The 224,319-nt window shown below is 70.0% G+C and carries 225 protein-coding genes, 1 pseudogene and 2 riboswitches (1 of these 228 only partly in view); of the genes and pseudogenes, 100 read left to right on the forward strand and 126 right to left on the reverse strand.

Going from position 1 to position 224,319, the window contains the following annotated elements:
• Positions 1–192 precede the first annotated feature (192 nt).
• From ABIC28_RS15115 to ABIC28_RS15130, 4 genes are all read right to left on the reverse strand, one after another.
• On the reverse strand, positions 193–1,785 hold the full coding sequence (locus ABIC28_RS15115; RefSeq protein WP_209928604.1) for an AMP-binding protein: 1,593 nt from the start codon (positions 1,783–1,785) through the stop codon (positions 193–195).
• A gap of 133 nt (positions 1,786–1,918) precedes the next feature.
• Entirely contained in the window at positions 1,919–2,428 is a 510-nt protein-coding gene (locus ABIC28_RS15120) for a type III secretion system chaperone family protein (RefSeq protein WP_097210248.1), read from the reverse strand.
• On the reverse strand, positions 2,425–3,753 hold the full coding sequence (mshA, locus tag ABIC28_RS15125; RefSeq protein ID WP_097210247.1) for a D-inositol-3-phosphate glycosyltransferase: 1,329 nt from the start codon (positions 3,751–3,753) through the stop codon (positions 2,425–2,427). The genes ABIC28_RS15120 and mshA overlap by 4 nt, the downstream gene beginning before the upstream one ends.
• Before the next feature lie 101 nt (positions 3,754–3,854).
• Complete coding sequence (locus ABIC28_RS15130; RefSeq protein ID WP_354579627.1) at positions 3,855–4,679, reverse strand: alpha/beta fold hydrolase; 825 nt, start codon at positions 4,677–4,679, stop codon at positions 3,855–3,857.
• 91 nt (positions 4,680–4,770) lie between these two features.
• Here ABIC28_RS15130 and ABIC28_RS15135 point away from each other — a divergent pair, with 91 nt between their 5' ends.
• Entirely contained in the window at positions 4,771–5,631 is an 861-nt protein-coding gene (locus ABIC28_RS15135) for a class II glutamine amidotransferase (protein WP_354579629.1), read from the forward strand.
• Positions 5,632–5,637: 6 nt separating this feature from the next.
• On the opposite strand, the gene ABIC28_RS15140 is transcribed toward ABIC28_RS15135, so the two are convergent.
• Entirely contained in the window at positions 5,638–6,279 is a 642-nt protein-coding gene (locus ABIC28_RS15140; RefSeq protein WP_097210245.1) for a cysteine hydrolase family protein, read from the reverse strand.
• 52 nt (positions 6,280–6,331) lie between these two features.
• Between ABIC28_RS15140 and ABIC28_RS15145 the strand changes: the two genes are divergently transcribed.
• Positions 6,332–6,733 (forward strand): PaaI family thioesterase, encoded by a 402-nt coding sequence (locus tag ABIC28_RS15145; protein ID WP_097210244.1) that lies wholly within the window; start codon positions 6,332–6,334, stop codon positions 6,731–6,733.
• Positions 6,734–6,780: 47 nt separating this feature from the next.
• A complete protein-coding gene (locus tag ABIC28_RS15150; protein ID WP_209928599.1) occupies positions 6,781–7,815 on the forward strand; it encodes a tocopherol cyclase family protein in 1,035 nt (344 codons plus the stop codon).
• 16 nt (positions 7,816–7,831) lie between these two features.
• Here ABIC28_RS15150 and ABIC28_RS15155 read toward each other — a convergent pair whose 3' ends face one another.
• The 5 genes from ABIC28_RS15155 to ABIC28_RS15175 are packed head-to-tail and all read right to left on the reverse strand — an operon-like array spanning position 7,832 to position 14,252.
• Positions 7,832–9,499: a dipeptide ABC transporter ATP-binding protein gene (locus tag ABIC28_RS15155; RefSeq protein WP_354579632.1), complete on the reverse strand. Its 1,668-nt coding sequence runs from the start codon at positions 9,497–9,499 to the stop codon at positions 7,832–7,834.
• 27 nt (positions 9,500–9,526) lie between these two features.
• Positions 9,527–10,408, reverse strand: coding sequence for an ABC transporter permease (locus ABIC28_RS15160; RefSeq protein WP_097210241.1), 882 nt, complete (start codon positions 10,406–10,408; stop codon positions 9,527–9,529).
• Positions 10,405–11,364: an ABC transporter permease gene (locus ABIC28_RS15165; protein WP_097210240.1), complete on the reverse strand. Its 960-nt coding sequence runs from the start codon at positions 11,362–11,364 to the stop codon at positions 10,405–10,407. Before ABIC28_RS15165 ends, ABIC28_RS15160 begins: the two co-directional genes overlap by 4 nt.
• Before the next feature lie 27 nt (positions 11,365–11,391).
• Positions 11,392–12,996 (reverse strand): ABC transporter substrate-binding protein, encoded by a 1,605-nt coding sequence (locus ABIC28_RS15170; protein ID WP_269588557.1) that lies wholly within the window; start codon positions 12,994–12,996, stop codon positions 11,392–11,394.
• Positions 12,993–14,252, reverse strand: coding sequence for an ROK family transcriptional regulator (locus ABIC28_RS15175; RefSeq protein ID WP_179800449.1), 1,260 nt, complete (start codon positions 14,250–14,252; stop codon positions 12,993–12,995). Before ABIC28_RS15175 ends, ABIC28_RS15170 begins: the two co-directional genes overlap by 4 nt.
• A gap of 448 nt (positions 14,253–14,700) precedes the next feature.
• Between ABIC28_RS15175 and ABIC28_RS15180 the strand changes: the two genes are divergently transcribed.
• From ABIC28_RS15180 to ABIC28_RS15195, 4 genes are all read left to right on the forward strand, one after another.
• Entirely contained in the window at positions 14,701–15,642 is a 942-nt protein-coding gene (locus ABIC28_RS15180; protein WP_209928596.1) for a TauD/TfdA dioxygenase family protein, read from the forward strand.
• Complete coding sequence (locus ABIC28_RS15185) at positions 15,642–17,957, forward strand: arylsulfatase (RefSeq protein ID WP_354579636.1); 2,316 nt, start codon at positions 15,642–15,644, stop codon at positions 17,955–17,957. Before ABIC28_RS15180 ends, ABIC28_RS15185 begins: the two co-directional genes overlap by 1 nt.
• Positions 17,958–18,040: 83 nt before the next feature.
• Positions 18,041–18,784, forward strand: a complete 744-nt coding sequence (locus ABIC28_RS15190) for an SDR family NAD(P)-dependent oxidoreductase (protein WP_097210236.1) — start codon at positions 18,041–18,043, stop codon at positions 18,782–18,784.
• Positions 18,785–18,786: 2 nt separating this feature from the next.
• The gene (locus tag ABIC28_RS15195) at positions 18,787–19,806 is read left to right on the forward strand and encodes a DUF2804 domain-containing protein (RefSeq protein WP_354579638.1); all 1,020 of its coding nucleotides are present in this window, start codon (positions 18,787–18,789) and stop codon (positions 19,804–19,806) included.
• Between the two features lie 2 nt (positions 19,807–19,808).
• Here the strand turns inward: ABIC28_RS15195 and ABIC28_RS15200 are convergent, their stop codons facing one another.
• The 9 genes from ABIC28_RS15200 to dapA all read right to left on the reverse strand — a co-directional run bounded on the left by ABIC28_RS15200 (position 19,809) and on the right by dapA (position 26,909).
• A complete protein-coding gene (locus tag ABIC28_RS15200; protein WP_097210234.1) occupies positions 19,809–20,117 on the reverse strand; it encodes a hypothetical protein in 309 nt (102 codons plus the stop codon).
• Positions 20,114–20,869, reverse strand: coding sequence for an ESX secretion-associated protein EspG (locus tag ABIC28_RS15205; protein ID WP_097210233.1), 756 nt, complete (start codon positions 20,867–20,869; stop codon positions 20,114–20,116). Before ABIC28_RS15205 ends, ABIC28_RS15200 begins: the two co-directional genes overlap by 4 nt.
• Complete coding sequence (locus tag ABIC28_RS15210) at positions 20,866–22,362, reverse strand: PPE domain-containing protein (RefSeq protein WP_209928590.1); 1,497 nt, start codon at positions 22,360–22,362, stop codon at positions 20,866–20,868. Before ABIC28_RS15210 ends, ABIC28_RS15205 begins: the two co-directional genes overlap by 4 nt.
• A gap of 589 nt (positions 22,363–22,951) precedes the next feature.
• Positions 22,952–23,203 (reverse strand): hypothetical protein, encoded by a 252-nt coding sequence (locus ABIC28_RS15215; RefSeq protein WP_146179112.1) that lies wholly within the window; start codon positions 23,201–23,203, stop codon positions 22,952–22,954.
• Between the two features lies 1 nt (position 23,204).
• Positions 23,205–23,831: a TNT domain-containing protein gene (locus tag ABIC28_RS15220; protein WP_354579642.1), complete on the reverse strand. Its 627-nt coding sequence runs from the start codon at positions 23,829–23,831 to the stop codon at positions 23,205–23,207.
• A 54-nt stretch (positions 23,832–23,885) separates the two neighbouring features.
• Positions 23,886–25,121: a WXG100-like domain-containing protein gene (locus tag ABIC28_RS15225; RefSeq protein WP_354579644.1), complete on the reverse strand. Its 1,236-nt coding sequence runs from the start codon at positions 25,119–25,121 to the stop codon at positions 23,886–23,888.
• Positions 25,121–25,435 carry a WXG100 family type VII secretion target gene (locus ABIC28_RS15230; protein ID WP_077040619.1) on the reverse strand — a complete coding sequence of 105 codons (315 nt, stop codon included), beginning with the start codon at positions 25,433–25,435 and terminating at the stop codon, positions 25,121–25,123. Before ABIC28_RS15230 ends, ABIC28_RS15225 begins: the two co-directional genes overlap by 1 nt.
• Before the next feature lie 158 nt (positions 25,436–25,593).
• On the reverse strand, positions 25,594–25,926 hold the full coding sequence (locus ABIC28_RS15235) for a YbaB/EbfC family nucleoid-associated protein (protein WP_354579646.1): 333 nt from the start codon (positions 25,924–25,926) through the stop codon (positions 25,594–25,596).
• Between the two features lie 86 nt (positions 25,927–26,012).
• Positions 26,013–26,909 (reverse strand): 4-hydroxy-tetrahydrodipicolinate synthase, encoded by an 897-nt coding sequence (gene dapA / locus ABIC28_RS15240; RefSeq protein ID WP_209928586.1) that lies wholly within the window; start codon positions 26,907–26,909, stop codon positions 26,013–26,015.
• Positions 26,910–26,981: 72 nt separating this feature from the next.
• Between dapA and ABIC28_RS15245 the strand changes: the two genes are divergently transcribed.
• Complete coding sequence (locus ABIC28_RS15245; protein WP_097210228.1) at positions 26,982–27,887, forward strand: LysR family transcriptional regulator; 906 nt, start codon at positions 26,982–26,984, stop codon at positions 27,885–27,887.
• Here ABIC28_RS15245 and ABIC28_RS15250 read toward each other — a convergent pair.
• Positions 27,880–29,043, reverse strand: coding sequence for a L,D-transpeptidase (locus tag ABIC28_RS15250; protein ID WP_374102925.1), 1,164 nt, complete (start codon positions 29,041–29,043; stop codon positions 27,880–27,882). The genes ABIC28_RS15245 and ABIC28_RS15250 overlap by 8 nt on opposite strands.
• A 129-nt stretch (positions 29,044–29,172) precedes the next feature.
• The gene (locus ABIC28_RS15255; RefSeq protein ID WP_269588550.1) at positions 29,173–30,261 is read right to left on the reverse strand and encodes a UDP-N-acetylmuramate dehydrogenase; all 1,089 of its coding nucleotides are present in this window, start codon (positions 30,259–30,261) and stop codon (positions 29,173–29,175) included.
• A 24-nt stretch (positions 30,262–30,285) separates the two neighbouring features.
• Between ABIC28_RS15255 and ABIC28_RS15260 the strand changes: the two genes are divergently transcribed.
• The 5 genes from ABIC28_RS15260 to ABIC28_RS15280 are packed head-to-tail and all read left to right on the forward strand — an operon-like array spanning position 30,286 to position 34,546.
• On the forward strand, positions 30,286–30,789 hold the full coding sequence (locus ABIC28_RS15260) for a DUF2505 domain-containing protein (protein ID WP_097210226.1): 504 nt from the start codon (positions 30,286–30,288) through the stop codon (positions 30,787–30,789).
• A gap of 50 nt (positions 30,790–30,839) precedes the next feature.
• Positions 30,840–31,343, forward strand: a complete 504-nt coding sequence (locus ABIC28_RS15265; protein WP_354579649.1) for a DUF2505 domain-containing protein — start codon at positions 30,840–30,842, stop codon at positions 31,341–31,343.
• Positions 31,344–31,390: 47 nt separating this feature from the next.
• Positions 31,391–31,891, forward strand: coding sequence for a DUF2505 domain-containing protein (locus ABIC28_RS15270; RefSeq protein ID WP_077040616.1), 501 nt, complete (start codon positions 31,391–31,393; stop codon positions 31,889–31,891).
• A 14-nt stretch (positions 31,892–31,905) separates the two neighbouring features.
• The gene (locus ABIC28_RS15275; RefSeq protein WP_354579653.1) at positions 31,906–32,709 is read left to right on the forward strand and encodes a class I SAM-dependent methyltransferase; all 804 of its coding nucleotides are present in this window, start codon (positions 31,906–31,908) and stop codon (positions 32,707–32,709) included.
• A gap of 40 nt (positions 32,710–32,749) precedes the next feature.
• Positions 32,750–34,546 (forward strand): acyl-CoA dehydrogenase, encoded by a 1,797-nt coding sequence (locus tag ABIC28_RS15280; RefSeq protein ID WP_269588549.1) that lies wholly within the window; start codon positions 32,750–32,752, stop codon positions 34,544–34,546.
• A 13-nt stretch (positions 34,547–34,559) separates the two neighbouring features.
• On the opposite strand, the gene ABIC28_RS15285 is transcribed toward ABIC28_RS15280, so the two are convergent.
• Positions 34,560–35,159, reverse strand: a complete 600-nt coding sequence (locus ABIC28_RS15285) for a type IV toxin-antitoxin system AbiEi family antitoxin domain-containing protein (protein WP_269588548.1) — start codon at positions 35,157–35,159, stop codon at positions 34,560–34,562.
• Positions 35,160–35,254: 95 nt separating this feature from the next.
• Here ABIC28_RS15285 and ABIC28_RS15290 point away from each other — a divergent pair, with 95 nt between their 5' ends.
• Positions 35,255–36,022, forward strand: coding sequence for an LmeA family phospholipid-binding protein (locus ABIC28_RS15290; RefSeq protein WP_354579656.1), 768 nt, complete (start codon positions 35,255–35,257; stop codon positions 36,020–36,022).
• A 33-nt stretch (positions 36,023–36,055) separates the two neighbouring features.
• Here the strand turns inward: ABIC28_RS15290 and deoC are convergent, their stop codons facing one another.
• Positions 36,056–36,727, reverse strand: a complete 672-nt coding sequence (deoC, locus tag ABIC28_RS15295) for a deoxyribose-phosphate aldolase (protein WP_269588546.1) — start codon at positions 36,725–36,727, stop codon at positions 36,056–36,058.
• 91 nt (positions 36,728–36,818) lie between these two features.
• On the opposite strand from deoC, the gene ABIC28_RS15300 reads away from it, so the two are divergent.
• The 3 genes from ABIC28_RS15300 to purU are packed head-to-tail and all read left to right on the forward strand — an operon-like array spanning position 36,819 to position 39,034.
• Positions 36,819–37,241: a GNAT family N-acetyltransferase gene (locus ABIC28_RS15300; protein ID WP_269588664.1), complete on the forward strand. Its 423-nt coding sequence runs from the start codon at positions 36,819–36,821 to the stop codon at positions 37,239–37,241.
• Positions 37,242–37,292: 51 nt separating this feature from the next.
• Positions 37,293–38,123, forward strand: a complete 831-nt coding sequence (locus ABIC28_RS15305; RefSeq protein WP_269588545.1) for a class I SAM-dependent methyltransferase — start codon at positions 37,293–37,295, stop codon at positions 38,121–38,123.
• Positions 38,124–38,146: 23 nt separating this feature from the next.
• Positions 38,147–39,034, forward strand: coding sequence for a formyltetrahydrofolate deformylase (gene purU, locus ABIC28_RS15310; RefSeq protein ID WP_097210220.1), 888 nt, complete (start codon positions 38,147–38,149; stop codon positions 39,032–39,034).
• A gap of 49 nt (positions 39,035–39,083) precedes the next feature.
• On the opposite strand, the gene ABIC28_RS15315 is transcribed toward purU, so the two are convergent.
• From ABIC28_RS15315 to ABIC28_RS15340, 6 genes are all read right to left on the reverse strand, one after another.
• Entirely contained in the window at positions 39,084–40,112 is a 1,029-nt protein-coding gene (locus tag ABIC28_RS15315) for an alpha/beta fold hydrolase (protein ID WP_097210219.1), read from the reverse strand.
• Between the two features lie 96 nt (positions 40,113–40,208).
• Entirely contained in the window at positions 40,209–41,144 is a 936-nt protein-coding gene (locus ABIC28_RS15320; protein WP_097210348.1) for an AurF N-oxygenase family protein, read from the reverse strand.
• 154 nt (positions 41,145–41,298) lie between these two features.
• Positions 41,299–41,589 carry a DUF2516 family protein gene (locus ABIC28_RS15325; protein ID WP_027501186.1) on the reverse strand — a complete coding sequence of 97 codons (291 nt, stop codon included), beginning with the start codon at positions 41,587–41,589 and terminating at the stop codon, positions 41,299–41,301.
• 74 nt (positions 41,590–41,663) lie between these two features.
• Positions 41,664–42,458, reverse strand: a complete 795-nt coding sequence (locus tag ABIC28_RS15330; RefSeq protein ID WP_097210218.1) for a heparin-binding hemagglutinin — start codon at positions 42,456–42,458, stop codon at positions 41,664–41,666.
• Positions 42,455–42,883 carry a helix-turn-helix domain-containing protein gene (locus tag ABIC28_RS15335; RefSeq protein WP_097210217.1) on the reverse strand — a complete coding sequence of 143 codons (429 nt, stop codon included), beginning with the start codon at positions 42,881–42,883 and terminating at the stop codon, positions 42,455–42,457. The genes ABIC28_RS15330 and ABIC28_RS15335 overlap by 4 nt, the downstream gene beginning before the upstream one ends.
• A gap of 83 nt (positions 42,884–42,966) precedes the next feature.
• Complete coding sequence (locus ABIC28_RS15340) at positions 42,967–44,238, reverse strand: DUF445 domain-containing protein (protein ID WP_354579661.1); 1,272 nt, start codon at positions 44,236–44,238, stop codon at positions 42,967–42,969.
• Positions 44,239–44,339: 101 nt separating this feature from the next.
• On the opposite strand from ABIC28_RS15340, the gene ABIC28_RS15345 reads away from it, so the two are divergent.
• The 6 genes from ABIC28_RS15345 to ABIC28_RS15370 all read left to right on the forward strand — a co-directional run bounded on the left by ABIC28_RS15345 (position 44,340) and on the right by ABIC28_RS15370 (position 51,152).
• Positions 44,340–45,107, forward strand: coding sequence for a TetR/AcrR family transcriptional regulator (locus tag ABIC28_RS15345; RefSeq protein ID WP_097210215.1), 768 nt, complete (start codon positions 44,340–44,342; stop codon positions 45,105–45,107).
• A gap of 39 nt (positions 45,108–45,146) precedes the next feature.
• Positions 45,147–45,497: a DUF4873 domain-containing protein gene (locus ABIC28_RS15350; RefSeq protein WP_354579663.1), complete on the forward strand. Its 351-nt coding sequence runs from the start codon at positions 45,147–45,149 to the stop codon at positions 45,495–45,497.
• Between the two features lie 46 nt (positions 45,498–45,543).
• The gene (locus tag ABIC28_RS15355) at positions 45,544–46,500 is read left to right on the forward strand and encodes a LysR family transcriptional regulator (protein WP_097210213.1); all 957 of its coding nucleotides are present in this window, start codon (positions 45,544–45,546) and stop codon (positions 46,498–46,500) included.
• A 130-nt stretch (positions 46,501–46,630) separates the two neighbouring features.
• On the forward strand, positions 46,631–48,094 hold the full coding sequence (locus ABIC28_RS15360) for a glycoside hydrolase family 5 protein (protein WP_502945029.1): 1,464 nt from the start codon (positions 46,631–46,633) through the stop codon (positions 48,092–48,094).
• Positions 48,095–48,859: 765 nt separating this feature from the next.
• Positions 48,860–49,579 carry a hypothetical protein gene (locus ABIC28_RS15365; RefSeq protein ID WP_209928573.1) on the forward strand — a complete coding sequence of 240 codons (720 nt, stop codon included), beginning with the start codon at positions 48,860–48,862 and terminating at the stop codon, positions 49,577–49,579.
• A gap of 109 nt (positions 49,580–49,688) precedes the next feature.
• Positions 49,689–51,152 (forward strand): Ig-like domain-containing protein, encoded by a 1,464-nt coding sequence (locus ABIC28_RS15370; protein WP_269588542.1) that lies wholly within the window; start codon positions 49,689–49,691, stop codon positions 51,150–51,152.
• A 90-nt stretch (positions 51,153–51,242) separates the two neighbouring features.
• Here ABIC28_RS15370 and ABIC28_RS15375 read toward each other — a convergent pair whose 3' ends face one another.
• The 3 genes from ABIC28_RS15375 to ABIC28_RS15385 all read right to left on the reverse strand — a co-directional run bounded on the left by ABIC28_RS15375 (position 51,243) and on the right by ABIC28_RS15385 (position 54,226).
• Positions 51,243–51,884, reverse strand: coding sequence for a TetR/AcrR family transcriptional regulator (locus ABIC28_RS15375; RefSeq protein WP_209928571.1), 642 nt, complete (start codon positions 51,882–51,884; stop codon positions 51,243–51,245).
• Complete coding sequence (locus ABIC28_RS15380) at positions 51,881–52,585, reverse strand: TetR/AcrR family transcriptional regulator (protein WP_209928569.1); 705 nt, start codon at positions 52,583–52,585, stop codon at positions 51,881–51,883. The genes ABIC28_RS15375 and ABIC28_RS15380 overlap by 4 nt, the downstream gene beginning before the upstream one ends.
• Positions 52,586–52,705: 120 nt before the next feature.
• Positions 52,706–54,226, reverse strand: a complete 1,521-nt coding sequence (locus tag ABIC28_RS15385; RefSeq protein WP_354579667.1) for a flavin-containing monooxygenase — start codon at positions 54,224–54,226, stop codon at positions 52,706–52,708.
• Between the two features lie 130 nt (positions 54,227–54,356).
• On the opposite strand from ABIC28_RS15385, the gene ABIC28_RS15390 reads away from it, so the two are divergent.
• Positions 54,357–55,226 (forward strand): polyphosphate kinase 2 family protein, encoded by an 870-nt coding sequence (locus tag ABIC28_RS15390; protein WP_269588539.1) that lies wholly within the window; start codon positions 54,357–54,359, stop codon positions 55,224–55,226.
• Positions 55,227–55,244: 18 nt separating this feature from the next.
• Here ABIC28_RS15390 and ABIC28_RS15395 read toward each other — a convergent pair whose 3' ends face one another.
• From ABIC28_RS15395 to ABIC28_RS15410, 4 genes are all read right to left on the reverse strand, one after another.
• Complete coding sequence (locus tag ABIC28_RS15395) at positions 55,245–55,466, reverse strand: hypothetical protein (RefSeq protein ID WP_097210206.1); 222 nt, start codon at positions 55,464–55,466, stop codon at positions 55,245–55,247.
• A gap of 38 nt (positions 55,467–55,504) precedes the next feature.
• The gene (locus ABIC28_RS15400) at positions 55,505–55,843 is read right to left on the reverse strand and encodes a hypothetical protein (protein WP_257017032.1); all 339 of its coding nucleotides are present in this window, start codon (positions 55,841–55,843) and stop codon (positions 55,505–55,507) included.
• A gap of 74 nt (positions 55,844–55,917) precedes the next feature.
• The gene (locus ABIC28_RS15405) at positions 55,918–56,484 is read right to left on the reverse strand and encodes a type 1 glutamine amidotransferase domain-containing protein (RefSeq protein WP_097210345.1); all 567 of its coding nucleotides are present in this window, start codon (positions 56,482–56,484) and stop codon (positions 55,918–55,920) included.
• Positions 56,485–56,614: 130 nt separating this feature from the next.
• Positions 56,615–57,673 carry a YeiH family protein gene (locus tag ABIC28_RS15410; protein ID WP_097210205.1) on the reverse strand — a complete coding sequence of 353 codons (1,059 nt, stop codon included), beginning with the start codon at positions 57,671–57,673 and terminating at the stop codon, positions 56,615–56,617.
• A gap of 101 nt (positions 57,674–57,774) precedes the next feature.
• Between ABIC28_RS15410 and ABIC28_RS15415 the strand changes: the two genes are divergently transcribed.
• Entirely contained in the window at positions 57,775–58,686 is a 912-nt protein-coding gene (locus tag ABIC28_RS15415; protein ID WP_097210204.1) for a LysR family transcriptional regulator, read from the forward strand.
• A gap of 42 nt (positions 58,687–58,728) precedes the next feature.
• Here ABIC28_RS15415 and ABIC28_RS15420 read toward each other — a convergent pair whose 3' ends face one another.
• Both ABIC28_RS15420 and ABIC28_RS15425 read right to left on the reverse strand, forming a co-directional pair.
• Positions 58,729–59,769 carry an NAD(P)-dependent alcohol dehydrogenase gene (locus ABIC28_RS15420; RefSeq protein ID WP_097210203.1) on the reverse strand — a complete coding sequence of 347 codons (1,041 nt, stop codon included), beginning with the start codon at positions 59,767–59,769 and terminating at the stop codon, positions 58,729–58,731.
• Positions 59,770–59,841: 72 nt separating this feature from the next.
• Positions 59,842–60,399 carry a TetR/AcrR family transcriptional regulator gene (locus ABIC28_RS15425; RefSeq protein ID WP_209928559.1) on the reverse strand — a complete coding sequence of 186 codons (558 nt, stop codon included), beginning with the start codon at positions 60,397–60,399 and terminating at the stop codon, positions 59,842–59,844.
• 309 nt (positions 60,400–60,708) lie between these two features.
• Here ABIC28_RS15425 and ABIC28_RS15430 point away from each other — a divergent pair, with 309 nt between their 5' ends.
• Both ABIC28_RS15430 and ABIC28_RS15435 read left to right on the forward strand, forming a co-directional pair.
• The gene (locus ABIC28_RS15430) at positions 60,709–61,446 is read left to right on the forward strand and encodes a hypothetical protein (RefSeq protein WP_143548377.1); all 738 of its coding nucleotides are present in this window, start codon (positions 60,709–60,711) and stop codon (positions 61,444–61,446) included.
• Positions 61,447–61,597: 151 nt separating this feature from the next.
• A complete protein-coding gene (locus tag ABIC28_RS15435) occupies positions 61,598–63,094 on the forward strand; it encodes an endoglycoceramidase I (RefSeq protein WP_354579672.1) in 1,497 nt (498 codons plus the stop codon).
• Between the two features lie 72 nt (positions 63,095–63,166).
• Here ABIC28_RS15435 and metE read toward each other — a convergent pair whose 3' ends face one another.
• The 3 genes from metE to aceA all read right to left on the reverse strand — a co-directional run bounded on the left by metE (position 63,167) and on the right by aceA (position 67,852).
• On the reverse strand, positions 63,167–65,461 hold the full coding sequence (gene metE, locus ABIC28_RS15440) for a 5-methyltetrahydropteroyltriglutamate--homocysteine S-methyltransferase (protein WP_097210199.1): 2,295 nt from the start codon (positions 65,459–65,461) through the stop codon (positions 63,167–63,169).
• A 105-nt stretch (positions 65,462–65,566) separates the two neighbouring features.
• Positions 65,567–66,463 (reverse strand): 3-hydroxybutyryl-CoA dehydrogenase, encoded by an 897-nt coding sequence (locus tag ABIC28_RS15445; protein ID WP_077040593.1) that lies wholly within the window; start codon positions 66,461–66,463, stop codon positions 65,567–65,569.
• 99 nt (positions 66,464–66,562) lie between these two features.
• A complete protein-coding gene (aceA, locus tag ABIC28_RS15450) occupies positions 66,563–67,852 on the reverse strand; it encodes an isocitrate lyase (protein ID WP_097210198.1) in 1,290 nt (429 codons plus the stop codon).
• Positions 67,853–68,293: 441 nt separating this feature from the next.
• Here aceA and ABIC28_RS15455 point away from each other — a divergent pair, with 441 nt between their 5' ends.
• Positions 68,294–69,208 (forward strand): MBL fold metallo-hydrolase, encoded by a 915-nt coding sequence (locus ABIC28_RS15455; protein WP_097210196.1) that lies wholly within the window; start codon positions 68,294–68,296, stop codon positions 69,206–69,208.
• 21 nt (positions 69,209–69,229) lie between these two features.
• Here the strand turns inward: ABIC28_RS15455 and ABIC28_RS15460 are convergent, their stop codons facing one another.
• The 4 genes from ABIC28_RS15460 to ABIC28_RS15475 form a co-directional block, all read right to left on the reverse strand.
• Entirely contained in the window at positions 69,230–69,946 is a 717-nt protein-coding gene (locus ABIC28_RS15460) for an enoyl-CoA hydratase/isomerase family protein (RefSeq protein WP_097210344.1), read from the reverse strand.
• Positions 69,947–69,985: 39 nt separating this feature from the next.
• Positions 69,986–71,170 (reverse strand): MFS transporter, encoded by a 1,185-nt coding sequence (locus ABIC28_RS15465; protein WP_354579676.1) that lies wholly within the window; start codon positions 71,168–71,170, stop codon positions 69,986–69,988.
• Positions 71,171–72,403 (reverse strand): cytochrome P450, encoded by a 1,233-nt coding sequence (locus ABIC28_RS15470; RefSeq protein ID WP_097210194.1) that lies wholly within the window; start codon positions 72,401–72,403, stop codon positions 71,171–71,173.
• 439 nt (positions 72,404–72,842) lie between these two features.
• Positions 72,843–73,520, reverse strand: coding sequence for a hypothetical protein (locus ABIC28_RS15475; RefSeq protein ID WP_269588534.1), 678 nt, complete (start codon positions 73,518–73,520; stop codon positions 72,843–72,845).
• Positions 73,521–73,634: 114 nt separating this feature from the next.
• On the opposite strand from ABIC28_RS15475, the gene ramB reads away from it, so the two are divergent.
• The 10 genes from ramB to ABIC28_RS15525 all read left to right on the forward strand — a co-directional run bounded on the left by ramB (position 73,635) and on the right by ABIC28_RS15525 (position 84,276).
• Complete coding sequence (ramB, locus tag ABIC28_RS15480; protein WP_097210193.1) at positions 73,635–75,047, forward strand: acetate metabolism transcriptional regulator RamB; 1,413 nt, start codon at positions 73,635–73,637, stop codon at positions 75,045–75,047.
• 331 nt (positions 75,048–75,378) lie between these two features.
• Positions 75,379–76,653 (forward strand): urea ABC transporter substrate-binding protein, encoded by a 1,275-nt coding sequence (gene urtA, locus ABIC28_RS15485; RefSeq protein WP_269588533.1) that lies wholly within the window; start codon positions 75,379–75,381, stop codon positions 76,651–76,653.
• A 48-nt stretch (positions 76,654–76,701) separates the two neighbouring features.
• The gene (gene urtB, locus ABIC28_RS15490) at positions 76,702–77,586 is read left to right on the forward strand and encodes an urea ABC transporter permease subunit UrtB (RefSeq protein ID WP_097210191.1); all 885 of its coding nucleotides are present in this window, start codon (positions 76,702–76,704) and stop codon (positions 77,584–77,586) included.
• Positions 77,583–78,683, forward strand: a complete 1,101-nt coding sequence (urtC, locus tag ABIC28_RS15495; protein WP_354579680.1) for an urea ABC transporter permease subunit UrtC — start codon at positions 77,583–77,585, stop codon at positions 78,681–78,683. The genes urtB and urtC overlap by 4 nt, the downstream gene beginning before the upstream one ends.
• Positions 78,680–79,501 carry an urea ABC transporter ATP-binding protein UrtD gene (gene urtD / locus ABIC28_RS15500; protein ID WP_097210189.1) on the forward strand — a complete coding sequence of 274 codons (822 nt, stop codon included), beginning with the start codon at positions 78,680–78,682 and terminating at the stop codon, positions 79,499–79,501. Before urtC ends, urtD begins: the two co-directional genes overlap by 4 nt.
• Positions 79,494–80,201, forward strand: coding sequence for an urea ABC transporter ATP-binding subunit UrtE (gene urtE, locus ABIC28_RS15505; protein WP_097210188.1), 708 nt, complete (start codon positions 79,494–79,496; stop codon positions 80,199–80,201). The genes urtD and urtE overlap by 8 nt, the downstream gene beginning before the upstream one ends.
• A gap of 2 nt (positions 80,202–80,203) precedes the next feature.
• Entirely contained in the window at positions 80,204–80,914 is a 711-nt protein-coding gene (locus ABIC28_RS15510) for a GntR family transcriptional regulator (protein WP_097210187.1), read from the forward strand.
• A 161-nt stretch (positions 80,915–81,075) separates the two neighbouring features.
• Entirely contained in the window at positions 81,076–81,957 is an 882-nt protein-coding gene (locus ABIC28_RS15515; RefSeq protein WP_097210342.1) for an SDR family NAD(P)-dependent oxidoreductase, read from the forward strand.
• The gene (locus tag ABIC28_RS15520; protein ID WP_097210186.1) at positions 81,954–82,493 is read left to right on the forward strand and encodes a carboxymuconolactone decarboxylase family protein; all 540 of its coding nucleotides are present in this window, start codon (positions 81,954–81,956) and stop codon (positions 82,491–82,493) included. Before ABIC28_RS15515 ends, ABIC28_RS15520 begins: the two co-directional genes overlap by 4 nt.
• 166 nt (positions 82,494–82,659) lie before the next feature.
• Positions 82,660–84,276, forward strand: coding sequence for an MFS transporter (locus ABIC28_RS15525; RefSeq protein WP_209928546.1), 1,617 nt, complete (start codon positions 82,660–82,662; stop codon positions 84,274–84,276).
• A gap of 43 nt (positions 84,277–84,319) precedes the next feature.
• On the opposite strand, the gene ABIC28_RS15530 is transcribed toward ABIC28_RS15525, so the two are convergent.
• Entirely contained in the window at positions 84,320–85,186 is an 867-nt protein-coding gene (locus ABIC28_RS15530) for an SDR family oxidoreductase (protein ID WP_354579684.1), read from the reverse strand.
• 135 nt (positions 85,187–85,321) lie between these two features.
• Here ABIC28_RS15530 and ABIC28_RS15535 point away from each other — a divergent pair, with 135 nt between their 5' ends.
• Positions 85,322–85,720, forward strand: coding sequence for a winged helix-turn-helix transcriptional regulator (locus ABIC28_RS15535; RefSeq protein ID WP_077040576.1), 399 nt, complete (start codon positions 85,322–85,324; stop codon positions 85,718–85,720).
• A gap of 71 nt (positions 85,721–85,791) precedes the next feature.
• On the opposite strand, the gene lpdA is transcribed toward ABIC28_RS15535, so the two are convergent.
• The gene (gene lpdA, locus ABIC28_RS15540) at positions 85,792–87,198 is read right to left on the reverse strand and encodes a dihydrolipoyl dehydrogenase (RefSeq protein WP_077040575.1); all 1,407 of its coding nucleotides are present in this window, start codon (positions 87,196–87,198) and stop codon (positions 85,792–85,794) included.
• 253 nt (positions 87,199–87,451) lie between these two features.
• Here lpdA and ABIC28_RS15545 point away from each other — a divergent pair, with 253 nt between their 5' ends.
• On the forward strand, positions 87,452–88,480 hold the full coding sequence (locus ABIC28_RS15545; protein ID WP_097210184.1) for an alpha/beta hydrolase: 1,029 nt from the start codon (positions 87,452–87,454) through the stop codon (positions 88,478–88,480).
• Positions 88,481–88,562: 82 nt separating this feature from the next.
• Here ABIC28_RS15545 and ABIC28_RS15550 read toward each other — a convergent pair whose 3' ends face one another.
• Positions 88,563–90,194 carry an acyl-CoA dehydrogenase family protein gene (locus ABIC28_RS15550; RefSeq protein WP_097210183.1) on the reverse strand — a complete coding sequence of 544 codons (1,632 nt, stop codon included), beginning with the start codon at positions 90,192–90,194 and terminating at the stop codon, positions 88,563–88,565.
• Complete coding sequence (locus ABIC28_RS15555; RefSeq protein ID WP_097210182.1) at positions 90,191–90,937, reverse strand: PaaX family transcriptional regulator C-terminal domain-containing protein; 747 nt, start codon at positions 90,935–90,937, stop codon at positions 90,191–90,193. Before ABIC28_RS15555 ends, ABIC28_RS15550 begins: the two co-directional genes overlap by 4 nt.
• A 136-nt stretch (positions 90,938–91,073) precedes the next feature.
• Here ABIC28_RS15555 and ABIC28_RS15560 point away from each other — a divergent pair, with 136 nt between their 5' ends.
• Positions 91,074–93,104 carry a prolyl oligopeptidase family serine peptidase gene (locus ABIC28_RS15560; RefSeq protein ID WP_354579688.1) on the forward strand — a complete coding sequence of 677 codons (2,031 nt, stop codon included), beginning with the start codon at positions 91,074–91,076 and terminating at the stop codon, positions 93,102–93,104.
• On the opposite strand, the gene ABIC28_RS15565 is transcribed toward ABIC28_RS15560, so the two are convergent.
• From ABIC28_RS15565 to ppk2, 3 genes are all read right to left on the reverse strand, one after another.
• Positions 93,073–95,478, reverse strand: coding sequence for a serine/threonine-protein kinase (locus ABIC28_RS15565; protein WP_097210180.1), 2,406 nt, complete (start codon positions 95,476–95,478; stop codon positions 93,073–93,075). The two genes, ABIC28_RS15560 and ABIC28_RS15565, sit on opposite strands and share 32 nt — an antisense overlap.
• A gap of 131 nt (positions 95,479–95,609) precedes the next feature.
• Positions 95,610–96,443 carry an alpha/beta hydrolase family protein gene (locus ABIC28_RS15570; protein ID WP_097210340.1) on the reverse strand — a complete coding sequence of 278 codons (834 nt, stop codon included), beginning with the start codon at positions 96,441–96,443 and terminating at the stop codon, positions 95,610–95,612.
• A gap of 167 nt (positions 96,444–96,610) precedes the next feature.
• Positions 96,611–97,501 carry a polyphosphate kinase 2 gene (gene ppk2, locus ABIC28_RS15575; protein WP_097210179.1) on the reverse strand — a complete coding sequence of 297 codons (891 nt, stop codon included), beginning with the start codon at positions 97,499–97,501 and terminating at the stop codon, positions 96,611–96,613.
• 182 nt (positions 97,502–97,683) lie between these two features.
• On the opposite strand from ppk2, the gene ABIC28_RS15580 reads away from it, so the two are divergent.
• Positions 97,684–98,121 (forward strand): phage holin family protein, encoded by a 438-nt coding sequence (locus ABIC28_RS15580; protein ID WP_097210178.1) that lies wholly within the window; start codon positions 97,684–97,686, stop codon positions 98,119–98,121.
• A 103-nt stretch (positions 98,122–98,224) separates the two neighbouring features.
• On the opposite strand, the gene ABIC28_RS15585 is transcribed toward ABIC28_RS15580, so the two are convergent.
• The 8 genes from ABIC28_RS15585 to ABIC28_RS15620 all read right to left on the reverse strand — a co-directional run bounded on the left by ABIC28_RS15585 (position 98,225) and on the right by ABIC28_RS15620 (position 105,656).
• Positions 98,225–99,244 carry an alpha/beta hydrolase gene (locus ABIC28_RS15585; protein ID WP_097210177.1) on the reverse strand — a complete coding sequence of 340 codons (1,020 nt, stop codon included), beginning with the start codon at positions 99,242–99,244 and terminating at the stop codon, positions 98,225–98,227.
• 540 nt (positions 99,245–99,784) lie between these two features.
• Positions 99,785–101,410 carry a chaperonin GroEL gene (gene groL / locus ABIC28_RS15590; protein ID WP_077040567.1) on the reverse strand — a complete coding sequence of 542 codons (1,626 nt, stop codon included), beginning with the start codon at positions 101,408–101,410 and terminating at the stop codon, positions 99,785–99,787.
• Between the two features lie 222 nt (positions 101,411–101,632).
• A complete protein-coding gene (locus tag ABIC28_RS15595; protein WP_097210339.1) occupies positions 101,633–102,133 on the reverse strand; it encodes a DUF6764 family protein in 501 nt (166 codons plus the stop codon).
• Positions 102,134–102,294: 161 nt separating this feature from the next.
• Positions 102,295–103,071, reverse strand: a complete 777-nt coding sequence (locus ABIC28_RS15600; RefSeq protein ID WP_097210176.1) for an HAD-IIA family hydrolase — start codon at positions 103,069–103,071, stop codon at positions 102,295–102,297.
• 3 nt (positions 103,072–103,074) lie between these two features.
• The gene (locus ABIC28_RS15605) at positions 103,075–103,851 is read right to left on the reverse strand and encodes a methyltransferase domain-containing protein (RefSeq protein ID WP_269588522.1); all 777 of its coding nucleotides are present in this window, start codon (positions 103,849–103,851) and stop codon (positions 103,075–103,077) included.
• Positions 103,852–103,903: 52 nt separating this feature from the next.
• Complete coding sequence (locus tag ABIC28_RS15610; RefSeq protein WP_097210174.1) at positions 103,904–104,251, reverse strand: UBP-type zinc finger domain-containing protein; 348 nt, start codon at positions 104,249–104,251, stop codon at positions 103,904–103,906.
• 56 nt (positions 104,252–104,307) lie between these two features.
• Positions 104,308–105,309, reverse strand: a complete 1,002-nt coding sequence (locus ABIC28_RS15615; RefSeq protein WP_097210173.1) for a DUF1648 domain-containing protein — start codon at positions 105,307–105,309, stop codon at positions 104,308–104,310.
• On the reverse strand, positions 105,306–105,656 hold the full coding sequence (locus tag ABIC28_RS15620; protein WP_097210172.1) for a GntR family transcriptional regulator: 351 nt from the start codon (positions 105,654–105,656) through the stop codon (positions 105,306–105,308). The genes ABIC28_RS15615 and ABIC28_RS15620 overlap by 4 nt, the downstream gene beginning before the upstream one ends.
• Positions 105,657–106,137: 481 nt before the next feature.
• On the opposite strand from ABIC28_RS15620, the gene ABIC28_RS15625 reads away from it, so the two are divergent.
• Together ABIC28_RS15625 and ABIC28_RS15630 are read left to right on the forward strand one after the other, a co-directional pair.
• Positions 106,138–107,289 (forward strand): PQQ-dependent sugar dehydrogenase, encoded by a 1,152-nt coding sequence (locus ABIC28_RS15625; protein ID WP_373560218.1) that lies wholly within the window; start codon positions 106,138–106,140, stop codon positions 107,287–107,289.
• A 102-nt stretch (positions 107,290–107,391) separates the two neighbouring features.
• On the forward strand, positions 107,392–107,859 hold the full coding sequence (locus tag ABIC28_RS15630; protein ID WP_097210170.1) for an SRPBCC family protein: 468 nt from the start codon (positions 107,392–107,394) through the stop codon (positions 107,857–107,859).
• Between the two features lie 3 nt (positions 107,860–107,862).
• On the opposite strand, the gene ABIC28_RS15635 is transcribed toward ABIC28_RS15630, so the two are convergent.
• Together ABIC28_RS15635 and ABIC28_RS15640 are read right to left on the reverse strand one after the other, a co-directional pair.
• A complete protein-coding gene (locus tag ABIC28_RS15635) occupies positions 107,863–108,645 on the reverse strand; it encodes an ankyrin repeat domain-containing protein (protein ID WP_257017026.1) in 783 nt (260 codons plus the stop codon).
• Between the two features lie 2 nt (positions 108,646–108,647).
• Entirely contained in the window at positions 108,648–109,238 is a 591-nt protein-coding gene (locus tag ABIC28_RS15640; RefSeq protein ID WP_354579939.1) for a GlcG/HbpS family heme-binding protein, read from the reverse strand.
• Positions 109,239–109,458: 220 nt separating this feature from the next.
• Here ABIC28_RS15640 and ABIC28_RS15645 point away from each other — a divergent pair, with 220 nt between their 5' ends.
• From ABIC28_RS15645 to ABIC28_RS15680, 8 genes are all read left to right on the forward strand, one after another.
• Positions 109,459–110,649: a sensor histidine kinase gene (locus ABIC28_RS15645; RefSeq protein WP_354579695.1), complete on the forward strand. Its 1,191-nt coding sequence runs from the start codon at positions 109,459–109,461 to the stop codon at positions 110,647–110,649.
• Positions 110,646–111,272: a response regulator gene (locus ABIC28_RS15650; protein ID WP_209928530.1), complete on the forward strand. Its 627-nt coding sequence runs from the start codon at positions 110,646–110,648 to the stop codon at positions 111,270–111,272. The genes ABIC28_RS15645 and ABIC28_RS15650 overlap by 4 nt, the downstream gene beginning before the upstream one ends.
• Before the next feature lie 58 nt (positions 111,273–111,330).
• The gene (locus ABIC28_RS15655) at positions 111,331–111,792 is read left to right on the forward strand and encodes a hypothetical protein (RefSeq protein WP_179800437.1); all 462 of its coding nucleotides are present in this window, start codon (positions 111,331–111,333) and stop codon (positions 111,790–111,792) included.
• Between the two features lie 154 nt (positions 111,793–111,946).
• Positions 111,947–112,660, forward strand: coding sequence for a phosphatidylserine decarboxylase (locus ABIC28_RS15660; RefSeq protein WP_097210168.1), 714 nt, complete (start codon positions 111,947–111,949; stop codon positions 112,658–112,660).
• A 59-nt stretch (positions 112,661–112,719) separates the two neighbouring features.
• Positions 112,720–113,532, forward strand: a complete 813-nt coding sequence (locus ABIC28_RS15665) for a CDP-alcohol phosphatidyltransferase family protein (protein ID WP_097210335.1) — start codon at positions 112,720–112,722, stop codon at positions 113,530–113,532.
• A 165-nt stretch (positions 113,533–113,697) separates the two neighbouring features.
• Positions 113,698–115,902 carry an AAA family ATPase gene (locus ABIC28_RS15670; protein WP_097210167.1) on the forward strand — a complete coding sequence of 735 codons (2,205 nt, stop codon included), beginning with the start codon at positions 113,698–113,700 and terminating at the stop codon, positions 115,900–115,902.
• 40 nt (positions 115,903–115,942) lie between these two features.
• Complete coding sequence (locus tag ABIC28_RS15675) at positions 115,943–116,980, forward strand: DUF3089 domain-containing protein (protein ID WP_097210334.1); 1,038 nt, start codon at positions 115,943–115,945, stop codon at positions 116,978–116,980.
• Positions 116,981–117,064: 84 nt separating this feature from the next.
• The gene (locus ABIC28_RS15680; RefSeq protein WP_097210166.1) at positions 117,065–117,436 is read left to right on the forward strand and encodes a DUF1801 domain-containing protein; all 372 of its coding nucleotides are present in this window, start codon (positions 117,065–117,067) and stop codon (positions 117,434–117,436) included.
• Between the two features lie 90 nt (positions 117,437–117,526).
• Here ABIC28_RS15680 and ABIC28_RS15685 read toward each other — a convergent pair whose 3' ends face one another.
• Positions 117,527–118,279 carry an isocitrate lyase/PEP mutase family protein gene (locus ABIC28_RS15685; protein WP_097210165.1) on the reverse strand — a complete coding sequence of 251 codons (753 nt, stop codon included), beginning with the start codon at positions 118,277–118,279 and terminating at the stop codon, positions 117,527–117,529.
• Between the two features lie 102 nt (positions 118,280–118,381).
• Between ABIC28_RS15685 and ABIC28_RS15690 the strand changes: the two genes are divergently transcribed.
• Positions 118,382–119,791 carry a hypothetical protein gene (locus ABIC28_RS15690; RefSeq protein WP_354579700.1) on the forward strand — a complete coding sequence of 470 codons (1,410 nt, stop codon included), beginning with the start codon at positions 118,382–118,384 and terminating at the stop codon, positions 119,789–119,791.
• A complete protein-coding gene (locus tag ABIC28_RS15695) occupies positions 119,788–121,089 on the forward strand; it encodes a hypothetical protein (RefSeq protein ID WP_097210163.1) in 1,302 nt (433 codons plus the stop codon). Before ABIC28_RS15690 ends, ABIC28_RS15695 begins: the two co-directional genes overlap by 4 nt.
• Positions 121,090–121,196: 107 nt before the next feature.
• Here the strand turns inward: ABIC28_RS15695 and ABIC28_RS15700 are convergent, their stop codons facing one another.
• The 3 genes from ABIC28_RS15700 to ABIC28_RS15710 all read right to left on the reverse strand — a co-directional run bounded on the left by ABIC28_RS15700 (position 121,197) and on the right by ABIC28_RS15710 (position 123,127).
• The gene (locus tag ABIC28_RS15700; protein ID WP_354579702.1) at positions 121,197–121,565 is read right to left on the reverse strand and encodes a magnesium transporter CorA family protein; all 369 of its coding nucleotides are present in this window, start codon (positions 121,563–121,565) and stop codon (positions 121,197–121,199) included.
• A gap of 32 nt (positions 121,566–121,597) precedes the next feature.
• The gene (locus ABIC28_RS15705) at positions 121,598–121,957 is read right to left on the reverse strand and encodes a CorA family divalent cation transporter (protein WP_097210161.1); all 360 of its coding nucleotides are present in this window, start codon (positions 121,955–121,957) and stop codon (positions 121,598–121,600) included.
• Positions 121,958–122,470: 513 nt separating this feature from the next.
• Positions 122,471–123,127, reverse strand: coding sequence for a TetR/AcrR family transcriptional regulator (locus ABIC28_RS15710; protein WP_354579705.1), 657 nt, complete (start codon positions 123,125–123,127; stop codon positions 122,471–122,473).
• A gap of 157 nt (positions 123,128–123,284) precedes the next feature.
• Between ABIC28_RS15710 and ABIC28_RS15715 the strand changes: the two genes are divergently transcribed.
• From ABIC28_RS15715 to ABIC28_RS15725, 3 genes are all read left to right on the forward strand, one after another.
• A complete protein-coding gene (locus ABIC28_RS15715; protein WP_354579707.1) occupies positions 123,285–124,778 on the forward strand; it encodes an MFS transporter in 1,494 nt (497 codons plus the stop codon).
• 79 nt (positions 124,779–124,857) lie between these two features.
• A complete protein-coding gene (locus tag ABIC28_RS15720) occupies positions 124,858–125,709 on the forward strand; it encodes an SDR family NAD(P)-dependent oxidoreductase (RefSeq protein ID WP_354579709.1) in 852 nt (283 codons plus the stop codon).
• Positions 125,710–125,794: 85 nt separating this feature from the next.
• Positions 125,795–126,580, forward strand: coding sequence for a patatin-like phospholipase family protein (locus ABIC28_RS15725; protein ID WP_097210157.1), 786 nt, complete (start codon positions 125,795–125,797; stop codon positions 126,578–126,580).
• A 23-nt stretch (positions 126,581–126,603) separates the two neighbouring features.
• On the opposite strand, the gene ABIC28_RS15730 is transcribed toward ABIC28_RS15725, so the two are convergent.
• From ABIC28_RS15730 to ABIC28_RS15745, 4 genes are all read right to left on the reverse strand, one after another.
• Complete coding sequence (locus tag ABIC28_RS15730) at positions 126,604–127,428, reverse strand: O-methyltransferase (RefSeq protein ID WP_097210156.1); 825 nt, start codon at positions 127,426–127,428, stop codon at positions 126,604–126,606.
• A gap of 67 nt (positions 127,429–127,495) precedes the next feature.
• Positions 127,496–129,115: a GMC oxidoreductase gene (locus ABIC28_RS15735; protein WP_354579712.1), complete on the reverse strand. Its 1,620-nt coding sequence runs from the start codon at positions 129,113–129,115 to the stop codon at positions 127,496–127,498.
• A gap of 44 nt (positions 129,116–129,159) precedes the next feature.
• Positions 129,160–129,750 (reverse strand): ASCH domain-containing protein, encoded by a 591-nt coding sequence (locus tag ABIC28_RS15740; protein ID WP_097210154.1) that lies wholly within the window; start codon positions 129,748–129,750, stop codon positions 129,160–129,162.
• Positions 129,751–129,753: 3 nt separating this feature from the next.
• Positions 129,754–130,161, reverse strand: coding sequence for an NUDIX hydrolase (locus tag ABIC28_RS15745; RefSeq protein WP_354579714.1), 408 nt, complete (start codon positions 130,159–130,161; stop codon positions 129,754–129,756).
• 177 nt (positions 130,162–130,338) lie between these two features.
• Between ABIC28_RS15745 and ABIC28_RS15750 the strand changes: the two genes are divergently transcribed.
• Genes ABIC28_RS15750 through mnhG form a run of 6 tightly spaced genes read left to right on the forward strand, consistent with a single transcriptional unit; the run spans position 130,339 to position 136,552 of the window.
• The gene (locus tag ABIC28_RS15750) at positions 130,339–133,164 is read left to right on the forward strand and encodes a Na+/H+ antiporter subunit A (protein ID WP_097210153.1); all 2,826 of its coding nucleotides are present in this window, start codon (positions 130,339–130,341) and stop codon (positions 133,162–133,164) included.
• A complete protein-coding gene (locus ABIC28_RS15755) occupies positions 133,164–133,748 on the forward strand; it encodes a Na(+)/H(+) antiporter subunit C (RefSeq protein ID WP_209928513.1) in 585 nt (194 codons plus the stop codon). Before ABIC28_RS15750 ends, ABIC28_RS15755 begins: the two co-directional genes overlap by 1 nt.
• Positions 133,745–135,373 carry a Na+/H+ antiporter subunit D gene (locus ABIC28_RS15760; RefSeq protein ID WP_097210151.1) on the forward strand — a complete coding sequence of 543 codons (1,629 nt, stop codon included), beginning with the start codon at positions 133,745–133,747 and terminating at the stop codon, positions 135,371–135,373. Before ABIC28_RS15755 ends, ABIC28_RS15760 begins: the two co-directional genes overlap by 4 nt.
• Positions 135,370–135,957 carry a Na+/H+ antiporter subunit E gene (locus ABIC28_RS15765; protein ID WP_209928512.1) on the forward strand — a complete coding sequence of 196 codons (588 nt, stop codon included), beginning with the start codon at positions 135,370–135,372 and terminating at the stop codon, positions 135,955–135,957. Before ABIC28_RS15760 ends, ABIC28_RS15765 begins: the two co-directional genes overlap by 4 nt.
• Positions 135,954–136,214 (forward strand): monovalent cation/H+ antiporter complex subunit F, encoded by a 261-nt coding sequence (locus tag ABIC28_RS15770; protein WP_097210149.1) that lies wholly within the window; start codon positions 135,954–135,956, stop codon positions 136,212–136,214. The genes ABIC28_RS15765 and ABIC28_RS15770 overlap by 4 nt, the downstream gene beginning before the upstream one ends.
• Positions 136,211–136,552 (forward strand): monovalent cation/H(+) antiporter subunit G, encoded by a 342-nt coding sequence (mnhG, locus tag ABIC28_RS15775; RefSeq protein WP_097210148.1) that lies wholly within the window; start codon positions 136,211–136,213, stop codon positions 136,550–136,552. Before ABIC28_RS15770 ends, mnhG begins: the two co-directional genes overlap by 4 nt.
• A 1-nt stretch (position 136,553) precedes the next feature.
• On the opposite strand, the gene ABIC28_RS15780 is transcribed toward mnhG, so the two are convergent.
• The 9 genes from ABIC28_RS15780 to napA all read right to left on the reverse strand — a co-directional run bounded on the left by ABIC28_RS15780 (position 136,554) and on the right by napA (position 144,599).
• Positions 136,554–136,865: a DUF6191 domain-containing protein gene (locus tag ABIC28_RS15780; protein WP_269588505.1), complete on the reverse strand. Its 312-nt coding sequence runs from the start codon at positions 136,863–136,865 to the stop codon at positions 136,554–136,556.
• A 30-nt stretch (positions 136,866–136,895) separates the two neighbouring features.
• Positions 136,896–137,789, reverse strand: a complete 894-nt coding sequence (locus tag ABIC28_RS15785; RefSeq protein ID WP_354579719.1) for a DUF559 domain-containing protein — start codon at positions 137,787–137,789, stop codon at positions 136,896–136,898.
• Positions 137,790–137,879: 90 nt separating this feature from the next.
• Positions 137,880–138,695, reverse strand: a complete 816-nt coding sequence (locus ABIC28_RS15790; RefSeq protein WP_354579721.1) for a hypothetical protein — start codon at positions 138,693–138,695, stop codon at positions 137,880–137,882.
• A gap of 190 nt (positions 138,696–138,885) precedes the next feature.
• Entirely contained in the window at positions 138,886–140,058 is a 1,173-nt protein-coding gene (locus ABIC28_RS15795; RefSeq protein ID WP_269588501.1) for a DUF7159 family protein, read from the reverse strand.
• Between the two features lie 183 nt (positions 140,059–140,241).
• Entirely contained in the window at positions 140,242–141,513 is a 1,272-nt protein-coding gene (locus tag ABIC28_RS15800; protein ID WP_502945030.1) for a phosphatase PAP2 family protein, read from the reverse strand.
• 92 nt (positions 141,514–141,605) lie between these two features.
• Positions 141,606–142,730 carry a glutamate--cysteine ligase gene (locus ABIC28_RS15805; protein ID WP_097210143.1) on the reverse strand — a complete coding sequence of 375 codons (1,125 nt, stop codon included), beginning with the start codon at positions 142,728–142,730 and terminating at the stop codon, positions 141,606–141,608.
• Positions 142,731–142,843: 113 nt separating this feature from the next.
• Positions 142,844–143,584, reverse strand: coding sequence for a superoxide dismutase[Cu-Zn] (sodC, locus tag ABIC28_RS15810; RefSeq protein ID WP_097210332.1), 741 nt, complete (start codon positions 143,582–143,584; stop codon positions 142,844–142,846).
• 80 nt (positions 143,585–143,664) lie between these two features.
• The gene (locus ABIC28_RS15815; protein WP_097210142.1) at positions 143,665–144,234 is read right to left on the reverse strand and encodes a LytR C-terminal domain-containing protein; all 570 of its coding nucleotides are present in this window, start codon (positions 144,232–144,234) and stop codon (positions 143,665–143,667) included.
• 38 nt (positions 144,235–144,272) lie between these two features.
• The gene (napA, locus tag ABIC28_RS15820) at positions 144,273–144,599 is read right to left on the reverse strand and encodes a nucleoid-associated protein NapA (protein WP_027501275.1); all 327 of its coding nucleotides are present in this window, start codon (positions 144,597–144,599) and stop codon (positions 144,273–144,275) included.
• A 214-nt stretch (positions 144,600–144,813) separates the two neighbouring features.
• On the opposite strand from napA, the gene ABIC28_RS15825 reads away from it, so the two are divergent.
• The 3 genes from ABIC28_RS15825 (at position 144,814) to ABIC28_RS15835 (ending at position 147,259) form a co-directional block, all read left to right on the forward strand.
• Complete coding sequence (locus tag ABIC28_RS15825) at positions 144,814–145,404, forward strand: peptide deformylase (RefSeq protein WP_077040530.1); 591 nt, start codon at positions 144,814–144,816, stop codon at positions 145,402–145,404.
• Entirely contained in the window at positions 145,397–146,356 is a 960-nt protein-coding gene (locus ABIC28_RS15830) for an N-acetylglutamate synthase, CG3035 family (protein ID WP_097210141.1), read from the forward strand. Before ABIC28_RS15825 ends, ABIC28_RS15830 begins: the two co-directional genes overlap by 8 nt.
• 87 nt (positions 146,357–146,443) lie before the next feature.
• Positions 146,444–147,259, forward strand: a complete 816-nt coding sequence (locus tag ABIC28_RS15835) for an exodeoxyribonuclease III (RefSeq protein ID WP_097210140.1) — start codon at positions 146,444–146,446, stop codon at positions 147,257–147,259.
• Here the strand turns inward: ABIC28_RS15835 and ABIC28_RS15840 are convergent.
• Positions 147,256–147,930 carry a hypothetical protein gene (locus ABIC28_RS15840; RefSeq protein WP_354579726.1) on the reverse strand — a complete coding sequence of 225 codons (675 nt, stop codon included), beginning with the start codon at positions 147,928–147,930 and terminating at the stop codon, positions 147,256–147,258. The genes ABIC28_RS15835 and ABIC28_RS15840 overlap by 4 nt on opposite strands.
• 190 nt (positions 147,931–148,120) lie before the next feature.
• On the opposite strand from ABIC28_RS15840, the gene ABIC28_RS15845 reads away from it, so the two are divergent.
• A complete protein-coding gene (locus tag ABIC28_RS15845; protein WP_354579728.1) occupies positions 148,121–149,293 on the forward strand; it encodes a methyltransferase in 1,173 nt (390 codons plus the stop codon).
• Between the two features lie 19 nt (positions 149,294–149,312).
• On the opposite strand, the gene ABIC28_RS15850 is transcribed toward ABIC28_RS15845, so the two are convergent.
• From ABIC28_RS15850 to ABIC28_RS15860, 3 genes are all read right to left on the reverse strand, one after another.
• Positions 149,313–149,972 (reverse strand): DUF8020 domain-containing protein, encoded by a 660-nt coding sequence (locus ABIC28_RS15850; RefSeq protein ID WP_269588497.1) that lies wholly within the window; start codon positions 149,970–149,972, stop codon positions 149,313–149,315.
• 160 nt (positions 149,973–150,132) lie between these two features.
• Positions 150,133–150,510 (reverse strand): GNAT family N-acetyltransferase, encoded by a 378-nt coding sequence (locus ABIC28_RS15855; RefSeq protein WP_269588661.1) that lies wholly within the window; start codon positions 150,508–150,510, stop codon positions 150,133–150,135.
• 148 nt (positions 150,511–150,658) lie between these two features.
• Positions 150,659–150,991: a GNAT family N-acetyltransferase gene (locus ABIC28_RS15860; RefSeq protein WP_269588496.1), complete on the reverse strand. Its 333-nt coding sequence runs from the start codon at positions 150,989–150,991 to the stop codon at positions 150,659–150,661.
• 155 nt (positions 150,992–151,146) lie between these two features.
• A riboswitch (TPP riboswitch) is annotated at positions 151,147–151,254 on the forward strand.
• On the opposite strand from ABIC28_RS15860, the gene thiC reads away from it, so the two are divergent.
• Together thiC and thiD are read left to right on the forward strand one after the other, a co-directional pair.
• Positions 151,246–152,937 carry a phosphomethylpyrimidine synthase ThiC gene (thiC, locus tag ABIC28_RS15865; RefSeq protein ID WP_269588495.1) on the forward strand — a complete coding sequence of 564 codons (1,692 nt, stop codon included), beginning with the start codon at positions 151,246–151,248 and terminating at the stop codon, positions 152,935–152,937. (Overlaps the previous riboswitch by 9 nt.)
• Positions 152,938–152,947: 10 nt before the next feature.
• Positions 152,948–153,787, forward strand: a complete 840-nt coding sequence (gene thiD / locus ABIC28_RS15870; RefSeq protein ID WP_269588494.1) for a bifunctional hydroxymethylpyrimidine kinase/phosphomethylpyrimidine kinase — start codon at positions 152,948–152,950, stop codon at positions 153,785–153,787.
• A gap of 57 nt (positions 153,788–153,844) precedes the next feature.
• Here the strand turns inward: thiD and ABIC28_RS15875 are convergent, their stop codons facing one another.
• The 8 genes from ABIC28_RS15875 to thiO form a co-directional block, all read right to left on the reverse strand.
• Positions 153,845–154,024, reverse strand: coding sequence for a hypothetical protein (locus ABIC28_RS15875; protein WP_027501286.1), 180 nt, complete (start codon positions 154,022–154,024; stop codon positions 153,845–153,847).
• Between the two features lie 45 nt (positions 154,025–154,069).
• Positions 154,070–154,969 carry an adenylate/guanylate cyclase domain-containing protein gene (locus ABIC28_RS15880; RefSeq protein WP_354579732.1) on the reverse strand — a complete coding sequence of 300 codons (900 nt, stop codon included), beginning with the start codon at positions 154,967–154,969 and terminating at the stop codon, positions 154,070–154,072.
• Between the two features lie 39 nt (positions 154,970–155,008).
• The gene (locus ABIC28_RS15885; protein ID WP_354579734.1) at positions 155,009–156,490 is read right to left on the reverse strand and encodes a M28 family peptidase; all 1,482 of its coding nucleotides are present in this window, start codon (positions 156,488–156,490) and stop codon (positions 155,009–155,011) included.
• Positions 156,491–156,598: 108 nt separating this feature from the next.
• The gene (locus tag ABIC28_RS15890) at positions 156,599–157,393 is read right to left on the reverse strand and encodes an ABC transporter permease (protein ID WP_097210132.1); all 795 of its coding nucleotides are present in this window, start codon (positions 157,391–157,393) and stop codon (positions 156,599–156,601) included.
• Complete coding sequence (locus ABIC28_RS15895; RefSeq protein ID WP_097210131.1) at positions 157,393–158,337, reverse strand: ABC transporter ATP-binding protein; 945 nt, start codon at positions 158,335–158,337, stop codon at positions 157,393–157,395. Before ABIC28_RS15895 ends, ABIC28_RS15890 begins: the two co-directional genes overlap by 1 nt.
• 104 nt (positions 158,338–158,441) lie before the next feature.
• Positions 158,442–159,212, reverse strand: coding sequence for a thiazole synthase (locus tag ABIC28_RS15900; protein ID WP_097210130.1), 771 nt, complete (start codon positions 159,210–159,212; stop codon positions 158,442–158,444).
• Entirely contained in the window at positions 159,205–159,438 is a 234-nt protein-coding gene (gene thiS / locus ABIC28_RS15905; RefSeq protein WP_502945021.1) for a sulfur carrier protein ThiS, read from the reverse strand. Before thiS ends, ABIC28_RS15900 begins: the two co-directional genes overlap by 8 nt.
• A complete protein-coding gene (thiO, locus tag ABIC28_RS15910) occupies positions 159,431–160,498 on the reverse strand; it encodes a glycine oxidase ThiO (protein WP_354579739.1) in 1,068 nt (355 codons plus the stop codon). Before thiO ends, thiS begins: the two co-directional genes overlap by 8 nt.
• A riboswitch (TPP riboswitch) is annotated at positions 160,495–160,605 on the reverse strand. It overlaps the preceding gene by 4 nt.
• A 26-nt stretch (positions 160,606–160,631) precedes the next feature.
• Here thiO and thiE point away from each other — a divergent pair.
• Entirely contained in the window at positions 160,632–161,339 is a 708-nt protein-coding gene (thiE, locus tag ABIC28_RS15915; protein WP_097210128.1) for a thiamine phosphate synthase, read from the forward strand.
• An 18-nt stretch (positions 161,340–161,357) separates the two neighbouring features.
• Here the strand turns inward: thiE and ABIC28_RS15920 are convergent, their stop codons facing one another.
• Complete coding sequence (locus ABIC28_RS15920) at positions 161,358–162,257, reverse strand: NUDIX hydrolase (protein ID WP_097210127.1); 900 nt, start codon at positions 162,255–162,257, stop codon at positions 161,358–161,360.
• A gap of 169 nt (positions 162,258–162,426) precedes the next feature.
• Between ABIC28_RS15920 and ABIC28_RS15925 the strand changes: the two genes are divergently transcribed.
• The 3 genes from ABIC28_RS15925 to ABIC28_RS15935 all read left to right on the forward strand — a co-directional run bounded on the left by ABIC28_RS15925 (position 162,427) and on the right by ABIC28_RS15935 (position 167,191).
• Positions 162,427–163,782 carry a GlnX family signal transduction membrane protein gene (locus ABIC28_RS15925; RefSeq protein WP_354579742.1) on the forward strand — a complete coding sequence of 452 codons (1,356 nt, stop codon included), beginning with the start codon at positions 162,427–162,429 and terminating at the stop codon, positions 163,780–163,782.
• A gap of 89 nt (positions 163,783–163,871) precedes the next feature.
• A complete protein-coding gene (locus ABIC28_RS15930) occupies positions 163,872–164,807 on the forward strand; it encodes a glutamate ABC transporter substrate-binding protein (RefSeq protein ID WP_354579944.1) in 936 nt (311 codons plus the stop codon).
• A gap of 11 nt (positions 164,808–164,818) precedes the next feature.
• On the forward strand, positions 164,819–167,191 hold the full coding sequence (locus ABIC28_RS15935) for a serine/threonine-protein kinase (RefSeq protein WP_373560217.1): 2,373 nt from the start codon (positions 164,819–164,821) through the stop codon (positions 167,189–167,191).
• A gap of 48 nt (positions 167,192–167,239) precedes the next feature.
• On the opposite strand, the gene ABIC28_RS15940 is transcribed toward ABIC28_RS15935, so the two are convergent.
• The 3 genes from ABIC28_RS15940 to pta form a co-directional block, all read right to left on the reverse strand.
• Positions 167,240–167,836: a dihydrofolate reductase family protein gene (locus ABIC28_RS15940; RefSeq protein WP_269588488.1), complete on the reverse strand. Its 597-nt coding sequence runs from the start codon at positions 167,834–167,836 to the stop codon at positions 167,240–167,242.
• 75 nt (positions 167,837–167,911) lie between these two features.
• Positions 167,912–169,129 carry an acetate kinase gene (locus ABIC28_RS15945; protein ID WP_354579744.1) on the reverse strand — a complete coding sequence of 406 codons (1,218 nt, stop codon included), beginning with the start codon at positions 169,127–169,129 and terminating at the stop codon, positions 167,912–167,914.
• Positions 169,126–171,222 carry a phosphate acetyltransferase gene (pta, locus tag ABIC28_RS15950; RefSeq protein ID WP_097210122.1) on the reverse strand — a complete coding sequence of 699 codons (2,097 nt, stop codon included), beginning with the start codon at positions 171,220–171,222 and terminating at the stop codon, positions 169,126–169,128. Before pta ends, ABIC28_RS15945 begins: the two co-directional genes overlap by 4 nt.
• A gap of 163 nt (positions 171,223–171,385) precedes the next feature.
• Between pta and ABIC28_RS15955 the strand changes: the two genes are divergently transcribed.
• A complete protein-coding gene (locus ABIC28_RS15955; RefSeq protein WP_143548374.1) occupies positions 171,386–172,165 on the forward strand; it encodes a hypothetical protein in 780 nt (259 codons plus the stop codon).
• Positions 172,152–172,769, forward strand: a complete 618-nt coding sequence (locus ABIC28_RS15960; protein ID WP_143548373.1) for a hypothetical protein — start codon at positions 172,152–172,154, stop codon at positions 172,767–172,769. The genes ABIC28_RS15955 and ABIC28_RS15960 overlap by 14 nt, the downstream gene beginning before the upstream one ends.
• A gap of 5 nt (positions 172,770–172,774) precedes the next feature.
• On the opposite strand, the gene ABIC28_RS15965 is transcribed toward ABIC28_RS15960, so the two are convergent.
• Entirely contained in the window at positions 172,775–173,134 is a 360-nt protein-coding gene (locus ABIC28_RS15965; protein WP_097210119.1) for a YybH family protein, read from the reverse strand.
• Between the two features lie 116 nt (positions 173,135–173,250).
• Here ABIC28_RS15965 and ABIC28_RS15970 point away from each other — a divergent pair, with 116 nt between their 5' ends.
• Complete coding sequence (locus ABIC28_RS15970) at positions 173,251–174,204, forward strand: LysR family transcriptional regulator (protein WP_354579748.1); 954 nt, start codon at positions 173,251–173,253, stop codon at positions 174,202–174,204.
• On the opposite strand, the gene ABIC28_RS15975 is transcribed toward ABIC28_RS15970, so the two are convergent.
• From ABIC28_RS15975 to ABIC28_RS15985, 3 genes are all read right to left on the reverse strand, one after another.
• Complete coding sequence (locus ABIC28_RS15975) at positions 174,135–174,737, reverse strand: suppressor of fused domain protein (protein WP_097210117.1); 603 nt, start codon at positions 174,735–174,737, stop codon at positions 174,135–174,137. The two genes, ABIC28_RS15970 and ABIC28_RS15975, sit on opposite strands and share 70 nt — an antisense overlap.
• Positions 174,738–174,779: 42 nt before the next feature.
• Entirely contained in the window at positions 174,780–175,787 is a 1,008-nt protein-coding gene (gene fgd / locus ABIC28_RS15980; RefSeq protein WP_354579750.1) for a glucose-6-phosphate dehydrogenase (coenzyme-F420), read from the reverse strand.
• Positions 175,788–175,888: 101 nt separating this feature from the next.
• Positions 175,889–176,230 carry a YidH family protein gene (locus ABIC28_RS15985; RefSeq protein WP_077040504.1) on the reverse strand — a complete coding sequence of 114 codons (342 nt, stop codon included), beginning with the start codon at positions 176,228–176,230 and terminating at the stop codon, positions 175,889–175,891.
• A 252-nt stretch (positions 176,231–176,482) separates the two neighbouring features.
• Here ABIC28_RS15985 and ABIC28_RS15990 point away from each other — a divergent pair, with 252 nt between their 5' ends.
• Positions 176,483–176,935: a C40 family peptidase gene (locus ABIC28_RS15990; RefSeq protein ID WP_257017016.1), complete on the forward strand. Its 453-nt coding sequence runs from the start codon at positions 176,483–176,485 to the stop codon at positions 176,933–176,935.
• A gap of 97 nt (positions 176,936–177,032) precedes the next feature.
• Positions 177,033–177,791: an HAD-IIA family hydrolase gene (locus ABIC28_RS15995; RefSeq protein WP_209929228.1), complete on the forward strand. Its 759-nt coding sequence runs from the start codon at positions 177,033–177,035 to the stop codon at positions 177,789–177,791.
• A 9-nt stretch (positions 177,792–177,800) separates the two neighbouring features.
• Here the strand turns inward: ABIC28_RS15995 and ABIC28_RS16000 are convergent, their stop codons facing one another.
• Complete coding sequence (locus tag ABIC28_RS16000; RefSeq protein ID WP_209928506.1) at positions 177,801–178,439, reverse strand: DedA family protein; 639 nt, start codon at positions 178,437–178,439, stop codon at positions 177,801–177,803.
• A gap of 163 nt (positions 178,440–178,602) precedes the next feature.
• Here ABIC28_RS16000 and ABIC28_RS16005 point away from each other — a divergent pair, with 163 nt between their 5' ends.
• From ABIC28_RS16005 to ABIC28_RS16015, 3 genes and pseudogenes are all read left to right on the forward strand, one after another.
• Complete coding sequence (locus ABIC28_RS16005) at positions 178,603–179,889, forward strand: sensor histidine kinase (protein WP_354579753.1); 1,287 nt, start codon at positions 178,603–178,605, stop codon at positions 179,887–179,889.
• Positions 179,880–180,534: pseudogene (locus tag ABIC28_RS16010) on the forward strand (LuxR C-terminal-related transcriptional regulator). The gene ABIC28_RS16005 and the pseudogene ABIC28_RS16010 overlap by 10 nt, the downstream one beginning before the upstream one ends.
• Entirely contained in the window at positions 180,531–181,316 is a 786-nt protein-coding gene (locus ABIC28_RS16015; protein WP_209928503.1) for a DUF4097 family beta strand repeat-containing protein, read from the forward strand. Before ABIC28_RS16010 ends, ABIC28_RS16015 begins: the two are co-directional and overlap by 4 nt.
• A gap of 11 nt (positions 181,317–181,327) precedes the next feature.
• Here ABIC28_RS16015 and ABIC28_RS16020 read toward each other — a convergent pair whose 3' ends face one another.
• Both ABIC28_RS16020 and ABIC28_RS16025 read right to left on the reverse strand, forming a co-directional pair.
• Positions 181,328–182,551, reverse strand: coding sequence for an O-succinylhomoserine sulfhydrylase (locus ABIC28_RS16020; RefSeq protein ID WP_209928502.1), 1,224 nt, complete (start codon positions 182,549–182,551; stop codon positions 181,328–181,330).
• A complete protein-coding gene (locus tag ABIC28_RS16025) occupies positions 182,548–182,955 on the reverse strand; it encodes a rhodanese-like domain-containing protein (RefSeq protein WP_097210094.1) in 408 nt (135 codons plus the stop codon). The genes ABIC28_RS16020 and ABIC28_RS16025 overlap by 4 nt, the downstream gene beginning before the upstream one ends.
• 429 nt (positions 182,956–183,384) lie before the next feature.
• Here ABIC28_RS16025 and ABIC28_RS16030 point away from each other — a divergent pair, with 429 nt between their 5' ends.
• On the forward strand, positions 183,385–184,776 hold the full coding sequence (locus tag ABIC28_RS16030; RefSeq protein ID WP_269588479.1) for an FAD-dependent oxidoreductase: 1,392 nt from the start codon (positions 183,385–183,387) through the stop codon (positions 184,774–184,776).
• Positions 184,777–184,858: 82 nt separating this feature from the next.
• Positions 184,859–185,596, forward strand: coding sequence for an amidohydrolase family protein (locus ABIC28_RS16035; protein ID WP_097210092.1), 738 nt, complete (start codon positions 184,859–184,861; stop codon positions 185,594–185,596).
• A gap of 314 nt (positions 185,597–185,910) precedes the next feature.
• Here ABIC28_RS16035 and ABIC28_RS16040 read toward each other — a convergent pair whose 3' ends face one another.
• Positions 185,911–186,393: a DUF456 domain-containing protein gene (locus tag ABIC28_RS16040; protein ID WP_097210091.1), complete on the reverse strand. Its 483-nt coding sequence runs from the start codon at positions 186,391–186,393 to the stop codon at positions 185,911–185,913.
• A 56-nt stretch (positions 186,394–186,449) separates the two neighbouring features.
• Here ABIC28_RS16040 and ABIC28_RS16045 point away from each other — a divergent pair, with 56 nt between their 5' ends.
• Positions 186,450–186,878 carry a hypothetical protein gene (locus ABIC28_RS16045; RefSeq protein WP_097210090.1) on the forward strand — a complete coding sequence of 143 codons (429 nt, stop codon included), beginning with the start codon at positions 186,450–186,452 and terminating at the stop codon, positions 186,876–186,878.
• Between the two features lie 3 nt (positions 186,879–186,881).
• Here ABIC28_RS16045 and ABIC28_RS16050 read toward each other — a convergent pair whose 3' ends face one another.
• Positions 186,882–187,262: a VOC family protein gene (locus tag ABIC28_RS16050; protein ID WP_097210089.1), complete on the reverse strand. Its 381-nt coding sequence runs from the start codon at positions 187,260–187,262 to the stop codon at positions 186,882–186,884.
• Between the two features lie 153 nt (positions 187,263–187,415).
• Between ABIC28_RS16050 and ABIC28_RS16055 the strand changes: the two genes are divergently transcribed.
• Positions 187,416–188,513, forward strand: a complete 1,098-nt coding sequence (locus ABIC28_RS16055; protein WP_097210088.1) for a CaiB/BaiF CoA transferase family protein — start codon at positions 187,416–187,418, stop codon at positions 188,511–188,513.
• An 85-nt stretch (positions 188,514–188,598) separates the two neighbouring features.
• Here the strand turns inward: ABIC28_RS16055 and ABIC28_RS16060 are convergent, their stop codons facing one another.
• Positions 188,599–189,477, reverse strand: coding sequence for an alpha/beta fold hydrolase (locus ABIC28_RS16060; RefSeq protein WP_097210087.1), 879 nt, complete (start codon positions 189,475–189,477; stop codon positions 188,599–188,601).
• Between the two features lie 38 nt (positions 189,478–189,515).
• A complete protein-coding gene (yczR, locus tag ABIC28_RS16065; RefSeq protein WP_097210086.1) occupies positions 189,516–191,015 on the reverse strand; it encodes a MocR-like transcription factor YczR in 1,500 nt (499 codons plus the stop codon).
• Between the two features lie 61 nt (positions 191,016–191,076).
• Here yczR and ABIC28_RS16070 point away from each other — a divergent pair, with 61 nt between their 5' ends.
• Both ABIC28_RS16070 and ABIC28_RS16075 read left to right on the forward strand, forming a co-directional pair.
• Entirely contained in the window at positions 191,077–191,310 is a 234-nt protein-coding gene (locus tag ABIC28_RS16070; RefSeq protein WP_097210085.1) for a hypothetical protein, read from the forward strand.
• A gap of 81 nt (positions 191,311–191,391) precedes the next feature.
• Positions 191,392–191,937, forward strand: coding sequence for a methylated-DNA--[protein]-cysteine S-methyltransferase (locus ABIC28_RS16075; RefSeq protein ID WP_354579760.1), 546 nt, complete (start codon positions 191,392–191,394; stop codon positions 191,935–191,937).
• A 208-nt stretch (positions 191,938–192,145) separates the two neighbouring features.
• Here the strand turns inward: ABIC28_RS16075 and ABIC28_RS16080 are convergent, their stop codons facing one another.
• A complete protein-coding gene (locus ABIC28_RS16080; protein WP_179800432.1) occupies positions 192,146–192,280 on the reverse strand; it encodes a LysM peptidoglycan-binding domain-containing protein in 135 nt (44 codons plus the stop codon).
• Positions 192,281–192,424: 144 nt separating this feature from the next.
• On the opposite strand from ABIC28_RS16080, the gene ABIC28_RS16085 reads away from it, so the two are divergent.
• A complete protein-coding gene (locus tag ABIC28_RS16085) occupies positions 192,425–194,104 on the forward strand; it encodes a tyrosinase family protein (protein ID WP_209928490.1) in 1,680 nt (559 codons plus the stop codon).
• 19 nt (positions 194,105–194,123) lie between these two features.
• On the opposite strand, the gene ABIC28_RS16090 is transcribed toward ABIC28_RS16085, so the two are convergent.
• Positions 194,124–195,413, reverse strand: coding sequence for an adenylosuccinate synthase (locus tag ABIC28_RS16090; protein WP_077040487.1), 1,290 nt, complete (start codon positions 195,411–195,413; stop codon positions 194,124–194,126).
• Here ABIC28_RS16090 and ABIC28_RS16095 point away from each other — a divergent pair.
• Positions 195,412–196,029, forward strand: a complete 618-nt coding sequence (locus ABIC28_RS16095; protein ID WP_354579763.1) for a hypothetical protein — start codon at positions 195,412–195,414, stop codon at positions 196,027–196,029. The genes ABIC28_RS16090 and ABIC28_RS16095 overlap by 2 nt on opposite strands.
• Here ABIC28_RS16095 and ABIC28_RS16100 read toward each other — a convergent pair.
• The 8 genes from ABIC28_RS16100 to ABIC28_RS16135 form a co-directional block, all read right to left on the reverse strand.
• Positions 195,989–196,294, reverse strand: a complete 306-nt coding sequence (locus ABIC28_RS16100; protein ID WP_143548372.1) for a hypothetical protein — start codon at positions 196,292–196,294, stop codon at positions 195,989–195,991. The genes ABIC28_RS16095 and ABIC28_RS16100 overlap by 41 nt on opposite strands.
• Positions 196,295–196,408: 114 nt before the next feature.
• A complete protein-coding gene (locus ABIC28_RS16105) occupies positions 196,409–197,971 on the reverse strand; it encodes a GMC oxidoreductase (RefSeq protein ID WP_354579766.1) in 1,563 nt (520 codons plus the stop codon).
• A complete protein-coding gene (locus tag ABIC28_RS16110) occupies positions 197,971–199,857 on the reverse strand; it encodes a metallophosphoesterase family protein (RefSeq protein WP_354579768.1) in 1,887 nt (628 codons plus the stop codon). Before ABIC28_RS16110 ends, ABIC28_RS16105 begins: the two co-directional genes overlap by 1 nt.
• Positions 199,854–200,468 carry a hypothetical protein gene (locus ABIC28_RS16115; protein WP_354579770.1) on the reverse strand — a complete coding sequence of 205 codons (615 nt, stop codon included), beginning with the start codon at positions 200,466–200,468 and terminating at the stop codon, positions 199,854–199,856. The genes ABIC28_RS16110 and ABIC28_RS16115 overlap by 4 nt, the downstream gene beginning before the upstream one ends.
• Entirely contained in the window at positions 200,465–200,827 is a 363-nt protein-coding gene (locus ABIC28_RS16120; RefSeq protein ID WP_097210077.1) for a hypothetical protein, read from the reverse strand. The genes ABIC28_RS16115 and ABIC28_RS16120 overlap by 4 nt, the downstream gene beginning before the upstream one ends.
• Before the next feature lie 2 nt (positions 200,828–200,829).
• The gene (locus ABIC28_RS16125; RefSeq protein ID WP_269588475.1) at positions 200,830–201,954 is read right to left on the reverse strand and encodes an alpha/beta hydrolase family protein; all 1,125 of its coding nucleotides are present in this window, start codon (positions 201,952–201,954) and stop codon (positions 200,830–200,832) included.
• Positions 201,955–202,034: 80 nt separating this feature from the next.
• Positions 202,035–204,635 carry a helix-turn-helix transcriptional regulator gene (locus ABIC28_RS16130; RefSeq protein WP_354579773.1) on the reverse strand — a complete coding sequence of 867 codons (2,601 nt, stop codon included), beginning with the start codon at positions 204,633–204,635 and terminating at the stop codon, positions 202,035–202,037.
• Positions 204,636–204,691: 56 nt separating this feature from the next.
• Entirely contained in the window at positions 204,692–205,231 is a 540-nt protein-coding gene (locus tag ABIC28_RS16135) for a hypothetical protein (RefSeq protein WP_097210075.1), read from the reverse strand.
• 184 nt (positions 205,232–205,415) lie between these two features.
• On the opposite strand from ABIC28_RS16135, the gene ABIC28_RS16140 reads away from it, so the two are divergent.
• The gene (locus ABIC28_RS16140) at positions 205,416–206,096 is read left to right on the forward strand and encodes a hypothetical protein (protein WP_245221142.1); all 681 of its coding nucleotides are present in this window, start codon (positions 205,416–205,418) and stop codon (positions 206,094–206,096) included.
• On the opposite strand, the gene ABIC28_RS16145 is transcribed toward ABIC28_RS16140, so the two are convergent.
• Positions 206,093–207,103, reverse strand: coding sequence for a glutamate ABC transporter substrate-binding protein (locus tag ABIC28_RS16145; protein WP_354579776.1), 1,011 nt, complete (start codon positions 207,101–207,103; stop codon positions 206,093–206,095). The genes ABIC28_RS16140 and ABIC28_RS16145 overlap by 4 nt on opposite strands.
• 123 nt (positions 207,104–207,226) lie before the next feature.
• On the opposite strand from ABIC28_RS16145, the gene ABIC28_RS16150 reads away from it, so the two are divergent.
• Positions 207,227–208,006, forward strand: a complete 780-nt coding sequence (locus tag ABIC28_RS16150; RefSeq protein ID WP_097210072.1) for a site-2 protease family protein — start codon at positions 207,227–207,229, stop codon at positions 208,004–208,006.
• Positions 208,007–208,057: 51 nt separating this feature from the next.
• On the opposite strand, the gene ABIC28_RS16155 is transcribed toward ABIC28_RS16150, so the two are convergent.
• On the reverse strand, positions 208,058–208,573 hold the full coding sequence (locus tag ABIC28_RS16155) for a winged helix-turn-helix transcriptional regulator (protein WP_354579778.1): 516 nt from the start codon (positions 208,571–208,573) through the stop codon (positions 208,058–208,060).
• A 56-nt stretch (positions 208,574–208,629) separates the two neighbouring features.
• On the opposite strand from ABIC28_RS16155, the gene ABIC28_RS16160 reads away from it, so the two are divergent.
• The 4 genes from ABIC28_RS16160 to ABIC28_RS16175 are packed head-to-tail and all read left to right on the forward strand — an operon-like array spanning position 208,630 to position 212,910.
• Positions 208,630–210,060, forward strand: a complete 1,431-nt coding sequence (locus ABIC28_RS16160; RefSeq protein ID WP_097210070.1) for a DHA2 family efflux MFS transporter permease subunit — start codon at positions 208,630–208,632, stop codon at positions 210,058–210,060.
• On the forward strand, positions 210,057–210,821 hold the full coding sequence (locus ABIC28_RS16165; protein WP_354579781.1) for a thioesterase family protein: 765 nt from the start codon (positions 210,057–210,059) through the stop codon (positions 210,819–210,821). Before ABIC28_RS16160 ends, ABIC28_RS16165 begins: the two co-directional genes overlap by 4 nt.
• Complete coding sequence (locus tag ABIC28_RS16170) at positions 210,818–211,990, forward strand: thiolase family protein (RefSeq protein ID WP_209928484.1); 1,173 nt, start codon at positions 210,818–210,820, stop codon at positions 211,988–211,990. Before ABIC28_RS16165 ends, ABIC28_RS16170 begins: the two co-directional genes overlap by 4 nt.
• The gene (locus ABIC28_RS16175; protein ID WP_209928482.1) at positions 211,987–212,910 is read left to right on the forward strand and encodes an alpha/beta hydrolase family protein; all 924 of its coding nucleotides are present in this window, start codon (positions 211,987–211,989) and stop codon (positions 212,908–212,910) included. Before ABIC28_RS16170 ends, ABIC28_RS16175 begins: the two co-directional genes overlap by 4 nt.
• A gap of 61 nt (positions 212,911–212,971) precedes the next feature.
• Here the strand turns inward: ABIC28_RS16175 and acpM are convergent, their stop codons facing one another.
• The 3 genes from acpM to ABIC28_RS16190 form a co-directional block, all read right to left on the reverse strand.
• Positions 212,972–213,277: a meromycolate extension acyl carrier protein AcpM gene (gene acpM / locus ABIC28_RS16180; RefSeq protein WP_097210067.1), complete on the reverse strand. Its 306-nt coding sequence runs from the start codon at positions 213,275–213,277 to the stop codon at positions 212,972–212,974.
• Between the two features lie 57 nt (positions 213,278–213,334).
• Positions 213,335–214,141, reverse strand: a complete 807-nt coding sequence (locus tag ABIC28_RS16185; protein ID WP_143548371.1) for a helix-turn-helix domain-containing protein — start codon at positions 214,139–214,141, stop codon at positions 213,335–213,337.
• Between the two features lie 67 nt (positions 214,142–214,208).
• On the reverse strand, positions 214,209–214,880 hold the full coding sequence (locus ABIC28_RS16190) for a winged helix-turn-helix transcriptional regulator (protein ID WP_269588469.1): 672 nt from the start codon (positions 214,878–214,880) through the stop codon (positions 214,209–214,211).
• A gap of 154 nt (positions 214,881–215,034) precedes the next feature.
• Here ABIC28_RS16190 and ABIC28_RS16195 point away from each other — a divergent pair, with 154 nt between their 5' ends.
• Positions 215,035–215,856, forward strand: coding sequence for a class I SAM-dependent methyltransferase (locus ABIC28_RS16195; RefSeq protein ID WP_269588468.1), 822 nt, complete (start codon positions 215,035–215,037; stop codon positions 215,854–215,856).
• Between the two features lie 70 nt (positions 215,857–215,926).
• On the opposite strand, the gene ABIC28_RS16200 is transcribed toward ABIC28_RS16195, so the two are convergent.
• The gene (locus ABIC28_RS16200; RefSeq protein WP_097210063.1) at positions 215,927–216,838 is read right to left on the reverse strand and encodes an aminotransferase class IV; all 912 of its coding nucleotides are present in this window, start codon (positions 216,836–216,838) and stop codon (positions 215,927–215,929) included.
• Positions 216,839–216,935: 97 nt separating this feature from the next.
• Between ABIC28_RS16200 and ABIC28_RS16205 the strand changes: the two genes are divergently transcribed.
• The gene (locus ABIC28_RS16205; protein ID WP_097210062.1) at positions 216,936–217,898 is read left to right on the forward strand and encodes a DUF389 domain-containing protein; all 963 of its coding nucleotides are present in this window, start codon (positions 216,936–216,938) and stop codon (positions 217,896–217,898) included.
• Between the two features lie 4 nt (positions 217,899–217,902).
• Here the strand turns inward: ABIC28_RS16205 and ABIC28_RS16210 are convergent, their stop codons facing one another.
• A complete protein-coding gene (locus ABIC28_RS16210) occupies positions 217,903–218,859 on the reverse strand; it encodes a helix-turn-helix transcriptional regulator (protein WP_354579786.1) in 957 nt (318 codons plus the stop codon).
• A 64-nt stretch (positions 218,860–218,923) separates the two neighbouring features.
• Here ABIC28_RS16210 and ABIC28_RS16215 point away from each other — a divergent pair, with 64 nt between their 5' ends.
• Positions 218,924–219,388 (forward strand): pyridoxamine 5'-phosphate oxidase family protein, encoded by a 465-nt coding sequence (locus tag ABIC28_RS16215; RefSeq protein ID WP_354579788.1) that lies wholly within the window; start codon positions 218,924–218,926, stop codon positions 219,386–219,388.
• Positions 219,385–220,308 (forward strand): SDR family oxidoreductase, encoded by a 924-nt coding sequence (locus tag ABIC28_RS16220; RefSeq protein ID WP_354579790.1) that lies wholly within the window; start codon positions 219,385–219,387, stop codon positions 220,306–220,308. The genes ABIC28_RS16215 and ABIC28_RS16220 overlap by 4 nt, the downstream gene beginning before the upstream one ends.
• A gap of 6 nt (positions 220,309–220,314) precedes the next feature.
• Here ABIC28_RS16220 and ABIC28_RS16225 read toward each other — a convergent pair whose 3' ends face one another.
• The 3 genes from ABIC28_RS16225 to ABIC28_RS16235 form a co-directional block, all read right to left on the reverse strand.
• Positions 220,315–221,235 (reverse strand): cation diffusion facilitator family transporter, encoded by a 921-nt coding sequence (locus ABIC28_RS16225; protein WP_269588465.1) that lies wholly within the window; start codon positions 221,233–221,235, stop codon positions 220,315–220,317.
• A 69-nt stretch (positions 221,236–221,304) separates the two neighbouring features.
• Positions 221,305–222,399, reverse strand: coding sequence for an FUSC family protein (locus ABIC28_RS16230; RefSeq protein WP_223263884.1), 1,095 nt, complete (start codon positions 222,397–222,399; stop codon positions 221,305–221,307).
• Between the two features lie 37 nt (positions 222,400–222,436).
• On the reverse strand, positions 222,437–222,853 hold the full coding sequence (locus ABIC28_RS16235; protein WP_097210322.1) for a DUF3151 domain-containing protein: 417 nt from the start codon (positions 222,851–222,853) through the stop codon (positions 222,437–222,439).
• Positions 222,854–222,913: 60 nt separating this feature from the next.
• Between ABIC28_RS16235 and ABIC28_RS16240 the strand changes: the two genes are divergently transcribed.
• Positions 222,914–224,319 carry the 5' portion of an Rv0361 family membrane protein gene (locus tag ABIC28_RS16240; protein WP_354579793.1) on the forward strand. 181 nt of this gene lie beyond the right edge of the window, so only the first 1,406 of its 1,587 coding nucleotides appear in the window; it begins with the start codon at positions 222,914–222,916; its stop codon lies beyond the right edge, outside the window.

Here is a 224,319-nt window from a genome sequence, read left to right on the forward strand (position 1 = left end):
GAGGTTCCGTCTCGCGGGTCCCGCTGGCGGGTCTCGGCTGGGGCCGCGGCCCGCGAGGTCGACTGAGTCCCCGCGGGGGCTGCCCCCCCCCCCCCCCCCCCGCGGCGGCCGGCGCCCCCCCCCCCCCCCCCCCCCCCCCCCCCCCGCGACGATGTGAGTCCCTGACCTCCCGACGCCAGGCTCGCGCTGCGCCTAACCCCGCGTCGCTTCGCTCGCACGAAGGTCCTTGCGGAGGATCTTGCCCGCCGCCGACTTCGGCACCGCGTCGATGAACTCCACGATCCGGACCTTCTTGTGGGGCGAGACCCGCTCGGCGACGAACGCGATGACCTCGTCGCCGGCGAGCTCGGCATCGGGCTGACGGACGACGAATGCCTTCGGGACCTCCTCGCCCTCGTCGTCGAGCACGCCGATCACCGCCGCGTCGGCGATCTGCGGGTGGGTGAGCAGCAGCGCCTCCAGCTCGGCGGGCGGCACCTGGTAGCCCTTGTACTTGATCAGCTCCTTGAGCCGGTCGACGATGTACACGACGCCCTCCGCATCGACGGTGGCGATGTCACCGGTGTGCAGGTAGCCGTCCGCGTCGAGGGTCTCGGCGGTCGCGGCGTCGTTGCCGAGGTAGCCGACCATCACGTTCGGGCCCTTGACCCACAGCTCGCCCGGCGCGCTGACGCCCGTCGTCGGGAGCTCGACCTCCTCTCCGGTGGCCGGGTCGACGAGCTTGTTCTCGGTGTTGGCGATCGGCTTGCCTACCGAGCTGAGCGGGACGTGGTCGTCCTCGAGCGCGATCGCGTGGCTGACGGGGCTCAGCTCGCTCATGCCGTAGCCCTGGCGGACGCGGCAGTTCAGCCGGTTCGCCACCGCCTTGCCCAGCTCCTCGTCGAGCGGCGCCGCACCGGAGAAGATGGTGTGCACGGAGGAGAGGTCGTACTGGTCGACGAGCGGGTGCTTGGCCAGCGCGACCGCCACCGGCGGCGCCACGAAGATGTAGGTGCACTTGCGCTCGGAGGCGTTGCGCAGGAACTCGACGAGGTCGAACTTCGGCATCGTGACCAGCGTGGCACGCTCGAACAGCGCCGCGTTGAGCAGCACGGTGAGCCCGTAGATGTGGAAGAAGGGCAGCACTGCCAGGATCCGGTCGTCGGCGCTGATGCCCATCCGCGGGTGGATCTGGCAGACGTTCGCCACCAGGTTCCGGTGGGTCAGCATCACGCCCTTGGGGCGGCCGGTGGTGCCCGACGAGTACGGCAACACCGCGAGGTGGGTGGCCGGGTCGAAGCTGACCTCGGGGGCCGGGGCGCCCTGGGTGAGCAGGTCCCGCAGCGACGGGTGCCCCTCGGCGCCGTCGAGCACGATCACCCGGTCGGCGGGGATGCCGACCTGCTCGGCGGCCGCCCGCGCCTGAGGCAGCAGCGGCGACACGGTGAAGAGGAAGGTCGCCTTGGAGTCGGTGAGCTGCTTGGCGATGTCCTCGGCGTTGTAGAGGGCGTTGATCGTGGTGGCCGTGCCGCCCGCACGCAGGATGCCGTGCAACACGGACGCGAACGCCGGGACGTTCGGCGAGTGCAGCGCGGCGACGTCGCCGACGGCCAGACCGCGCGCCGCCAGCGCGCCCGCGACGGCGTCGACCTGACCGATGAGCGCGCGGTAGGTGGTCTCCGCGCCCGAGCCGCCGTCGATGAGCGCGGGTCGGTCCAGGTCGGCGTCCGAGACCTGACCGAAAAGGAAGTCGTAGACGCTCAGGTTCGGGATCTCGACGTCGGGATAGGGGCTCTTGAAGCTCACGGGGGCCTCTCCTCGAGTGGTGCGGCGACAGGGTGAACGAACCAGGTAACTGTTACAGATGGAAACAGTTAAATCACCTGTGACAGCCGTCACAGGATCGCCGAAACCCTACCCCGAACCGCGGCGCCCCGCCTCAGTCAGCTTTGGCAGCCCTGACCTGGTCAGCGGACATCAGGTGCACAAACGGCTGCAGGTTCACGAGCGACTCACCGCGCGAGACCCGCCAGTCCCACTCCCGCCGAATCGATGTGGCGAAACCGAGCTCGAGCAGGGTGTTGAAGTCGCCGTCCGCGGCCTCGAGCACCTGACCGAGCACCCGGTCCAGTTCCGACCCGGTGACGGCGTGGGTGGAGATCTGTCCGAGCAGGTAGATGTCGCCGATCTTGTCGATCGTGTAGCTCACCCCGTACAGCCGGCGGTTGCGACGGAGCAGGAACCGGTAGACACCCTCGAAGTTCTCGTCGGGCTTGCGGCAGACGAAGGCCTCCACCCGGACGCCGTGCGCGCCGACGGTCAGCAGGCAGGTGGTCTTGAGCTTGCGCTCGCCGGGCAACTCCACGACGAACTGGCCCTCGCCCTTGCGGGTGTACTCGAGCTCCCGCTCGGCCAGTTCGGCGTCGATCAGCTTCGCGATGTCGGTCACGCTCGCACTCCCCCCATTCGGCGCAGCTTCCACAATCCCCTGCCGCGGCGCGGCGCGTGTTCGGGCTGCCTGCGGTAGCTGGCGTTCGCCCGCTTGTAGCTCTCGAGCAGGCCGTCGGCGGTGTGCTCCCAGGAAAAGTCCTCCGCGTGCAGCGGCGCGCGGCGCGCCATCTCGGCCAGCCGGCCGGGATCGGCGAGCAGCGAGTGCAGCGCATCGGCCCAGTCGTCGGTGCGGTGACCGGGCACCAACAGCCCGGTCTCTCCGGACCGCACGGCGACCCCCAGTCCCCCGACATCGGCCGCGACGACCGGTGTCCCGCAGGCCTGCGCCTCGATCGCGACCAGTCCGAAGGACTCCGAATAACTCGGCACCGCAACCAGATCCGCCGCGCGGTACACCTGTGCGAGCCGATCGGGCGGCTGCGGCGGCAGGAAGGTGACCCTGGCGGTGATGCCAAGCGAGGCGGCCAGGTCGATCAGCGAATCGGGCCGGTCCAGCCCGGTGCCCGATGGCCCGCCGACGACCACGATCCGCAGCGGCAGCGCCGGCTCGCGCTCGATCAGGGCGGCCGCGGCGCGCAGCAGCACGTCCGGCGCCTTGAGCGGCTGGATCCTGCCGACGAAGGTCACGATCAGCTCGTTCGGATTCAGCCCCAGCTCGGCCCGCGCCGCCGCGCGATCACCCGGCCGGTACCTGGACAGGTCCGCGCCGGGGGCCACCACGTCGATCCTGCCTGCGTCCGCGCCGTAGATGTCGATCAGCTGCTTGGATTCGTCGGCGGTGTTGGTGATCAGGCGATCGGCCTCGGCCACCACCTGCTGCTCGCCGATCTGGCGCGCGGCCGGCTCCGGGACGTCCCCCTCCGCCAGGGCGGCGTTCTTGACCGCGGCGAGGGTGTGCGCGGTGTGCACCAGCGGGACGCCCCAGCGGTCGCGGGCCAGCCAGCCGACCTGGCCGGAGAGCCAGTAGTGCGAGTGCACCAGGTCGTAGTGCCCCGGCTCGTGGTGCGCCTCCTCGCGCAGCACCCCGGCCGCGAACGCGCACAGCTGGGTGGGCAAGTCGTGCTTGTCGAGACCCTCGAACGGGCCCGCGACGACGTTGCGGACCAGCACCCCCGGCGCGGCCTCGACGACCGGCGCGTCCGACGAGGAGGTGGCCCTGGTGAAGATCTCCACCTCCACCCCGCGGCGGGCGAGCTGCAGCGCGGTCTGGAGCACGTACACATTCATGCCGCCCGCGTCACCGGTCCCCGGCTGCGCCAATGGAGAGGTGTGGACCGAGAGAACGGCCACCCTCCGCAACCGGTGGTTCTGCGCTGGGGTCACGGCTCCATCTTGCCCTGTGGCGATCACGCGGGGCGAAGCCGACCTGAGGACGTCGGCGGCGACCCGGCCGTCAGCGCCCTCGGTCGCGCCCCCTTGCCGCGTCACAGCCCGTCGACGAACTCGCTGACCTCGGCGACGAAGCGTTGCGGGTCCTCGACGAACGGGCCGTGGTCGCAGCCTTCCCAGTACGACGCGGTGGCCGCCGGGATCAGCCCGGCCGCATGCCTGGCGGCGGAGACGTCGACAACGGTGTCCGCGGTGCCGTGCAGGATCAGCGCGGGGACGGTGAGGCCCGCGAGCAATTCGTCGTGCCCGACCGCGCGGTTGAACAGCGCCGCGCGCACCCGAGGCGGCGTCGACAGGCTGGCCCCGAACAGCGCCTGCGAGGCGACGCCCTTGCCCTCGGCCGGGCCGGTCAGGGCGGTGCCGAAGCTGCCGAGCGCGCGGATCGACTCGCGCGGATCCTCGGACATCGCGGCCGGGATGGCCGCGCGCATCGACGATCCGACGCGGCCGCCCTTCTGCCCGGGCCCGATGCTGGTGATGGCGCCGACCAGCACGATCGCGTCCACCCCGGCCGCACCGAACTCGGCGAGGTAGTCGCAGATCACCAGGCCGCCGTAGGACCAGCCCAGCAGCACCGCGCCGGACTCGATGCGCTCGGCGGCAAGCACCGCCTCGACGTCAGACGCCCAGATCTTCGGGTCGTCGTATCCCTCGGCCGGCGCGCCGGAGTAGCCGTGACCGCGCAGGTCGACGGCGATCACGCGGTACTTGGCGGACAGCGCGTCGAGCACGCCGTCGCCCCAGCACCGCAGCGACTGCGCCCAGCCGTGCAACAGCACCAGCGGACGCGCGGCGGCGTCGCCCTCGACGCGGTAGACGATGGACGTGCCGTCGACGCTGACGGTTTCCCGGATAGCCATGCCGGCCATTCTGCGCCCCCGGCGCCTGTGAGTGAATTTCACCCCGGTCGGGGTGAAATTCGCTCACAGGTGCGAAGCGCATACTCAGTTCATGTGCCGCTTGTTCGGGATGACCAGCGCACCGTCACGGGTCACGGCCACGTTCTGGCTGCTCGATGCCGCGGACAGTCTGGCCGTGCAGAGCCGACGCGATCCCGACGGCACCGGCCTCGGCACCTTCACCGCCGACGGCGAACCCCTCGTCGAGAAGCAGCCGCTGCCCGCCTACGCGGACGTGAGCTTCGCGACGGAGGCGAGGGAACGCAGATCCGAGACCTTCGTCGCCCACATCCGGCACGCCTCCACCGGCGGGCTCGCGATGGTCAACACCCACCCGTTCAGCATGAGTGGGCGCATCTTCGCGCACAACGGCGTGATCGAGGACCTGGCCCGGTTGGACGAGGAGCTCGGACCGTACCGATCGGCGGTAGCCGGTGAGACCGACTCCGAGCGCTTCTTCGCGCTGATCACCAAGCACATCGACGGCCACGGCGGCGACGTCACCGCAGGCATCACCGAGGCCGCCCACTGGGTCGCCGAGCACCTGCCGATCTTCGCCGTCAACATCGTGCTGACCACCCCGACGGAGCTGTGGGCGCTGCGCTACCCCGACACCCACCAGCTGCTGGTGCTCAGCCGCGCGCCGGACACCGGCCGCCACCTCGAGCACGCCAGCCTGGCCGGCACCGTCCGGGTCCGGTCGGGTGAACTGGCCTCGGCACCCGCGGTGGTGGTGGCCAGCGAGCGGATGGACGATAACCCCGCGTGGCGGCCGCTCGCGTCCGGCGAACTGCTGCACGTCGATGCGGAGCTCAACGTCGACAGCTCCGTGATCCTCGACGGCCCGCCCGCGCATCCGCTCACGCTGGCCGACCTCGGCGCCACCGCCGCCGCGTCGCAGGCGAGCCGCTGATCGACCTCAGCCCAGCGCCGCGACGATCTCCGCCGCCGTGGCGTGCACCGCGCCGATCCGCCCGGCCTCCTCGAGGTGGCGGTCGTCGACGCCCGAGATCGCGTCGGCCGCGATGAGCACCCGGAGGTCGCGTTCGCTCGCGTCGACGATGGTGGCCCGCGGGCAGTTCGGGTAGTTGCAGCCCGCCACCACCACGGTGTCGATGCCGCACTCGCGCAGGTGCGACTCGAGCTCCGTCCGGTGGAACGCGCTCCAGCGCGGCTTGAACAGCACGACCTCGGTCGGCGTGACCTGCTGCAGCCCGCCGCCCAGGAGCAGGTCCGGGTCGAGGTCCGGGGTGCCGAACTCGGGGACGATCTGCGACCCGACGGTGCCCGGTCTCGCCGTCTGCGCGCCCGCGGCGATCGCGGACCGCCGCACGAGGTCGACGTCGTCGCCCGCGTAGAGCCGGACGATGTGCACGATCGGGCGCCCCGCGGCCCGGTACGCCTCGAGCAGGCGCGCAATCGCGGGCAACACCTGCGTGGTGCCGGGGATCGGGCTCGATCCGCCGTCGACGAAGTCGCGTTGCGTGTCGACCACGAGCAGGGCGGAGGTAGCCGGATGCGGGGCTATCCAGGGGTCGAGACGCTCCTCGAGGGTGCTCACGGCATCACCGTATCGCCACCTCGACGGTGGACGGCGGGTCTAGCATCGAGCCATGGAGCTTGACGAGCTGCTGGCAACCATGCCGTTCGCGGTGAAGTCGGGAATCGAGCTGGTCTCGGCGACCCCTGGCGAGGTCGTCGGCCGACTGGCGTGGAGCGAGGACCTCACCACCGCGGACCACATCATGCACGGCGGGGCACTGACCACCCTCGCGGACAGCGTCGGCGCCGTGTCCGCGTTCCTCAACATCCCGTCGGGCGCCGCGCGGGTCACGACGGCCTCGAACGCGGTCTACGCGCGCCAGGTACGCCGCGGCATCGTGACCGCCGCGGCCCGCCCGTTGCACGTCGGCCGCAAGACGATCCTGGTCTCGATCGACCTCACCGACGACGACGGCAGGCTCGTCTCACAGGTCACCCAGTCGCACGCCGTCGTGGGCGACTCCGGCTTCTGAGCCGCAACCCGCCCATTGATCGGGTCGGTCCCGGCTACCGTTGGGCGATGTCGCGCTTGCTCGACGCCTACCGCGCCACCGGGGCCGACCTGCCTTTCGGTGATCCCCTGGCCGCCCACGGCGTCGCCATGGAGGGTTACTTCTGGCGGTTCACCCAGCCGGAGTCGGGCCGGGTCGTGATCGCACTGTGCGGGATCAACCGGGCAGCCGACGGCAGCTGGGCCACCCTGGGCCTGGCCGCGCATCCGAGCGGTTTCCTGCGGACCGCCGCGCATCCGGTCGCGGCCGCCGACCCCCATCGGCTCGGGGTAGTCGCCGGGGAGTCGTTCCGCGGCGAACCCGACCGGCTGCGGGTGGACCTCGGTCCCGACGCCAGGCTCGACGTGCGGATCACACATCCGATGCCCTGGCCGCGACGCGCATTCGGCGGTTCGGGTGTCCTCCAGACGATCCCGGCGCTCAACCAGTATTGGCACCCCTGGCTGCTCGGCGGGCGCGCCGAGGGAACCGCGGTGCTCGGCGGCGAGAACTGGGACCTCACCGGGGGCCAGGTGTACGCCGAGAAGAACTGGGGCCGAGGTGGATTCCCCGATTCCTGGTGGTGGGGCCAGGCTCAGGGCTTCGCCGACCCGGCAGCGTGCGTGGCGTTCGGCGGCGCCGTGGTCCACGCCGGAGCGCTGCGCACCGAGATCACCCTGATCGTCGTGCGACTGCCGGACGGACGGGTGCTGCGCCTCGGCGATCCGGTGGTCTCCCCCGTCCGGGCCCAGGTGACCGACGAGCACTGGACGCTCCGCGGCCGGAGCCCACGCTGGAGCGTGGACATCGAGGGTCACGGGGCGATCGGCGACGCCCACGTCCTACCGGTGCCGCTGCCGGCCGAGCGGCGCAACGTCCCCGGCGCGCTGGAACACCTGGGTGCGCGGATGTCGGTGACGGTCCGGCGGGGGCACCGGACGGTCTGGTCCGGCGAGTCGGCCGTGGCGGCGCTGGAGCACGGCGGGCTGGCGCGCGCCAGGGCCGAGGCGGACCGGCGCGGCGCCGCGCCGGAGGCCACCGACGCGCCACCGTGCGCCCGGTGACCGGCGATCGCGCGACTCAGCTGGCCGCCGACAACGCCTGCACCGGCCGCGGGCCGGACGCCACCCGGTCTTCCCGGCGGCGACGCTGCTCCACCGGGTCCGGCACCGGCACCGCGCCGAGCAGCCCGCGGGTGTAGTCCTGCTGGGGATCGCCGAACACGCTTGCGGTGGAGCCGATCTCGACCAGTTCACCACCACGGAGCACGGCAACTCTGTCCGCCACCCGGTTCACGACGGCGAGGTCGTGACTGATGAACAGGCAGGCGAACCGGAACTCCTCGCGCAGGTCCGCGAAGAGGTCGAGAATCTCCGACTGCACGGACACGTCGAGGGCACTGGTCGGCTCGTCAGCGACCAGCAGCCGCGGCGCCAGCACCAGGGCCCTCGCTAACGCCACCCGCTGCCGCTGCCCGCCGGACAGCTCGGCAGGCCGCCGCTCCGCAAACGAGCGCGGCAGTCGCACCGCCTCGAGCAGATCGCCCACCCGGGCGCGTAGCAAGGCGCCGGACGCCGCTCGATGCACGACCAGCGGCTCCGCGACCGAGTCCCCGATGCTCCGGCGTGGGTCCAGCGATGCCGCCGGGTCCTGGTGCACCAGCGCCACCCCCTTTCGCAGGCCACGGAGGTCCCTGCGGGACACCGTGCCGAGATCCGTCCCGTCGAACACGACCGACCCCGAGGTCGCCCGCACCACGCCCAGCGCCGCGCGCCCCAGGGTCGTCTTGCCAGAGCCCGACTCGCCGACCAGGCCAAGCACCTCACCCGCGCCGACCTCGAACCCCACACCGCGCAGCGCGTGGAACTCCTTGTTGCCCAGCCTCGCCGGGTACACCACATCCAGGTCGCGCACCACCAGGACCGGCTCGGCGGGCACCGGGCCGACCGGGCCCGCGTTGTCCCCGAGCCGCGGCACCGCCGCGAGCAGCTGCGTCGTGTACTTCTCCCGCGGCGCCGAGAACAGCTCGTGCACACCGCTCTCCTCGACCAGCTCGCCGCGGCGCATCACCGCCACCCGGTCCGCGATGTCGGCGACCACCCCCATGTTGTGGGTGATGAGCAGGATCGCCGCACCCCGCTCTGTCCGCAAGCCGCGCAGCAGGGCGAGGATCTCCGCCTGCACCGTCACGTCCAGCGCGGTCGTCGGCTCGTCCGCGATCAGGAGGTCCGGGTCCCCGGACAGCGCCAGGGCGATCACGACCCGCTGCTTCTGACCGCCGGACAGCTGGTGCGGATACCAGTCAACCCGCCGTTCCGGATCCGGGATCTCCACCAGGCGAAGCAGTTCGACGGCCCGCGCCCTGGCCTCCGCCCGGCCGACCTTTCCGTGCGCCCGCAGGGCCTGCGCGATCTGCCAGCCCACCTTCTGCACCGGGTTCAGCGCGGTCTGCGGTTCCTGGAACACCATGGCCGCCCTGGTCCCGCGCAGCCGGGCGAGCGTGCCCTCCCCTGCCCCGACCACCTGGGCGCCGCCGAGCCGGATCGACCCGCTCGCCTCGGCGTTGTCGGGCAGCAGCCCGAGCACCGCCTTCGCGGTCATCGACTTTCCGGAACCGGATTCACCGACCAGCGCGAGGATCTCACCGCGGCCGACGGTCAGGTTCAGCCCGTCCACCACCGGGTCACCGGTCGCGCCGAAACGGATGCTCAGGTCCTCGATTTCGAGGATCGGGTCTGTCTGGGTCATCGTCTACTCCTGAGATGTCATGGCGTGTCAGGCCCGACGCGCGGATCCGAGCGCCTGGGCGATGAGCAGGAATCCGAGCACCAGCGCCGCCACCACCACCAGCGGGCCGATGGCAAAGGCCGGGTTGGCATCGAGATTGGGCACAGAGTCGGCGATGATCGACCCGAGCGAGGGTTCGGGTGGCCGGACGCCGATACCGACGAAGCTCATCGCGGACTCCACGAACACCGCCACCGACATGGACAGCGCCAACTGCACGGCCAGCGGCTCCAGCGCGTTCGGCAGCACGTGGGTGCGTAGCACCCACCACCGACCGGCCCCGATGACCTCCGCCGACTCGACGTACGGCAACTCCCGGATCCGCAGCACCTGGGTGCGGATCATCCGCCCGAAGATCGGGATCTCGACGACCACGATCACTGCGATCACCGTCACCGCGCCGGGTCCCACGATCGCGGCGAGCGCGATCGCCAGAATCAGCGCGGGAAACGCGAGCACCACGTCGAAGGCGCGCTGGGCGATCACGTCCGTCACCGGGTGCAGGCTCGACGCCAGCCCCAGCAGCGCGCCGACCAGCGCCCCGATCGGCACCGCGATCACGATGATCTCGAGGTTGATCCGGATGCCGTGCAGCACCCGGGAGTAGACATCCCGATTCACCTGATCGGTGCCGAACCAGTGCTCGGCGCCGGGGCCGAGGAGGTTCGCCCCGCCGATCTGCTCGTTCGGCCCGAAGGGTGCGATCCACTGGGCCAGCAGTCCCGCCGCCGCCACCGCGACCACCAGCACCAGGCCGAGCAGGCCCTGCCCATGGGTCAGCGCGGCCCACGCCGGGTGCCTGCGCGCGGGCGCCGGCTCGGGAAGGGACCGGTCGGCGACCGCCGGGTCCTCGATGGGGGTGACGCTCATGAGGTTCCCCCGATCCGGATCCGCGGATCCAGGTAGGCATGCACGACGTCGGTGACCAGCTGAACGAGCACGAACACCGAGACCGAGAGCAGCAGCAGCACCTGGACCACCGGGTAGTCGCGGCGGCTGATGCCCTGTTCGATGAGCTGCCCGATGCCGGGCCAGGCGAAGATCGCCTCGACCAGCACCGCACCACCGAGCAGCTGCCCGGTCTGCAGACCCAGCGCGGTCACCATGGTGGGGAGTGCATTGCGCAGTGCGCTGCGGGTGACGAGATTCCACCGCGAGACGCCGAGCGCCCGTGCGGTCAGCACGTACGGCTGACTCAGCTCGGTGCGCAGCGACTCGGTGAGGAATCGGGTCAGGGCGGCGGCCACCGGCAGGGCCAGGCACACGGCGGGCAGCAGCAGGTACTGCGCCGAGATGTCGGGCCTGACCCAGAACCCCTGCGGGGGAACCCCACCCGAGGGGAGCACCGGAAAGAGCACCGCGAACACCAGGACCAGCAGCACGCCGCTGACGAAGGGCGGCAGCGCCACGGCGAGGGTGTTGAACCCGGCGACAGCGCCGGTCAGCCACCGCTTCGGCCAGACAACGGCCGTGACGCTGAGGATCAGGCTGACCAGCACCGCGAGCACCAGCGCGGTCACGGCGAGCACGACGGTGTTGACCAGACCGGAGAGGACCAGATCGGAGATCTGACCGCCGATCACATACGACCTGCCCAGGTCGAAGGTCAACACCGAGCCGATCCAGGACACGTACTGGGCCGGGATCGACCGGTCCAATCCGAGCGAATGTCTGATCGCGGCAATGGATTCCGCGGAGGCATCCGGACCGGCCAGGCTGCTCGCCGGATCGCCGGGGACCAGCCGAAGCACGAAGAAGATCAGCAGTGAGGCCAGCAGCAGCACAGCCACGGCCGACGGCAGCCGGCGCGCGAGGTATCGCACCATGATGCGGGCTCCTCTCGGTCGGGGCCGTCAGGCCAGATAGGTGTCCGTGTAGACGATCTCGGAGCGTTTGGTCCAGTCGATGCCCTGCACCCTCTGCGCCGTGGCGAGTTGGTTGAGCACCACGCCGATCTCCACCAGGAACAGCCCGTCGAGCAGTTGGTCGCTCACCGCCCGGTACCTGTCCTTCGCCTCCGCGCCGGTGCCGTCCGCGACCCGCCACGCCGCTCCCGCGGCGTCGACATAGGCCGGGCTCTCGTAGTGCGAGGAGTTCTTGAGCGCGTTGAACGGGTATGCACTGACGGTGAGCGTGGACGGAACGTACTGGGCCCACGAATGGAACGTCACCCACAGGGCCGGAATGGTGCCGCCGATCAGCGCCTTGATGAAGGTCGCGCCCTCCTGCGGATCGAGCTCGACCGGGATGCCGATCTCGGCGAGGTTCGCCTGCACGATCTGCGCGGTCGCCTCGTAGAAGGGATTCCCGGCCTGGTAGGTCAGGGGCAGGGTCGGGACCGCGATCCCCGACCCGGCCAGGATGGCCCGCGCCTTGGTCGCGTCCCGGGTGAAGGTCGTGTTCCTCGACTCGTCGTAGGCGGGCGAGCTCTTGGGCCACGGCAGGTTCACCGGGTAGCCGGAGCCGCGGAACACCTCCGAGATCACCCGGTCCCGATCGATCGCGTACGCGATCGCCTGCCGCACCCGGACATCGGCGAGCGCCGGGTGGGTGACGTTCGCACCCACGTACACCTGCAGCTCGGCCCCCTCCAGCGACACCGCCTGGAATCCCGCTGTCTCGCCGAGGGTTTCGGTGTCGCGATAGTTCAGCCCACCCGCAACCGCGACCTGGCCGGACTTGAGCGAGCTGAGCAGCGCCTGCGAGTCGGGGATCACCGAGACCTCCACCCGGTCCAGGAAGGGCCGGTCCGGGATCCAGTAGTGCTCGTTGCGCTCGAACACCAGCGCGCTGTTTGGCGTGCGCGAGACCAACTTGAACGGCCCGGTGCCGATGAAGGCGTCACCGGTGGCGAGCTTGTCGATGGACTCGCTGTCGAGGATCGGCACGGTGTCGAGCAGGTCGAAGACGTTCCCGAGCGGATGCGCCAGCGTCAGCACCAGGCGGTGCGGGTCGCTGGTGTCGAACGCCGTGATCGCGGCCGCGGTGCTGCGCAGCTGAGCGGTCCACTTGGGGTCCGCGTAGGTGCGGAGGGAGAACTCCGCGTCCTTCGAGGTGAACGGGCGACCGCTGTGGAAGGTGACGTCGTCGCGCAGCTCCAGGGTCAGCGACAGCCCGTCGGCGGCGAGCTGCCACGACTTCGCCAGCCGAGGTTGCGGCTCCACGTTGTCGTGCGGATAACGGACGAGGGTGTCGTACGCCAGCCCGATCACGGTGGTGGCGCCGCTGGTGTTGGTCAGGAACGTCGCCGGGATCACGTCCGCGGTGATGCCCGTCTTGAGGGTGCCACCGCGCACCGGTGTGCCGGACGCGCCCGTGGCCGCCCCCGCCCGCTGCTCGTCGACCGCGGAGGAGCAGGCCCCCAGCAGCCCGGTCCCGAAGATGGCGGCGGCGGTCAGACCCGCGCCGCGGAAGAAGGTACGACGATCGACGATCGACCGGTTGACTGAGGAGCTCACTGGGAGACAACCCTTCGAATGGAGGTGAGTGGATCTGAGTAGAGGGTGCTGAGCGAGACCACGCCTGCCGCGAACTCCTGGACGCGGTTGCCGAAGCCGGTGATCCGGATGTCCTTGCGGGCCAGGCTCGACGTGCGCGCGAACGCCTCGGCGACGTGCGGGATTCCGGCGGGGTACTCGGTGAATGCCTGACCGCCGAGGATCACCCGGTCCGGGTTGAACAGGTCACGCAGCATCGCGACGGTGCGGCCGAGCACCCGGGCGCGCTCGACCAGGAGTTCGTGCGCCGGAATGGAACCCGCGGCCGCCGCCCGGTAGACGGCAGCGATGGCGGGCCGTTCATCGGTCTCGGTGAGGATGCCGGCCTCCTTGGCTGCGGCGATGGTGGCGCGGTCGCTGACCGTGGCCTCGAGGCAGCCGCGGGCACCGCAGGCGCACAGCGCCGAGGAACCGGTGGACAGGTGCACGATCGAGCCGGGGCCGGACGAGGGCGTGTGCACCCGGCCGTCGATGGTGACGGCGACTCCGGCCGTCTCGCGGGCGTAGAAGTAGAGGCTGGTCCCGTCCGTTCCGCTGTCACCGGGGCGCTGAGGGGCGAGCAGCAGCTCCGACGCCGCCATCGCCTCGACGTGCGCGGCGACCGACACCGGCAGCCCCAACCCTTCGCCGATGATCGCGCCGACGGGGGCGCCCAGCCAGCCGAGCCGTGGGTGGTCGACCCGGCCCGTGGTCGCGTCCACCCGGCCGCCGAGCGCCACCCCGACCCACAGGGGCCGGCGTCGATGCCATCTGGAGGCGAACAGCTTTGCACTGCGAGAGATTTGGGAGAGCGCCCGGTCTTGTGGGCCTGCCGGTGTCGGAACCTCGACGGAGCCGAGGATCTTTCCCCGGAGGTCACTGGCGACGATCCCGGTCACCACCGCACCGATATGGATACCGATGGTGAGATAGGGCTCGTGGTTGACCTCGAACGGCACCCGGGGTCGACCCACCGCTCCCGACGCGGTGAGATCCGCGCGCTCACGCAGCAGGCCCTCGGCGAGCAGCGCCGAGACCTGGCGGTTCACCGTGGCGGTGGACAGGCCGGTGATCTTCGCCGCGATGTCGCGGGCGATCGGCCCGCGGGCGCAGGCCACCCGGAACACGGCCGCGGCGGGGGCGTCCGCGACGCGCAGTTCCGGCGGCACGATCTGGGCGCGGGTGGGGGTACGGGTGATCGGCCGGGTGAGGACGGCCGCAGACGACAAACTGGTGATGGACACGCGAATTCCTTGCGCTTCGTCCCCGGCGGGGGACAGACCTACACGGCGTGGGCGAGCGCTGACCAGGTCAAACGGCGCGAGACCGACCGCCGTGACGCCCCACAGGGGCGTCCGGGATCAGGCGTCGAGGTACGAGGAAGTGGCAGCGCGGACTAGCGAGAGATACCGCGAGGGGAACAACAGAGTTCCCGCGCCAGGGGCAGGCGTGAGCCCAGTGCGGCGGTCACATAGGTGACCCGCATGGGGTGAGGCCTGCCGGAGTTCATGGCGTCAAGCTAACACCTCGCCGAATTCTCCACCAGCCGAGGGGAAATACCCGTCGGGGCGACGATCCGGAACACGGTTGCGATCAGCATGACGGAAACCCTTGGCCACCGCAGGCATCGCTGGTTGCCTGGCACAGGTACCACAGCGAGTCCCGTCAGACTACGAAAGGCCAATCATGTCAATCGATTTCGAAACCCAAACGACCGCGACGGGAGCCTCCGTCGCAAAGCTCGGCGCCCACATCGGCGCCCGCGTCGACGGCGTCACCCTCGGCGGCGACCTCGATCCGGCGACCGTCTCACTGATCCGGCATGCCCTGCTCGAGCACAAGGTGATCTTCTTCCGCGGCCAGCAGCACCTCGACGAGGACTCCCAGTACGCGTTCGCCCAGCTGCTCGGTGAGCCGACCACCGCGCACCCCACCGTCACCTCCCGCGGTGAGCGGGTGCTGCCGATCGACTCCGAGTACGGCAGCGCCAGCAGCTGGCACACCGACGTCACCTTCGTCGACCGCATCCCGAAGGCCTCGATCCTGCGGGCCGAGGTGTTGCCCTCCTATGGCGGCTCGACCACCTGGGCGTCCACCGTCGCGGCCTACGACACCCTGCCCGAACCGCTCAAGGCCCTGGTGGAGAACCTGTGGGCGACACACACCAATCTCTTCGACTACGCCGCGAGCACCGCCGCGACCGTCGACGGCAAGGGTGAGGAGTACATCCGGGAGTTCCAGTCCACCTACTACGAGACCCAGCACCCGGTCGTGCGCGTGCACCCGGAGACCGGTGAGCGCTCGCTGCTCCTCGGCCACTTCGTCAAGGGCTTCGTCGGCTTCGGGCCCGCCGAGTCGCAGGCGCTGTTCCAGTTGCTGCAGGCGCGCGTCACGAAGCTCGAGAACACCACCCGATGGAACTGGGAGGACGGCGACGTCGCGATCTGGGACAACCGCGCCACCCAGCACTACGCCGTCGGCGATTACGACGGGCAGCGCCGTCGCCTCACCCGGATCACCCTCGCAGGCGATGTCCCGGTCAACACCCACGGCGAGCGCAGCCGCATCGTCACCGGCGACGCCTCGCACTACTCGACCATCGACCAGCCGGTGCGGGTCGCGAGCTGATGACCGTCCCGCCGCACGCCAGGGGCTACGAGGGGTTCGCCGGCCGGATCGGCCGGACCACCGACGACTCCACCCCGTCCTGGGCGCCCGTCCCCTCGGCCGCCCCGGGTTCACCGAATGTCGTCGTCGTGTTGATCGATGACATGGGCTACAGCGACATCGGGCCCTTCGGCTCCGAGATCGACACGCCCAACCTCGATCGCCTCGCCGCCTCGGGCGTGCGGCTGACGAACTACCACACCACCCCGCTGTGCTCACCGTCGCGCGCGGCGCTGCTCACCGGGCTCAATCCGCACCGAGCCGGCTACGGCTTCGTCGCCAATGCCGATCCCGGTTACCCGGGCCTGCGCCTCGAACTGGCCGACGACGTGCTCACCTTGCCCGAGATCCTGCGGGCAAGCGGCTACGCCACCTACGCCGTCGGCAAGTGGCACCTGGTGCGCGACGCCAACCTGCGCCCCGGCGCGAATCGCGATTCCTGGCCGACCCAGCGCGGGTTCGATCGCTACTACGGGTCTCTTGAGGGCCTCAATTCCTTCTACTATCCCAACCAGCTGGTCTCGGACAACTCCGCCGTCGACGTGGACGAGTACCCCGAGAACTATTACCTCACTGACGATCTGACGGACAAGGCGATCGGCTACCTCAAGGACCTGCGCGCCCACGATGCCGACAAGCCGTTCTTCCTCTACTTCGCACATGTGGCCATGCACGGACCACTCCAGGCCAAGCCCGCGGACGTCGCGAAGTACCGCGGCCGCTACGCCGAGGGCTGGGATGCGCTCCGGGAGAGCCGCTTCGCGGCGCAGCTCGCGCAGGGACTGTTCCCTCCGGGGACCGAGCGGGCGCCGCGCAACTCCGAGGCCGGATTCGATGTGCCCAAATGGGACTCGCTGACGCCTGAGCAGCAGCGCCGCTTCGCCCGCTATATGGAGGTGTACGCGGGCATGGTCGACAGCGTCGATCAGAGTGTCGGGCGGGTCCTCGACACCATCGAGCAACTCGGTGAACTCGACAACACCATCGTGGTGTTCACCTCCGACAACGGCGGCACCGCGGAGGGCGGGCCCGAGGGCACCCGGTCTTACTTCTCCCAGTTCGCCCACGTCACCGACCCGGACTGGGTGGGCGACGTGCCGCACGACGAGGAACTGATCGGGACCGCGAAGCTCGGCGTGCACTATCCGCGGGGCTGGGGCCAGGCGTCGAACACCCCGTTCCGCTTCTACAAGGGACAGTCCTTCGCCGGCGGCGTCCGGGTGCCGTTCGTACTGTCGTGGCCAAACGGACTGCGAAAGCAGGACGGCGACACCGGAATCCGCGAGCAGTTCACCTACGTCACCGACCTTGCGCCGACCCTGCTCGGGCTCGTCGGCATCGACCCCCCGACCGTGCGGGGCGGACTACCGGCCAAGGAGTTCGACGGGGTGGATGCCTCCGCGGTGCTGCGAGACGGGACCGTCCCGTCCTCGCACACCGAGCAGTACACCGAGATGACCGGCAACCGCGGCTACTACCGCGACGGCTGGAAACTGCTCGCCCTGCACCCCGGCCCGGACGTGGACGCCCCCCGCTGGCAGCTGTTCGACGTTCGGACCGACCCGACCGAACTCCACGACCTGGCGGACCGGCTGCCGGAGAAGGTCGACGAGTTGGCCGCGGCATGGGACGAGGCGGCCTGGGCGAACACGGTGTTCCCCTTGCTGAGCGGCGGCGCCCTCGCCGTCCGCAGGCCGGCCGAGCAGGCGTTGTCGCGGCCGGTCCGGATCCTGGCGGGCACCCCGCCCCTGGAGCGCTATCGGTCCTCGAAGCTGATCGCCTTCCGCGACTTCGAGATCGCCGCCGAGTTGGGTGGATCCGGATTCGCGCGGGGCGACGAGGGCGTCCTGGTGGCGCACGGCGACCCACAGGGCGGCTACCTGCTGTACATCGAAGACGGGCACCTGGTGTTCGGGCTGAACAGCTACGGCCGGTACACCTCCGTCGACGCCGGTCCGGTGCCCGTGGGCGCCAGCAGGCTCGAGGTCTCCGCGACGGTCGCCCCGCGGCTCCGCTGGGACTTCACCGTCCTGGTCGACGGCGTCGCCGCCGGGGAGCTGCTCGGGCAGGTGCAGCTGGTCGGCATGGCCCCCTGGACCGGCATCTCGGTCGGGGTGGACGCCCACGGCCCGGTGTCCTGGGATCTGCGGCAGCGGCGCGGCCCCTTCCGGTACACCGGCGCACTGCGTGCGGTCACGTACACACCTGGCCCCGTCCAGGTGCCGGGCGGGGCCATCGAGCGGATCGAACGCGAGGCCGAGTACGCCGCCGATTAGGCAGCTCCGCTGCCCGTGCGCGGTTGACGAGTCCAGGGACCCGCCAACCGCGCACGGGCGCCGCAGGCGCCTAGGCTGAGCCCATGACCATCTCGCCTGATGCACAAGTCGCCGTCGTCACGGGAGCGAGCTCCGGAATCGGTGAGGCCACCGCGCGCACGCTCGCCGCGCAGGGGTTTCACGTGGTTGTCGGCGCGCGGCGGATCGACCGCCTCGAGAAGCTGGCCGAGGACATCGGCGGCACCGCGCTCGAACTCGATGTCACCGACGAGGACTCGGTGGACGCCTTCGCCGCGGTGCTGCCGAGGGTCGACGTCCTGGTCAACAACGCGGGCGGCGCCAAGGGCCTGGCCCCGGTCCTCGAGGCGGACCTGGACGACTGGCGGTGGATGTGGGAGACCAACGTCCTCGGCACCCTGAAGATCACCAAGGCCCTGCTGCCGAAGCTGATCGCCTCCGGCGACGGGCTCATCGTCACCATCACCTCGGTCGCCGCGTTCGAGGCCTACGACAACGGATCCGGCTACACCTCGGCCAAGCACGCCCAGGCGGTGCTGCACCGGACGCTGCGCGGCGAGCTGCTCGGCCAGCCCGTGCGGCTCACCGAGATCGCCCCCGGCGCAGTGGAGACCGAGTTCTCCCTGGTGCGCTTCCACGGCGACGAGGACCGCGCCAAGAAGGTCTACGAGGGCATCACGCCCCTGGTCGCCGCGGACGTGGCCGAGGTGATCGGGTTCGTCGCGTCCCGCCCCTCGCACGTGAACCTCGACCAGATCATCATCAAACCGCGCGATCAGGCCGGCCCCGGACGCTTCTCGCGGACCTAGGCGTGCAGCACCGGCTGACCGCGGGCCCGCTGCTCGACGAGCGTGGCCGGCTCGCCGAGGCGGGCTGGTCCACGTCCGAGGTCCGCCGGTACGACCGGGCAGCCGTCGCCGCACCCCGGTTCCGGATCAAGGAGTGGGACTACTACTGCGTGCTCACGCAGGACGTCGGTCTCGCGCTGACGGTCGCGGACAACGGCTACATGGGCCTGCTCGGGGTCTCGTGGCTCGATCTCGGGGCGCGCGCCGAGGTGACCGAGAACGTGATGCTGCCCTTCCCGATGGGCTCGATGGCGTTGCCCGCAAGCGCCGATGCCGGCGACGTGCTGGCCTCACACAAGGGTCTGCGGATCTCGTTCCGGCACACCGAGGGTGGCCGGTTGCTCGCGATCGATCACCCGGGGTTCGACGGCGGGCGCGGGCTGAGCGGTGAGCTCCTGCTGTCCCAGCCCACCATGGATCGGATGGTTGTCGCCACGCCGTTCCGCAAGGCCCCCAAGGCCTTCTACTACAACCAGAAGATCACTTGCCTTCCCGCGAGCGGTGAGGTCGTGGTCGGCGGGCACTCGTTCGCGTTCGACCCCGGGTCGGCGTTCGGCGTGTTCGACTGGGGCCGCGGCGTCTGGACCTACAACAACACCTGGTACTGGGGCTCGGCGTCCGGGCTCGTCGGCGGAAAGCCGTTCGGGTTCAACATCGGTCACGGTTTCGGCGACACCTCCGCGGCCACCGAGAACATGGTGTTCGTCGACGGTCGCGCGCACAAGCTGGACCAGGTGACCTTCCACCTCCCGGCGGGCACGTTCGACGGCGCACCGTGGACCTTCACCAGCAACGACCGCCGGTTCGAGATGACGTTCGAGCCGATCCTCGACCGGGCGGCCAGCACCGATCTCTTGGTCCTGCGCTCCATCCAGCACCAGGTGTTCGGGCGATTCAGTGGTCACGTCGTCCTCGACGACGGCAGCACGATCGAGATCGCGAACCTGCTCGGGTTCGCGGAGGAGGTCCGCAACCGCTGGTGAGCTCAGGCGCCGCGGCCCGGCCCCGGGTCGAGGATCAGCAGGGCGTCCAGCTCCCGGTTCCGGCAGCGGCGGACGAACTCGGCCGCCGAGCCCGGGTCGGCGGCGAAGCGCTCGTGCGTCGGCCCGTCGATCTCGTAGAACTCCTCCGCCTCCGCGACCCCGTTGGCCGCGGGAATGGCCAGGTAGTGGCGCCCGGTGGTCTCCTCGATTCCCAGCGAGAAGCGCAGTTCGAGGCAGATGAACTGGTCCCGGAAGCTCGGCGACGCGACGGCCGTCTCGGTCCGGTCCTGTTCGCGCCGTACCTGTCTCATCGGCCGACGGCCCCTGAGCGCGCGACGCCGACGAGCCGCTGCACCTCGGCGGCGATGTCCTCACCGCGGGCGGGCAGTGCGCTCACGATGTCGGAACCCCGCACGAGGTAGCGCCCGTCGTCGGCGAAGTCCATCCAGTGGAAGCCCTGTCCGTCGCCGGTCGGCCGGTTGTCGTAGGCGGGGCCCGCGAAGACCGTGATCTCGCCCAGCCCCGTGCGCGGGCGCCGGAAGAACTCGTCCCGTTCCTCGTTCCCGCGTGCCCGGCTGGCCGACTGCATGAGGGAGCCGCTCGCAGGCGCCACCGACCGGGGCACCGACACGCCCCGACGCCGACCCGCGGCTACGGCCGGGATCGATTGGGCCACAAATGTTCCCACCTGCGCGACGGGAGCGGATGCCAGCAGGACGTCGGCGCCCGCGTGCAGGTCAGGCCCCGGCAGCTGAACGGCCACGGCCGCGACGGACTGCCCGATACCGGCGTGCATCCTGATCATCGACTCGAGCCCGGCGCCGCGAAACCCGCACAGCTCGATCCGGACCACCGGCTCGGCCAGCGCGACCAACGCCTCGTACAGGCGCTCGTCGAGCATCGGGACGACGCTCTGCGCGGCCGCCCGCCGGTCCGCCCGGAACTCGTCTTCCGTGGCCGCGGTGCCGCGGAACTGGAACGGGTAGGGCAGGCGGTCCCGGCCGAATCGCTCCCACAGAACCGTGAACTCGAGGGCGGTCAGGCGCCACCGACCGTCGCTCATCCGCCGATGACCGGCGGCGCGACCTTCGGGAGCCTGCCCACCAGTTCGTTGCCGTTGTCGACGTTGACGAGGTAGCTGGGCGTCTTGTGCTCGGTGTCGTCATCGCCGTTGGCGCGGGCGCCACCCGGCGCCATGCCGCCGCCCATCGCGCCAGGACGGCCCGCGGCGCCCGCCGTGCCACCGCCGGCTCCACCCGCGCCCGCCGCACCACCGGCCGCGCCCGGCACGCCCATCCCGCCGCCGAGGCCACGCGAGGAGCCACCCAGCCCGCCGGTCGCGCCAAGGCCTCCGCCCGCGCCCGCGCCGTAGGACGCGCCGGACCCGGCACCCGCGCCGAGCCCCGAGCCGGAGCCCGACGCGCCGTGGCCTCCGGATCCGGTGCCGCTGCCGGTACCTGTGCCGGAACCGAGCCCGCTACCGGTCCCGTCGGCACCGCCTGCGGCCGCGGGAGCGGTCCATGCAGAGGACGGATCGGTCTGCGCGAAGGGCGAATTCGAGCCGTCGGTGCCGGAGGCGGCGCCGTCCGGCGACAGCGGGTTCGCGCCCGCGTTCGGGTCGAAGGGGTCGGCTCCTGGCGATCCGGGCGCCGGATCGTTCCCGACTCCCTGCCGCGTCGGGGGGACCGGGGCATCCCCCGGTCCGGTGTAGCCGGAGGGGTTGTAGCCGGACGGTCCCCCGGTGTTCGTTTCGCTGCGCGGCGAGAACGTGCCGTCGCCCTCACGGTCTATCACGTTCTTTGGCTTCGGGAGGATCGGGACGTTGGTGTCGGCCTGCTGCATCACCGGCGTGTATACGGTCTTCATGATCTGGATCGCCTGCTGGCGGGCCTCGTCCTTGCCGTGCACCAGCTGCTTGACCATCCCGACCGAGGGCAGCGCGACGTTGACGAGTGACTCGAGCGCGGAGATGGCCTCCACGGCGGGCATGGTCGCCTTGACCTGCGAGATCCCGGTCGCCGCCTCGGCCACCTTGGTCCCCACCAGCTGGCCCGCCACCGCCAGCTTGTCGGAATCGGCGACATAGGCCGCCGTGGCCGTCACCGCGGCCTCGGCGGCGACGCCCTCCCACTTGCCGTCGATCTCCTTCGAGATGAAGTCCTTGAACTCGGCGAGGCCCTCACCGAGCGAGGATCCGATCTTCGCCCAGCCCTCGGCGCTCGCCCGGATCGGATCCGCACTCATCGCGTCGACGGCGGACTTGATGGCCTCGTGCGACATCGAATCGAAGCTGTCGGGCACCACAGACGGCGGTTCGTAGCCACCACCGAACTCAGCCTTGAGACCGTCCTGCCGGCTGTAGAGCTCGGAGCGCTCGGTGTTGCCGGCCTCCTGCCGATCCTCGACGCGGTCGCGCTCGTCGATGTCGTAGCCGGACACCACATCGATGATCTTGTTTCCGGGGTCGCGCGCCAGATCGCTCAGGTCGTCCAGGGCACCCGTTGCCAGGTCGCCCATCGACCCCTTCAGCTCGTCCAGGCTCGGCAAAATCGACATCTCAGATCCCCCTCGCCGTGCTGAACATCGTGGTCAACGCACCACAGGCCGCGCCAACGGCGACCTGGCTCCCGAACCTCTTCCGCACCGACACTCCCCCACTGGTCCCGACCGATACCGGTCCTCCCTAGATAGACGCAGCACCGCACCCATCCGTTCCATCCGGATCACGACAAACCCGGCGAGGCAGCTCACCCCTCCATAGCTGCCCCGCCGGCCACCGTTCCGAATCCGGCCCGAGGGGTATCAATGCGCCGCAGGCCGCACATTCGCAGCCCGCGTCCACCCCCGTGTGCGCGATACTTCCCACCCGGCCCAGTTCTCACGGCTTACCTGGAATAGACGCACCACGGAGCGAATCGGTTCCGTGGTCTACTGGGAAAATCCGTACCGAAACCCGGCAGCACGGCCAAACTGGTCCGACCACTACTGCGGTATGGCGTTCTACCCCCACCAGTTCCCCGAACTGCCCCAAAATCGGCGACCGCCTGCTCGTGTCAGCACACGTGATCAACCAGCCGCCGCTCAGACGAAATCATGCGGTCCCCCGCGCGAATCTCCGTCTCGTCGGAAGCAATCGAACCTCTCGTCACAATGCATCAGGCTTGGAAAGAGCACGCAGCCTGGATATTGCGGCATCCACTCCGCCGTGGGAATCGAAGAAGTACAGGCATGCATCGTGCTCTGAATTGAAGACCTTCCGGTCATACTTTGATCCGCGTTCGCTGTAGAACACTTCCCACTGACCGGCGGGCGTTTCGGAAACCGAGAAAGAGTCATGGGTCATCCCATTGACCACCACCGGAACACGTATACCGGCCAACTCGAGCGCTTCGATCAATTCAGAACTCTTCACTTACTACCTCTCTCAAGTAACCCGCGTTGATCAGATCCACGATCGAATGAGTTGTGTGGTACTGGATTCCACCACCCGGTTGCGCCATCGCTTCGGCGATCCGGCCCATGAACACCGGAATTGGCCGAACAACCTGATACTGATGATAGCCCTGGTCGAGCGAGGTAAAGGGAAGGCCTCGCTCCGGAAACGGCACGCCCGGCGGCGAAGCGAACCGCCCGTATGGCGACCCAAATCTGTCCATCGTCTCGCCGGGTTGGAGGACGACCGGACGCCTCTCATCGGGTGACTCAAACCCATCGGGGTGGAGGCCGGGATCCGGCCATCCCTCGACCATCGGCGTACCCCACGCGTCTATCCTTGTTCCTGGCGGATGATCCTCATCTCCGGGCCAGTGCGCCTCAAGCCATTGATCCCGGGTTAACAACGAGCCGTATGGATTCCAGTCCTCAGGGATCAATTCCTGAACGTGCGGATCCGACTGCAGTAGTCCCCGGTTCTCGAGGACCAGGTCTTGGAGATCCTGCCGCGAATGAACCGCCTCGATTTCACTCGAATCGATCAAATGCAGCAGGGGATGATTACCGAGGGTGGCTTCTCCGGCCTCGATCACCCCCGCGGGCGGATGTCCCGTGGTCGATTCCAGATAGTCATCTGGGGCGGTGATCTATTGGACTGGAAGTGGATAGCTCTCGAATGCAGGCTCAGGATCTGTGGGGCTTCTACCGTCGAACCCCGCATCTTCCGACAGCGAGTCCAGTCCATCGGACGTGTCGAATGGAGGCTGTCCATGACCGGCCGGCGATGCGGAATGCGGACTTACCTCTGTCGACTGCTGAACGGCGGTGCCCATGTTCAACCCACCCGGCCTCGCCGTGGGCGATGTCGCAGTGGATCCCACCCCGCCGCCCGCCGTCGGTTCCGTGATCCCCATGTTCAATCCGCCGGTGCGCGGGGCCGGCCCCGCCGACGCCGCATCCGCGACCGAACCCGGGCGCGGCGCGGCGTCGGCCGAACTGGGCACCGTGCTCGCGGGCGTCTCCAATGGCGAAAAGCGGGGCGTGTCGACCGACGAGGTGGGACGCGTGGCGGTGTCCCCGTCGCCCGCCGCCCCGACGCCGCCGCCGATCGCGCCCGACGCGAGGTCCTGCCAGGACACACCCTGACCCGACGCCGCCGCGCTGGCCGCTGACCCGGCCGCCCCGGCTATCGTCTCCGTGCCGATCTGCCCGAGCGGTGACCCCGAGCCGAACCGGCTCACCCCGCCGGAGACCGCGCCCTCGACGAAGCCCTCGATCGCACCGGACGCCAGGCTGCCGGTGTCCAGCCGGTCCCGGTTGCCCTGCAGGATCTGTAACGACTGGATTGCGCCGTCCAGCAACACATTCTGCGCCGCGCTCACCGCGGCGTGCTGGATCAGCTTCATGATCAGTTGCCGCACCACCATCCGCACCGCGACCTGGGTGGCGATCTGGGCGGCGGGGATCGCCGCGGTGCTCGCGCCAAGGGTCGGGATGGCCGCCGCGGCGAGCGCCGCAAGCTCGGCCGCCAGCAGCGCCAGCGCCGCGATGATCGTCAGCTTCGCGTACTCGACGTCGGTTGCGGTGGTGTCGCACGATTCGGACAGCTGATCGCACAGCGCGACCAGCGACAGGAACGCCCCGTCGGCACCGTCGAAGTTCTCCCAGTACTGCGCCATGGCCGCGTTGACGTCGCCGAGCACGGCCGCCAGCGCCTTGTCCATCGCGGCGTCGCCGTCCTGGGCGATCAGTTCCACCGCCGACGAGGCCGAGTCCCAGGCGTCGGCCAACCGGCGCAGGGAGGTCTCGTCGGCCGCCGGCCAGTCCGCCCCCACCGCGATCGAGGCGACGCCACGGAGCCACCCCGGGATCTGGATCCCCATCAGGCCGGTCCGCCGAGGCTGCCCGCGAATCCCCGATCCGAACCGTCGAAGGCGTCCGCGGTCTCGGTGACCGCGCCCGCGATCGCCCGCATCGCCTCGGCGACCTTGAGCAGGCCGTCCACCGCCGAGTCGGCGCCGGGCACGTAGCCCTCGGCGAAGGCCGCACCGGTCTCGTCGGAGCCCCAGCTCGCGCCCTCGGCCTGCAGCGCGCCGGACAGCTGGGTCCGGGTGCGGTCCAGCGCGTCCGCGACCGCCTCGAACCGCGGTGCGGCGGACCGCAGCCCGTCCGGGTCGACCCAGACCGGGCGGCTCACTGGTCGGCCCCGCGCAGGATGGACGCTCCGGGTTCCCACCCGGATTCCTCCGAGTCCCCGTCGGCCACAGCCACCTCCGGCGCCGCCGGCACCAGGTTCCGCAGGCTCGGCGCACCCGGGATCAGGTCGGGCAGGTCGGGGAGGTCGACGTCGGCCTGCTACACCGGCGCCATCAGGTCCTGCACGCGGCGGCGTGCGGTCGCCGCCGCGTCGCGGGCGGTGGCGGCGATGGCCTCCCCCAGCCGGGACGGCGTGGACCTCGCGAACGCCTCCGGTGCGAGGTCGACATCCACGACCGCTCCGGCCGAATCGACGGTGACCGTGGCCAGTCCGTCCGGCGTCCGCGCCTCCACCCGCAGGGCCGCGACCTCGGACTGCGCCCGGGACAACAGGTCCGACCGGCGGTGCAGGTCCTCCAGCATGCCGTCGATCTGAACCCGCAACGCCTCGTTGCGGGCGCGCAATTCCTCGCGCGCACCCGGATCCCGCACCCGTACCCCCACCGAATCACAAGGGCCGCAGCTTCGGCCCGTCATCCTTCTAGACGCGGCGCGGGCCGATTCGGTTCCACCTCGAATCAGACCGCCGCGAGCGCTGTTCGGAGTTTCGCGAGGTCCGGCGCGGGCGTTTCGAGCAGGGGCATGCGGACCGTCGCGTGCGGGATGATGCCCAGTTCGGCCAGCGCCGCCTTGGCCATGATGGCGCCCTGCGAGGTCCGCATCACGGCCTCGGTCAGGCCGAGCAGGGACCGCTGGATGTCCCGGGCGGATTCGAGGTCTTCACTCCGGACGGCTCGGATCAGCTCCGCGTTCCGGTTGGCGACGATGTTGCCCACGACGCTGACCACGCCGCAGGCGCCGATCGACAGGTAGGGCAGGTTGAGTTCGTCGCTGCCGCAGTAGTAGGCCAGCGACGAGCCGGCCATGACGGTCATGGCGTCGAAGAGGTCCTCCTTGGCGTCCTTCACCGCCCGGATCCGCGGGTGCCGGGCGAGCTCGATCAGCGTGTCCGTCGCCAACGAGATACCGGTCCGCGCCGGGACGTCGTAGAGCATCACAGGCAGGTCGGTGGCATCGGCGACCGCCAGGCAGTGGGCCACGACCCCGGCCTGGGTCGGCCGGGAGTAGTACGGACAGACGACGAGCAGGGCGTCGGCGCCTGCGGCCTCGGCCTGCCGCGCCCGCTCGACGCTCGCGGCCGTGTCGTAGGTGCCGACGCCCGCGATCACCCGTGCCCGGCCCCTGGCCCGGTCGGCCACCGCCGACACCAGGTCGACCATCTCGGCCTCGGTCAATGTGGGCACCTCGCCCGCGGTGCCGCCCACGACGATCCCGTCGCACCCGGTGGCCAGGAGGTGGTCGACCAGGCTCGCGACCCCCTTCGCGCTGACTGCGCCGTCGGGCCGCATCGGGGTCACCATCGCGACCAGGTTCGAGCCGAACAACGCCTGGGCAGTCTCACGGGAATCGGTCATGAGGCGATCCTGCCCACCCCATTTCCATCGGTCCAGCGATGCTTTTTTACCAATAATGCGTAGCCTGGCTTCATGATCGATGTCGGGTCTCTCAGCGCGTTGCGATCGGTCGCCGTGCTCGGGACCATCGCCAGCGCGGCGGACGAGCTCGGCTACACCGCCTCGGCCGTCTCCCAGCAGATCAAGCGCCTCGAACGCCAGATCGGTGTCGCGCTGCTTGCGCCCGCCGGGCGCGGGGTCGTCCTGACCCCGGCCGGTCGGGCGCTACTCGACGCCGCCCCCGAGGTCTTCCAGTCCCTGGAACGCTGCGCCGAAGCGGCCCGCTCCGTCGCCGACGGCACCCCCACCGGGGTGTTGCGGGTGGCCGCCTTCTCCACGGCCATCCGCGGACTCCTGGCCCCGCACCTGCCGGACCTGGCAGCCGAGTGGCCCGACCTGCACCTGCAGGTCACCGAGCAGGACCCCGACCAGGCGCTGCACTCGGTCGCGGCGGGCGCAGCGGACCTGGCGATCATCCACGACGCCGACGGGCTCTCGCCCCGGCTGCCGTCATCGCTGACCTACCGGCATCTGCACACCGATCTCGGCGACCTGGTGATGCACCGGAGCCACCCGCTTGCCGCCGACCGGCAACCGCTGACCAGCGCGGACGTCATCGCCCATGCCTGGGTGACCAGTCCACCCGGCACCGTGTGTCACCAGTGGTTCCGACGCCTGGTCGCGGACCAGCCCGGTGAACCAGACGTCCGCCACCTCGTCGACGACTTCGCGACCCAGCTGTCGCTGGTCGCCGCGGGCGAGGTCATCGCCCTGGTTCCCCGCCTCGCCAGGCCCGCACTCGGCGACGACCTCGTCACCCGCGTCCTTCAACCACCGCCCATGCGCGAGGTCTCGGCCGCGTGGCGGCGCAGCGCCGACGCGAGCCCGGCCATCCGAGCCGTAGTCGCCGAGCTGCTCCCAGGCGCCGACGTCAGCTGACCGGAACCGCCGCGCCACCGGCGGGCAGCGCCGACATCTCCTGCCACGCGGCCCAGTCGACCGCCCAGTCGTAGATGTCGCCGTCCGCGGCGGACAGCGGGATCCGGGTCCCGGTGACCTCGACCGGGTCGCCGTACAGCGCGGTGCCGAAGTACTCCTGGGCGTCGCTCAGGGAGAGGTTGATGCAGCCGTTGGTCACGTTGGCCGCGCCCTGCACGCCGGTGGTCTCGGGGTTGGCGTGGATGAACTCGCCGTTGTTGGAGATGCGCACCGCCCACCGCTCGCGGACGTTCTCGTAGAAGGGCGGGTTCGACATGAGGAAGTCCTCGTGCTTCTCGCTGACCACGTGGACGCCGCTGCGGGTCACGTTGCGGTCCTCGTTGCCCTCGCCGTAGCTGACCGGGAGGTCCATCACGGTCGCGCCGTCCCGCACCACCTGCATGCGGTGGCTCGGGGCGTCCGCCTTGACGATCTGGCTGCGGCCGATGGTGAAGTTCAGGCTCAGGTCCTCGGCGCCGTACGCCCCGTCCCCGTAGTCGACGCCGTACAGGTTCGCCGCGAGGTTCACCGTCGTGCCGGGCGCCCAGTAGTTCTGCGGGCGCCAGTGCGCGCGGGACCCGTTGTCGTCGGGCAGCCAGGCCCACGACCCGGGGGTCGGCGGGTTGGTGGTCACGGTCAGCGCCTTCTCCACCGCCGCCTTGTCCTCGACGTGGTCGCTGAACTTGAGGATGATCGGCGCCGCGATGCCGACTTGCTGACCGTCCGCGATGTTCGTGTTGGCGGACGTCGTCGACTGCGGGGTCACCGTGGTGAGCGAACCCTCCACCGGCACGGTCTTGCCGTCGGAGCCGACCGCCCCGCCGGACCAGGTGTAGCGCGCGCCGTAGCCGAGCGGCTCGGAGACGGTGAAGGTGGTCTTGTCCGGGGACAGCACGCCCTGCACGGGCCTGCCCGCCTCGTTGGTGAGCGCGACCCCCTGCAGCGTGCCGCGGGCCGCCGTCACGGAAACCGGCGCCGTCGGGCTGACGTCCTCGGCGCCCGCCGCGGGGACCTGGGTGACCGCCGCGACCGGCCCGCTCGCCGCCACCGGGTTACCGCCCCCGCCGCCGATGGTGCAGCCCGCGAGCACCGCGACCGCCGCGAGCAACACGGCTATCGACGAGAACCCGCGGACCTTGTTCGTCCGAACACGCTGGATTACCACGCAGGCCACGGTACCTGCGCAGATGATGTGGCCCACGTCGCGCCGACCGCTGGACCTGGGAAAGGCCAGGGGAAGGCCTGGTCAGATGGTGCAGCCCACGGTCACCGGCTCCGGTTCGAGCCGGACCCCGAACGCCTCCTGCACCCCGTCCCGCACCTCTCTGGCCAGCGCCAACAGGTCCTCGGTCGACGCGCTCCCCCGGTTCGTCAGGGCCAGCGTGTGCTTGGTGGACAGCCGCGCCGCCGCGTCCGCTCCCGGGTGCCCCTTGGTGAACCCGGCCCGCTCGATCAGCCAGCCGGCCGACAGCTTGGTGCCCGCGTCGCCGGGGAACTGCGGCACCCGCACGTCCTCGCCGAGCCGCCCCGCGATGGCCGTCAGCACCGCGGGCAGCCGATCGTCGGCGAGCACCGGGTTGGTGAAGAAGGAGCCTGCGCTCCAGGTGTCGTGGTCGGCGGGGTCGAGAACCATGCCCTTGCCCGCACGCAGACCGAGGACGACCTCCCTGACCTTCGCCGCCGGACGGCGTTCGCCCTCCTCGGCACCCATGGCGTGCGCCAGCTCCCGGTACCGCAGCGGCTCGCTCAGTCCGTCGGGGCGCAGGTCCAGCTCCAGCGCCAGCGCCAGCGCCGCGTCCGAGTGCTTGAGCACGCTGGTCCGGTAGCCGAGGCCGAGCTCGTCCGGCGTCACCCACCGCACCTCACCGGTCGCGCGGTCCAGCAGCTGCACCCGCCGCAGCAGGGTGCCGACCTCCACGCCGTAGGCCCCGACGTTCTGCACCGGCGTCGCGCCCGCCGACCCGGGGATCCCGGACAGGCACTCGAGGCCGCCGAGGCCCGCCTCGACGGTCCGCGCGACGACGTCGTCCCATACGGCGCCCGCCTCCGCCAACACCGAGTCGGGGCCGAGCCGGATCGCATCGTTGGCCACCCGCACCACGACGGCGTCGACGCCCTCGTCGGCGATCACCAGGTTGGACCCGCCGCCGAGGACGAGCGTGGGGGTGCCCGCCGCGTCGAGCGCGCGCACCACTCCGACGATCGCGTCCGTGTCGCGGCAGGTGAGCATCGCCCGTCCGGGCCCGCCGAGCCGCAGCGTGGTGAACCGCGACAGCGGCACGCCCTCACTCAACTCGGCACCGAACTCCGCCGCGATGTCACTCAATGCCTGCACGGGGTCAAACGGTAGCCTGCCGACATGGCCCGCAGCATTCCGCATTCCGCGTCCTACCCGCAGCCCGTCGACCAGGTGCACCGGGCCCTGACCAGCGAGCGGTACTGGCGCGACCGCCTGGCCGAGGTCGGCGGCGAGGGAGCCGAGCTGGGTCATGTCGTCACCGGCGAGGGCACCATCGACGTGGAGATGGCGCAGGCCATCCCGGCCGAGCACCTGCCCCCGATCGTGTCCAAGATCCGCCCCGGCGACCTGATCATCACCCGGACCGAGACCTGGGGCGCCCTGGACGGCGGGCGCGCCACCGGCACCTTCAGCGCGCGGGTCGACGGGCTGCCCGGCGAGGTCACCGGCACCCTCACCCTTGCCCCCACGGGCACCGGCGCGGCCATCACGCTCGACGGTCGGGTCGAGGTGAAGCTGCCGCTGATCGGCGGCAAGATCGAGGCCGTCATCGCCGAGCAGGTCGTCGAACTCCTCGACGCCGAGCACGGGTTCACCGAGGGCTGGATCGCCGCCAACGGCTGATCCGGATGGGGCAGATGTGACCTGGGTGATACCAATGTAAATTGCGGGGCATGTCACGCCGAATTGAGTTCACCGCCAACTACACCCGCCCCGCCGCCGAGATCCACCGCACGCTCACCGACGAAGGATTCTGGCGCAACCGCGTCGAGCAGGGCGCAGACAAGGGCCTCACCCTCGCGCACCTCACCGCCGGTGAGGGCACCATCGACGTCGCCCTCGCCCAGGACATCGACAAGGCCGCGCTGCCGGGCGTCGTCTCCAAGATCCTCAAGGGCGAACTGTCCATCACCCGTGGCGAGGTGTGGGGCCCGCTGACCGACGGCAAGGCCGAGGGCACCTTCAGCACCACCGCCACCGGCATCCCGATCAACGCCTCGGGCACCGCGACCCTGGTCGACACCGCCGAGGGCTCCACCCTGACCGTCGAGGGCGACGTCGAGGTCAGCGTGCGCCTGATCGGCGGCACCATCGAGGGCCTGGTGACCGAGCAGATCCTCGGCATCCTGGCGAAGGACCAGGAAGTCGTCGAGGAGTGGATCACCGCCAACAGCTGACGCGGGTGTTGTCGGTGCGCCGAGCCCGAGCCGGTACCCTGCGGGTCATGGCTCGACGCATCGACTACTCCGCCCGTTACACCCATCCCGCCGAGAAGGTGTACTCCGCGCTGACGAACCGGGACTACTGGGAAGCGCGGATGGTCGAGCTCCGCAAGTTCTCCGACAATCACGTCGAGAGCTTCGAGGTCGGCGACGACGGCATCGACCTCGTCTTCCACCACATCATTCCGCGGGACACCCTGCCCGACATCGCGCAGACCGTGATGAAGAAGGACATGGTGATCACCCGCAAGGAGCACTACAGCGTCTTCGGCGACGAGGTCACCGGGACCTATTCGGCCTCCATCCCGGCCGGGCCCGGCAGCCTCAGCGGCACCATGGCGCTGTTCGGCACCGACACCGGCTCCACGCTGCGGACCTCCTCCGAGGCGAAGGTGTTCATCCCCTTCGTCGGAGGCAAGCTCGAGCAGCTGATGCTGGTCAACCTCGTCGACCTGTTCCGCACGGAGGCCCAGGTCACCGCGGACTGGCTCGCCGAGCAGTAAAAAAACCGAACCTCGTGTCCCGCCCGAGCGGAACCCGAACGGGTTCCGGCAAACCGGACGGCGTCATCACCCGCGGCACCACCGGCATCAACCGGCTGCGCCGCAGCGACCGCTGGCTGATGCACCGGGCCGCGGTCGCCGACACGCTGCACGCGGCCGGCGACCCGCTGGTCGTCGACCTCGGCTACGGCGCCCGCCCCCACACCACCTTCGAGCTGGCGTCCCGGCTGCGCACCGTCCGCCGCGACATCCGAGTGGTCGGCCTGGAGATCGATCCCGCGCGGGTGGTCGAGGCCCGCGACGGCGTGAGCTTCGCGCGCGGCGGCTTCGAGCTGGCCGGGCTGAACCCCGTGCTCATCCGCGCGTTCAACGTGCTGCGCCAGTACCCGGAGGACGCGGTCGCAGGCGCCTGGGCCAAGCTGCAGTCCGGGCTGGCGCCCGGCGGCTTGCTGATCGACGGCACCTGCGACGAGTTGGGCAGGCGCTGCGCCTGGGTGCTGCTCGACGCGGACCGCCCGCTGTCGCTGACCCTCGCCTGGGACCCGTTCGACATCGAGCGGCCGAGCGACATCGCCGAACGGCTGCCGAAGGCCCTGATCCACCGCAACGTGCCGGGCGAGCCGGTGTACGAGCTACTGCAAGCAGCCGACCTGGCGTGGGCGACGGCGGCCCCACACGCCCCGTTCGGTCCGCGGGTGCGGTGGCGGGCGGCCGCCCAGCTGCTGCGACAGCAGGGCGTGCCGGTGGAGGTCCCACGCCGACGGCTCCGCGACTGCGTACTGACGGTCCCGTGGTCGCTGGTCGCCCCTTCGATCTAGCCTTGTCGTGACCGAAGCACCTGCGAAGGGACCTGTGAGAATGCGTTCGACCCTGCTGTCGCGGAGAGATCTCGACTTCCTGCTCTACGAATGGCTCGACGTCGAGGCGCTGACGGACGACCCCCGCTACCAGGAGCATTCCCGCGACACCTTCGACGCGGTGCTCGATCTCAGCGAGCAGCTGGCCACCCGGCACTTCGCCACCCACAACAAGAAGGGTGACGAGCAGGAGCCGAGCTTCGACGGCACCCGGGTCACCATCATCCCGGAGGCCAAGCAGGCCCTCGACGCGTTCGTGAAGGCGGACCTGATGGGCGCGGGCATGGCGTACGAGGCAGGCGGGCTGCAGCTGCCCGCGACGGTCACCGGAGCCTGCTTCGCCTGGTTCCAGGCCGCGAACGTCGGCACCGCCGCCTACCCGATGCTGACCATCGGGAACGCGAACCTGCTGCTCGCGTACGGCAGCCCGGAGCAGATCGAGACCTACGCCAAGCCGCTCGTCGCGGGCCGCTTCTTCGGCACCATGTGTCTGTCGGAGCCGCAGGCGGGGTCCTCGCTCGGCGACATCGTGACCCGCGCCGAGGCGCAACCCGACGGCAGCTACCGGCTGTTCGGCAACAAGATGTGGATCTCCGGCGGCGAGCACGATCTGGCCGAGAACATCGTCCACCTGGTGCTGGCCAAGATCCCGGGCGCGCCCGAGGGCACCAAGGGCATCTCACTGTTCGTCGTGCCCAAGTTGCTGGTCGAGTCCGACGGCAGCCTCGGCGAACGCAACGACGTGACGCTGGCCGGGCTGAACCACAAGATGGGCTACCGCGGCACCACGAACACCGTGCTGAACTTCGGCGACGGCACCCACACCCCCGGCGGCGCGGCGGGCGCCGTCGGATACCTGGTCGGCGAGCCCGACAAGGGCCTGTCGTACATGTTCCACATGATGAACGAGGCCCGGATCGGGGTCGGCCTCGGCGCGACGGCGCTCGGCTACACCGGCTACCTCAAGTCCGTCGACTACGCCCGGCTGCGCGAGCAGGGCAGGCCGGTCACGGCGAAAGATCCTGCCACCAAGCCGGTCCCGATCATCGAGCACGCCGACGTCAAGCGGATGCTGCTGGCCCAGAAGTCCTATGTGGAGGGCGCGCTGGCGCTGGAGATGTTCTGCATGCGGATGGTCGACGAGCAGCGGATCGCCGAGACCGTCGCCGCCCGTAACCGGATCGGCCTGCTGCTCGACATCCTCACCCCGATCGCCAAGAGCTGGCCGTCGCAGTGGTGCCTCGAGGCGAACAACCTGGCGATCCAGGTGCACGGCGGGTACGGCTACACCCGCGAGTACGACGTGGAACAGCACTACCGCGACAACCGGCTCAACCCCATCCACGAGGGCACCCACGGCATCCAGGGCCTGGATCTGCTGGGCCGCAAGGTCACCCAGCAGGGCGGCATCAGCCTGCGGCTGCTGAGCGAGTCCATCGGGCGCACCATCGCGGACGCCGAGGAGACCGACGGCGAGCTCGCGGAGCTGGCCGAGCAGCTCGGCGAGGTTCTCGGCCGGGTCGGCACGATCACCGCGGGGCTGTTCGCGTCCGGCGACGTCGAAGCGGCCATGGCCAACAGCTCGGTCTATCTGGAGGCGGTCGGGCACGTGGTCGTCGCGTGGATCTGGCTCGAGCAGATGCTCGCCTGCGAGGGCAAGACCGGCGACTTCTACGACGGCAAGCGGCAGGCCGGCCGGTACTTCTTCCGGTACGAGCTGCCCAAGACCGGCCCGCAGCTGGCGCTGCTCGCCTCGCTCGACCGGACCACGCTGGAGATGCGGGACGCCTGGTTCTGATCGACCCGCCGGGTCAGGCCCAGGAGGACAGCGCCCGGCCGACCCGGCGTTCGACCCGGACCGACTGCCCCGCCGCGCCGGCCTCGAGCGCAGGCCGGTCGAGCCTGCCGATGGCCAGCGCGTCGCCGACCACCTCGTCGAGCACCCACTGCGAGACCCCGCTCTCGGCCAGGTCGAGCACCGTCCGCAGCGGGGTGGTGATCAGGAAGGCACCGGTGTGCTCGCAGTCGGCGGGCCCCAGGTCGGCGCGGTGCACCGCGACCCGGTCGGTCCGGACGTGCACGGGCGCGCCTGCGGTCACGTGCAGGAACTGCGGGTGCAGGTGACCGAGGCCGTACAGCTCGGCCGCGCTCTGATGGGAGACGACGGCCCCCTGTAACTGGACGCACCGCCTTGCCACGTCCTCCAGGTCGGTGTGCGGCCACGGCGACAACCGGAACAGGTCCCTGTCGACGCGTTCCCACGCGCCCGCGCCGAGCGCGCGGCCGATCTCCCCCGGCGAAAAGCCGAGCGTGCGCGCCTGTCCGGCGGTGAAATACCCGGCCTGTTCGAGCGCGCACTCGAACAGACCCCGCTCGCGCTCCTCGTGGCGCCGCACGACCCCGTCGTCCATGACGTCACAGTACGTGCGACTGTGGCATGGATCACAGGGAATTCTCGCAGCGCGTTCTCAGATCCCCCACAGACTTCTGGGGAAGAATCCGTGCAATGGCCTCCCCCGCGAACACTTCGTACCGGTCCGCGAACTCCGGACCGAAGCGCAACCGCACCCTGCTGATCGTGCTGATCGTGATCGCCGCGCTGGTCGCGGTCCTGATCTCGGCCGAGCTCTACGTCCGGCACAACGTCAAGCAGTGCATGGCCCAGCAGCTCGAGAGCGAGCTCGGCTCCCAGGTCGACGTCGGGTTGAGCTGGAAGCCGGTGCTGCTGCAGGCGATCGACAAGAACGTCCCGTACATCACGGTCACCAGCGACGACTCCAGCTTCGGCCCCGCCAAGGACATGCACGTCACGGCGAAGGTCAACGACATCGAGCTGACCGACAAGGGCGGCGGCACCATCGGCAGTTCCACCGCAGACGTGGACTGGTCCACCGCCGGCATCCTCGCGACCATCCAGGCCCAGCCCTTCGGCCAGCTGGTCTCCGGCGTGACCGCCGACCCGACCGCGGGCACGCTGTCGTTCCAGGTCATCGGGCTCGCGGAGCTGACCGTCCGGCCGCAGGTGATGGACGGAAAGGTCGACATCGAGACCGTTGAGGCCTCGGTCCTCGGCCTCGGGCTGCCCACCGACCTGGTCAGCGGCATCGTGGACGTGCTCGGCGACAGCCTGCAGACGCTCCCGCTCGGGATGTCGGCGACCTCGCTGACCATCACCGACGGTGGACTGCAGATGTCGATGGCCGGCGGCGCCTACACGATGCCGGAGGCCTCCCCCGAGGCGCAGGCCACGGGCGGCGGCTGCTCCCTGCTGTGATCCGCGCTCGCGGTGGCCGGGTGGCGGTTCGCGCTATCCGGCCGCCGCGAACCCGTCCAGCACGGCCCGGGTTCCGGACAGGCCAAGCCTGGTCGCGCCCGCCTCGATCATCTCCCGCGCGGCGTCCGCGGTCCTGATCCCGCCGCTCGCCTTGACGCCGAGCGTGCCGCCGACGGTGGCCGCCATCAACCGCACCGCGGCCGCGGTGGCACCGCCCGCTGGGTGGAAGCCTGTCGAGGTCTTGACGAAGTTCGCCCCGGCCAGTTCGGCGGCCCGGCAGCATTCGACGATCGCCTCGTCGGACAGCGCAGCGGTCTCCAGGATCACCTTGAGCACGGTGGCGTCGCCGATCCCCTCCCGCACGGTGAGGATGTCCGCGAGCACCGCGTTGTAGTCGCCCGCGACCGCCGCGCCCACATCGATCACCATGTCGATCTCCCTCGCGCCCTGCTCCACCGCGAGCCGCGCCTCCGCCCCCTTGATCAGGGAATGGTGCTTGCCCGACGGGAAGCCGGCCACCGCGGCGACGGCCAGCCCTTCGGCCCGCACCGGCAGCATCGACGGCGACACGCAGATGGCGTACACGCCGAGGTCGCGGGCCTCCGCGATCAGCGCGTCGACATCGGCGGGCGTTGCCTCCGGCTTGAGCAGGGTGTGATCGACCATCTGGGCGACCCGGTCTCGGGTCAGCGGGGCGTCAGGCATACCGAAGAGCTTGGCACAGCGCGGTATCCGAGCGGGGAATCCGGTTGCGGCCGCCACCCGCGGCGGGGCGCCCCTGCCCGCGGGCGAACCTATGGAGGTCGGGCTGGTCGCGAGGTTGCGGGCGTCCGAGGCGTGGCTGCCTGCGCTGTCACTGGTCGCCGAGATCGACGGCGAGATCCGCGGCCACGTCTGCCTGACCAGGGCCACCGTCGCCGGTCGGCCCGCGCTCGCGCTCGGTCCGATCGGGGTGCCGCCCGAACACAAGGGCCACGGGATCGGCGCCGCGCTGATGCACGCCGTCCTCGGGGCGGCGGACGCACTCGACGAACCGCTGGTCGCCCTGCTCGGACACCTCGACTACTACCCGCGGTTCGGGTTCGTGCCCGGGTCGACGCTGGCCGTCGACCCCGGCGTCCCGGACTGGGTCTCGCATTTCCAGATTCGGACACTGTCGGCCTACACCCCGGACCTCGCGGGCGAATTCCGTTACGCGGAACCGTTCTACGAGGAGTGAACGCGCGGTGACACGTTCCATAATGTGAACCGTCGCGGCTACCGTGTCGGTATGAGCGCCGACGAGCTGGCCGCCGTGTTCAACGCAGGCGCGGCCGAGTTCACCTGGCTGACCCCACAGATCTGGGGCCCGGCCGGGCAGGCACTGGCCTTCCAGTTGCGGCTGGGGCCGGGCGACGCGGTCCTCGACGTGTGTTGCGGCGCAGGCGCCTCGGCGCTGCCCGCGGCCGCCGCCGTCGGTCCGGGCGGCCTGGTACACGCCGTCGACCTCGCGGACGACCTGCTGGAGGAGGGCAGGCTGCTGGCGTCCGATCGCGCCCTGCAGAACATCGACTTCGTGCACTCCGACGCCACGGAATGGGAGCCGCCGAGCACGGTCCCCGAGGCCGGCTACGACGCGCTGGCCAGCTCCTACGGGGTGTTCTTCCTCCCACGCATGGACGAGTCGGTGAACCGGCTGGTGAACCTGGTCCGCCCCGGCGGCAAGGTCGGCGTCACGGCCTGGCGCCGCGGCGCCCTCGAGGACTACGCCGGGGCGTATTTCGACGCGGTCGGGCGGCACGTGCCGGGCTTCGACGTCGGTGCCCGCGACAACCGCGATGACCCGCTCAAGAAACTCGATACGACCGACGCGCTGAGCGCCTGGCTCGCCGGTTTCGGCACCTCCGCCGTCGAGATCAACGAGCTGTCCAACTGGCTGCCCGCGACCCCCGAGCTGGCATGGGGACTGGTGCTGGGCAGCGCCCTACGCGGCACCCTGGTCGGCCTCGACCCCGGCACCGTCGAGGCGATCCGGCTCGAGTTCCTGACGCTGCTCACCGAACGCGACATCGAGACCCTCGACCTGGGCACGCTGGTCGCCACGGCAGTCGTCGACCGCTGACCGGTACCTGCGACACTGGGTCCATGAGCTCGCCTACCACCGACGACGACCGCCGTTTCGTGCTCTCGCTCGGCACCCCGGACCGCACCGGCATCGTCGCCCGGATCTCCACGTTCCTCGCCGAGGTCGGCGGATCCATCGTCGAGGCCGCGTACCACGCGGACGCCGACAGTGGCTGGTTCTTCACCCGGCAGGCCGTGAGCGCCTCCTCGATCGACATGAGCATCGACGAGCTCCGCACCGCGTTCGCCGCGGTCGCCGCCGAGCTCGGCCCCGACACCGAGTGGACGCTGCAGGATTCGTCCGAGCGCAAGCGCGTCGTGCTGCTGGTGAGCAAGGAGGCACACTGCCTGCACGACCTGCTCGGTCGCGCCGCGGGCGGCGAGCTACCCGCGGACATCTGCGCGGTCATCGGCAACCACATGGACCTGGCGCCCGTCGTGGAGGCGCACGGGCTCACCTTCCACTACGTGCCGTTCCCGAAGGACCCGGCCGAGCGCGGCCCGGCGTTCAACCGGGTTCGCGACCTGGTCGACGCCCACGACCCCCACGCGGTGGTGCTGGCCCGCTTCATGCAGGTGCTGCCCGCCGACCTGTGCGAGCACTGGGCCGGGCGCGCGCTCAACATCCACCACAGCTTCCTGCCGTCCTTCGTCGGCGCCAGGCCCTACCACCAGGCGTTCGCGCGGGGCGTGAAGCTGATCGGCGCGACCTGCCACTACGTGACAGCCGAGCTGGATGCCGGGCCGATCATCGAGCAGGACGTGATCCGGGTCGACCACGCCGACGAGGTCCGCGACATGGTGCGCCAGGGTCGCGACATCGAGAAGCTGGTGCTCGCCCGTGGCCTGCGCTGGCACCTGGAGGACCGGGTGCTCGTGCACGGCCGCAAGACCGTCGTCTTCAGCTAGGCGCTCCGCGCCCGTGAGTCCTTGTGGTCCCCCTGCGGGCCAGAAGGACTCACAGTCGGGCGAGGCGGCGGATCTCGTCGTTGACCGGGCCGGGGGCCTCGACAGTGCTCATGTGGCCGATCGCGGGCAGCCGGATCAGGCGCTGCAGGTGCCCGGCCTCGTCCAGCACGTCCGAGATCCGCCGCGAGTGCGACTGCGGGGTGAGCCGATCGGCGGTCCCGACCAGCACGGTGGTCGGTACCTGCAGGTTCTCCAGCGCGGCGCGGATGTCGAGCATGCTCAGCGCGGCGCCCCAGCCGCCGCGGGTCCGGCCGTGACAGTCGAGCACGATCCGGGTGCAGAACTCGACCTCCTCGCGCGTGGACCCGGGCGCCATCGCCGCGTACTGGATGACGCGGCGGGTGGCGGGCGTATCCACCCGCACCGAGCTGCGCCAGCCCAGGAGAACCCGGCCCACCGGCGGCGGGATCGTCGGCAGCCGCTGCGAGAGCGGGATCAGCGTGGACTCTGCGACCAGGCTGTCGGTCGCGGTGCTCGCCAGCATCACCGCGCGGGCCTTCGCCCGGACGTGCTCCGGGTACCTACCGGCCCACGACATGATGCTCATGCCACCCATGCTGTGGCCGACCAGGACGGCCTTCTTGTCGCCGGTCACGGTGGCCTCGAGCACCGCGGCCAGGTCGTCGGCCAGCAGGTCGGTGCTGAGCGGGTTGCGACCGAGCTCGGTACGCCCGTGCCCCCGCTGGTCGTAGGTGATGACGCGGAAGTCGTCGGCCAGCGCGTTGATCTGCGGGTACCAGTAGGCGGTCGAGCAGGTCCAGCCGTGGCTGAGCACGATGGGCTGCGCCTCGGGATCGCCGTAGGCCACCACGTGGATCGGGTGCCCGTCCGCCGAGGTGACGGAGATCGTCTCGGGCCGGTGCACGGGATCGCTCAGCGCGGGATTCGGCTCGGCCACAAAGGGTGCGCTCGACCTGGTCCGCCGGGAGAGCACGACCGCGCCCACACCGATGATCGCCGCTCCGGCCGCCGCTCCGACGAGGATCCGTCGCTTCGAACCCCGTGACTGTGCCGTCACCTGTCCACCTCCGTGATGTGCTGTTCGTTGTCGATTGGGAAGCCGCCCTTGCCCTGACGTCACACGATGCCGTGGTCGCGCCGGGTCCCGGCGGCGCTAGATGATGTGTGCCCGGCGCAGCAGGAGCTTCGACGGCCCGCCGATCAACCCGACCTCGCTCAGGAATTCGACGGTCTTCGCGCTGCCCTCGCGGAGCATGTCGTGGTAGTGCTTGTTGGCCTTCGCCGCCGCGCGGGCTCGCTCGGGGTCCAGCCCCGCGGCCTCGTACACCTTGTCGTTGACCAGGCTGGTGACGATGAAGTAGGCGGTCACGCCGAGCATCAACCGGACCCGCGCCCTGGTGAACCAGGAGATGCCGTCGACGCGCCGGACGGTCTCCTCGCGGGCGAACTTGATGTGCCGCGCCTCCTCGAGGACGTGGATCCTGCTCACCGTCCTGGTGAGCGGCTGCACCCGCTCGTCCTTCATGAAGTCGCGCTGCATCATGTCGAGGATCTCCTCGGCGAACAGCGTGCCGCCGTAGGCGAGCGAACCGGAGGCCGTCGCCTTGAAGGCGCGCGCCGACTCTCGGATCCACCGCTTGGGCCGGTAGGACGGGACGCCGAAACGCTGCGCCGACCTGGCGAACATCGTCGAGTGCCTGCACTCGTCGGCGATCTCGGTGAGCGCGAACTGCACGTGCGGCTCGGACGGGTCGTGGCTGTAGATATCGCGCAGCAGCATCTGCATGAGGATCATCTCGAACCAGATTCCGGTGCCTGCGACACTCGCGGCCTCGTGCTTGGTGAGTGTGATCCGCTGGTCCTCGGTCATCGACTCCCAGAGGTCGGTGCCGTAGAGGCTGGACCATTCCGGCGTCATGCCGTAGAGGCCCGCCGGAATGGGCGCCTCCCAGTCGACCTCGATGAGGGGGTCGTAGGACTTCCTGGCCGCCGAGGCCAGTAGTCGGCTCGCCGTGTCCTGCCGCTCCCCCGCCCTGGCCAGGCGGGATCCGGACCTGTTCACGGCCTTGCGTACGTGAAGGATCGACATCGCCACTCCTCGGCATCGGATCCGGTGACACGCGCCGGTATCGACTTACCTCAAGAATGCGTGGCGGGAATGACCGTTGTCAAGGGTTATATGTAACTGATATTCGCAGACAATTTGGGGGTGCGAGCGACGCCCCCAACGCGAGGGGGACCGACTACCAGCGCGGCCCGCGCTGGACCTCGTCCACCCGCGGTCGCACGTCGACCAGGTACACGCAGATCGCCACGACCGCGATCATCCAGAAGAGCATTCCGAAGGGCAGCAGCAGCACCAGCAGCGCGACCAGCAGGATGCCCAGCCAGATCGGCTTGCTCAGCTTGTCGACCGCGGTGAAGGCGTCGGTGCGCTGCCGGATCGCGTGGAAGACCGCGAAAACGCCCGCCGCGATGGCGGCGAGCTGGAGCGCGAGCATGATCAGGCCGGTGAGGCCGTTGACGGTCGGCATGTATCCATCCTACGAGTTCGGCCCCCGCACACCGTGATGCGCGGGGGCCGAACTCGATTCAGCTGTGCGAACCGTCAGCTGGTGGCCTTCTTGGCCGGGGCCTTCTTGGCCGGAGCCTTGGCCGCGGTCGCGGCGGGCTTCGGGGCGGCCGGCTTGGCCGGAGCCTTCTTGGCCGGGGCCTTCTTGACGGGCGCCTTGGTGGCGGCCGTGTCGACCTTGGCCGCGGCCGTCTTGGTGGTGGACTCGGCCTTCTCGCCCGCGCCGACGAAGCGGCTGGCCACGTTCTCGCCAGCCTCGGTCACGGCGTCGCTGACCTCGTCGGCGACGTCGCTGATGCGCTCCGCGGCGCGGCCGGCCAGCTTGGCGGCCTGCTCGCCGACGGCCCGGGTCTGACGGGCAACGGTGCCGAGGGCCTCCTCGGTAAGGGTGGCGGCGTCGCCGAGAACCGACTCGGCGCGCTCGATGCCCTCTTCGACGGCGGGCTGCTTGCGCAGACGCTCGACGGTCTCCTCTCCCCGCTCGGCGAGCGAGGTGTAGATGTCGGATGCGACCTTCAGGTACGCCTCGGCGACCTTGCGCAGCTCCTCGGCGGTGAACTTCTCGCGCAGCTCGGCGAGCTCCTCGGGCAGCTCGGACGGCAGGCCGGCAAGCCGCTCGCGGAGGCTCTCGACACCCTCGGTGAGGTCGCCGGTCAGCTTCTCGAAGCGCTCGCGGGCGGCGTCGACCGTGATGGCCTCCTCGCCGTTGGCGGTGGCACGCGAACGCACCTGGGCGACGACGTCGGCGACGGCCTGGACGACCACGTCGCCCGCGCCGACTGCGGCGTACAACGGGGTCTTCACGCTGTCGAGACCTTTGAGTTCAGTCATTCCTGGTTCTCCTTTTCGGGCTGGGGGTCGAGGCGCGGATTGTTCTCGCGCCGAAACGATTCGTAGATTTCAAGGAGGACCTGCTTCTGTCGCTCCGTGACGGAGGTATCGGAGAGCAGGGCGTCCCGCACCGGACTGGCTGGGCGATCTTCGAGAAATCCAGCCCGCATGTAGAGCACCTCCGCGGACACGCGGAGTCCCTTCGCGATCTGCCCGAGCACCTCTGCCGAGGGCTTGCGCAACCCACGCTCGATCTGACTCAGGTAGGGGTTGCTGACGTTGGTGAGTTGCGAGAGCTGCCGCAACGACACCTGCGCGGCCTCCCGCTGCGACTTGATGAAGCTGCCGATGTCCTGCGCCGCGGAGCTGACCACCCGCGCGGCCACATCACCGGCACTGTCGCCAGTGGGCGTTTCGTCGGCCATCACACTCCCTACCTGGTGGGTGAATCCCACGGTACGGGAGCGTGCTAACTATTGCAAGCACTCTTGTTAGCAGCGGGCTGCGGTCAGGTGAACAACACTTGCGAGACGGTGTGGATGGTCAGCCCGGCGAGCGCACCGACCACGGTGCCGTTGATCCGGATGAACTGCAGATCCCGCCCCACCTGCAGCTCGATCTTGCGGCTGGCCTCCTCCGCGTCCCAGCGCGCCACCGTGTCGGTGATGACGCCGGTGATCTCCTCCGTGTAGTTCGCGGCGATGTAGCGGGTTCCGCTGTCGAGCCAGCCGTCGACCTTGGCTCGCAGTTCGGCATCGTCGCGCAGCCGCTCCCCCAGCCGGATCACGGTGTCGCGGATCTTGGCCCGCAGCGTGCTGTCCGGGTCGTCGACGGACTCGAGGATCATCCGCTTGGCCACCTTCCACGCCGCCTCGGCGGCTCCGGTGACCTCCTTCCGGCCCATGATCTCCGCCTTGACCTTCTCGGCCTTGGCCATGGTCGCCGGGTCGTTCTGCAGGTCGTTCGCGAAGTCGACGAGGAAGCGGTTGGCGGCCAGCCGAACCTCGTGCTCCGGGTTCGAGCGCACCTTCCAGGTGAACTCCACGAGCTCCTTGTAGATCTTCTCGCCGAGCAGCGCGTCGACGAACTTCGGCGACCAGGCCGGACTGTCCCGGTCGATGATCCGGTCGATCGTGTCCTGGCTGCCCAGCGCCCACTGATGGGCCCGCTCCGCGAGCAGGTCGAGCAGCGGCAGCTGTCGGTTCTCCTTGATCAACTCCGCGAGCACCTTGCCGATCGGCGGCCCCCAGGCCGGCTCGGCGAGCCTGCGGACGATCGTGCTGTCGATGATCTGCTGGACGTCCTCGTCGCGGAGCACCGAGACGAACCCGCGCAGGATCGTCGCGGTCTCCGCGGCCACCCGCGTGGCGTGCGCCGGCTCGGCCAGCCAGGTGCCGACCCGCAGCGGGACCTGCGCGGCCTCCACCTTCTGCGACACGACGTCGGGCGCGAGGAAGTTCTGCCCGACGAAGCTGCTCAGGTTCGAGCCGAGCTGGTCCTTCTTCTTCTTGATGATCGCGGTGTGCGGGATCGGCAGCCCGAGCGGATGCCGGAACAGCGCCGTCACGGCGAACCAGTCCGCCAGCGCGCCGACCATGCCCGCCTCGGACGCGGCCCGGACATAGCCGACCCATTCCGGCGCGCCCTTGCTCTCCTGCCAGCGGGCGACCAAATACACCACGGTGGCCAGGACGAGGAACCCCGTGGCGAGGGCCTTCATCCGGCGGAGGTCACGCTTCTTGGCGGCGTCATCGACGGTGAGCAACTGCACCAGGCCCATTGTGCCGAATCTCCGGGCCACGCCGGGTCAATCGTCGGCTCCTGCTCGAACCCCCGCCTAAACTGTGCAGGAGATCAAACCGAACGGATGTGGCGAACCCAGTGCCCAAGAACTCAGTGCCAACAGCACAGGACCCCGAACAGACCGAGACTGCGACCAAGCCCGAGAGATCCGAGGAGGCGGCCAAGCCCGAGAAGCCGGACGGCCGCAAGCGGCGGTGGCGCGAACACAAGATCGCGCGCCGCGAGGAACTGGTCGACGGCACCATCGCGGCTATCCGGGTGCGCGGGCGCGACATCGGCATGGACGAGATCGCATCCGAGATCGGCGTCTCCAAGACCGTCCTGTACCGGTACTTCAACGACAAGAACGACCTGACCAGCGCCACCATGATGCGCTATGTCGAGACGGTGCTCGCGCCGCGGATGTACGCCGCGATCGGCAGCGACATGGACGAGTACGAGCTGGCGCGGATGGCGATCACCGCGTACGTCGAGACCGTCGCCGAAGACCCAGAGGTCTACCTCTACGTGATGGCGAACAGCGCGGGCGGCAACCGCGACGTCGTCGCCGAATCGGAGCGGATGATCGCCGAGCTGCTCTCCGCCGTCCTCGGCGAACGGTTGCGCCTGATGGAGATGGATTCCGGCGGGTCGCTGCCGTGGGCCTACGGGATCGTCGGCGCCGTACAGCTCGCCACCCACTGGTGGATCTCCAACAAGTCGATGACCGCGGAGAACCTGATCGACTACCTGACGATGATGACGTGGGGCGGGATCACCGGGATCGCGGAGGTCGCAGGCTCTCCCGCGCGTTTCAACGCCAATCCGCATCCGCTGCTCCGCGGGGACGCCGCCGAGGGCCTCTGACGGTCTTGTGTTACCTGAGGTAACAGGTATTCTTGCGGGGTGAGCGACTTCAGCGCCGAGACCGGCGAGGACCACGACGAACCGGACGGCTACTCCGGAAGGGCGCTGATCACGGTCGGTTCGCACCCCACCCTCGCGCTCGACGTCCAGCTGGTCGGCCATTTCGAGCCGATCAGCGGTCGCTACCTCTGGCAGGGCCGGGTCCGCCGGCTCGCGGAGTCGATGCGCGACGGCGCGACGGTCGGGCCCGGCGCGGAGCTGGAGATCGAGACCCCCGAGGGCTCGGGCATCGCGACGGTGTCCTCGATCGACCTCTGGGGCAGCCACATGATCGAGGGCCGGTCGGGCAGGCCGTTCGCCGCGATGGAGGGCACCGAAGGCCTGCTCTGACCGTTCCCGCCTGTTCCGCGGCCCGGCCGACCTACACTCTTGCGCCATGGAGCTGCAGACCCGCCAGCTGAGGTACTTCGTCGCCGTCGCAGAGGAGCTGAATTTCACCCGCGCCTCCCAGCGTCTGCACATCGCGCAGCAGGCGCTGAGCGCGCAGATCAAGCAACTGGAGCAGGACCTGGACGTGATCCTGCTGACGCGGACCACCCGCAGCGTGACCTTGACCGCGGCAGGCGCCGCGTTCCTCGAGGATGCGAGCGCGGTGCTGGCGGCCATGGACGCCGCGGCCGAGCGTGCACGCTCGCTGCAGCGCAGCGAGCGTGCACGCCTGGTGTTGGGCTTTCTCGAGGGCGCGGCGCTGATCCTGACCGAGCCGATCCTCTCGGCCTTCCGCACCCGCCATCCCGGCGTCACGGTGGAACTGCGTCAGTTCAACTACGACGACCCCTCGGCCGGCCTCGCCGACCGGTCGGTGGATGTGGCGTTCGTGCGGCGCCCGATCTCCACGGACGGCATCGACTTCGTCCCCCTGTTCAACGAGCCGCTCATGGTGGGGCTCCGCACCGACCATCCACTGGCCGATCGCCCCGCGGTTCGCGCGAGCGAGCTCCTCTCCGAGCCCATGCTCGGGGCGGCCTGCACCGACCCGGTGTGGAACGCATTCTGGGAACTCGATGCGCATCGAAATGGCACACCCGCTCCGCCCGTCTCCCGCTCGACCACGTTGCTGGAGGAATATCAGAAGGTGGCGGCCGGGGTCGGAATCGTGGTGACGGCCGCCGCGGCCCGCTGGGTTCCCTTTCCCGGGGTGGCGCTGGTACCGATCCTCGACGCCGCCCGCAACGAGGTCGCGGTGGCACGCCACCGCGACAACGATTCGGCGCTCGTGTGCTCGTTCATCGACACCGCTCGACGGGTGCGCGACGCCCGCCCCGATCTCGTCGCGAAGCTGAGCGAACCGGATTTCGACGACCGCACGATGCCGACGTTCATCCCGTACTGACAAGCGCAGCTTGTGAATCCGTAGCGAACGGGTGTTTCCGTTCGACTCTCCCCAACCCTAAGGTTCCTTGGACGTCCGAACGTCGCTCGATGAAGGGTAGAGAATGAGCTGGTCACGGGGCCGAGTCCTGATGCGCATCATGACTGCACCGGTGCTCGTTGCCGCCGCCGTGGCGCTGCAGGTACCCGCCCAGGCCGCCGCCACCCCCACGAGCGACTGGACACTGCCCCGGTTGACCGTCACCGACAGCTCCATCACCGACGTCACCGGGCGGACCGTCCTGCTGCGCGGGGCGAACGTCAACCAGCTCAACGACTACGCCGAGAACGACCCCGCGATCCCGGCCACCGCACCTCTCGAACGCGCCGACTTCACCCGGATGGCGACACTCGGCTTCAACGTCGTTCGGCTGACCGTGGCATGGTCCGCCCTCGAACCCACCCCCGGTGCATTCGACATGGCCTACGTGGCCCGGATCCGCGAGGCCGTGAACGACGCCAAGGACCACGGCATCTACACCGTGCTGGACATGCACCAGGACGCATGGGGCAAGGCGGTCGGCACACCCCCGGGCGAGGCCTGCCCCGCACCGCTCAAGCCCGGCATCGGATGGGACGGCGCCCCCGCATGGGCCACCATCACCGACGGCTGGAGCACCTGCACCCTCGGCGGGATCCGCGAGACCTCCCCCGCCGTCGCCCGCTCGTTCCAGAACTTCTACGACGACACCCAGGGGATCCAGGGTCACCTGGTCAACACCTGGGCGCGACTGGCCGCCGAATTCAAGGACGAACCGGCGGTCGTCGGCTACGACCTGCTCAACGAGCCCAACCCCGGCCTGCGGGACCCCATCACCGCCGCCGACCAGATCGGCCGGTACTACCAGCACGCGATCGCGGCGATCCGGCAGGCCGAGCAGGGTGGGTTCGCACACCTGGTGTTCTTCGAACCGAGCGCGATCTGGTCCGCCATCGGTGTCGACGCGCTGCCGCCGCCGCACTATGTGAACGATCCTCTCGTGGTGTTCGCGCCGCACCTGTACAGCGGCTCGATCAACGTGAGCAGCGAGATCCCCTCGATCGAGGAAGGCTTCCGACTCGCGCTCGACGGTGCCGCGCGATACCGGGCACCGCTGTGGACCGGCGAGTGGGGTTGGTTCGGCGCCCCGGACGCCGACGCCGACCAGGTCGATCGATTCGTCGACGCGATGAACAAGCACCGGATCGGCGGGGCCTGGTGGTCCTGGACCCAGGCCTGCGGTGACCCGCATGCGGTCCGCGACGGCAACACCCACAAGCCTCAAGGCAACCTGAACAAGATCGACTGCCCCTCGGGCGAGCAACTCGGTCTGGTCGAGGGCTTCGCCCGCCCACTCTCGCGCGCCTACCCGCGGGCTGCCCCCGGCACCCTCGCGGAGGTGACCGCTACCGGGTTCGCCGGCACCGGCACCGGACGCCTCGAGGCCTGGTACCCCGGCACCGCACGCCCCGACCTCGACACCGCCGGCGTCACCGATCTCGGCCTGACCCAGATCGACGGCGGATGGCGCATGATCGGGAACACCGCGGGGGCTTATCGGGTGACCCAACACTGAATCACGTCGTGCGTATCCGGCAACAGTAACGAGCAGATTTCCCACTCCGATAGAAATCACGGGCCGGAATCCAGCAACGCGGAACAGCAGATTCGCCAATCTGTGAACCGACCCGGGAGAACACTTCATGAATTCCCGACCCGAGCCAGCAAACAATGACCGAACCCTTTATTTACTGAAGGGTACCGAGGTTACCGGCGGTCAACCCGGCCAGGATTTCCCTGACCGCAATAGCGGAAACGATGCACCCCTGAGCTGGATCGATGCTAAGTACAGAGCCTGTCGGCGACGCCATCCCTCATCAAGAAAGTAGCGATCGCGCTCAGTGTCCGTGAGGCCGAACGGACCCCCGGCAACACAGATTGAAACCTCGACTGATTTCGTTTAAGGTTCCGCTCCCGCAACTGCGGTAGACGTGGTAGAAATTGTCGCGGCCGCAACCGCATCCTGGTTGCGGCCGCAGCATTTCAGGAAATCAAGTTCAAGGAGAAAACAATGGGAACCCTCTTCACCGTGCTCGGCGCAATCGGAAGCACCATCTCGATCGCGACCTTCATGCAGTCTCTGAGCTGACGGCTCGGGGCCGGTGCGCTCCCGAGGTGCACCGGCCCCTTTGACCGCCACGCAGGCGGTCGCCTTCAGGTCCTGCCCCGGCACTCCCGGGGCGGGCGCTCCGGTAGATGCGACGCCGGGACAGGCCCTGCGTCGGGCAGAGTACGCGGCCACCACCCTGTCGTGACCGCAACAGCGAGAACTAGGGAGAACATGTCTTCGAACACCGTCCGCCGCATCGCCGCCCTCGCGGCCGCCACCGCCCTCCCCGCCGGCCTGCTCATGGCAGGCGCCGGAGCGGGCGTCGCGAGCGCAGCCGACCCGGCCTGCGTCCAGTCCAGCCACGACACCAAGAACGACTGGAGCACCGTGTGGATCACCCACACGTACGACAAGTCCGTCTCGGCCGCCGAGGTCGCCGCAGGCACCAACGTCACCTACAAGATCGTCGTCGGCACCACCAGCATCGGTAACCCCTACGTCAACACCATCCGCGACTACCCGCCGGCCGGCTTCGGCGCCCCCATCTCGACGAAGGTCACCGCCTACCACTTCGCGCAGGGCCAGGTCACCGAGGACGTCACCCCCGAACCGACAGGCGACGGCGGCTGGCGCGCGAGCAGCACCGGATGGTTCGTCAACTCCGGCAACCCGGTCACCGCCGAGTTCACCTACCGCGTCCCCGACAACACCCCGGCAGGCACGAAGGTCACCAGCGGCGGCATCGACATCAGCGGCACCGTCGGCGTCGGAGTGAGGCGCGAGAACCTCACCGCATGCTTCAACGTGCGGGCCAAGAACCCGGGCGAGGCCGTTCTCGGCAGCGCAGACGGCGCAGGCGTCGGCTCCGCCGAAGGCCAGCTGAGCTCCACCGGCTCGGTCAGCGACGTGCTCGGCGACGCCATCACCCGCGTCATCAACAACGGCAGCTAGTCCCCGTGTGCTCGGCGCCGCGACCGCCGCGGCGCCGAGCAACGAAACCCCCACCCCCACGCTGCGGCCTCGATGGCGACGGTCGCGCACTGGCTACCGAAGGATCACCATGACATCACGAGAGATGACCCGCGGCGTCGCCGCAGGCGCGGCAACGACTCTGGCCATCGGCGCGCTCGCCTTCCTCGGCGCGGGCGTCGCCGGTGCGGCCCCGGCGTCGATCACCTGGGACGACGGCAGCTCCCGTTTCACCAGGACGGTCAGCAACACCTCCCCCGCCGTCGGCGACACCATCACCGTGACAACGAAGTTCGACCGGACCAGCTGGGTCGACGAGTTCATCTACAACGTCAAGGACCGGCATCCGTCCTGCCTGACCTACGTGCCCGGCTCCGCGAAGATGGGCGGCTCCCCGACCAACACGGACGACGTCAATGCCGACGAGGGCAACGGCACCGGCTACGTCCGTTCCTCATGGGGCGTCACCTCCTGGGTGGTCCAGAACCGCCCGGGCTTCCACGCCTCGCCGGAGTACAGCGTCGACTACAAGGTCGGCCCGAACTGCCCCCGCGGCGTCGCCCTGACGACCGGCATGGACTACGGCGGATCCCTCGGCAGCGGCGGCTACGGTCAAAAGGGCCCGTCGCTCAACATGGCCAAGACCGCCACCACCACCACGCTCGGCGCCGTCACCGGCGCCCGCGTCGGCGTGCCGAGCAACCTCACCGCCAACGTCACCGGCGGCGCAGCGGGCGACACCATCGAATTCCGCGACGGCACCGCCCCGATCGGCACTGCCACCCTCGACGGCGCGGGCACCGCGACCCTCGCCTGGACCCCCACCGTCCGCGGCGGACACACCCTCACCGCCAGCTTCCCCGACACCGCATTCGCCACCGCCTCGCAGTCCGCGCCGGTCACCGTGCAGGTCGCCGAGCAGAACGCCACCTCCACGATCGCGCTCGCACCGATCACCGGCGCGCAGGTCGGCCGCGCCTCCACCGTCACCGCCACCGTGAACCCGGCCGCTGCAGGCGGCACCGTCGAACTCCGTGACGGCGCAGCCTCCCTCGCCACGCTGCCGGTCGGTGCCGACGGCAAGGTCACCTACCAGTGGGTGCCCGCCGCGGCAGGCGCGCACACCCTCACGGCCACCTTCTCCGGCCGTGACGGCGTCGTCGGATCCACCACTACCGCATCGGTGAACGTGGCCGAGGCACCCGCCTCCTCCACCGACTCGACCACCACCCTCAACCCGGTCGGCGCCGCCGCCGTCGGCACCGCCACCACCCTCACGGCCAAGATCAACCCCGCCAACGCCGGCGGCACCGTCACCTTCAAGGACGGCGGCACCGTCATCGGCACCGGCACGGTCGGCGCCGACGGCACCGCCACCGCCGCGTGGACCCCGGCCACCGCGGGCCAGCGCACCATCACCGCCGAGTACTCGGGTGCAGGCACCGTCAACGCGTCCTCCGACCAGGAATCTGTGATCGTGGGACCGGGCGACGGCACCGGTGGCCCCGGAACCGGCAGCGGCGCCGGCAGCCTCGGCTCGCTCTTCGGCTCCTGACAACCGATACACCGTGAAGGGGCTGTCCCCGGCCACATCGGCCGGGGACAGCCCCTTTTCACAACCCGGCCACCGGCACGACGAACAGCGTCAGGGCCGGGCCGCGACGGGCCCGCCGATGCCCGAGCGCAGGAAGTCGACGAGCGGCGCCGCCAGATCCTCTGCCGTCGCGGGCCCGTGCAGCGGGAACACCGCGGAGGCGAGCAGGATCGAGCCCATCGCCTCGCCTGCCACCCCGAGGTCAACGGCGCCGGGCAGATCTCCGCTCCGCACCCCGGACGCGAGGAACTCCGCCGCGACGTCGCCGAACTCTCCGAACACCCCGAGCAGCCGGTCGATCAGGACCGGATCGATCGACGGCGCCTCGAACACCACGAAGCGGATCAGTTCCGGCTCCTGCCGCACCAGCTCGTGCAGGCGATCGACGATGTGCCGGTACCGGTCGAAGAACTCGTCGAGGTCCGCCGACCGTCCGAGCGCGTCGTCGACGATCCGCTCCCTGATCAGTTCGAAACCGTGGTCCACGACCGCATCCAGCACGTCACGCTTGCTGGTGAAGTAGTTGTAGAACGTGCCGTGGCCGACGCCGAGCGCGGCCACGATGTCGGCGACACCGCAGTTCGCGTAGCCGTCCGCCACGAACACCTGCGCGGCCGCCTGAACCAGCTCGCGGCGCCGCTCCGCGCTGCGCCCGCCCGCGACCCGGTCGTCGGCACCCACCCCGAGGGTCACCGCGCCTGCCCGTCCATGCCCGGCCGACACAGGCCGAACGACACCAGCGCGACGATCGTGTCGGTGTACCGCGCCCGGTCGGCGGCGCATTGGCCGACGCGCAGCCCGCGCAGGAGACCGGGCCAGGTCAGGGCGATGATCGAATGACCCACCGCGTTCGGGTCGAGATCCTTGCGCAGCCAGCCGCCCAGTATCCCGTGCTCGAGCACCTCCGCGACCAGACCGGCCAACACCTGCTCGCCGCGCATCACCCGCCTGCCGAGCTCGTCCTCGATCGCGCTCGCCTCGACCATCAGGAGCTTGAGGACGTTCGGTGAGTCCTCGACCAGTCCGAACAGCGCGTCCGCGAGGTCCCGAATCCGGGCGATCAGCGATTCCAGTGTCTCCGGCGGCTCGAGCAGCGCGGGCGCGTCGACGACATCGATCAGTTCCCGCAGGCAGCGCTCCATCACCTGATCGAGGATCTCGCGTTTGCTGTCGAAGTACCGGTACACGGTGCCGAGGCCAACCCCTGCGCGCTTGGCCACCTGCGCTGCGGTCGTCGCCTCGTAGCCACGCTCGGCGAATTCCTCGATCGCCGAGGACACGATCTGCTCGCGTCTGGTCTCGGACAACCCCGGCTGCGGTGGCCGTCCGCGCCTGGCTGGCCCCTCCTCGAGCACTGCGACGAGCGGCACCGCATCGCTTGGCGTCGACGGCAAGCCTGGCTCCTTCGGCATCGCGGACTCGGGAACTCACGACAATGCGCCCGCATCGGCGGGCGCATTTCCCGGATCGGTCGGTGACCGATCCATGATCAGGATCTTACCAACCGCCGGGCCTCAGCCGGTGGTCTCGGCGACCTCGACGGCGGTCTCCGCTGTGGTCCCGACCAGCTCGAAATCGGACGGGTCGAGCCTGCGGGTGCGCAACCAGTACTGCCAGGTGAACCCGGGCCAGATGGTGCGGTTGACGCCCTTGGCATCGAGGTACCAGCTGTTGCAGCCACCGTTGGTCCACACGCCCTTGGACAGCTTGGCCTGGATGTCCTCGTTGAATCGATCCTGGACCTCGGGCCGCACCGCGATCGCCTCCGCGGCGCTGCCGTCGACGAGCGCCATCGCCGCCAGCACGTATCGGATCTGCTGCTCGATCATGAACACCACCGAGTTGTGCCCCAGGCCGGTGTTCGGGCCGAGCAGGAGGAAGGCGTTCGGATAGCCCGCCACGGTGATCCCCAGGTGCGTCTGGATGCCGTGCTCGTTCCAGTACGGCACCAGTTCCCGGCCGCCGACGCCCGCGAGGTTCACGCTGTCGAACCCGTCGGTCACGTGGAAGCCGGTCGCGAAGATGATGGCGTCCGCCTCGCGAACGGCGCCGCCCCCGGCCACGATGCCCGACTCGGTGACCCTCTCGATGCCCTCGGTGATGATCTCCACGTTGGGCTTGGCCAGCGCCGGGTAGTAGTCGCTCGACCCGAGGATGCGCTTGCACCCGATCCGGTACTCGGGCGTGAGCTTCCGCCGCAGCACCGGGTCGGCGATGCTGCGCGCGATGTTCTTCTTCGCGATCGTCTCCAGCGGCCGCATCAGATTCGAGTGGCCGTTGAGACCGATCGCCAACGATTCCGACACCCAGTAGATGCCATCGCGGAATGCCCTCCTGACCGGCGGCACCAGGTCGAAGACCCGGCGCAGGCGCGTGCCGATCGAGAGGTTCTTGCGGGGCACCACCCATGCCGGGGTGCGCTGATAGAGCTGCAGTTCGGCCACCGCGTCGACGATCTCGGGCACGAACTGGACGGCGCTGGCGCCCGTGCCGATCACCGCCACCCGCTTGCCGGTGAGGTCGTAGTCGTGGTCCCAGCGGGCGGAGTGGAACGCGACACCGCCGAAGTCCCCCATCCCTGGCAGGTCGGGGACGTTCGGGACGTGCAACGCACCGACACCGGCGACGAGGTACTGCGCGACGTACTCGTCGCCCTCCTCGGTGCGGACGTGCCAGCGGTTCTCGGTCTCGTCCCAGTACCCGCCGTCGACGGTGCGACCGAAGTGGGTCTTGGCACGGAGCCCGTACTTGTCGGCGAGGCCTCGCAGGTAGTCGAAGATCTCCGCCTGCCCGGACCACAGCTCGGACCAGCCGGGGTTCGGCTCGAAGGAGAACGAGTACATGTGCGAGGGCACGTCGCAGGCACAGCCGGGGTAGGTGTTCTCCCGCCAGGTGCCGCCGACCTCATCGGCCTTCTCGAGAATGACGAAGTCAGGGCGGCCGGCCTTCAGCAGCTGGATCGCCATGCCCATCCCGGAAAAACCCGCGCCGATGATGAGCACCCGGGACCGATGCTGCTTCGTCTGCGATGCCATGTCCGACCTCGACTCTCCGGTACCTATCGTCAGGTTAACCTCGCGTGACCGCGCTCACCATCGCGTTGCTGAGCCGAAACGCCGCAGGCGGAGCCGCCCGAACCCGCCACACCCTGACTACAGTCACGACATGGCCAAGCTTCCGAAGGAACCAGTCGGCAACTGGGAGATCCCCGCGGTCGAGGCGCTGCGGGCGACCCCGGACACCCGAGTTGCCGACATCGTCACGAAGGGCACCCCCGGCTTCGTCGGCGACAAGGCGGTGGGCGAGCGACTGCTCGAGGAGCGCGGCGCACGCCTGTCCGCCCTCCAGGAGCTGCTGTACGCCAACGGACGGTCCGGCGACACCCGCTCGGTGCTGCTGGTGCTGCAGGGTATGGACACCGCGGGCAAGGGCGGGATGCTCCGGCACGTGATCGGCCACGTGGACCCGCAGGGTGTCGACCATGCCTCCTTCGGGGTCCCTACCGCCGAGGAAAAGCGCCACGACTACCTGTGGCGCATCCGCAAGGCCCTGCCCCGCAACGGACAGCTCGGTGTCTTCGACCGGTCCCACTACGAGGACGTGCTGGTGGTGCGGGTGCACAACCTGGTGCCGCCGGAGGTGTGGGAGCCGCGCTACGAGGAGATCAACGCGTTCGAGCGGGAACTGGTCGAGTCCGGTACGACGATCGTCAAGGTGGCGATGTTCGTGTCGCTGGACGAGCAGAAGGCTCGCCTGGCCGAACGGCTCGAGCGGCCCGACAAGTACTGGAAGTTCAACCCCGGCGACATCACCGAACGCGGCTTCTGGCCGGAGTATCAGAAGGCGTACCAGGCCATGCTCGACCGGACCTCCACCGAGCACGCGCCGTGGCACGTGGTGCCCTGCGACCGCAAGTGGTACAGCAGACTGGCCGTCACCGAGTTGCTCATCGACGCACTGGAGAATCTCGACCTCGACTGGCCGCCCGCCGATTTCGACATCGACGAGCAGAAGGCCCGGCTCGCCGAGTCCTGAGCGCCGACCCATGGGCGCTCAGGGGAAGTGCGGGGTGTCCCGGCCCAGCTTGTGGTCGTGGTGGATGGTGCCGCCCACCACCACGATGGCCGTCGTGATCACGAGCACCAGCGCAGACCCGGCGACGATTGCCCAGCCAGGGTGACCGGACCCCGCCGCCACGAGGAACATCCCCAGGGTGAGCGCGGTGAGCAGGACGCCGCCGAAGCCGACCCACCCGGCGAAAATGTTCAGACTCATCGCTGACTCCTCTCGGCCGGCGGCGCCCGGCGTCGTCGTCATCGCACGGGCCAGCGGTCGCCGCCGGGCAGCGGGAACCGGGGGGTGTGTTGGTGCACCCGTCGATCGTGGACAACGGCGCTGCTCACGATGCTCGATCCGATCAGCACGCAACCCGCGCAGACCAGGGCCGCCACGATCGCCCAGCCGGTGAAGCCCGACGCCGCGGCGACCACGCTCAGAGCAAACGTGAGGACGGCAACGAGCCCTAGGGCATAACCGATCCATTCGGAGAACAGACTCAACTTCTCGGGGAACCGACGCACCCGCCCCGGGAACTGTCGCAGCTGATCAGAGAACATATTCAGCCTCATGTCGGCGAACAGATTCTGGAACATGCTCACTCCTCCTCGACTCGAGGATCAACCTTTGTGTTCGACGCTACGCCCGGTTCTCGCGCCTCGACAAGGCGTCAGAGGGGCTCAACCGGCTGCGGCATCTGTGTGAACTTGCCGACGATCGCGGCGCAGAACCAGTGCAGGTCCGCCGGTCCGCGGCTGGTGATCAGGTTGCGATCCACCACGACCTTCTCGTTCACGTGGCTGCCGCCCGCGTTGATGATGTCGGTGCGCAGGCTCGGCCAGCTGGTCAGCGTCCGACCTCCGACCACGTCCGCCTCGAGCAACATCCACGGACCGTGTCCGATCGCGCCGACCGGCTTGCCGACGTGCACGAAGTGCCGCACGAACGCGACCGCGTGGTCGTCGACCCGGAGCCGGTCCGGGTTCATCGTGCCGCCGGGCAGGATCAGTCCGTCGAAGTCGTCGACGCTCGCGCGCGAGACCACCAGATCGACCGGGAAGCGGTCCGCCTGCTGCACATCTGCACGAAATGCCTGGATCTCCCCCGGCTCGAGGGAGATCAGCGTGACCGCGGCGCCCGCCTCCTCGACCGCGCGCCGCGGCACGATCAGCTCGTCTTGCTCAACCCCGTCTGTCGCCAGGATCGCCACTCGGTGACCCTCGAGTTGCCTAGACATCGCCCCGACTCCTTCTGCGCTCGCCTGCGGCGCCCGGATCTCCCCGGGCACCCGCCACCGCAGCGAACGCACCCGGGCATGCACCGAGTATGGCGCCCGATCGGGACGACGACCAGGGGTGCTCCTGGCGTCAGCTCACGAGCAGGACACCCACCAGCGCTATCGACGCAACCCAGACGGTCGACAGGCTCGCCAGCACGAAGGGACGGGGGCCGACGTCTCGGATGACCGCAAGGCGCACCCCGGCGCCGAGGGCGAACATCGCGGCGGTGAGCAGCGCCGTCTGCGCCAGCCCCGCCACGGCAAGGACGGATCCGGGCAGCAGCCCGGTCGACCGCAGCCCTACACACGCGATGAAGGCCAGCACGAACAGCGGCACGAGCGGCGGGCGCTTCGCGGCACCGGCGCCACCGGCGGGCCTGCGCCGACTGCGCACGCTCAGGTAGGCCATCACCGGGGCGAGCATGAGCACCCGGGCGAGCTTGACTACGGTGGCGACGGCCAACGCGGCCCCGCCGATCGCTCCTCCGGCGGCGACCACCTGGGCGACCTCGTGGATCGCACCGCCCGCCCACATGCCTGCGGCCTCCTCGCTGAGCCCCATGGCGCTCGACAGGAGCGGGATCGCCGGGATCATCAGGGTGCCGAAGATGACCACGAGGGCGACCGCGGTGAGCAGCTCCTCCTCGCGGGCGTCGATGACGCCGTCCGCGGCCGCGACCGCCGCCGCACCGCAGATGGAGAATCCACAGGCGATCAGGACCCGCTGGGTCCACGACAGCCCGAGCAGCTTGCCCGCGTACATCGTCCCGGCCATGCCGAGGCACACGATCGCCACGACAACCGCGATGACGCCCCAGCCGAGCCCGAGGATGTCGCTGAACATGAGCTGCAGCCCGAGGAGCGCGATGCCCACGCGGAGCAGGCGCTTGGACGAGAAGGCCAGCCCGGGGCGGAACCTGGGCGCGATCGTGAACAGGTTCGCCACGAGCGCCCCCGCCACGATCGCGATCAGCATCGGGCTCACGGTGGGCACGAGCCGCCCCACCCCCATCGCGACCAGCGTGCCGACCACGCTGAGCGCGATGCCGGGAAGGACATCGGTCCGCTCGTTGCCCGGCTGCGCGGGAGGCGTATCCGCGGCTGCCCGATCGCGAACGAGATTCGACCCGCTCAGTTTTCTGCTCATGCATCGACTGTCCGTTACCCGAGCTAAGTACGGTAGCCGGTGATTTACCAACACCTCATATCACAGTGATATGGAGATCCCGTTGGGCATACCATGCGCGTATGACCCGCCGTTGGCCCGAGATGGGCGTCCTCGAACTGCTCGTCGGCGTCGACGACCACGGGAGCCTCAGCGCCGCCAGCCGGATCGCGGGCATCGCGCAGCCGAACGCCAGCCGATCCATGAAGCAACTCGAGCGCCAGTTCGGGATGCCCCTTCTGCAGCGCAAACCGACCGGTTCGACGCTGACGCCCCAGGGGACCGTCATCGCCCACTGGGCACGCCAGGTCCTCGCCGACGCAAGCCAACTGCTCGATGTCGCGGAGGGGATGCGCGCCGAGCGCTCGGCCGAGCTGACCATCGGCGCCAGCATGACCGTGGCCGAGCACCTGATGCCGGGATGGTTGGGCCGGTTCCGGGGTTTGAATCCCGATGTGACAGTCCATCTGCAGGTCCGCAACTCGGCCCAGGTGTTCGACTGTGTCACCGACGGCTCCTGCGATGTCGGTTTCGTCGAATCCCCCTCGGTCCCGTCCTCACTGCACAGCACCACCGTCGCTCGTGACCAGCTGGTGGTGGTCGTTCCGCCCGACCACCCGTGGACCCGCCGACGGCGGCCGCTGACCATCGCCGAACTCGCCGCCACCTCGCTCCTGGTCCGTGAGCCCGGGTCGGGCACCAGGACCACGCTCGACCTGGCCCTCCAGGAGTACGAACGCGCGAAGCCGATCCTCGAACTGGGCAGTGCCGCCGCAATCCGGACGAGCGTGCTCGGCGGGGTCGGACCCGCCGTCCTCAGCACGCTCGCGGTCAAGGATCAGGTGCGGACCGGCGAGCTTCGGGTGATCCACGTCGACGGCCTCGAGCTCGGCCGGACCCTCCGGGCAGTCTGGCGACCACCACGCCAACTCGACGGTCCCGCAGGCGATCTCGTGCGACTCGTGCGAAGGACCGCGCAGCAGCGCGCCGACTGAACCGACCCGGACCGCGTCAGGAGTGAAGCGACGCGGACCGCGTCAGAAGGTCCCGGCGTCGATGACGAATCGGTAGCGCACATCGCTGCGCACCACCCGGTCGTAGGCCTCGTTGATGCGGTCCGCGGGGATCACCTCGATCTCCGCGCCGATCCCGTGCTCGGCACAGAAGTCCAGCATCTCCTGCGTCTCGGCGATCCCACCCACCATCGACCCGGCCAGGCTGCGCCGGTTCGACGCGAGCGAGAATCCGCTGACCCGAATCGGCTTCTCGGGCAGGCCGAGCTCCACCAGCGCCCCGTTGACCGCGAGCGTCGACATGTACAGGTCGATGTCGAGGTTCACCGAGACGGTGTTCAGGATCAGGTCGAACCTCGACCGCAGCGCCTTGAAGGTCGCGGGGTCGCTCGTCGCGTAGTAGTGGTGGGCACCGAAGCGCAACCCGTCGTCCTGCTTGCTCAGCGTCTGACTCAGCACGGTCACCTCCGCACCGAGCGCGGCGGCGATCTTCACCCCGACGTGCCCGAGCCCACCCATGCCGATGATCGCCACCTGCTTGCCGGGACCCGCGCCCCAGTGCCGAAGGGGCGAGTACAGCGTGATGCCCGCGCAGAGCAGCGGCGCCGCGACGTCCAGCGCGAGACCGTCCGGGATGCTGAGCACGAACCCCTCGGTGACCACGATGTGAGTGGAGTACCCACCCATCGTGTACTCGCCGTCGCCGATACGCGAGTTATAGGTCTGTACAACTCGTTTGGTGCAGTACTGCTCGTCCCCGGACGCGCAGGCATCGCATGCGCCACAGGAATCGACAAAGCAGCCGACGCCGACGCGGTCCCCGACCTCGTGCAGGGTGACCTCGGAGCCGACGGCGGCGACGACGCCCGCGATCTCGTGACCCGGCACCACCGGATAGTGGGTGCCGCCCCACTCGTTGCGCGCGGTGTGGATGTCGGAGTGACAGATGCCCGAGTACTTGATCTCGATGAGCACGTCGAGCGGACCCAGGTCCCGGCGCTCGATGCCGACCTTCTCGAGCGGTCCGTCGGCACTGGTCGCGGCGTAGGCGGAAACTGTGAGCATGCGTAAGTTTCTATAGGCCGAGCCGATTCCGCGCAACGCGACCGACCTCGTCGCAGGTCTGGCGGTCACGACTCAGCCGAGCCCAGACCGATCGACCGTGATCCGCCGCAGCAACGAGTCGGCGGCCGATTCGAAGACCTGCGGAAGATCGATGTCGTCGGGGACGGTGGCCCACTGATCGCGGAGACCCTCGTTCAGGGCCAGCAGTTCGAGGATCACCTGGCGGGCATCGACGTCCGGCCGGATCTCCCCCTCCTCGATCCCCCGCTCGACGACGGGTACGAGCATTCGCAGCGAGACGATCAGGTTGCCGCGCAGGCGCTCGCTCGCGGGGTTCGATTCGAGCAACGCCTCCCCGCTGAGAACGGCACGGAAGCGCACCAGTTCGGGACGACGCATGCTGTTGCGAACCGCAACGGTGAACTGATGGAACAGATCCCGCACCGTGCCGGTCGCATCGAAGGCGTCGGCATAGGGATCTTCCCGCAGTGCGATGGCGGCGAGGAAGAGTTCCTTCTTCGTCCCGAAATGGTGGAGCAGTCCGGCATCGCTGACGCCGGCATCGGCCGCTATTCGCGCCAGCGACGAATTCGCGTACCCGAAGCGGGAGAAGTGTTGGACGGCGGCCATCAGGATGCGTTCGTGCCTGTCCTCACCCGGCGCGTATCGGCGGCGCGGGCGAGGCCGACCCCTGGGTGACTCGTCGTCTGGATCTCGGTCCGGCCCCTCGGCTGTCATCACGATCTTTCTGCGAGTGTCGGGCACTGATCGCTCGAGCCTATTCGGTGACCGAGCCACAGGAGACGTTCATGCCGCGTCTTCTCGAAAGTCATCCAGAAGACCTAGTGGCCACTTAGCATTTGCCTCCAAGCGGGGCGGCCCGACGGCCGCGAAGCGCTGAACAGCAGATATGCCGACAAGGAGAAGGAGAGTTCACTGATGACCACTCAGCAGCGATTGCGCCGGCGGATGCCCGCGCGGTCGGCAACCGTGGGGGCACTCTTGCTGGCGCTCGTCGCCGCACCGGTGACGGTGGCACTCGCAGACGAGGCACCACCGGTCGCGGAGTCACCGGGGTCGACCCAGGTACTGGACGGCACTGGTTCCGGCGATATGTGGGCGGTGCCGACCCTGCCGGCCGACCAGCTCACGCTGATCATCGCCTTCAGCTTCGGCAACAGGATGCCGGCGGGGGCGGATCCCGCACGAACCGAGGGTGAGCCGGGGCCGGTCAACGAGGCGCTCGCGGACACGGTCGTCGCGGCGCGCGGCGATCGGGACATCCCGGTCTACGCACAGACCCCGATCGCGGACGTCCTGCGCACCAAGTACGACATGGACGACGTCGTGGCCATCGCGGCCGACGTTCGCCCCGACGGCACGCTCGCGTATCTGTCGACCGATGGGGCCGCGGCGAAGGTCGCCGCCCTGCGCGGCGCGTCACAGGCGACCGACCTCGCCGGCGTGGTGGCGTTCGGAGACCACCAGTGGCGGGCCACCCGAACCGCGGAGGCCAACGGCTTCCGCGCCTATGCGCCGCTGGGGATTTCGATGCCCACCCAGTATGACCCGGAGTCCGGCCAGGTGTGGACGAGGAGCCGCGAGGTCTACCTGCCGACCGACTACGCAGGCAGGATCCCGCTGCTCATCGAGACCGGCAGCGGAGCCGGCCGATAGGCACTATGACCGCTTCCGCGGCCACGATGGGGCGGGTTACACCCGCCCGCCCCATCGGATCACCGAAAACCCGCGTGGACACCTGGCGCTCCCCTAGAATTCACCAGTTGGACAATCGTCCAACTGGGTCGGTGAATCCCTGAGGAGTGACATGCGCAGATTGCTCGCGACAAGCATCGCGGTGCTCGGAACGCTGTTCGCATCAACACCAGCGGTGGCCGCCGCCGACGAAGCCCCGTCGACGCCGATCAGCCAGGTCCGCATCGACGGACGTTCCCTCGTCGACGGGTACGGACGCACGGTCCTGCTGCACGGGGTCAACAACGTCGACAAGGAACCGCCGTACCTCACCCCGGGGGACGGACTGACCCTCACCGCCGCCGACGCCGACCTGCTCGCCCGGCACGGGTTCAACACCGTCCGCCTCGGCGTGTCCTTCGACGGCCTGATGCCCGAGCAGGGCCAAATCGACCCCGCCTACCTCGACCGGATCGCCGACACGGTCGACGTCCTCGGCACCCGCGGCATCCACGTCCTGCTCGACAACCACCAGGACGGACTGAGCCCGGCCTGGGGCGGAAACGGCTTCCCGGAATGGTCCATCAAGGCCAGACCCTTCCCCGGCGAACCGAACCCGGGATTCCCGATGAACTACCTGATGCCCAGCATGAACATCGGCTGGGACGAGGTCTGGACCAACAAGAACGGGGTACTCGACCACCTCGGCACCGCCCTCGCAGCGCTCGCCACCAGGGTGGAGGGGAAACCCGCCGTCCTCGGCATCGAGCTGATGAACGAACCCTGGCCCGGCTCACCGTTCCTGACCTGCTTCCCCGGCGGCTGCCCCGGCTTCGACCGGACCTACCAGGCCGCGATGCAGAAGCTGACCGACCACATCCGAGGCGCGAGCGCGACGGTGCCGGTGTACTGGGAACCCAACGTGACCTGGAACCAGGGCATGCCCAGCTACCTGGGCAGCCCACCGCAGACCCCGGCGATCACCGACCCGAACATCGCCCTCTCCGTGCACGACTACTGCATCCCCAGCCAGATGAGCATCTACGGCGGGGTGCCCGAGAAGGCCAAGCTGGCCTGCCCTGCCCAGCACGAGCTGACCTGGGCCCACATCGATTCGCTGACCTCCCGCACCAACCGGCCGGCCCTGGTGACCGAGTTCGGCGACGTCGACCCGAACACCCTGGCGGCCACGATGTTCCGCGCCGACGAGCGCTTCACCGGCTGGCAGTACTGGCACTACTCATCGATCTTCGGCCCCGGCGGCGGCGCGGATCCGTTCCACGGACAGGTCGGCGACCAGCTGGTGCGCACCTACCCGCAGGCCACCGCAGGCACCCCCGGCACCCTGAAGTTCAACCCGGACGGCGGCGACTTCAAGTACACGTACACGCCGCGGCCGTCGAGCAAGCCGACCGAGATCTACGTCTCCGACCGGCACTACCCCGCCGGCTACGTCACCGAGGTCACCGGCGGCCACACCACCTCCCCCACGGGCGCCCGCACGGTCACCGTCCAGGCAGACGGCACCGGCCCGGTCACCGTCAAGATCCACCGACCCGACTCGGACGGCAACAACCTGCCCGACAAGCCGGGCTTCGGCTCGGGCTCGGCCGGCAGCTCGGGCTCCTGACCGGCCCGCTTCATCACCCGAATGCACGAAGGCCCCGGACCGTGAGGTCCGGGGCCTTCCGCGTGTCCACGCCTATTCGGCCGCGGCGGCCTTCTCGGCGCGGCGGCGCAGGCGGCGCGCGGCCGCCACCAGGTTCCGCAGCGAGGGCTCGAGCTGCCAGTAGTGCCTGGTCTTGAGGCCGCCGTCGGGATTGGCCCACAGTCGGTCCAGCTCCACCGATTCCGAGGCCTCGGTGAGCAGCTCGTCGAGCTCATCGATGTCCGGGATTCGGGCCGAACGGCTCTCGTACACACCGGGTCCCACGCCGTGGGTGAGCTTGCGCTCCTTGATGGCGTCGAGCACCCAGGTGATCGAACGGGTCGCCACGATCGCGGTCACATCGCAGTCCATCCGCTCGATCGCGTCCACCACCGACTTCTGGGTCGTATAGGTCAGGTGGGTGTGGATCTGCGTCTCCGGCTTGGCACCGCCGGTAGCCAGCTTGAACGCGTCGACCGCCCAGTCCAGGTACTCCTTGCGCCCGCCCGCCCGCAGCGGCAGCAGTTCCCGGATCGCCGGCTCGTCGACCTGGATGATCGAGATGCCCGCGGCCTCAAGGTCGGCCACCTCGTCACGGATCGCCAGCGCCAGCTGATCAGCGGTCTCGTGCAGCGGCTGGTCCTGCCGGACGAACGAGCGCGCCAACATGGTGATCGGACCGGTGATCATGCCCTTGACCGGCTTGTCGGTCAGCGACTGCGCGTAGCCGATCCACTCCACGGTCATCGGCCCCCGCCTGCGGACGTCACCGAAGAGGATCGGCGGACGCACGCAACGCGACCCGTACGCCTGCACCCAGCCGTTGTGCGTGGACGCGAATCCGTCCATCAGCTCGGCGAAGTACTGGATCATGTCGTTGCGCTCGTGCTCGCCGTGCACGAAGACGTCGAGGCCGATGTCCTCCTGCAGCCGGATGGTGCTCTCGATCTCGGCCTGGATGCGCTTGACGTAGTCAGCCCACTCCAGCCGTCCCTGACCCAGCTCGTACCGCGCCTGGCGGACGGCATCGGTCTGCGGGAACGAGCCGAGAGTCGTCGCGGGCACCTTCGGCAGGTTCAGCTTCTCCTGCTGAGCCAGCCGACGGACCTCGTACGGAGCCCGGATGCGGTCTTCGGCCTTGATGGCGTAGACCCGTTGGCGCACTTCGTGCTTCTGCTTGAAATGCACTTTCGTCGGCTTCTTGCGCCAGCGCTCCGACGGGCCCTCGGTGAGCGCCTTGGCCAGTGAGACCACCTCGCCGACCTTCTGCTTCGCGAAGGCGAGCCGGTCCGCGACGTCGCCGTCGAGTTCCCACTCGGCCAGCACGTCGTACGGCACGTGCATCAGCGAACAGGACGTCGAGACAACCAGATCCGGGATAACGTCCTTGAGCGAGGACAGGTAGGTGAGCGTGACGAGGTTGTCTGCCCGCCACACGTTTCGGCCGTTCACGACGCCCGCGTAGAGGCGCTTGCGCTTGAGGCCGGGGATCTTCGCCAGTTCGTCGGCCGCGACCTTGCCGTAGACCAGGTCGAGTCCGAGCGCCTCGATCTTCGTGGCGGCCAGGATCGGCAGTGCCTCACCGAGATTCCCGTACGGGCCGGTGACCAGGATCCGCGGGCGCAGCGGCGCGTGGGACAGCGTGGTGTACGCCCGGCCGAGCGCGGCCAGTTCCTCCTGCGTGCGGTCCTGGGTGAAGGCGGGCTCGTCGAGCTGGACGCAGGTCGCCCCGGCCTTGGCGAGCAATTCGAACAGCGCCTCGTACTGCGGCAGCAGCGAATCCAGCAGGTCGAGCACCGAGAAGTCGTCCGCCGCATCGGCGCTCGCCTTCGACAGCAGCAACAGCGAAACGGGGCCAAGGAGCACGGGGCGCAGTTCGATGCCGCGCGCCTTGGCCCGTTCGAACTCGTCCATCAGCGCGTCTGCGCGCAGGGTGAACACTGTGCGCTCGTCGAGCTCGGGCTGACGGTAGTAGTAGTTGGTGTCGATGAACCGCACCAGCTCCAGCGGCGGGAAGTCGGGCCTGCCGCGGGCCATGGTGAAGTAGAAGTCGAGTTCGTTGAGCTCGCCCTCGAGCGGGGCGAACCGGCTGGGCACGGCGCCGAAGAGCAGCGCGTTGTCCAGCACGTGGTCGTAGTAGGAGAAGGTGTTGCCGGGAACCTGCGTCAGGCCGGTCGCGGCCAGCTCGCTCCAGGTCTGCTCCTGGAGCTCCCGGCCGACGGCGATCAGCTCGGCCTGGCTGGACTTGCCGTGCCAATACGCCTCGAGTGCCCGCTTGAGTTCGCGTCGGGGCCCGATCCTGGGGTACCCCAGGACGCTGGAGCCGTAGGTGGCGGCGCTGTTGGACATCGTGTCGACCTCTCCCTCGATGCGCTTCGCGCCCGTGCGCGATCGGTACCCCGGCAGGGGTGAAAATCGCGCACGGGCGCCGAAGGTGCGTACTGGTGAAGCTGGCTAGCTTGCTTTCTTCGTGCTCCGACCGTTCTCGCCGTACTCATAGAAGCCCGCGCCGGACTTCTTGCCGACGAGACCGGCCTCGACCATGCGCAGCAGCAGCGGCGGCGCCGAGTACAGCGGCTCCTTGAACTCCTCGTACATCGAGTCCGCGATCGACTTGACGGTGTCGAGGCCGACCAGGTCCGTCAGGGCCAGCGGGCCCATCGGGTGGTTGCAGCCGAGCACCATCGCGCGGTCCACGTCGTCCTTGGTCGCGAAACCGGACTCGACCATCCGGATCGCCGACAGCAGGTACGGCACGAGCAGCGCGTTGACGACGAAGCCGGAGCGGTCGGCCGAACGGACGACCTGCTTGCCGAGGACCTCGCTGGCGAACTGCTCGGCCCGCTCGGAGACCGCGGCGCTGGTCTTGAGGGTGGTGACCAGCTCGACGAGCGGGAGCACGGGCACCGGGTTGAAGAAGTGCATGCCGATCACGCGCTCGGGCGCCTTGGTCGCGATGCCCAGCTTCATGATCGGGATGGAGGAGGTGTTGGACGCCAGCACCGCGTTCGGGTCGGTGACGACCTGGTCGAGCTCGGCGAAGATCGCACTCTTGACCTTCTCGTCCTCGAGGACGGCCTCCACGACGAGCTGCCGGTCGGCGAAGTCGCCGAGATCGGAGGTGAAGCGCAGCCGCCAGGCGGCCTGCTCCCGCTCGCGCTCGGTGATCTTGCCGCTGCTCACACCGCGGTCCAGCGACCGCAGGATGCGGGCGCGGCCGGCAGCCGCGAGCTCGCGGGTCTGCTCGAACACCAGAACATCGACATGTGCGCGGGCGCACACCTCGGCGATTCCGGCGCCCATGATGCCTGCGCCGATCACGCCGACGCGCTGAATCTTTTCGCTGGTCACGTCAGCTCCTCATCGTCTAGTGGAGTCGTCCGCACCGCGGGGCCCGGGCTGTGGGCCCCGCGGTGGGTGGGACGGGTGGTGCAGGTGAAGCGGGGGTTCCTAGTGGAACTGGCCCTCTTCGGTGGAGCCCTTCAGCGCCGCGGTGGACGTGTTGGGGTCGACCGTGGTGGCGATCTTGTCGAAGTAGCCGGCGCCGACCTCACGCTGGTGCTTGATGGCGGTGAAGCCACGCTCCTCGGCGGCCTTGAACTCGCGCTCCTGCAGGTCGACGAAGGCGGTCATGCCCTCACGGGCGTAGCCGTGGGCCAGGTCGAACATGCCGTAGTTGAGCGAGTGGAAGCCGGCCAGGGTGATGAACTGGAACTTGAAGCCCATCGCGCCGAGCTCCTTCTGGAACTTCGCGATGGTCGCGTCGTCCAGGTGCTGCTTCCAGTTGAAGGACGGGGAGCAGTTGTAGGCCAGCAGCTGGTCCGGGAACTCGCTGCGGACGGCCTCGGAGAACTTCTTGGCGACCTCGAGGTCCGGCACGCCGGTCTCCATCCAGATGAGGTCGGAGTACGGCGCGTAGGCCTTGGCGCGAGCGATGCAGGGCTCGATGCCGTTCTTGATGCCGTAGAAGCCCTCGGCCGTGCGGGTGCCGTCGAGGAACGGGCGGTCACGCTCGTCCACGTCGGAGGTGAGCAGGGTGGCGGCCTCGGCGTCGGTACGCGCGATGACGACGGTGGGGACGTCCGCGACGTCGGCCGCGAGACGCGCCGAGGTCAGGGTGCGGATGTGCTGCTGGGTCGGGATGAGCACCTTGCCACCGAGGTGGCCGCACTTCTTCTCCGACGCGAGCTGGTCCTCCCAGTGCGAGCCGGCGACGCCGGACGCGATCATGGCCTTCTGCAGCTCGTAGACGTTCAGCGCGCCACCGAAGCCGGCCTCGCCGTCCGCGACGATCGGGGCGAGCCAGTTCTCGACGGAGGTGTCGCCCTCGACCTTGGCGATCTCGTCGGCGCGCAGCAGCGCGTTGTTGATGCGACGGACGACCTGCGGCACCGAGTTGGCCGGGTAGAGGCTCTGGTCCGGGTAGGTGTGACCCGAGAGGTTCGCGTCACCGGCGACCTGCCAGCCGGAGAGGTAGATGGCCTTGAGGCCGGCGCGCACCTGCTGCACTGCCTGGTTGCCGGTGAGGGCACCGAGGGAGTTGATGTAGTCCTCGTTGTTCACGAGGTCCCACAGGATCTCCGAGCCACGGCGGGCCAGGGTGGCCTCCTCGACGACGGAGCCCTGGAGCTTGACGACCTGCTCGGCCGTGTAGTTACGGGTGAGTCCCTTCCAGCGGGGATTGGTGTCCCAATCCTGCTGGATCTCAGCTGCGGTCTTCGGGGTGCCGGTGGTCGACATCGAGGCTCCACTCTCTTGTATCTGCTGGTCCGGTACGGATGTACTGCTTCACATCCTTGCCAGGCCCTTCGTATGTACTTAACGAGAGTGGCATACACAAAAACTGCCGTCTACCTGTTGCTAATGCCAATCTTGGCTAGGTTTTCAACCCGGGTTGCTAACTTTGCAAAGTTCATACCGGCCAAGCGAGCGCTTGGCTACCGGCAAGTAGGTTGGCGATCTACCGGCAAGTAGGTTCCGACCTGCGGATTGTTCGAGGCACGCGAACTGCCGCGGTCGCGCCGACATCCCGGCTCCGCGGAGGACCGCGCCGACGCCCGATCACGGTGGACCCGATCCGGCTGTGAGGGCAATCACGTCGCCCGAAGGTCGCCGAACGACTCGTTCCACCGTCGCGACGAGGTCCGCGACGGTGGCCACGCCTCCGGCTAACGTGCCGGCATGAGACTGCGGCTCGGACGCCCCGACATCAACCGGTACGCCGATCGATTCGATCTCACCCCGGCGACCGATGGGCTCGCGGTCACGTTTCTCGGCGTCGCGAGCCTGCTCCTCGACGACGGCTCGTCGGCGATCATGACCGACGGGTTCTTCACCAGGCCGGGCCTACCGAGGGTGTTACTGGGCAGGATCGCCCCCGACCCGGACCGGATCGACGCCGCACTCTCCATGGCGGCCGTCACCCGACTCGACGCGGTCATCCCGGTGCACACCCATTTCGACCACGCGCTGGACTCCGCGGCCGTCGCGGAGCGAACCGGCGGGCTGCTCGTCGGCGGCGAGTCCACCGCCTCGATCGGTCGTGGGCACGGGCTGCGGCCGGATCGCATCGCGGTCGTCGCCGAAGGGGCCTGCCTGCGGCTCGGGGGCTTCGAGGTCGCCATGGTCGCGTCACATCACTGCCCACCCGATCGCTTTCCCGGTGAGATCACCGAGCCGGTCGTTCCGCCGACGCGGGTGTCGGCGTACCGGTGTGGCGAGGCCTGGTCGATCGTCGTCGGCCACCCGGCCTCGGGGAGGTCACTGCTCGTGCAGGGCAGCGCGGGGTACGTGCGCGGCGCGCTGGCAGGCAGGCGGGCCGAGGTGGCCTACCTCGGGGTGGGTCAGCTCGGCATCCAGCCGGAGGAGTACATCGAGGAGTACTGGCGGGAGACCGTCCGCGAGGTCGGCGCCAGGCGCGCAGTGCTGATCCACTGGGACGACTTCTCCCGGCCGCTGTCCGAACCGTTGCGCGCGCTCCCCTACGCGGGCGACGACCTCGACCGCACGATGACGGTGCTCACCAGGCTTGCCGACGCGGACGGCGTGGCGCTGAGCTTCCCGACCGTCTTCGCCCGCGAGAACCCCTGGGCCTGACCGCCGGCCACCGCTCGGTGGTCACCCTTGCGCCGTCACCGCCGCTTCCTGCGTCTCCAGGCTGGCCGACGGGGTGCGGAGGGCGGCCACGGCGCCCGCGTACAGCGAGCCCTTGATCTCGCCGAGCGTGCGCCCGCGGGTGTGCACCAGTCCCTGAGCACGGCCGACCGCCTTGGCGAGCACGTCGTCCCCGGCCGCGAGCTCGTCGACGAGTCCGTGGGCCAGCGCGTCGGTCCCGCCGTATCGGCGACCGCTCGTCAGCGCGGCGTGCACCGCCCGCGCAGGCAGCCGTGCGGTCAGCAATTCGAGGACCCCCGGCGTGTAGCTGATGCCGACCGTGATGCCCGGCAGACAGAAGAACCCGCGGTCACCGCGCATCACCTGATGGTCGTGCGCGGTGGCCAGGATCGCTCCACCGCCGAACGTGTGGCCCGGCATCGCGGCGACGGTCGCCATCGGAAAGGTCAACACCCGCGCGAAGAGCGCGTGCACACGATCCATGTACGAGTTGAGCTGCCCCAGGTTCTGCGCGACCCAGACGGTGTCGAGGCCGGTGGAATAGAACTTCCCGACCCCGGTGGTCACCAGGGCGGCCGGGCCCTGACTCGCCTCGACCTCGTCCAGCAGCGCCTCGGCCTCGTCGAGCCATCGCGGATTGAACGCGTTCTCCTCGTCTCGTTCACCCTCGGTTCCGAGGTAGAGGACGAACACGTCTCCCGAGCGCTCCATGTAAGGCATGGCGAGACGATAGCCCCCGATCGCGGACACCGCCTGACGTCAGACCGTGCTCCGTACCGGCAGAGCCTGCGCGGGCGCCGAAACCCGCATGACACCGACGGCCGTGATGGCCGCACTCGCCGCGGCCGCGAGCCCCGCGGTCACCGCCGGGCCGAGCGGCGCCTGCAGCGCGCCTGCGACCATGAAACCGATCGGCATGCATACATTGGCGAGGGTCGCACCCAGTCCGGCGACGCGTCCGAGCATCGCTTCGGGCACCTGGGTCGCCACGAGGACATCCGCCCAGACGCTGCCCAATCGAATCGCGGCGCCGACGAGGAGCGCCACCCCTGCCATGACCGCAAACGGCGGAAAGAGGCTCAGCGCCACCAGGCCGATGCAGATCGCCCCCTGCGCCAGCAACGCCGACTGCGCTGCGCGAGAGGGAATCCGCCGTCCCAGCAGCCTCGTTGCGACGATGCCGCCGAGCGCGAACAGGGCCATGAGATAACCCTGGGCGCCCGCGAACCATCGATCGCCCGACCCCGCGTTCACGATCAGGAGCCAGGCCGGGACCGGGAGCGCTGTTTGTGCCGCCGACACCAGGATCACGGTCCGCAGCCACTGGCTGTCCCTGATGAATCGGAAACCCGCGCGCGTGTCCTGGACCAGCCCCGCGGGGGCGTCGGTTCGCGTCGGACTCGGAGCGAGCGCACCTGCGGCAGTGGCACCCACCGCAACGGCCGCGACAAGAAGAAATGCCGACACGGTGGGTCCGGTGGCCGAGATGAGCAGAGCCGCGGCCGCGGGCGACACCACCTGCACGGTGAGGCTCAGCGAATGCCAGGTCGCCAGCTGACCGGCCCGATCGTCGCGTGGAACCGAAAGATAGACCGCGGTTGCCGCGGCAGGCTGCGACAGCCCGCTACACACGCCCAGCGCGATCATCACGAGCAGAATGTGCAGCCCGCCTGCGAGCGCGGGAAGTACGGCAATCAGCGCGCAACGACCGGCATAGGTCGAAAGAATGATCGCCCGTTTGTCGAGCCTGTCCGCCAACGTGCCTGCAATGATCCCCGCTCCTAGGATTCCGACGCATCGAGCGCCGAACGCCAACGCAAGGAGCGCCGCATCTCCTCCGGCCGAAACGACCAGCGCCGCCGTTGTCACCACGATGGCGGAATCTGCGACGGGGCCGGCGAGAAGGAAAGCGAACCCCAGCCTGGACCGGAGTTGTCCGCGCATTCACGTGCCTTCCGGGAGGTAAAACCTCATCGAGAATCCTTCGGGGGTGAGGGTTCTGCGCTCGTTCACCTTCAGTTCGGCGCCCGACAGCTGAATTCGCATCGTGGAATTTCGGACGATCTCACCCAACACGGTCGACATCTCCCGCTCCGCGAACTTCGCGCCAACACACCATCGCGGCCCACCGCCGAATGGTATGAACTCGCCGCGCTCCGGCGCGGCGTCGATCCACCGCTCGGGCCTGAAGTCGCCACCGGTCGACGCGAAGGTGGGCGATACCCGGTGGGTGACCCAGCTGGACACCATCACCACGCTGCCCGCCTTCATTTCCCAGTCCCCGAAAGGGATGTCCTCGGCCGCGTCACGGCCCAACATCCACGAGGGCGGCCACAGGCGGAGCGTCTCCGACACCACGCGCGTGAGCGCGCCTGCGCCGCCCTCACCCCGCAGCTGCTCCTGGAGGGCGCTCCGCGCCCCGAGCTCGACCATCCCCCACAGGATGGCCGACGCCGGCACGCCGTGCGCAGCAAGGAGTGTCGAAATAATCATCTGCACAACATCTTTGAGCGGGAGGTCTGCCTGTCGCAGGTCATCACACAATCCGTCCGATCCGGGCGCCAGCGCCAGTTTCGCCACCGCCGATTCGAGAGTGCGCAACGCCCTGCGGACCCGCAGATCGGACGGCCGCCAGCGCAACCATCGGGGGAGGACGAAGGGACTCGCCGTGATCGGGAAGAGCGCGTCGAGAAGTTCTTGTGCGAGAGCAGGAATCTCGTCAGCGTTTCGAGTTCCAAAGCAGTACCGGGTGATAGACGTGGACGTGAGGATCTGCAAGGTGTCGATCAGCTCTCGATCGCCGACCGCCCTGCCCAACCAACTCCCGACGATCGCGTTTGTGTCATGTGCGAGTTCGACCTGGTGGTCCTCGAGACGCTGGCGCGATGCCAACGCCGCGGAGGCCGCCTTGCGTGACTTCATCCACCGCTGCACCGATTCGGATCCGAGGTCGCCCGACACCTTGCTTCTGAGAAAATTCTGGGTCGACAAGAACTTGCGATTCGACCCGACGAGTACGTCGTGTACCTCACGATGACCCGACACGAGGAAAGTTCCCGGCCAGAGTTCGACTATCGGACCGAGCGCCGCGGCGTCGAGCAGAAAGGCCAGCCGCCCGCGATCGTACGTCTCCGCCAGCCCGGCTCGCGATGTACCGAGGATTGGTGGCCGTGCCATTCACATCTCCTAATGAAAGTGCGGGCGGTCAAATCGAATTCGACCGCCCGCACTGTTGACCATTGTCAGGACCATTCGTACATGCCCGGCGCTTTTCGCGGCACAAAGCCGACGAGAGCGGCGACGGTGAACTTGATTCGACGCATTTCCTTACCTCCTTTCGTTCTCGAAGTGACATGAACAAGATTGAGCCATCGGCGCGGGGACCAGAAGACACCCAAGGTGTCGGATCTACCCACCCATCACCGGGCTAGTTCGGGCGCCTCGAGGGGTCGTTCGGTGAACTACGCGAGAATGGTCGGCGCTTCACCGCGAGTTCTGAAGGTAGAGAACGGAATCCGCGCACGGCAACGAGCCCGCGCGGCATCGGCGTCCGGGCGGGAGGGTCAGGGAAAGCGGGCGTGGGTGCGACCGAGTGGTCGCCGAGCGGAGGGGCGGACTACGGCGCCCTGTGCCCGAAGGTCAACGCCACGTCCCACGGCGCGACGCCCCAGGACTCGATGGCGGTCACCGCGAAGATCCCCGCGGCCTCGATGGTGTCCTCGGAGGTAGGCGAGGACACCGACGTTCCCGGCCTGCCGTCGTCAGGCACCTCCGGCCAGACCCCGGTGTCCCGCGGCACCGGCGCCGTCTCGATCACCGCCACCCGCTCCCCCTCGTCGTCGACGATCCCGAAGAAGCAGTACGGCTCGGGCGGCGCATCCCAGCCTCCGAGTTCCACCACCCAGTACTCGCCGCGCTCGACGGCGGACGCCGCGGCGGCGGCCAGGAACTGATCGAGGTCGGTCCAGGGGTTGCTCTCGGGGCGGACGGGGTCGCCCAGCCGGAACGCCCGGGTCTGAGCGTCCTCCGCGGATCCTGGGGACCCGTCCTGCACCAGCAGGGTGCCCGCCGCGGCGTCGAGGAGCACCGTCTCACGGAAGCGGTCGTCCGGCACGGAGGTACGAGCGATGAGCCCGCGCCCCAGCAGGTCACTGAGCCCGTCCGGGTCGTCGACGCTCCACAGCCTGGTCCCCTCCTCGGTCCACGTGCGCAGCAGCCCGCCCGAGACGGGGCTGAGCATCGCGGTGGCCAGGCTCGCCCCGACCTCGAGGCCTGCGGGCTGATCGTTCGTCATCGGCCCAGTGTCCCAGCGCGCCGCGTCGCCTCCTGCCCCGCGTGCCCCCTCGCGCGGAGCTAATCCTGCGAACCCATTGTTGCCAACCCCCGACACCCCTCGTAACCTGGAGAAATGGCGAAGACCTATGTCGGCGCGCGACTGCGTCAGCTACGCACCGAGCGGGCCATGAGCCAGGCCGCCCTGGCCCAGACGCTGGAGATCTCGGCGAGCTACCTCAACCAGATCGAGCACGACGTGCGGCCGCTCACCGTGCCCGTGCTGCTGCGGATCACCGAGGTCTTCGGGGTGGACACCACCTTCTTCTCCTCGCAGGACGACACCCGGCTGATCGCCGAGCTGCGGGAGGTCGCGCTCGACCAGGAGATGGGTATCGACTCGGATGCACAGGAGATCGCGGAGATGGTGTCCGCGCACCCGAGCCTGGCCAAGGCCATCGTGAACATGCACCGTCGCTACCGCAACACCACCGCGCAGCTGGCCGCGGCAACCGAGGACCGGTACAGCGACGGCAGCGGTAGCGGGTCGATCACGATGCCGCACGAGGAGGTGCGGGACTACTTCTATCAACGGCAGAACTACCTGCACGAGCTGGACACCGCCGCCGAGGAGCTCACCTCCCGGATGCGTTTCCACCGCGGCGACGTCGCAGGTGAGATCGCCAGGCGGCTCGAGAACGTCCACGACGTGCAGATCGTGCAGCGCATCGACCTCGGCGAGGGTGTGCTGCACCGCTACGACCCCGAGTCCCGCGTGCTGGAGATCTCCCCGCACCTGTCCGGCGGGCAGAAGGTGTTCAAGTTCGCCGCCGAGCTGGCCTACCTCGAGTGCGGGGATCTGCTGAACAAGATGGTCGACGAGGGGAACTTCACCTCGGAGTCGTCCCGATCGCTCGCCATCCTCGGGCTGGCCAACTACTTCGCCGCGGCAACCGTGCTGCCGTACACCCAGTTCCACGACATCGCCGAGGAATTCCGCTACGACATCGAGCGGTTGTCCGCCTTCTTCTCGCAGAGCTACGAGACCATCTGCCACCGGCTCTCCACCCTGCAGCGCCCGAAGCTCCGCGGCGTGCCGTTCTCCTTCGTCCGGGTCGACCGGGCGGGCAACATGTCGAAGCGGCAGTCCGCCACCGGCTTCCATTTCTCCTCCAGCGGCGGCACCTGCCCCCTGTGGAACGTGTACGAGACGTTCGGGTACCCCGGAAAGATCATGACCCAGATCGCGCAGATGCCGGACGGCCGCAGCTACCTGTGGGTGGCGCGGACCGTCGAGCGCAGAGCGGCCCGATACGGCCAGCCGGGCAAGACCTTTGCCATCGGCCTCGGCTGCGAGCTCCGGCACGCGCACCGCACCGTCTACGCGGATGGCCTCGACCTGGACAACCAGGCGGCTGCCACCCCGATCGGCGCCGGCTGCCGGGTGTGCGAGCGAATGAACTGCCCGCAGCGCGCCTTCCCCCCGCTCGGCAAGGAACTCGACATCAACGAGCACCGCAGCTCGGTGTCGCCGTACCTCATCCGCTGACTCCCGGCCAGCCCACCATCTCGACTGCCCACCCTCACCGCCGCCGCCCGCCGAGTGTGCAGTTATCGACGCCGCACTCGGCCGATGCCCCGGAAACTGCACACTCGGCGACGGCCCGAGCCGGCGAAACCGCTGCTCGGGCAGACCTGTTCACCTGCCGGTAATCCGGGACACAAACAAGTCACGCAGTGACATTCAGGCGCAACAACGCGCCCATATCGTCTGCGCTCACACGAATACAGCCCTGTATACGCATCGCGGATACAGGGCGTGTTCGGTGTGCGGCGCGCGCTGTCCGGCGGCCGCCTCCCCGACGAAGGAAAGGCTGTACATGTCCGTTTCTCGTAGGACCACGATCTCCAAGCGCGCCCTCGTTGCCCCGGCGGCCCTGGCCGCGGTCGGCCTGGTGCTCAGCGCGTGCGGCAGCAAGGCGGGCGACGAGACCGCCGCGTCCGGCACCACCGAATCCTGTGTGAACACCTCCGGCGACACCATCAAGGTGGGCTCGCTGAACTCGCTGTCCGGCACCATGGCGATCTCGGAGGTCACCGTCCGTGACTCCATCGCACTCGCCGTCGAGGAGATCAACAACTCCGGTGGCGTGCTGGGCAAGAAGATCGAGATCGTCGCCGAGGACGGCGCCTCCGAGCCGACGGTCTTCGCGGAGAAGGCCGAGAAGCTGATCAGCAGTGACTGTGTCGCAGCGGTTTTCGGCGGCTGGACCTCCTCGAGCCGCAAGGCCATGCTGCCCGTGTTCGAGGACAAGAACTCGCTCCTCTACTACCCCGTCCAGTACGAGGGCCTCGAGGACTCCAAGAACATCTTCTACACCGGCGCCACCACCAACCAGCAGATCATCCCGGCCCTGGACTACCTGAAGGAAAAGGGCGTGAAGTCGCTCTACCTGGTCGGTAGCGACTACGTGTTCCCGCAGACCGCGAACCGCGAGATCAAGGCCTACGCCGCCGCCAACGGCATCGAGATCAAGGGCGAGGACTACACGCCGCTCGGCTCCACCGACTTCTCCACCATCGTCAACAAGGTCCGGTCCGCGGACGCCGACGCCGTGTTCAACACGCTCAACGGCGACTCCAACGTCGCCTTTTTCCGCGAGTACACCAACGCCGGCCTCAAGGCCGCCGACATGCCCGTGGTCTCGGTCTCCATCGCCGAGGAGGAGGTGGCAGGAATCGGTGCGCAGAACATCGCGGGCCAGCTGACCGCCTGGAACTACTACCAGACCATCGACAGCCCGGAGAACAAGAAGTTCGTCGACGCCTACAAGGCCAAGTACGGCGCCACCAAGCCCACCTCGGACCCGATGGAGGCCGCCTACACCTCCGTCTACCTGTGGAAGAACACCGCGGAGAAGGCCAATTCCTTCGCCGTCGAGGACATCCAGAACGCCTCTGACGGAGTCACTTTCAACGCTCCCGAGGGGCTTGTGACGATCGACGGCGACAACCACCACATCACCAAGACCGCCCGCATCGGAGAGATCCGGCCCGACGGCCTCATCTACACCGTCTGGGACTCGGGCAGCCCGATCGAGCCCGACCCGTACCTGACCAGCTACTCCTGGGCCGAGAGCCTGGCCAGCAAGTAGCCGACCCGAGCAGCCGACGACAGAGAGTAGAGAGGACGGGCATTCGACATGGATGTCGTGATCGGACAGTTGTTCACCGGCCTGAGTATCGGGTCGATCCTGCTACTGGCAGCGCTGGGACTGTCACTGACCTTTGGCCAGATGGGCGTCATCAACATGGCCCACGGTGAATTCATCATGGCCGGGTCGTACACCGCCTACGTTGTGCAACAGGTGTTCTCGACGGCGGGGTCGTCCCTGCTGATCTCTCTGCTCGTCGGTTTCTTCGTCGGAGGGGCCATGGGGGTGCTGCTCGAGGTGACCCTCGTGCAGCGGATGTACCACCGCCCGCTCGACACCCTGCTGGTGACGTTCGGCGTTGGCTTGATCCTGCAGCAGCTCGCCCGCGACATCTTCGGGGCACCCGCCGTCAACGTGGTCGCCCCGGAGTGGCTCTCCGGCGGTGTCGACATCCTCGGCGCCGTCGTCCCGAAGACCCGCATCTTCATCCTGGTGCTCGCCGTCGTCTGCGTCGCGGTGCTCTCCGTCGCACTCAAGACCACCCCGATGGGGCGCCGGATCCGGGCCGTCGTACAGAACCGCGACCTCGCCGAGACGAGCGGAATCTCCAGCCGCAGAACCGATATCACCACCTTCTTCATCGGCTCGGGCCTGGCGGGCGTCGCGGGTGTGGCGTTGACCCTGATCGGCTCGACCAGCTCCACGGTCGGCCAGTACTACCTCATCGACGCGTTCCTGGTCGTGGTGGTCGGCGGCCTCGGACAGATCAAGGGCGCGGTGATCGCGGCGTTCGCCCTCGGCATCCTCAACTCCTACATCGAGTACTCGACGACCGCCTCGATCGCGAAGGTCATCCTGTTCGTGATCATCGTCGTCTTCCTCCAGGTGCGCCCGCAGGGCCTGTTCGCCGTGAAGACAAGGAGTCTCGTATGACCGGCATGCTCACCCGCTGGCGGCCGCTCGCCGGATTCGGTCTCGCCGCTCTGGTGCTGTTCGGCCTCGCTCCGGCTGTGCTCAGCGACTTCCGGCTGAATCTGCTCGGCAAGTTCCTCTGCTTCGCCATCGTCGCCGTCGGGATCGGATTGGCCTGGGGCCGAGGCGGAATGCTCACCCTCGGCCAGGGCGTCTTCTTCGGACTCGGCGCCTACATGATGGCCATGCACCTCAAGATCGCGGACGCCGAGCTCAAGGGCAACGACGTGCCCGACTTCATGCAGATCGCGGGGATCAGCGAGCTGCCCGGCTACTGGACGCCGTTCACCTCGCCGTTCGTCACCATCCTCGCGATCCTCGTGGTGCCCGCACTGGTCGCGTTCGTGCTCGGCCTCGGCGTGTTCAAGCGCCGGGTCAAGGGCGCCTACTTCGCCATCCTGTCGCAGGCGCTCGCAGCCGCCTTCGCGATCCTGCTGGTCGGCCAGCAAACGATCGGAGGCAGCAACGGGCTCAACAGGTTCCGTACCTTCTTCGGCTTCAACCTCAACGACCCCGCGAACAAGCGGATGTTGTTCTTCATCGCCGCCGGTGTGCTGCTCCTGGTCGTCGCGCTGACCCGGCAGCTGATGTACAGCCGCTACGGCGAACTGCTGGTCGCGGTCCGGGACCAGGAGGAGCGGGTCCGGTTCCTCGGCTACGACCCGGCGAACATCAAGGTCGTCGCGTACGTGGTCGCGGCCTTCTTCGCCGGCATCGCCGGGGCCCTGTTCGTCCCCATCGTCGGCATCATCTCCCCCGCCGACGTCGGTATCGTCCCCTCGATCGCGTTCCTCATCGGCGTCGCGATCGGCGGCCGCGCCACCCTGCTCGGTCCGGTGCTCGGCGCCATCGGGGTCGCATGGGCGCAGTCCACCCTGTCCGAGAACTTCCCCTCCGGCTGGATCTACGCCCAGGGCTTGCTGTTCATCGTGGTGGTCGGCTTCTTCCCCGCGGGCGTCGCCGGACTGATCGAGCTGATCCGGCGCCGAAAGCCGCGCGCCGACGCCCCCCGTGACGAGACCCCCGATGCCCTTCCCGAACTCGAGGTGGCCCGATGACCAACGCGACAGCTCCCGTGTTCGGCGGCAACGCCGGAATGTCCAGCCAGTACCTCGAGGTCCGGGACCTGCGGGTGACGTTCGACGGGTTCACCGCCGTCGACGGGGTGGACCTGACCCTGATGCAGGGCGACCTGCGCTTCCTCATCGGCCCCAACGGCGCGGGCAAGACCACCCTGGTCGACGCGATCACCGGCCTGGTGCCCGCGACCGGCTCGGTCGCCAAGTCGGGCGTGGAACTGATCGGCAAGAAGGTGCACAAGATCGCCCGGCTCGGCGTCGGCCGAACCTTCCAGACGGCAAGCGTTTTCGAGCAGCTCAGCGTCCTGCAGAACCTTGACATCGCGGCCGGCGCGGGTCGCTCCGCGCTGACCCTGCTCCGTCGCCGCGGCTCCGTCAGCCCGCAGATCGAGGAGGCGCTCGAGATCACCGGCCTCGGCCACCTGCGCGACAAGCCTGCGGGCATCCTCGCGCACGGGCAGAAGCAGTGGCTCGAGATCGGCATGCTGCTGGTGCAGAACGCCGACGTGCTGCTGCTCGACGAACCCGTCGCGGGTATGAGTCACGACGAACGCGAGGAGACCGGAAATCTGCTGCGGCGCATCGGCGGTGAGCGAACGGTTGTCGTCGTCGAGCACGACATGGACTTCATGCGCGCGTTCGCCACCTCCGTCACCGTGCTGCACGCGGGCAAGGTCCTCGCCGAGGGCACGGTGGAGGAGGTCCAGGCCGACCCGAAGGTGCAGCAGGTCTACCTCGGCACCGCCTCCGCCGCCGAGCCCGAGCCCACCGCCACGAAGGAGACCGAGAATGCTTGAGCTGAGGGACGTTCGCGCCGGCTACGGGCGCACCGAGGTCATCCACGGCGTGACCGTCGAGGTGCCGGCCGACGGGGTGGCCGCGGTGATGGGACACAACGGGGCAGGCAAGACCACCCTGCTCCGGTCCGCGGTCGGGCTGCTGAAGATCAACTCGGGCCAGGTGCTGTTCGACGGCGAGGACGTCAGCAAGCTGCGCCCCAGCGCAAGGGTGGCCCGAGGCCTGGCCTATGTCCCGCAGGGACAGCAGTCCTTCGGGCAGCTCACCACCGCGGAGAACCTGCAGGTCGTGGCCGACGGTCGCAAGCGGGGACGGGCGCTGATCGACGAATCACTCGACCTGTTTCCCGCCCTCAAGGGCCTGCTCACGCGGCGGGCCGGGCTGCTCTCCGGCGGCCAGCGCCAGCAGCTCGCGATCGCCCGCGCCCTGATCACCGAGCCCCGGATGCTCATCCTGGACGAACCGACCGAGGGCATCCAGCCGTCCGTGGTCGCCGAGATCGAGAGCACCATCGTCGAGCTCACCGGCCGTGGCGGTCTCGGTGTGCTGCTGGTGGAACAGCACATCGGCTTCGCCCTGCAGGCGGCGCAGAGCTACTACGTGCTCGAATCCGGACGGATCACCTCGACCGGCGAGGGCGGCCGCGGCGTCCGTTCGCCAGGCGCGGAGTCCGCAGTCCGCGCGGCGATGGCCATCTGACCATGGCCGCGAGATCGCGGGCGCGTCAGGAACATTCACACCTGGGAGAGCAGGTGTACCGGGCGCTCCGCGATGACCTGGTCTGTGGGCGGTTCAGCCCGCTCGACCGCCTGGGCGAGGAGCGCCTCGCCGAGCTGTACGGCGTCTCCCGCACCCCCGTGCGGGAGGCACTGGCCAGGTTGCTGTCGGAGGAGCTCGTCGCCCGCGAGGACGGCGGGCTGTTCCCGTACCGGCCGAGGTTCGAGGACCTGCACGGGCTGTACGAGCTCCGGATGACCGTCGAGCTGAGGGGCATCGACCGGGTCATCGAGGACCGCAGGCTCGAACACGCGCAGGACATCCTGCGCGCCGAGCTCGAGCGCTGGATCCGGATGCGGGCGGAACCACCGGCGTCGGGCCCGGACTTCATCGCGAGCGACGAGGCCTTCCACACCGCGCTGCTGCGGGCCTCGGGCAATCCGGCACTGAGCGAGGCGCTCGACTCGGTGCACAGCAAACTGCGCCCGGTGCGCCGGCTGGACCCATGGACCCCCGAACGCGTCCGCGCCACCATCGACTCGCACCTGAAGATCGTGCGCGGCCTGCTCGCCGGGGACCTGGGGCCCGCGGCCGGGGAGCTGCACCTGCACCTGATCCGGTCCAGGGACCTGGTCGTCGAGCGCACCGGCCAGGCGGTGGCCAGCTCCGCGATGGCCCGCGCGATCCGCGAGTAGCCGCCCGCGAGCGTGCACCTACGGTCGCCCGCTCCCGGGCGATGCCCCGACACCTGCACACTCGGCGGGACCGGCCGGACCGCGAATGTCCGCCGCTCGCGGGGACGTCCGGTGTAGCGTTTTACTACCGTTGAGTAAGGACACAGAGGGTGTGGAACGCGATGGCAAGAAGTCTCGAGGAGGGGCTGGCTGGGCGCCGCGTCCTGATCACCGGCGCGGCAAGGAGCATCGGGGCCGCCCTCGCCAAGCGGCTGCACGCCCACGGCGCGAAGGTCGGCCTGCTGGGACTCGAGCGTGAACTGCTCGAGCAGGTGGCGACGGCATGCGGGAACGCGCCGTGGCGCTACTGCGACGTGCGCGACCACACCCAGGTCGACGCGGCCGTCGCCGGGATCGTCGACGAACTGGGCGGGCTCGACGTGGTGATCGCCAACGCCGGTGTGGGGGCGCAGCTGCCGATGCTCGGCGGCGACCCGGCCGTCATGCAGCGCATCGTCGACGTCAACCTGATGGGCACCTACTACACCCTGCGCGCGGCGGGCGAGCATATCGGACACCGCGACGGGTACGCGCTGATCATCACCTCCGGGGCCGTCGGGGCACAGCTCCCCCTGCTCGGGGCGTACAGCGCGACGGCGGCCGCGGCGGAGGCGCTCGGCAACACTCTGCGGGTGGAGATGCGCCACCTCGGTACCCGCGTCGGCGTCGGATATCTGGGTGAGATCGACACCGACATGATCTCGATCGGCTTCGACACGGCCGCCGCGGACAAGATCAAGTGGTCGGGCATGTTCACCGCGATGTCTCCGCTCGAGGTCGCGATCACCGCCTTCGAGAAGGGAATTGCCCGGCGCCGCAAGCGGATCTACGCGCCGGGCTGGGTCGGCGGGCTGCTGCACTGCCGGATGGCGGCGCAGCGGATCGTCGAGCTCCGGCCGCAGCCGCACATGGCGCAGGCGCTGGCCATCGCGCGGACCGAGCACACCAGGTACACCACCGCGCAACCCGAGCTGCCGCTCCGTCTCTCGGACAGCGCCCGGTGAGCGCGCGGATCACCCCGGGCCGGCTGCGCCAGCTCGGGCCGATCAACTGGGTGGTGTGGCGGGTGCTGTCGACGGTCTCGGGCACCCCTGACGCGCAGCTGTTCAGCACGCTCGGCCGCACCAAGGGCACCTTCCGGGGCTGGCTGCACTTCGGCGCGGGACTGATGCCGGGCGGCCGGATCTCCCGGCACGAGACCGAGCTGATCATCTTGCGCGTCGCGCACCTGCGCGGCTGCGACTACGAGATGGACCACCACATCCGGCTGGGCACGCGGGCCGGGGTGACCCCCGAGCTGCTCGACCGGGTGCTGGCCGGGCCGGAGGCACCCGGCTGGAGCAATCGGCAGCGGGCGATGCTGGCGGCGGTCGACACGCTGGTCGCCACGAAGGACCTCGACGACGCGCACTGGTCGGCGCTGGCCGCGCATCTCGACGAGCGCCGGATGATCGAGTTCCTCCTGCTGGTCGGCCAGTACGACATGCTCGCCACCACGATCGGCACGCTGCGCCTGGACCGGGACACCTTCCGCCGGTAGTCCCGCAGTGTTCACACCCGCGTGCCCAGGGCAAGCCCGGACGGCCCCGATGTGACGATGACAACCCGACCAGCCGTTTTCATTGACCGTCGATTGCGGCCGTCGGTAGCGTCCGGCCTCTTGGGCCGAGACGCGAGTCCGTGCCTCCTGACGGCGGGAATTCAGCATGTCCACTGGCACACGGGACCTCGACGACGACGTCGCGGGATCCGCGATCACCGACAACCCGAACCACGAACGGCGCTGGCTGGTGCTGTGCATCGTCGCGCTCGCGCAGCTCACCGTGGTCCTCGACGGCACCATCGTCTCGATCGCGCTGCCCGACGCCCAGGTCGAGCTGGGCATCAGCGACTCCGACCGCCAGTGGGTGGTCACGGCGTACGCGCTCGCGTTCGGCGCGCTGCTGCTGCTCGGCGGCCGCGTCGCCGACTACTGGGGGCGCAAGCGCTCGTTCATGGTCGGCATGGCCGGCTTCGCGATCGCGTCCGCGATCGGCGGCTTCGCCCAGAACGGAATGCAGCTGTTCACCGCCCGCGCCCTGCAGGGCGTGTTCGCGGCGCTGCTCGCCCCTGCCGCGCTGGCCATCCTCACCACCACCTTCATCGGCGAGAAGGAACGTGCCAAGGCCTTCGCCGTGTTCGGCGCGATCTCCGGCGGCGGCGCCGCCATCGGCCTGCTGCTCGGCGGCTTCCTCACCCAGTACGTCGACTGGCGCTGGTGCCTGCTGGTGAACATCCCCGTCGCGATCTTCGCGATCGCCGTCACCGCGCCGATCGTCCGGGAGACCAAGGCGCACGGCGATACCAGCTACGACATCCCCGGCACCGTGCTCATCGCGATCGGCCTCGGCTCCCTGGTCTACGGCTTCACCCAGGCGGAGAAGCACGGCTGGGCCTCCACGCAGACCGTCGGGTTCATCGGGCTCGGGTTGGCCGCGCTTGCGGCCTTCGTGCTGGTCGAGAAGCGCTCGAAGAACCCGTTGTTGCCGCTGTCGGTGCCGTGGCACCGCGACCGCGGCGCCGCGTTCATCGGCTCGATGCTGGTGGGTTCCGCGCTGCTCGGCGGCACCCTGTACCTGACCTTCTACCTCCAGATCGTGCTCGGCTTCAGCCCGGTGGCCGCCGGCTTCGGCTCGCTGCCGATGGCGATCTTCATCGTGATGGCCGCGGGCATCTCGGCCAACCTGAGCACCAAGATCGGGCCGAAGCCGCTGATGATCGCGGGTCCGCTGATCGCGGCGATCGGGCTGACGCTGCTGACGCAGATCGGGGTGGAGACCTCGTACTGGACTCACGTCTTCCCCGGGCTGGCGACCTTCGGGTTCGGCCTGGGCCTGCTGATGGTGCCGATGCAGAACCTGTCGCTGATCGGCGTCAAGGATCACGACGCCGGGGCGGCGAGCGCGCTGGCCAACGCCACCATCCAGATCGGCGGGGCGCTCGGCACCGCGCTGTTCACCACGATCTACGTCTCCGCGAAGTCCGCGTGGAGCGCCGCCAATGCCGCCCCGACCGCGCCCGCGGGCGTACCCGCGAGCGCGATCCCGGCGGACCTGGCCACGGCCGTGCCGCCGACCGCGGAGGAACTGGCGGTGCTGCCGGCCTCGGTGCAGGAGTTCATCGGCTCGCTCAAGGAATACGCGTTCACCGCGGAGGTCTCCGGCTACGCGCAGGTCTTCGGCTGGGCAGCTGCGCTGATCGCGGTGATCACGCCGCTGGTGGTCGTGCTGGTCCGCGCGAAGAAGGGCGATCTGCCCGACGAGGCGCCTGTCGGGATGCACTAGGCGGCTGCGCCGCCTGTGCGCGGTTGACGAGTGCAGGGACTCGTCAACCGCGCACGGGCGCGGAGCGCCTCAGCACCTCGGCGACCGGGGTGGACGAGCGGCCGATCAGCGTCTGCAGGTCGCCGCTGGTGGTGTCCAACGCCCCGGCCTTGATGCCTGCGTCCGAGTTCGCGAGCATCCCCGCGTAGACCGCGGGCAGGCCCGCACTCTCGAGGGCGGCACCGAACTGCTCCTCCGAGAGATCCTGGTAGGCAACGGTCTTGCCCGCCGCCGCGGAGATCTTCGTGGCCAGCTCTGCGAGGGTCAGGCGCTCGTCGCCGCCGAGCTCGTACACCTTGCCTGCCTGGCCGTCCGAGAGCAGCACGACGGCCGCGGCCTCGGCGTAGTCGGCCCGCGCCGCGGCCGCGACCCGGCCGTCGCCCGCGGCTCCGGCCAGCACCCCGCGCTCGATCGTGCCCGGGAGGTCGGTGGTGTAGTTCTCCCAGTACCAGCCGTTGCGGAGGAGGGCGTGCTCGATACCCGAGGCGGCCATGACCTCCTCGGTGGCCTTGTGCTCCTGAGCCAGGGTCAGCGCGCTGTTCGCGGCGTCGAGTACGGAGGTGTAGGCGACGAACGCCACGCCCGCGGTCTTGGCCGCCTCGATGACGTTGGTGTGCTGCGGTAGCCGCTGACCGACCTCGCTGCTCGAGATCAGCAGCAGCTTGTCGACACCGGCAAGCGCGCTCTCGAGAGCCGCCCCGTCCGTGTAGTCGGCCGCACGCACCTGCACGCCCTTCGCGGCGAGGTCGGCGGCCTTGCCCGGGTCGCGGACCACGGCGACCAGGTCGCCCGCGTCGGCTCTGCGCGCCAGCAGGGATTCGACGACGAGGCGGCCGAGGTGTCCGGTGGCGCCGGTGATGGCGATGGTCATGTGCACTCCTGGGTGTCGCGAGTCAGTTGAGTTGACGCTTCAAACAAACCGTCCGCGTCCATCATGCACTTATTTTCCGTAAGTGCAACCGATAGTGTTAGCGCTGCGGTATCGGTGGGTAGTAATCTGGCGTCCATGACCGCCCCCGACCTGCCGCGCCCTGCCGACGCGGACCCGAGCCTGGAATCCGACGTGTTCGCCCGTGGCTGCACCTCGCGCCCGGTTCTCCAGGACATCACCGGACGGTGGGGAACGCTCGCCCTGGCGGCCCTGGCCGAGGGCCCGTTCCGCTTCAGCGCGTTGCGGCGACGCGTGGACGGGGTCAGCGAGCGGATGCTCTCCCAGACGCTGCAGGCGCTCGAGCGGGACGGCCTGGTGCTCCGCGAGGTCCTCGGGACCATTCCCCCGAAGGTCGAGTACAGCCTCACCGACCTCGGCGCCGAGGTCGCGGCGCAGCTGACCAGCCTGATCCACCTGGTCGAAACCCGGATGCCGACGATCACCGAGGCGCAGGCGCACTACGACGCCCGCTGACCCGCTCCGGCCGAAACGACAGAGGGGGCGTCCGGCACACGGCCGGACCCCCCCTCTGGGTCGGAGCTGGGTCAGAAGTTGATCATGTGTCCCGCGAGGCCGTGGATGGCCTCCTGCAGGGCCTCGCTCAGCGTCGGGTGCGTGTGCACGTTGCGCGCGAGCTCGTTGACCGTCAGGTCCCACTTCTGGGCGAGGGTCAGCTCGGGCAGCAGCTCGGACACGTCTGGGCCGATCAGGTGGCCGCCGAGCAGCTCGCCGTACTTGGTGTCGGCGATGAGCTTGACAAAGCCGTTCGGGTCGGCCAGGCCGTGGGCCTTGCCGTTGGCGGTGAACGGGAAGGTCGCGACCTTGATGTCGTACCCCTCCGCCTTGGCCTGCTCCTCGGTGAGACCGAAGCTGGCCACCTGCGGCTGGCAGAACGTGGCGCGCGGCATCATCCGGTAGTCGCCCAGCTCGAGGGTCTCGGCGTTGCCGATCGTCTCGGCCGCGACCACACCCTGCGCCTCGGCGACGTGGGCGAGCTGCAGCTTCGCGGTGACGTCACCGATGGCGTAGATGCCGGGCACGTTGGTGCGCATCCGCTCGTCGATGGCGATGGCGCCGCGGTCGGTGAGCGCGACACCGGTGCTCTCGAGGCCGTAGCCGGTGACGTTCGGCGCGAAGCCGATCGCCTGCAGCACCTTGTCCACGACGACGGTCTCGACCTCGTCGCTGCCGTTCTTGGCCATGGTGACGGTGACGCCCGCCGCGCCGTTGTCGGTGACCGACTGCACGCCGGTCGAGGTCTTGATCTCGATGCCGTACTTCTTGTAGCGCTTCGCGATCTCCTTGGAGACGTCCGCGTCCTCCATCGGCAGTGCGCGGTCGAGGAACTCGACGATCGTCACCTTCACGCCGTAGTTGTGCAGGACGTAGGCGAACTCCATGCCGATCGCGCCCGCGCCGACGATGAGGATCGAGCCGGGCAGCTCGCTGGTGAGGATCTGCTCCTCGTAGGTCACCACGTTCGCGCTGACGGCGGTGCCGGGCAGCATCCGGGTGGTGGTGCCGGTCGCGATGATGACGTTGTCGAACGTGACGGTCTCGGTGGTCCCGTCGGACTTGGCCACCGAGATGGTCTTGGCGTCGGTGAAGGTGCCGCGACCGTCGTACTCGGTGATCTTGTTCTTCTTCATCAGGAAGTGCACGCCCTTGACGCGGCCGTCCGCGACCGAGCGGCTCCGCGTGAAGGCGGCCCCGAAGTCGAAGCTCACATCTCCCGAGATGCCAAAGGTCTTGGCCTCGTTGTGGAAGATGTGGGCGAGTTCCGCGTTGCGGAGCAGCGCCTTGGAGGGGATGCAGCCCACGTTCAGGCAGACACCGCCCCAGTACTTCTCTTCGATGATGGCGGTTTTCAGTCCGAGTTGTGCCGCGCGGATAGCAGCGACGTACCCACCGGGACCGGCCCCGAGAACAACGACGTCATAGTGTGAGGTCACGATTGCCCAGGGTAGACCCGCGACGATTCGCTGTCCCGCCATGGTCTGGTTACCCATCGGTAGCAGGCCGGGAATCCCCCCGAGATCCGCCCTACCTGCGAATTCACTCGGTGCGGTGGCTGGCGACCTGACCCCTCGGGTAAAAATGGAGATGGCCCCGTCCGACGTGGCCAGGTGAACGACGTCCGATTTACCCGAATCGCGTAACGCCCGAGTTCGGTGAACCGACGAATCAACAGTGAAGGTTTCTCGCATGCGTCCTCAGACATCCCGCCGCGGCCGCCTCGTCGCGGCGGCGATCGCGCTCACCGTGTTGCCGATGCTGGTGAGCCCGGCCCTCGCACCCGCGGCGCCGGCCACCGCGCAGTCGGAGTCCGGATCGAAGCTCGAGCGGATCGAGAAGAACTCCGACCGCAAGGTGACCGCATACGTGTACTCGGCGGCGATGGACCAGGTGATCCCGGTCGAGGTGATCACCCCCGCCGACACCAGCGCGCCCCGCCCGAGCCTGTACCTGCTCAACGGCGCGGGCGGCGGCGAGGACCGCGCCACCTGGCAGAAGCAGACCGACGTGATGAGCTTCTTCGCCGACAAGAACGTCAACGTGGTCACCCCGATCGGCGGTGCCTTCAGCTACTACACCGACTGGCAGAAGGACGACCCGAAGCTGGGTCGCAACAAGTGGCAGACCTTCCTGACCAAGGAACTGCCGCCGATCATCGACGACGCCTTCGACACCACCGGCGTCAACTCGATCGCGGGCATCTCGATGGCGGGCACCTCGGTGCTCAACCTCGCGATCGCGGCCCCGCACCTGTACAAGAGCGTCGGCGCCTACAGCGGCTGCGCGGAGACCAGCACCGACGCTGGCAAGTTCTACGTCCGCACGGTCGTCGAGTCCCGCGGCGGCGCCGAGGCCACCAACATGTGGGGCCCGTACGACGGCCCGGGCTGGGCCGAGAACGACCCGGTCGTCAACGCCGAGAAGCTGCGCGGCATCAAGCTGTTCGTCTCCTCGTCGAGCGGCCTGCCCGGCGACCACGACAACCTGGCGAACCCCGCCGTCAACGGCAGGGTCGACACGCTGGCCAACCAGGTGATCGTCGGCGGCATGATCGAGGCCGCGGTCAACCAGTGCACGCACAACCTCCAGGGCAGGCTGGGCCAGCTGGGCATCCCGGCGACCTTCGACTTCCGCCCCGCGGGCACCCACTCCTGGGGTTACTGGCAGGACGACCTGCACGAGTCGTGGCCGATGCTCGCCGAGTCCATCGGCCTGTGACGCCCCGCGCCTGACCGAGAAAGGGCCCCGCACCGTGTGGTGCGGGGCCCTTTTCATGCGCTACGCGGCGCGCAGCTGCGGACTACGCGGGGGTGGGGACGACGCGCTCGATGATCGGCGCGAGGTCGAGGCCGGTGGGCAGGGTGCCGTAGACCGTGCCCCAGTCGCCGGCGAGGCGGGTGGCGAGGAAGGCATCGGCGACCGCCGGATTGCCCGACCGGACCAGCAGCGAGCCCTGCAGCGCCAGTGCCAGCCGGCCGACCACGACGCGGGAGCGGTACTCGAGGTCGGTGAGGTCGGTGAACTGCGCCTTCAGTGCGGCGACGTAGGCGTCGTACCGGGGGTCCGCCCCGGCCGCGGCGTCGAGCTCGTCGAAGAACACCCCGAGGACCTCGGGCTGCTTGGCCAGGGCGCGCAGGGTGTCCAGGGCGGCGACGTTGCCGCTGCCCTCCCAGATCGATCCGAGGGGGGCCTCGCGGTAGAGCCGCGGCATCCCGGACTCCTCGATGAAACCGTTGCCGCCCAGGCATTCCAACGCCTCCGCGGCGTGGCCCGGACCGCGCTTGCAGACGTAGTACTTCGACACGGCCAGGCCGAGGCGGCGCAGCAGTGCGGCACGCTGGTCGCCCCGGAGTGCGGCATCGGTCTGCGAGGCCAGCCACAGCGCGACCGTGGTGGACGCCTCCGCCTCGACGGCGAGGTCGGCGATCACGTTGCGCATCAACGGCTTGTCGATCAGCAGGCCACCGAACGCGCTGCGATGCGCGGCGTGGTGGGCGGCCTGCCCCACCGCCTCGCGCATCAGTGCCGCGGCGCCGAGCGTGCAGTCCAGGCGGGTCATGTTGACCATCTCGATGATGGTCCGCACCCCACGCCCCTCCTCGCCGAGCCGCCACCCGATGGCGTTGTCGTACTCGACCTCGCTGCTGGCGTTGGACCGGTTGCCCAGCTTGTCCTTGAGTCGTTGCAGCGCAATGGTGTTCATGCTGCCGTCCGGCAGCACCCGCGGCAGCACGAAGCAGGTCAGCCCGCCCGGCGCCTGCGCGAGGGTGAGCAGGATGTCCGACATCGGCGCCGAGGTGAACCACTTGTGCCCGACGATCCGGTAGCTGCCGTCCTGATGCGGAGTGGCGGTGGTGGTGTTGGCCCGGACGTCCGAGCCGCCCTGCTTCTCGGTCATCGACATGCCGGCGATCAGACCCCGCTTGAGCGCGGTCGGGGCGACGGACGGGTCGTACTGGTCGTTGGCGAGCAGCGGCTCGAACTCGGATGACAGCTTCTCGTCCGCCCGAAGCGCCGGGACGGCGGCATAGGTCATCGAGATGGGGCAGCCGTGTCCGGCGTCGGTCACCTGCCAGGCGGTGAACTTCGCGGCCCGGATCAGGTGTGCGTTGTCGCGCTTGTCGCGCCACGGTGCGCCGTGCAGACCGAACCCGATCGCGTGCCGCATCAGGTCGTGATAGGCCGGGTCGTAGTCGACCCGGTCGACCCGGTTTCCGTAGCGGTCGTGCGTGCGCAGGATCGGCGGGTGCGCCTCGGCGCGGTCGCCGAGTTCCTTGGCGTACGCGCTGCCCGCGAGGGTGCCGACCTCGTGGACCTCGGCAAGCGCGTCGGCGGCGCCCGCGGCGGTCAGGATCTCGTCGAACAGCGGGTGCCCGGCGGTGTCGTAATCCACCAGCGGCGGAACCTGGTTGGTCACCTCGTGTGTCTTCACAGCTTGCCCCTCACTTCCTCGCGCATGGCCAGTTCGGCGAACTGGGTTCGGTAATCGTCATAGGCCCAACGCAATTCGTCGGCGGGCCAGTTCTCGGGGAGCAGCTCGTCTGGCAGTGCCGGGTCGGTGCGCAGGTGCCGCACGGCCGCGGCCGCGGCCATGAACCGCTCCTGGGACTGCCCCGGCACCGACAGGGCGCCGAGGATGAGCCCGGCCTCGGCAGACCAGGCGTCGAGGTCCCACAGTTGCCCGATCAAGGCGCCGGGATCCTCGGGGACCGCGGCGAACCGGTGCACCTCGTCGAGCCGCGGCAGGTCGTGCCCGGTCAGGTTGGCCGGTCGCATCCACACCCCTTCCCGCAGCTCGGCGTACCGATGCTCGGCGAGGGTGGTGCGCAGCATGCCGCGCGCCCCGGCCTCCCGGCCGGACACCACGACGACCACCATGTCCCAGCGGCCGTCGAACGGGACCCGCCTCGGGTTGACCAGCGCCTCCTGCAGGGCCTGCCGCTCCAGGTGTCTGGCCCCGAGCAGGTACATCGAGTCCTTCGTGACCAGGTCGCCCGCCGCCACCATCCGCGACAGCGCGGCGCGCATGGTCGACGGCGCGACGCCGAACATCTCCCCGGTGCGGGCGATCTCGCGCGCCGACATCCGGGCCGGGCGCATGCCAAGGAGCAGGCTCAGCGCCACCGACCGTGCGGTCATCGGCGGCGTGAGCTCGACGAGCGTGCGGACCGGCATGGGACCTCCTCGCCGCTGTTGCAGAATCACAACAGCTGTCTCAAATGTGTAGCACTCCGAGGGGCGGATGGGAACCCCCGCCGACGCGCGGTCCCCTCCTGCGCGCGGATCCGCACGTCAGGGGTATCAATGAACAATGGCTTCCGACCTGCACGACCCCTACCTCTGGCTCGAAGACGTCACCGCCGAGCCCGCACTGGACTGGGTACGCGAGCGCAACGGCCGCACCACCGGCGAGTTCACCGAGAACGCCGGGTTCGAGGACCTGCAGACGCGGATCCGGGCGGTGTTCGACACCGATGCCCGCATCCCGTACGTCCGGCTCCGCGGCGAATACCTCTACAACTTCTGGCGCGACTCCGAGCACGTTCGCGGCCTCTGGCGACGGACGACGATGGACGAGTACCGCACCGACGCCCCGAACTGGGACCTGCTGGTCGACGTCGACGAGCTCGCCGAACGCGACGGCGAGAACTGGGTGTGGTCCGGCGCGCAGGTGCTGCGCCCCGGCCAGGAGCGCGCACTGATCAGCCTGTCGCGGGGCGGCGCCGACGCCACGGTGACCCGCGAGTTCGATCTGGAACGACGCTGCTTCGTCGAACCGTCCGAAGGCGGCTTCTTCCTGCCCGAGGCCAAGACCGACATCGGCTGGATCGACGTGGACACGGTGTACGTCGGCACCGACCTCGGGCCGGGCACGCTCACCGATTCCGGCTACCCGCGGATCGCCAAGCGCTGGACCCGCGGCACCGACATCGCCGAGGCCGTCACCGTGTTCGAGGGCGAGCAGACCGACGTCGCGGTGTCCGCCTGGTACGACCGCACCCCCGGGTTCGAGCGCAGCTTCGTCGAGCAGTCCATCGACTTCTACAACTCCCGGCGCTTCCAGCTGATGGGCGACGGCACCCTGGTGCGGATCGAGACGCCCGAGGACGCAGGCCTCTCCGTGCATCGGGAATGGCTGCTGATCCGCACCAGGTCCGCCTGGTCCGTCGCCGGGCACGAGCACCCGGCCGGCACCCTGCTGGCCGCCCGGTACGAGGACTATCTCGCCGGATCTCGGGACCTGACGGTGCTTTTCGCGCCCGACGCCCACACCTCGCTCGAGCAGTACGTGTGGACCCGCAACCACCTGCTGCTGGTGACACTGTCCGACGTGCAGACCCAGCTGCGGGTGCGGACACCGGGACCCGCCGGCTGGACGGACGTGCCGCTCGAGGGGGTCTCCGAGCTCACCACCACCGACATCCTGGACGTGGATCCGGTCGAGGGCGACGAGTTCTTCCTCAACTCGAGCGGGTACCTCACGCCCGCGACGCTGCTGCACGGCATGGTCGGCGAGCAGATCGAGGTGCTCAAGCAGTCGCCCTCGTTCTTCGACGCGGATTCGCTCGCGGTCGCCCAGCACTTCGCGGTGTCCGAGGACGGCACCCGGATCCCCTACTTCGTGGTGCGCGGGAAGGACGCCGAACCCGGACCGACGCTGCTGTACGGCTACGGCGGTTTCGAGAACTCGATGACGCCTGCGTACAGCGGCTCGACCGGCCTGGCCTGGCTGGAGCGGGGCGGCACCTATGTGGTCGCCAACATCCGCGGCGGCGGCGAGTACGGGCCCGAGTGGCACACGCAGGCACTGAAGGCCGGGCGGCACAAGGTTTTCGAGGACTTCGCCGCCGTCGCGCGGGACCTCGTCGAACGCGGGATCACCACGCCCGCCCAGCTGGGCGCCCAGGGCGGCAGCAACGGCGGGCTGCTGATGGGTGTGATGCTCACCCGCTACCCGGAACTGTTCGGTGCCATCGTCTGCCAGGTTCCGTTGCTGGACATGCGCCGCTATCACCTGCTGCTGGCGGGCGCGTCCTGGATGGCCGAGTACGGCGACCCCGACGACCCGGCCGAATGGGAGTACATCTCCCGATACTCGCCGTACCAGAACACCGACTCGGAGGCGGCGTATCCGCCGGTCCTGATCGCGACGTCGACGCGTGACGACCGGGTGCATCCCGGCCACGCCAGGAAGATGGCCGCGCGACTCGAGGAGCAGGGGCACCGGACCTGGTACTACGAGAACATCGAGGGCGGGCACGGCGGCGCCTCCGACAACGCCCAGCTGGCGTTCAAGACGGCGCTGACGTTCACGTTCCTCGGGTCACAACTGGGGCTCTGATCGTGCGCTCATGCCGGGGCGTCTGGACAGACTCCGGGGCCTCGATCTCGGCGGCATAGCCGCGGGCGCCGCCCAGCGACACCACCCGGGTCAGCGCCCGCAGGTCGCCCTCGACCCACCGGAACAGTTGGTACACACCGATGAACGCGATGATGCCGCCGATGCACAGCGCGCGGACTGTGGCGTTGACCGTGTTGCCGGGCTCGGCCCCGACGAAGCTGAGCCCGGCGACGCCCACCAGTGGAACCGATGCGGCCACCGCGACGTAACGGGTGGTGATCCGGCCGAGCGCCCGCAGGTCGCGACCGTCGGCGCTGCCGATCTCCCCGTGCGACAACAGGATCGGGTACACACAGCGCACCGCGTAGAAGGTGAGGATGAAGAACGGGTACGCGACGGCCACCGCCCCGCAGACCGCGAGCGAGGCGATCAGGTGCGAATAGGCCTGCGACGGAATACCACCCGCCGCGGCCTGCAGGACGATCGGGTAGCCGACCCCGGCGACCACCCAGAGCACGAAGGCGACCACGACGGCCCGGTGCCCCAGATTCAGGGTCGCGGTGCGCGCCCTGGCCAGGATCTCGGGGGCGTACCGCTGCCCCCGCCGTAGACCGCGCGGGACGATCAGCGCGAGCCGGCACCAGTAGAGGATGAGGAACGCGCCGAGGGGGAAGGCCAGGCCGCCCACGATCAGGTGGACCTGTTCGAGATGGTCCTGGGCCTCCGGCGAGAGCTCGGAGATGATCAGCGCCTTGTTGTAGTAGTAGTTGTAGCCCGCGGCCAGCAGGTTCGGGATGCCGATCGCGGCCAGCAGGATCGGGAGCGACCACCGCGACAGCGTCGACCGCCAGCTCCCTGGACGCGGATCGACGAGGTCGCGGGCGTGTGGATCCAGGCACAGCGCGAACTGGCGTGCCAACTTACGGCCGCTCGACCAGCGGTCGGCGGGATCGAAGGCCAGGGACGTCATCAGCACCCGGCGCAGGGCGGCCGGGCAGTCGGCCGGGAGCCGGGCCCTGGCGTCCGGATCGACCCCGCCGCGCCGGATCGCGAGCACCTCGCCCGGCGACACTTGCGATCCGCCCGCAGGGGCGTCCGCGAACGGGCGGACCCCGGTCAGCAGCTCCCACAGCATCACCCCGAGCGCGTAGATGTCGCTGCGGGTGTCGATCGGCGGCGCGCTCGCGGCCGATTCCGGGGACACCGCGGCCAGCTGCTCCGGCGCCATGTACGCGACAGATCCGCCGACGAAGCCGGACCGGCCGGCCGGGTCGGTGCTGTCGCTGGAGCTGACGTTGAAGTCGGCGAGCTTCGGGACGCCCTCGACGCTCAGCAGCACGTTGGCCGGCTTGATGTCGCGGTGCAGCACGCCGTGGGCGCACGCGTACTCGAGCGCGTCGGCCAGCCGCAGCCCGATCCACGCCACGGTCTCCGGCCACGAGAGCTCCGCGATCTCGGCGCGCACGCTGGACTCGCTCGGCCCGATCTCTCCCTTGCCCGCGAGGACCTTGTCGATCGAATCGAGCAGGAGCTGACCGCTCCGTCGCTCGGGCGGGGTCGCGCGGACGAGTTTGACCACATCCAGCAGCGTGCCACCGGACACGTACTCCATGACCAGCACCCGCAACTGCCGGTCCTCGAACAGCCTCTGGTCGAAGACCCGGACGATGTACGGGTGGTCGAGCTGGGCGAGGGTCTGTGGCTCGCTGCCGACGTTGCGGGAGATCTTCAGCGCCGCGGGGCGCAGCATGGACAGCTGCCGGGCCAGGAACACCCGGGCGAACGCACCGTGCCCGAGCTCCGCGATCAGTTCGAAGTCGTCCAGCTGCTGCCCGACCGCGAACTCGGCGTTCTCGGGCAGGTCGATCGGGACGGGCGCACCGCGGCGTCCCGGCAGATCGTGCTCGCGCAGCCATTCGAACCGGTCGGCCTGCTGCGGGAAGCCGCGCAGGTACTCCTCCGGCTCGACGCTCGCCCCGCTGGCGCGGCGCACCCGATACTCCTCGTACACGAGCTCGGGCGGCAGCGGCTCCGCGAGCAGCTCGGGGAACTCCCGGCAGTAGTCGGCGATTCGTTTCGGCTGGCCACCGCGCAACCACCGGTACTCGAGATCGACCATGATCAGGTCGATCAGCGCCGCACGCCGGATCGCGGCCGCGTTCGGCAGGTAGTCCGACAGGTCGGACGGGGACCGGGTCGACTCCCAGTCGGCGACCAGGCGCCGCACGCCGGTGTCGACGACCAGCCCCGCTTCCGGGCGGGTGCCGGTCGAGTCGGAGACGGCCGAGCTCACGTACACGGCGGTGCCGGGGGCCTCCTCGGTCAGCGGCCCGCTTGCGATCGTCGCGTCACTCGGGGGAACGGGTTCATCCATGGCGGATCGGTTCCGAGCCGACCGCACGGTGCGGGCGGGTCGTGGTGATCACATCCAGGGTATCCCCGCCGAGTGTGCAGCTACGGGTACATCGCCCGGGCGAGACGGACCGTAGGTGCACACTCGGCGGGTCAGGCGCGGTCGTGCAGCCACTCCACGATGCGGCCGACGGTGCTGTCCGGACTGCGGATCCAGCCGTTGTGACCCAGCGGCTCCGGCTGATGCCAGGTGGTGAGGTCCGCTTTCGGCATCTTCGCGACCAGGTTCTTGATCGCCTGCCGCGGTGCCAGGTCGTCGTCCTCCATGGAGATCGACAGCACCGGCAGGGTCAGCCGGCCGATCCGCTCCTCGTAGTCGATGTCGGCTCCGGTCGGCTCGATGGTGCCGGTGCGCGCGAACCTGGACCAGTCCCCGATCAGCACCTTCGACTGCCTGCCGAACCCGCCGACGTCCAACCGGTCCCCCGGCCAGAACCCGGCGACGTTCGCCGTCACCGACATCGCCGCCGTTCCGGCCAGCAGCGCCGCGCCGCGCACCACCCCGTGGCCGCGGTGATACGGCGAACCCGACGCCACCAGGATCAGCCCGCCGAGCTTTCCCCTGGCCCTGGCCGCGTACATCACCCCCAGCTGCCCGCCCATGCTGTGCCCGAGCAGGTACGGGGTGCTGTCCGGGAACCGCTCCCGCACGACCTCGAAGGTGGCCGGATAGTCGACGGACGCCAGTTCCTGATACCCGTAGCTGCTGTCCGCGCCCGGCCGGGGCCTGCTGTCGCCCTGCCCGCGGAGCTCACCGACCGCCGCGTTGAATCCGTGTGCGACCAGCGCCTCGGCGACCGGATCGTAGAACCCGCCCGGCACGCCGAGCCCAGGGAAGATCACCACCACCGGCGCCGCCTCCCGGCCTGCGAACAGCCGTACCGCGATGGTGGTGCCGTCGGGCATCTGAATCGGAATGGTGTCCACGGTTCCCATACTCTCTCGCCGCGGCGCCTGCCGACAGGATTCGGACATCGCAACCGCTGATCCACTTGTCAGCTGCCCACATTCGGGGTCTGCCATCCCGAGGAGCTCAGCGAGTTCCTCGCGCCGGAGTTCACCCGTGGTGGGACCTCCCGCCGGGCTCGGGCCGGTCAGTCCCCCAAGGAGTCTCGCGCCCGGCAGACGATGCGCGGATCCGGGGTTCCGACCACCTCGTCGTCCCGGTTCTCGTAGTCGAAGCGGCTGAGCACGTGCCGCATCGCGTTGATCCGGGCGCGCTTCTTGTCGTTGCTCTTCACGACGGTCCACGGCGCGATGTCGGTGTCGGTGAACCTGATCATCTGCTCCTTGGCAGCCGTGTACGACTCCCACTTGTCCAGCGACGCAAGGTCCATCGGGGAGAGCTTCCACTGCCGGACCGGGTCCACCTGCCTGATCGCGAACCGGGTGCGCTGCTCGTTCCTGGACACCGAGAACCACAGCTTGGTGAGGCTGATCCCCTCGTCGACGAGCATCTGCTCGAAGAGCGGGGCCTGCCGCAGGAAACGCGCGTGCTGGTCGTCGTTGCAGAAGCCCATCACCCGCTCGACGCCCGCGCGGTTGTACCAGGAGCGGTCGAAGAGGACGAGCTCCCCGGCCGCGGGCAGGTGCTCGACGTATCGCTGGAAGTACCACTGGCCCTGCTCGCGGGCGGAGGGCTTCTCGAGGGCCACCACCCTCGCGCCGCGGGGGTTCAGGTGCTCCGTGAACCGCTTGATGGTGCCGCCCTTGCCGGCCGCGTCCCGACCCTCGAACACGATCACGTGCCTGCGGCCGGTCGCCTTGGACCAGTTCTGCAATTTGAGCAGCTCGATCTGCAGCAGCCTCTTCGCCATCTCGTACTCGGCGCGCTCCATCCGCTCCGCGTACGGGTACCCCTCGCGCCAGGTGTCGACGGCCCGCCCGTCCGCCGCGTTGACCAGGATCGGGTCGTCGTCATCGTCGTCCCGGACCGCGAACGCGGAGGTGTCGGCGAGATCCACTGGGTGGTCGAATTCGGTCATCCGCGGACGGTAACCGCCGCGCTCGTCGGCGCGGTGTCGCCCAGATGAACGCTTGCACCGCATCTCGGCGCGCTCCGCGATTCCACCTGATCCAATAACGGACGCATAACGTCGATGCATCAATCAATTGAGTCGGCAACGAAAGCCCGATCGCGCCCGTCGCCGACGCTCATCCTGGCGACATGACCACCTCGAGTCCGACCCCAACCAAGCTCTGGGTTCCCCGCATCCTGACCGCACTGGTCGCGAACGGTGTCGTGCTGTGGATCGCCGATCTGGTACTCGGCCCGTTCCACATCACCTATCCCCTGTGGTTCATCGTCGGCACGATCCTGTTCACGTTGGCCACGCTGTTCGTCAAGCCGCTCATCACCCGCCTGCTGAGCACCGTGCCGGGCCTGCGCGCCTACACCTGGGTCGTCAACCTGGTCGCGACGTACCTCGTCCTGCTCATCGTGGTGCTGCTGACGAACGACTTCCAGATCCGGGGCTTCTGGACCTGGGTGTGGGCGACGCTGATCATCTGGATCGGCTCGGTGGTCTACGACGAATTCGACGACAAGCTCGAGTCGACCATGAGTTCGGGCCTGCACAGGGCCTCCGGTAACCAGGTCGACTGATCACCTCGTCGGGGGCAGACCCCGCCCCCGACGACAAGACGGCGCCGACCCCGCGTACTCCGCGGGATCGGCGCCGTCACTGTCGCATGAGCTGTCGGGTCTGCTACAGACCGATCGACGCGGCCAGCATCGGCCACGACTTGTGCAGGTCGTCCTGCCAGTAGCCCCACGAGTGGGTGCCGTTCGGCCGGAAGTCGACGACGGCCGGGATGCCGAGCTCACCGAGCCGCTTGGACAGGTTGTTGGTGCAGACCAGGGTCGCGCCCTCGATCACGCCGCCGAGCAGCGCCTGGTTCGCCAGACCGGAGATGCCACCGGTCTCCTCCAGGTTGTCGTGCGCTCCGGGCAGTCCGTTGCCGGAGGAGATGTACAGCTGGGTCCCGCGCAGCTTCTCCGCATTGACGACCGGGTCGTTCGCCACCCAGGCCGCGTCGTTCTTCGCGCCCCACATGTTCTCGACCTTGGCGCCGCCCCGCGACTCGACGACCATCTTGATGTAGGCCCGGCCCATGTCGGTGCTGGTCTCGGCACACCCGCTGTAGGAAGCGACGCTCTTGTAGAGACCCGGGGCTGCGATCGCCAGGTTGAGCACCGAGGTGCCGGTCATGGAGATGGCCGCCATCGAGTTCACACCGTTGGCCTTGAACTCGGAGTCGATCAGCCCCGGCAGTTCCTTGGTCAGGAAGGTCGCCCACTTGTTCCGGCCGAGCTTCGGGTCGTCCTTCTGCCAGTCGGTGTAGTAGCTGAAGGCGCCACCGACCGGGGTCACCACGTTCACGTTCTTGTCCGCGAAGAACGTCGCGACGTCCGTGCGACGCTGCCAGGTGGCGGAATCCTCGCCGCCGCCCGCGCCGTTGAGCAGGTACAGGGTCGGCCGCGGCACGCTGCTGTCCATCGGGCGCTGAACCTTGACCGGGATGGTCTTGCCCATCGAGGCCGAGTACACGTACGCGGTCACCTGACGCCCACTGCCCTCGACCCGCTCGATCTTCGAGCCGGACTGCTCGCCCGAGGGTGCGGCGGTCGCGAGTCCGCCCGCGCCGATCAGGGGAAGGATCATCAGGGCCGCAGCGGCTGCTGCCAGCCGCGCCTTGCGGGCGCCGGATCGACGAAGGTTGCTCATGTGTGCTGCACCTGACTGTCTATGGGCCGAGATCGGTGGGTGTTCGGTACTTCTCTACAGAACGGGGGTCCACGCGCAGGTACGCATGGACCCTCGGCTTGCTGCGGGTGATCTTACGCAGGCACAGCGCCTGCGTTGTCAGCGATCCCGCGCCGACAGTCTCACCCGGAAGGCGTACGACTGTCCCCGGAATCGCAAAACTGACCCCACGGCAGACAGCGGCCGGGCTCCACACGGGAGCCCGGCCGCCATCCAGGGGGATCAGCTGAACTGGCTCAGCAGCTGGTAGAGCTCGAAGAGCGAGATGATGGTGCTGATGGAACCCATGTGATCCTCCAAGAATTGACCTACCGCAGAAACTGCGTGTGACCCCTCGCCACAGGAAACGAACTTAGTGGACCGAGCGTCCGTAACGGTGACCTACGTTGGTCGCTCCGGTGAACACCGTGTTTCCGCAGGTGACCCCGCCCACGAGCGAGGCCCGGGCCACCCTGATCGGGTGACCCGGGCCTCGCCGGGTGGAACTGGTGTGGCTGTGGACTAGAAGTCCATGCCGCCCATGCCGCCGGTCGGATCGCCAACGGGCGCTCCGGCCTTCTCCGGCTTGTCGGCGACAACGGCCTCGGTGGTGAGGAACAGGGCCGCGATCGAGGCTGCGTTCTGCAGCGCCGAGCGGGTGACCTTGACCGGGTCGTTGATGCCGGCTTCGAGCAGGTCGCCGTACTCGTTGGTCGCGGCGTTCAGGCCGTGGCCGGCGGGCAGGTTGCGAACCTTCTCCGCGACGACGCCGGGCTCGAGGCCGGCGTTGAACGCGATCTGCTTGAGCGGGGCCTCGAGGGCGACACGAACGATGTTCGCGCCGGTGGCCTCGTCACCTTCGAGCTTCAGGTCGTCCAGCGCGGGGGCGGACTGCAGCAGGGCCACGCCACCACCGGCAACGATGCCCTCCTCGACGGCGGCCTTGGCGTTGCGCACGGCATCTTCGATGCGGTGCTTGCGCTCCTTGAGCTCGACCTCGGTCGCGGCGCCGGCCTTGATGACGGCGACGCCACCGGCCAGCTTGGCCAGGCGCTCCTGCAGCTTCTCGCGGTCGTAGTCCGAATCCGAGGACTCGATCTCGGCGCGGATCTGGTTGACGCGACCGGCGATGGCGTCGGCGTCGCCTGCACCCTCGACGATGGTGGTCTCGTCCTTGCTGACGACGACCTTGCGGGCGCGGCCGAGCAGCTCGAGTCCGGCGGTCTCCAGGGAGAGGCCGACCTCTTCGCTGATGACCTCGCCACCGGTGAGGATGGCGATGTCGGCGAGCTGCGCCTTGCGACGGTCACCGAAGCCGGGGGCCTTGACGGCGACCGACTTGAAGGTGCCACGGATCTTGTTGACCACCAGGGTGGACAGGGCCTCGCCCTCGACGTCCTCCGCGATGATGACCAGCGGCTTGCCGGACTGGATGACCTTCTCCAGCAGCGGCAGCAGGTCCTTGACCGTGGAGATCTTGGAGCTCACGAGCAGGATGTAGGCGTCCTCGAGGACCGCTTCCTGACGCTCGGCGTCGGTCGCGAAGTACAGCGAGATGAAGCCCTTGTCGAAGCGCATGCCCTCGGTGAGCTCGAGCTGCAGGCCGAAGGTGTTGGACTCCTCGACCGTGATGACGCCTTCCTTGCCGACCTTGTCCATGGCCTCGGCGATGAGCTCACCGATGGACGGGTCGCCAGCCGAGATACCGGCGGTGGCAGCGATCTGCTCCTTGGTCTCGACCTCCTTGGCGGTGTCGAGCAGGCGGGCGGTGACGGCCTCGACGGCCTTCTCGATGCCGCGCTTGAGACCGAGCGGGTTGGCGCCGGCCGCGACGTTGCGGAGGCCCTCACGAACGAGAGCCTGGGCGAGCACGGTGGCGGTGGTGGTTCCGTCGCCGGCGACGTCGTCGGTCTTCTTGGCGACCTCCTTGACCAGCTCTGCGCCGATCTTCTCGTAGGGGTCCTCGAGCTCGATCTCCTTGGCGATGGACACACCATCGTTGGTGATCGTGGGGGCGCCCCACTTCTTCTCCAGGACGACGTTGCGACCCTTGGGTCCCAGCGTCACCTTGACTGCGTCGGCGAGGCTGTTCAGGCCACGCTCGAGGCCGCGACGTGCCTCTTCGTCGAACGCGATGATCTTGGCCATTGCGAAGTGATCCTCCGGATTGGGGTGACACACCAGGCGACCGCTCGTCGGGTCGCCTCATGACGCATTTACGCCTACGGCCAGGCTCGGCGCCCGCGACGGACGACCAGGGGTGTCGATGGGATCCCGATCTCACCGTCCCGACCTGGCACTCGCATGACGCGAGTGCCAAGTGCCTTTTTAGCACTCAGGTGTGGCGAGTGCAAGGTCGGGACGGCTCGGTCAGCGCATCGCGCAGACGGCGCCGGTGTTCAGATTCACGGCGAAGGACAGCGGGCCGACGCACTTGACGCCGGACGCCTCCGCGGTCGCTCCCGAGCCCCAGCCCGCCACCGAGATGGTGGTGTGGCCGTTCGAGGCGTTCGAGTGCGAGATGCCGCCGCCGATGGCGTACGCATGCGCGGCGCCCGCGTCGCGCGAGGAACTGAGCGCGACACCGAAGCCGGTCGCGACGCTGTTCGCGGATCCACCGTTGGCCACGCTCACCGCGGTGCCGCTGTCCATCGCGGTCGCCCCGGCGTTCCCGACGGTCGCGGTGGCGCCGCAGCTCGCGTCACCGATGACCCTGATGTCGTTGGCCGAGGGCGGGGAGACGCAGCCGACCTGCGCGGCGGAGGCGATGCCGGAGCCGGCGACCGCCATGCCTCCCGCGATCGCGATGCCGACCGCCAAACTCGCGCCCGCGCGGGTGATCGAAGGGATGAGGGCGTGGACGCGGGGCATGAGCTGAATCGACACGGAACTCCTCGAAAGCAGAACGAACAGATACCGACGCGACGGTACCGAAGACTTGCCCGACAACGACCGGATCGACATATCTCGATTCGGCACCGGTTTCCTGGGCTCGAGCCGGGTGGCGACGGCCGCGGCCCCGGACGCCTCGATCACATCTCGGCGAGTAGGCCGGGAAGGTCCGCGACCGAGTCGAGCACATGCCCTGGAGCGGCCTCGGCCGCCTCGAGGACGCACTGGCGGAACTTGCCGGTACGGACCAGCACCCCGACGAATCCGGCGCGCTGCGCCGCCAGCACGTCGTTCTGGAGATCGTCGCCGATCATCACCGTCCGCTCGGGCCTGCTCCCCATCAGCCCGGCGGCCGCCAGGAACCCGGCCGGAGAGGGCTTGCCGATGACGGTGATCCGCGCGTTTCCCGCCGCCTCCAGTCCCGGCAGGTAGGCCCCGGTGTCGATGCGGATGCCCTCCGCGGTGGCCCAGGTCAGTCCGCCCTGCATCGCGACCACCGGCACCCCGTCGAGCATCAGCTCCACCACCCGGCTCAGCGCGGCGTGGTCGAACTCGGGCCCGGCCCCGCCGAGGACCACCACCTCCGGCCGCTCGGCGTCGAACTCGATGTCCGTCATGTCCCCGGCGATGTCGCCGTGGTTGATCAGCAGGCAGCGCTCCCCCGGGTGCGTCGAGCGAAGGTGCTCGGCGGTGAGCGCGGCGGCCGTGACGATCTCGTCCGCGTCCACCGCCATGCCGCAGTCGCACAGCGCCGCCGCGATCTCGGCCCGCGTCCTGGAGGTGGTGTTGGTCAGGAAGGCGCGCGCGATCCCGCGCTCGCGCACAGTTACGAGGGCTTCCGCGGCGCCCGCGATCGGCTGCCAGGAGGTGACCAACACCCCGTCGATGTCGAACAGCACGCCCTCGACCGCGGGCACGGTTCACGCCCCCGGCTTCTGCGCGACCACGAAGGTCCGGAGGAAGGGGAAAACGGTCCCGAACGGGCCACGCGGATACACCTGCCGCAGGCGGGACCCGTACTCCGCCTCGAAGTCCGCCGTCTCGGCGGCGGACAGCCGATCGAGGACCGGCCGCAATCCGGTGCCGCGCACCCACTCCAGCACGGGATCGGGCCCCGGCAGCAGGTGTTGATACTCGGTCCGCCAGACCGCGACCCGCAGTCCCGCACCCAGCAGCAGCTCGAGATACTCGGCCGGTTCGGCCACCGGGCCGTCGTGTCGCAGCACCCCGCCGAGTCGGTCGCGCCACGGCGGCGACTCGGCGAGCTCGCGCATCAACCGGTGCGAGGGCGAGCCGAAGTTCGCGGGCACCTGGAAGGCGAGCCAGCCGCCGGGCTCGAGCTCGGCCGCCCACCCCGCGAGCAACTCGCGGTGCGACGGCACCCATTGCAGCAGCGCGTTGCTCACCAGCACGTCGACCCCCGCGGCGGAGAAGTCCTCCGCGCCGCCAAGCGCGAACTCGACGCGTCCGGGGCGGCGGCCACCGAGGGCCTCGGCGATCATCTCCGGCGAGGAGTCGATGCCGAGCACCTCGGCGGTCGGCCACCGCTCGGCCAGCGTCGCGGTCAGCGTGCCCGGCCCACAGCCGAGGTCGACGACCCGGCGGGGGCCGACGGCCCCGACCTGCCCGACCAGATCGAAGAACGGCCTGCGACGCTCCGCCCCGAACAGCGAGTACTGCGCCGGATCCCACTGCATCGCACCCGCGGGCGGCGGCGAGGCCCCTCGGTCCGGATCGGTTCGGCCGGCGCTAATGGACGTGGTCCTGCCAGTCCGCGGGCACCCGGCCCGCCGGGCCCGGCACCGGCTGGTCGACCGGGTGGTGCCGCGGCGGGGCCAGCTCGGGTCCGTCGTACATCTGCTCGGTCTGGAAGTTCCAGAACCAGTCCTCGCCCGGCTCGAAGCTCTGGATGAACGGGTGCCCGGTCGCCGCCGCGTGCGCGGTCGCGTGCTGCCCGGGCGAGGTGTCGCAGCACCCGACGTGCCCGCATTGGGCACATCGGCGCAGGTGCACCCACCAACCTCCGCCCGCGTCGCAGTCGACGCAGCCCGGCCCGCTCGGTGCGACGTCCGGATCGATCCCGGCAATCTCGGTCATCGTGATCCTCCCGTGCGTGCGACGGTTCGGTCCCTGGGGTCGAGTATGCCGCGAAGTCAGCGCGGCGTGCGCCCCTTGGCGGCGAGCGCGTTGAGGACCGCCGCGGCCTGCTCGGCGCCGTCGACGGTGACGGTGAACCGCGAACCGTCACCGCGCGTGATGCGCAGCGCGGGCCCGGGCCGGACGATGAGCCCGGTGCCGTCGGGGCCCACCCGGTAGCCGAAACCGCCGAACCTGTTCAGGATCCCGACGGCGACGACGTCGGCCTCCGCGATCTCGTCGAGCGGGATGCGGGTCGGCCTGCCGGTGATCGGCGTCCGGGCCGTCAGCCCGGTGGCGTCGACCGTGACCCGAACCGGCGCCAGCACCAGGGCCATCAGCGCGGCCGAGACCGCGGCGACCACCAGCACCAGCACGAACGAGCTCGATCCGAAGGCGACCAGCCCGAGCACCACCGCGACGGGGAGCACGCCGACCACGGCGGCCAACCAGGGCGGCATCGCTGCCGACCCGGACCAGGCGACCTTCTCGCTGTCCGCCAGCGCGATGCGTGGCGCGTCCTCGCGGGGCGGTCGCTGCGCGGTGGCGGGTCCCGGCGAGGGCGACGCCGCGTACCCGATCGCGGCCGCGGCCAGGCCCGCCGCCACGGGCAGCACCATCCACCAGCCGCTCAACGAGGCCTCGGCGGCATCCGCCAGGCCGCGCTGCGGTGCGAGCAGCGCGACCGGGAGGGCCGCGACGAAGGCCCCGGTGCCCGACCCCACGGCGGCGCCGACCCGAGCCGACCGCAGGTCCCGCCGGGTCAGCAGGAGCAGCAGCAGGCACAAACCGAGCGCGAACGCGAGGCCGATCAGCGGAGACCACCGCGCGGCGCCCGTCGAGCCGAACCCGTCCGCCGCGCCACCCGGGCCGAAGTGCACGGCCACCGGGTCCGGCAGCTCGGCGAACCACGCCCGGATCAGGGCAACCGCGCCCACCGCGGTGAGCGCGGGCGGCAGCACGGTGGCGGCGAGGGCCCGGAGCCAGCCGACCCTGGGGAATGAGTTCGAGGCGGTCATTGCATCTCCTTTTTGACGAGTGCGGTGAGTTCGGTGGCGCCCATGCCGATCCGACGGGCCTCCGCAACGAGGTCGCGGAGCGCCTCCTGCAGCCGGCCGCGGGTGGTCGCGTCGGCCGTGACCACCGCGCCGCGACCGCGCCGCAGTTCGATCAGGCCCTCGTCGCGCAGCAGCTGGTAGCCCCGCAGCACGGTGTGGACATTGAGATCGAGCGAGGCCGCCAGGTCGCGGGCCACCGGGAGTCGCTCGCCCGGTGCCGCCTCGCCGACGGCGATGGCCCTGCGCACGCTCGAGGCGACCTGTTCGTAGAGCGGTTCCGCCGCGGTCTGGTCGATTCGTATCAGCACGCTTTGATTATATTGTTCTAGTTCCAATAGAACAACTTGGCCAGGCGAGAGTGCACCTACGTGCGCGTTCACCGGGAAGGGGTGGCGGAAACTGCACACTCGCCGCCGGCGCCGTGGGTCAGAACAGACCGCGCTCGATGTCCTCGATCTCGCCGTCGGTCAGCAATCGCTCGAGCTGTTCACCCGGCCACGACTTGGGACGACCCTTCATCCGGGCCGATTCGAGGATCGGGACGGATTCATGTCGTACGTGCTGGAGAACGACTGGGATCTTCACGACGGATCACTCCGGTGTCTGCGTGGTTCAAGTACTGCGTGGATACCAATTTCATCGTCAATCATCCCCCCGGCATTACAGCGAAATCCACCCCTGAGGGGCGCTCATTTGCCGCGCTCGGCCCCCGCCGCGCCCTACGGGAGGGTCCGGCGGCGGCGATATCCTGGAACCAGCTCCTATCACCGGAAGATCCGGAGGTGGCCCGTGCGCGATCGATACGCCGCGCTGGCCCTCGCCCTGCTCCTCGCCGGCTGCGCGAGCGCCACCGACACGAGCTCCCCCGAGACCTCCGCCGCCCGCAGCGTGGTCGCGTCCGCCCCGCCCACCGTCGAGGTGACCGAGCTCCTGACCGGGCTGAACAAACCGTGGGATGTCGCGGTCGCGCCGGACGGCACCCTCCTGACCGGGCAGCGCGGCGGCGGCTTCGTGGCGCGGCGGCCCGACGGCTCGGTCACCAGGCCGACCGCCGACCTTTCCGATCTCTACGTCTCCGGGGAGACCGGCCTGATGGGCATCGCGCTCGATCCCGGGTTCGCGAGCAACCGCCGGGTGTTCACCTGCCAGGGGCACCGGACCGACGGGCCGATCGACGTCCGATTGCTGTCCTGGACCGTGGATCCGGAATGGACCTCGCTGACCAGGACGGGCGTGGTGCTCTCCGGCCTGCCCAGCACGGGCGGGCGGCACGCGGGCTGCCGGATCCTCGCCGCACCCGACGGCAGCCTGTTCGTCGGCACCGGTGACGCCACCATCCCCTCGGCGCCGCAGGACCCGCACTCGCTGGGCGGCAAGGTGCTGCACATCGACACCGACGGATCCCCCGCGGCGGGGAACCCCGATCCGGCCAGCCCCGTCTACACCCTCGGCCACCGCAACGTGCAGGGACTGAGCTTCCGCCCCGGCAGCGGGCAGCTGTACTCGGTGGAGCAGGGAACCCACCGCGACGACGAGGTGAACGCGCTGGTGCCCGCGGGCAACTACGGCTGGCGGCCCGACCTCGAACCCGGCCGGTACATCGAGGCCGTGCCGATGACCGACCCCGACAGGGTCCCCGGCGCGCGCGGGGCGGTGTGGAGCTCGGGCACCCCCACCCTCGCCACGGCCAGCGGATCGTTTCTCCTCGGCCCCGGCTGGGGCGACTGGTCGGGCGCGCTCGCGGTCGGGACGCAGCAGGGCGAGAAGGTCCTGCTACTGGGGCTCACCCCGGACGGTCTCGGCGTCGAGCGGCAGGCCTCTCTGCTCGAAGGTCGGTACGGCCGGATCCGCACGGTCAGCGGACAGCCCGACGGGACGCTGCTGGTCACCACCGACAACGGCCGCGACGACGTGGTGCTCCGGCTGACTCCGCGCCCCTGACCCCGAGCCATGCCAAGATCGGGCCTTGACGAACGCCAGCGATCCGGCAAGATATCCGTAACGGTGCGTAGCACTAATCCTCGTAGAACCGGAGAAAGCCCAGTGACGAACACCCTCGAAGCGAGCATCGAGATCGCCGCTCCCCCCGCCGCGGTGTGGGCCGTGGTCTCGGACCTCAAGCGGATGGGCGAGTGGAGCCCACAGTGCAGGCGGATGCACGTCTTCGGCGAGGTCACCCACGGCACCAAGACGTTCAACCTGAACAAGAAGGGCCTGTTGGTCTGGCCCACCACCTCGAAGGTGGTCCGCTTCGAGCCGAACAAGACGATCGCCTGGCGGGTCGTGGAGAACCACACCATCTGGACCTACGCGCTCGAGGCCACCGATACCGGCACCCGCCTCACCGAGCGTCGCGAGGCGCCGACCGGCACCACCAAGATCTCGTCCTTCCTCATCGACAAGATGATGGGCGGCACCGCCGACTTCGAGATCGACATGGTCGCAGGCATGAACACCACCCTCGCCCGGATCAAGTCGACCGTGGAAACGGCGGCCACCGCACGGGCCTGACCTTCAGCGTTCTTCCCCTAGCAGCGCCGCGACCGCTCGTTGGTCGCGGCGTTTCGCGTTCTCCAGGGCCGTCCGGCCGTCCGAGTCCTCGATCGAGGGGTCGGCGCCCGCCGCGAGCAGCTGCCCGATCACGTCGAGGTAGCGGGCCGATCCGTCGCCGTAGACGACCGCCTCCTGCAGTGCGGTCCAGCCCGGTTCGTTGACGTGATTCACCGGCACGCCCGCCCCGATCAGCATCCGGACCGTCGAGACGTGTCCGTGCTCGGCCGCCGGGATCAGCGCGGTGCCGCCGAACCGGTTGGTGGCGGACACGTCCGCGTCGTCCGCCAACGTCAACGCCAGGATCTCGTCGTACCCCTCGGCCCCGGCGTACAGGAACGCCGAGTCCTCCATGTCGTCCTTCGCGTTCACGTCGGCGCCCGCCGCCACCAGCACCCGGGCCGTGTTCACGGAGTTCGACTTCGCCGCGGCCACCAGCGGGGTCCGGCCGCCCTCCCCGCGGGCCTCCAACGCCGCGCCGCCCTGGAGCGCCGCACGGGCCGCGTCCGCATCATCCGCCCGGACCGCCGCGAACAGCGACCCCTCCAGCTCCGGGGTCGAGGCGGGCCTGATCTCGGGCGACGGCGCGGGCGCGGGTTCCGACGCGGGGACCGGGGTGGTGGCAGGCCGGGCGCCGACCGCCTGCTCCTGGCCGCCGCAGGCGGCACACGCGACCACCGCAGCGGCCAGGACGACGACGGCCGACGCGCGCCTCATGTGGGCGTTCACCGCTACCGCAGCGCTCATGCCTACTGCAACGATCCGGCGATGGCCTCGAGACCGGCCGCGGCACAGGCCTGATCGGCCATGCCGTCCGGGGCCCCGCCAACGCCGATGCCGGCGATGGACGCGTTGCCCGCCTTCACGGAGACGCCGCCCGGCAGGAACAGGGTGCCGTCCAGGTCCGCGACGGTGGCGCCGTCACCCTTGGCGCGACCGGCCAGATCGCTGGTATTGGCACCGAAAGCCGCTGCCGTGTAGCCCTTCTGGCGGGCCGCCTCGACGGTGTGCTGTGCCGCGTTGTCGCCGCGCAGCATCGCCTGCACGTTGCCGTTGCGATCGACCACGGCCACGGTGACGAAGCCGAGCCCGTCTGCCTGGCACTTCGCGAGCGCGGCCTGCGCGGCCGCGCCTGCGGTCCCGACGGTCAACCGGTTCGCGGTCGCCGTGCCCTTCGTGGCCTGGTCGCCCGCGGCAGGCGCCGCGACCGCGGCGGTGGTGACCGGGGCGGCCGACGCCGCCTTCTCGTCGATCCCGCTGCCGCAGGCCGCGGTGGCGAGGACCGCCGCCAGCGGGACGGTGACGGCGAGGGCCTTGGGCAGTCGGCGGGAGAGGTTCATCATGGTTGGCCTTTCGGTGGCGAGGTGACCGACCGTGCGCGTGTCTCACCCCGATGGGGGTACCGATCGCGCACAGTCGGGCTGAACGGATTCCAGCCTCGCCGCCGCGCCAACCCGCCCGCATCGGGCCGATGTCTGCCTCCCGATCAGCCGTCCGGGGACGCGGAGATCATCCGAATGGCCGATCCGGCGGCGGCGCCCGCTCCGTAGGATCGACCCGATGTCCAGTCCTGTCACCGCCCGCGGCGACCAGGTCCCGGCCGACCGGGACTCCCGCGGACCGCTCGACGTCGCGATCCACGTCTCGTTCTACGTGCTGCTGGCGACCTCGACCGCCCGATACCTGACCTATCACGGCGTCAGCGGCCGGTTCGTCATCGTCGCGGCCCTGATCGTCGCGCTGGCCGCGCTCTACGCCGTGACCGTGGCCCTGTCCCGCCGGGCGGGCGTCTGGCAGCCCTGGGTGTGGCCGGTGCTGACCACCTGGGCGGTGCTGGTGTGGCTGGCGCCGAGCTTCGCATGGTGCGCGTTCCCGATGTTCTTCCTCTGCACCCGCGCGTTCTCGAGCAGGACGGCGTACTTGATCGTCGCGGGGCTCGCCGTGGTCACCAGCGTCGCCTTCTTCAACTTCAGCGGCCGCACCGAGTGGGCCGTGCTGATCGGACCGATCTGCACCGGCGCCCTCGTGGTGATCGCGTACGGCCAGATCGAGCGGGACAGCCGGGAACGGGTTCGGCTGCTCGAACAGGTCGCCGAGGCGAAGTCGCGGCTCGCCGAGACCGAACGCGCGGCGGGCGTGCTGTCCGAGCGCGAGCGGCTCGCCCGCGAGATCCACGACACCGTCACCCAGGGCCTGACCAGCAGCCTGCTGCACCTCGAGGCCGCGGACCTGGCCTGGGACCAGCCGCACTCACCCGCGCGCGAGGAGGTACGGACCGCGACCGCGTCGCTGCGCGAGAACCTCGCCGAGACCAGGAACCTGGTGCACTACCTCGCCTCCCCCAATCTCGAGACGCAGAGCCTGGACGCGGCCCTGCTCGGCGCCGCGCGCGGGCACTTCCCTGCGGCTCAGCTGCGGGTGGTCGGCGTGCCGGCCGCGCTGCCTGCCGAGGTCGGCCACGCGCTGCTGCGGATCACCCAGAGCGCGGTGTCGAACGTGTCAAGGCACGCGGACGCGCAGACTCTGGGGGTGACCCTGACCTACCTGCCCGGCGCCGTCGCCCTCGATGTGTTCGACGACGGTCGCGGCTTCGCGGCCGATGCCGTCGGCGACCATTCCACGGCAGGCGGGTTCGGCCTCCGCGCGATGCGGCAACGGGTGCAGGCACTCGGCGGCACGCTCATCGTGGAGAGCGCCCCCGGCGAGGGCACCGTCGTCGCCGCCCAGATCCCCTACGGAGGCGAGCGATGACAGCGACGACCGTGATGCTGGTCGACGACCACCTGGTGGTGCGGGCTGGGCTGCGGGCCCTGCTGGACTCGCAGCCCGACATCGAGGTGATCGGCGAGGCCGATTCCGGCGAGCAGGGCGTGGACATGGCCGCGGCGCTCGCCCCGCGGCTGGTGATGATGGACCTCGCGCTCGGCGCGGGCATCGACGGTGTCGAGGCGATCCGCCGGATCCGCGCCGCCTGCCCCACGCTGCCTGTGTTGGTGTTCACCACCTACGACACCGACGCCGACGTGGTCAGGGCCATCGACGCCGGCGCCATCGGTTATCTGCTCAAGGACTCGGCGCCGCAGGAGATCTTCGCCGCCATCCGTGGGGCGGTCGCGGGCCAGAGCGTGCTGTCGCCCCCGGTGGCATCGCGGTTGCTGCAGCAGATGCGACGCCCCGACGAGGCGCTCACGGCACGCGAGGCCGAACTGCTCACCCTGCTCGCCGAGGGCCTGACCAACAAGGAACTCGGCAAGCGGCTGTTCATCAGCGAGGCCACCGTCAAGACGCACCTCGCGCACATCTACGCCAAGCTCGGGGTGGACACCAGGGCGGCGGCGGTCTCGGTCGCGTTGCGCCGCGACGGGATTCGCTGACGGCCCGCTGTCGGTGGCCCGGCCTACCGTCGTGCTCTCACCCGACGGAAGGCAGACGATGAGCGAAGCGGACCCGATCATGACCGGCATCATGGCCGCGCAGGAACTGGCGAACGGCGGTGATCGGGCGGGCGCCCGCGCGGCGTTCGCGACGTTGTGGGAACGGACCGGGCCCGACGGGGATCCGCTGCACGCCGTCACGATCGCCCACTACATGGCCGACGTGCAGGACGAGCCGGCGGACGAGCTCGACTGGGACCTGCGCGCGCTCGAGGCGGCAGATTCCCTCACCGACGAGCGCGCCCAGCGACACCACTCGTCGCTGCAGGTGGCGGGCTTCTATCCGTCGCTGCACCTGAACCTCGCCGCCGACTACGCCAAGCTGGGCGAGGACGACCGGGCGCGGGCGCACCTCGAGCTCGCGGAGGCGTGCGTCTCCACGCTGTCGGACGACGGCTACGGCGCGACCGTCCGTGGCGGCATCGCCCGGCTGAGGGAACGGCTCTCACAGGCCGGGTGAGACAACCGGCGGCGGGCTCGTTCACCCAGCTCAGCGGCGGCCGGGTCCCCCTTCCTTGCCCGTCTCGGCTAGCCTGTGGGTGCCCGAGCCCGGCCTCGAAGCCGCCCGGGCGCACGTTCTCGCCGGACAGCAAGACGAACAGTAAGAGGAGCCCGTGGCCCGCCGCCCCATCCCGATTGGCACCCCGCAAACCACCGGTATCGCGCACGTCGCGGAACTGGTCCGCAACACGGTTCCGCCGCTGCATCCGGCCGGGATCCCGTTCGTCGTGGCGCCGCTGACGGTCGCGCTGCTCGGACGCAACCGCAAGTGGGTCCGCCGCGCGGGTCTCGCGGCCGCGGGCGCCAGCGCCGCCTTCTTCCGCCACCCCCACCGGGTGCCGCCGAACCGCGCGAACGTCGTGGTCTCCCCCGCCGACGGCGAGGTCGCCCTCGTCGACACCGCCGTCCCGCCCGCCGAGCTGAACATGGGCGACGCCCCGGTCCCCCGGGTGAGCATCTTCCTGTCCGTGCTGGACGTGCACGTGCAGCGCAGCCCCGTCGCGGGCGAGGTGCTCGCCGTGGTCCACAAGCCGGGCAAGTTCCTCTCCGCCGACCTCGCCGAGGCCAGTGACGCCAACGAGCGCAACTCGATGCTGCTGCGTACCGAGGCCGGTCACGAGATCGCCGTCGTCCAGATCGCCGGACTGTTGGCCCGGCGCATCGTGTGCGACGCCAACGTCGGCGACCGGCTCCCGATCGGCGACACCTACGGCCTGATCCGGTTCGGGTCCCGGGTGGACACCTACTTCCCCAAGGGCACCACCTTGATGGTGGAGCGGGGACAGCGCGCCATCGGCGCCGAGACCGTCCTCGCCCTGCTCCCGTGAACACACCGAAGCGCACCGTCGCCGCGGCGGTGACGGCCAGGAGGACGGCGGCGTCCGGGCTGTTCCTGCTGCCGAGCACCATCACGATCCTGGCGCTGTGCGGCGGCCTGTCCGCGGTCAAGTTCGCCCTCGACGGCAAGCTCGGCATCGCCCTCGCCATGATCGGTGCGGCCGCGGTGCTGGACTCGCTGGACGGCCGGATCGCCCGACTACTCGACGCCACCAGCAAGATCGGCGCCGAGCTCGACTCGCTGTCCGACGCCATCTCGTTCGGCGTCGCCCCGGCGCTGGTGCTGTACGTGACGCTGCTCGACGCGGGCAGCGCCGGCTGGATCATCGCGCTCGTCTACGCGGTGAGCATCGTGCTGCGGCTGGCCCGCTTCAACACCCTTCTCGACGACGACTCGGCGCCCGCCTACGCGAGCGAGTTCTTCGTCGGTGTGCCCGCCCCGGCGGGCGCGCTGATCGCGCTGACCCCCCTCGCGGCCTTCGTGCAGTGGGGCGAGGGCTGGTGGTCGTCCTTCTACGTGGTCGCCATCTGGACCATCCTGTCCGCCGCGCTGATCGTCAGCCGGGTACCCACCCTCGCGATGAAGACCTTCGCCGTGCCGAAGCGGATGGCCGCGGCGCTGCTGGTGGTCGTCGCACTGGTGGCGGCCGCCCTGGTCACCTACCCGTTCGTCCTGATGATCGTGCTGGTCTTCGCCTACCTCGTGCACATCCCGTTCGCGGTTCGCTCCAAGCGGTGGGTCGCCGCGCGCCCCGAGGTGTGGGACGTCAAACCGGCCGAGCGCCGGGCGATCCGGCGGGCGCCGACGGGCGACGGCGGCCGGGTCTCCGCCGCGCGCCTCGGACTGCGACGCCCCCGGTAGCCCGGCCGCGTCGTCGGCGTCACCAACGCCGACGACGCACCCTTTTTCGCCAGATCGCACAGCCGTTGCACCCCCAACCGCTGTGCGATCTCGTCATTTCCGGCGCGAACCTGTCGGTACCTGCGCGGAATCCGGCAGACCCGGCCGCGCACTAGGCTGGTCCACGTGAACTCTCCGGAACTCGCGCTCACCGCCCGGTTGAACACCTCCGCCTCCGACGCCCGCCGCGGCGTGGTGCGACTGCACCCCGAGGCGCTGGCCGCGCTGGGGCTGCGCGAGTGGGACGGCATCGCCGTGATCGGCGCCAGGCGGACCGCCGCCGTGGTCGCGCTGGCGCCCGCCACCACCCCGACGGGCACCGCGCTGCTCGACGACGTCACCCTCTCCAACGCCGGGCTCAAAGAGAATGCGCGCGTGGTGCTCTCACCCGTGACGGTGTACGGCGCCAGGTCCGTCACCGTCACCGGGTCGGCCCTCGCGGCTGCGTCGATCCCCGACACCACGCTGCGACAGGCACTGCTCGGCAAGGTGCTCACCGTCGGCGACACGGTCTCGCTGCTCCCCCGCGACCTCGGGCCCGGCACCAGCACCGCGGGCGCGACGCAATCGCTGGCGCGCACCTTCGGTGTCGCCTGGACCTCGGAACTGCTCACCGTGACGAGTGTCGACCCCACGGGACCGGTGAGCGTGCAACCCAATTCGGCGGTCAGCTGGGGCATCGGTGTCGCGGTACCCGGCGCGGGCGCGGTGCCGTCCGTCGAGACGCCCGCCGCACTGGCCGCCGCACCTGCGCCCGCACCCGTTCCGCTGGCCGACCTGGTCGGCGTCGACGCCCAGGCCGCCAAGCTCAGCGAGTGGCTGAAGCTGGCGCTGGACGAGCCGGAATTGCTGCACACGCTCGGGGCGTCGCCGCATCTCGGCGTGCTCATCACCGGGCCCGGCGGGGTGGGCAAGGCGACGCTGGCGCGGGCTGTTCTCGCCGAGCGCACCGTGATCGCGCTGGACGGCCCGGGGATCGGCGCGCTCGATTCGGCCACCCGGCTGCAGCGGGTGTCGGACGCGGTTGCCCGCCTCACCGGCGCCGCGGCCGGGGAGCCGCACGAGCGCGGGGTGCTGCTCATCACCGACATCGACGCGCTGCTGCCCGCCGAGCCGGAACCGGTCTCCACGCTCATCCTCGACGAGCTGCGGCGCGCGGTGGACACCCCGGGCTGCGCGTTCGTCGCGACCACCGCACATCCCGATTCGCTCGACGACCGGGTCCGCGGCCAGGACCTGTGCGACCGCGAACTCACCGTTGCGCTCCCCGACGGCCGGCTGCGCAGGGCGCTGCTAGAGCTGATGCTGCGCAAGGTCCCCACCACCGACCTCAAGCTCGATGAGATCGCCGCGCGGGCACCGGGTTTCGTCGCCTCCGACCTCGCCGCCCTGGTCCGGGAGGCGGCACTGCGGGCCGCGGCGCGGGCCAGCAGCAGCGGGGAGGACCCGAACCTGATGCAGGAGGACCTGGTCGGCGCCCTCGACGTGATCCGCCCGCTGTCGCGGTCGGGCACCGAGGAGTTGGCGATCGGCAGCGTCACCCTCGACGACGTCGGGGACATGGTCGAGACCAAGCAGGCCCTCACCGAGGCGGTGTTGTGGCCGCTGCAGCACCCGGATTCCTTTGCCCGCCTCGGGGTGGACCCGCCGCGCGGGGTGCTGCTGTACGGCCCGCCCGGGTGTGGCAAGACCTTCGTGGTCCGCGCCCTCGCCAGCTCCGGCCAACTCAGCGTGCACGCGGTCAAGGGCGCCGAGCTGATGGACAAGTGGGTGGGCGCATCGGAGAAGGCGGTGCGTGAGCTGTTCCAGCGGGCCCGCGACTCGGCCCCCTCGCTGATCTTCCTCGACGAGGTGGACGCGCTGGCCCCGCGCCGCGGACAGAGCTCCGACTCCGGCGTCACCGACCGGGTGGTGGCGTCGCTGCTCACCGAACTCGACGGTGTCGAACCGCTGCGCGACGTGGTGGTGCTCGCCGCGACCAACCGGCCGGACCTGATCGACCCGGCGCTGCTGCGCCCCGGCCGGATCGAGCGGCTGGTCTTCGTGCCGCCGCCGGACGCCGAGGCGCGCAAGCAGATCCTGAAGACCGCCGGGAAGTCGATCCCGCTCGAGGCGGACGTCGACCTCGATGCGCTGGCCGAGGATCTCGACGGGTATTCGGCGGCGGACTGCGCGGCGCTGCTGCGGGAGGCGGCGCTGGCCGCCATGCGTCGCAGCGTAGACGCGGCGGACGTGACCGCGGCGGACGTCGCCGCGGCCAGGAAGGCGGTTCGCCCGTCCCTGGACCCCGAGCAGGTGGCACACCTCGCGGCGTACGCCGAGAATCGCTGAGGCTACCGGCCGGGTGGCCACGGGACTAGCATCCGTGAGCATGCCGAGCCGCCGCCCGTTCCGCCCGCTCGCCCGCGCCTGCACCACCCTGCTTCTGCTCGTCGGAGCCTTCGCGATCGCGGCTCCGCACGCCTCGGCCGCACCGCCGCAGGAGTCGGCGACCACCTGGCTGTGCAGGCCCGGCCAGACCGACGACCCGTGTGGCGGACGATCAGGCGCGCCGATCGACTGCTTCTACGTGTATCCCACCGCGTCGCTCCAACAGTCCGTGAACGCGAACCTCGACGCCTCACCCGAGCTGCGCACGGTCGCCCGCACGCAGGCAGAGCCGTTCGGTGAGAAGTGCAACGTGTGGGCTCCGGTGTACCGCCAGGTCACCCTGCGCGCGCTGTTCACCGGGACGGCCGAGGAGCGCAGCGCCGCGCTCGATGTCGCGTACGACGACGTGGAAAGGGCGTGGGACGACTACCTGGCCCATCACAACAACGGCCGCGGGGTGGTGCTGATCGGCCATTCGCAGGGCACCCGGATGCTGCGGATGCTGATCCACAATCGCATCGACGGGAAACCCGTCCAGCCACAGCTGGTCTCGGCACTGCTGCTCGGCGGTGACGTGCTGGTCCGCAAGGGCGCGACCGTGGGCGGCGACTTCGACTCGGTGCCCGCCTGCACCGACCCCGCCCAGACCGGGTGCGTCATCGCCTATTCGGCGTTCTCGCGGACGCCGCCGCCCGACACCCGCTACGGACTCTCGCCGCGTAACGCCGGGACGTCGGGCACCCGCGCGAATCTGCCGTTCGGCCCCGAATACGAGGTGCTGTGCACCAATCCGGCCTCGCTGCACGACAACGCCGAGGCCCCGATCCGCGGCGTCGTCGCCGGGCGCGAGGTGGATGCCTTCCGCGCCCGGTGCACCGGGGGCGACGGACCGCACGTGCTGATGGTCGAGGGCCGAGGCGCCGCCCTGCTGCCCGCACTCCCGACGGAGAACTGGGGTCTGCACCTGCTCGACGCAAACCTCGCGCAGCGGGACCTGGTCGACCTCGTCGGCGCCAAGAGCGCTGCCTACACGCGCTGACGCGCTGCGCGTCGCGATGCACTCGCGGTGGTCCGCGTGGATACTCGAGTGACCGGCGAGCGACACCAACCATGAAGAGAGCGAATGGCACCCATGGAGAATCCGTCTCAGCTGATAGATGCGAGGATCGAAGAGCTCGGTGACTGGCGGGGCGAAATGCTCGCTCACATCCGAACTCTCATCAAGAAGGCCGACCCGGACGTGGTCGAGGAATGGAAGTGGCGCGGAGTCCCGGTCTGGTACCACGCCGGAATGATCTGCACCGGTGAGACATACAAGAATATCGTCAAGGTCACCTTCGCCAAGGGAGCCTCACTGGACGACCCGTCGGGCCTGTTCAACACCGGCCTCGACGGCAACACCAGGCGGGCCATCGACATCCATGAGGGCGACACGATCGACGACAAGGCGTTCATCGCGCTCATTCACGAAGCCGTGGCACTGAACACGGCCTAGGCCGGCGAACACCGGGCATCGGACAGGTGCTCGCGTACCTGTCCGACGCCCGGTGTCGTTGACGGGATCACCCCGCGGAAAAGACGCGCGCTAGATCCAGCGGGCGAGGAGCTGGTTGGCACGCACCGCCAGCGCGGCCTGCAGCAGCGGGCCGAAGCTGACCCGGCCGACCCCGAGGGAGGCGTAGCTCGCCTTCTCGCCGCGCACCGGATCGGCGATCGCGTTGACAGGCAACGGGAGCTCCGAGGTCAGCCGCTGGTACACCTCGTCGCTGTGGAACCCGACCGGGTACAACGAGTCCGCGCCCGCCTCCGCAGCCAGCTTCAGCCGCGCGATCGCGCGCTCGACGCGATCGGACTCGTCGCCGACCTGCTTGATGAACAGGTCGGTACGGGCGTTCACCACGATGTGCACCCCGGCGGCGTCCGCCGCCCGGCGCAGCCCACCGACGAAGTCCGCGTGCTCCTGCGCCTCGCGCAGCCTGCCGCCCTCGCTGTGCACGGTGTCCTCGATGTTGAGCCCGACGGCGCCCACCTCGATCAGCCCGGCGATCAGCCGTTCAGGGGTCTGCCCGTAGCCGGACTCGATGTCGACCGAGACCGGAACGTCGACGGAGGCGGTGATCTGCGCGACGCGGGTCAGCAACTCCTCGAAGCTCATGCCCTCGTTGTCGGGCTTGCCGATCGAGTCCGCCACGGGGTGGCTTCCCACCGTCAGCGCCGCAAACCCGCCCTCTGCGGCCAGGTTTGCCGACCAGGCGTCCCACACCGTAGGCAGGATCACCGGATTGCCGGGCTGATGCAGCTGCAGCAGGGTGGTCGCCTTGTCGTTGATCGAAGTCATGCGCGCTCCTCGCGTCGTAGTCGGTCGTCACGATCCTGGCATGCGGGGACCCCGATCGCCCGGTTGCCGCCGCGGCGGGGCGCGGTCGGTTAGCGTCGAAAAATGCCCGTCGAACCCCGTGAAGTCCTCTCGGCCCTGACCGCCCTGTTCGGCGGGGTGCTGGCCGCGTTCGTACTGACCAATCCCCCGGGCGGCGGCTGGGCGGTCTACACGTCCGATCGCGAACTGAGCCGCTGGGTCTCCAGCCAGCCGACCGGGGTCGCGGTGGGAGCCGTCGTCGCGGTGCTCGCGTACGCGCTGCTGCAGCGCAAGGGATCCCGTCGGATCGCCTGGATCGCGATCGCACTCGCGACGGTCGTCCTGATCGGCGCGCGCCTGGCGGTCCCCGGGATCTGGGGCGTCGACGAGCTGATCGCCCTGCACTACCTCAAGACGGTGGCCGCAGGGGCGATCCTCGGCGCGGCGGTGGCGACGGTGTGGGGGCGGCGGGCCGGGCAGCTCGCGCTGACGCTCGGCGTGCTCGCCACCTTCCTCACCGCCCGCGCCTTCGAGCTGGTGTTCCCGGCGCAGACCACCTCCACCATCGGCGAACCGTCCTGGTGGCTGCTCGGACCGACGCTCGTGCTGGCTGTGGTGGCCGCGGCAGTTGCCGACGGCTCCACCCGGATCCAACGCGCGACCGGGCGCGAACTGCGCCTCGCGGTCACGGCCGCGGCGTCGATCGCGCTGGCCAACCGGGCCCTGCTGTACTGGATCGACCGGCAGGACTACACGTCTCGGGTCAGCTCGTGGATCGTCATCGGGCTCTCCATGGTGTTGGTCCTGGTGCTCACCTGGTTCGCCGCGCAGACGATCGAGGCGGCAGGCGGCCGATTCCTGTTGGCCACGACGGGCGTCGCGGCGGCCTCGATGCCGGTGCTGGTGGATCTCGGGGGGCCGTTCCCCGACGTCGAGCACTGGCAGGCGATCCTCGTCGGCGCGGTCGCGGTCGCGGTCGGCCTGCGCGTGTCGATGACGTGGCGGTCGACGATCGGCGGCCTGTTCGTGGTCGCCCTGATCCCGATGGTCGGCGCGATCTGGCCAGAACTCGGCCAGGACGGCCCAATGCTGCTGGTGCGGCTGGCCGTGCTCGGCGTCGGTGCGGGACTGTCGTTCGGGTCGTCGCTGCCCGGCACGGCGGCCTTCGCCGCGGTCGGGCTGGGGATCCCGTTCGTGTCCATGGTCTTTCACTCAGCGGCAACGGTCGACAGCGGTGAGGTCGCGTACGGCGGTTCGATTGATGGCGCGAATGTGCCCCTCACTGGCGATCCCATGAACAATCCACTCGAGTCCATGCCGGAGATGAGGCGGGAGCCGACATTCACCGGCGGCAGTTTCGTCGACATCTTCGACATCCCGGCCTACGACGACCGGGTCGCGGGTATCGCCCTGCTGATCGCGGTGCTGGCCTGCGCGGTCGGCATCCGTACGCTGGCCCGGCCGACGGCCACCACCGAGCCGGAACCCGCGTGAGCAGGCGCTGGGTCGCCGTCCTCGACACCACCGCAGCGTTTCTCGTTGCCGCTACCGCCGGTTGGGCCCTTGTCGCGCCGGTGGCCGAGCAGTCCGGCATCGCCGGGAGCGAGAGCCAGCTCCGACTGGTTCTGACCAGTCGGCCGCTAGCCGCCACCCTGGGCGTGGTGCTCGCGGTCGCGGTCGCGGGGGCCATGGCACGCCGCGGCTCCCGAGCAGGCGCCTATCTGGTTGCGGTCTCCGGACTCACGGTGCTGGGCCTCGGCGCCCTCGTGAATGTCCATGTACATCAGCTGGAGTCGGGGATAGCGCTGATCTATCTGGCGGGAATCGGCTCCGGGCTGGCGATGGGCGGCGCAGCCGCCGTGGCGGCGGGTACTCGGTATCCGACTGTCGCGCTCGGCGCGGGCGCGTTCGCGGCATTCATGCTCGCCTACCCAGCCGCGCATCCGACGGTGGAGTCCAGTTCATTCGGCTGGACGGCCTACAGCCTCCCCATCAGCGAGGCAGCCATGTTCACCGATCCACCGTGGTGGCTGTTGCTGCCCTCGCTCGGGTGCTGCGTGGCGGGCGCCGTGCTCGCGAGGGGTTCCGCGACAGAGCCTGCGGGCTCGTCGCGAAATCCGCTCTGCGCGGTCGCGATCGTCGTCGTCGCCGGGCTGACGAGCAACGCCGTCCTCGGCGAGCACCGCAGCGACTGGTCCGTCGCGGCTCCGATGCTCGCGCTGCTGCTGGTGGCGATCGTCATCGCCGCGTTTCTGCTCGATGGCCGTGACGGGGTGTTCCTGCTGACCGCCACCGCAGTGCTTGCCGCGTCCGCACCCCTCCTGGTGGCGACCGGCCCCGACCCGATCTGGATCGCGATCCTCCTGACGCTGCTCCTCGCGGGCGCCGCCGTCGGAAGTCGCTGGGCGAAACCGACTCTCGGGCTCGTATTGCTCGCGGTCAACGCCGCGGCCGGGCTGGCCGGACTGAACGACGCCTGGGCAGTCGAGGGGATCCGGTACCTCGCGCTGGCGCCGATCGCCGGCTATGCGCTCGCCTCGGCCGTGCCCCGGCGCGCGGCGTCAATCCCGGTGGGCCTGTCCGTCCTGTTCGTCCCGAGCGCGCTGACCATCGCAGGACAGGGCACGGGCAACTGGCACTGGGACACGCTGTCCGTGTTCGATGATCTTCCGCGTGGGGTATTCGAGCCCACGCCGCCCGACCCCTTCGCGCTCAGCCTCGCGATGACGCTGGTGATCCTCGCCTGCGCCGAGGCCGCCCACCGGCTCCGGCAGCGGGACCAATCCTCCTAGCGGGGGCCATGCCGCGACGACTTCCGCATGTATGACGAGCGAAAGCCGTTGTCGTGCCACCGCATGCTCCCCGCCGATAGCGGGGAGCATGCGGTGAACTCACTCCGTCAGACCTTCATCCAGCCCCTGCGCCGCATCACGACGTACAGGATGGCGCAGATGATCGCCAGCACGCCGACGAAGACGGGCCATCCGTACAGCCACCTGGTTTCAGGCATCCCGCCGAAGTCGCTGAAGTTCGCGGCGTAGATCCCGCCGAACGAGATGGGCACGAGGCCCACCGCGAGCCACCCGGAGACCACCCGCTGACGCCTGGTCTCCACGACCAGGTCCACCGACTTACGGTGCAGCCGAGAGAGCCCCGCCCGGTAGTCGCGGACACCCGCGAGAAAGGCGTGCAGTTCCTCGGTCCTGCGCTGTTCCAGGTCGCGGGCGCTCAGCCCGCGCAGACTGGCCGGGATGTGTTGCGTGGCCATGTGTTTCCTCCCTTCCGTGCTCGACAACCGGCTCACAGCCAGCCCTTGCGGCGCATCCCGAAGTAGGTGGCCAGCGCGCTGGTCGCCAGCACGCAGAGGAAGATCGGCCAGCCGTAGTAGAACTTGAGCTCGGGCATGTGCTCGAAGTTCGAGCCGTACAGCGACCCGAGGGCACCGGGAACCACAGCGACCGCCGTCCACGCGGTCACCCGGCGGGTCTGTTCGGTGACCTTCAGCTGGTCCTGAGTGATCTCGCAGATTTCTTCCATCTCCGAGTTCAGTCCGCGCAACTCAGTGCTGATGTCGCGTAGCAGCCCCACGTTCTCGGCGCTCGGCGCCATCGGGTCGGCGGTCGTCTGCGCGTAGTCGTTGGTCGGCATCGTGCTGCTCATGGGTGAATCCTTCTTTTCTCGGCATGCCGAAGGGCTGCGCGGTGCGCAGCGGGCGCATCGCGCGGGCAGGCCCGGCGCATGCCTCGATGGGAACGTATTTCGCTGGGAGATCAAGCGGTACGGCACGCGTCAAGGCCGCACCTCCCGGCGGTCGAGGGTGAGCGAAAGCCCAGGCACGACCGCGTGGCGGTGTCGAGAAGAGCGTGGTCTAGGAAAAGCAGGGAGGCGCGAGCACCGCGCAACCGATCGGCGAAGGCACAAGGTCCGGAGGATGGGCCTGTACACGCGAGTCGCCACGCCACGGGGCGTCCGACGGTGCCGTCACGCGGCACCGGGGCGTTGCTACCGGGCGTCGAACGGGATCGGTAACGGAACCGGTGACGTCTGCGCCTCGGATCTGAGACCAGGCACGCCTACCACCTCCCGCAAGTTGGGGCACGGGCTCGGCACGCGCCGCAGACAGGTTAAACGAATAGCAAAGCAATGCCAAAATCGACGGCCTGGCCGCCTCACTCAGCCGCGGGCGCGGGCGGTCTTGGCCACCTCGACCTGCTCGTCGGTCAGCGGCGCAAGCGGCAGCGTGTCGCGCGTGGCCCCTTCGGCGCGCATACCGTCGAGCACCAGCGAGAGGTAGCGGCGCCAGGTCTCGGGCGAGACCGCCCGGTTGAAGTCGATGACCGCGTCGAGCATGCAGCTCACCGCGAACAGGTCGTTGACCTGGATCTCGGGGCGCAGCGCACCCGCTTCCTTCGCCCGGTCGACGAGCTGCTGGATCGCAGGCGTGATCCGCTGTCGCGCGCACGCGACCTGCTCGCGGCCCTCGTCGTTGGTGAAGAAGACATCGCCGAGGCCCCTGCTCAGCGACATCCATTCACTGGTGAGCCCGATGAAGTCGACCAGCGCGGCCCAGGGGTCCTCGCGCCGCAACGCCGACTCGGCCGCCTCGGCGATCTGGTCCATGCTCTGCTCGAAGACACCGTCGACCAGTTCCTGCTTGCAGGTGAAGCGCCGATAGACGGTGCCGATCCCGACCTTGGCGTGCCGCGCGACGTCGTCGAGGGTGATGTCGATGCCGCGGCTCGCGAACAGCTCCATCGCGGCGTCGAGGATCTTGCGTCGGTTGCGTTCGGCGTCGGCGCGCAATGGTCGTGCTGCTGGGGCGGTACTCACAATCGTCGATTCTGCCATTCCCGAAATCTGCCATCAGGGGATTTGTCGTAGCGACCAAATTAAGTGGAGACAAGTCCTCCGCTTAGTGCTACCGTTCCCTAAGTGGAGAATACTCCTCCACTTCAACCTCCACCACTCCACGAGGCGAGGCTCGCTCATGACCACGACCACGACCGAACGCCCGCAGACCGGGCCAGGAGATACGACGCGGGAGCACCGACTGCGCTGGCTGATCCTGGCCGTCATCGGCCTGGCCCAGCTGATGGTGGTGCTCGACGCGACCATCGTGAACATCGCCCTGCCCGCGGCGCAGCAGGACCTCGGCTTCTCCGACGCGGACCGGCAGTGGGTCGTCACGGCCTACGCACTCGCCTTCGGCAGCCTGCTGCTGCTCGGCGGCCGACTCAGCGACCTGTTCGGACGCAGGAACACCTTCGTCATCGGCCTCGTCGGCTTCGCGGGCATGTCCGCGCTCGGCGGCGCCGCGGTGAACTTCCCGATGCTGGTGGCCGCGCGCGCAGGTCAGGGCGTCTTCGCTGCCCTGCTCGCGCCCGCCGCACTGTCGCTGCTGGCGACCACCTTCACCAAGCCGGACGAGCGAGCCAAGGCGTTCGGCGTCTTTGGCGCGGTCGCGGGCGCGGGCGGCGCGGTCGGGCTGCTGCTCGGAGGGATCCTCACCGAGTGGACGTCGTGGCGCTGGAGCCTGTACGTCAACCTGATCTTCGCGGCCGTGGCGCTGGTCGGCGCGGTCCTCATGATCGCCCCGCACCGGTCGGACCACCGGCCCAAGCTCGACATCCCGGGCACCATCACCGTCTCGGCCGCACTCTTCGGCATCGTCTACGGGTTCTCGCACGCCGAGTCCCACGGCTGGTCCGACCCGATGACCATCACCTGGCTGGTGGCGGGCGGCCTCCTGCTCGCGGCGTTCGTGGTCATCGAGACTCGCGTCGCCCACCCGCTGCTCCCGCTCCGGATAGTCCTCGACCGCACCCGCGGCGGGTCGTACCTGGCGATGTTCGTCACCGGCTCCGGCATGTTCGCGGTGTTCCTGTTCCTCACCTTCTACATGCAGACGGTGCTGCAGTACACGCCGATCATCACCGGCGTGGCCTTCTTGCCGATGGTCGCAGGCATGGTGACCTCCGCGACCACCGCGACCGCGGTGCTGCTGCCGAGGGTCGGGCCGCGGGTGCTGATCACCACCGGCCTGGTCGTCGCCGCAGTCGGGCTGGCGGTGCTCGCCCAGATCGAGGTCGACAGCTCCTACGTGACGATCATCCTGCCCGGACTGGTGCTGCTCGGCCTCGGCATGGGCATGGTGTTCGCACCCGGCATGCAGGGCGCCATCACGGGCGTCGACCCCGACGACGCGGGCGTCGCCTCCGCGACGGTGAACACCATGCAGCAGGTCGGCGGATCGATCGGCACCGCATTGCTGAGCACCGTTGCCGCGACCGCGGCCACGAGCTTCATGAACGGGCGGGTGCCGTCCCAGGAGAACGCGGCCCTCGCCGCCGTCCAGAGCTACACGACGACCTTCTGGTGGGCCGCAGCGATTTTCGTGGTCGGCGCGGCGATCTCGGCGTTCCTGCTCCCCCGCGGTCTGCTGCCCGCCCCGGCCGAGGGGCAGCCGGCCATGGCGCACTGACCCGGATCGCAGCCACGGGCCGTGCTCGACCGCTACGCTCCGACACGGCCCGTGGCCACCCAGGCGACAAGGAGCACAGATGCCGAAAACCGTTGTGGTCACCGGAGCCAATTCCGGGATCGGCCTCGCGATGGCGCACGAACTGGCGGCCCGCGGGGCCACGGTGTGCCTGGCCTGCCGCAATCAGGCAAAGGCGGAGGCCGCCCGCGAGGAGATCGTGCGCCGGACCCCCGGTGCCGAGGTGGACGTGCTCTCCCTCGACCTGGCCTCGTTCGAGCACATCCACCGATTCGCGACGGACCTCGCCGCGCGCCATGAGCGCGTCGACGCGCTGATCAACAACGCCGGCGCCTCCCCGCTCAAGCAGCAGTTCACCGCCGAGGGTTTCGAGTTGCAGTTCGGCGCGAACTACCTCGGCCCCTTCCTGCTCACCCACCTGCTGTTGCCGCAGCTGCGGCGCGCGGCCGAGCAGACCGGCGACGCGCGAATCGTGCACGTGGCGTCCGTCGCCCACAACATCGGCCGCATCGATCCCGACACGTTCCGCGGCCGCTCGAAGTACCGGCCGTTCCCCGCGTACGCGCAGTCCAAGCTGGCCAACCTGATGTTCAACTACGCCCTCGCCCGGCGACTGCCCAACGGACTGAGCACACATGCCATGCACCCAGGGGGCGTCGACTCCGACATCTACCGGGAACTGCCGCGGCCCGTGCACGCGGCGCTCCGCCCGTTCCTCATCTCCGCCGACCGGGCCGGCCGCCTGGGCACCGAACTGGCGCTCTCCCCCGAATACCGGGACCGCTCGGGCGAATACCTCACCGCGCAGCGACCGAACCCGGTCAGCCGACGGGCCCGCGATGTCGCGGCGCAGGAGGCGCTGTACGCCGAGAGTGCCGTGCTCGCCGGCGTGGAGCCGCTCCCCCGACGCTGATCACACCGAGATGCACTGGGTCCGACGCGAATCGGCTGCGGCGCGCCTTGACCTCAGCCACGGTTGAGATAGCAAGATCTTTCTCATGAAACGCGCACTCGTACTCGGTCCCGGTGGCATCGTCGGTACGGCGTGGCTGGCCGGACTTGCCGTCGGCCTTCGCCGTGCGGGCGTGGACCTGGCCGGTGCCGACCTCATCATCGGCACATCGGCGGGCGCGATCGTCGCCGCGCTGCTCGCCACCGGCCAGGACCCGAACCGCCTTGCCACCCTCACCAGATCCGGGAACGGCGCGGCCGACCCTCGCACGCTGACCGAGGTGCTCGCGACGCTCCAGGATCCCGCCCTGGAGCAGGGCGAGAAGTTGCATCGGGTCGGGCGGATGGCCCTCACCGCCGACGTGCCCTCCGAACAGACCCATCTCGACCGGACCGCAGCCCTGATCGTCGCCCGCGACTGGCCCGAACAGCGCCTCCTGATCACCGCGGTCGACACAGAATCAGGCGAACCCGCGCTCTGGGATCGGCACGGGGATGCGTCGCTGCTGCAGGCCGTCGCATCCAGTTACGCGGTGCCCGGCCTCTACCCGCCCATCACGATCAGCGGCCGCCGCTACATGGACGGCGCCTTCCGCGCCGGATCCGACGCGGACCTGGCGGCCGACGCGGGCACGGTGGTCGTCATCGAGCCGCTGGGTCATCTCTACCCCAGCGGAGCCCCCATCTCGATCGCCCCCGACCGGGCGAGCTTGGACGCTTTCGGCCCCAACCTGCACGACATGTCGGCCTGGGAGACGTGCTTCGAGGCCGGTCTGCGGCAGGCGGTGCCTGCCGCAGACCTCATCGGTGGGCCGTGGAACGGCAACGGCTGAGGAGCCCGCTCACGCAGTCGCCGCTACCCCTGATACTCGGACTCGAGCACCAGGTCCCTGAGCACCCGTTGGTATTCGACGTGGGTGGGGTGCTCCGTTGTCCGCCACCGCCCGCCCTCCTCCGAACGCATGAAGGCCAGGTAGTCGGGGGCGCCGGGGAACCTGACGTTGTCCGCGACCACCCGGCTGCCGGGGTGGAGCCAGCCCTCGTCCACGATGCGGAGCAGGTCCGGCAGGTAGGCGCTCTTGAGGTGGTCGACGAACACGAAATCGACTGTGCCGGTATCGATACCGTATTCATCCCGCAGTCGCCTCACGGTCTCGCCACCGTCTCCGATCGACCCGACCACCGAGGTGATGCGTTCGCCGACCCCCGCGTGCTCGAAGATCCGCCGGGCGATCGCCTCGTTTGCCGGGTTGATCTCGACGGTGCAGATCGTGGCGTTCGGGGGCATCACCCGCGCCATCCGCAGCGCGCTGTACCCGCAGTACGTCCCGAGCTCGAGCAGCAGCGCTGGCCGGGCGCGCCACACCGCCGCGTCCAGGATCTCGCCCTTCTCGTCGCCGACGTTCATCAGGAACTTCCGGGTGTGTGCGAAGTCGTCGATGGCGCGGATCACGTCGTCGAGGTCCCCGCGACGGGCCGTCGCCAGCACGTGCGCGGCCAGCGCCTCCTCCCGCCCGTCACCGACCTGCCCCTCACCCAGCAGGCGCCTGGCACCGAGCGCGAACCGGATCACCGACCACCGCAGAAACGGCACGGGCTTGCCCGCCAGCCGGTTGGCGATCACCGCCGCGCCGACGAAGGCGGCGGCGAACGTCGCAACCACCACCGGTCTCGAGGTCATCTCATCCCCTTCGCCGCTCCCCGCTCAATCGTCGACCCCACGCCGCCACACGGCAACCGCGCACGCCTCAGCCGTTGGTGGCCAGGAAGTGGTCCATGCACCGCTCCGCGACCGCCGTGATCGTCAACGACGGGTTCACCAGCGCGGTGGAACCGGGGATCAGCGAGCCGTCGACGACGTACATGTTGTCGTAGCCGGCGACCCGGCCCTCGTAGTTGCACGCCTGGCCCATCACCATCCCGCCGAGTCCGTGGAAGGTCGCGGCGCTGCCGAATCCGGCGAGCCGCGGGTAGATCGGGATGCCGTTCGCCGGGTACCCGTGCGCCACGTCCGCCCGTTCGTGGAACCGGCCGGCGAACCGACGCCCGCGGGCGTCGACATCGCTGTCGGCCTCGCCGTGCGGGTAGTTCAGTTCGGCCCGGCCAAGCGCGGGGTTGTAGTCGATCGAACCCCGCTCGCTCGTGATCAACTGGATCAGGTTGGTGCTGGTGTTGCCGCCCGCGATCTCCGGGAACGGCGCCGCCTGCCACGACATCGCCACCGTCCCGTCGGGTGTGTCGTCGTCGTAGAGGGCCGCGACGCCCGGGCCTGCCTGCTTGGCGCCGTACTCGCGGTGCGTCAGGGTGCGCGAGATGAGGAAGTCGCCGTTGTTGCCGAAGCCCTTGCCCGCGTGCTCGTTCAGCCTCGGCAGCGCGCCCTTCGCCTTCGCGGTCACCAGCAACGCGCTTGTATAGAACGAGCCGGCCGCCATGAACAGGTAGTCGGCGACCAGGCGTTTGTGCTCGAGGACGAGCCCGTACTCGTCGATACGTTTGACGGTGACCTCGAACCCGCTCTGCCCCTGCACCTCCCGGATCTCGACGACCTCGTGCAGCGGCAGCACCGTGACGTTGCCTGTCGCCTCGGCCCTCGGCAGGTAGTTGTGATCGACGCTGTTCTTCGCCCCGGAGTTGATGCCGTACGGGCCCTCGCCGACGGTCACCGACGGGCGCCGCGTCCCGGCCAGCTCTTCGCGCACCAGGTCCCAGTCGACACAGAAGTCGTGGAAGGACGGCTGACCGCCGTAGTCCGCGACGTCGGCGAGCCACGCCCGCGCGCCCTTGTAGGCGGGGTGGGCGAGCAGATCGGCGGGCAGCGGCGAGGTGCCGAGCGACGCCCGCGCCCGCGGGTAGTACACCCGGTCCAGCTCGCCGTAGTCGATCTGCCGCGGGAAGACCTGCTCGAAGTCGCGCCGTCGCGGCTGCGGGGTGTAGGTGCCGAACACCAACGAACCGCCGCCCACGCCTGCGCCGTAGACCGAGTTGATGCCGTTGCCCCTGACCTCGTCGACGACGCCGACGTAGCGCTGGATCGGCTGCAGCTGGGTCAGCGGGTTGATGTACGGCCGGTCGTGCAGCCAGGACGCGCGGCCGTCCGGCGCGTCCAGGGTGGCGAACGTGTTGCCCGCCGGATCGATCGGCCAGCGCCTGCCGCGCTCGAGGACCGTGGTCTCGATGCCCGCCATGCCCAGCCGCAGGGCGGCCACCGCGCCGCCGAAGCCGCTGCCGACGACGATCGCGGTCTTGCCGCCCGGCGGCGCGGCCTGTGCCGCGGCGGTATGGGTGGCGAGCGGGCCGAACGCCGCGGCGCCCAGGCCGAACGCGGCACCGCGCAGAACGGTACGACGGGACAAGCGAGGCGAGTCCATCTCCGGAATCTAGCCCTCCCGACCGCGGGCGGGAGGGGGAATCGTCAGGCGCCCGCGCCGTCGGCGAAGACGGTGTCGAGCACCCGCCTGCCCCGCGGGCTCAGCCGGTAGCCGACCTCCAGGCTCTCGGTGAGCCCGAGTTCCTTGAGCCGGCGCACCCGGATCTTGAACGGCTGCCGCTCCATCGACATCGCCTCCGCCAGCTCGGTCGAGACCACCGCGGGCCGTTCGCCGATCAGGCGCAGGGTGGCCTCGGTCCAGGCCCCGTTCGCGTCCATCCGCGCCAGCCGCCGCCTCAGCTTCTCCAGTTCGGCCTCCGACAGCTCGGCGTTCTCCCGTAGCGCCTGGCGCGGATCGGCGCCGCCGTAGCGCAGCGCGATCCGGTACAGGATCGGACCGTGCGCCTTCTTGTCGACGAAGGCGAGCATCTTCTCGGCCGACGGGAACCCGGCCGCCTCCGCGTCGGCGTCCGACACCTCCGCGGGCGTGATCTCCTCGACGGCGTCGAACGCGATCACCCCTACCGCAGTCCGCTGGCTCGACCCCGCCCGCACCCGCGCGCGGTCCCACCGCCGGAACGCGAGCGTCACCGCGCCGGACCTGATGCCCTCGAGGTGCGCCGCGGTGAAGATCACGGGTCAGTCCACCAGACCCAGCGCCTGCAGCCGCTCGAACACCAGCCGCGAGCCGGGTGCGGTCTCCGGCATCGCGGCGTACTCGTCGACGGTGAAGTACCCGAGCTCTGCGATCTCGCTCGTCGCGGTCGGCTCATCCGTCAGGTCCGCGAGGAAACACGTCATGTGCAGCCGGGTCCCGGCCGGGTGCCCGAAGGCCTCCGCCTCGAAAACGCCGAGCGTGCTGAGCGTGCCCTCGACGACGCCCGCATCGAGCTCCTCACGAATCTCCCTGTGCAGGGCCTCTTCCGGGGTTTCGCCCGGGTCGATCTTGCCGCCTGCCATGTAGAAGGCCGACTTGCCTGCGGAGCGGGCCTGCAGCATGCGGCGGTCCCGGATGTGGGCGAGGGCGACGGTCCTGATCTCGGCCATGCGGACACGGTAGGCGCTCACGCGCCCGTGCGCACATAGCAAGTCCAGGGACTCGCCAACCGCGCACGGGTCGCGAAGCGGCCAACGGCATCCACTAAACTCGGACATCGAGCCCCGGGTACCTCCGGGGCGTATTGACACCCCGCCGCCGCACACGAACAAACGACGGAGTGCCCATTGCTCGCTGTCCTGCTTGCCCACGCGATCGCCGCCGTCCTGGCGCCGCTTGTGGTGCGAGCGATGGGCCGCAACGCATTCCTCCCGCTCGCCCTGGTGCCGCTGGCGAGCCTCGGCTGGGTGATCAAGAACTGGGGTACGCAGCAGAGCCTGCACATACAGTGGGCGCCCGGGCTGTCGATGGACATCGACATGCGGTTCGACGCCCTCGCCGCGATCATGTCCGCGCTGATCCTCGGGATCGGCAGCCTCGTGCTGGTCTATTGCTCGCGGTATTTCACCGACGACGAGCCCCGCCTCGGCATCTTCGCCGCCGAGATGGTCGCGTTCGCCGGCGCCATGTTCGGCCTGGTCACCAGCGACAACATGCTCATCCTCTACATCTTCTGGGAACTGACCACGGTGCTCTCGTTCCTGTTGGTCGGGCACTACGCGGAGCGGGCGTCGAGCCGCCGGGCCGCCACCCAGGCGCTGCTGGTGACCACCGCGGGCGGCCTCGCGATGCTGGTCGGCTTCCTCATCCTCGGCCAGGTCGGCGGCAGCTACCTGATCTCCGACCTGCTCGCCGACCCGCCCGGCGGCTGGCTCGCTGGCGTCGGTGTGGTGCTGGTCCTCATCGGCGCGCTGTCGAAGTCCGCCATCGTGCCGATGCACTTCTGGCTGCCGGGCGCGATGGCCGCCCCGACACCGGTCAGCGCCTACCTGCACGCGGCGGCGATGGTGAAGGCGGGCATCTACCTCGTCGCTCGGCTCGCGCCCGGGTTCGCCGACTCCGCACCGTGGCGGGTCACCGTGATCACGCTCGGGCTGGCGTCGATGCTGCTCGCGGGCTGGCGGTCGCTGCGGGCCTTCGACCTGAAGCTGATCCTCGCCTTCGGCACCGTCAGCCAGCTCGGCTTCCTCATCACCCTGGTCGGCATCGGCGACCGGAACGCCGCGCTGGCAGGCATCACCATGGTGGTCGCACACGCGATGTTCAAGGCCGCGCTGTTCATGGTGGTCGGCGTCATCGACCACACCACCGGCACCCGAGACATCCGCAAGCTCGCCCACCTGGGCAAGCGCGCCCCCGCGCTGTGCGTCATCGCGGTCCTCGCCGCCGCCAGCATGGCGGGGCTGCCGCCCTTCCTCGGCTTCGTCGGCAAGGAGGGCGCCCTCGAGGCGATCGCCACCACCAACGCGCTGAGCCCGCCCGTGCGGACCCTGGTGCTCGCCACGGTCGTCGCCGGCTCGATCCTGACCGTGACGTACAGCATCCGGTTCATCTGGGGCGCGTTCGGCCGCAAGCAGCTCAAGCGGCCGAGCCCCGCCGTCCAGGGCATGCACGCCGCCGGCCCGCTGTTCCTGTTCGTCCCCGCCCTGCTCGCCGTCGGCGGACTCGCCGCAGGCCTGGCGGCCCCGGTGATGGACCGCCTGCTCAGCCCGTACGCGCAGACGCTGCCCGCCGACGGGAACGCCGACTACCACCTCGCGCTGTGGCACGGTTTCGGCCTGCCGCTGTATCTGACCATCCTGGTGATCGGCTGCGGCGCCGTGCTGTTCGTCGCGCACCGCTGGGTCAGCCGGCTGCGCTTCGAGCATCCGCCGCTCGGCAACGCCGACCGCGTGTACGACGCCACCCTGCGCGCGATGGACACCATCTCGATCAAGCTGACCGGCACCACCCAGCGCGGTTCGCTGCCGCTGACGCAGGCGTCGATCCTCGTCACCCTGGTGCTGCTGCCGACGATCCTGCTGGTGTTGAACACCGACACCGGGGTCAATCTGCGGCTGTGGGAGTCCCCGATCCAGTTCGCGGTCGGGCTGATCATGATCGCCGCCGCACTCGCCGCGACCGTGATGCGCAACCGCCTGGCCAGCGTCATCCTGGTCGGCGTCGGCGGCTACGGCTGCGGCGTCATCTTCGCCCTCGACGGCGCGCCGGACCTGGCCCTGACCCAGTTCCTGGTGGAGACGCTGACCCTGGTGATCTTCGTGCTGGTGCTGCGCAAGCTGCCCGCCGAGACCGACGAGCGGCAGTCGGTCGGCTTCAAGGTGCCGCGCGCCCTGCTCGGCGCCGCGGTCGGCGCCACAGTCACGGCGCTCGGTGCGTACGCGATGAACGCCCGCAACACCGCGCCGATCTCGCTGCAGCTGCCCGAGGCCGCCTACACGATCGGCAACGGCAAGAACGTGGTGAACGTGCTGCTGGTCGACATCCGCGCGTGGGACACCCTCGGCGAGATCTCGGTGCTGCTGGTCGCCGCGACCGGCGTCGCCTCGCTGGTGTTCCGGACCCGTCGGTTCGGCACCGCGCCACGCGTGTCCGACGCGCCGGGGGCCGAGGAAGCCGCGTCGAGCTCGGAGACCACCTGGCTGCGCGGCGGCGACCTGATCGACCCCCGGCACCGGTCGCTGGTCCTGGAGATCACCACCCGGATGATCTTCCCGACGATGATGGTGCTGTCCGTCTACTTCTTCTTCTCCGGCCACAACGCGCCGGGCGGCGGCTTCGCGGGCGGGCTCACCGCGGGCCTGGCGCTGGTGCTCCGGTACCTGGCGGGCGGTCGCTACGAGCTCGGCGAGGCGGTCCCCATCGACGCGGGCAAGATCCTCGGGCTCGGCCTGATGTTCTCCGCGGGCACCGCGATGGCGTCGCTGTTCCTCGGCGCCCCCGCGCTCTCCTCCGCGACCCTGGAGGTCACGCTGCCGCTGCTCGGCCACATCAAGATGGTGACCGCGATCTTCTTCGACCTCGGTGTGTACCTGATCGTGGTCGGACTCGTGCTCGACGTGCTGCGCAGCCTCGGCGCGCGTCTGGACGCAGAGGTCGAGGTGAACGCCTGATGAGCGCGAACTTCGGCATCCTCATCGTGGTCGGCGTGCTGATCGCCTGCGGGGTGTACCTGCTGCTCGAGCGCAGCATCACCAAGATGCTGCTGGGGCTGCTGCTGTTCGGCAACGGCGTGAACCTGCTCATCCTCACCGTCGGCGGGCCCCCGGGCAGCGCGCCCATCGTCGGGCGGACGAACGCGGTGTACGACAACATGGCCGACCCGCTGGCGCAGGCGATGATCCTGACCGCGATCGTGATCACGATGGGCATCGCGGCGTTCGTGATGGCGCTGGCCTACCGGTCGTACAAGATCAACACCAAGGACGCGGTCGAGAACGACCCCGAGGACACCAAGGTGATCCGCCGCCGCAGCCCCGCCGAGGCACCGGATCACGACCGCTCCGACGACCCGATCACCGGCGACTCCACCTTCGGCGGCGACGCCTTCGACGACAAGGGCAATCCGATCCCGCTCGAACAGCTCAAGAACCTCGAGGACCTCGAGTGCTACGAGGACCTGCGGGAGGGCGACTTCGACGAGTTCGACTCGGATGGCGACGAACCGCTCCGAGTTCCTGGCGGTGATCGCGAATGACCCTGTCCCCCGATCTGATCCACACCCTGATACCGCTGCCCGTGCTGGTGCCCATGCTGGCCGCGGCGGTCACCCTCATCGGCGGCCGCAGACCGCGGTTCCAGCGCGCGGTCACCATGTCCGCGCTCGTGATCGGCCTGGTCGTCGCCTGCCTGCTGCTGTACCTCACCGACCGCGACGGCATCGCCACGCTGCAGGTCGGCGGTTGGGACTCGCCGATCGGCATCACCCTGGTGGTGGACCAGCTGTCGGCGGTGATGCTGGTGGTCTCGAGCATCGTGCTGCTCGCCGTCATGGGATTCGCGGTCGGGCAGGGCATCCACGACGGCACCGAACGCCAGCCGGTGTCGATCTTCCTGCCCACCTACCTGGCGCTGACCGCGGGCATCTCCAACGCGTTCCTTGCGGGCGACCTGTTCAACCTGTACGTCGGGTTCGAGGTGCTTCTCGCCGCGTCGTTCGTACTGCTGACGCTCGGCGCCAGCGCCGACCGGGTGCGCGCGGGCGTGTCCTACGTGATGGTCTCGATGGTGTCCTCGCTGATCTTCCTGGTCGGCATCGCCCTCGCCTACGCCGCCACCGGCACCCTCAACCTGGCCCAGATGGCGACCCGGCTCGACGGCATCCCGGTCGGCACCAGGACCGCGGTCTTCGGCGTGCTGCTGGTCGCGTTCGGCATCAAGGCCGCGGTGTTCCCGCTCTCGACCTGGCTGCCCGACTCGTACCCGACCGCGCCCGCCCCGGTGACGGCTGTGTTCGCGGGCCTGCTCACCAAGGTCGGTGTGTACGCGATCATCCGGGCACACACCCTGCTGTTCCCGCAGGGCGAGCTCGACAACGTGCTGATGATCTGCGGCCTGCTCACCATGCTGGTCGGCATCTTCGGCGCCATCGCGCAGACCGACATCAAACGACTGCTCTCGTTCACCCTGGTCAGCCACATCGGCTACATGGTGTTCGGCATCGCGCTGTCCACCCAGCAGGGCCTGTCCGGCGCCATCTACTACGTCGCCCACCACATCATCGTGCAGACCGCCCTGTTCCTGGTGGTCGGCCTGATCGAGCGGCAGGCCGGGTCGTCCTCGCTGCGCAGGCTCGGCGGGCTGGCCGCGGCCAGCCCGGTGCTGGCGCTGGTGTTCCTGGTGCCCGCGCTGAACCTGGCGGGCATCCCGCCGTTCTCCGGCTTCATCGGGAAGGTCGCCCTGCTGCAGGCGGGCGTCGCGCACCCGAGCGCGTTGTCCTGGGTGCTGGTCGCGGGCGGCACCGTCACGAGCCTGCTCACCTTGTACGTGGTGGCCCGGGTCTGGACGAAGGCATTCTGGCGCTCGCGCGCCGACGCCCCCGAGGGCGACCTCGCCGACGTCAGTCCGTCCGCCCTGATCGACGAGTCCGAGGAGGACATCGCCTTCGACGACCGCGCCGACGTCGGCCGGATGCCGGCCCTGATGCTGATCCCCACGATCGGCGTGGTCGTGGTGGGCCTGGCCCTGACCCTGTTCGCCGGCCAGTTCATCGCGATCACCGACCGCGCGGCCGCGGACCTGCGGGACCGCTCGATCTACATCGACGCCGTCCTCGGACCCGGATACGCCGAGCAGGCGGCCGCGGCGGGGGGTACGCGATGAACCGGGAACGGGTGCTCCGCGTCGGGGTCCTGGTGTGGCTGACCACGGTGTGGATCCTGCTGTGGGGCAACATCAGCGTCGCGAACATCCTCGGCGGCCTGGCCGTCGGGGTGCTGATCATGGTGCTGCTCCCGCTACCCCGGGTACCGGTCGAGGGCCGGATCCACCTGTGGTCGATCGCCAAGCTGGTCGGGCTCTGCATTGTGTACGCGGCGCAGTCGAGCGCGCAGGTGGCCTGGCTGGCGGTTCGTCCCGGTCCGCCCCCGGTGACCGGTGTGTTGCGCGCCCGGTTGGCCATCAAGTCCGATCTGGTGCTGACCCTGTGCATCGACGTGCTCAACCTGATCCCCGGCACCATGGTGCTGGAGGTCGATCAGGTCAAGCGGATGGTGTACGTGCACGTGCTCGACGTGGGCACCGACAAGGCCGTCGACCAGTTCTACCGGACCGTGCGGCAGCTGGAGCGACTGTTCATCGCCTCGTTCGAGCGCGACGAGGAGTGGAAGCCCTCGCCGTGGCACGTGGACAACCCCGTCTTCGACCCCTCCGCGCTCAAGCCCACCGACCGAAAGGATCTGCCGTGACGACAGTGCTCGTGATCGCCGGGGTGATGCTGTCGGTGGCCGCCGTGATGACCTCGTTCCGACTGCTCGACGGTCCGTCCACGCTGGACCGTCTGGTCGCGATGGACACCCTGGTCGCGGTGGCCATCTGCGGGCTCTCGGTGTGGGCCGCCTACAGCCTCGACACCACGCTGGTGCCCGCCATCGTCGCGCTCTCCCTTGTCGGCTTCGTCGGCTCGGTCAGCGTGGCGCGGTTCCGGGTGCGTGACGACCAGTGAACACCGTGCTCGAGGTCGTCGCCGCCGTTCTCATCCTGCTGGGCGCGCTGCTCGCCATGACCGCCGCGATCGGGATCGTGCGCTTCCCGGACACCCTCTCCCGCATGCACGCCGCGACCAAGCCCCAGGTGATCGGCCTGGTGCTGGTGTTGATCGGGGCGGTGATCCGGCTCCGCGGCAACGTCGACATCTGGATGCTGGTGCTGGTCGGGCTGTTCACCCTGCTGACCGCACCGGTCATCGCGCACACAGTAGGTCGGGTGGCCTACCGCGAGCAGCGCAGTCGCGACGGGCTCGGCATCGTCGGGGACCTCGACCGCAAGGACGGGCCGGAGTAGCTCAGTCGCTTGAGCCGCGCGGTGGGTCGAGCCGGACCGTACCGCCGCCCAGGTCGATCCGCATCCGGGTGCCGTCGCCGCTCGACGCGTCGTGCCGCAGCGACTTCTGCGTCCGCTGCTCGTCGACGACGTGCCGGTGCGAGGGCGACAGCAGCGACTGGATCTCCCCGAACGCGCCGGTGACCGCACCACCGTCGACCGGCGGTCTGCGCTTGCGCCAATAGATCCACCCGCGCCGCTCTGCCCACAGCCCGACCTGGTCCAGGGCGACACAGGCGGCCACCAGGGCTGCAATCGCCACCACAGCGTGCATCCGCGTCCCCCCTTCCAGCTCTCGCCCAGGCTACCGACGACCGTTCCCCGCCGGCAGGTCCGTCGCGCCGCCTGCCCGTAGCGCCGAGGCGACCCGCTCGAGCAGTTCATCGGGGTGCCGCAGGACCATCTCCTTCGTGGCCACCACGACATCCCACCCGAGACGACGAATGCTGTTCGTGCGGCGGATGTCCCGCGCGTAGCGGTCCCGTTCCCGGTGGTGGTCACCGTCGTACTCGAGCACCACCCGGTACGTCGGCCACGCCATGTCCACCTGCGCGACGAGTCGGCCGTCCCCGTCGACCAACAGCACCTGGGTCTCGGGCTTCTCGAATCCCGCGCGCACCACCAGCAGTCGGGTCCGCGTCTCCCACGGGGACTCCGCGCCGCCGTCGGCCAGTTCGACGACCCGACGCAACTGCTTGAGCCCCCGGTCTCCGCGATGCCGCTCGATCAGCGCGTGCAGCCCATCGGGGTCGCAACGACCGAGGTTGCAGAGCCCGTCGACCGCCTCGACGGCCCGGTCGAGCGGCAGTCGGCGGCCCAAGTCGTACGCGGTCCGCAGATGTGAGGTCAGCTCGTACCCGTAGACGTCCTCGTGCTCGTCGACGGCCAGCGCACCGTATCCGAACCGCACACCCACCCGACGCCTCGCCGGGCGCGGCAGGATCAGCTCGGGTTCTACCCGCTCGGGGACGTACCGGTACCCGTGCAGCGCGGCGGCCGACCACCCGGACAGCACCCCGTCCGGGAACGCGACGCCCAGCGCCCGCGACCGCTGCGGGTAGTCGACGGGCTGGTCGGACCGCACGTACACCCCGTTCAACACGGGCGTGTAGTCGCGCGAGATCTGCCACGCCGTCATCGTCTGCAGCAGCGTCGCGCGACGGATCGGCCCGGCAGGAAGCTTCGGTACGCGGCCCATCCGCGGGAACCTATCCGCGAGCTAGTTGTTCTCGGGCAGTTTTCGGCACTGACGCCACCAAAACGACTAGCTCGCGGCGCGATTCATGTGTTACGCGACGAGTGCGAGCAGTTCCGGCGACGCCAAGACCGGAACAAAACCGTCGACGAGGACCCGGCGGCAACCATCGAGCTCGATCAGGACGGGTACCGGCGCGGTGTACTCGGGACCCAACAGGGACAGACTGGTTCCCGCGGCCGCACTCGCCGTCGACGTGCAGGGCGGAGCCGGTTCGAGCGCCTCGAAGTACGGGTCGAGACTGTCCCACAGGCTCTCCGCCCCGGCGAACGCGACACCAGCGGCATCGAATCGGTATCGACACACCGAACTCCGCACCGAGTAGTCGCCTGGGACCAGAACGCCCGCTCCAGCCACAGGCAGGGCAGGAACCGTGCCGCACCCCATCAGCTGCTCCACCCCATCGGGCCGCAGCTGGACGCGATGATCGACCCGCCCGACGTTCTCGAGCGCCTCGACCGCCCTCAATCCGCCGATACGCTGAAACTTGCATTCGTCGACCGGATACGACGGCCGGATCGCCCGACCCGCGGCGTCGATCAGCCACAGATCCGGAATGGCCACCATGCTGGCGATCCCGCAGGTGCCCTGGTCGAGGCGGCTTCCCTCGGACGGCGCGTTCAGCTTCGCGATCGCCCCGGAAAAATCTCCCTCCCACCGATGCTCGGCAAAACTGGCCGTCAGATCGGCGTTGATGGTTCGAGCTGAGGTCGGGTCGCAGGTGATGGCCGCCACCGGCTCGAAGTCGTCGGGAACGGTGCCAGGTCGCGGCTGCATCGCCACGAGATCCGGCGGTGTCGTCGCTATCCCATCAAGGTCCACCGGCATCCGGCACGTCGCCGCGCTCACGATCTCCGCAGGCTCCCGGACGGGCGCGGGCCCGTGAATGTATCCACACCCTGCCAACGCAGTGGCCAACGCCAGAAACACCGCACCGCGTCGACTCATCACCGATGCATGGTTCCGCGAACTAGTTGTTCTCGGGTGGTTTTCGGAACAGACGCCACCAGAACGACTAGCTCGCGGCGCGATTCATACGTCAGCGGCCACACGGGTCGGCGGGCGACGTCCCCGACGTTCCCGGCGATCCCGGCACACCTGACGTTCCCGGCACACCTGACGGTCCCGGCGAACCCGACGGCCCTGGGGCACCGGAAGCACCCGGCGTGCCCGACGCTCGCGGCTTGTGTGGCGCCGGCAGGTCGGCCGGGTCGGGCTGCGACGGGTCGGGGTCGCTGACCAACCGCACCGAATAGCTGAGCCCGCCCGCGCGCCAGCTGGCCGGCGCGGTGGTGGGTCCGGGTGCGCCGACCCGCGCACAGGGGTCCACGGGGAGACCGGGCGATTTCAACTCGGAGACATCGCTGCGCTCGGGTGTGGTCGGCGCGACCGGTCCCTGCGTCGACGTGGGGGACGGAGCCGGCGTCACCAGTACGGCCGTGAGACCGGCGAGCAGGACCGCGACGACCGCGGCCGCACCGGCGAGCACCTTTCCCTTGGGAAGTGCCTTCGTCTCCCCCGCCGCCGTCGCCGCGAACGCGGCGGGCACGGACGTCTGCACTTCCGCAGCGCTGATCGCGGCGCCGGTCGCCAGATGCCACCGGCCGGCATACGGGACAACGGCGGCCAGCCCGAGCGCAGCGGCGGCGGAACGGATCACGCTCGTCTCGGACGGCCGGATTCCCAGCACGACGACGGCGACCTTGCCACGCGGGGCACCCGACTGCATGTCCTCCAGCAGCGCGGTGGTGAAGGACACCTCACTGAACGTCCCCGCGGTCACCCGCTGGACGCCTGCCTGCGCCGCACCGGACCGTAGGTCGACCGCGTGGGCGAGCACCTCGCCCGGCCACTCGGCGAGAACGAGAGCGGTACGGGCGCCTGCCAACTCGGGTATCGAGCGAAGGAAGGCCAGCCGGGCCTCGGCCGCACCGACCACCGTGACGGCCGGCACGCCGTCGCTGCCCAGCTTCGCCTTGATCGCCTCCGCCGCAGCCGGGTCCGCGGCGACGATCCCGACCGCCGTCGGGTTCAGTCCGATCCGCCTTGCCCGGTCCACCATCTGCTCGGTGGCCCAGACGGCCTGCCCGACATCGTCTCCGGCGCGGTCCTCGAAGCGGCTGTCCACCGGCCCGAGACCGGGCACGTGGGTGTCGATGAGGACCGCCCGCACGCCCTCCTTGCCGAGCGTCACTCCCACAGACTCCCGCACGCGTCCTCCACCGTTTCCCGTCGACAGTGGCTCGCGGGTAACCGGAAGGGACGCCTGTGGTTGCGGCCCGCCGAATTCCTCACTCAGTCCGTCGAATCGAGGTCACCGTAGCGGACCGACCCCGAGACGTGCAGCCGTACCCCGCCCGCGGCGCGGTTCGGACCCGCCGAGCGGCCTCGTCCGCTAGCTCGCGGCGCGCACCGGAACCGGGTCTGCCTCGACCCGTCCGCCCCACCGACCGAGCGCGGTCCCCGGTGCGGCGAAGAAGCTCGCATAGAACCCGAGCACCACGGCGCCCATGACGCCGAGGATCAGCGGACCGAAGAACAGCGGGTACTCCGCGATCTCGACCGCGAGGTACCGATAGCCGAGCAGCAGCGCCGCGAACGCGACCGCCCCGCCGACCACGAGCCGCACGCGGAACCGGCCCCAGCCCCGCTCGGGATCGCGCAGCGCGGACTCCAGGGTCAGGCACAGCACGACGCCCGCGACCAGGTCGACGCCGTAGTGGTAGCCGAACCCGAGGGTGGCCATCAGCGTGCACACCAGCCAGAAGGTGCCACCCCAGCGCAGCCACCGCGGACCGCTCCGCGAGTGGATGAAGATCGCCAGCGCCCAGGCGGTGTGCAGGCTGGGCATGCAATTGCGCGGCGCCGGGCTGTCGAACGGGATCGCAGCCGGGTCGACGACATTCGGCACCACGGCGGGCCAGTAGTTGCCGAGCTGGGAGCCCGCGCCCGCGGTGCCGAAGGCGAAGTCCGGGCCGACCACGGGGAAGAGCAGGTAGAACAGCGGACCGATCAGCCCGATGAGCAGGAAGGTGCGCACCAGGTAGTGCGACGGCCAGCCGTTGCGGAGCTGATACAGGGCGACGACGATCGCCGCGACCGGCAGCTCGATGTACACCCAGTGCAGAACCCCGTAGCCGACGCTGCCGAGCGAATCGACGACGCCGCCCATCACCCAGGACGGATTGCCCAGCGCCCGGTCGGCGAGCTGCACGTATTCGTCGAGCACCAGCGGGCGGGTCAGCACGGTGATCTGCAGCCAGACATCGCCGACCTTGGTGGCCAGGATCAGCAGCGCGCCGAGCCCGACGCCGCGCAGCGCGCTACGACGCTGGTCGCCGGTCCAGGCCACCGTCGCGTAGAGCCCGATCCCGGTCAGTACGAGGGTGGGGCCGTTCCCGATGGCGACGGGCCCGTCGAACAGCAACCGACCCGCCGCGAACAGCAGGTCGAGGACCACCGCGGCGGCCAGCGCGCGGATCCGCTGCGGGTTCGTGAGCCCCACGAGCGCGAGCGCGAATCCCGCCCACGGCAGCGACATCGACTTGGGAGTGCCGACGAAATCCTTGGCCAGGCTGTGCAGCGGTCCCTCGAAGCCGTAGCGCATCGCGGCCAGTTGCAGCGCGACCAGGGCCGCGACCAGGACCACGCCCGCCGAGATGAGGATGGGGTGCGACCGCAACGAGAGCCGACCGGTCCCTGAGACCGGTGAGTCGTTGATCACCACCGGTCCATAGTAAACGGAGCATGAACGCGGCCTTACGTGTCGAGCTCGTTCACCAAGGAATCGACGACGAGTGTCAGGTCACCGCCGGAGGCCGCGGCGACCTCGCGCTGACGGAGGTAGGACGCGCCGCGCCGCGGGATGTCGGCCACCCGCGCCAGTTCGTCGGCGCAACCGAGCGACCTCGCCACCGGCATCAGCTGTTCCAGCAGATCGTCCAGGTCGTCGGTGACCAGTCGCTCGTTGCTGTCGGCGTCGAGGATGATCTCCGCGTCGAGCCCGTACCGCGCGGCCCGCCACTTGTTCTCCTGCACGTGCCACGGCGGCATCCCCGGCAGCTCCTCGCCCGCGTCGAGCTTGCGGTCGAAATACACCACCAGGCAGTGGATGAGGGCGACGATCGCGCCCAGCTCGGTCCGGGTGGAGACGCCGTCGCAGACGCGCACCTCGATGGTCCCCCACTGCGGTGCGGGCCTGATGTCCCAGTGCAGCCCACCGAGCTTGTCGATGACGCCGGTCTTGATCTGATCGTGGGCGAATCCCTCGAACTGCGACCAGGTTTCGAACTGGAACGGAAGACCGGCCGTCGGCAGCTGCTGAAACATCAATGCCCTGTTGCTGGCGTACCCGGTGTCCACGCCGGTCCACATCGGCGACGAGGCGGAAAGCGCAAGCAGGTGAGGGTACTTCACCAGCAACGCGTTGAGGATCGGGAAGACCCGATCGGCCGAGGAGATCCCGACGTGCACGTGCACACCCCAGATCAGCATCTGACGTCCCCACCACTGGGTGCGCTCGATCATCTCGTCGTAGTGCGGGCTGCGGGTCAGCTGCTGGGTGGACCATTCCGCGAACGGATGGGTGCCCGCGCAGAACAGGTCGACGCCGATCGGGTCGGCGACCCGGCGCACCAGGTGCAGGGTCTCGCTCAGGTCGTCGATCGCCTCGCCGACGGTGTCACAGATCCCGGTGACCAGCTCGACGGTGTTGCGGAGCAGCTCCTTGTGCAGGCGCGGTGACTCACCACCCGCGAGGGAGTGCGCCGCGTCGAAGATCTGTCCCGCGGTGTTCGAGAGATCGCGGGTGGCCTTGTCGACCAGGGCGATCTCCCACTCGACGCCGATTGTCGGCCGGGGCGAACCGGCGAAGTGGACTCCCACACTGGGAATCCAACCACAGCGATCCGGCTGCCGCCGTCACCGGGACCTGCACCGGCGAACACCAGAACGACCCCCCACCGTGGCGGTGAGGGGTCGTTCTGAGCGATCAGTGTCTACTCGATGACGCCGCAGGCGACGCGGCCGCCGGCATCACCGGTGGCCAGCGTGGCCTGGTCCGGCACAGGAGCGTTCTCCGGGAGGGTGTACCGCGTCGGGATGTTGGCGAAGTTGTCCGCGCCGGCATGCACCATGATCGCGGTGCCCTTGCCGTGGTTACGCAGGTCCTCGAGGGTGAAGGCGTCGGTGGTGGTGACCAGCTCCGCGGTGCCGTCCTCGCGCACCTGCAGCGAGGTCAGGTCGCCGCTCGCGGGATGTCCCGTGTGACCCTCCGCCTGGAAATGCCCACCGGCGGAAAGGAAGTCGCCGGGCGCGCCGCCGGACGGCGCCACCGAGTTCGCCTCGCACTTGGCGACCTCGTGGACGTGCAGTCCGTGGAAGCCGGGGGTGAGGTGCTCGGCCTCGACCGAGACCTGGACGAACCCGTCACCCTCGGTGAAGCGGACGGTACCGACCTCGGCACCCTTCGCGTCCTTGAGCTCGACGGAGATCGCGCCCTCTTCGGCCGCCGATCCGTGGCCACCTTCTGCCGCGCCGTGGCCCGGCACGGACGCTCCCGTCCACACCGGAGGGGTGGTACCGGGGACGTCGCTCGGCTCCTGGCCGTTGGAGCACGCGGTGAGGCCAACGGCCGCGATCGCGACCATCGGGGCGACGACGCGCCAGGACACGCGGGCGGGACGGCGTGCATTCTCGGCACCGCCGAGGTGCGAGTCGCGTCGGGTAAGCAGGGCCATCAAACCGCTCCTTCTAGATGGGCTGGCAGTGAACTGATCATAGACGCGCGCGCGGAACGGTTGTCCGCTGGTGCGTCCACCTAGGGCGCGGTGACGATCACGATGACGCCGGGCGACGCGCTCGTGATGCCGGGGAACCGTGGCTCGGCGGACACACCCAGCGTCGCGGCGATCTCCGTCGCGGCCGCCTTCTCCGCAGGCGACGAGGCCGAGTAGTAGACGGTGGTCGAGCTCACCGAGCCGTCGCTGTAGTTGCCGGTCTCGCCGACCGTCCAGCCGTCGGACTCGATGGTCCTGGCGGTCTGCGCGGCCAGGCCGCTGACCGTGCTGTTGTTGAGCACCCGGACCGACACGGCCGACTTGTCCAGCACCGGCGCCGTCGTGGTGGTGGCGGCAGCCGTGGTCGACGTGATCGCGGCGGGCGGCCTGGCCGAGGTGACCGCGGCAGGCGGCTTGGCGGAGGTGACCGAGGCGGCCCCGTTGCCCGCCGCCCGCGCCACGCTCGAAGTGGTCTCGGGCTGCTCCGACTCGGAATCGTTTCCGGACAGCGCCATGGCGCCGATACCGGCAAAGGCGATCGCGAGCGCAATCAGGACCATCGCGAACGCACGCAGCGGCGGTCCGCTCGGTGGCTGCTCAGGAGTGCTCACTCGAATGACCTTAGAGGCCGCGCCGCGTCCGCCGACACCTAGGTGATGTCGAATCCGAGGCGACGTGCGGCTCGCGCCTTCTGTCTACTCGCCCTCAGCCGGCGCAGTCGCTTGACCAACATCGGGTCGGCTGCGAGGGCCTCGGGGCGGTCGACCAGCGCGTTCAGCACCTGGTAATAGCGGGTGGCGGACATGTCGAAGAGTTCCTTGATGGCCTCTTCCTTGGCGCCCGCGTACTTCCACCACTGGCGCTCGAAGGACAGGATGTCGTGGTCGCGGCGGGTCAGTCCGTCCTCGCCGATCGCGTTCGCGTCCTGCGGGTCGGTCTGCTCGGAATTCCGGTTACGCGCCGCTGCCCCGTCCATCTCACTCCCTCAACTTCGAGCTCTCGCCCAACGCCACTGCTCTCGCGTGATGCATCGAAACCAAAGTTCCCCGACGACCCGGCTGGCTTCACGATTACCGGGCAACGAATTACATATCTGTTCTTCCGGGGATTATTCAACCATGATCCGCACGGGCGCGGCCTGGTTGCGGTGCTGGCGCGTCGCGTCCGGGCGCCCCACTATCCTTGCTCAAATGGCAATACTTCCGATCCGGATCGTGGGCGATCCGGTGCTCCATGAGCCCACGCGGCCCGTCACCGAATCGCCGGCGGAAATCGCCGAGCTGATCGCTGACATGTACGAGACGATGGACGTCGCGAACGGCGTCGGTCTGGCGGCGAACCAGGTGGGCGTCCCGATGCGACTGTTCGTCTACGACTGCCCCGACGTCGACGGCGACGGGAACTCGATCCGCCGTCGCGGCGCCGTGGTCAACCCGGTGCTCGAGACCTCGGAGATCCCCGAGACCATGCCGGACCCCGACGACGACGAGGAGGGCTGCCTCTCCGTTCCCGGCGAGCAGTTCCCGACCGGCCGCGCCGACTGGGCCAAGGTGACCGGCACCGAGGCCGACGGTTCGCCGGTGGAGATCGAGGGCACGGGGTTCTTCGCCCGGATGCTCCAGCACGAGGTCGGACACCTCGACGGATTCCTCTACGTCGACGTGCTTATCGGCCGCAACGCCAGGGCCGCGAAGAAGATCATCAAGCGCTCCGGTTGGGGCGTCCCGGGCAAGAGCTGGGTGCCGGGCACGGTCGAGGATCCCTTCGGCCACGATGACTGACATCGTGCTCGGTAGCCGGGTGGTGTTGCGATACGAATTGCCGCCCGGCTACCCGCAGCCCCTGACCGACATCATCGGGGAGTTGGTGTCGCTCACACCGGCCGTCGTGGTCCGCGCCCCGGACGGACGGGTGGTGCAGGTCGTCCCCGACAAGGTCGTCGCGCTCAAGTCGATCGGTGCCCGACCGATCCTGAGCCGGGAGATCCGCGCGCTCGAGCTGGCCGCCGCCGATGGCTGGCCCGGCCTGGAGCAGAGCTGGATCAACGGCTGGCTTGCCCGCTCCGGTGGCGGGTTCACCGGCCGCGCCAACTCGGCGTCTCCCCTCGGGAAGGCCGACCGGATCGGCGACCTCTACAGCGGCGACACCCTCGAGCGCCTGCAGAAGTGGTACGCCGACCGCGATCAGCCGCTGCGGCTGTTGCTGCCGGACCGCCTCGGCAACGCCCCCACCGACTGGGAGACCTCTGACGAGGTGCTGGTGATGGCCGCGGAGATCGCGAACCTCACGCTGCCCGAAGGCGATTCGCTGGTGACCGTGTCCGGCGAGCCGGACGATCAGTGGCTGCCGCTGTACGACCACAACGGGGCAAAGCTGCCGGACTGTGCCCCTGAGGTGCTCGGGTCCGTCCGCGACGGCGAGCTCGGCTTCGGCCGGCTCGGCAGCCCGAGCACCGAACTGCTCGCCATCGCGCGGGCCGCCGTGACCGAGGCGCCCGACGGCCGACGCTGGGTCGGACTGAGCGCGGTGGAGGTGGCGCCCGCCCACCGCAGGCGCGGGCTCGGGATGCTGATCTGCGCGGAGATGATCCGCTGGGGCCGCGACCGGGGCGCGACGCACGCGTACATCCAGGTGGTGGCCGACAACGAGGCGGCGATCGCCCTGTACCGCACGATGGGGATGCTCGACCATCACCGGTACCGCTACGCGGCGGCACCCGGCACCGCCTGGTAGCCGCACGAGCCCGCACGAACGACGGCGCCCTCCGGACCCACAGGGGGGCGCCGTCGTCGTCGCCGCCGTCGCACTAGGCTGCCTCGAATGCGATTGGCGACGTGGAATGTGAACTCGGTCCGGGCCCGCACCGATCGGGTCGTGGACTGGCTGGTGCGTACCGACACCGACGTGCTGGCGATCCAGGAAACCAAGTGCCGTGACGACCAGTTCCCGACGGAACGATTCACCGAGCTCGGCTACGAGGTGGCCCACGTCGGGCTGAGCCAGTGGAACGGCGTCGCGATCATCTCCCGTGTCGGGCTCGAGGACGTGCAGGTCGGCTTCGAGGGGCAGCCGGGCTTCGCCAAGCCCGCGGCGGACAGCCTGGACATCGCGACCCCGGTCGTCGAGGCCAGGGCCATCGGCGCCACCTGTGGCGGGGTCCGGGTGTGGAGCCTGTACGTGCCGAACGGGCGCGAGCTCAGCGACCCGCACTACGAATACAAGCTGGACTGGCTGGCCACCCTGCGCGACGACGCCGCGAAGTGGGTGGCGCAGGACCCGACCGCCCAGATCGCGCTGGTCGGCGACTGGAACGTGGCACCGACCGACGAGGACGTCTGGGACCCGGCGCTGTTCGAGGGCAAGACGCACACCTCGCAGCCCGAACGCGACGCCTTCGACGCCTTCCAGGACGCGGGCTTCGTCGACGTCGCCCGCCCGTTCACCCCCGGCCCCGGCGTCTACACGTACTGGGACTACACGCAGCTCCGGTTCCCGAAGCGTCAGGGCATGCGGATCGACTTCGTCCTCGGCTCCCCCGCGCTGGCCGAACGGGTCTCCGGTGCGTCCATCGACCGCGAGGAGCGCAAGGGCAAGGGCGCCAGCGACCACGCCCCGGTCGTGGTCGAGTTGGACTAGCCGGAGACGCGGCGAGCGCGCAGCAGTTCGGCGGCCAGCCACAGCGCGCCCGCCGCCACGAGCACCCCGTGCGCGACGCGCATCCACGGGCTGCCGAAGAACTGCGGGATGAACAGGGCGAACCCGACCGCGAGCGGGACCCCGCTCCATCGGGCCAGCGCCCCGGACCGCCAGATCCCCACCGCCGCGGTGACCGCGCCCGCGGCGACCAGCAGCAGCCCGATCGTGAACATGGTCAGCTGGGTGCCGCCGCCGCGTACCCCGTCGACCAGGTCGAGCAGCTCCGGCGTCCCGTCCGCGACCGCGCGCCCGCCGATCGCGTGCAAGCCGAAGTCCTCCGCGCCGTAGTAGGGCAGGATCAGGCCGACCCCGACCCAGGTCAGCACGGTCGCCGCGATGCCGGCACGGTCCCCCTCGGTGCCACGGAGGATCTCCCGTAGCGCCTGCACGGCGAGGCCGAGCAGCAGGAAACCGATCATCCCGAAGAAGTGCGCCGCGACCCACGCGCCGGACGCGTAGGCCCGCGCGCCGTCCATGGTGGCCTGGTTCAGGTAGTCCGAGTAGGGCCGGACCGCGGGGTAGAGCAGGAACAGCACCCCCGCCACACCGAACAACGCCGCCGCCGCGATCCGTGCGCGATCGGTGCCCACCCTCTGTGCCGTGTCGATCATGCTTGCCTCCTCGATAACGAGAGCAGCGCTCTCTCTTATGAGCAGTGTTCACCAACATGCCGAAGAAAACAAGAGCAGTGCTCTCAAATTTCGGGCGCTCCTCCGCCCGGTCTACGATTCATCCACCGTGTCCGCCCGGTCCGGGCGTGCTTCGCAGGCGTCGCGCCGCCCCCATCGCTAGGAGTCCACCGTGGAGACCCCGCGCGATCAGCCCGACCGCACCGAGGTCGAATGGTTCGAGGCCGGCGAACGCCGCGCTGCGCCGTGGCGGTCCAACAGCAGTGTCAAACCGCCGAAGAAGGTCGAGACCTTCGGCGACGAGCTCCGCGCCGACGATGCGATGCGGCTCGCGTCCGAGGGCACCGCGATCCTCTGGCGCGGCGACTTCCTCGGCGCCCGGCAACTGCTCGACGCGCTCAAGCGCCGGCTCGACCGGCAGCAGGTCAAGCCCGATCCCGACCTCGCCCTGACCTTTCACCGGCATCGGCAGGCCAGGGCGCACCGCACCCGCATCCTGAGCATGGTCCTGATCGAGCTCAGCGCGGACTTCGGCATCGACCTCCGTCGCGCTCCCGACATCAGGGACGCGTGCCGGGAGGCGTACGGCGAGGCGGCCGAGCCGAGCGTGGCCTCCCTACAGGAACTGCTCGGAGCGGTCGGCGCGCACGAGTGGCGGCGGCGCGGCGTGCTGGTCCCCGCCCTCGGGGCTCGGATCCACCCGCACTACGGCGTGTTCGCCCCCACCAGGAACGAGTACGTCGACCTGGTCGCGGAGGCGCAGTTGCCCACCGCGGGAACGGCATTCGATCTCGGCACAGGGACCGGCGTGCTGGCGGCCGTGCTGGCACGTCGGGGCGTCGGACGGGTGGTGGCCACGGACATCGAACCCCGCGCGGTGGCCTGCGCGACCGACAATCTGCAGCGGCTCGGCCTCGCCGACCGGGTGGAGCTGGTCCGCACCGACGTGTACCCGGCAGGCACGGCCGACCTGGTGGTGTGCAACCCACCGTGGGTCCCCGCCGCCCCGACGTCCTCGATCGAGTTGGGCGTGTTCGACCGCAAGGGGCACATGCTCACCGAGTTCATCCGAGGCCTGCCGGATCATCTCAACCCCGGCGGCGAGGGCTGGCTGGTGCTCTCCGACCTGGCCGAGCGACTCGGCCTGCGCACGCGGGCACAGCTGACGGACCAGTTCGAGCAGGCGGGCCTGACGGTGCTGGGCCGCACCGACACCCGGCCGAGGCACCCGCGCGCGAGCGGCGCCCGCCCCGAGGGACGCGGAACGGAAGGACGCGACCCGTTGGCCGCCGTCCGTACTGCTGAGGTGGTCTCGCTCTGGCGACTCGCGGTCCGCGCGCACTGACGCGCAGACCGGCGATCACCTAGCGGACGAGCTCCCTGACCAGGCCGTCCGCGCAGCCGCCCGCGAAGCCGGTCACCGCACCCGAGGCGGCACCCGCGGCCACCCCGCCGACCAGCCCGGCCGGACCCGCGGCAACGCCCGCGGCAGACGCCGCGGTCACGGCGCCGGACAGTGCTCCCGCGATCGCGGGCTTCACCCCGGACTTCACGCACTCCTCGGCGAAGGCACCGGCCTGGTTGACGACCTCCGTGGCCACCACGACCCCGGCGTCGATCGCGGTGTCCACGACCGCCGACACGACCTTGCCGCCCTCGGCGATGGAGTAGGTGATGCCCTGCACTGCGCCGTCGACCTCAAGGCTCAGCGGAAGGTTCTCCAGGACGCGGCCCGCCTCGTTCACCGCGGCGATGGCGTTCGTCTGGGAGTCCCGGACGAACCGCCCGGACTCGAGCTTGATCTGCGCGGTGCTCGCCTCGACCTGGGTCGCGACGAACTTGGCGAACTCCCGGATGGGGCCGGCCTGCGCGGGCGGCGCGACGGCCACCGAGGCGAGCGCGAACCCCGCGACGCCGAGCGCGACGGCCAGCGAGGCCGTCCCCGCCCTGACATCGGCCGAGATCCCGGCCACTCGAGCCGACCCGCCCTTGGTGCCCTCGGACACGGCAGCAACGATCGTCATTCTTCCCCCAGTTACACGGCGCGTCGATACGCGAAGCGATGAGATGACGCCCGCCACGCGGTGCCGGGGGAAGCCGAAATCTGTTTCGGATCCACGTTTTCCGGCCCCGACCGCGACGGGTCAGGGGAAGCATAGGGTCAGTGCCGCTCTCCGTGTCGGACTACGGCGAATTCGGGGTCGGACTGAAGTCCTCGTCGACGATCAGGTCCAGTTCCTCGGGGTGGGCGCCCAGGTAGCGCTGCACATACGTGCAGACCGGCTGCAACCGCCAGCCGCGTTCCCTCGACAGCGCCAGCACGTCACCGACCAGCACGGCGGCCCAGCCGCGACCGCCGTATTCCTCTTTGACGACCGTGTGCATGAGCGCGACCACCTCCCCGCGGCCGCCCGTGAACTCGGTCGACTCCCCTCCGCCGCGATAGCCGAGGATTCCGATCAGTTCGTCACCGACCCAGAGGTCGAAGCGGGCGTGCGAGGGGTTGTCCACGACGCGCGCGAGCGCCGGGTTCGCAAGGACAGGGGCGGGCGCAGTCACCACCGCTGCCGGGACGGGAGGTCGCTTGAAGATGTGAGACACCTCACCATGGAAGCAGTCCCGCCCCGGCCCGGTCGCCCGATTTGGGGCCGATGGTGCGATTTGTTGCCCAGTCACCATCGAATCGTGGCCGAATCGGCACCCGAAGTTCTCACACGGGGACGATGAGGTCCCGGTACTCGGGGTTGTCGGCGACGAATCGCTGGAGATAGGTGCAAACAGGCCGGATCTTCCAGCCGTAGGCCCGCGCCGCGTCGAGGGACCGGCGCACCATCACCGCGGCGAGCCCCCGGTGACCGAAGTCCTCGACGATCACTGTGTGCATGAACGAGACCACCGGCGTCGCGGCCGAGGACCGCTTCGCGCTCCGTGTGTCCAAGTCGTAATAACCGAGAATGCCGACGAGGTCCCCGTTGAGCCTCAGCTCGAACCGGTTCTGACCTGCATTGTTCGTCACCTCTGCCGTCGGCGATTCCGTGATCATGTGCCCGTCTCCTTGCCCGATCCGTAATCACAATGTGATTTCCGCCACTATAGGCACGCTGGTCGCTCCTGCGCCCCGATTTGCGCCAAGAAATCTCCGCGGCCCGCCCGCGCTCGCCCGCTCACGCGCTTTGCCCTAGGGTCGTGCCCGACAACTACACAACCCACGGGGGCTCGCACCAGCGGGCTGAGAGGACGGCTAGGGCCGTCGACCGTTGAACCTGACCGGGTAATGCCGGCGTAGGGAGAGCACGCATGAGGGACACCTCTGTTTCCGGAACCACCGTCACCACCGGCCCCATCGAGGGCAGCAGCAAGCAGTACCTGACCGTCGACGGCCTGTCCGTGCCGGTCCGCCGGGTCCACCTGACCAACGGCGAACACCTCGACCTGTACGACACCTCCGGCCCGTACACCGACGCGCGGGCAACCATCGACCTCGAGGCCGGTCTCGCGAAGACCCGTGACGACTGGGCCAAGCCCGATCCAGTCGATCTCGGCGGCACCAGCCGCAGCGGCGGACCCAATCTCGCGCGCACCCAGCTGGCCTGGGCCCGGGCCGGGATCATCACCAGGGAGATGCGCTATTGCGCTGCCCGCGAAGGTGTTTCGGCCGAGATCGTACGCGAGGAGGTGGCCGCCGGACGGGCCGTCATCCCCGCGAACCACAAGCATCCCGAGTCCGAACCGATGATCATCGGCAAGCGATTCCTGGTGAAGATCAACGCGAACATCGGGAACTCCGCGGTCACCTCCTCCATCGCCGAGGAGGTCGAGAAGATGGTCTGGGCCACCCGATGGGGCGCGGACAACATCATGGACCTGTCCACCGGCAAGGACATCCACCAGACCCGCGAGTGGATCCTGCGCAACTCGCCCGTGCCGGTGGGCACCGTGCCGATCTACCAGGCACTGGAAAAGGTCAACGGCGACCCGACCGCGCTGACGTGGGAGATTTACCGCGACACCGTGATCGAGCAGTGTGAGCAGGGCGTGGACTACATGACCGTGCACGCCGGGGTGCTGCTGCGGTACGTGCCGCTGACCGCCAAGCGGGTCACCGGGATCGTCTCGCGCGGCGGCTCCATCATGGCGGCCTGGTGCCTGGCCCATCACCGAGAGTCGTTCCTGTACACACACTTCGAGGAACTCTGCGAGATCCTGCGCGAGTACGACGTGACCTTCTCGCTCGGCGACGGGCTGCGCCCCGGGTCCATCGCGGACGCCAACGACGAGGCCCAGTTCGCCGAGCTGCGGACCCTCGGCGAACTGACCAAGATCGCGAAATCCCATGGCGTGCAGGTGATGATCGAGGGCCCTGGCCACGTCCCGATGCACAAGATCGTGGAGAACGTCCGGCTCGAGGAGGAGCTGTGCGAGGAGGCGCCGTTCTACACCCTCGGCCCGCTCGCCACCGACATCGCGCCCGCCTACGACCACATCACCTCGGCGATCGGCGCAGCCATGATCGCGCAGGCTGGTACCGCGATGCTCTGCTACGTGACACCGAAGGAACACCTCGGCCTGCCCAACCGGGACGACGTGAAGGTCGGCGTCATCACGTACAAGATCGCCGCGCACGCCGCCGATCTCGCCAAGCAGCACCCGCGGGCCCAGGAGCGCGACGACGCGCTGTCGAGGGCGCGCTTCGAGTTCCGCTGGCGCGACCAGTTCGCGCTCTCGCTCGACCCGGACACCGCCCGTGAGTACCACGACGAGACCCTGCCTGCCGAGCCGGCGAAGACCGCCCACTTCTGCTCGATGTGCGGGCCGAAGTTCTGCTCCATGCGGATCTCCGCGGACGTGCGCGAGTTCGCCGAGCGCAACGGGCTGCGGACGCAGGAGGATGTCGACCGGATGATCGAGGCGGGCATGGCCGAGAAGTCAGCCGAATTCACGGACAAGGGCAACCAGGTCTACCTGCCCGTCGTTCCGGCCGGTGGATAGGCTCTCACCCGTGAAGTTGCTGCCCCTGACCCCGGACGGACAGACCCCGATCCGCGTCCTCACCATCGCCGGAACCGACTCCGGCGGCGGTGCGGGCATCCAGGCCGACTCCCGCACGATGGCCATGTGCGGAGTGCACGCCTGCGTCGCCGTGGCCGCGGTGACGGTGCAGAACTCGGTCGGGGTCAGCGGCTTTCACGAGATCCCGCCGCAGATCGTCGCCGACCAGGTGCGGTCGGTGGTCGGCGACATCGGGGTCGGGGCGGCCAAGACCGGGATGCTCGCGTCCACCGCGATCATCGAGGCCGTCGCGGAGGTCTGCGGCGAGGTGGGTATCGGGCGCGGGCATGCGGTGCCGCTGGTCGTCGACCCGGTGTGCGCATCCATGCACGGCGACCCCCTGCTGCACGCCGAGGCACTCGACGCGGTCCGGCACACCCTGATCCCGATCGCCTCGCTGGTGACGCCGAACCTCGACGAGGTCCGGCTCATCACCGGGATCGACGTGGTCGACGATGCCTCCGCCCGTGGTGCCGCCGAGGCGCTGCACGGGCTCGGGGCGCAGTGGTCGCTGGTCAAGGGCGGACACCTGCGCACCTCGACCTCGAGCACCGACCTGCTCTTCGACGGCGACGTCTTCCACGAGTTCACCAGCCCGCGGATCGACACCGGGAACGATCACGGCGGCGGGGACACCCTGGCCGCGGCGATCGCGTGCGCGCTCGCGAACGGGTACCCGATGCCCGAGGCCGTCGCGTTCGGCAAGGAGTGGGTGACGCGATGCCTCGCGGCGTCGTACGACCTGGGCGCGGGCCACGGTCCGGTCTCCCCGCTCTGGCGCCTGCACTGACACGTCTGTGCGCGTCGCCCCTCCCGAACCGGGGCGACGCGCACAGCACGCGCACCGTCAGCGCGAATAGTCCCGGAAGGTCATGACGCCCCCGACCAGGACCACCAACACCGCGAGGATGTAGACCGTGACGCGGAACCAAGCCGGCCCGTAGTAACTGACCACCATCGAGGCACCGAGCGCCGCGAGAATCATCACCACCCCGTAAAAGGGTGTGCGTTGCTCCCTGTCAACCATTCATCCAGTGTCCGCCGACGGCGCCACGGGTGGCAATGCCCGACCTCATCGCGCCTGGACGGTGAAGATGCGCAGGCCATCCGGGACCCCGCGCATCGGGGCTGCGAACAGCCCCCGCCGGTAGGGCTTGGCCGCGGCGCGCAGGTCCGCGAGGAACCCAGGCTGGAGCGCCGCCAGCGTGGTCTCGGAGACGATGACGTTGCCGTCCCCGCCGAGTTCCATCATGCGGGCGGCCACGTTCACGTCCACGCCGAGCCAGTCGGACGCCATCTGCCGGGGCGACCCGGTGTGCACACCGATCCGCATCCGCGGCCGGTAGCCCTCGACCTCCACCTCCGCGAGCTGGGCACGGGCGGCGAACATCGCCTCGACGGCGCGGTCCGGCCGGGCGAAGACCGCCATCAGCCCGTCGCCCATCCGTTTGACCACCTGGCCGCCGCGGTCGACGATCGGCGTCTCGACCGCCTTCGCGACCTCCCGCAGCAGCTCGAGGGTCACCTCGTCCCCCGCACCGAGCGACCAGCTCGAGAATCCGATCAGATCGGTGAAGACGATGGTCACCTCGCGGGGGCCGCGACCGCGACCGGTCCGCTCGAGCAGCGCCTGCCACACCTGGAGCGCACCGAGGCTCACCTCGCGGGAGGCACCGGGGCCGTCGTCGAGGAACCGGTCCGCCGCCCTGGCCATCGCCCGCACGCCGCCGGGTCCCGCCGTGGACAGCGGATCGCCGAAGGACGGGTCGCCCGGCAGTGCCCGGCGGATCCTGCGGAACGCGTCGACCACCTGCGGTCGGGTGTTGATCCCGCGGACCCACCGGGCGACGGCCTCGGGCCTGCCGCGGCGCGCAGGCGAGGAGCCCGCGGAGCGCCCAGATGCAGAGCCGGCGGCGTCGCGTTCGCTCGCGTCGTCGGGGTCGCCGCCCGAGGTCGAGGGGTCCTCAGTCACAGGCCAAAGTGTAACTCAGAGTCACAGATACTATCGGGATCATTGTCCGGCACCCTCCCGAGCCTTCGCCCGGTCCGCCCGGGCGGGAACCCCGTCCGGGCCATCGACGGAGTTCGCGTAGGTACCGACGCCGAACGCCACCGCCGCCGCGTTCTGCGCCAGCGCCGCACGGTCCACGTTCGCCAGGGTGTCCTCCGGCGAGTGGTAGCCGGGATCGAAGGTCTCGCCCGCCGTACCGCCCCACTTCACCGCCTGCTCCTCGGACTTGCGGTCGTCCGCCCCGCTGTCAACCCCACCCGACGGAATCCCCATCTCGATGAACGGGCCGTAGTCGGATCGACCGTCGAAATCGGTTCCGTCCGGAGCGATCCCGCGCCAGGCGAGATAGCCAGTGAGGGTTCGCTCGATCGCGTCGGAACCCTGCGGTCCAGGTCCGGCGCCCTCCCGGTCGGAATCGTCGCCGTCGAGGGTGAAGTACCCCGCGTTCCGCGAGCCGAGCATGTCGAAGTTCAGGTACAGCGCGATGTCCTCGCGTTCACCCTCGTCGAGCCCCTCGGCGTACCGCTCCGATCCGACCAGGCCCAGTTCCTCCGCGCCCCACCAGGCGAAGCGCACCGCGTTCGTCACGTTCGGCGCGCTGCCCAGCCGCAGCGCGGTCTCGAGCACAGCGGCCGACCCGGAGCCGTTGTCGTTGATCCCAGGGCCCTTCTCGACGCTGTCCAGGTGCGCGCCGACCAGCACCACGTTCTCCGTCGACCCGGTCGTGGTCTGCGCGATCACGTTTCGGCTCGTGGCGGCCTCGGTGACCGCCTCCAGCTTGAGCGACAGCTCCGGTGCGGCCGCGACCGCCGGACCCTCGGAGCCCGGCACGCTCACCGCGGGGATCCGCGGGTCCGTGTCCTCCCCCAGCGTGCCGCCTGCCAGCGGGCCGTCCTCGTTGTTGAACACGACGACGGCGACGGCGCCGTGATCGGCGGCCATCTGCTCCTTCGCCGAGAAGGGGCAGACCCCGCGCCGGACCACCACGATGGCGCCGGCGGCGTCACGCCCGTCGTAGTCGGTCGCCTCGCAGCCGGGGCTGCCGTCGTCCGGCAGGGCGAGGGTCCGCGCCGTGATCCCCTCAGGCGGCGTCGGCGGCGAGTACTCCAGGGTGCCGGCGGTGAACTGACGGTCACCCGCCCGCAGTTCCACCGGCCCGGCGATGAAGCGGTCCACATCGAACTCGGGGGTGGACACCTCGAAGCCCGCGTCCCGGAGCCGGTCGGCGACGTAGTCGACGCTGGCGTCGTAGCCCGCGGTCCCCGCGGCCCGGTTGCCCCCGTTGTCCGCGGCGATCCGCTCGAGCGCCTCCATGTGCGCGGCGACGGCGTCGCCACCGACGGCGGCCGCCAGCGACTGCCCGTCGACCGGCGGTGCGGGAGGCGACTGCTCCTCGTCCCGTCCGCACCCGGACACCAGCGCGATCCCGGCCAGCATTGCGGCGGTAGATGCTCCGACCCGTGCCCGAATGGACTGTCGCATTTGCCGAGCGTACTGCGCGCGACCGGCGGATCGACCCCAAAACACACGTGCGCGCCCGGTACCCGAAATCGGGTACCGGGCGCGCACGCTCGTGGTGTGGCCGCGGATTCAGGCGTCGCGACGGTTCACGGTGAACAGGGCGAGTCCGAAGATCACCGCGACGAAGGCCGCGAAGTACGCCAGGCTGCCCCACGGTCCCCAGTGGAAATCGACGCCCTGCGGCGCACCGAGGAAGTTGTTCGCGTTCATGAAGGGGAGGAACGGCTTGATGTTCTCGCCGAACCGCCCGAACAGGCCGAACAAGTTCTCGACCAGCAGCGGCCAGAGCAGCAGCAGCGCGATGGCGCCGGCCGACTGCCGGAGCAGGGTACCGACCGCGACGGCGAGCACCACGCACAGGAAGGCGTAGATCGGCACGCCGTAGATCGCCCGCCAGGCCTCGGAGCCGGACAGCTTCAGCGCCGCACCCGCGTCGGATCCCGCCGTCGCCTTGGCGATCGCGTAAGCGCCGAAGGTGAGCAAGAAGGTGAGCAGCGCACCGAAGCCGCCGATCAGGCCGGCCTTGGTGATCAGCACCGAATCGCGCTTCGGCACGGCCTGGAAGGTGGTGCGGATTATGCCGAACCGGTACTCGCTCGTCACCGCGAGGGCCGCGAGGATCATCAGGATCAGCACGCCGAACCCGGACACCCCGCCGACCGCGTCCGCGAGCGTGGGCAGGAAGGGCTCGAAGTCGGGCTTGTCGCCCTTCGCGACCTCGTCCACGAAGGCGTTGTAGCTCGCCTTGGCGCTCAGCCCGATCACCGCGGCCAGGCCGAGGCCGAGCGCGATGATCGCGACGGTGCACCACCACGGCGACCGGGTCGAGGTGAGCTTGATCCGTTCTGCGTTCACGACACCCATCAGAGCGCCCCTCCCATCACTTCGTCGATGCCTGCGGCGTGGTACTGCACGTCGTCCCCCGTCAGTTTCATGAAGGCGTCCTCCAGGGACCCCTGCTGGGCGGCCAACTCGTGCAAGACGATTCCCTGGCCGCCTGCGATCTGGCCGACGACGTCGGTGGTCGCCTCGAGCACGATGAGCGCCCCACCGAGCTCCGAGGTGCCGTCCTCGCGGACCGTGAGCCCCTGTGAGGTCAGCGCGCTCCGAAGCGCATCCAGCTGGGGGCTGCGCACCCGCACAGTCGATTCGGACGACCGGTCGACGAACTGCTTGACGGTCGTATCGGCGATCAGGCGTCCCCGGCCGATCACCACGAGATGCTCGGCGGTGAGCGCCATCTCGGAGAGCAGGTGGCTGGACACCAGCACGGTGCGTCCCTCAGCCGCCAAGCGCTGCATGAACTTTCGGATCCAGACGATGCCCTCGGGGTCGAGCCCGTTGACCGGCTCGTCGAACAGCAGGACCTTCGGGTCACCGAGCAGGGTGGCAGCAAGTCCGAGCCGCTGGGACATGCCGAGCGAGAACCCGCCTGCCTTCTTGCCCGCGACCTCGGTCAGGCCGACCAGCCGCAGCACCTCGTCGACCCGGGACATCGGGATCCCGTTGGATGCCGCCATCCACTGCAGGTGCGCCTTCGCGGACCTGTTGGGGTGCACCCACTTCGCGTCCAGCAGCGCGCCGACGGTCCGGAGCGGCTGCTTCAGGTCGTGGTACCGCTTGCCATCGATCAGCGCGGTTCCCGCGGTCGGCCGGTCGAGGCCGAGGATCATCCGCATCGTCGTGGACTTGCCGGCACCGTTCGGTCCCAGGAATCCGGTCACCATGCCGGGCTGAACCGTGAAGGTCAGGTCTTCGACCGCCTTCGTGGGCCCGAACTCTTTCGTCAAACCCCTCACTTCAATCATGACGTGAAGGATTCCTCAGACAGAGCCCGCGCACATCGCCCGCAGGTCGCGTCCCGTGTCATACCTAGGGATGACCCGACCCTGAGAGGGAGTGGGGGTCGGGGTCAGAGGTCGGGTGAGGACGCCTGCGCCCAGAACCTCTTCGGGATCCGTCCGGCGCGACGGGCCAGGTAACCGGCGGTCACCGCGGACGCCATCGCCGACGCCATCAGCGCCGGATCCTTGGCCCTGGTCACCGCGGTCGCGAGGAGGACGGCGTCACACCCGAGCTCCATGGCCAGCGCCGCGTCGCTCGCGGTGCCGATGCCCGCGTCGAGGATCACCGGGACCCCTGCTGCCGCCACGATCATCTCGATGTTGTGCGGGTTCGAGATGCCGAGGCCGGTCCCGATCGGCGCACCGAGCGGCATCACCGCCGCGCACCCGACGTCCTCGAGCCGCCGGGCCAGCACCGGATCGTCGGTGGTGTACGGCAGCACGATGAATCCGTCGTCGACGAGTTGTTCTGCGGCGGAGACCAATTCGATGGCATCGGGCAGGAGGGTGCGCTCGTCGGCGATGACCTCCAGCTTCACCCAGTCGGTCTCCAGCGCCTCCCGGCCGAGCTGCGCGGTGAGCACCGCCTCGGCGGCGCCCCGGCAGCCGGCCGTATTGGGCAGCGGGGCGATGTCCAGCTTGCGGAGCAGGTCGAGCACCCCTGTGCCGCCCGCCGCATCGACACGGCGCATCGCCACGGTGGTCAGCTCCGTGCCGGACGCGACGAGCGCCTCCTCCAGCACCGCGAGGTTGGCCGCACCCCCGGTGCCCATGATCAGCCGGGAGCCGAAACTGCGGTCGGCGATGGTCAGACGGTCTGCGGCGAGCGGCTCAGCCACCCTGCACCGCCGTCAGGATCTCGATCTCCCAGCCCTTGCCGACCGGGGTATCCCAGGACGCCCGCGGGAACACCGCCCCGTCCACCGCGACCGCGATGCCCTGGCTGGGCAGGCCGAGGTGCTCCAGCAGCTGGGCCACGGTCAGCGGCTCGGACAGCTGATGGTCCTCGCCGTTGACGGTGATCCCGATGTTCACCGGTGTGTTCGTCATCGAGTCCTCACTCATCGTTGAAGGTGAAACGTTCCGGGGAGGCACTCTTGGCCTCCGTCAATGTCGCGCCGTCCAGCTCGGCGACCACCGCGTCCGCGGTCAGCGGGGTCAGCAGCACGCCGTTGCGTCCGTGCCCGGTGGCCAGCACCACCCGGTCCGACACCCGGCCGATGATCGGCAGGTTGTCGGGGCTCATCGGACGAAGTCCGGCGGCGCACTCGTGCAGCTCGTACTCCCCGATGCTCGGCATCAGCGTCTGCGCGTCGGCGATCAGGTCACGGACCCCGGCGACGGTGACCTGGGTGTCCTCCCCCGACTCGTGCTGGGTCGCGCCGACCACCAGGCCGTCGCCGCGCGGCACCAGGTACACCGGGCGCCCGTGCACGCTGCCGCGGATGGTCATGGTCGGGGCGGGTGCCACCCCCGGCCTGCGGTGCAGCCGCAGGATCTCGCCCTTGACCGGACGGACCGGCAGCCCTGCCCACAGCCGCGCGGATGCGGTACCGGCGGCCACCACCACCTGGTCGGCGGCCACGGCGGCGGGGTCGGTGACCGCCTCGGCGACGAACTCCACCCCCGACGCGACACAGGCCGATCGCAGCGCCGCGATCAGCGCGCGGTTGTCGACAGCGGACTCGGTGGCGGCGAGCAGGGCCAGCCGGATGTTCGGGGCGAGCGACGGCTGGGCGGCCCGGATCTGCGCCCGCGAGAGCAGTTCCAGCTCGTAGCCCTGGCCGGCGATCCACTCGGCCACGGTCCGCAGGTCCGCGGCGTCTGCCGCGTCCAGCGCGACGGTGAGCGAGCCATGGGAGGTGAACAACGTCTCGCCGGACAGGGTCTCGAGCTCGGCGCCGAAGCCGGGCCAGCGGGCCAGCGAGGCTGCCCCGACCTGCAGGACCGCATCCTCGCCCGGCCAGCCCTCCGACAGCGGTGCCAGCATCCCGCCCGCCACCCACGACGCTCCCGATGCGGGCGCCGGATCGTGGACGGTGACGCTCCAACCTGCCTGGGCGGCACGCCACGCGATCGACAGACCGATCGCTCCGCCACCGATCACCGCGACGGTTCTGCTCACTACTCCACCTCACTCCCTGCGCCGGCATGATCCGGGTCAGGTATGACGGTCGGGGCTCGCGGCCCCCTCTCAGCCCCGCGTTCGCCGGGACTCCCGTGTCACTTCTCTCTGCGTAGAGACTACCGTTGAGAACGTGCACCCCTCGCATTCCGGCAGGCACCTCACCCCTAGAGAACGCCTCGCCACCGCCCGTCTGTATCTCTGTACCGATGCCCGACGTGACAAGGGCGACCTCGCGAAGTTCGCCGAGGCCGCGCTGTCCGGCGGCGTCGACATCATCCAGCTGCGCGACAAGGGGTCGGCTGGCGAGCGGAAGCTCGGCCCCATGGAGACCCAGGAGGAGCTGGGCGCGCTGGCCGAGCTCGGCGCGGCCGCCCGCAGGCACGGCGCGCTGCTCGCCGTGAACGACCGTGCCGACCTGGCGCTGGCCGCGGGCGCCGACGTCCTGCACCTCGGCCAGGGCGACCTCCCGGTGCACTACGCCCGCCGGATCCTCGGCCCGAACGTGGTGATCGGCCGCTCGACGCACAGCCGCGCGCAGGCACAGCTCGCCTCCATCGAGGACGACGTCGACTACTTCTGCACCGGACCGGTGTGGGCCACCCCGACCAAGCCCGGCCGGACCGCTTCGGGCATCGAGCTGGTCCGCTCGACCGCCGACTCGCACCCGACCCGCCCGTGGTTCGCGATCGGCGGCATCGACGAGAAGCGGCTGCCCGAGATCCTCGAGGCCGGGGCCGAGCGCATCGTGGTGGTGCGGGCGATCACCGAGGCGCGTGACCCCCAGGCGGCGGCCCGTTCACTGGCCGACGCCCTGGCCCGCAACGCCGTCCGCCGCTAGTCGGCACGCGGCGCGGACTCAGTCCAGCCACCCCAGCACGGTCGACGGCGACAGCTGCACGACCGTCTCCGGCAGGCGCTCGCGCAGCCCACGGTCCGCGGTGACCACGGCGGTCAGGTGCTGGTCGACACCACCGAAGGCCGGGTGTCCGACGCCGCCGCCCGCAGCCATCGCCAACTCCGTGCCCGTGCCCGCCAGCAGGGCCAGTTCGTCGTCCCCGCTGCCTGCGGCCACGTGCACGGGCACCCGGGCGTCCACCGCGGTGACGGTGCGCGCCTGACCCTCCAGGACGGCCTCGATCCGCGGCAGCCAGCCGAATCCGCCGTCCGGCAGCTCGATGGTCCTCGGCAGCGTCGCGGCCAGCGCGGCGAGCAGTTCCCCGGTCGCCCCCGCCCGGTCCCGCCACCAGCCGTTCGGCCGCGAACCCAGCACGTTCGCGGTGTCCAGCAGCAGCCGGACCGGTGTGCTCCGCAACTGCGGCCAGCTCGCCGCGAATCCCGGGTGCAGCAGCAGCCCAGACACCTCGTCCTCGGGCACCCAGCGCAGTTCCGTGCTCTCACCGTTCGGCACCGTCGTCAGCGGACCGGCCGCGTCGGCGATCACCGTCGTGTAGCTCCACCCGCTGCTGGCGTTGGCGGTCACCCGTTCCGCACGGACCCGCAGTTCGCAGCCGGGGATGCCGGCCTCCTCCTCGGCCTCGCGGATGGCGGCGTGGACGGTCGACTCGTGGCTGTCGCGGGCACCGCCGGGCAGGGCCCAGGTGCCGCCCTGATGACTCCACTGGGCGCGGTGCTGCAGGAGCACGGTGGGGGTTCCGTCGGCCGTGGGAGCGCGGAGCAGCAGCCCCGCCGCGCCGAATTTGCCCCAATGCCGAATTCCGTCATCGCTCTTGGCCCAGCCGTCCCCGTCACCGCGCATCGACTTCGTTCACCTGCCCCACATCCGGCCACGTCACACCCCACGCGGTCCCTCACGCCTCGTCAACTCGTTCACGACCGAACTTAGGCCAGTCACGCACAACAAAGCTCAGTTACTGCTTATATGCTCCCCCTTGACTGGCATCCGGGCCAGCTGGGAAGGGTGCGTGGTGGCCGTTCGGGAAGCACCGTCGACGGAACCGCTCGGCGATGATCTCGCGCCGCGGTCCGTCGGGTCTGCCGATCCGCAGGGCCGATACGGCCGGCTGTCCGAGTTCCTCAGGACGACCCCCGCCAAGATGCTCGCGCTCGGGACCGCGCTGATCGTGGTGGCACTGGTCGCGGGCACCGTCGCCGCCATCCAGGTCGCGGACCGGCAGCGCACCCTCGACACGCTGCTCAACCAGGTCGAGCCCCAGGCGAACGCCACCCAGAACCTCTACAGCTCCCTCTCGATCGCGGACGCCGCCGCCACCACCGCGTTCATCTTCGGCGGCATCGAACCGGCCGTGGTCCGCGACCGGTACACGCAGTCGATCGGCGAGGCAGCAGCCGACCTGATCGGCGCGTCGAGCGGCATCATCGCGACGAACGCGTCGGGTCAGCGGCTGCTCACCGAGCTGTCCACCGGGCTGCCGGTCTACGCCGGCCTGATCGAGACGGCCCGGTCCTACAACCGCAGCGGCTACCCCGTCGGCACCGCGTACCTGCGCGAGGCCTCGTCCATGATGCAGTCGACCCTGCTCCCGATCGCCGAGGAACTGCACAGCCAGCAGGCGGAGTCCGTCGTGCAGAACCAGGACGAGTTCGCCACCCCGCCCTGGCTGGCGATCGGCCTGCTCCTGCTGTCGCTGATCGCCCTCGTTGTCGGCCTGGTCCTGCTCGCCGGATGGACCCGGCGGATGCTGAACCCGGGACTGATCCTGTCCGCCGTCGCGATCGCGGCGCTGCTCGGGTGGCTGCTGATCGCCGGGCTGATCTCCTCGACCTCCACCGGGCGGGCCCTGGAGCAGGGCGCCCGGCCGCTGATGCAGCTGACCACCGGGCGCATCCTCGCGCAGCAGGCCAGGGCCGACGAGACCCTCGGCCTCGTTCGCCGCGACGTGAAGGGCGGCTATGCGGAGGCGTTCGGCACGCACCTGGCACGCCTCGAAGAGATCCTGGCCGAGTATCCGAATGACGGCCGCGTGAAGGTGGCCACCGATCTGGTCAGCCAGGCCGCCGAGGCCGAGAAGGACTGGTCCGCCGCGCACGAGCGGGTGCAGCGCCTGCTCGACAACGGCGACTGGGCCGGGGCAGCTGCCGTGGTGACCGGACCAGGAGAGGAGGACTCGACGGCACACTTCGCCAGGGCCGACGCCGCGCTCGACGACGCCATCGTGACGACCCGCAGCGAGTTGCGCGCCGATATCGACCGCGCCCACTCGACCCTGTACGGCCTCGGATCCGGTGCGCTCGTGCTCTCTGCCGTGGCCGCGGCCGGTGTCGGGGTCGGCCTGTGGCCACGGCTTCGGGAGTACCAGTGACGAGCCCTGCATCCGGATCGGCCGGGCGGCGCCCGACGCGACCGGGGTGGCGGAACGCCGGGGCTGTCCTGCTCGTCGCCGCGTCCCTGATGACGGCCGGCTGCACGCAGGCCGAGCCGGGCATCGTCGCGGACACCGGCGGCTACACCGAACCTCCTCTGCCCGAGGGGGCCACGATCGCGCCGCCGCCGACGGGGCCCCCGACGAACGGGGCGAACTGTGGGGACCCGACGGCGAGCCTGCGTCCCTTCCCCGGCATCCCGCCCGAACCGCCGCCGCCGAGCGCCTCCCTCGCCGAGATCCAGACCAGGGGCAGGCTCATCGTCGGCCTCGACACCGGCAGCAACCTCTTCAGCTTCCGCGATCCGGCGACTGGCGCCATCGAGGGCTTCGACGCCGACATCGCCCGCGAGCTGGCACGCGACCTGGTCGGCGACCCGAACCGTGTGGAGTTCCGGATCCTGCCCTCCGTCGGCCGCATCCCGGCGCTGATGAACAGCACGGTCGACGCGGTGGTCAAGACGATGACGATCACCTGCGAGCGCCGCGAGAAGGTCGACTTCTCCACGGTGTACTTCGAGGCCAAGCAGCGGGTGCTGGCGGTCAAGGGGTCCGGAATCACCGGCGCCGCCGATCTGGCGGGCAAGCGGGTCTGCGCGGCCGAGGGCACCACCTCCGTCGATCGCATCCAACTGGTGCAACCCGAGGCGACCGTGGTGACGGTCCCGAACTGGGGCGACTGCCTGGTGGTGTTGCAGCAGCGTCAGGTCGACGCGGTGAGCACCGATGACTCGATCCTTGCCGGTCTGGCGGCACAGGACCCGTACCTGGAGATCGTGGGCGAGAGCCTGAGCTCGGAACCGTACGGGATCGGGATCAACAAGTCGGACGCCGACCTGGTGCGGATGGTCAACGGCAGCCTGGAGCGGATGCGCCGGGACGGCACCTGGAATCGGATCTACGATCGATGGCTGAGAGTACTCGGGCCGTCGCCGGGCCCACCGGTCCCGCACTACCTGGACTGAAAGCGGAGACAATGGCTGGAACGCAAGGAGATCCGGGACCGGAGCCGTCGGTCCCGGAGCCGCCGTCCGCGCCGACCGAACGGTCGATGCGGACCCAGGCCTCGATGCCGGAGCCGTCCGTCCGCACCCAGGCCTCCGCACCGGATGTCTCCGGCCGCACCCAGGCCTCCGTACCGGAAGCGTCCGGCCGCACCCAGGCGACCGCACCGGAATCGACCGCGCCCGCCCGCACCACCGGGCGAGGGAGTCGCTCGCAACGGTCGAGGACAAGTGTGCGCCGCCGCCTCGGCGCCGGCCTGGTCGAGGTCCCGCCGGTCACCGCCGTCGAGCCCGCCGACGCGGTGATGGTCGATCCCGTCGTGCCGGAGAAAAAGCGGTTCTGCTGGAAATGTGGAAAGCCGGTCGGCCGCAAGGGCCACTCCGAACCCGCGGCGTCCGCGGGGATCTGCCCCTCCTGCGGCACCATCTTCGACTTCACTCCGCTGCTCGGTCCCGGCGACCTGGTCGGCGGTCAGTACGAGGTGCAGGGTTGCATCGCGCACGGCGGGCTCGGCTGGATCTACCTCGCGATCGACCGCAACGTCAGCGATCGCTGGGTGGTGCTCAAGGGCCTGCTGCACTTCGGGGATGCCGAGGCGCAGGCCGTCGCACTCGCCGAGCGGCAGTTCCTGGCGGAGGTGGCGCACCCGAGCATCGTGAAGATCTACAACTTCGTCGAGCATCCACGGCCCGACGGCAGCCCGATGGGGTACATCGTCATGGAATACGTCGCCGGGCATTCGCTCCGCGACGTACTCAGCACTCACAAACGGCCGGAACGGATTCCGGTCGAACAGGCGATGGCGTACGTGCTCGAGATCCTGCCCGCGCTCGGCTACCTGCATTCGGTTGGCCTGGTCTACAACGACCTCAAGCCAGAGAACATCATGATCACCGACGACCAGCTCAAGCTGATCGACCTCGGCGCGGTCGCGGGCATCGAGGACTACGGCTACCTCTACGGCACTCCCGGGTACCAGGCGCCTGAGATCCTCAGGACCGGTCCGACCATCGCCTCCGACATCTACACGGTCGGCCGGACCCTCGCCGTGCTCAGCCTCCAGATGCCTTCCGCCAAAGGCAAATACCTCGACGGACTGCCCGATCCCGAGCAGGCACCGCTGATCGCCGAGTACGAGTCCTTCCATCGGCTGTTGCTGCGGGCGACCGCCGCCGATCCCGATCACCGGTTCAGCTCCGCGGAGGAGATGGCCAGCCAGCTCACCGGGGTGCTCCGTGAGACCCTGGCCCAGCAGACCAACGAGGAGCGTCCGGGGCTCTCCGAACTCTTCAGCCCGCAGCGGACCACCTTCGGGACCGAGGAAGTGGTACGGCAGACCGATGTCTATGTCGACGGCCGCAAGCACGAGCCGACCATGTCGGGGCGTGACATCACCGCCGCGCTGGCCGTTCCGCTGATCAACCCGTCCGACCCGAGCGCCGCCCTGCTCGCGGCCGCGGTGCACGCCGAGCCGGATCAGACCCTGGACGCCATCCGCCACGCCAGGGCGAACGGGCTCGAGCGAACGGTGGACGGCCGTGCGGGGTTCACCGCCGAGATCGCGCTGGCCGAGGCGAAGGCACACCTCGACCTCGGCGACGCGACCGAGGCGTCTCGGGTGCTCGGTTCGCTCAGCGCGGCAAAGGGATCGAACTGGCGGGTCGACTGGTATGGCGGCATGGCCTCCCTGCTCGGCGCCGAGTACGAGCAGGCGATGAGCCAGTTCGAGTCCGTGCTCGAGGCGCTCCCCGGCGAGATGGCCCCAAAGCTGGCGTTGGCCGCCACCGCGGAACTCATTCTGCAGCACTGGGACACCGATCAACCCGAGCAATGGCGCAGGTTCGCCGAGAAGTACTACCGAACGGTCTGGCGCACGGACCGCAGCATGGTCAGCGCCGCCTTCGGGCTCGCCAGGCAGCTGGCCGACAAGGGCGACATCACCGGCGCGATCGCGGCCCTCGATCAGGTGCCGCCGAGCTCACGGCATTTCAACGTCGCCCGGATGACCTCGGTACTCACGCTGCTCTCGGGCGGGCCGCTCGAGGAGATCCGCGAGACCGCCATCAGGGAGGCCGCGCGCCGGGTGAACGCGTTGCCGCCCAACGAGGGCCGGGCCCTGCAGATGCGCACGCTGGTGCTCGGCACCGCGCTGGACTGGGTGCTGCTCGGCCACGTCGCGAAATCCGAACACGAACCGATCCTCGGTGTCGCGTTCACCGAACGGGGACTGCGCGCGGGCACCGAGGCCGGGCTGCGGGCCCTCGCGCGCAACGCCGAGGACCGCAGACACCGGTACGTACTCGTGGACCTCGCCAACTCGATCCGGCCCAAGAGCCTGATCTGACCGGGCATCGCACGGTCCCCGCCCGATCGGACGGGGACCGTCGCGGTTCTAGCCCTCCGTGACCGGCCGGTAGGTGCACACGTGCACACCAGCCGGGCTGATGGCGGTGGAGACCAGCTCGAGGCTGTTCAGCTTGCCGCCGTCGGGGAAGATCTTCTTCCCGCCGCCGAGCAGTACCGGCATGACCATGAGCCGGAGCTCGTCGACCAGGCCCTCCTGCAGGAGGGTGCGCACCAGGGTGGGGCTGCCCATGACCACCAGGTCGCCGCCCTCGGTCGCGCGCAGCTCCCGGATACGGGCAACGGCCTCGTCGCCGGTGATCCGCGTGGTGTTCTCCCACGTCAGCTCGTCCTCGGCCAGGGAGTCGGACACGACGTATTTCGCGATGGCGTTCATCTTGTCGGCGAACGGGTCACCGGCCCGCTCGGGCCACGCCCCCGCCATCGTCTGCCACGTCCGGCGTCCGAACAGCAGCGCCTCGGCCTTGCTCAACGCATCGTCAAACGCACCGCCGACCACCTCCGGGTCGAAGAACGGGTGCGACCAGCCGCCGTGGGCGAATCCACCGTCGGTGTCCTCCTCGGGTCCACCCGGTGCCTGCACGACGCCGTCCAAGCTGATGAACTCGCTGATAACGATGCGCATGGGACTCGCTCCTCTTCGGTTGTTGTTCGCCTCTGGTGGGCTTTCAGGGATGTAGACCCGCGAGCCGCCCGAAAATCATCGCTGCCCTTGCTCGCCCGCGCCATCCGGGGCGAAGCTCCGCGCGACCCTGGCGATGGCCAACTCCTCGTTTGTCGGCACCACCAGCACCGTGACCCGCGACGAGTCCGTCGAGATCACCCGGGCGGAACGGTCTTTCGCCGCATTGCGCTCGAGGTCGATCTCGATTCCGAGCGACTCGAGACCGGCGAGCGCGTCGGCGCGGACCTCGACCGCGTTCTCGCCCACCCCGGCGGTGAAGGCGATGGTGTCGACCCTGCCCAGGGTGACCAGGTACGCGCCGATGTACTTGCGCAGCCGGTGGATGTAGACGTCGTAGGCGAGCCGGGCCGCCTCGTCGCCGTCGGCGATGAGGCGGCGGAGCTCGCGAAAGTCGTTGACCCCACACAGACCCTTGAGCCCGGACCCGCGATTGAGCAGGTCGTCGATGGCGTCCACGTCCAGGTCCGCGCTGCGCCGCAGGTGCATCACGATGCCCGGATCGATGTCACCGCTGCGGGTGCCCATCACCAGCCCCTCGAGCGGGGTCAGCCCCATCGAGGTGTCCATCGCCCTGCCGCCCGCGATGGCCGAAGCCGAGGCCCCGTTGCCCAGATGCAGCACGATCTGGTTGAGCTCTGTGTTGTCCCGGCCGAGCACCTCCGCCACCCGGCCGGAGACGTACTCGTGCGAGGTGCCGTGGAATCCGTAGCGGCGCACCCCGTGTGCCGCCGCCACCTGGGCGTCGATGGCGTAGGTCCGGGCCTCCGCGGGCAGCGTGTGAAAGAAGGCGGTGTCGAAGACCGCGACGTGCGGGAGGTCGGGGAAAACCCGCATCGCGCTCTCGATGCCGACCACGTTCGCCGGATTGTGCAGCGGGGCAAGGGCGGACAGCCGGGAGATCTCGGCGATCACGTCCGCGGTGATCCGGGTCGGCCGGTAGAACACCTCGCCGCCGTGCACCACGCGGTGACCGACCGCGGCGATGCCCGCTGTCGTCAGATCCATACCCGCCTCCGCGAACATCGCGAAGGCCAGCCGCAGGCCCTCCGCGTGGTCGGCGATCGGACCGCGATGCTCGCTGTCGGTGCCGCCCTGCCGGTGCCCGATGACGCCGTCCGGCTCGCCGATCCGTTCGACGAGTCCCGAGGCGATGGCCTCGCCGCCGTCGGGGTCGATCAACTGGTACTTGATCGAGGACGAGCCCGAATTGATGACCAGCACCGGACCGTTCACCGCTGACCCCCTTCTTCGACGCCCTGCGCCTGGATCGCCGTGATGGCGACCGTGTTGACGATGTCCTGGATCAGCGCGCCGCGGGACAGGTCGTTGACCGGTTTCCTCAGGCCCTGCAGGACCGGGCCGACCGCGACCGCCCCCGCGCTGCGTTGCACCGCCTTGTACGTGTTGTTCCCGGTGTTCAGATCGGGGAACACGAACACCGTGGCCCGCCCGGCCACCTTCGAATCGGGCAGCTTCGTGCTCGCCACCGTCGGCTCGATGGCCGCGTCGTACTGGATCGGTCCATCCACCAACAGGTCCGGCCGCCGTTCGCGGACCAGGACAGTCGCCTCGCGGACCTTGTCCACCTCCGCACCGGAGCCCGAGTCGCCGGTCGAATACGACAGCATCGCGATCAGCGGGTCGATGCCGAACTGGGCCGCGGTCTGCGAGGAGGAGATCGCGATGTCCGCCAGCTGCTCCGAGGTCGGGTCCGGCACGACCGCGCAATCGCCGTAGGCCAGCACCCGGTCGGCCAGGCACATCAGGAAGATGCTCGAGACGGTCGAGACGCCGGGCGCGGTCTTGATGATCTCGAACGACGGCCGGATCGTGTGCGCAGTGGTGTGCGCGGCACCGGAGACCATGCCGTCGGCGATCCCCAACTGCACCATCATCGTTCCGAAGTAGGAGATGTCGGCCATCACCTCGCGGGCGCGTTCGACGGTCATCCCCTTGTGCGCCCGCAGCCGTGCGTACTCCTTCGCGAACTGGTCGGTGTACTCGCAGTTCGTCGGGTCGAGCACCGTGGCCGCACTCAGGTCGACGCCGAGCTCCGCGGCGCGCCTGCGCACCGGGCCCTCCTCCCCGAGGATGGTCAGGTCGGCGACCTTGCGCTGCAACAACCGTCCTGCCGCCCGCAGGATCCGGTCGTCGTCGCCCTCCGGCAGCACGATGTGTTTGCGGTCCGCCCTGGCCCGCTCGATCAACTGGTACTCGAACATCTGCGGGGTCACCACCTCGGGCCTGGCGACCTCGAGACGGGCCAGCAGGTCGGCCGCGTTCACGCGCTGCTCCATCAGGCTCAGCGCGGTGTCCACCTTGCGCTGCGAACCGACCCCGACACGTCCCCTGGCCTGCGCGGCCGCGCTGGCGGTGTCGAATGTCCCGAGGTCGGTGGTGAGGATCGGCAACCGCGGCTTGAGTCCGGCGACGAGCTTCGCAATGGCCGGGTGCGGTGCGATGCCACCGTTCATGATGATCCCGGCGAGCGACGGAAACCCTTCCGCCTCATGGGCATTGACCATCGCGAGCAGCACGTCGGACCGATCGCCCGGGGCGATCACCACCACGCCCTCCGAGAGCCGCTCGAGGATGTGCTCGGCCGTCATCCCGCCGACCATCACGTGCAGTGCCTCGCGCTGCAGCAGCTCGGGATCCCCGCTGTACAGCTCGCCGTCGACCGCGGTCAGCAGCTCACCCATGGTCGGCGCGACCAGCAGCGGGATCTCGGGCAGGGTCCATGCGGGCACCGCCATCGGCTCCAGCGCCGTGGTCACCTCGCCGAGCCGGGCGGGGTCGCAGCGGTTCGCGACGATGCCCACCAGGTGGGCGTGCTGCGCGCGCAGCTCGGCCGCGCAGATCTGGGCCAGCTGCAACACCTCGTCGGGGGTCCGGCCCGACCCGCGGAGCGCGAGCAGCACCGGTGCATCCAGGTTCACCGCGATCCGGGCGTTGTAGCTCAGCTCGCTCGGGCTGGCGACGTCCGTGTAGTCGCTGCCGATGATCACCACGGCGTCGCACTGTTCCGCGACATCGTGGTAACGCGAGACGATCTCGCTGAGCGCCAGCTCCGGATCGGCGTGTACTTGCTCGTAGGTGACGCCGAGGCACTGCTCATAACCGAGATCCGCGGACGTGTGGTCGAGGAGTAACTCCAGGATGTAGTCCGGCTCGTCGGTGGAGCGCGCGATCGGCCGGAACACCCCGACCCGGGCGGCCGAGCCGCTGAGCATCTGCAGCACGCCGAGCGCGATGGTCGATTTCCCGGTATCCCCCTCTGGGGAGGCGATGTAGATGCTCGAGACTGCCGACTCCGCGGATGCCATGGCGTTCACCCTAATGGTGCGGATCGCGGTCCGCCGTCGGCCACAGCCACGGCCGCGGGCACGCCGGACTCGGGTAGTCGACTACGCGTGCCCGGTCCGGAACCCGGTGGCAATGTCGTACTCAGGCCCGATCATGTGATTTGGCCACAGGGGATGAGTATCGATGCGAACTACATCCTGGTCGATGGCGTCCGTGCTCGCAGGCGTGGCCGTCGCAGTGGTGTTTACTCTCACAGCGCCCGGGTTCGAGGCGACTCCTGCGCAGGCGACCGCGCTGCCGGTGCCCACCATCCCCGATTTGCCGGATCCAAGGCGGGGCGGACAGGAATGGCCCCCGCTGCCGCCGCCGACCATTCCCCAGTGGACCCCTGGGCCTGGCCCCAGCATTCCCACATGGACGCCCCCTGTGTCGACGATCCCGAGCCCGCCCCCATGGACGGACACCGAAACGACGGACCCCCCGGTCACCACGGAAGCCCCTTCGAGCACCGGCGGCACCGGGGGCGCCGGCCCGCAGCGCGGTGCCTCGACGCTCACACCCGGCCCGACGGGTGCGCCGGCTGGAGGAACCGCGAACACGACGCAACCGGATCCGCGCCTGACGCTCACGCCCGATCGGGGGTCGCCTACCACCACCGGTCGGCCGATCTCGACCACCGACGAGTACGTCACCCCCGGCTCGGCGGGCTCCCCGCCGGTCGCCGTGATCGCCACGGCCGGGTTGACCTCCGTCGCCGCGGCCGCGGGCGCCGGGGTCGTGGTGCGGGCCCGGCGAGTCCGGCGGTGGCCGACCGAGCACGTGGACACCCAGCCGAAGCCGGCGCCCCCCGTCGTCGCGGTCGAACCGCCGCCGGGGCAGATGCACGGTCATGCCGTGCGCCTCGAACCCCGGGAGGACGCCGGCCACCAGTTCATCGAGGAGAACGGCCGTGACCAGAACTGAGATCGTGACCAGATCGACCCTGCGCGCCACCGTGTTCGGGCAGCAGTCCGACGACGCCCTGACCTCGCGCATGAAGCCCCACCTGCCGCCGACCGGGATGACCCCGGACCGGGTGTCCACCACCCGGGCGGTGCCGCGCTCGGCGCTGCGGCTGATCGACAGCCGCATCCTGTCCACCGCGTTGCGCTTCCTCGATCAGGACCCCTGTCCCCTGCTGCTGGCCGGGCTGAAGAAGTACCGGGCCCTCGCCGAGGCTGCGCGCGTCACCGCGGCCTCGCCCGGTCGCGAGGAGGTGGTGATGCTGGTCGATCCCTACCGCGTCATCTCCGAACACCGGCCGGAGGTCGCGCTGCTCATCGACGGCACCGAGGTCGCCCGGATCGGGTTCGACCTGCGGATCGCCTTCGGCATGTGTGAGACGGCGGTCGCGGTGCGGCTCGGGGCCATCGATTCCGTCGACTGCGAGGCCGGTGCGGTGTCCGTGGATCTGTCCGTTCCCGGCGGCGAGAAGCTGCTGCACGGGGAGGCGGAGTACTCGGTGCGGCGCGAGCTGCGGCCACCGATCGTGATTCCGGTCGATCCGCTGCCTGAACGTCGTCTGTGAGCGACTCAGCCGCGGGCCTCCGGGCGGTCCATGACCCGCAACCAGCTCCCATCCGGCTGACGACGCACCACCTGCACCCGACCGCCGGTGTCGTCCGCGGGCCGGGTGGAGGTCATCGCCAGGTCCCCGCTGCGCACCGTCGGCATCGGCTCCTCGACCTCGAAGTGCGGCCGGTTCGCCAGGAGCTGCTCGATGACGGCACGGATCGCCTCCCGTCCCACGGTCTCGCTGCCCGGCGGGAAGGCCAGCACGGCGTCGGGCTCGTACAGCTCGGCGATCCCGGCGGCGTCGCCGGCATTGGCTCGCTCGACGAACATCCTGGCCAGATCCTCTGGGGTGGTTGCCTTTTCGCGTAGGCTGGTCATCGCGGTCTCCCTCGTTCTCGCTCCGCGCGGAGCTGATGTTCCTGACCACTCCATCCTGCGAGGACCGCGTCGATAAGTCCAAGAACTGGTTTGTCTCGTAGCTAGAATCTCTGGTTATGGAACTTCGCCAACTGGAGTACTTCGTCGCGGTGGTCGAGGAGGCGAATTTCACCCGGGCGGCCGAGCGGGTGCACGTCGCCCAGCCGGGCGTCAGCGCGCAGATCCGCCGGCTCGAACGCGAGCTGGGACAGGAACTGCTGGACCGATCGGGCCGCACCGTCCGGCCGACCGCCGCGGGCGAGGCGGTGCTCCCCCACGCCAGGGCCGCCCTGGCCTCGGTGGCTGGGGCGCGGGCCGCCGTCGACGAGCTGGCCGGACTGATTCGTGGGCACGTCTCGGTCGGGATGGTCACCGCGGGCCCGACGGTCACCGTGGCGGACATGCTGGCCGGCTTCCACGCCGAGCACCCCGGCGTGGGTATCTCGCTCTCGGAGGACACCTCCGAGCGGCTACTCGGCGCGCTGCGCGAGGGCAGGCTCGACGTCGCGCTCGTCGGGCTGGCCGGACCGCCGCCACCGGGGGTGTCCGTTCACGTCCTCGTGGACGAGCCGTTCGTCGCCGCGGCCCCGCCGGGCGACCCACTGGCCGCCCGCGACAGCGTCACACTCGAGGCGCTGTGCGACCGTGAACTGATCGCCCTGCCCCGCGGTACCGGCCTCCGCACCGCCCTCGACAACGCCTGCGCCCGAGCCGGATTCACACCCCGCGTGGCATTCGAGGCGAGCGACCCGAATGTCCTGGCACGGCTGGCGGCGCGCGGGCTCGGGGTGGCCGTCCTGCCGACGACGGTCGCGGACGCGCACGCGGGCGCGCTGCGGGCCGTCACCATCACCCGGCCAGGATTGCGCGGCCGCATCGCGCTCGCCTGGCGCTCGGACGGCCCGGCCAGTTCGGCGGCCGCGGCGCTGGTCGCGCACGCCCGGCTGAGCCTGCCCGCGCGTCAGAACACCGGCGCGCGATCGATGTCCGACACGTCCGCGCCTGCCGCCTCGAGCCGCCGGAAGAGCTGATCGGTCCCGTTGGCGGCCGAGAACTCGAGCTCGCTGTCGCTGATCGGCACCGCCTGCAGCCAGGTGTCGACGCTCTCCTCGGTGTCGACCAGGATCTCCAGGTCCGGCCAGATGAACGGCACCACCAGGAGCAGGTGCTTCATCGACCGCGCCGGGTCCACCTCGCGGATCGCGTTCGGGATGATGCAGTTCGGCGTCAGGTGGAACGAGCCGGATGCCACCGCGAAGGCGCACTGCGCGAGCACGTCGGCCAGCGCGCGGTAGTCGGCGCGCCCGACCGTGACCAGCTCGGTGCGGATCGGCCGGCCGTCATCGGTGGTGACATTCGTCGGGAAGCGGGACATGTCCAGCGTCGCGTACGAGGCGTAACCCGGACCCGGGCAACCGTCCCCGACCGCGATCGACACCTCGTCCGGGGTCTCGCCGTCGGTGTCCGCATCGACCGCAGCCCGGAATCGCAGCACCTGCGGCAACCCGCCGAACACCGCCCCGATCCGGCGTGCTGCTTCCATGACGTCGTCGCTGGCATCCATGACCGGCAAGCCTAGTGCGCCTGCCTACCGGCCCGGCCCGCGCTATCCGAGCTTGCGCAGCCGCGGTGCCAGGTCGCGCTCGAACAGCTCCAGGAACCGGCGCTGGTCGTGGCCGGGGGCGTGGAAGACCAGGTGGTTCAGGCCCGCGTCGGTGTACTGCTTGACCTGCTCGACCGCCTCGTCGGGGTCGGAGGCGACGATCCACCGCTTGGCGACCTGCTCGATCGGCAGGGCGTCCGCGGCCGCCTCCATCTCGATCGGGTCCTCGATGGAGTGCTTCTGCTCGGGCGTCAGCGACAGCGGCGCCCAGAACCGGGTGTTCTCCAGGGCCAGTTCGGGGTCGGTGTCGTAGGAGATCTTGATCTCGATCATCTTGTCGATCTCGGCGACATCGCGCCCGACCTTCTCCGCGCCCTCGGCGACGGCGGGCATCAGCTTCTCGGTGTAGAGGTCCATGCCCTTGCCCGAGGTGCAGATGAAGCCGTCACCCGCGCGGCCCGCGTACCGGGCGACCACCGGGCCGCCTGCCGCGATGTACACGGGGATGCCGCCCTCGGGGACGTCGTAGATCGAGGCGCCGGTGGTGCGGTAGTACTCGCCCTCGAAGTCGGTGCGCTCGCCGGTCCACAGCTGGCGCATCAACTGCACCGACTCGCGCAGCCGCGCGAACCGCTCCTTGAACTCCGGCCACTCGCCCTGGTAGCCCGTGGCGATCTCGTTGAGAGCCTCACCGGTGCCGACGCCGAGCATGATGCGTCCCGGGTACAGGCAGCCCATCGTCGCGAACGCCTGGGCCACGACGGCCGGGTTGTAGCGGAACGTCGGGGTCATCACCGAGGTGCCCAGCTGCAGCGTCGTGGTGCGCTCGCCGACCGCGGTCATCCAGGCGAGGGAGAACGGCGCGTGCCCACCGTTGTGCCGCCACGGCTGGAAATGATCCGACACCGTGGCCGAGTCCATCCCGTGCGCCTCGGCCAGCACGGCGAGTTCCACCAGCTCGCGCGGCCCGAACTGCTCCGCAGAAGCCTTGTACCCGAGCTTGAGAGCCACCGTTCCTCCTAGCGAGTGCTACCCGTCACAACCGAGACTCACTATGCACGGGACATTCTCGGCCCGCCACGGGGGGTCGGGTTCGCCTCGACGCCGCCCGCTCAGAGCGCGCCGATCACGGTCACCACCACGGTGAACCCCGCGACCAGCGACACGGCGACCGCGAACAGCCACAACTCCCTGGCCTCGGGCATCGGCGCTCCGCGCTCGAGCGCGTGCCGGACCTGCAGCCAGCGTCGCATCCCGACCAGCGAGGCCGCGACGGACAGCAGGATCAGCACGAGCCCGAGCAGGGTGCGCACCCACCCTGTGCTGAAGTCGGGCACCAGGTGGACCATGGCGATGCCACCGGCAAGGAACCCGAGCGAGGTCCGCATCCACGCCAGGAACGTCCGCTCGCTCGCCAGGGTGAACCGCTCATCGGGCCGCTCGATTTCCGCCACCGGGTGATCTTCGCACCGGCAGGCGCGCAGGCGTCGAATCCGCGCCGGTTCGCCCCCGGACTGTTGCGCTGTGGGCCACACTGTGCAGTGACCTGTAACACTCCGCGACTGTTCTGTGATCCAAGGTGTCAGAGATCTATTCCCAGGTGCCCCACCGAGGAGGACATTTCCGTGACCCCATCGACAACGAACGGCAGATCCGGGAAGTACCTACGCAGAGCACTCGCCGGGACGGCAGTGGCGGCCTGCCTCGTGACATTGCCCGTCGCACCGGCCCTGGCCCAGCCCGGCAGCTCCGGGAGCGCGGGCAGCTCGGGGAGCGCGGGCAGCTCCGAGTTCGCCCTGCCCGTCCCGAGCCCCGCGGGTCTCATCGCGCTGGCAGCGGCCACCACCCAGACCGGGAAGCCCTACCTCTGGGGCGGCACCGGCCCCAACGCCTGGGACTGCTCTGGCCTGACCCAGTGGGCGTTCCGGCAGGCCGGGGTGCAGCTGCCGCGGGTCAGCCAGCAGCAGGCGTGGGCCGGCAACTCCGTCCCCGCATGGGCGATGGCGCCCGGCGACATCATCACGTTCCGCACCGCGAACGACCACGTCGGCATCTACGCGGGCTTCGGGCAGGTCTTCAATGCCTACGGAGCAGGCGTGCCGATCGGGCTGACCCCGTTGTCCGAACTGCCCCCGATCAACCAGGTCCGCCGATTCTGACGACCGTCCGGACTCGGCGACAAACACGGGAGGGGCGCGCACAGGTCACAATTGACCCGTGACCACCGACGAGCAGACCACCGGCTGGACCTACCTCATGGACATGGACGGCGTCCTCGTCCACGAGGACCACCTGATCCCGGGGGCCGACGAGTTCCTGGCCGAGCTCCAGACGGCAGGCACCCCGTTCGTGGTGCTGACCAACAACTCGATCCGCACTCCCCGCGACCTGCGCGCCCGCCTCGTGCAGACCGGCCTCGACATCCCCGAGGAGGCGATCTGGACCTCGGCGCTGGCCACGGCGACCTTCCTGCGCACCCAGCGCCCGAATGGCAGCGCATATGTGGTCGGCGAGTCCGGGCTCACGACCGCGCTGCACGACATCGGGTACGTGCTCACCGATCGGGATCCGGACTACGTGGTGCTGGGCGAGACCCGCACCTACTCATTCGAGGCGATCACCACCGCGATCCGATTGATCGAGCGCGGCGCTCGGTTCCTCGCCACCAACCCGGACGCGACCGGGCCGTCGCGCGAGGGTTCGCTGCCCGCGACCGGGTCGGTCGCGGCGCTGATCACCAGGGCCACCGGGCGGGAGCCGTACTACGTCGGCAAGCCGAACCCGTTGATGATGCGCTCGGCGCTGCGGGCGATCGGCGCGCACTCCGAACACACCCTGATGATCGGCGACCGGATGGACACCGACGTCGTCTCCGGCCTCGAGGCCGGCCTGCAGACCATCCTCGTGCTCACCGGCATCTCCACCCGCGCATCGGTCGAGATGTTCCCCTACCGGCCGACACGGGTCATCGAGTCGGTGGCCGACCTCGTCGGGCGGACGGCAAACCCCTTCTGACGCCGCTGCTCAGAGCCGTGACCTATCGCGAAGCCGGCTCCCCACCGCGACGAGCACCACTGGAATCCACGCAAAACCGTAGGCGGTCCGCAGTACCTCGTTGTCGCCGACGATCGAGCCCACCGAGACAAGGGCCATCGCCCACAGGGTGGCTGCGGCAACGCTCACCATAGTGAAATCGCGTCGGCGAAGACGCGTTCCGGCCAGGACGCGAGGCGCCAGCGTCCGCACCCCGCCGATCATGTGACCGCAAACGGCGATCGAACGCGGTCTCGAACCCGACTGCTCGTGCAGCCACCGCTGCCAGGCCGCGACCCGGTCAGGCAGCGGGCGGCCGAGTACTTCGGGGAGGACGCATGTCCCGTGCCGACGCGCCCGAGCAAAAGCCAGCTGGGCGCCCGCGCACGACGACACCGCCACCACGACCACCGCATGGACCGTGTGGAGAGCGCCACTCGCCACCAGCATTCCGAGGGTCAGCGGGATGCTGTTTCCCGGCAACACAAGTCCGATCAGGTACCCCGACTCGACTACCAACAACACCCCCACGACCAAGAACAGCAGCGGCGCGGGCGCCAACGTCAGGTTGTCCACGTCGAGCATGCGGCCGAGACCGGTCACCATCGACGGCAGGTCGGGAATGTCCATGGAACCAGCCTGTCCGAGCGCCGCCCCCGAATCTGCCTGGGACGCCCACGAACTCCTGGTATGGATTTCCCTACCAGGGCTCGTGGGCCCGCCCGCCAGACCCCGGTCGTGCGCGGCCCTATGGTGGGATCGAAGCATCGAACCGACCACGAGAGGCAGCGCTGTGACCGCACCCGGTTCGTTGCCTATCCGCCGCAACCCGCTGCGCGCCTGGCTCAGCGTCGACTGGTGGCTGTCCGTGCTCTCAGTGCTGTCCGCCGCGCTCTCCGGAATCGTCGGCCTGCTGTTGATCACCCTCCTCGCCGCCGCCGCACTCACCCTGCCGATGGCCTTGCTCGGGGTCCTCGTGTTCGCCTGCACCATTCCGGCGGTCCGGGGCGCCGACGCGGCCCAACGGGCCGCGGTCCGATTCCTCGGCGGCGGTCGAATCGCCGAGCCCGACCGTCCCGGCGGTCCCACCCGGCGGGCCCGGTTCGTCGCCGCAGCCCGCGACCCGGCACTGTGGCGTTCGCTCGCCTACTGGTTCCTGCGAATCCCACTGGGAGTCCTGCTTCCGATCGTGGTCGCCGCCCTGTTCACCGCACCCCTCACCCTGACACTGGCTCCCGTCGCGTGGCTGCTCACCGACCCTCGGGATTCCGAGCTGCGAGAGTACTTTGTTGGACTGCCGTCGTTGTTGGCCGTCGGCGCTGTCGGCGCTGTCGGCGCGGTATGGCTGATGCTGCTCACCCCGCTGCTCGTGTCCTCCCTTGCACGGGCCGATTGGTGGTGCACCCGAATGCTGCTGGGCGCCTCGATCACCCAGGAACGCATGGCGCAGCTGACCGAATCCCGCGCCAGGGTGATCGATGCCGCCGAGGCGGACCGACGGCGCATCGAGCGCGACCTGCACGACGGCGCACAGCAGCGATTGGTATCGGTGTCGATCTCCCTGGGGCAGGCGCGATCCCGCTTGGCAGCTTCCGAGGACGAGACGCTTCGCACGCTGCTCGACGACGCCCACCGGGAAACGAAGAACGCCATCGGCGAGATCCGGGCGCTGACTCGTGGACTGCATCCGCCGATCCTCACCGACAGGGGACTCGATGCTGCGCTGTCCTCGGTGGCGACGCTGTGTGCGGTTCCCGTTGACATCGACGTCGCCGCGGAGCTGGCCGGAGTGGGAAGACCGTCGGCCGCACTCGAGTCCAACATCTACTTTCTCGTCTCGGAGGCCCTGACCAACGTGAGCAAACACGCCAACGCCACCCGCGCGACCGTCGCCGTCAAACGTGTCGGGTCCGCGATCCGGGTCACCGTCGACGACGACGGCGACGGCGGCGCACGGATCCTGCCCAGCGGCGGACTCGCGGGCCTGGCCGACCGGCTCAGCGGGGTGGACGGCACCCTGCGGGTGGAGAGTCCGGCCGGTGGGCCGACCCGACTCCTCGTGGAGGTCCCGTGCGGGTGATGCTGGCCGATGATTCGGTGTTGCTACGCGAGGGCATCGGCCGTCTCCTCGCCGACAGCGGCGCGACGATCACCGCGAGCGTCGGCGACGCCGAGGCCCTGCTGCGCGCCGTCGGCGACGCCGAGGCGCCACCGGAGGTGTGCGTCGTGGACGTGCGGATGCCGCCGACTTTCCTCGACGAGGGGCTGCGAGCGGCGTTAGTGATCCGCGAGCGGTGGCCGCGGGTCGGGGTCCTGGTGCTCTCGCAGTACGTCGAGGAACGCTATGCGTCCGAGCTCCTCCGTGACCGCATCGACGGTGTCGGCCTATCTGCTGAAGGATCGGGTTGCCGACGTCGCGGACTTCATTGACGCCGTGGAGAGGGTGGCGGCGGGAGGCACCGTCATCGACCCCGATGTGGTTCAACAACTCCTGGCACGCACGCCGCGTAACGACACGCTCGACACACTGACCCCGCGCGAACGCGAGGTGCTCACCGCGATGGCGCAGGGGCAGTCGAACGCCGGAATCGCCGCCACGCTCGTGATCGGGCACGCCGCTGTCGAAAAGCACATCGGCAATATCTTCGGCAAGCTCGGCCTCCACCACGACGCCGCCGACCATCGGCGCGTCCTGGCCGTCCTGCGCTACCTAGGAGCGACATGAACAGGCTCGCGCCCTCCCGCCGGATCGCCGCGTTCGCCTGCGCGACCGCCGTCGCGGTCGGGGCGGGCGGCGCGGCGTCCGCAACGCTTGCATACTTGTTCGGGGTGCCAAGCCAGCATGAGTTCTCCCACACCGCGTCCGGCGATGCCTCCGGCACACTGACGGTCCGAGCACCGGCCGGTGGGGTCGACCTCACCATCTCACCCAGCCCCGATGACCGCCTGCACGTGTCGGCCTCGGGCACCTATCGTGGTGGTCCGCCGGTGGTCACGGTCGGCGAATCCGGTGCCGCGGTGGACATCGTGTGCCCCGAGGGCCAGTTCTGGAGATGCTCGCTCGGCGTCACCGTAGCGGTCCCGTCACGGGCCGACGTGACGGCGGAGGGCGTCGCCGGATCGATCACGATGACGGACCTGCACGGTACCGTGACGGCAACCACCACCACCGGTGACGTCACAATACGGCGACACCACGGTCCCGTCCGAGCGCAGACCGCCGAGGGGGCAGTCGAGATCGGGGCGATTGCGGCACCCGAACTGTCGGCCCGCACCGCCTACGGCAGCATTCGAATCGACGTGGATACCCCACCTGATTCCGTCGATGTGCGAAACACCATCGGCGACATCGAGATCGGGTTACCCGGTGGTGTCGCCTACCACCTGGAGACGACCGTCCGCGACGCAACGGCGGTGACCACCGCCGTTGCCGAGGACCCCGCCAGCCCGCACCTGGTCCGGATCGAGTCCTCAGCCGGGGCAGTGGCGGTGTTCCCCAACGACTAGCGGGGCGCCGCTCAGCCCAGAGCCCGTTCCAGGTCCGACAGCAGGTCGACCGTGTCCTCGAGCCCGACGGACAGCCGGACCACGCCGTCGGTGAGGCCAACGGCCGCACGGCCTTCCGGGCCCATCGCACGGTGCGTGGTGGTGGCCGGGTGGGTGATCAGCGACTTGGCGTCACCGAGGTTGTTCGAGATGTCGATCACCCGCAGCGCGTCGAGCACCTCGAAGGCCCGCTTCTTGGCCTCCCCGTCCGGCGCGTCGAGCTCGAAGGTGACGACCGTGCCGCCGCCGCTCATCTGCCGCTTGGCCAGATCGTGCTGCGGATGCGACTCCAGGTACGGGTACTTCACCCAGCGCACCGACTTGTGGCCCTCGAGGAACCGGGCGATCTGGAGCGCCGAGTCGACCGAGTGCCGCACCCGCACCGGCATCGTCTCGAGCCCCTTGAGCAGCGTCCACGCGTTGAACGGGCTCAGTGCGGGACCGGTGTGCCGCATCAGGTTCTGCACCGGACCCTCGATGTAGTCCTTTGGCCCGAGGATCGCGCCGCCAAGCACCCGGCCCTGGCCGTCGATGTGCTTGGTTCCGGAGTACACCACGATGTCCGCGCCCAGGTCGAGGCTGCGCTGCAGCAGCGGGGTGGCGAAGACGTTGTCCAGCACCACCTTTGCGCCGGCCGCATGCGCGAGCTCCGAGACCCGCGGGACGTCGACGAGCGACTGCATCGGGTTCGACGGGGTCTCGAAGAACACCGCGGTGGTCGGCACCGACAGCGCCTCTTCCCACTGCTCGAGGTCCTCACCGTCGACGAAGACCGTCTCCACGCCCCAGCGCGGCAGGATCTCGTTGCACACCACGAAGCAGGAGCCGAACAGGCTGCGCGCCGCTACCAGCCGGTCGCCCGCGCCGAGCAGCGCGCCGAGCGCCGTGAACACCGCGGACATGCCGCTCGAGGTCGCGAAGCAGGCCTCCGCGCCCTCGATCAGGCGCAGTCGCTCCTCGAACATCTTCACGGTCGGGTTGCCGTACCGGGAGTAGACGAAGTGGTCGACCTCCCCGGTGAACGCCTGCTCGGCCGCTCCCGCCGACTCGTAGACGAAGCCGGAGTTGAGGAACAACGCCTCGGAAGTCTCCTCGAACCCGGTGCGCATGATGCCGCCGCGCACGCCGAGCGTGCCGAGCCCGACATCCGGCGGGAGCTCGCGGTGGAAGGCCCCGCCCTGCGGGATGCCACTCACGACTGCCGCCACGGGAGTCCGAGGGCGCGCCAGCCGGCCGCCCCGCGGTGGCCGTCCGCGTCGATGCCGCCCTCGAAGCCGTCGAGGACGTTGTAGGCCGGCTCGATCCCGGCCGCGGTCGCGGCCTCGGCCGCACCGATGGAGCGCTGGCCGGATCGGCACAGGAAGACCGCAGGTCCGCCGGAGATCCCGGCCTCCTTGAGCTGGTCCACAAAGTTGTCGTTCCTGGACCCGGTGACGCTCACCCACTCGATGAGCACCGGCTGCCTGCCCAGTTCGGTGGTGTCGGGAACACCCACGAACCGCCATTCCGCGTCGGTGCGAACATCGACGAGAACCGCCTCGGGATGCTCGCGCAGCAGGTCCCATGCCTGCTGCGGGGTGATGTCGCCTGCGTAGCTCATGGCATCAGTTTTTCACAGCCCGAGAATCCGTTCACGCTGCGGCGGCACCTTGGCCGCGCGCCCTCGCCGACCGGCACCTGGCAATGATTCCGCTCAGCCTGATCCACAGGGTTGCGCACAGGGCGGCCAGCCCGTAGTGAGGGGGGACACAAGCAACAGTTGTGACCCCCCAACCGGGGGCTGCCTAGCGGTGGGGCGCCGGAGAGCGCAGGATTGACAGTTGCGGTTCGGGGCTCCCGCCTCGAACGACCGGTCGGGGTGTGCTTAGCCTAAGCTGGAAGCCGACCGGCGGGCCCGAGAACGGCCTGACCACTGCTCGAAACCGCTAGCGACTGCTAGCAGGTCGCTCGAAAATGACCGCTAGCGACTGCTAGCAGGTCGCTCGAAAATCACCGACTGTCCGCACATCGAAAAGGTAGTTCGCTCCCGATGACAGAGACCCGTACGGCGTCGACTCCCGCCCACACCCGCCCGCTGCGCGTGGCCATCGTTGGTGCCGGCCCTGCCGGTATCTACGCCGCCGACGCCCTCATGAAGTCCGATACTGCCTCCGGACGCGGCGTGTCGATCGACCTGTTCGAGCGGATGCCCGCACCGTTCGGCCTGATCCGCTACGGCGTCGCCCCCGACCACCCGCGAATCAAGGGCATCATCACCGCCCTGCACAAGGTGCTCGACAAGCCGCAGGTCCGCCTGCTCGGCAACATCGACTACGGCACCGACATCACCCTCGACGACCTGCGCACCTTCTATGACGCGGTCATCTTCTCCACCGGCGCCAACGCCGACCGGGCGCTCAACATCCCGGGCATCGAGCTCGACGGCAGCTACGGCGCCGCCGACTTCGTCTCCTGGTACGACGGCCACCCCGATGTCCCCCGCGCCTGGCCGCTGGAGGCCGAGAAGGTCGCCGTGCTCGGCGTCGGCAACGTCGCCCTCGACATCGCGCGCGTGCTCGCCAAGACCGGCGACGAGCTGCTGCCGACCGAGATCCCGGCGAACGTCTACGAGGGCCTGAAGAACAACAAGGCCGTCGAGGTCCACGTCTTCGGCCGCCGCGGCCCGGCGCAGGCCAAGTTCACGCCGCTGGAGCTGCGCGAGCTCGACCACTCGCCCACCATCGAGGTCATCGTCGACCCCGAGGACATCGACTACGACGAGGGCTCCGAGGCCGCGCGCCGCGGCTCGAAGCAGGTCGACATGGTCGCCAACACCCTGCAGGACTGGGCCATCCGCGACCAGGGCAACCGCCCGCACAAGCTGTTCCTGCACTTCTTCGAGTCGCCCACCGAGGTGCTCGGCGAGGACGGCAAGGTCGTCGGCCTGCGCACCGAGCGCACCGAGCTGGACGGCACCGGCAACGTCCGCGGCACCGGCAAGTTCAACGACTGGGACGTCCAGGCCGTCTACCGCGCCGTCGGCTACCTGTCGCAGAACATCGCGAAGCTGCCGTTCGACGACCAGGCCGGGACTGTCCCCAACGAGGCGGGCCGGGTCATCGGCGAGGACGGCAACCACATCGCGGGCACCTACGTCACCGGCTGGATCAAGCGCGGCCCGGTCGGCCTGATCGGCCACACCAAGGGCGACGCCAACGAAACCATCGCCTGCCTGCTCGAGGACGCCCCCGGCTTCGAGGGCGCAGCGCAGCCCGAGGAGGACGCGGTCGTGACGTTCCTCGAGGGCAAGCAGGTCCCGTTCACCACCTGGGACGGCTGGTACCGCCTCGACGCCCACGAGCGTTCCCTCGGCGAGCCCGAGGGCCGCGAGCGCATCAAGGTCGTCGAGCGCGAGGACATGTTGCGCGCGTCGCAGCAGTAGGCTTCTTCAGATCGAGGTGGCGTTCGGCCCGCTGAGCGGGCCGGACGCCACACTTTTGTCACCGACAAGGCATGCTCTTACAGTGTTTGACGCCCACGTACACATCATCGATCCCCGGTTCCCGCTGGTGGAGAACGACGGCTACCTGCCGGAACCGTTCACCATCGCCGACTATCGCAAGCGGGTCGACGGCTTCGGCGTGGACGGCGGCGCGGTGGTGACCGCGTCGTATCAGGGCACCGACCAGGCCTACCTGGTCGCCGCGCTGCAGGAGCTCGGCCCCGGTTGGGTGGGCGTGACCCAGCTCGCCGAGGACGCCACCGACGAGGACATCGTCGCGCTGGACAAGGCAGGCGTCCGGGCACTGCGCTTCAATCTGCGCCGCAGCGCCACCGACCTCAAACTGCTGGCCACGCAGGCTCAGCGGGCCTGGGACCTGGTGGGCTGGCACGCGGAGTTCTACGTGGACGCGGCGCTGCTGCTGTCCCTGGAGCCGGTGTTCAAGAAGCTGCCCGCCGTGAGCATCGACCATCTCGGCATGTCCACCAGGGGCCTGCCCTACCTGCTCAACCTGGTCGACCGCGGCGTCAAGGTGAAGGCCACCGGCTTCGGCCGGGCCACCATCGACGACGTGGGCGACGCGCTGCGCCGCATCCACGCCGTGAACCCCGAGTCGTTGATGTTCGGCACGGACCTGCCCGGGACCAGGGCCAGGCGGGCCTTCGAGGCCGCGGACCTCGACATCGTCGCGGACGCGGTGGGCGACGACCTCGAGGCGGTCCTCGGCGGCAACGCCCGCGCCTGGTACCGGCTCACCTGACCGGGCGACAAACGGATCGGGCCTCTGCCGCCACTCCTAGGTGGCGGCAGAGGCCCGTTCGCCCCACGGAGAGGCGGGGTGGAGCATGACTACTTCGACGATCCACCCGTCGGGGCGGACGAGCCGTCGAGGATGCCGAAGACGGTGGACAGCGCGCCGAACAGGTCGGACAGATCAGACGAGGACATCGGTGCTCCTTAGCGGTTGCGGGATTGTCGACGCCACGAGACCCAGCGTCCAGATAGTTGTACCCGACGTCCCGGCCGCTTTCAGTGCTCGGAGGGTGAACGCGGGTTGAAACCTTCCCGGTTCCCCTACGCGAAGATCGCTGCGGCCAACCAGATCCCGGCCGCCAGCAGCGCGCCGAGCAGTTCCACCAGGATCGACAGCCCAACGGCCTTCGTCGCGTGCACGGTCGAACGCCATGCATCCGAGTGTGTGCGGTGGCGCTGTACCTCCGCCAGGTAGGTGCCGAGCAGGAAGCCGATCAGCAGGCCGACGACCGGGATCACGAAGAACCCGACGATCCCCAGCAGCGCGCCCGCGACCAGCGACCGCTTGGGCACGCCCGCGTCGCGCATCCGGCGTCCCGGCCAGGTGTACTTGACGACACCCGACACGACCAGCAGCACGGCCGCCGCGGCGAACACCGACCACCCGGTCCCGGTGCCTTCGAGGATCGCCCAGACCGCAATGGCCCCCAGGATCAGCAGCGCACCGGGCAGGATCGGCAGCACGACCCCCACCAGTCCCACCACGATCGCCAACCCGATCAGGACCTCAACACCGACGCTCACGGGCGACACTGTGCCAGACCGCGGACCGGCGCAGGCGCGCACGCCACAATGGCCGGATGGAACTGGGGATCGACACCACGCTGACCCTGCTCGCCGCCGGGCTGATCTTCCTGCTCGCACTCGGTCTCGGCGTGTGGAAGTACCGGCAGATGGCGCTGTCGGAGAACCACCTCGCGCACCCGTACGTGGACATCGCGCACCGGGCGGCACTGCTGTATTCCTTTGCGACCCTGCTGATCGCGGTGTTCGTCGAGCTCAGCGCCTGGCCGACCTGGGTGAACCTGGTGGCCGCGGCCGTGACGGTCTTCTTCTTCGTCGGCGCGATCGCGAGCTATGTCGTGCACGGCGCCAAGCGGGACACCACCAACCAGTTCGAGCATCCGGACCTGGGTCTGCACCTGGCGATGATCGCGCTGATCGCCGGCGAGATGGGCGGTTTCGCGGTACTGCTGGCCGGGTTCGCCCGCGGGCAGCTGCTCGGCTGACCGCTACGCCGGGACCTGGTGCAGCGACAGCACGTTCGCGTGCGGGTCCCGGAACCACGCGATCCTGGTGCCGTCGGGGCCCGTCCAGGCGTCGTGCTCGTCCTGATCCAGGCCCGGGTACCGGCTGAACTCCACCCCCTTGGACCGCAGTTCCTCGACCGCCGCGTCCAGGTCGTCCATCTGCCAGCCGAGTACCGTGTACCCGGTGTCCGCCTTCGACTGCACCAGGGTGATCCGGAGTTCGACCCCGTTCCCACCGTCGACCACCAGCGCAAACGGGGTCCGTTCGGTGAGGGTGAGCCCCAGCGTGTCTACGTAGAACATCGCCGAGACGTCGAGGTCCGTGCTGGGCGCGAACGCCACGAGTCGACCGGGGAAGGCCATGGCCTCACTCTGCTCGGCCGGTCGCGAACAGGCAAGACCCCCGCCCCTACGGGCCCCTCTCGAGCCGATCCGTGACCCGCGGCACACACCCCATTGGCCACGGGTTAACGTCTGTTAATTCACGCAATATCGTGCTCAGAACGAGGAGAATCCGTGTCCGCAGAAGACGTAAGGAAAGGCCCGCTCGCGGGCGTCCGCGTGGTCGAACTGGCAGGCATCGGGCCGGGACCGCACGCCGCGCTGCTGCTCGCCGACCTCGGCGCCGATGTCGTCCGGGTACAGCGCGCCGGGATGATCCCCGGCCCCGACAAGCGTCACGACCAGACCCAGCGCGGCCGCCGGATCGTCGAGGCCAACCTCAAGGACCCGGCCGACATCGAGAAGGTCCTCGGCCTGCTCGAGCGCGCCGACGTCCTGATCGAGGGCTTCCGGCCCGGTGTCACCGAGCGGATGGGGCTCGGCCCCGACGTGGTCCTCGAGCGCAATCCGCGCCTGGTCTACGGCCGGATGACCGGCTGGGGCCAGGAGGGACCGCTCGCGCAGTCCGCAGGCCACGACATCAACTACATCTCCCTGACCGGCGTGTTGCACGCCATCGGCCGCAAGGGCGAGCGCCCGGTGCCGCCGCTGAACATGGTCGGCGACTTCGGCGGCGGCTCCATGTTCCTGGTGTTCGGCATCCTCGCCGCCCTCGTCGAACGGCAGAACTCCGGCAAGGGCCAGGTCGTGGACGCCGCGATGGTCGACGGCACGCTGGCCCTCTCGCACATGATCTGGAGCTTCCGCGGACAGGGGGTGTGGTCGGATGAGCGCGGCGTGAACATGCTCGACACCGGTGCGCCCTACTACGACACCTACGAGACCGCGGACGGCAAGTACATGGCCGTCGGCGCGATCGAGCCGCAGTTCTACGCGGTGCTGCTCCAGGGATTGGAGCTCGATCCCACCGAACTGCCCGGCCAGAACGAGGCGAACGCGTGGCCGGAGCTGCGAAAGGTGTTCACCGAGCGCTTCCTGTCCAAGACCCGCGACGAGTGGACCGCGATCTTCGAGGGCACCGACGCCTGCACCACCCCGGTCCTGACCTTCGCCGAGGCCCCCGACAACGCGCACATCGCGGCCCGCGGTTCGCTCGTCGAGCTCGACAAGGTCACCCAGCACCGCCCGGCGCCGCGGTTCTCGCGGACCGAGACCGGCCTCCCGACCCCGCCGCCGAGCGCGGCCGTCGACGCGGCCGACATCTGGACGTAGCGGGTCGCGATTCGCACGCCACGAGGGCGGGTGGGGTCATCCTGTCGGGAAACCCCGCCCGCCCCTTTTCGGCACCGGAGCCGGATCACGCGGGCGCCGAGAGTGATTCGAAGATCTCCCGGTAATACCGATGCGCCATGAAGTGGCCGCCCGGACGCGTGCGCAGCCGTGCGCCGGGGATCCGCCGGGCCAGCTCCCTCGGCCATGCGCTCGGGACGAGTTCGTCGTCGTCGCCGTACCAGACGTCGACCGGCACTGCGAGGTCCTCGGGACCGAATCCCCACGGCCGCATCCAGGCTCGGTAGTCCTCCACCATCCCCCGGCCGCCGCGCAACGCCGCACCCGTCATGGCGGCGAAGTTCGCGACGGGCTCGCCCAGGATCACCTCGGCGTCCGCCCTGCCGAGTCCCCTGGCCGAGACCCGGGTGAACAGCGTCGGCGCGGACCGTGCCGTCACACCCATCGCCTGGAACACGACCCGCGCCACCGGCGCGGCGCGCTGGGACAGCCGCGTGAACACGCGATCCATCGTGGGCAACCGGTCGAACACGCCGTCCTCGGTCAGCGGTAGTGCCCCCGCGACGATCGCCACCCTGTTCAGTCGCGGGGCCAACGCGAACCCGAGGGCCGCGGCGTACTGTCCGCCCATCGACCACCCCATCGCCGACATCCGGTCGACCTCGAGGTGATCGGCCAGCTCCTCGACGTCACGCGCCCAGTCCAGCGGCGTCCGTCCCGGCAGCGGATCGGAGAGCCCGATGCCGGGACGGTCCGGCGAGACCAACCGGATCCCTGCGTCGTGGGCGACGGCCGACGCGGCCGCCACGTCGAGCCGTCCCGCCAGCCCACCGTGCGCGTTCACGACGACGAATCCGGCCGGGTCACCGTAGTCCGCAAAACCCAACAGACGGCCGTCGCGCAGGCGAATGACGCGATCCTGTGGTCCAACGTGATCTCGGCGCACCGGAGCCTCCGTTGGCGTCAACGCTAGATCCGTCGACGTCAGATCACCAGGGCCGGACGTTCCACCTCCACGCCCCCGGAGAGCGCGCGGTAGGCGGCTGCGATGCCGGTGACCGCGGCCCTGAGCTCCTCCTCGCCGCGGGCGTAGGGCAGCCGGATGTACCGCTCGAACGCGCCCTCGAGCCCGAACCGTGGGCCGGCCGCGAGCAGTACGCCATGGTAGGGCGAGGTGGCGGCGAGCGCGGTCGACATCGGAGCCGGCAGCTGCATCCACAGCGCCATGCCGCCGCTGCCCGGGGTGCACCGCCAGTCCGGCAGATCCGTCGCGACCGCGTCGAGCAATGCGGCGCGCTGGCTGCGGAGCTGTTCGCGACGCTCCGGCAGCACCTCGTCCTCGACCTCGAACATCGACACGGCGGCCAGCTGCTCGACCACCGCGGTGCCCAAGTCGAGGGCGGACCTCGACGCGGCGAGCGCACTGATCAGCGGGGCCTCCGCCCGGATCCAGCCGATCCGCAGCCCGGACCAGAAGGCCTTGGAGGTAGAGCCGATGGTGACGATGTCCGCCCGTCCCGCGCCGCGCGCGAAGGCAGCGACCGGCGTCGGAGTGGGCGCGTCGAGCCCGAGGTCGGCCATCGTCTCGTCGATGATGAGCGTCATCCGGGTGTCCCGGGCGATCGCGGCCAGTTCGGCGCGGCCCTCGTCGTCGAGGCAGAAGCCCGTCGGGTTGTGGAAGTCCGGCACCAGGTACGCGAGTTTGGCCGCGGTCTGCCGTGCGGTGCTGCGGATTCCGTCCAGGTCCCAGCCCCTGGTCTCCTGCCGGACCGCGACCGGTACCGGCCGGGCGCCCATCCTCTTGATCGCCTCGATGGCGTTCGTATAGGTCGGGTGGTCGATGAGCACCCGCTCACCCGGCGCGGCGAGCAGGCCCAGCACCAGGACCAACGCGTGTTGCGCGCCCGCGGTGACCATGATCTGCTCGGGGGCGGTCGGCAGGCCTCGCCTGCAATACCGTTCGGCGATCGCCTGGCGCAACACCGGCAGCCCGACCGGTTCGATGCCGTGCCCGCCCAGGTAGGCGGGCAACGCGTCGAGTCCCTCCGCGTATGCCCTTCGCATCGGCTCGACCGGCGCGGACATCGAGGCGCACGTGAGGTCGATGACCGGGTCCGTGCTCGCGCCTCCGACGGCAGATCCGCCGAACATGGTGCCGCGCAGCAGTTTACCCGTGGCACCGGACTCGGGCAGGGCGACCGTGCTTCGCGACCCCTGCCTACTGATCAGGTATCCCTCGTCGCGGAGCACCGCGTACGCGGAGGTGATGGTGGTCCGGCTCAGTTCGAGCACGCCCGCGAGGTCACGCTCGCTGGGCAGCGCCACCCCCAACGGGATCCGGCCGTCGGCCACCAACATCCGCACGTTGTCCGCCAGCGCGCGGTACGCGGGCCGGGAGACGCGGCGCCGGCCCCCGGACTCGTCGTCCTGCCATTTCCCGAGATCGCGCGCCAACGTGGTCGCTCCGAGCACCCTGATTGCCATGCAGTCCAGTATTCGCAAAGTGGATGTTTATTGCAATACCAGTTGGGCGCAGGATGGGGACATGTTCGCAGCACTGACCCTCACCATCCTGGCCCTCGGCTCCGCAGGCCTGTACGTCGCAGCGCGCCGGTCGAACGGCACGCGAATCTTCCACCTCGACCAGTTCCGTCCCGCCGCACCACTGGCCGGACTGCTGCCGGAGGGTCGCGATGCGGAGCGCGCCCACCGCGACCTGCAGGCCGCGCAGTCCCGACACGAGGCTGTCGTGGCGGGCAAGGGCGCGCCCCACCACTGACCCCCGGATCTACCAGTCCAGTTGACTCCAACTGGACTGGCACTCCGGGTGGATGTCGGCTACCTGACTCATACTGAACCCGTGCGCTCACTCGAATTCGCCCTCTTCGACACCCCGGTCGGCCGGTGCGCGGTGGTGTGGGGAGAGCAGGGGATCGTGGGCTTTCAGTTGCCCGAGGGCTCGGACGAGCTGACCCGTGAGCGGAACGCGCAGCTCTTCCCCGACGCCACCGAGGGGGATCCGGACTCGAGCTCCGCGGCCCGACGCGCGATCGACGGCGTCGTCTCGCTGCTGGCGGGTGAACCCGATCCCCTCACCGACGTGCAGCTCGATCTGCGCGCGGTGCCGCACTTCGACAGCCGGGTCTACGCGGTGACCAGGGCGATCGAGCCGGGGGCGACTCTCACCTACGGGGAGGTCGCCGCCCGGATCGGCAGCCCCGACGCTGCCCAGGCCGTAGGTCAGGCGTTGGGGCGCAACCCGATTCCCATCCTGGTCCCCTGCCACCGGGTGCTCGCCGCCGGTGGGAAGACCGGCGGCTTCTCCGCGCCCGGCGGCGCGGTCACCAAACGCGCGCTGCTGACGATCGAGCGCGCCCCGGGTTTTGACGAGCCAACACTGTTCTGATCGGGGCCATGACCGCCCCGACGCGTGGCCGCCCTACGGCGCGCCGAACATCATCAGGCCGTCCCTGGTGCACTCGGGGAAGTTGTTCTCGCGCGGGTGGCAGTCCCAACCCCTGATGCTCGCGGCCTGCCCCGGCGCCCCGGCGTCGCGATGAACTCCTCCATGACGGTGAACGCCTCACCGCAACCCACCCGGCCCATGGGGGCACTCACCGCGGCACGATCAGCACCTGCCCCGGATAGATCACCGTATCCACACTCGGGAACCCGTTGAGCCGCAGGATCTCCCCGACATTGCCGCCGAACCGAAGCGCCACATCCGACATGCTTCCGCCCGGCTCCACGACGTGCATCTTGGTACCGGGCGGGTACTCGGACGGGATTGCCCGCAGAACAGGTAGTGCACTACCCGCGACTGTGAGGACTATCCACCGAAGAATCATGATCGAGTCAGTTTCGATGTCCGAACCGTCCGGGGGGCCCGCTCAATGATCGTTTCCGCACTGTTCCAGGGGGACGGCGTGCTCGCCGCCATCGCCGCGGGCCTCGACACCATGTCGCGGACCAGGAACGACGCAGGCGACGCGGTGGGGAAGGTCCAGACCGCCCTACTGTCCTGGGACCCGAACAGCCTGCCCGTGCACGGCATCGACAAGGCCTACGGCGGCGAGACCGAGGCGGCCGTGCGCCGGTTCCAGATCAGCGTGCTGAGGACCCCGGCCGCTGCGGCGACGGGAGAACTCGGGCCGCGGGCGGTGCTCGGGCTGGACCAGGTGCAGGCCACCGCCGAGAACCCGCCGACCCGATCGACGGAACGTATCCGGCGCAACGTGTGGCGCCTGAGCACCGGGCGCGGTTGGGACCAGACCCTGCTCGCCTACGCGCAGGCGGTGTGCACAATGCAGGCCCGCCCCGCCGACGACCCCACCAGTTGGGAGTTCCAGGCGAACCTGTACCGCGCCTACCGCGCCACCTTCGCCGATGCGCGCGACAGCCAGGACGGCAACCGTTTCTTCCTCCCGTGGCACCGGATGTACCTGTACTTCTTCGAGCAGATCCTGCGCGCGGCCGTCATCGACAACGGCGGGCCTGCCGATTTCGCACTGCCCTACTGGAATTACGGGAACCCGGAGCCGCAGAGCACGCTCCCCTACCCGTTCCGCGACACGGGGCTGGCCCTCCCGGACGGCTCACCAAATCCGCTGGCACTCGCCGCCCCGCTGCGCAACGCCGACCTCATGGCGGGGGATCCGTTGAGCCCCACCATCACGTCCTCGTTCACCGCGATGTGGCAGCCGTCGTTCGCCGGCGCCATGCGCACCGGGTTCTCCGGGCAGCTGGAGAACATCCCGCACGGCGCGGTGCACGCGGCCATCGGCGGCGATCCGGGTGGGGAGCTCGGCGCGCTGATGAGCAACGCCGACTCCGCGCCCCGCGACCCGATCTTCTGGCTGCACCACGCGAATCTCGACCGGCTGTGGGTGCAGTGGCTCGAGCGCCACGCGAATCCGACCGATGGGGACTGGCTCGACGCCGAGTTCCGGTTCTTCGACGCCGACGGCCGCCCCGTCGACTGCCCGGTCCGCGACGTGCTCGATCACGTCGATCGACTCGGATACCGCTACGACGACCAGGCCCAGCTCCCCGTCCGGCCGCAGAGGGTGGTCCCGGTCGCGCCGAATCCCACTCTGGTCGCGTCGTCTCCTGGACCGACCGAGCTGACCGGACGAACCACCGTCGGGCTCGAGGTCTCGCCGAGCAGCCTCCCAGTGGTCGAGCACGCCCCGGACACCGCGGCTGCGGCCGGCTTCGGCGCGGTGCTGTTGACGGTCGACGGCCTTGCGGCACAACGGAACCCGGGGTGCGTGTACCACGTGTACATGAACCTGCCCGACGCCGAGGTCGACGGTAAGCCCGAACACCACCTCGCCGGGACCTTCTCGCTGTTCGGCGTGGACGCCGACGGGCGACTGGGCTTCACCTTCGACATCACCGCCCTGGTGCAGGCGCTCGCGTCCGCCTACCGGTGGGACCCGGCGGCGCTGACGGTGACGGTTCAGCCGGTGCGGCCCACCACGAAGACACACGCGGGCGCCGTGGAATCCGGTCTCCCCACGAAAACCACTCTGCCGCTACGGATCGGGCGCATCGGCCTGTTCGTCGGCTGATGCGCCCGGGCCGTGGGTCCTACCTGAGGACCTCGCGGCGGACGATGGTCTCGTCCCGGCCGGGGCCGACACCGATGCAGGAGATGTAGGCGCCCGAGAGCTCCTCGAGCCGCAGCACGTAGTTCTGCGCGTTCACCGGCAGCTCCTCGAAGGTGCGGGCGTGCGAGATGTCCTCCCACCAGCCCGGCATCTCCTCGTAGATCGGCTTCGCGTGGTGAACCTCGGTCTGCGACATCGGCATTTCCTCGTATCGCACGCCGTCGATCTCGTAGGCGACACAGATCGGCACGGTGTCCAGGCTGCTCAGCACGTCCAGCTTGGTGAGGAAGTAGTCGGTGATGCCATTGACGCGCGTTGCGTAACGGGCGATCACGGCATCGAACCAGCCGGTGCGCCGCGCACGACCGGTGGTGACGCCGACCTCGCCGCCCTGCTTGGCCAGGTACTCGCCGTGGTTGTCGAACAGCTCGGTCGGGAACGGACCGGAGCCGACACGGGTGGTGTACGCCTTGAGGATGCCGAGGACCGTGGTGATCTTGGTGGGCCCGATACCCGAACCGACCGCCGCACCACCGGAAGTGGGGTTGGACGAGGTCACGTACGGGTAGGTGCCGTGGTCGACGTCGAGCAGCGTGCCCTGCGACCCCTCGAGCAGCACGGTCTCGCCCGCCTCGAGCGCCTGGTTCAGCTGCAGCCGGGTGTCGGCGATCCGGTGCTTGAAGCCCTCGGCCTGGCCGAGCACCTCGTCGACGACCTGCTGCGCGTCGAGCGCCTTGCGGTTGTAGATCTTGACCAGGACCTGGTTCTTGTACTCCAGGGCCGCCTCGACCTTCTGGGTGAGGATCTTCTCGTCGAGGACGTCCGCGACACGCACGCCGACGCGGGCGATCTTGTCCTGGTAGCAGGGCCCGATTCCGCGGCCCGTGGTGCCGATCTTCTTGGCGCCCAAGAAGCGTTCAGTCACCTTGTCGATGGCCACGTGGTACGGCATGATCAGGTGCGCATCGGCCGAGAGCAGCAGCCGACTGGTGTCGACGTTGCGCTCCTCGAGGCCCGCGAGCTCGGTCAGCAGCACGCCCGGGTCGACCACGACGCCGTTGCCGATCACGTTGGTCACGCCGGGGGTCAGGATGCCCGACGGGATCAGGTGCAGCGCGAACTTGTCGCCGTTCGGCAGGACAACGGTGTGACCCGCGTTGTTACCGCCCTGGTAGCGCACCACCCACTGCAGGCGTCCGCCCAGTAGATCGGTAGCTTTGCCCTTGCCCTCGTCGCCCCACTGGGCTCCGATCAGGACGATTGCCGGCATGACGTTGACTCCTACGGTTGACGGGCATCTGTGCATGTCGCAGCGCAGAGGCCAGCCGTCCATGGACAGTGGCCGAAAGGACAGTTTAGTCCAGCCGACCGACGCAGCTGCCAACCACGTCACCAGAACCCGGATTTCGCTGACAATCGACCATGGTGAGGCAAGGCTAATCAATATTGCTGCCCACGCCTGGAAGGGCCCCAGGACGACACCGCCCGCTTCCTTTTCGCCACCGACTCCGGCCATCTCCGGATGGACCGAACAGGGCGCCGACGGACAGATCGTCCGCCACAGCGGCCCCGACGAGTTCGGCGCACTGGCAGGCAAGCTCCTCGTCGGCAACTTCGCAGGCGCCGGCCACCTCGCCTTCGACGACGCCACCGGAGAATTCGTCGACTATCTCCGCGACGACGCCGGTGAGCCGCTGGCCGTCGAGGGCCTGTGGGGCCTGCTGTTCGGGAACGGCGAAAGCCTCGGCGACGCCGACGCGCTGTATTCACCGCTGGCCCCGGGGAGGAAAGGACGGCCTGTTCGGCGCGCTGCGCGCAGCGAACTGAGCCCATGGGCTCGTCCTGTCATATGGCGTGCGGCGCGTGCACCCACGGTGCGGTGCTGACCTCGACCTCGAGCGCGGACGGGCCTGCGGCGGCCCGGATCGAAGAGGTGGGCGGCGCCCAGACGGCACCGTTGAGCTGCATGAAGATCGCCCGGTCCGGATCGCCGCCGAGCAGATAACACAGGTCGGTGTCCGTCCGGAACTCGTCGGTCGCGTGCGGGCCGATCCGCCGCGGGGGTGGCGGCTGCACAGGGCTCGGCGGCCCATTGTCGAGCAGCAGTTCCTCGTTGGTCGTGTTGACCACCCTGACGGTCATGCATGTCATCGGAGTCACCTCGGTTCATCCGTCCCACATGTCTATCGTTCGCGCTGACTCCATCGTGACACTGCCCACCGACATCGGCACCAGTAGTCCACTACCCGCCCGTTCGCGCCGCGATCAGTCCTCCGCGAGCAGCAGGGCGACCGCGCGTTCCGCGACCGCGGCGATCGTCTTCGACGGGTTCCTGCCGATCGCCCGCGGTATCACCGCGCCGTCCATGATGTAGAGCCCGTCCTGCCCGAACACCCGGCACGCGTGATCGACGACCCCCGCCGCGGGCGACGCCGCCATGTTGCATCCGCCCAGCGGGTGCGGCGTCACCAGGGCCCGAAACCGCTTCCAGGTCAGCAACGGGTTGGGCTTGCCCCCGGTCGCCTCGGTCAGCAGCCCGTGCATCTCGGCCATGGCCCCGATCACCGTCTCGGAGCGGTGCGGATTCCAGTCCAGCTTCACCACCCGGCGCCACGGCCGCACCCGGCCACGACCGAGGTAGAAGGAGCCGTCCGCCGCGTCGACCGACTGACCGAACCACGGCATCACCGAGTCGAACGCGCCTGCCTGCGACAGGCGCAGCCACATGCGACGACGCAACGGGGAGCCGACGCCGTCGCGCAGCCGCTGCTCGAAACAGTTCCGCAGCAGGTTCGGGATCCCGCCGTCCTCCACGAAGTACCGCCCGCCCCGCGAACCGTCGAGGAAGTCGATGGCCGAGGTGATCGTGGGACCGGAGGTCGGCGCGACCGACGTGCGGCCGTACCCGGCGGGGGTGAGGAAGTCTCCGTTCGAGCTCCATCCGCGACCGAGGGCACGCGGCAGTTCCCGCACCGTCCGGTACTCGTCGCGCGAGCGCAGCAACAGTTCCGTCGACCCGAGCGACCCGGCGGCGAGGATCACCCGGCGTGCCGTCACCGAGTCGGGCCTGCGACGACCGCCGTCCAGGTGATCGAAATGCACCCGCCAGCCCTCGTCCTCCCGCGAGAGGTACCGCGCCAGGGACAGCGGCGCGATGACGGCACCGGCATCCTCCGCCGCCGCGAGATAGTTCAGGTCGAGGGTGTTCTTCGCCCGCGTGGGACACCCGACGTCGCAGCTGCCGCAGTGCACGCAGGTGCCCTGCTCGCGGCCCTGGGCGTTGGGCGCCGCGACCGACCTCTCGTACTCGGGTGTCTCCGCGGGCGAGGGCGTGAAGCCCGGGTCGAACCGGATCGCCAAGGGCACCTTCTGAAAGCGCTGGCCCTCGCCTATGGCGTCCGCTGCCCGCCGCATCAGCTCGAGCCGGGCGGTGTGCTGACCCGCGGGGATCTCCATCGGGGTCAGCATCTCGGCGACGTCGCGGTAGTACGGCGTCATCTCCCGCGCCGTGATCGCGGCCGGCCAGCCGGAGTCGAACGCCTCCGGCCTGGCGTCGATGCACACGTTCGCGTAGATCAGCGATCCCCCGCCGACCCCCGCGCCCTGCGCGACGACCATCTGATCCAGGAACCGCAGCTCCATCCAGCCGTTGCGCCGATGCGGGGCGCGGGGATCGAACAGCCACGCGTCGCCGGGCCTGCGCGGATAGTCCTCCGGTTCCCATCGCCTGCCCCGTTCGAGCACCAGCACGCTGCGCCCCGCCGCCGCGAGCCGGCACGCCGCGACCGCGCCACCGAACCCGCTGCCCACGACCACCACGTCGTACATCACGGCGAACCGCCCGGCGCGCGCACGGCGGACGGCGTGGGATCGGGCACGGCGCCGTTGGGGATCAGGAACGGCGCCTCGATCAGGTGCGGGCGCAGCGGTTCGACCGGGTCGATGACCCGCTGACAGCCGTCCGGGAGGTCCAGGCTCACCGACCCGGTCCGGCGGAACCGACCCCGCGGTGCCGGGTCGTCGCGGGACTCCACGCCGGGCGCCGCCACCCAGCCGGTCGACGGTGCGCGCAGGCCGATCGGATGGACACGCAGCCCCTGGGCGGAGATGTGGATCCGGAGGAAGGACTTGTAACCCTCGATGCCCTGTGCGGAATAGACCTCCAGCTTGTGCATGCCCAGCACCTTGTGGCTCAGGAACAGGTACAGCCCGAAGAGCGTGCCGCAGTACATGTAGAGCGCGGCCAACGAGATCGGGACGCTGAACCACCAGGCGAGGCCGGCCTTCAGCACCGCCCGCACGAGCAGGAATCCGCCCGCCAGCAGGAGCAGCGCGTGCGCCCCGCCGACCGCGCCCGCGGCGGCCGGGGGCATCCCGGGTGCGCGGCCGCTGACCGCGAACGCCGAGAAGGCGGCGACGATGGCGAGGCACACCGCGGCCGGTCCGAACCCCTGCAGGGTGCCGAGAACGCCGCCCAGGATCCCCTCGTTGCCGCCGCCCGCTCCCAGCAGCATCGCGGCGAACCCGGACAACACCGTGAGCACGGCGGTGAAGAAGACGTTCGAGGCCGGAAAGCCCAACACCCCGCGTCGCAGCCGAACGGACTGTCGCTCCGTCGGGAAGGCCGCCTGCAATCGGGCCGAGCCGACGTAGGAGGGCCCGTCCGACATGGACACGTCCACCGGCGTGCCGATCGTGCCCTGGGTGAAGGCGCCGCCCCCGCCGCACACGATGTAGTGGCGTTCCTGCTCCCCCACCGTGCCGTGGTGGCGCACGTAGTGGTGGTGGTCGCCGCTGAGGACCAACGGCACCTCGATGTCGCGGTCGGGTCTGCGGGCCAGGTCCATGATGACGTCGAGCTTCGTGGCGGTCGCGGAATCCACTCGGCCACCGGGAGTTCCGGCTGCGGCATCGTCGATCCAGGTCGGGTTCGGGACGCAGAGGATCACCCGGTCGCCGGGCTCGAGCTGCTGCGCGCGGGCCCGGAAGTAGTCGTACTGCGGCGGGTCCAGGTCGTCCTCCAGAGCGGTGTCCACGCCCCAGACCCACCACCGGTGCGGCAACCGCAGCGCGTAGTAGCTGCGTCGCTGCTGTGCCTCCCAGGCGCCGAACCAGGTTCTGCCGTCGGGTGATTGACAGAACTGCCGGATGAAGCTGGTGAGGCCGTCGTACCAGTCGTGGTTCCCGGGGATGGCGAAGAGACTGCGCCCCCGCGGGTGCGCGATCCGGGTGCTGCGCATCGGATCGACCAGCCGGTGCTGGTACTCCTGACGCGATCCCGCGGGGTAGACCTGGTCACCACCCAGCAACAGCACCTCGCCCGCGGGCAGCACCGTCTGCCCGGGACCCGCGGTCGGCAGCCCCTCGGTCCGGCAGTCGGCCGGCACCGGCTGCGGTACCGGGGCGCCCGGTTCCGCGACGACCAGTCCGTCCCGGCCGAGCAGCCAGGCGACGGAGGCGGTGGCGTTCCAGCCGTCGCCGGTGTCCGCCATGTAGTCCAGCCAGATCTCTTCCGCGCCCGAGCAATCCGCACAGAATGCCGGTTCGGCCTCGAGCGCGGCCATGATCTCGCGGCGCCCGCTCATCGAACCGATCACGGACGCGGCGACGGCCCGCGCGCCGAGGGCGACGAGCTGCCGGGCCTCGAACCAGCCCACCTTGCGCTGCGGGCTGATCGTGAGCCGCCCGGCGTCCATCCGGTACGGCACCGTCATGCCCGCCGCCGCAGCAGGTAGGTGGAGATCAGTCCGCCCGCGAAGAACGCGGTGAACCGCCCCGAGGCCGCCCACCGGCGCCACATCGACACGCCACCTGTCACGGTCAGCGAACCGAGCAGCGCCGTGAAGGCGGTCAGGCGCAGCCGCAGGATGCCCGCCGCCACCACCGGTCCCTCGCGATCCCCCTCGTGCAGGGTCACCAACAGCGTGGTGGTGGCGGGCCACAGCCGCCACGGACCGGCGACCCGGATCTCCTTGTGGCCCCGGAACCAGTGCCTGACCCCACCGACGTCCACACCCAACTCGTAGACCATGTGGGTCATCCGGGCCTGCTCTGTCGGGGTGAACAGGCCGAAGCGTCCCGAGTCGGACTCGAATCGGCCACCGAGCGACGGGATGTCGACCTCGCCGGACAGCCGCGCCTCGTGGCGCGGGTCGTCGAGAAACGCGCCCAGGTCCTCGATGTGGATGGTCCCGCGCACCACGACACCGAACGCGCCCGGATTGCGATACCCCGACCTCGGGTCGGTCTCACCGAGCGTGATCTGCCCGGTCATCGTCTCCCCGAAGCGGATCCCGGCGACGGGCCGCTCCGACGGCCCGCTCACCGGTCGGCCCTGGCGTCGAAGGCGAGCCGATAGAACCAGTACGCCACCGCCGCCCACTGGACGAACCACAGGACCACCGCGACGGAGCTGAGCGAGTCGGTCTTGTACGCGATGGCCGTCGCGGCCACCCCCGCGACCACCGCGACCCGCGAGGGCCAGCCGAGGCCGCTGAGCCATTCGGTGCCCATCATCAGCAGCCCGGTCAGCAACGCGATCAGCCAGAGCGCGAGGAACCAGCCGTCGGGCAGCGGCCGCGGACCGGTGGCCTCGTCGGAGAGTTCTGCGGCCAGTCCGGCCCCCATGAGCAGCGAGGCGCAGAGCAACAGCAGCAGGTGGCTCCACAGCAGCGAACGCGGCATCGTCAGCCCCTGTTCAGTTCGTCGAGGATGAAGGGGAAGACGTCCCGCGCGGCGTGCCTGCCGAGGAACACGTCGAGGTGCCCGTACCCGTGCATCTGCTGGAACACGTGGCGCCCCGGCGCGATCCGCTCGAAGTAGTCGAAGGTCTTCGCCATTCCCGAGGGCAGGAAGGTGTTGTTCTGGTCGCCGGTCATGAAGGCGAACCGGGCATCGGTCTGCGGCTCCTGCGCGAACAGGTCGCTCGGCAGCACATCCGGGTAGTTGCCCATCGTCACCAGATGGCCTGCGGCGGCGCACTCGGCCATCTGCGCGAAGAAGGTGACCGGGACGAACCCGAACTCGCCCTTGATCCACTCGTGGGTCGCCTCGTCCAGGTTCTCGTGCGACCACAACGTCGGGAAGGCGCTGCCGTAGGTGAAGCTGCTGTGCTTGCACACCGCGTTGTTGCATTCGTGGTGCGTCGCCCGCACCGCCCAGTCGAACACCTTGGGCCAGAACCCGGGTGCGTGCAGACCCCACTGCGGATTGAAGTAGGGCATCACCTTGCCGAAGGTGGCGACGGCGAGTGGCAGCTTCAGGAACGACAGGGAGGTCAGTTGCGGGTGCAACGCCACCGAATTGCTCACCACCGTGGTCACTTCCGGGAGCAGGCCGGAGACGATGGACATCATGAAACTGGTCGAGCCCTGGCAGTGCACCACCGCCTTGAGGGTCTCGGCTCCGGTCCGCTCCAGCACCGTCCGTACCGCGGCGGGGTGGTCGTACACCGCCGCGTCGTCGAGGTGGTATTCGCTAGGGGCGAAGTCGATGCTGGCCCGCCAGTTGAGGATCCAGACGTCGTAGCCGGCGCGGGCGAGGAACTCCGGCAGCGTGTCCTCCGTCGGCGGCGAGAAGATGTCGGCGCGGACACTGGTGCCGCCGATCAACAGCACCGGCCCCTCGCCAGGGACGGTCGACCCCGGCAGCAGGTGTTTGAGGTTGAGCTCGCGCGGCTCATCCTCCGTGGTGTGGAAGGGGACGGTCTCGAACCGGGCCTGTCGCGAGACGGACTGCCCGGGGGCGGGCGTCGCGAAGGCGGCACCGTCGAGACGCGCAGGATCGAGCCTTCTGCGCTGGGATCGCCGCATTGCGGCTCCGTTCATCGGAAGGGGCGGTTGTTGTCCCTTCCATTGTGTCGCCTACGCCCAGGAACGGCGCGCGTAGTGCACTACTTGCTTCCCACCCGGACGGCGTCCGCCAGCGCGGCTCGGTCCGCCACGTTGAGCTTGGTACACGAGCGGTAGATGTGACCCTCGACCGTGCGGACGGAGACCACGAGGCGATCCGCGATGTCCTTGTTGGACAGGCCGAGCGCCACCATCGACGCGACCTCCCGCTCCCGCTCGGTCAGCGGCAGCGGCTTCGCGACCACCGCGAGTGCGGGCGTCGTGGCCCCGCAGAGGTCGGCGAGCCGCTTGGCGTTGGCGGTCGAGGCGAGTTCGGCGCGGCGGTTCCCTGCGCTCGCGTGTGCCGCCGCCGCCTGCGCCGCCGCGTCCGCGGCCGAGAGCAGGGCGCCCGCCTCCTCCACCTTCCCGGCGATGGTGTCCAGCGCCGCCCCGTCGCCGTCCGCCAACGCCCTCGCGTGGGCGGCGGCGGCCCTGATCAGGGCGCTGGGGACCCGCTCGGCGAGCTCCGCCAGGCGCGGTGCGGTGGTGGCATCCCCGAACCGGGTGGCCAGGTACAGGCACACCGCCTCCTGCGCGAGCAGTTCCGACCCGGCCGCGGCGTCGGCGCCTGCCCGGGCATGGGCGATCGCGCGCCGGGTGTCCGACTCGCTGGCCGCGACCCATGCCCTGGTCAGCTCCAGGTCGGACCGGAACACCTCGGTGTTCGCGCCGAACAGGCGCTCGGCGCGCACCAACTCCTCGCGGGCGTCCGCGGCCCGGCCGAGCGCGGCGAGGGACTGGCACAGGAACGCCGCGGACAGGAAGGCCCACGAATAACCGGTTCCCTCGAGAACCGCTGCCGCCTGGCGGAATTCGGTCTCCGCCGCGGCCAATGAGCCCTTGACGAACAGCACCCGGCCCAGCAGCACGCCACCGAGCGAGCGGCCCGGCTGCTGCATCTCAGCGAAGTCGACATAGTGCCGCGCGAGCTCCTCCGCCGCGGTCAGCTCGCCAGACATCGTCTGCGTGTACACCTGGCCGAGCCCGATGGTGAAGCGCAGCAACCCGGTCTCGGACTCCGCCGCCGCCGCCAGCCCGCGCTCGGCGAACGAGGGGACCTCGTCGAACCGGCCGAGGTACGCGGTGGCCAGGGCCCCGCTCGCGCCCGCCCATGCCTTCGCGAGCGGCAGTGCGACGGGCGAGTCGATCACCCCGTAGATGCTCGCCGTCGCCGCCGCGGGTTGCGCTGCGTACACGGCGAACATCGCCTCGAGCGCATCCAGCAGGTTCACCGCCGCCGGATGGGTGAGCCTGGCACGCACCGAGGCCATCACCGAGGCGGCCTCGTCGGGTCTTCCGAGCATCCAGAACAGGTTCGCCGAGCGGGGCAGGCACCACAGCAGCAGGTCGAACTCGCCGAGCGAGCTGGTGTCGATCGGGCCGAGCACGGCCTCGGCCTCGGTGCCGCGGCCCTGCCAGGCCAGCGAATGGGCGAGCGGAAGGGCCGCCGCGAACCCGGCGCCCATCGCCATCGCCCCGCGCGCGAGCCGCTCACCGAGGACCAGTTCACCGAGCGTGAGCGCGTCCCTGGCCGCGGAGATCAGCAGCTCGGCCTCCGGGGGCGAGTCGCTGTCCAGCGCGAGGGCGGCCAACCTGATCCGGTCGCTCACGTGTGCAGGCGGATGATCCGCGATCTGACGCGCCATCTCACCGCGCAGCCGGCGCGCGGCGAGGATGCCGGTGCCTGCGCGCACCACCTCGCCGTACAGCGGGTGCGCGAGCTTCACCGTCAGCCCGGAGTCGTCGCGGCGGCGCACCCGCACCAGGCCCGCGTTCTCCGCCGCCTCGACCGTCTCGGGGGCACTGAGCTTCGAGAGCACCTCGAGCGAGAGGGGCTCCTGAAACGCCAGCAGTTCCAGCACGTGCCGGAGCTCGGGGTCCAGGTGATCGATCCGCGACTCGATCAGCGTGCTCAGGTGTGGGCTGATCACGGTCTCGCCGCGGAGCTGCCACACCCCGGCGACCTCGCGCAGCGTGCCCGCCTCCAGCGCGCCCTCGACGACGTGCCGCAGGAACAGCGGATTGCCCTCCGACATCACGAAGATCCGGTTCGCGCTCGATTCCTCGAGCGGCCCGCCGAGCACCGTCTCGACCAGCGAGACCGCCTCCGCCCGTGTGAACGGGGGCAGCTCCACGCGGGTGAGCAGGTTGTCCTTCCACAGGGCGGTGATCGCGTCCGGCACCGGCTCTCCCGTTCGGACGGTGACCACGAGGGGTGCGATCCGGTTGACGGCGAGCTGGTGCACGAACGTGGCGGACAGCCGGTCGAGCAGGTGTGCGTCGTCGACACCGATCACGATGTCGGCGCTGTCGGCGACGAGATGCTCACGGGCCGCGCGCAACACCGAGGCCGCGTCCATCGGGCTCGACACGCCGACGAGGTGGGCAAACGCCCCGAGCGGAACGGCGCGCGCCGACTCCGTGCCCGCGGCCCAACGGCGTTCGCCTGCGAAGGCACCGACTGCCGCCCTGGCCAGGGTGGTCTTGCCGACCCCGGCGTCCCCGGTGAGCACGGCGCCCCACGGGCCCCGCCGACTGCGCAACGTGGACACCACGGTGCGGAGCTCGTCGTCCCGATTCACCGTGGGCCACGCGAAGACCATTGCGAAATTCTAAGCTCTGGCGCCGGAAACCCCGTTACTCAGCGATGAGAGTGCCGTTACTCCGCTATGAGAACGAACCCGGGCCGATGCGAAGTGCCCCCGTCGTCATCCGCGCCGTCGATCGCGGCGACGATCACCCCGACTCCGGTCCGCACCAGCGCCGAGCGGCCTGCCGGCTCCGGTGGGTTCTCGGCCGTGAACTGATCGAGCGGGTGCGTTCCGCCCTCGAGGGTGGCCATGTTGAACCAGGTCACGGTGAGCGTCTCGTCCCACGATTCGGGGCCGGAACCAGGCGGGAGGTCCACCGTGAACCGCAGGGTGTCGGCCCGCGCGACGAGCCGGTCGGTCCTGGCCTTGCCGGTTCGCAGGCCGCGCGGCTGGACCTGGAAGCGCCGGGAGTTCAGTCCGGACGGCGTGCACATCTGCCCGATCCCGAGGTCGAGCAGGTGCCGGGCCGCCTCGAGGTCCGCCGCGCGTCCGGCACCGCCCTCACCGCGCAGCTCGGCAGCCGCCGCGACGAGGCCTGACCTGCAGAACCGGATGGTTCGGGCAAGGGTGTCGGGGTGGTCGCGGGTCGTCGGCATCGTGATCTGCATGGGGATCTCCGGTCGGTTGGTCGGCTGACTTCGACGCTATTGCCGTGATGAGCCGATGACACGAGTAGTGGGGTACTCGTTATGTCCGCGTGCCCGGTTTGGTCGACCGAATGACACCTTCGTATCGTCTGGTTGTACGAATGTGACCTCCGGTCGACCGCCGACCCGAACCGGGAGCAGAACCTTGACCTGTCTCGTGCTCGCCTGCGGTGACGCGCCCATTCCGCCCCGGCTGGCGGAGCTCGCCACGGTCACCGCGCCCGCCGTCCCCACCAAGCCGGACTTCGACGAGCTGCTCCCCCGGCTGGACGAGCTGGGCGAGCGCTCCCCGTCCGCGCCCCGACTCATCGTCGTGGGCGAGGACGCCGCCCTGGCCGCGGCGCTGACCCGGCTGATGCGGAGCGAGCGGCTCTCCGTCGAGCTGGCCTATGTCACCGCGACGAGAACCGCGGCCACCCGGCTGTACCGGCTCCCCACCGGCTCCCCCGCCGCCGACCTGGCCGTGCTGGGGCAGGCCGCGCCGCTGCCACTGGTCCGGGACGATTCGGGCACCGCGCTGGTCGGGCTCGCCTCCATCACCGGACCGGAGGGCGGCGAGCTCGTCGGCGAGACCTACGCGGACTCGACCCGACTGTTCTCCGGAACCGTCCGGTCGGTGCGGGTCGCACCGACCCTGGAGGCTCCCGGCGTCCGGGCCACCGTCGGCCGCGGCTGGGGATTCCTCGGCCCGAGGTGGACCAGCGCGCGCGCCGTACAGACGGGCTCGACGGCCGCGGTCGTCACCCGCGACGGCGTCACGACGCCGCGCTCGCTGAAGCGGTGCAGCTTCTATCGGCATCCGCAGGACTGGTTGCTCGTCCGCTAGTCGCGGTAGCGCGGTTCGGGCGGCGCTGGCGCGGGCCCGAGCACGGACAGCCAGTGGTCGTACAGCTTCGTCCAGGTCCCGTCCGAACGCATCCGCTCGAGCGTCCCGTTGACGAAGCGGACCAGTTCCTCGTCCGCGATGTTGACCCCGACTCCGTACGGCTCGGGTTCCAGGCTGCCCCCGACGATCTCTAGGTACGGGTCCTGTGCCGCGAGACCGGCCAGCTCGGTGTCATCCGCGGTGGCCGCGTCCACCTGCCGTTGTTGCAGTGCGACAAGACAATCCGCCCAGGTTTCGGTGGCGAGGACGGTGGCGGCGGGCTGGATCCGCTGCAGGTTGGCCAGCGAGGTGGTGTTGGGGACGGTGCACACCCGCTTACCCGCGAGGTCCGCGACGCCGCCGATTCCCGACCCCTCGGTCACCAGGATCCGTTGCGCGGCGTTCAGGTAGACGGTCGAGAAGGCGATCCGCTCGGCGCGGTCACAGGTGATCGTCATGGCGTTCACGATGAGGTCCACCGAACCGTCCCGCAGCGCGGGCTCGCGATCGACGGTGTCGCGGACCTGGAACTCGACCTTCGACGGGTCCCCGAAGATGTCGCGGGCGATCTCGCGCGCGACATCGACGTCGAATCCGGCGATCTGACCCGAATCGGGATCACGGTAGCTGAACAGGTTCGTGGACTGGTCGACCGCGACGATGAGCCTGCCGCGTTCGACGATGCGGGCCAGCGGGCCGCCCGGCGGCATCGCCCCCGGCGGCATCGGCGGGCCGGGACGCAGGCTGGCGGTCGCGTCGCAGCTCGTCGGTGCAGGCGCGGCTGAGGGCTCGCCGCTGACCGGTGCGAGGACCTGCGCGCCGCCCGGCAGCGGCGGACCGAACGTGGGGGTTGCCGTCGCGGGCCCTTCGGGGGAACCGGAGGAGCAGCCCGTTGCCGCCAGGAGCACACCCACCGCGAGCACCAGGGCGACGAGGTGCGGCGGGTGTCCCGTTCCTCGTCCCGACATCACACCCCCAGCTGGGCAATGGTCGACGTTCGTACCCGCCATCTTTCCGCTCGGCGGCCCCGAGCGGAAGGAATCCGGCCACACCTCGCCGGCCGCGAGGCGGATGCGGGTGATACTGGGCGCATGACCTTTCCCGGTGCCCCCACTCGGAGGGTCGCGATCCGCCCGAGCCCGGTCTTCTACGGCGTGCTCGCGCTTGCCGTGCTCGGCGGCGTGCTGTCCTGGAACGCCGCGCCCCGCTCGACGCTCGCGCACTTCGGCGTCTTCCTGCTGGTCATCGCGGGTTGGGTGGTGACGGTGTGCCTGCACGAGTTCGGCCACGCCTACACCGCGTGGCGGCACGGCGACGACGAGGTGGAGGCCCGCGGGTACCTCACGCTGAACCCGCTCAAGTACAGCCACCCGCTGCTCTCGATCGGGCTGCCGGTGCTGTTCATCGCTCTCGGCGGCATCGGGCTGCCCGGCGGCGCCGTCTATCTGCGCACCGCGGGCCTGCCTGCCCGGGTGCAGCGGCAGATCTCACTGGCCGGTCCTGCGGTCAATGCTGCCGCGGCGGTGGTGCTGCTGGTGGTCATCCGGTTTTTCGGCCTCGGCAGCGACCACAAGGTCTTCTGGTACGGCCTGAGCTTTCTGGCGTTTCTGCAGGTGATGGCGACGGTGTTGAACCTGCTCCCGATCCCGGGGCTGGACGGGTACGGGGCGCTGGAGCCGTCGCTGTCCCCGCAGACCCGCCGCTCCCTTGACCAGTACAAGGGCCTGGGCATCCTGTTCCTGGTGGCGTTCCTGTTCGTGCCGTCGGTCAACCGGGTGTTCTTCGACGCCATCTACGGGCTGTTCGGCCTGTCCGGGGTGCCTTCGATCTGGGCCGAGTACGGCAACTATCTGATGCGCTTCTGGCTGTAGGCGGCTCCGCCGCCCGTGCGCGGTTTGCGAGTGCAGGAACTCGTCGAGCACTCACGGGCGCCGACGGCGCTCTTCGACATGGCGGCGATACTGCTCGCCGGGGCGGATCCGCAGCCCCTCGAGCGGCATCGCGCGTCCCGACTCGCCGCGCACCTCCACCCGTACCGGCTCACCGGTGTCGTTCTCGACCAGGTCCAGCGGCGCGCCCTTGCCGTCCTGCAGGTACTTGTCGCCCCACTGCATCAGCGCCAGCACCGCGGGCAGCAGATCGCGCCCCATCTCGGTGAGCAGGTACTCGTGCCGGGTGCGCTGCCCGGGCTCGCGGTAGGGGCTGCGCTCGAGCAGCCCGGCCTCTGCGAGCTCGCGCAGCCGCGCCGACGCGACCGCCTCGGTGATCCCGACGCGGGCCGCGAAGTCGTCGAATCGCGTTGTGCCGTAGTAGGCCTCTCGCATGATGAGGATCGCCGACCGGGTGCCGATGACCTCCATCGCCTTGCCGATCGAGCATCGCGTGGCCCGCCAGGCGTCCCGGTCGGCCAGCACACCCTCCAGGTGAATCGCTCCCATGGCGTCATCGTACCCCTGGCTTGCGTAATCCATAGTCAGCTCGTAGCGTGCTGACTATGGAACTCCATAGTCAGCTATCGCGGCCGGTCCGCTCCGGACCTGTCCTCCTCGCGCTCTGCGGCGCGAGCTTCCTGGCAGGCCTCGACCTGTTCGTCGTCAACGTGGCGTTCGACGAGATCGGCGCCGACTTCACGGGCCACTCCCTCGCGGACCTGAGCTGGATCCTCAACGGCTACGCGATCCTCTACGCCGCGCTGCTGATCCCGCTCGGACGCTGGGCGGACAAGGTGGGCAGGCGCCGCGGATTCCTGCTCGGGCTCGGGCTGTTCGTCGCGGCGAGTGCGGCCTGCGCGCTGGCCCCGAACCTGTGGTCGCTCATCGGTTTCCGCGCCGCCCAGGCCATCGGTGCCGCGCTGCTCACCCCGGCCAGCCTCGCCCTGATCCTCACCGTCCTGCCCGCCGAGCGCCGCTCCGCGTCCGTCCGCATCTGGGCCACCGCAGGCGCCATCGCCGCCGCGGCAGGCCCCGTGATCGGCGGCGTCCTGGTCGCCGCATCCTGGCGCTGGGTGTTCCTGATCAACGTCCCGATCGGGATCGCGTTCCTCGTGCTCGCGGCCCGCTCCATCCCCGAGTCCCGCGACCGCGACGCCGACCATCCCGACGTCCTCGCCGCCGCCCTGCTCACCGTGGCGGTCGGGGCGCTCGCTCTCGCGCTGGTCGAGGGGCCCGACTGGGGCTGGTCGAGCGTGGGGGTCCTCGGCGCGCTCGGGGTCTCCCTCGTGTCGGGTGCGGCGTTCTGGATCCGGAACGGCCGCGGCGGCGCACCGATTCTCGACCCCGCCATGCTCCGGGTGCGCAGCTTCGCGTGGTCCAACGCCGCGATGCTGCTCTTCAGCGCCGGGTTCGCCGCCGCGCTGCTGGCGACCATCCTCTGGATGCAGACGGTCTGGGGCTACTCGGCGACGCGCACCGGCATGGCGATCGCGCCGGGCCCGCTGATGGTGCCGGTGTTCGCGATCGTCGCACAGCGGCTCGCCTCCCGGGTCGACGCGGGCCGGATCGCCGCCCTCGGCTGCCTGCTCTGGGGCGGCGGCGCGGTGCTCATGGCGGCGTCCGTCGGACCGGAACCGGCCTACGCGACGCAGATCCTGCCCGGCTGGCTGATCGCGGGCGTCGGTGTCGGCCTGGCGCTGCCGACCATCCTGGCCACCGCCACCGCGGGCCTGCCGCAGGATCGCGCGGCCACCGGCAGCGCCGTGGTCTCCATGCACCGGCAGATCGGCGCGGTCATCGGCATCAGCGCCCTCGTCGCCATCCTGGGCACACCCATCGGATTCGAGTCCACCCGAACGGCTTTCACGCATTCCTGGTGGGCCGTCGCGGCGGTCTCGGCGCTCGCGGCCGCCGCCGCGCTCGGCATCACCGCCCGCACCTCGCCCCCGGAGCGCTCCGCCCCCGCCACCGAGCCCGCGGAGGTATTGCGATGACCACCACCACCACCACCGCGTTCCCGACGAGCTTCGACGAGTCCTGGCGGGGGTTCGGCGGCATCCACGGCGGCCTGGTCGTCGCCGCGCTGCTCCGCGGCGCCGCCCGCGCCCTCGACGCCACCCCGGTCGCGGTCACCGCCCACCTGTACGCCCCGGTCGCCGCGGGACCGTTCACCGTCGACGCGGAGGTGGTCATGGGTGGACGCTCGGCGGGCGTCCGGGCGCGCCTCGGCGACGCCGCGACAGCGGTCGTTCGGCTGGCCCGGTCCCCCGGCACCACCGTGGCCTGGCCACCCGGTCCCGTGTCGCCGCCCGACGTGGACCCGGAAACACTTCCCCCGCTGGAGATCCCGGTCGACTTCGTGCCGTTCTCGCAGTACCTCGACATCCGGCCGATCAACTCGGCGCGGCCGTTCGCGGGCGGCGAGACACCGGAGTTCGACGTCTGGATCCGCCTGACCGCCGACATCGACCTCACCCCACAGGAGACCGCGGCGGTGCTGCTCGACGCCCTGCCGCCCGGGCTGTATGCCACCCGCACCGCGCCCGTCCCGATCCCCACCATCGAGTTCAGCGCCCACTTCCCACCCGGAACGCCACCCTCGCGCTGGTACCGGCTGCGGCACCGCACCGCGTGGGCGACCGACGACCTGTGCGTGGACGAGGCCGAACTCCACACCGAGACAGGTGAACTCGCCGGACAAGCACGCCAGCTCCGCCGAATCCTCGGCGGCGCCACCACGAAGGAGCAGTCATGAGAGACGCCGTCATCGCCGCCGCCGTCCGCACCCCGATCGGCAAGGGCAAGCCGGGGGGCGCCCTGCACGGGATCCACCCGGTGGACCTGCTCGCGCACAGCCTGACCGCGCTCGTCGATCGCACCGGGATCGACCCGGCGCTCGTCGACGACGTGATCGGCGGCTGCGTCACCCAGGTCGACCAGCAGGCCGCCAACATCACCCGTACGGCGCTGCTGGCCGCGGGTTTCCCCGAATCGGTGCCCGGCACCACCGTCGACCGGCAGTGCGGCAGCAGCCAGCAGGCCGTCCACTTCGCCGCGCAGGGCGTCATCTCCGGCGCCTACGACGTGGTGATCGCCTGCGGCGTGGAGTCGATGAGCCGCATCCCCATGGGGTCGAATATCCGCGCGGGCGCCGATCCACGTGGCACCCGGTTCGCCGAGCGCTATCCGGACGGGCTTGTGCCCCAGGGCATCAGCGCCGAACTGATCGCCGCGCGCTGGGGCATCTCGCGGGCCGAGATGGACGAGTTCGCGCTCCGGAGCCATGCGAAGGCGCACCGCGCCACCGTCGGCGGCGCCTTCGCCAAGGAACTCGCCACACTGCCCGAACTCGGCACCGACGAGGCCATCCGCCCCGGCGGCACGCCGGAGTCGCTGGCGGCGCTGCGTCCGGCATTCGCGGACGAGGCGATGGCGACGCGGTTCCCGCAGATCGACTGGGGAGTCACGGCGGGCAACTCGAGCCCGCTCAGCGACGGCAGCGCAGCGGTGCTCATCACCACCAGCGAGACCGCGGCCCGGCTCGGGCTCACCCCGCTGGCGCGGTTGCACAGCTTCGCGGTCGCGGGCGACGACCCGCTGTACATGCTCACCGCGATCATCCCGGCCACCGAGAGGGTGCTGCGGCGGGCCGGGCTCGCGCTGGCGGACATCGACCTGTTCGAGGTGAACGAGGCCTTCGCCTCGGTGGTGCTGGCCTGGGCACAGGAGACCGGCGCCGACCTCGACCGGGTCAACGTGCACGGCGGCGCGCTCGCCCTCGGTCACCCGCTCGGCGCCAGCGGCGCACGGCTGCTCACCACCCTTGTGGGCGCGCTGGAACAACGTGGCGCCCGCTTCGGTCTGCAGACCATGTGCGAGGCTGGCGGCATGGCGAATGCGACGGTGATCGAGCGGCTGGCGTGACATCAACCGAGGTCACGACCCGTCCCGTCACCTTCGGGTGCCGGGACGGCGTCGTGCTGGGCGGGAACCTGTTCGATCCCGCGGTCGCGGCTACGGACGCGCCGATGGTGATCGTCAATTGCGCCACCGGGGTGCTGGCCCGCTACTACCACCGGTACGCGCGGTTCCTGGCCGAGCTGGGCTCGCCGGTGCTCACCTACGACTACCGCGGCATCGGCGAGTCCCGGCCGCCCGGCACGCTGCGCGGCGCCGCGATCCCGTGGCGAGCGTGGGGCGAGCAGGATTTCGACGCGGCGGTCGAGTTCGCGCGGACGCAGGAACCGGACCGTCCGCTGGCCGTGGTCGGGCACAGCATCGGCGGGTTCCTGCCGGGGTTCGCCGCCGGTGCGGTGCACGTGGACCGGATGCTCACCGTCGGCGCCCAGTACGCGTACTGGCGCGACTACGCCCGCCGGAGCCGGGTGGGCCTGCTCGCGAGGTGGCACCTGGCGATGCCGGTGCTCACCGCCGCCTACGGGTACTTCCCCGGCCGCAGGCTCGGCTGGCTCGAGGACCTGCCCGCGGGTGTGGCCCACGAGTGGGCCTTCCGCCGGGCCGCGATGGAGTCCAGCTACCCGCGCGGCGAGCGGGCCGAGGTGCGGCGCCGGTTCGCGGCCGTGCGGGCACCGATCCTGGCGGTGGCCACCACGGACGACGAGTTCGGCACCCCCGCCGCCCTCGAACGGACGCTCGGGTACTACCGGGGCAGCGACCGCGCCCGGGTGGAACTGGACCCGACACTGTTGGGCCACGAGGAGATCGGCCACTTCGGGCTCTTCCACGATCGGCACCGGGACGGGTTCTGGCGTGGCACCGCCGAGTGGCTGCACCGCGGGGTGAACCCGTGGCCGGCGGCCACCGAACGCCGGGCCGAGGCCTGAGTACCCATCGGCGGGAAGGATCCGCCCCGGTTTCCGGGGCGGATCCTTCCCGGGTCGCCGATCAGGGGCGGTCGGTCTCGGATTCGATCTTCGCCCGGATCGCTTCCGCGGCTTCCGAATCCTGGGCCGCCAGCTTCTGGATGTAGTCGACCGCATCGCCGACGGTCCGCAGACCGGCAAGGTCCTCGTCGGGGATCTTCACGCCGTACTTGTCCTCGGTCTGGACCGCGATCTCCACCATGGAGAGCGAGTCGATATCGAGATCGTCGACGAAGGACTTCTCGATCGTCACCTCGGACGGCTCGATTCCGGTGACCTCCTCGATGATCTCGGCGATTCCCGAGACGAGTTCTTCCTGTGTTGCCACTTCCTGGCTCCCTTTCTCACGTGGACCGCTTCGATCGAGCGGTTGATTTCGGGTGGATCAGCGTCGACGGGAATCGGTCACGGGCACACCGTTTCCGGGCCGCGCCTGGTAACGCGGCGTCGTTCCCGGCCGTCGCCGCCGCTCGAGTTCCGGATAGGAGGGATCAAAGATCTCGTAGGTCTCTTCGATCGCCGCGGTGAGCAGCTTCCACACCTGATGTGCGGTCGGGCGCCGACCGGGCCAGCCGTTTCCGAAGAGGTCATCGCCGTCCCTGAGCCCGATCTCACCGAGCGGGAGCGACGTGTGGCTGCCCGCGCATCGCCCGTCCTCCAGGCCCGGGCAGCGCTCGATCAGGTAGCGGCCTCGCCGATCCCAACCGTCCTCGGTCGTCTCGTCGGGCCTGCCCTTCCAGCGTTCCTGTGAGTACACGAGGATCCGCTGGCCGGTTGTCACCTGCAGGTACTCGCGAGCGGCGGTGTCGGCGAGACCGGCCGAGCGGAGGAGTTCGACGTCGATACCGTGGCGGGCCATCCGTTCGTGGCTGACGAGCTGGTCGTCCTCGATGATGAAGTGCTGCCCGGACATGCCCGCGACGTCGACCCACACCCCGAACCTGAGCACCTCGACCTGACCGGCCGCCGACTCGTCGTCGACCTCGGGACCGATCGCCATCGCCCGGATCGACGATTTGCTGACGTCCAGTTCCGCCGCGATCCTGCGGTCGCTCAACCCCTCGGCACGCATGACGGCGATCGCCTCGGCGATCACACTCCGGTACGTCGCATCGGCGATCTCCGCCCGTTCCCGGGCGAGCCGGGCGGCCTCGACGGAGACGCCCACCCGGAACGAATGATGATCTTGCACGGCAGCAGCATGGCACGCAGGCGTCCAAGTGTCCAGCCAATTGGACACTTGGCCATAGCGTCGGACACTACGGCCTGACGGTCGCGGCCAGGTTCATCTGCCCCAGCCACGCGGGCACCTCCCGCGCAACCGAGCTCGGCCCGGAGATGGTGACCCGCCCGGACGTCAACGCCTGCTCCCAGGACCGGTCCCCGCGCCAGACCTCGATCAGGGTGCGCAGGCCGGTGGCGACGGTGACGGTCACCTCGAAGCCAGGGTCGTAGTCGCAGACGTCGGCCTCGTCGCCGGTCACGCAGAGCCACCACCGCCCGGCACGGGCGGCGACGTCGTCGAACTCGAAGGCCACCACGGTGCGACCGCGCGGCCACCGGTCGATCGGCACCGTGCGGCGGATGTCCCACATCAGCAGGTGCGGGTCCAGGTCCTCCTCGCCGAGTTCGCCGATCCAGCGCACGCCCCACGCCCCGAGGGCCTCGACCACGCCGCCGAGCTCCTCACCGCAGGGCGTGAGCGCATAGCTGCTCCGGCCGTCCTCGACGGTCCGGCGGACCACCCCGGCCCGCTCCAGCGTCCGCAGGCGCTTGGACAGCAGCGCGGGCGACATCTTGGGGTTACCCCGCCGCAGGTCGTTGAAGCGGGTGCTGCCGGCCAACAGCTCGCGCACCACGAGCATGGTCCAGCGCTCGTCGAGCAGCTCCATGGCCTTCGCCACCGGGCAGAACTGGCCGTATTCCGACACGGCTTCCTCCTCGGTTTGCCCCCTGACCAGTACACGCCTGGCCCGGCCAGGACGCCAGTACAGATCGTGAACCGCCGGTGGTTCACATCTGGGACTAGAGCTCCCGCCGGGATGGGCCGACGCTGGAAACACCACCACATCCGAGGAGGACTTCATGAGCACACACACCACCGCCGCCCCCGACATCAAGGCCAAGCACCGGGCCATGTGGGCGCTGGGCGACTACCCGTCGGTCGCCGCCGACGTGATCGCGGCCCTCGGCCCGAGCCTGGTCGAGGCCTGCGGCATCAGGGCGGGCGACCGGGTCCTCGACGTCGCGGCCGGTTCCGGCAACGCCTCGATCCCCGCCGCCCGACTCGGCGCCGCCGTCGTCGCCTCGGACCTGACCCCCGAGCTGCTCGAGTCGGGCCGTCGGCAGGCCGAGTCGCTCGGCCTGACGCTGGACTGGCGCGAGGCCGACGCGGAGGCACTGCCGTTCACCGACGACGAGTTCGACGCCGTGATCTCGTGTGTCGGAGTGATGTTCGCACCCCACCACCAGCCGAGCGCCGACGAGCTCGTCCGCGTCCTGCGCCCTGGCGGCACGCTCGGGCTGATCAACTGGACGCCCGAGGGATTCATCGGCCAGATGTTCGCGACCATGAAGCCCTACGCTCCCCCGCCGCCCGCAGGCGCGCAGCCGCCGCCGCTGTGGGGCAGCGAGGAGCACGTGCGCACCCTCCTCGGCGACCGCGTGACAGAGGTCGTGGCGCGCCGCGAGCGGCTGACCGTCGACTGCTTTGACACCGCCGAGCAGTTCCGCGACTTCTTCAAGGCCTGCTACGGCCCGACGATCGCGGTGTACCGGGCGATCGCCGACGACCCCGAGCGCGTCGAGGCCCTGGACCGCGAGCTCGCCGAGCTGGGCCGACGCTTCGACCGCGGCGACGGCACCATGGAATGGGAGTACCTGCTGCTCACCGCCGTCAAGAAGTGAGCGGCTCCGCCGCCCGTGCGCGGTTGACGAGTCCACACACTCGTCAACCGCGCACGGGCGCCGCAGGCGCCTAGAGTTCCGTGACCCAGCCGTGCAGCTCATCGGTGCGCATGGCCGCCGCGTGCCGCTTGCGCAGGGCCTGACCGATCGGTCCCGCGGTGCCGTCGCCGACCACCCGGCCGTCCACCTCGAACACCGGGGCGACGCCCGCGGAGGTGCCGGTGACGAACACCTCGTCCGCGATGTACAGCTCGGTGAGGTCGACGGTGCGCTCGACGACGGGGATGCCGTCCTCGGCCGCGAGAGTGAGCAGGGTCCGACGGTTGATGCCGTCGAGGATGTCGCAGGACACGTCCGGCGTGATCAGGGTGCCGCCGCGGACCAGGAAGATGTTGGCTGCGCTGAGCTCGCAGACGTGGCCGTTCCCATCGAGGAAGATCGCGTCGTCGTAGCCGGCGTCGATGGCGTCCTGCTTGGCCAGCACCGAGTTCACGTACGCCCCGTTGACCTTGGCGCGGGAGGGGATGGCGTCGTCCGGGATCCGGCGCCAGGTGCTGGTCTTGAGCCGCATGCCGTCCTGCGGGACGATCGGCACCGCGTCGTAGACGAACATGCTGACGGTGGTGTGGCAGCCGCGCACCCGGGTGCCGGCGATCGACTCGTCGACGTGCACGGTGGCCCGGACGAACACGTCCTCGGTCGGCGCGTTCGCGGCGACGAGTTCGGTTGCCACCGAGACGAATCGGTCGTAGTCCCACTCGTCGGCGAACCGATCCATCCCGATGATCTTGCAGGACTCGACCATTCGCTGGAAATGGTCACGCAGCCGAAATGCGCTACGCCGGGACCCGTCGACCTGCACCGGGAACACCGTGTACACGCTGAGCCCGTACAGCACAGCCGAGGTGGCGACGCCGAGCGTCGCCTCCGCGACGTCGACGATCCGGTCACCGAAGTACACGCGGGGATGTGGGGTAGCCATGGCACGCCATGCTATCGACCAGGTCGGTACCCCGGAAACCGAATTTCGTGCCGGCCACCTCCCGCGACTTCCGCCCGACTCCCGGCAGACTGTCGGGATGCTCCATTTGCGGATCCTGGCGCCGAGCGACCTGACCGACGAGGCCCTCAGGATCCTCGACGCGGAACCGGCCGTCAGCGGCCTCGCGGTGATGCGCGGCGCCTCGCTGCGCCCGGAGGGCGACGTGGTGTACGCCGACATCGCCAGGGAGGCGGCCAACGACGTGATCGACGAGTTGCGGGCCACCGGGTTGCACCACCGCGGCAGCATCGAGATCGAACCGGTCAACGCGTGGCTCTCCCGCAGCGGATTCGACGCCGAACTGCGCACCCCGGGCAGCAGCGCGGACTCCGTGGTGTGGGCGGAGGTCGCGCAGCGCTCCTACGAGGAGACCGAACTCAACTGGACCTACCTGAGCTTCATGTCCCTGGCGACCCTGCTGGCGGCGATCGCGATCATCACCGACTCACAGATCCTGGTGATCGGGGCGATGGTGCTGGGGCCCGAGTTCGGGGCGATCGCCGCACTCGGGGTCGCGCTGGTGCGGCGCCGGTGGGTGCTGCTCGCGCTCGCGGTCCGCACCCTCGTCGTCGGGTTCGTGGTCGCGATCGCGGTCACGGCGATCCTCGCGGTGGTCGGCAGGGGGCTGGGCTGGGTGACGATCGACGACGTCACCGGTCCGCGGCCCGACACCGCGTTCATCTACAGCCCGGACAAGTGGTCGTTCATCGTGGCGGTGATCGCGGCGGCCGCAGGCGTGCTGTCGCTGACCTCGGCGAAGTCGGCCGGACTGGCCGGCGTGTTCATCTCCGTGACGACGGTGCCCGCCGCGGGAAACGTGGGACTGGCCCTGGCATTCGGCGCCGGTCACGAGATCTGGGGCAGCAGCCTGCAGCTGCTGCTGAACCTGTCCGGCATGGCGATGGCCGGATGGGCGACGCTGACGATTCAACAGGCACTGTGGTCGCGGGTGTCGGTGCGCAGGGCCCGTGCGCTCGACCGGGTCCGCCGGATGCTCTGAGACCTCAGCCGTTCCGTCGGGCCATCTCCGCACCGATCGCGCGCAGGCCCGCGCGCAGCGAAGCCGGCTCCAGCACCTCCACGCCCGCGCCGAGCGCCGTCAGCTGGTGCACCGCAACCTCTTCCGACTCGAGCAGCAGTCCCGCCTCGACCCAGCCGTCTGCGTCCGCCGGGCCCGGGGTCACCCGGGCGGCCTCCGGCCCGATAACGGCGGGCAGCGACCGCCACGCCGCGGGCGCGAGCCGCACCCGGCACGGGTACCGCAGCAGCGACCGGTCGAACTCGGCGGCCGATCGCGCCCACCAGGCCGCCAGGTCGAAGTCGTCCGGTCGTCGGGCGTCCCCGTCGAGGACCACCGCGGCCTCGACCCGCGAGACCCGGAAGGACAGCGCCGCGCCGCGATGCGCGGCGACGAGGTACCAGATGCCCGCCTTCGCCACCAGCCCCAGCGGGTCGAGGGTGCGGGTCACCTCCCGGCCGCCCCTGCGATAGCCGATCCGCACCCGACGGCCGTCGAGCACGGCCCGCGCCACCGTCGCCAGGTGTGGGGCGTTCGCCGCCCGCCCGAACCAGCCGGGGGCGTCCACGTGCAGGCGGCTGCGCCAGAGCTCGGCACCCGCACGCAGCGGAAGCGGCATCGCACCAAGGAGTTTGGCCTCCGCGGCGGCCGTCTGCTCCCCCAGACCCAGGTCCGCAGCCAGACCGGGGACTCCGAGCAGCATGAGCGCGGAGGTCTCGACGCCGGTCATCCCGCTGAGCTTGGACTGCCAGCCGTCGAGGAGCCGGATGCCGCCGCCCGGCCCGCTCTCCGTCCACAGCGGGACGCCCGCGGCCTGCAGTGCCGCGACGTCGCGGTACACGGTGCGCACGGACACCTCCAGCTGCTCGGCCAGCCGCTCGGCGGTGCTACCCGGGCCGCCCTGCAGCCGCAGCATGAGGTCGAGCAACCGACGGGAGCGCACCGGCGAAGCCTATCCCGTAATCACTGACAGAAGATGTCAGTGATTACGGTGCACACTGACCGTCATGACAACCTGGCAGCAGTTCTCCGACGAAGCACCAGCCTTGTCCGAATCCATCGCCGCGCGGCTGCGCGTACACAAGCATCACGTCCTCGCGACGCTGCGGGCCGACGGATCCCCGCGGGTCAGCGGCACCGAGGTGGAGATCTTCCGCAGACTACTGGTTCTCGGGTCGATGCCGGGCGCGATGAAGGTGCGGGACCTGCACCGCGACCCGCGCTTCTCGCTGCACTCCAATCCGGGCCACCACACCATGGAGGGCGGCGACGCGAAGATCTCCGGTCGCGCCCGCGAGCTGTTCGGAGACGAGAAGCAGGCAATCCTCGAGAGCTACGACCAGAACCCCGGCGACGAGGCGCAGATCTTCGAACTCGGCGTCGAGGAGGCGGTCCTGACGACGGTCTCGGAGGACCGGCTGCACGTCGACCTGTGGCGGCCCGGCGCGGGCGTCACGAGGCGCAGCCGGTGAGCGGGCCGGATCTGACCGGAAAGGTGGCGCTGGTCGCGGGTGCCACCCGCGGCGCGGGCCGCGCCATCGCGGTCGAGCTGGCCCGCGCAGGCGCGACCGTCTACGCGACCGGGCGCAGCAGCCGCGAGGCCGGTCGGTCGGAGATCGACCGACCGGAGACCATCGAGGAGACGGGCGATCTCATCGCGGCGACCGGCGGTGACGGTGTCGCGCTGCGGGTCGACCACCTCGACCCGGACCAGGTACGCGCGCTGATCGCCCGCATCGACACCGAGCACGGTCGGCTCGACGTCCTGGTCAACGACATCTTCGGCGGGGACAGATACGCGCAATTCGGCACCAAACTCTGGGAGCACGACCTGGAGGGCGGCCTGCGCATGCTGCGGATGGGCATCGACACCCACGCGATCACCAGCCATGTCGCGTTGCCCCTGCTGATCCGCCGACCCGGCGGCATGGTCGTCGAGATGACCGACGGCACAGCGGAATACAACGTCGCCTACCGGCACCAGGTGGGCTTCTACTACGACCTGATCAAGGCCGCGGTGCAGCGGATGACCACCGCGCAGGCCCACGAACTGGCCCCGCTGGGCGGCGCGGCGGTCGCCGTCACCCCTGGCTGGCTCCGGTCGGAGACGATGCTGGAGATCTTCGGCGTCGCCGAGGACAACTGGCGCGACGCGCTCGACCGGGAACCGCATTTCGCCATCTCCGAGTCGCCGACCTTCGTGGGCCGGGCGGTCGCCGCGCTGGCCGCCGACCCGGATGTCATGGGGTTCAGCGGAACCGTGGTCTCGAGCGGGCAGCTGGCCGAACGGTACGGCTTCACCGACGTGGACGGCTCGCGGCCGGACTGCTGGCGCTATCTCGTCGAGGTGGCTGACAGGGACCTGCCCGCCAACACCGAGGGCTACCGCTAGCCGGCGTCACCAGGTGAGGTTCTCCTGGCAGTGGCTGCCCTCGACGCCCGACTCGATCTGCACGGTCGCGTGGCCGAGCCCGTGCGCGTCGAGCACGACCTTCGCCGCGCCGAGCACCTGCCGCGAATCCGCCTCGCTGGTCAGGTGCACGGTCGCGACGTCCATGCCGGTGGTCAGCGTCCACACGTGCAGGTCGTGCACGTCCGAGACCCCGGACAGGGCGCGCAGATCCGACTCGACGGCGTCGACGTCGACGTGCGCGGGCGAGGCCTGGGTGAGGATGCGCAGCGCGGCGCCCGCGAGCTTGATCGCGCGGGGCACCACCCACAGCGAGATCAGCACGCCCACCACGATGTCGGCGTACGGCCAGTTGAACACCAGCACCACGGCGCCTGCGATGAGGACGCCGACACTGCCGACGGCGTCCGCGAGCACCTCGAGGTAGGCACCGCGGACCGCGAGGGAGCCCTTGGCGTCGGCGCGCAGCATCAGCATCACGACGATATTGGCCGCGAGCCCGGCAGCGGCCGTCAGCATCAGCGGCAGGCCGGGTACCTCGGGGGCGTCGCCGATCCGTCCGATCGCCTCGTACATCACCCACGCCGCGACGGCCAGCAGCAGCACCGCGTTGGCCATCGCGGTGAGCACCTCGGCGCGATGCCAGCCGAAGGTGCGTGCGGCGGCCTTGGACCCCTGCCTGGCGAGCAGCAACGCCACCAGGCCCATCGACATGCCGACGACGTCGGTGAGCATGTGCCCGGCGTCCGCGAGGAGCGCGAGCGAGTTGATGGTCAGGCCGACCGCGACCTCGAGCGCGAGGAACGCGAGCAGGATCCCCAGCGCGATGACCATCCGGCGGATCCGGCCCGCCGACGGCCCCGCGGCGGTCGGCTCACCCCCGTGGCTGTGCCCGTGCCCAACTCCCATGACGCTCCCCTTCGTGTGGTTCGCGTCCATCATATGCATACATTCGCATATGTGGCTACATCGTCGCCGCTACTGCTCCGGCGGATAGTAGGGATGCGCGACCGTCGGCGGCAGGGTCGCGATGGCCGAGATCCGCTTCAGCCCCGCGACCTGCAGCAGGTCCACCGTCAGCGAGCGGATCTGCGCGAACACCACGGTCGCGGACACGCCCGCGTTCTCCACCAGTTCGGCCTTCGCCCCGGACGCCACCGAGCGCAGCACCCGGGCCGCGTCGGCCTGGTCGGGCTTCTCGCCGGGATCGGCCAGCATCATCCGGCGCAGCACCTCCAGCGCCTGCGCGAGCTTCTCCACCTCGTCGACCAACCGCGGATCGAGGATCTCGTCGTCGCGGACCAGCGTCAGCGACCGTCGCGCGAGCACCCGGATGTTGCGCATCGCGTTGTCGATCGGATCGGCGGTGGCGCTCAGCCGCGCGAGACGTTCGCGCGAGTTCCAGTACAGCGGCGATACCCGGCTGATCTCCCGGCCACCGATCAGGTTCGAGCGGAGCCCGTCGATCGCCGACTGGGTGTCGCGGGCCTTCTGCAGCGCCTTGACGATCGGTTCCGGGTCGTTCTCGACCAGCCCGTCCGCCACCAGCTGCAGCACCTCCCCCGCGGTGCCGAGGATCGCGGCGGCGTGCTGCCGCGCCCGCAGCACCGGATGGGTCGGCACGAACGCGACGACGAGGATCCCGACCAGGCCACCGATGAGGGCGTCGATCATCCGGTCGGGACCACCGCCACGTTCGGGCGGGATCAGCGTCGCGACCAGCACCGCGGAGGTGCCGGCCTGCATCGAGATGATCGGCCCGCCGTCGAGGAAGATCGCCGTCGACATGGCCAGCATCACCACCAGCACGATCTGCCAGGCGCCGGTGCCGATCTGGGAGATCAGCAGGTCACCGATCCCGATGCCGACGGTGACGCCCGCGAGCAGCTCCACCGACCGCCGCAGCCGCGCCCCGAGGGACAGGCCCAGCGAGACGACGGCCGCGATCGGCGCGAAGAACGGATTCGGGTGGTGGATCAGGTCATTGGCGATCCACCAGGCGAGTCCGGCGGCGAGCGCGCACTGCAGGACGGGAAACGCCGACCCGCGCAGCCGTTTGACCGAGGCCCTCAGTCGAGCGCGGCCCCGGTCGGCGGTGAAGAATTGAGGGCTAGCCGAGGCCAAGTGCTTCGGCGGCCCTGGGGTCGCAGTCCTCGAGCAGGTCCAGGCAGCGGGCGTGCTCGTCGGATTCGCCGATCGCCTTGGCGGCCTTGGCCAGTACCGCGACGCAGCGCAGGAACCCGCGGTTCGGCTCGTGGCTGTACGGCACAGGACCGAAACCCTTCCAGCCGTTGCGTCGCAGCTGGTCGAGCCCGCGGTGGTAGCCGGTGCGCGCGTACGCGTAGGCGGTGATCGTCTGATCGTCGGCGAGTGCGGCCTCGGCCAGGTAGGCCCACGCGATGGACGCCGTCGGATGGTCGGCCGCAACCTGCTTGGGGTCCGCCTTGTTCAGGAGTTCGGACTCCGCGTCGTCGTCTCCGGGCAGCAGGGTGGGCTGGGGGCCGAGCAGGTCACCGAAAGAGGTCATGCCGACCATTGTGCCCCGACCACCGGTCGCTCGATAGGCTGCCCACAGTCACGAACAGGAATGGCGAACGAGAGGGCGGACGTGTCGGACCCCAAGAACCCGGAACCCAAGGACTCTGCCGCCCAGAGCGCGGAACCCGGCAGCGACCGGGCAGCGACCGGCGCGGACGCGAAGGACACCGGAAACGCCTCGGTGACAACGCCGGAGACGACGGACGCCGAGGCACAGGAGACCCCCGAGGCCGAGACCCCGGCCACCGAACCCGACATCGCCGGCGATGCCGCTGTCGCTGTCGCTGACGAGGCGGAGGCGGCGGACGGGCATGCGGCCGACGACACGCCGGTCACCGACGCGACGGACGACGTCGCACCGGAGTCGGCGGAGCACACCGAGAAGGACGAGGACCCCGCGCCGGTCGAGACCGTGACCGAAGCGAAGTCCGAGCCCGGAACAGAGCCAGAGGCCGAGACGGGGGCCAAGCCCGAGCCCGACGCCGAGGCTGAGGCGGATGCCGAGGCAGACGCAGAGCCTGAGGCGGAGGCTGAGCCCGAGGCGGACGCCGAAGCGAAGTCCGAGCCCGAGCCCGAGGCGGACGCCGAAGCGAAGTCCGAGCCCGAGGCGGACGCCGTGACCCAGGGCGAGGACGCACCGGCCGAGCCCGAGCCCGAGGCGGACGCCGAATCCAAGGCCGAGCCCGAGCCCGAGGCGGACGCCGAATCCAAGGCCGAGGACGTCCACGCACCGGCCGAGCCCGAGCCGACGGACACGGACACCGACGCCGATGAGGACGGATTCGCCGCGGTCACCGTCCCGGTGGAGAGGTCGGGCGCGGCATGGAAGCCGCAGGCTCCGACGGCCGCACCGCGAAAGGTGGTGCCCGCAGGCGCCCCGCCCGCGCCCACCACCGCCCCGCAGTCCGCACCCGCGGCCACCGCCGGGACCCCAGACGACGCCACCGTCGCCCTCCCGAGGGTCACACCGCCGCCCGCCGCCCCCGACGACGCCACCGTCGCCCTCCCGAGGGTCACCCCGCCGCCCGCACGGCCCAACGCCGTGGTGCCCCCGACCCAGGTCTCGCGCCCCAAGGCCGCGCCGGCCAAGGTCGGTCCCGGCCGACCCGCACCGGCGGTCCGGCCGCCCGCGGGTGCCTCTCCCGTCGCCGCGCCGCCGCGCCCGGCACCTCCAGTCGCGGGGCCCGCCAAGATCCCCGCCCCGGAGCCCGCGTCGAGCGGCAAGAAGCGATGGCCGATCGTCGTCACCGTCGGCGTAGTGCTGGCCGCCGCGGCGGGTGGGGCCTACCTGCTCACCTCGACGGTCAGCAGCAACTCGGCGGAGGACCAGGTCAAGACCGCGATCAACACCTTCGTCGACGCGATCGAGGGCGGAGATCTCGCGACCCTGCGGACGATCTCCTGCGGCGACCTGGCGTCGTACTACGCGCAGATCCCCGATGCCGAGTTCGCCGA

This window comes from Rhodococcus sp. PvR044, from assembly GCF_040548995.1.
GTDB lineage: Bacteria > Actinomycetota > Actinomycetes > Mycobacteriales > Mycobacteriaceae > Rhodococcus_G > Rhodococcus_G oryzae.

Bases quoted from the DNA above. Each gene is read 5' to 3' on its own strand.
- ABIC28_RS15130 (WP_354579627.1), bottom strand. From the start codon at position 4,679: ATGGCTATCCGGGAAACCGTCAGCGTCGACGGCACGTCCATCGTCTAC.
- ABIC28_RS15135 (WP_354579629.1), top strand. From the start codon at position 4,771: ATGTGCCGCTTGTTCGGGATGACCAGCGCACCGTCACGGGTCACGGCC.
- ABIC28_RS15145 (WP_097210244.1), top strand. From the start codon at position 6,332: ATGGAGCTTGACGAGCTGCTGGCAACCATGCCGTTCGCGGTGAAGTCG.
- ABIC28_RS15150 (WP_209928599.1), top strand. From the start codon at position 6,781: ATGTCGCGCTTGCTCGACGCCTACCGCGCCACCGGGGCCGACCTGCCT.
- ABIC28_RS15155 (WP_354579632.1), bottom strand. From the start codon at position 9,499: ATGACCCAGACAGACCCGATCCTCGAAATCGAGGACCTGAGCATCCGT.
- ABIC28_RS15160 (WP_097210241.1), bottom strand. From the start codon at position 10,408: ATGAGCGTCACCCCCATCGAGGACCCGGCGGTCGCCGACCGGTCCCTT.
- ABIC28_RS15165 (WP_097210240.1), bottom strand. From the start codon at position 11,364: ATGGTGCGATACCTCGCGCGCCGGCTGCCGTCGGCCGTGGCTGTGCTG.
- ABIC28_RS15180 (WP_209928596.1), top strand. From the start codon at position 14,701: ATGTCAATCGATTTCGAAACCCAAACGACCGCGACGGGAGCCTCCGTC.
- ABIC28_RS15185 (WP_354579636.1), top strand. From the start codon at position 15,642: ATGACCGTCCCGCCGCACGCCAGGGGCTACGAGGGGTTCGCCGGCCGG.
- ABIC28_RS15190 (WP_097210236.1), top strand. From the start codon at position 18,041: ATGACCATCTCGCCTGATGCACAAGTCGCCGTCGTCACGGGAGCGAGC.
- ABIC28_RS15200 (WP_097210234.1), bottom strand. From the start codon at position 20,117: ATGAGACAGGTACGGCGCGAACAGGACCGGACCGAGACGGCCGTCGCG.
- ABIC28_RS15205 (WP_097210233.1), bottom strand. From the start codon at position 20,869: ATGAGCGACGGTCGGTGGCGCCTGACCGCCCTCGAGTTCACGGTTCTG.
- ABIC28_RS15210 (WP_209928590.1), bottom strand. From the start codon at position 22,362: ATGTCGATTTTGCCGAGCCTGGACGAGCTGAAGGGGTCGATGGGCGAC.
- ABIC28_RS15225 (WP_354579644.1), bottom strand. From the start codon at position 25,121: ATGGGGATCCAGATCCCGGGGTGGCTCCGTGGCGTCGCCTCGATCGCG.
- dapA (WP_209928586.1), bottom strand. From the start codon at position 26,909: ATGACCGATTCCCGTGAGACTGCCCAGGCGTTGTTCGGCTCGAACCTG.
- ABIC28_RS15245 (WP_097210228.1), top strand. From the start codon at position 26,982: ATGATCGATGTCGGGTCTCTCAGCGCGTTGCGATCGGTCGCCGTGCTC.
- ABIC28_RS15260 (WP_097210226.1), top strand. From the start codon at position 30,286: ATGGCCCGCAGCATTCCGCATTCCGCGTCCTACCCGCAGCCCGTCGAC.
- ABIC28_RS15265 (WP_354579649.1), top strand. From the start codon at position 30,840: ATGTCACGCCGAATTGAGTTCACCGCCAACTACACCCGCCCCGCCGCC.
- ABIC28_RS15270 (WP_077040616.1), top strand. From the start codon at position 31,391: ATGGCTCGACGCATCGACTACTCCGCCCGTTACACCCATCCCGCCGAG.
- ABIC28_RS15280 (WP_269588549.1), top strand. From the start codon at position 32,750: ATGCGTTCGACCCTGCTGTCGCGGAGAGATCTCGACTTCCTGCTCTAC.
- ABIC28_RS15285 (WP_269588548.1), bottom strand. From the start codon at position 35,159: ATGGACGACGGGGTCGTGCGGCGCCACGAGGAGCGCGAGCGGGGTCTG.
- ABIC28_RS15290 (WP_354579656.1), top strand. From the start codon at position 35,255: ATGGCCTCCCCCGCGAACACTTCGTACCGGTCCGCGAACTCCGGACCG.
- deoC (WP_269588546.1), bottom strand. From the start codon at position 36,727: ATGCCTGACGCCCCGCTGACCCGAGACCGGGTCGCCCAGATGGTCGAT.
- ABIC28_RS15300 (WP_269588664.1), top strand. From the start codon at position 36,819: ATGGAGGTCGGGCTGGTCGCGAGGTTGCGGGCGTCCGAGGCGTGGCTG.
- ABIC28_RS15305 (WP_269588545.1), top strand. From the start codon at position 37,293: ATGAGCGCCGACGAGCTGGCCGCCGTGTTCAACGCAGGCGCGGCCGAG.
- purU (WP_097210220.1), top strand. From the start codon at position 38,147: ATGAGCTCGCCTACCACCGACGACGACCGCCGTTTCGTGCTCTCGCTC.
- ABIC28_RS15320 (WP_097210348.1), bottom strand. From the start codon at position 41,144: ATGTCGATCCTTCACGTACGCAAGGCCGTGAACAGGTCCGGATCCCGC.
- ABIC28_RS15325 (WP_027501186.1), bottom strand. From the start codon at position 41,589: ATGCCGACCGTCAACGGCCTCACCGGCCTGATCATGCTCGCGCTCCAG.
- ABIC28_RS15330 (WP_097210218.1), bottom strand. From the start codon at position 42,458: ATGACTGAACTCAAAGGTCTCGACAGCGTGAAGACCCCGTTGTACGCC.
- ABIC28_RS15335 (WP_097210217.1), bottom strand. From the start codon at position 42,883: ATGGCCGACGAAACGCCCACTGGCGACAGTGCCGGTGATGTGGCCGCG.
- ABIC28_RS15340 (WP_354579661.1), bottom strand. From the start codon at position 44,238: ATGGGCCTGGTGCAGTTGCTCACCGTCGATGACGCCGCCAAGAAGCGT.
- ABIC28_RS15355 (WP_097210213.1), top strand. From the start codon at position 45,544: ATGGAGCTGCAGACCCGCCAGCTGAGGTACTTCGTCGCCGTCGCAGAG.
- ABIC28_RS15360 (WP_502945029.1), top strand. From the start codon at position 46,631: ATGCGCATCATGACTGCACCGGTGCTCGTTGCCGCCGCCGTGGCGCTG.
- ABIC28_RS15365 (WP_209928573.1), top strand. From the start codon at position 48,860: ATGTCTTCGAACACCGTCCGCCGCATCGCCGCCCTCGCGGCCGCCACC.
- ABIC28_RS15370 (WP_269588542.1), top strand. From the start codon at position 49,689: ATGACATCACGAGAGATGACCCGCGGCGTCGCCGCAGGCGCGGCAACG.
- ABIC28_RS15385 (WP_354579667.1), bottom strand. From the start codon at position 54,226: ATGGCATCGCAGACGAAGCAGCATCGGTCCCGGGTGCTCATCATCGGC.
- ABIC28_RS15390 (WP_269588539.1), top strand. From the start codon at position 54,357: ATGGCCAAGCTTCCGAAGGAACCAGTCGGCAACTGGGAGATCCCCGCG.
- ABIC28_RS15395 (WP_097210206.1), bottom strand. From the start codon at position 55,466: ATGAGTCTGAACATTTTCGCCGGGTGGGTCGGCTTCGGCGGCGTCCTG.
- ABIC28_RS15400 (WP_257017032.1), bottom strand. From the start codon at position 55,843: ATGTTCCAGAATCTGTTCGCCGACATGAGGCTGAATATGTTCTCTGAT.
- ABIC28_RS15405 (WP_097210345.1), bottom strand. From the start codon at position 56,484: ATGTCTAGGCAACTCGAGGGTCACCGAGTGGCGATCCTGGCGACAGAC.
- ABIC28_RS15410 (WP_097210205.1), bottom strand. From the start codon at position 57,673: ATGAGCAGAAAACTGAGCGGGTCGAATCTCGTTCGCGATCGGGCAGCC.
- ABIC28_RS15415 (WP_097210204.1), top strand. From the start codon at position 57,775: ATGACCCGCCGTTGGCCCGAGATGGGCGTCCTCGAACTGCTCGTCGGC.
- ABIC28_RS15420 (WP_097210203.1), bottom strand. From the start codon at position 59,769: ATGCTCACAGTTTCCGCCTACGCCGCGACCAGTGCCGACGGACCGCTC.
- ABIC28_RS15425 (WP_209928559.1), bottom strand. From the start codon at position 60,399: ATGGCCGCCGTCCAACACTTCTCCCGCTTCGGGTACGCGAATTCGTCG.
- ABIC28_RS15430 (WP_143548377.1), top strand. From the start codon at position 60,709: ATGACCACTCAGCAGCGATTGCGCCGGCGGATGCCCGCGCGGTCGGCA.
- ABIC28_RS15435 (WP_354579672.1), top strand. From the start codon at position 61,598: ATGCGCAGATTGCTCGCGACAAGCATCGCGGTGCTCGGAACGCTGTTC.
- metE (WP_097210199.1), bottom strand. From the start codon at position 65,461: ATGTCCAACAGCGCCGCCACCTACGGCTCCAGCGTCCTGGGGTACCCC.
- aceA (WP_097210198.1), bottom strand. From the start codon at position 67,852: ATGTCGACCACCGGCACCCCGAAGACCGCAGCTGAGATCCAGCAGGAT.
- ABIC28_RS15455 (WP_097210196.1), top strand. From the start codon at position 68,294: ATGAGACTGCGGCTCGGACGCCCCGACATCAACCGGTACGCCGATCGA.
- ABIC28_RS15460 (WP_097210344.1), bottom strand. From the start codon at position 69,946: ATGCCTTACATGGAGCGCTCGGGAGACGTGTTCGTCCTCTACCTCGGA.
- ABIC28_RS15465 (WP_354579676.1), bottom strand. From the start codon at position 71,170: ATGCGCGGACAACTCCGGTCCAGGCTGGGGTTCGCTTTCCTTCTCGCC.
- ABIC28_RS15470 (WP_097210194.1), bottom strand. From the start codon at position 72,403: ATGGCACGGCCACCAATCCTCGGTACATCGCGAGCCGGGCTGGCGGAG.
- ABIC28_RS15475 (WP_269588534.1), bottom strand. From the start codon at position 73,520: ATGACGAACGATCAGCCCGCAGGCCTCGAGGTCGGGGCGAGCCTGGCC.
- ramB (WP_097210193.1), top strand. From the start codon at position 73,635: ATGGCGAAGACCTATGTCGGCGCGCGACTGCGTCAGCTACGCACCGAG.
- urtA (WP_269588533.1), top strand. From the start codon at position 75,379: ATGTCCGTTTCTCGTAGGACCACGATCTCCAAGCGCGCCCTCGTTGCC.
- urtB (WP_097210191.1), top strand. From the start codon at position 76,702: ATGGATGTCGTGATCGGACAGTTGTTCACCGGCCTGAGTATCGGGTCG.
- urtC (WP_354579680.1), top strand. From the start codon at position 77,583: ATGACCGGCATGCTCACCCGCTGGCGGCCGCTCGCCGGATTCGGTCTC.
- urtD (WP_097210189.1), top strand. From the start codon at position 78,680: ATGACCAACGCGACAGCTCCCGTGTTCGGCGGCAACGCCGGAATGTCC.
- urtE (WP_097210188.1), top strand. From the start codon at position 79,494: ATGCTTGAGCTGAGGGACGTTCGCGCCGGCTACGGGCGCACCGAGGTC.
- ABIC28_RS15510 (WP_097210187.1), top strand. From the start codon at position 80,204: ATGGCCGCGAGATCGCGGGCGCGTCAGGAACATTCACACCTGGGAGAG.
- ABIC28_RS15515 (WP_097210342.1), top strand. From the start codon at position 81,076: ATGGCAAGAAGTCTCGAGGAGGGGCTGGCTGGGCGCCGCGTCCTGATC.
- ABIC28_RS15525 (WP_209928546.1), top strand. From the start codon at position 82,660: ATGTCCACTGGCACACGGGACCTCGACGACGACGTCGCGGGATCCGCG.
- ABIC28_RS15530 (WP_354579684.1), bottom strand. From the start codon at position 85,186: ATGACCATCGCCATCACCGGCGCCACCGGACACCTCGGCCGCCTCGTC.
- ABIC28_RS15535 (WP_077040576.1), top strand. From the start codon at position 85,322: ATGACCGCCCCCGACCTGCCGCGCCCTGCCGACGCGGACCCGAGCCTG.
- ABIC28_RS15545 (WP_097210184.1), top strand. From the start codon at position 87,452: ATGCGTCCTCAGACATCCCGCCGCGGCCGCCTCGTCGCGGCGGCGATC.
- ABIC28_RS15555 (WP_097210182.1), bottom strand. From the start codon at position 90,937: ATGCCGGTCCGCACGCTCGTCGAGCTCACGCCGCCGATGACCGCACGG.
- ABIC28_RS15560 (WP_354579688.1), top strand. From the start codon at position 91,074: ATGGCTTCCGACCTGCACGACCCCTACCTCTGGCTCGAAGACGTCACC.
- ABIC28_RS15565 (WP_097210180.1), bottom strand. From the start codon at position 95,478: ATGGATGAACCCGTTCCCCCGAGTGACGCGACGATCGCAAGCGGGCCG.
- ppk2 (WP_097210179.1), bottom strand. From the start codon at position 97,501: ATGACCGAATTCGACCACCCAGTGGATCTCGCCGACACCTCCGCGTTC.
- ABIC28_RS15580 (WP_097210178.1), top strand. From the start codon at position 97,684: ATGACCACCTCGAGTCCGACCCCAACCAAGCTCTGGGTTCCCCGCATC.
- ABIC28_RS15585 (WP_097210177.1), bottom strand. From the start codon at position 99,244: ATGAGCAACCTTCGTCGATCCGGCGCCCGCAAGGCGCGGCTGGCAGCA.
- groL (WP_077040567.1), bottom strand. From the start codon at position 101,410: ATGGCCAAGATCATCGCGTTCGACGAAGAGGCACGTCGCGGCCTCGAG.
- ABIC28_RS15595 (WP_097210339.1), bottom strand. From the start codon at position 102,133: ATGCCCCGCGTCCACGCCCTCATCCCTTCGATCACCCGCGCGGGCGCG.
- ABIC28_RS15605 (WP_269588522.1), bottom strand. From the start codon at position 103,851: ATGCAGTGGGATCCGGCGCAGTACTCGCTGTTCGGGGCGGAGCGTCGC.
- ABIC28_RS15610 (WP_097210174.1), bottom strand. From the start codon at position 104,251: ATGACCGAGATTGCCGGGATCGATCCGGACGTCGCACCGAGCGGGCCG.
- ABIC28_RS15615 (WP_097210173.1), bottom strand. From the start codon at position 105,309: ATGACCGCCTCGAACTCATTCCCCAGGGTCGGCTGGCTCCGGGCCCTC.
- ABIC28_RS15635 (WP_257017026.1), bottom strand. From the start codon at position 108,645: ATGAGCGCTGCGGTAGCGGTGAACGCCCACATGAGGCGCGCGTCGGCC.
- ABIC28_RS15640 (WP_354579939.1), bottom strand. From the start codon at position 109,238: ATGAACCTCTCCCGCCGACTGCCCAAGGCCCTCGCCGTCACCGTCCCG.
- ABIC28_RS15645 (WP_354579695.1), top strand. From the start codon at position 109,459: ATGTCCAGTCCTGTCACCGCCCGCGGCGACCAGGTCCCGGCCGACCGG.
- ABIC28_RS15650 (WP_209928530.1), top strand. From the start codon at position 110,646: ATGACAGCGACGACCGTGATGCTGGTCGACGACCACCTGGTGGTGCGG.
- ABIC28_RS15655 (WP_179800437.1), top strand. From the start codon at position 111,331: ATGAGCGAAGCGGACCCGATCATGACCGGCATCATGGCCGCGCAGGAA.
- ABIC28_RS15675 (WP_097210334.1), top strand. From the start codon at position 115,943: ATGCCGAGCCGCCGCCCGTTCCGCCCGCTCGCCCGCGCCTGCACCACC.
- ABIC28_RS15680 (WP_097210166.1), top strand. From the start codon at position 117,065: ATGGCACCCATGGAGAATCCGTCTCAGCTGATAGATGCGAGGATCGAA.
- ABIC28_RS15685 (WP_097210165.1), bottom strand. From the start codon at position 118,279: ATGACTTCGATCAACGACAAGGCGACCACCCTGCTGCAGCTGCATCAG.
- ABIC28_RS15690 (WP_354579700.1), top strand. From the start codon at position 118,382: ATGCCCGTCGAACCCCGTGAAGTCCTCTCGGCCCTGACCGCCCTGTTC.
- ABIC28_RS15700 (WP_354579702.1), bottom strand. From the start codon at position 121,565: ATGGCCACGCAACACATCCCGGCCAGTCTGCGCGGGCTGAGCGCCCGC.
- ABIC28_RS15705 (WP_097210161.1), bottom strand. From the start codon at position 121,957: ATGAGCAGCACGATGCCGACCAACGACTACGCGCAGACGACCGCCGAC.
- ABIC28_RS15715 (WP_354579707.1), top strand. From the start codon at position 123,285: ATGACCACGACCACGACCGAACGCCCGCAGACCGGGCCAGGAGATACG.
- ABIC28_RS15720 (WP_354579709.1), top strand. From the start codon at position 124,858: ATGCCGAAAACCGTTGTGGTCACCGGAGCCAATTCCGGGATCGGCCTC.
- ABIC28_RS15725 (WP_097210157.1), top strand. From the start codon at position 125,795: ATGAAACGCGCACTCGTACTCGGTCCCGGTGGCATCGTCGGTACGGCG.
- ABIC28_RS15730 (WP_097210156.1), bottom strand. From the start codon at position 127,428: ATGACCTCGAGACCGGTGGTGGTTGCGACGTTCGCCGCCGCCTTCGTC.
- ABIC28_RS15735 (WP_354579712.1), bottom strand. From the start codon at position 129,115: ATGGACTCGCCTCGCTTGTCCCGTCGTACCGTTCTGCGCGGTGCCGCG.
- ABIC28_RS15745 (WP_354579714.1), bottom strand. From the start codon at position 130,161: ATGGCCGAGATCAGGACCGTCGCCCTCGCCCACATCCGGGACCGCCGC.
- ABIC28_RS15755 (WP_209928513.1), top strand. From the start codon at position 133,164: ATGAGCGCGAACTTCGGCATCCTCATCGTGGTCGGCGTGCTGATCGCC.
- ABIC28_RS15760 (WP_097210151.1), top strand. From the start codon at position 133,745: ATGACCCTGTCCCCCGATCTGATCCACACCCTGATACCGCTGCCCGTG.
- ABIC28_RS15765 (WP_209928512.1), top strand. From the start codon at position 135,370: ATGAACCGGGAACGGGTGCTCCGCGTCGGGGTCCTGGTGTGGCTGACC.
- ABIC28_RS15780 (WP_269588505.1), bottom strand. From the start codon at position 136,865: ATGCACGCTGTGGTGGCGATTGCAGCCCTGGTGGCCGCCTGTGTCGCC.
- ABIC28_RS15785 (WP_354579719.1), bottom strand. From the start codon at position 137,789: ATGGGCCGCGTACCGAAGCTTCCTGCCGGGCCGATCCGTCGCGCGACG.
- sodC (WP_097210332.1), bottom strand. From the start codon at position 143,584: ATGGCCCTGCTTACCCGACGCGACTCGCACCTCGGCGGTGCCGAGAAT.
- napA (WP_027501275.1), bottom strand. From the start codon at position 144,599: ATGGACGGGGCAGCGGCGCGTAACCGGAATTCCGAGCAGACCGACCCG.
- ABIC28_RS15825 (WP_077040530.1), top strand. From the start codon at position 144,814: ATGGCAATACTTCCGATCCGGATCGTGGGCGATCCGGTGCTCCATGAG.
- ABIC28_RS15830 (WP_097210141.1), top strand. From the start codon at position 145,397: ATGACTGACATCGTGCTCGGTAGCCGGGTGGTGTTGCGATACGAATTG.
- ABIC28_RS15835 (WP_097210140.1), top strand. From the start codon at position 146,444: ATGCGATTGGCGACGTGGAATGTGAACTCGGTCCGGGCCCGCACCGAT.
- ABIC28_RS15840 (WP_354579726.1), bottom strand. From the start codon at position 147,930: ATGATCGACACGGCACAGAGGGTGGGCACCGATCGCGCACGGATCGCG.
- ABIC28_RS15850 (WP_269588497.1), bottom strand. From the start codon at position 149,972: ATGACGATCGTTGCTGCCGTGTCCGAGGGCACCAAGGGCGGGTCGGCT.
- ABIC28_RS15860 (WP_269588496.1), bottom strand. From the start codon at position 150,991: ATGATCACGGAATCGCCGACGGCAGAGGTGACGAACAATGCAGGTCAG.
- thiC (WP_269588495.1), top strand. From the start codon at position 151,246: ATGAGGGACACCTCTGTTTCCGGAACCACCGTCACCACCGGCCCCATC.
- ABIC28_RS15875 (WP_027501286.1), bottom strand. From the start codon at position 154,024: ATGGTTGACAGGGAGCAACGCACACCCTTTTACGGGGTGGTGATGATT.
- ABIC28_RS15885 (WP_354579734.1), bottom strand. From the start codon at position 156,490: ATGCGACAGTCCATTCGGGCACGGGTCGGAGCATCTACCGCCGCAATG.
- ABIC28_RS15890 (WP_097210132.1), bottom strand. From the start codon at position 157,393: ATGGGTGTCGTGAACGCAGAACGGATCAAGCTCACCTCGACCCGGTCG.
- ABIC28_RS15895 (WP_097210131.1), bottom strand. From the start codon at position 158,337: ATGATTGAAGTGAGGGGTTTGACGAAAGAGTTCGGGCCCACGAAGGCG.
- thiS (WP_502945021.1), bottom strand. From the start codon at position 159,438: ATGAGTGAGGACTCGATGACGAACACACCGGTGAACATCGGGATCACC.
- ABIC28_RS15920 (WP_097210127.1), bottom strand. From the start codon at position 162,257: ATGCGCGGTGACGGGGACGGCTGGGCCAAGAGCGATGACGGAATTCGG.
- ABIC28_RS15930 (WP_354579944.1), top strand. From the start codon at position 163,872: ATGACGGCCGGCTGCACGCAGGCCGAGCCGGGCATCGTCGCGGACACC.
- ABIC28_RS15935 (WP_373560217.1), top strand. From the start codon at position 164,819: ATGGCTGGAACGCAAGGAGATCCGGGACCGGAGCCGTCGGTCCCGGAG.
- ABIC28_RS15940 (WP_269588488.1), bottom strand. From the start codon at position 167,836: ATGCGCATCGTTATCAGCGAGTTCATCAGCTTGGACGGCGTCGTGCAG.
- pta (WP_097210122.1), bottom strand. From the start codon at position 171,222: ATGGCATCCGCGGAGTCGGCAGTCTCGAGCATCTACATCGCCTCCCCA.
- ABIC28_RS15955 (WP_143548374.1), top strand. From the start codon at position 171,386: ATGCGAACTACATCCTGGTCGATGGCGTCCGTGCTCGCAGGCGTGGCC.
- ABIC28_RS15965 (WP_097210119.1), bottom strand. From the start codon at position 173,134: ATGACCAGCCTACGCGAAAAGGCAACCACCCCAGAGGATCTGGCCAGG.
- ABIC28_RS15970 (WP_354579748.1), top strand. From the start codon at position 173,251: ATGGAACTTCGCCAACTGGAGTACTTCGTCGCGGTGGTCGAGGAGGCG.
- ABIC28_RS15975 (WP_097210117.1), bottom strand. From the start codon at position 174,737: ATGGATGCCAGCGACGACGTCATGGAAGCAGCACGCCGGATCGGGGCG.
- ABIC28_RS15995 (WP_209929228.1), top strand. From the start codon at position 177,033: ATGGACATGGACGGCGTCCTCGTCCACGAGGACCACCTGATCCCGGGG.
- ABIC28_RS16000 (WP_209928506.1), bottom strand. From the start codon at position 178,439: ATGGACATTCCCGACCTGCCGTCGATGGTGACCGGTCTCGGCCGCATG.
- ABIC28_RS16015 (WP_209928503.1), top strand. From the start codon at position 180,531: ATGAACAGGCTCGCGCCCTCCCGCCGGATCGCCGCGTTCGCCTGCGCG.
- ABIC28_RS16025 (WP_097210094.1), bottom strand. From the start codon at position 182,955: ATGAGCTACGCAGGCGACATCACCCCGCAGCAGGCATGGGACCTGCTG.
- ABIC28_RS16030 (WP_269588479.1), top strand. From the start codon at position 183,385: ATGACAGAGACCCGTACGGCGTCGACTCCCGCCCACACCCGCCCGCTG.
- ABIC28_RS16045 (WP_097210090.1), top strand. From the start codon at position 186,450: ATGGAACTGGGGATCGACACCACGCTGACCCTGCTCGCCGCCGGGCTG.
- ABIC28_RS16050 (WP_097210089.1), bottom strand. From the start codon at position 187,262: ATGGCCTTCCCCGGTCGACTCGTGGCGTTCGCGCCCAGCACGGACCTC.
- yczR (WP_097210086.1), bottom strand. From the start codon at position 191,015: ATGGCAATCAGGGTGCTCGGAGCGACCACGTTGGCGCGCGATCTCGGG.
- ABIC28_RS16070 (WP_097210085.1), top strand. From the start codon at position 191,077: ATGTTCGCAGCACTGACCCTCACCATCCTGGCCCTCGGCTCCGCAGGC.
- ABIC28_RS16085 (WP_209928490.1), top strand. From the start codon at position 192,425: ATGATCGTTTCCGCACTGTTCCAGGGGGACGGCGTGCTCGCCGCCATC.
- ABIC28_RS16095 (WP_354579763.1), top strand. From the start codon at position 195,412: ATGACGTTGACTCCTACGGTTGACGGGCATCTGTGCATGTCGCAGCGC.
- ABIC28_RS16090 (WP_077040487.1), bottom strand. From the start codon at position 195,413: ATGCCGGCAATCGTCCTGATCGGAGCCCAGTGGGGCGACGAGGGCAAG.
- ABIC28_RS16100 (WP_143548372.1), bottom strand. From the start codon at position 196,294: ATGACATGCATGACCGTCAGGGTGGTCAACACGACCAACGAGGAACTG.
- ABIC28_RS16105 (WP_354579766.1), bottom strand. From the start codon at position 197,971: ATGTACGACGTGGTGGTCGTGGGCAGCGGGTTCGGTGGCGCGGTCGCG.
- ABIC28_RS16110 (WP_354579768.1), bottom strand. From the start codon at position 199,857: ATGACGGTGCCGTACCGGATGGACGCCGGGCGGCTCACGATCAGCCCG.
- ABIC28_RS16120 (WP_097210077.1), bottom strand. From the start codon at position 200,827: ATGCCGCGTTCGCTGCTGTGGAGCCACCTGCTGCTGTTGCTCTGCGCC.
- ABIC28_RS16125 (WP_269588475.1), bottom strand. From the start codon at position 201,954: ATGCGGCGATCCCAGCGCAGAAGGCTCGATCCTGCGCGTCTCGACGGT.
- ABIC28_RS16130 (WP_354579773.1), bottom strand. From the start codon at position 204,635: ATGGTCTTCGCGTGGCCCACGGTGAATCGGGACGACGAGCTCCGCACC.
- ABIC28_RS16135 (WP_097210075.1), bottom strand. From the start codon at position 205,231: ATGCAGATCACGATGCCGACGACCCGCGACCACCCCGACACCCTTGCC.
- ABIC28_RS16145 (WP_354579776.1), bottom strand. From the start codon at position 207,103: ATGTCGGGACGAGGAACGGGACACCCGCCGCACCTCGTCGCCCTGGTG.
- ABIC28_RS16150 (WP_097210072.1), top strand. From the start codon at position 207,227: ATGACCTTTCCCGGTGCCCCCACTCGGAGGGTCGCGATCCGCCCGAGC.
- ABIC28_RS16155 (WP_354579778.1), bottom strand. From the start codon at position 208,573: ATGGGAGCGATTCACCTGGAGGGTGTGCTGGCCGACCGGGACGCCTGG.
- ABIC28_RS16160 (WP_097210070.1), top strand. From the start codon at position 208,630: ATGGAACTCCATAGTCAGCTATCGCGGCCGGTCCGCTCCGGACCTGTC.
- ABIC28_RS16165 (WP_354579781.1), top strand. From the start codon at position 210,057: ATGACCACCACCACCACCACCGCGTTCCCGACGAGCTTCGACGAGTCC.
- ABIC28_RS16170 (WP_209928484.1), top strand. From the start codon at position 210,818: ATGAGAGACGCCGTCATCGCCGCCGCCGTCCGCACCCCGATCGGCAAG.
- ABIC28_RS16195 (WP_269588468.1), top strand. From the start codon at position 215,035: ATGAGCACACACACCACCGCCGCCCCCGACATCAAGGCCAAGCACCGG.
- ABIC28_RS16200 (WP_097210063.1), bottom strand. From the start codon at position 216,838: ATGGCTACCCCACATCCCCGCGTGTACTTCGGTGACCGGATCGTCGAC.
- ABIC28_RS16205 (WP_097210062.1), top strand. From the start codon at position 216,936: ATGCTCCATTTGCGGATCCTGGCGCCGAGCGACCTGACCGACGAGGCC.
- ABIC28_RS16215 (WP_354579788.1), top strand. From the start codon at position 218,924: ATGACAACCTGGCAGCAGTTCTCCGACGAAGCACCAGCCTTGTCCGAA.
- ABIC28_RS16225 (WP_269588465.1), bottom strand. From the start codon at position 221,235: ATGGGAGTTGGGCACGGGCACAGCCACGGGGGTGAGCCGACCGCCGCG.
- ABIC28_RS16235 (WP_097210322.1), bottom strand. From the start codon at position 222,853: ATGACCTCTTTCGGTGACCTGCTCGGCCCCCAGCCCACCCTGCTGCCC.